A 230,686-nucleotide genomic window follows, 5' to 3' on the forward strand; every position below is an offset into this window, starting at 1 on the left:
AGAGGTAGTAGCAGGAGCGCTGTTTGGATCAACAGTATAAGAATATAAAATTGTGTCATTACCCATAATTGAACTGGAAGGGGAAACGGAAATAACATTTACTTGGAAAGTAACAGTTACCGTTTCACCAGGAGCGATATTTGGTATATTTACTCCAAGTGCTGGTTGCGCACCAGACTGCTGAACGCTATTTATTGTGACTGAATTTGGTATAAAGGTAGTGTTAGCTGGAATAGCGCTTGTGAAAGTAATATTCGTTGCGGCTGTATTTCCGGTATTTCTAATAGTAGTTGTATACGTAATCGTATCTCCAACTGAAACTATAGATTTATCAGCACTCTTTTTTGTTGTTAAAATTGCACTATTAATAGTTGTCGAAACCGTATTAGATACATTCGTTTGCGATACGGCAGGTTGGCTAGGATCGACCACATGTGCAAATTGTACAGAGCTAGAATTAGAAATTGGATTTATACTTGGAATGTTTGTAACAAGTACGTTAAGAGTAATCACGGCCATTCCATTTGGGTTTATATTTCCAATCTGAATTCCGTTAGCTGGATTTCCGATTTGCTGTGTACCAGAATCGTTTGTAAGAGTGCCAGATATGAATGTCGTTCCATCAGGTAAAGTATCCGTAAAAATTATATTTTGTGAAGTGACATTTCCAGGGTTACTTAATGTAATTGTATAAGAAATTGTATCGCCAATTGTTGCGAAAGTTTTATTTACAGATTTGATTGCCACAATTTCCCCAGAATTTATTTGTGTCGAAACCGGATTGGACGTCGTACTTCTTGAAACGAGTGGTAAGTTTGGACCTGTCATAAATTGATAATTAATGGAAGCGCTGTTTACAACCGGTGAGTTTGGTCCGCCTGGTCCAATTGTGAAAATTGGATTTGGAATGCTAACTACTTGCACACGGAAGGTAACGTTTATAAAATCTCCAGCAATAATATCCCCAATCGGTATCCCATTCGCTGGATTTACTCCAGGCAATAAAACTCCGCCTACTCGAACGCTATCTTCTATAAATACTGTGTTATTTGGAATCGGATCTGTAAAAATGATATTCGTAGCAGTTGCGTTTCCTATATTATCTAATAAAACAGTATACGTTAAAAATGAATTTCCAGGTGCTACGTCAGAAAATAGTCGATCTACACTTTTCGTTGCTTGAATAATCGCTTCGTTAATTTGAACTAAAGTTGGATTACTTGTAGCTGTTTCTATCACCGGCGGCTGGGTAGGATCAATAATGATCGAGTATGTTGTGCTAGATTGGTTCAAAGTTGGGTTTGTAGCTGGTATTGAGCCAACGATAGCTTGAAAGCTAATTGTTGTCGTTCCTCCAACTGGAATTGAGTCTAAAGAGATTCCGCTATCTGGTCTAAATCCAAGTTGTGGGATTGTATTAATTTGTACGCTATCAGGAACGAATGAAAGTTCAGGTGGTAATATATCGATAAAAACAGGTGTGTTTGCTGAAGTATTTCCGCTATTGGTGAGGATAGTTGTATACGTAATTGTATCTCCAACAGCAGCAAAAGCACTGCTTGCAGTTTTTGTTGCGATAACGGAAGCAGTATTTACTTGTGTAAAAGTTTTATTAGATTGAACTGTTCGTGAAACTGGCGGTTCATTTATATCTACAATAAAGCTATATTGAAGCGATGATTTGTTCGGGATTGGATTCGGGTTTGGAAGTGTTGTAATGTTTACTTGAAAACTGAGTGTAGCAGATGCATTTGAATTCAAGTTACCAATATTGATACCGTTTTGTGGATTTGCATTAGTAATAGTTGTTCCATTTACCGTAAAACTATTTGGAATAAACGTTGTACCATTTGGAATTACATCTGTAAAAATAACATTGTTTGCGGTAGTATTACCGGAATTAGTAATGGTAGAAGTGAAAGTAAGTGTATCTCCGATAGTAGCGAATGTTGAATTGACAGTTTTATTTATAGAAAGAGTAGCATCAATAATTGGAGTAACCGTTGTATTCGTAATTGTACTATTGACAGCAGGTGATTGGTTGGGATTCACGGTATATTCATAATTTACAAGAGCATTATTTGTTAATGTGCCACTAGGTGGTATCGCTAAAATTTGTGCTTGAAAAGTAATGAATACAGTATCTCCTGGCGAAATATCTGCCAAGTGAATACCAAGTGATGGATCTAATCCTGGTTGTGGGACATTATTAATCGTTACGGAGTTTTGGATAAATGAAGCTCCTGCACCAAGCCCATCCGTTAAAACAGTCGCACTAGCAGGAGTATTACCTGTATTTGTTACTGCAATCGTATAGGTAACGATATCGCCAATTGCAGCTGTCGGTGTATTCACAGACTTAGTAGCGACAATAGTAGCGTTATTAATTTGAGTTGTTATTACGTTACTTAACGTATTGGCGGATGCTGGAGGTAAGTTAGGATCTACGACGTACTGGTACGTTGTATTGCTTTGGTTCGGGATTGGATTTGGATTCGGGATAGAATTTACTTGTACTTGGAACGAGATGAGCGTATTTGCATTCGGATTTATTGGATCAATGGCAATTCCACTTGCTGGATTTACATTAGGCAGTGTATTCCCGTTTACAGTAACACTATTAGCAATAAATGATGTCCCGTTTGGAATTACATCTGTAAATATTACATTTGATGCAAGTGTGTTCCCGTTATTCGTTAAAGTAGTCGTGTACGTAATAATATCATTTACGTTAGCAAACTGTTTATCTGCAGATTTAGTAGCGGCAATTGAGGCGTTATTAATAGTTGTCTGTACAGTGTTAGAAGCAACCATCTGCATCACAGCAGGTTTGGATGGATCATACGTATATTGGAATGTTGTGCCTGATTGATTTGTAATTGGATTTACAGTAGGGATAGTTGGTACAAAAACTTGGAATGCAACGGTGCGTGATGAATTCGCTCCTATTGTACCAATTGAAATGCCGGTAGCAGGATTTGCGTTAGCTACAGGGACATTATTAATCGTTACAGTATTAGGAATGAAGAGGGTACCCGCTGGAATGATATCTGTAAACGTTACATTAGCGGCAGGGATATTCCCGTTATTTGTTAAAATAGTCGCATATAGTATGACATCACCAACATCAGCGAAGTTTGTACTCGTTAGTTTTGTAGCAACGATATTAGCAGTATTAATTTGTGTAGTTACTATATTGCTAGCAGCGTTTCTAACAAGAGCAGGTAAATTTGGATCAGCGATAAAGCTATATTGAAGTGAAGCGCTGTTTTGAATTGGGTTTGGTGAAGGTAGCCCATTTGCACTTATTTGAAAAACAATCGTTGTAAAACCACCTGAAGGAATGGAGCCGACTTGAAGACCGGTACTAGGGTCTGCACCTAGTTGTAAAGCACCACCTATAAAAATACTATTTGGTACGATTGTGGTGCCATTAGGGATTATATCGGTAAAAATAACATTATTTGCTATAGTATTTCCAAGATTAGCTAAAGAAATTGTATATGTGATTGGTTGCCCGACATCGGCGATAGTTAAATCTACTTCTTTGACAATCACTACATTTGCTAAATTAATTTGTGTACTTACAGTGTTACTTACAGATGTTTCTACAGTTGGTGGATCGCCCGGATTTAGAATAAAACTATACTGTGTACTAGATGAATTTATCGTTGGGTTTTGTGTTGGTAAAGAGGTGACGGTTACTTGATAAGAGACGGTAAGTGAGCCGTTAGCAGCAATGGAAGGTAGTGGAACACCTATATTTGGATCTGCGTTATTTTGGAGTACACCATTAATAAGAAAAGTGTTTGGAATAAAGGTAGTACCGTCTGGATTCGTATCTACGAAAGTAGGACTATCAGCAGAAACACTTCCTGCATTCGTCAAAGTAACAGTATAAGTTAATATATCCCCTACGGTAGCGAACGCTCGATCCACTGTTTTGGCTGAAATGACATTTGCATCGTTTACTTGAGTAAATGTAGTGGTTGAAGTAGTGTTCTTACTTACAGGTGAAGCGTTTGGATCAACAATAAAGTTATAGGAGATGGAAGCGCTATTTGAAATAGGGTTTGGATTTGGAATGCTAGTTATTACTACTTGGAATGAAGCTGTAATTGTAGTATTAGCATTGATGCTACCAATATTGATGCTAGTTGGTGTAACGCCTGGTTGAGTAACACCGTTAACTATAACGCTATTTGGTACAAAGGCGGTTCCATTCGCAATTGAATCGGATAGTAATACATTGTTCGCTGCAACATTCCCATCGTTAGTAAGAGCGAAGGTGTAAGTTAATACATCGCCAACTTCCGCAAACGTTTTATCTACAGATTTATTAGCATGGAGATTTGCTAGTCTAATTGTTGATGTAACAGAATTAGAATTTGCTGTCTTTGAAGTCGGTGGCAAATTTGGATTTACAGTATATAGATAAGAAGCGAAGGCATTATTAATGATAGGATTTTGGGTCGTAATATTGATGACTGTTACTTGGAAAGAAAGGGTAAAAGTAGCCCCGCCAGGAATTGTGCCGATAGGTAAAGCGACGAGAGAATCTACATTTTGCAAAACTCCGTTTAGTGTTACAGTACCAGGAGTTAATATCGTTCCATTTGGAAGTGGGTCTGTTAGTTGAACGTTATTAGCGGCCGTATTTCCACTGTTTGTAATAAGGATTGTATAACTTATCGTTTCGCCAATTGTGGCAAATTGTTTGTTAGTTGATTTTGTTAATGTTACATTCGCATTGTTAATTTGAGTGGAAACGAGATTAGAAGAAATGTTTTTTGTAACGGGTGATTGGCTAGGGTTGACGGTATATTGATAAGAAGCACTTGATCCGTTAGATACGACATTTGACGCGGGTATTGTATTTACTACTATTTGAAATGCAACATTTTTTGTTGTGCCGCTTGGGATGGATCCAATATTCACGCCGTTAGCGGGATTTGCGCCCACTTGTGTCGTGCCATCTATTGTTAAACTGTTTAGAACGAAAGTTGTTCCAGTAGGGATGACATCTGTAAAAATAACATTGTTCGCATTTGTATTACCTGTAGCTGTAAAGGAAACGGTGTACGTTAGTGTATCACCAATATCTGCAAAATTTTTATCTACTGCTTTCGTCATTGTTACAGTAGCATTATTCACTTGAGTGGAGACAATATTTGTCTTATCAGTCCCACTTACTGCTGGTTGATTAGGTACAGGAATGTATTGATATGTTGTTGTTCCACTATTTAATATTGGGTTTGTTTGAGGGATAGAAGGAACGAGTACTTGGAATGAAATAGTAGTAGTGGAATTTGCGGCAATTGACCCAATTGATATACCATTAGCGGGATTTGCTCCAGCTTGAGTAACTCCGTTCACAGTTACACTCCCTGGAATGAAAGTAGTCCCGCTAGGAATCGGATCCGTATATATCACATTCGTTGCAGCGATATTTCCTATATTAGCTAAGGCAATACTGTAAGTTAATGTTTCACCAATATCGGTAAAAAGTTTGTTAACTGATTTTGTTCCATTAATATCTGCGAGGTTAATTTGTGTTCCAGCAGAGTTGCTTGTTGCAAGACCATTAAAAGTTGTTCCTCCGGCGATTGGTGTATATTGAAATGTAATATTAGCAGTGTTAGAGATAGGATTTTGACTTGGAAGAGAAACGACAGTAGCTTGGAAAGTTACTGTACGAGAAGCACCATTATTAATTGTTCCAAGAGATATACCAGCCGCAGGATTTGCATTTGTTTGTGGTACGTTATCTACTGTTACAGTGCCGGGTATAAAAGAAGTACCGCTAGGGAGACTATCTATAAAAATAGCGTTATTGGCAGGAAGAAGCCCGGTGTTAGGGATAGTAACTGTATAAGTGAGAATATCTCCAATTGCAGCAACACTTTTATTCACGCTTTTCGTCGCTTGTATATTTGGTGAGTTTATATTAATTTGTAAGCCTACTGTATTTAACATATATGCGTCTCCGTTAGTAGTTAAACGGATTGCGGCGGATACTTGTGAGTTTGTTAAATAAGGAGAAATATCAATGGAAGTAATGTCCCAGCCCTGTCTTCCTGCGGAGATGTTTGTACTTGTAGAAGCACTTTGATTTCGCGTTCCGAATGTCCCTGTTGTATCTAAGTTTCCTGCAGCATTATTAACTTGAGAACCGAAGAAATTATTTATAGCATTGTTTGGTCCAGATAAAGCATTTAATGAACTGAAATTTGGTCCAAATAAAGCTTGATCCCCGGTTAAATCTGCATCTCCTTCGGTAGAACTTAAAAATAATCTCCCGCTTACTGGTCCTCCTGAAGGTGTTAAAAATCCAGAAACAGATACATCGGCACTACCAGTTTCTGCAGAAACACGGTTACCAGCTACATAAATGGTTAAGTTTCTTGCTGGCAATGTCCCGTTTTGATAAGCGACGATAAGTGTCCATCCAGCCGAATTAATTGTTCCATTAGAAGCATCTATAGGATCTACAAGTCCAGGAACCGCTCCTGTAGTATAGGAACCAGCACCTCCCGCTTGAATAAGAGTTGTTACGTCTGCTGAACGAGTGTAAAAGCCAAATGTAATAGAGTTTGAAACGAAAGTTTGATTTGAAGCCGTAACAGCTGAAGGAGTAATCGAGTATGTTGAAACAGGTGTTGTAAAAGAAACTGGGTTTCCTAATACACTTGTAATGTTTTGATCACGAGATAAATAGTTTCCACCCCAAACGAGTTCTGCGTAAAGAATAGTACTACCAGCAGGGATATTTAAAATAGCGGTAGAACTATTTTGTGTATAGTTTAACGTTGTACCAGCAGGAAAAGTAGGTACTTGTAAAGCAGTATTTGTAGTTGCAAATGCACCAATTGCCCCGATTGTACCAGCACGGTTTTGATTGCTGATCTTACTTAAGCCTAAAGTATTACCTGTAATAGCGAGTGCGCCGTTAGTGGTGGTAGAAAATCGATTCGTAATGGGCATGTTGTCACCTCATTTCCAATATAGTCTTGGTCAAAATAGGATATGTGTGTGATAAATAAATGGAAACATGTACAAGTTGATTTGATAATAATGATTTAAATGTCTAGATAAGGGGATGGAGTATGATTGAATTGGAAATTAGAGTGGAGCGTCTTAGGGAAGAAAAAACAGGTAATATTGTATCATTATCTTCTTATATTGGGTGGGATTATAACAGAGAAGAAATTGAGACTATTTTTAACGCAGGGATTGTATACGGTGTTTGGAATGAGAGAGAGGAACTAATTGCTAGCGCGGCAATAATATTATATGGGGAGAAATTAGCGTCTATCGGAATGGTGATTGTACATCCAGATTATAAGGGGAGAGGGATTGGAAAGATAATAACGGAAGCGTGCGTTAAAAGCGTATCAGCTCATACTCCAATTATGCTTATTGCTACGGATGAAGGGAAACCTTTATATGAAAAGTTAGGATTTAGGGCAGTAAGTTATGTTTCTAAATACATATGTAACTCATACAATGCGAAAGATTATTGTGTAAGAAATGAAGATTATGTGATGAATTATGAAGAGGGTGATTTAGAAAAAATAATAAAAATAGATGAATATGCGTTTGGAACAAATAGAAAAGAGTTTTTAAAGAAAAGAATTATGCAAAGTGAACAGTGTATCGTTGTAAGGGACAAGGAACAAAATGTATTAGGTTACGGTTTAAGCATACAAACACCAGAAAATAAGATAATAGGGCCGGTTGTTGCTAAAAATGATGAGATGGCAATGAGAATAGTACATGATTTAGCAAGAGGGCATAATGGTAAATTAAGAATTGATGTACTAGAAGGAAAGAACGATTTCATGAAAGAATTAGAGATTGCTGGTTTTAAAAAGGTGAATATACCGCCAATTATGATGAAAAATAGTAATCGGTTAATAAAAAGAAATAGTGAACTATATAGTATTGCAGCGCAAATTTTTGGATAAAAAAGAACCCTTTTAAATGAAGGATTCTTTTTTGAGTCAATTTAATCACGATATTGGTCATGAGTTGGCTGAAAGAGGTCTTCCTCGATATCTCGCACCATAGAAAAATGATCAACGTTATAATGACCGTGTAAAGTTTTATTGTGATGACCAATAATTTGTTCTGCAGACAATACGTTAGAATCAGTTGTTGAATGACCGTTTTTAATTAATGTAACGTCAAATCCTTGTACAGTTGCTGTCCTAACGGCAGTGTCAATGCAATGTTCTGTTTTACATCCGCCTATAACAATATGATTAATGTTTTCTTCTTTTAAAAGTTCAAGTAAAGAAGTACCGTAGAATGAATTGGTTGCTGCTTTATTAATAAAGATTGCAGACTGGGGTACTTGAATTTGATTATGTACTTCAAATCCTTCGCCACTACCAGAAGCAACATCGATATCTCTTACGAAAACAATAAGAGCATTTGAATCTATTGCTTTCTGGAGGGCTATATTTAGTGTAGATAATAGCTCGGTTTTACGAAAAACTTCATTTTCTTGCTCATTTCCATCAATTAATTCTTGCTGAGCGTCGATAATTAATAGTGCTTGTTTCATCGTGTCTCCCCTTTAATATGAAATAAGTTCCACTGTACATATTCCTTCAGATTATTAGAAAATCCTCCATTGTAAGAGAAGTAGAAGATTGATTTACAAAGTTGTCAAAGAAATTTCATTCTCATAGCGTGTAAAAACATGTATGATAGGAGATGGAGAATTTTTGAGTAGGTGGGAATAACATGCAAACAGTAGAAGATTATCTTTCATTCTTACATACGAAAGGATTTAAATTATCAGAGGAAGCACAAGGGTTTATTATGTTTGGACAAGGATATACTGGTGCGTCTGATGGGATTGTGAACGCAGCAATAGAAGCGACAATTAAACATCAATTGCAGTTTGATGGTAGTTATTTCGTTGCGTTATTAGAACGATTGAAAGAGGAAGAAATTACAGATAAAAAAAGCGCTAAGGCTTTTATGCGGAAGTTACAAGCGTAACTTCACGCAGCCTGCGCTTCTTTTTTTGTTTTGGAAGGTAATTCAACAAAAATCATGCCTAGAAAAATACATAGACATCCGATAATAGCAGAAATAGAAAGTTGTTCATTTGCAACGAGAACGCCTGTTAATGCAGCAAAAACGGGCTCCATTGCGAAAATAATTGCTACCCTCGTTGGAGAAGTGTGTTTTTGTGCCGATGTTTGAATGAAAAAAGCAATAGATGTTGCAAACAGGGCAGTTAGAAAGAGTGCGAATAAAAAGGATTGATTCGTCCATAGTGATACTGAAAATAACTTTTCCCAATCTTCAAACAAAAAAGCGCAAATAGAAGAAAATATACCAACAGCTAATACTTGAGATGTGCTTAATAATAAAGGTGATATTTTCTTAGAAAAGAAGCCGTTAATAAGAATATGGGCAGCGAAAGCGACTGCACAACCGAGAACAAGTATATCTCCTATATTTAATTGGAAAGAATCAGCAGCTGTTAATAAGTATAAACCTGTTGTAGCTACAACAATACCAAGTACGATGAAAATGGTAGCTTTTTGTTTTAAAAAGATAAAGGATAAGATTGGGACCATAACAATGCTTAGCCCAGTTAAGAAACCTGCTTTTGAAGATGTTGTATAGAGTAAGCCAAATGTTTGCAATAAATAACCGACAAATAAGAAGAACCCAACTATTAATCCGGCTAAACTACTATGTTTTAATTCTTGTTTTGAAGTTTTCTGTGAGAAAATAATTTGAACGAATAATAAAATGATTCCAGCGAATAAAAAGCGAATACCATTAAACGTAAATGGACCAACGAAAGACATAGCGTTTTGAACGACAACAAACGTAGCTCCCCAAATAAAAGAGACAAATAATAAAGCAAGAGGAGCAATCCACTCTCTTTTCACACTCATACCCCCGTTAATTTTGTAAGATAGCTTTTCTAGCTAATTCATCAGCTACTTTATTTTGACTACTTGGAATCCACTTAATAAAAAAGAGATCGAAGTTTTTTATGTACTGCAGTGCTTCATCTAAAAGAGGTGCAAATATTTTATTTTTTGCGTATTCTTTTTCAACAGCCCGTTCGACAAGCTGGGAATCTGTACGAAAAGAGACAGTGCTATAATTATGCTCGATGCAATATTTTAATGCTAGAAGTAAAGCGCGGTATTCTGCTTCATGATTGGACATTGTTCCAAGTGGTACTGATAATTGTACAGGCGGCTGAACGCCTTTAATAAACACTCCTGCACCAGAAGGACCAGGATTTCCTTTTGATGCACCATCAATATATACTTCAATCAAAATGAGAAACCTCCAAATTATAAGATTATCCCCTACTTAAATATTTTTTGAAGTAGGGGATAGGGTAGTTATCCGATTGTGATGCTGTAACGACATGTAAATGTTTCATTCGCTTGTAAAGATTGAATTCCCTTTTTGTCCTTGAAATCTTTTGCTGGATTTACTTCATCAGCGATTCCATACCAAGGTTCAATACATAAGAAAGGTGCGTTATCCCCTGGTGTCCATACGCCGACAAATGGAAATTCATCAAATTCTACTTTTACAAATTTATTATGTTTATGAGAACGAATCGAAATTTCATTCGTATTCATATGTTCAAAAATAAGTGCATCATTTTTGAATAAATCGTATGTAAGTGGCAATTCAGTCGTATTTTCAGCGATTAATTGCTTTTTGTTTGAAAGATAAGGTCCTTCTAATACGCTTGTTTCTAAGCGTTCCGAACCATTAAACGATAAGTGATAATCTGTAAATGATTCACCGTCCAATAAAGGGAAGTTGAATCCAGGATGTGCTCCGATTGAGAAGAACATTTCTTTAGAAGTAGGATTGTTTACTTCATATGTTACATGAACACTTTGTCCATCTAGCTCATAAGAAACGAGTAATTCGAATTCGTATGGGTATTTTTTTAATGTTTCTTCATTACTAGTAACGATATAAGTAATCTTTGTTTCGCTTTGTTCTTTCACAGAGAAAGTAAGATCACGAGCGAAACCGTGTTGTGTTAATGAATATGGTTTACCGTCTACGTAGTATGTATTATCTACTAATCGACCGACAATTGGGAACAAAATTGGTGCACGGCGTCCCCAATAAGTAGAATCACCTTGCCATAAATATTCTATGTTGTCTTCTTTTAAGCGAACGCTCTGTAATTCTGCACCTTTGTCAGAAATGGAAACGATCACTTTTTCATTTTGAATTGTTGCTGTCATGAAGTGAAACCTCCTAAATCTTTCATATGTTTCATTATACGTTGTCTAAAAGGAAAAAGGTAGTTTATGATAGGAAATCTATTGACGAAAGAGGGGCTACCACGTAAAATATAATCTTGTTGCTAAAAAAGAATAACGTGGTTCGAAACCATCCCACGTAAAAAAACTAAGGAGATTTTGTCATGAATATTAGAACATTAGTCGGTAATGGTATTTTAGCGGCATTATATATTGCTGTTTCTATGCTTATTCAGCCATTTGGCTTTACAAATGTACAGTTTCGTATTTCAGAGATGTTTAATCATCTCGTTGTATTTAACAAGAAAGCAATTTACGGAATTGTATTAGGTGTATTTTTAACGAATCTCTTTTTCTCACCTATGATCGCTTATGATTTAGTATTTGGAGTAGGCCAATCTATTCTTGCATTAGTTGCAACGATTATTTCTATGCGGTTTATTAAAGGTGTTTGGGCTCGTATGATTTTTAATACAGTTATCTTTACGGTTACAATGTTTATGATTGCAATTGAACTTCATCTTGCATTTGACCTACCATTTATGTGGACTTGGTTAACATGTGCAGCAGGTGAATTCGTAGTAATGGCGATCGGTATGCCTGTAATGTACTGGATTAATAAGCGAGTACAATTTGAAAGATTTATGTAATAGATGAAAGAGCTATTCCTTATATAGGATGGCTCTTTTTGTATGTGATTATATTGAATATAATACTGTGACTCTTGATAAAATATAATAAAATAAAGTGAGGCTTCAATTAGCCGGATAAATAAGAAGTCTTACATAAGGGGAATGTAGTATGAAATATAAAATTCATTGGTTGTATAAAACGAAGCGCGGATTGCAGACGGAATTAACGACAGAGTATATGAACATAGAAGAAGTACTTCAATTTGCAGAGGATTTTGAGAAAACAGGAAGAGTAAAAGAAATTTCATTTTATGATGAAATGGACGCAGAATGGTCATTAAAAGAGATGAAAAAGTTAAGTAAGCAAGTAGAGGAAGATCCCCAAGAAATACTCGTTTATTTTGATGGGGGGTATGATGTGCAAACGAAAGAAGCTGGCGTTGGTATATGTGTGTATTATAAAAAAGGAAATACAAACTACCGGATTCGCCGCAATGCATATATAGAAGGTATATATGATAATAATGAAGCGGAATATGCATCGTTACTATACGGTATGAATATACTCGAGGAATTAGGGATTAAGTATGAAGCAGTCACACTTCACGGTGATTCTCAAGTTGTACTGCAGCAATTAGCCGGAGAATGGCCTTGTTATGATGAGCATTTAAACCATTATTTAGATCAAATTGAACAAAAGGCGAAGCAAATGAAATTAAAACTTATATGTGAACCAATATCTAGAAAACAAAATAAAGAAGCACATCAATTAGCTACGCAAGCATTGGAAGGAACAGTTATTGATAGTCATAAAGAAATAACTGAATAGAGAGGTGCAAAGGTGGATAAAAAGCAACTCATTACAGAGGTAAATGACTTATTAGAAACGTATTGTGAAGGATGTTTCTTGCGAGAACATAATCGAAAGACAAATAGTAAATATTATGCCCATTCATTTTGTATACGGCAATGTACAGTTGGAGAAACATTGAAAAAGTATGGAGAACAGTTGTCATGAAAAAACATCCAGAGAAAATTCTCTGGATGTTTTTTAGTGTCTTGCTTCGTTTAGTTGATGCTCACATTTATTTAATTTCTTTTCCTCATTCATTAAAAATGGCTCATCTAAATCAGTTGCAACAGATTTCATAATTTCAAGCTGAGAGCGAGCTGCTTCTACAGCAGTAGTAGCATGCTCTAATGTATCTGGATCCATTGAAATTGTTGCTGATCCTACCATTTTTTGTGCTGTTTCTACACGGAATTTCACTTCTTCAAAATCATTTACTTCTGATCCCATTAATAATTCCTCCTTTGTATAGTGCGCATTTCACATAGTTTTTGCTCTGTAAAACGGAAATATACAAAGGAATAACAAAGGAGGTTACCAAGTAAGGCAACCTCCTGTTATATGTTGGATTAAAGTTTTACTACGTTAGCAGCTTGAGGTCCGCGGTTACCTTCAGTAATGTCGAAAGATACTTCTTGACCTTCTTCTAAAGCTTTGTAGCCGTCTCCTTGAATAGCAGAGAAATGTACGAATACATCGTCAGCGCCTTCCATTTCGATAAATCCAAAACCTTTTTCGTTGTTAAACCATTTTACTTTTCCTTGCATGTTACAATTCCTCCTAAAAGCGTTTACTATTTTCATTTAGTGAAATTCATTTTAAAAAATAATATAAACTAAAAATGCTATATTCTTGAATATTCTGCTAAATGATTAATTTAAATATACACGAATTGGGAGAAATTAGTCAAGTAAGCGATTTTATTTTTTTGTATTTTTAAATAATTTTCCAGTCAAATTTTTAAATAGGTATAGGACAGGCCTTGTACGTAATATTCTTAATTGAATGCTATACATAATGAGGTGAAAGAATGAATAAGTCTTGCTTATTAGATAATGAAGGAATGAGAACGAGAACCGACATACCGGATTGGGTTGCAAAAGAATTTGAGATTTTTTCAAATGTTGTGTTAGAACCAACTTTTCCATGTTATTTCGGTTTAACAGCTTTGAAAAAGAATGAACTTCGTTATTCATTTCTTTCTCATAATGATTGGAGTCATTTGCCGCATACAATGTTATCTTTTTTAGAGTTAATGAAAGAGAGACCGATTGTAAGAAGGGGCTTTTTCCTTTTTGTAGAACCGGAATGTGAAGAACAATCACTCGAATATTACCGTGATTCTTTTTGGAAAGTGTTACAGTATTTACATGAAAACGATAATCAAGCATGGCCAAAGCAAATTCCTGAAGACCCAGACCATTATTTATGGGAATTTTCATTTGGTGGTGAGCCAATATTCGCATTTGGAAATGCGCCAGCTTATAAACAACGAAAAACTAGACATTTAGGGAATTCTCTCGTTATTGGGTTTCAGCCACGCACTATTTTTGATGGATTAGAGGGAGATCGTCCTAAAGGAGCATATTCAAGACAAATGGTCCGTGAGCGAGTTGAAAAGTGGGATCAATTGCCGAAACATCCTAACATTAGTCATTATGGTGACCCAGAGCATCGTGAATGGAAACAATATTTCATAGGAGACGATGTAGAGCCAATAAAAGGGAAATGTCCTTTTCTTCATAGGATAGAAAAGTAAGAGCCATCATCTAGATGGCTCTTTTGTATATTTTGGATAAAAAAGGGTATTTTATTATGAAAGCTAGTCTATTTTTTTAAATTACATCATTAACTAGTAGTAAAGAGAGTAGAAAGGATAGAGCGATGATTGGAGCAATTATACAGCAAATCGTATTAGGTATATCATTAGCTGCGCCAGTAGGGCCGATTAATATTGAAATGTTAAAACGAGGAATTGAACGTGGTTTTTGGCACGCTTGGGTTGTTGGAATTGGTGGAATGACTGCAGATGTTTTATTTATGCTTCTCATTTATTTCGGTTTATCTTCTGTGTTTATGTATACATATGTACAAGCCTTCATGTATTGCACGGGTTTTTTCTTGTTATTTTATTTAGGATTTCAAAGTGTAAAACAAGGAATTTTCGAATCGAATATGGAATATAAAAAAGAAGAGGTAGGTGGCCTTAAGCAATCGTTTATGGCAGGATTTTTAATTGCGATATCCAATCCATTAAATCTTGTTTTTTGGTTTGGTATATACGGAAGTACACTTAGCTCATTACTTACGAAGGTAACGAAACAAGAAGCTTTTTTGTACAGTCTTTGCATTATTGTTGGTATTATTTTATGGAATTTAAATATTGCTTTTTCTGTACATTTTGGAAGAACTTTATTAAAACCAAAAGCGCTTGGCTACATAACAGCCGGAGCAGGTATTATTTTAGTAGGTTACTCTATACATTTTGCATACAAAGCTTTACAGTTGTTCACATAAGATTGAAGGGGAGATTTTTATGTATCGAACCACTATTGACGGAAAAGAAATTATAATTACGTTAGCGCCAAAAATCCGAAAAGAAATTACTGATAGAAATCCACTATATGAAGCGGTGTTTCATAATGCTGCAAGATTGTTACAAACAAAGCAACCGACGTTTGCAGTAAATCATGAAATATTTGGGCTCATTATTGGAGAAGTGCAAAGAGGAGAAGTAACAGTGTTTGCAGTGGAACATATTATTCCGAAGCAAAATATATTTGGATCAAACAATTTTTTCTCGGCAATAGAACAACAGGCAAATTTGTAAAGTGAATAGAATAAGAATAGAAAAGAAATAGTCGTAACGATATGTTGCGGCTGTTTTTTGGGAAAAGGGGGAAACAAGATGAAGAAAGTGGGGAAAGAGTTCTTTTTACAACATGATATTGTTATTATGTATAGCATTCTATTTATTTTCATTATTATTTTAAAAATGCAATTTTTTACGTGGTTTGGCATGTTAGCATGTATGTTTGGGATTGTTTTCTATACACTTAATGAATATATGACACATCGTTTTTTATTCCATATAAAGCCACCTAAAAACACATTTCTATTAAAAATGTTAAGAAGATTGCATTATGATCACCACGTATATCCAGATGATTTAAAACTTTTGTTTTTACCTGTATGGTTTAGTATACCTAGTTTTACTATATATTTACTTATAGCATATGGTATTACAAAAAGTGTTACTATTGCACTTTCATTTGGAATCGGAATGATTATTATGCTGCTCGTTTACGAATGGAAACATTATATTGCTCATAGACCGATTCGTCCCGTCACTAAGTTTGGAAGATGGCTAAAAAAACAACATATATTACACCATTATAAAAACGAAAAGTTTTGGTTTGGTGTTTCAAATCCAGTATTCGATTTTATATTTGGAACACTTAAAGACGGAAAAGATGTTGAGTTAAGCGAAACGGCTCGTAATTTAGAAAAGGAAAAAAAGACAAAAGTAGTGCGTTAAGCACTGCTTTTGTCTTAATGAGGATAAATAAGTAAGGTGTCACTTTATTTTGAAAAAGTATATTAAAAATTTAGGGGAAATTGCCGAAAAATGTCTATCAAAAAATCTTTGCATGAATGCATGGATTGTCTAAAATGAATATAAGTTTCTGAATATTTATAAAATTTAGTCTTTAGGTATGCAAGGGGTAAGTGTATTTTAAGTAAGAGAGGGGATCGGTTAATGAAACGAGACGATACGTCAGCACGTAAGTTGCAAAATGAGGTGAATTATACAGAGGTCGTTCAGTCGGAAGAATTTCAATTGTTATTAAATACGAAAAAGAAGTTTATCATTCCAATGAGTATTTTCTTTTTTAGTTTTTTTATCGCATTACCTATTCTAACATCGTATTCAAAGGTGCTTAATACACCTGCATTTGGAGACGTTACATGGGCGTGGGTATTTGCTTTTTCCCAATTTATTATGACATGGGCACTATGTATGATTTATAGCAAAAAAGCAGAATCATTTGATGAAATCTCCCGAAAAATTTTGCAAGATATGCAAAAAGGGAGGGGCTGAACTTGAATACTACTGCATTTGCACTATTTTTAATTATTGTTCTTGGTACGCTCGTCATAACCTATTTTGCATCGAAAAAAACGAAAAATGCGAGTGAATTTTATACGGCTGGAGGGGGATTAACTGGTTGGCAAAATGGTCTGGCCATTGCTGGAGATTACATGTCTGCTGCTTCATTTCTCGGTATAGCTGGAGCAATCGCATTAACTGGGTTTGATGGATTCTTTTATAGTATCGGTTTTTTAGTTGCTTATTTAGTTGTACTATATCTTGTTGCAGAACCGCTTAGAAATTTAGGAAAGTACACTTTGGCGGATATGATTGCAGCACGCTTTGACGCGAAAAAGTTCGCGGAGTTGCAGCTCTTAATACGATGACGATTTCTATCTTTTATATGATTGCACAATTAGTTGGCGCGGGTGCACTTATTAAATTATTATTAGGGATTGAATATACGACATCTGTATTAATCGTTGGAACACTTATGACGGTGTATGTTATTTTTGGTGGTATGACAGCAACGAGCTGGGTACAAATTGTAAAGGCTGTATTACTTATGGCCGGTACGTTTATTATTTCTGTTATCGTTTTCGCAAAATTCAACTTCAGCGTGACTGAAATGTTTGCCCAAATGAAAACAGCTACACCATTAAAAGATTCATTTTTAAATCCAGGTGTAAAGTATAAGGATGGCCTTGATACACTTTCTTTAAATTTAGGACTAGTACTTGGTACAGCTGGATTACCACATATACTTGTCCGCTTTTTTACAGTACGTGATGCAAAAACTGCACGTCAATCTGTCGTATATGCGACATGGTTAATTGGTGCATTTTATATTATGACGATTTTCTTAGGATTTGGTGCGGCAGCGTTTGTAGGAAATGAAGCGATTATTAAAGCGAACCCAGCGGGTAATATGGCAGCACCTTTATTAGCCAAAGCGTTAGGTGGAGACTTCTTATTTGCTTTCGTATCAGCAATTGCTTTTGCAACAATTTTGGCTGTAGTGGCAGGTCTCGTATTAACGGCAGCATCAGCATTCGCTCATGATTTTTATAATGAGATCATTCGCAAAGGGAAATCATCGGAAAAAGAGCAAGTATCTATGGCTCGGTATGCATCTATTGGAGTAGCGATATTATCTATCATACTTGCATTATTTGCCCAAACATTAAACGTAGCATTTTTAGTATCATTAGCATTTGCAGTTGCAGCGAGTGCAAATCTACCAGTGATTTTATTTACAATATATTGGAAGCGTTTTAATACAACGGGTGCTATTTCCGGTATGATTGTAGGGCTCGTATCAGCAATTGTTCTCGTAGCGTTGAGTCCGAATGTTTGGAACCCTGTAGCTGGAAAAGCTATTTTTGTTGGGGAAGCGATATTCCCATATACGACACCAGGAATTATTTCAATTCCGCTCGGATTTCTTGCAGCATATTTAGGAACTGTTTTATCTAGTAAGAAAGAAGATGCAGCGAAATTTGATGAAATTCTTGTGAAATCTAATACTGGTCACGGTATTAGTGATGCGTCTTCACATTAAATAAAAGAGGAGCTTTTCGATAGATAAGAAAAGCTCTTTTTTCTTTTGTCATTTTCTTGTAAATATTACTGATTTGTAAGTAGGATTTGTCTTAATTTTGTGGAATGAAAATAGCAGGGAGAAATTTAAGTCATCATGGCACCAGCGCAGCTTTTGTGAAAAATAAGTTGTTATGGAAGGTGGAAGTAATGATGAAAACGAAGCAAACTGATGAATTATTAGCAAAAGATGAGCAATATGTTTGGCACGGAATGCGTCCCTTTAGTCCAAATAGTACAATGGTAGGGGCAAAAGCTGAAGGGTGCTGGGTTGAAGATATACAAGGAAAAAGATATTTAGATGGTATGAGTGGTCTTTGGTGTGTGAATAGTGGATATGGAAGAAAGGAGCTCGCAGAAGCGGCTTATAAGCAATTACAAACATTATCATACTTTCCAATGTCACAATCTCATGAACCAGCTATAAAGCTTGCTGAAAAATTAAATGAGTGGCTTGGGGGAGAGTATGTTATTTTCTTCTCAAATAGTGGTTCAGAAGCGAACGAAACAGCTTTTAAAATAGCAAGACAATACTATGCGCAAAAAGGTGAACCACATCGTTATAAATTTATGTCACGTTATCGTGGGTATCACGGGAATACAATGGCGACAATGGCAGCGACGGGACAAGCGCAGCGTAGATATCAATATGAACCGTTTGCTTCAGGTTTTTTACACGTAACACCACCGGATTGTTACCGTATGCCTGAAATTGAAGGGCAGCATATTTATGATGTAGAATGTGTGAAAGAAGTCGATCGTGTTATGACGTGGGAATTAAGTGAAACAATTGCCGCTTTTATTATGGAACCAATTATTACAGGCGGGGGCATATTAATGCCACCACAAGACTATATGAAAGCTGTTCATGAAACGTGTCAAAAACACGGTGCCTTGCTTATTAGTGATGAAGTAATTTGCGGTTTCGGACGTACAGGAAAAGCATTTGGATTTATGAATTATGATGTGAAGCCAGATATTATTACGATGGCAAAAGGGATTACGAGCGCATATTTACCATTATCTGCAACAGCTGTGAAAAAAGAAATATATGAAGCATTTAAAGGGAAGGGAGAGTATGAATTCTTCCGACATATTAATACATTTGGTGGAAATCCAGCAGCTTGTGCATTAGCCCTTAAAAACTTAGAGATTATGGAAAATGAAAATTTAATTGAGCGATCTGCGCAAATGGGTTCCCTTTTATTAGAGCAACTAAAAGATGAAATTGGGGAACATCCGCTTGTTGGGGATATTAGAGGAAAAGGTCTATTAGTTGGAATTGAATTAGTAAATGATAAAGAGACGAAAGAGCCAATTGATAACGACAAAATCGCAAGTGTCGTAAATGCTTGTAAAGAAAAAGGGCTTATTATAGGACGAAACGGTATGACGACAGCAGGATATAATAACGTTTTAACATTAGCGCCGCCGCTTATTATTTCAAGTGAAGAAATTGCCTTTGTTGTTGGAACTTTGAAGACGGCGATGGAACGTATTTAATAAATAGAGAGAGGAGCGAGCTGTAATATAAGGCTCGCTTTTGTTTTTTAGTAGGAGGGGACTTTTAATGGAGAAATATGATCCTAACAAACATTATCACATCGGATATTATGAAGACGGATATGATTTAGAAGTGACGGCGTACAAAAGAATAAATGAACCAGTTTGGGATGCTTATCTTCCGCACTATGAGGTAGACGATTTTTACAAAAAAGTGGAGAAAATGAAGCTAGGTGAATATATAGATGACTATGGTATTAAAGTATATTCATTTAGTAATGACATCGATGATGAAGAAGCACGAACTATTTTTGAAAACTGGTTAAAAACGAATGGAATTGTTTAAAGATAAAATGAAAAAGGAGATTACTATCTTGTAAGATAGTAATCTCCTTTTCTTATTCTTATAGTAAATTTACTTACTTGCTTTCATTGCTTTATCTTTTGCACCAAAAGTGTATTTTAACATTGGTGGTGTAATCATTGTAGTTAAAATAACGACAATAACGATTGCTGTAAAGTAATCTTGTGCCAATAGACCTGAAGAAAGTCCTGTTCCTGCAATGATAAGTGCAACTTCACCACGAGAAACCATACCAGAACCGATAATTGCAGAAGACTTAGCATCAAATCCAGTCATGCGTGCACCAACACCACAACCAATTAGTTTCGTTAATACAGCGATTACTGTTAATGCTAAGATGAACCAAATTTGATTGCCAATACCGTCAAATGTAATATTCATACCGATACTAACGAAGAATACTGGAACGAACATAGCGTAAGCAATTGGTTCTACTTTCTTTTCTACTTCATGTTTGTAGTTTGTTTGAGAAATTGCAATACCAGCAGCGAAAGCACCGATAATACCAGCAATTCCTAATAGTTCGCCGAAATATGCGAATGAGAAACAGATGATAAGAGCTGCGCTCACGATAGACTCAGATACGCGCAGTGGTGACAACCAACGCATAATTGCTGGAACACCTTTCCATCCAATTAAAATAATAGAAGCGAAGAATACTACTTTCTTCAAGATAATCATTGTTAAGTTAACATCATCAGTGCCTAAGAAGCTCATTGCGAATGCTAATAAAATAACAACAAGAATATCATCAAATACAGCGGCTCCAAGCATCGTCGTACTTTCACGTGTTTTCATTTTACCTAAATCACGAAGTGTTTGTACGGAAATACTAACACTTGTCGCACATAGAAGTAATCCTAAGAATACAGCGTTTCCTTGTTCCATTCCCATAACAAGGCCGGAAACGTAACCACCTACGAATGGAAGAATAATACCTCCGAGTGCAACTGCTAAAGAAGAATTACGATTGGCGTTTAATTCTTCTAAGTCTGTTTCAAGTCCAGCCATAAACATTAGAAGAATAACCCCGACATTACTTAATTGAGTTAGAAGCTCTGAATTTTCAATCCAACCTAATACAGCTGGACCGATAACGATACCGACAATTAATTTACCTAGTACAGAAGGTTGACCTAATCTAACACTAAGATCACCAGCAAGCTTTGTACTTAATAAAATAAGTGCGATTTGAAAGAAAAATTCGAATTCCATCTGATCCTCTCCTCATCATTTTTAGTTTTATCATACGATTTCTCGGAATTTGCCTAATGAAAATATGTAAAACCCATTAAACAAAAGGGTCTGATTACGAGTTCTTTTGAACTTGTAATTTGAACCTGTAATTAATATATAATATATTTTGCAAAAAATCAATGAAAAAATGGGAGCTTTTTTAGAGAGAGACGGTGTTATTAGAGATATACATATAAGAATAGTGTGTGAATTTTTATATGTATGAAATAGTATGAAGTCCTTTTTCATTACAAATAATAAAGCCTAAATGCTATTTCACGAATTATAAATGTGAAAAGGAGGTTTTATCATTTGAATTCATTAAAAAATAACTTGTCTATTGTTGCTTTAGGTGGAGTAAATGAAATAGGAAAAAATATGTATGCTATCCAATATGAAAATGATATTGTCGTCATTGATTGTGGATCTAAATTTCCAGATGAAAGTTTATTAGGGATTGATTTAATAATTCCAGACGTCACATATTTGCAAGAAAATAAAGAAAAAATTCGCGGTTTAGTAGTAACGCACGGGCATGAGGACCATATTGGCGGAATACCATATTTTTTAAAACAACTAAATGTACCAATCTATGCAACAAAGTTAACGTTAGGTTTAATTGAAATTAAATTAAAGGAACACAATCTTCAAAATGATACGGAATTAATCGTTATTCATTCAGAATCAGAAATTGATTGTGGTTCTATTAAGGCAACCTTTTTTAAAACGAACCACAGTATTCCGGATTGTCTCGGTATTGTTTTTCATACACCAGAAGGTACTGTAGTACATACAGGTGATTTTAAATTTGATTTAACACCAGTAAATAATCAACATCCTGATATTCATAAAATGGCTAAAATAGGAAGTGAAGGTGTACTAGCTTTATTATCTGAAAGCACAAATGCAGAACGCCCAGGTTTTACTCCATCAGAAAGGTCAGTAGGAGAACGGGTAGAGGAAATATTTATGAAAGCAAATAGAAAAGTAATTATTTCTACATTTGCTTCTAATGTGAATCGTGTTCAGCAAATAGTTGAAGCTTGCATAAAAACAAATCGAAAATTGGCTTTGCTCGGGAGAAGTATGGTAAATGTAGTAGAAGTTGCTCTAGAGAAAGGTTATTTACATATTCCAGAAGGTATGTTAATTGAAGCAAATGAGGTAAATCGTTTAGATCCAAAGCAGGTTGTATTACTTTGTACAGGAAGTCAAGGAGAACCAATGGCAGCTTTAGCGCGTTTAGCTAGTGGAAACTATAGACAAGTGGATATTTTACCAGAAGATACGGTTATTATAGCCGCGACACCTATCCCAGGAAATGAACGTAACGTTTCTCGAATTATCGATAATTTATTTGCATTAGGAGCAAAGGTGATTTACGGATCAGGTAGTTCTGCTGGAGTGCATGTATCCGGTCATGCATATCAAGAAGAGTTGAAGTTAATGCTTACATTAATGAAGCCAAAATATTTTATTCCAATTCATGGAGAGTTTAGAATGCTACATCACCATAGTTTGTTAGCAGAATCAATTGGTATTGAAAAGGAAAATATCTTTATCGTACGTAATGGAGATGTTGTAGATATAAGTAATGAAGTGGCAATTCAATCTAGAAGAATACAGGCAGGAAATATATATGTAGATGGATTAGGAATTGGAGATGTTGGAAATGCATTATTACGTGATCGTAAACAACTTTCAGAAGATGGAATGCTCGTTATAGTTATTACTTTTAATAAAGTGGATGGAGAAATAATTTCAGGTCCTGATATTATTTCTCGTGGATTTGTCTATGTTCGTGATTCAGAAGAATTTTTAAGAGAATTAAATAAATTAGCTGTTATTACAATTAATAATTTAAAGAAAGAGAATGTGAATAGCTGGGGTATTTTGAAAAGGGAGGTAAGAGAAGCGTTAGGGAAGTATATATATACAAATACAAAACGAAAGCCGATGATTCTTCCTATAATAATAGAGGTTTAATAGTAAAAAAAGAATTCTCGTATGGGAATTCTTTTTTGTTTTGAAGACAAAATGAACATATAATGAAATAAATAGAAATGGAAGGAAATAAAAGATGTTATTAAATAAACGTTTTACAATTGGAGAAATGGCAAAAATGCATAATATCGCAGAATCTACATTAAGGTATTATGATGAAAAAGGAATTTTTCATCCGTCCATTGTTGATCCTCAAACGAATTATCGTTATTATACAATCGATCAATTTTCACTATTAGATACGATTAAGTTTTTACGCCAATTAAACATTCCATTAAAGGAAATTAAAAAATATATTGATGAAAGAAATCCAGCATACGCACTCAATTTACTGGAAAAACAACAAGAGATGATGCTGAAGAAACAAAGAGAAATTGAGTATGCTTTGGCGAAAATGGAGCATAGAATTCATTTAATTAAGGAAGCAACAAAAGCAAAAGCTGAACAAATGGTAATAAAAGAGATCCCGCAGCGAAAAATAACAGCTATTGCGGTTGCCCCGAATACGACGGATGATATGTTTGAGTACTACATTCATTCGTTGCAAAAAAATATGAGGCAAATGGATGATAGCTTATTTTCTGGAGATATTGGTGTAACTGTTGCGAAAAAAGGGTTAATGCAAAATGAGTTTCAAGCATATAGCAGTGTATTTATTCTTTTGGATTATATGCCTTTTGAAGTACAGAGTTCAGATGAAATTAAAGAAGGTATGTTTGCCTGTGTATATCATCATGGGCCATATGAAGAAACTGATGAAACATATAAGAAGCTAATGAAATATATTGATCAAGAAGGATACGAAATAAGTGGAGATGCAATTGAGATTGCATTAATTGATTGGTCTGTAACAGAAGATCCTGAGGAGCAAGTAACAGAAATTCAAATTCCTATAATGAAAAAACAAAGCAATAAGTTATAGGACTCGTATAATTACAAATGATCATCAAACGCGATAATTAAGTCACCTATTTTTTAATTCTCTATTGACCTTAAAGTTACTTGAAGGTTTAAACTAAGAAAAGAGAGTTGAAAAAAGGAGCATATTAGAGTATGGAAGCAACAGAAAAATTAAGAGAAAAACCAATTAAAAGCTTATTTATTTCTTATTTAATACCAGCAGTTCTTGGAATGGTATTAATGTCAGTGAATATTGTAATTGACGCGGTTATGATTAGTAGAGGAGTTGGGGCGAACGGTTTAGCAGGAGTGAACGTGGCTATTCCAGCCTTTTCGATTTTCTTCTCTATTTCATTATGGATCGGAATGGGCGGGGCAACGTTATACTCCATTGCATTAGGTGAAAATAAACGAGAAAGAGCAAGGTCTATTTTTACTCAATCAATGACGGTAGCAGTTGTTATCGTAGGGATTTTAGCAGCGATTTGCTTATGGAGAATAGAAGATTTAGCATACTTATTTGGTGCAAACGAAGTGATTCTACCATATGCGTTAGACTATTTACACGTATTATTAACATTTGGAATGATATACGTTTTAGAAAATATTTTAAGTACATTTATACGAAATGATGGAAATCCTAATTTAGCAATGGCTGGTCTTGTTGTAACGGCTGTATTAAATATAGTGTTTGACTATATCTTTATTTTTATCTTTGGATGGGGCGTAACAGGTGCTGCCTCAGCGACTATTCTTTCGGCAGCGATTGGTTTCCTTGTATTATTAACCCATTTCTTTAGAAAAAGTAGTATTTTAAAGTGGACGAAATTTCATTTTGAATGGGATACTGTCAAACAAATTATGGTGATTGGTTTCCCAAGTTTTACAGCAGAAAGTACGGTTGCAATCGTAACGATTGGTTTTAATATCGCATTTGTCCAATATGCAGGAGAAGTAGGAGTAGCTTCCTATGCGATGGTGAATAGTATTCATGCAATGACATTACTATTATTCTTTGGTGTTGGAGCAGCATTACAGCCAATTGCTAGTTTCCATTACGGGGCAAATTTATCAGAGAGACTTCGTGAAGGATTGAAGTTTGCTGTGAAAATTGCAGTTGTCCTTGGAGGCGTTGCGATAATTGTCGGATTATTCTTCGGGAAATATATCATTGGTTTATTTGATGTTCAATCTCCAGAATTATTGGAGTTAACTTTAACAGGTATTAGTTTATTCTTTATCCAATACGTATTTTTAGGTTATAACATTGTGTATGGAGAGTACTTCCAATCAGTGCGACAAACGAAGAAATCAGTACTTATTATAATGAGCCGAGGATTACTATTTATTATTCCATTGTTATGGATTATGCCGAAACTATTTGGTATAAATGGAATTTGGCTCGTTATGCCAGTTGCAGAAGTAATGACAGCGATTATCGTATTTACGATGAATCGTATGAAACATCCTGTTCCATTAAATATGGCAGGAGAGAAAGAAGCGATATGATAAAAAATCCCCTTAAGCAATTAAGGGGATTTTCTTATTCCTTTAAACTAATAGCAAAAGATCCATCCGTTTCTTGAACAGAAGCAAAGGCAACGTTTTTAATATTTGTAATTCCTTTTTCTTTTAATTCTTTATATAACCATTTTTCATCTTTATGTATTAACTTTAAGTTATCATATTGAATTTGTGAATCGACGATAAGTGCAATTGGTAATCCAGCATACTTAACATCTATGTTTAAATCTTTTGGAGTTAATGGTACAAGTTCTCTTTTTGGTAAAATACTAATAGCGCCGTTCGCTTCTAAAATAGCGTATTCAATTTCATGAACACTTGGATATCCTGCAACGCGAAGATTAGAAAGCAGTTCTGCAATGGGGTATCTACTTTTTTGTAAGTTCTCAAAAATAATATCACCATGTTTAATTAAAATGATAGGGTGTCCGAGAATAAAACGATTTAGTTTGTTGAATAGGCTTAATTTTGTAAGGAGTAAATGTAAACATGTGATAACAACCATACCGAGAAATGCTTGTAAAGCACCAGAGACAGGTATGGCCTGGAAAGCTAAATAAGATAAAAAAATTATAGCCCCAAAATCATGAGGAGTTAGTTGCGCTAACGCGGATTTACCGAGTAACTTAAGCGATAGCAAAAATAAGATGAAAAAGAACGACACGTTACATAAAAAGAGAAGCAATAGAGACACTCCTTCGTGTAAAGTTGTACTTACTATTCCCGAAAGTAATATAAATATTACCTTTCAGAGGATAAATTAGGGTTTATTGGAATTTGTCTGTATACAAACAAATAAATGGATATTATCATGAAGGAAGTAAAAGAAAATAGGAGTATATGAATATGAGAAAGAAGAAAATAATGAAGGGTATTTTAGTTGTTATAATGATTTGCGCCGTGTATGCGGGGTTTTTACAATATCACATTTATAAGCATGGGCATATGAATGCAACATACGATGCTGATTACATAATTGTACTAGGATCGAAAGTAAATGGGACGAAACCATCTTATTCATTGCAATATCGTATTGATAAAGCAGCTGAATATTTAAAATCACATGAGAAAACAATCGCTATCGTATCTGGAGGACAAGGAAAAGGCGAAGACATTTCAGAAGCGTTAGCAATGAAACAAGGACTAATAAAACAAAATATCGCAGAAGACCGCATTATAATGGAGGACAAATCTACGAGTACAGATGAGAATATTACATTCTCAAAACCGTTAATTCCAGCCGATATGAAAAAAGGTATGATCGTAACAAACGATTTTCACATGTTTAGAGCGAAAAAAATAGCGGCCAAACAAGGTTTACAATTAGAAGGTCTTCCGGCAAAAACACCGAAACCAATCATCATTCCATCGAATGTACGAGAATATTTAGCAATTACACAGTATTGGTTTATGAATCGAATATAGTGAAAGTGATCCCGTCTGAAACTCAGGCGGGATTTAGTTTGAGGAAAATCTTACAAATATGTCACGTTCGTGAAAGGTAAAGCGATAGTTTCTAGAATGATTTCCTGACATAATGAAGGTAACAAAAACTATTTAGAGGTGAATCGGATGAAAGGAAATAATATTTTATCTTCGTTATGTTACTTTAGTATCTTTTTTGCACCATTTTTACTACCAATTATCGTGTACTTTGTTGCAGAAGATGAAGTGAAGTATCACGCGAAAAAAGCATTTTGGTCACATGTTTTCCCATACGCAATCTTATTTGGAGGACTAGCAGTATCAGGCATGTACGGTTTAGGTTTCAATCAATCTGACGGTGCTGGAATTGGAATGGCTATCACATATGCAGTGTTCATTCTTGTAGGAATTTACTACTTCATTTGGAATATCGTAAAAGGTATTAAAGTTTTGAAAACGGCGTAAAAAGATAATTATAATTTCATTTACCGTATCGATAAACGTTTTAAAAAAGGGCAATTCAAAAAGAATTGCTCTTTTTGTGCTTATAAGTTGTGAAAATTGAAAAAGATATGTTAATTTTTCATTATGAAGAGAAAAAAGGAGTGATTTTCATGAATGAGATCATACATAAGATGGAGCAACATGTTTCAGTTCGTAAATATAAAGAAGAATCAATTCCGAAAGATGTAGTAGAAAAGATGGTGCATGCTGCGCAACATGCAGCTTCATCACATTTTGTACAGGCGTATTCTGTTATATATGTAACAGATCAGGAATTAAAGGCTACACTAGCAGAGCTATCCGGAAATCGCCATGTGAAGGACTGTGCAGCATTTTTTGTTTGTTGTGCAGATTTAAAACGACTTGAAATTGCATGTGAAAAACATAGTACAGAGATAAAGCATGAGGGAGTAGAAGACTTTATCGTTGCGACGGTAGATGCTTCACTTTTTGCGCAAAACTTAGCACTAGCAGCAGAATCGTTAGGATACGGTATTTGTTATATTGGTGGTATTCGTAATAATCCGAGAGAAGTGAGTGAACTGCTTCATTTACCGGATAAAGTATATCCTGTATTCGGAATGACAGTCGGTGTACCAGATGAAGAACATGGAGTTAAACCACGTTTACCAGTAGCAGCAGTTCTTCATGAAAATGGATATGATGAACAAAAATATGATGAATTACTAAACGAATATGATGAAACGATGAACGCGTATTATAAAGAAAGATCATCAAACAAGAAAAACGTAACATGGACGGAATCAATGAGTTCGTTTATGTCTAAAGAAAAAAGAATGCATATGAAAGAGTTTTTAAGTGAAAAAGGATTAAATAAGAAGTGAGTAAAGAGGCAAACCTGTGATGCAGGTTTGCCTTTTTGAGAAGGAAAAATACCTAAGGCCAGAAAGTTGTTTATTCTTTCTGAACTTAGGTATTTTGTTTGTTATCATGTACATAGAAATAAAAATTAATAATTTTTTACAAAAGTGATAGAAAATGAGAATGAAATGCCAATAGTAAGTAAAAGCGGCATAATAGCCGCTTTTTATCGTTTTATTTAGTATTTGATTTGAAATATTTTCCTTATGAAAGAAAGATTATTGCTAATTGTAAACTGTCAATAAAGTTATTTAAGTTTTGATATGGAATACCCCGCCGGAAAATACAGCAATAATTTCGTTTGAACATATCTGTTATTGCACGATCTAAAGCATCTTCTATAACAAGTTCAAACTTTCAATAAGAAGATAACCCCCTGTACAACTTAAAAGAATGTACGTAAATATTTTAAAAATCTGTTGATTAAGCCATTTAAAAATAATTTGACCTATAAACAAACCTAAAAATACAATTGGAATGGCATAAAAACTTGATTCCCAAATGGTTTTGTTTGTGCCAGTAAAGAGTATTTGAGTTACTAGACTAATGAAATATATAAACAGATAAAAAGCTAATGTAGTTGCTCTTAACTTCTCTTTTTCAGTATTAGTTCCTGTAAAATAAAGTAACAGGGGTGGACCTGGCATACCGATACTTGTCGTTAAAAGACCAGATAATCCGCCAACTATGAAATCTCTAGATTGTGTTGATCTAACCTTAACGTTGCATATTAGCAACAATGTTAATAGTAAGAGTAGGATGCTAACTGCTAATTTAAAAGTGTTTATGTTAACGGAAATGAAAATTAAAATGCCAAAAGGAACACCAACTATACTTCCAAAAATAAACCTTTTCAGTAGAACAAAATCAACGTCCATTCTTATTTTCCAAATGAGTGAAATGGAGATAATTAAAGATAAAATAATGTTTATTTGTATAGCTTCTTGTGGTAGAAATAACATAAGTAAGAAAGGGGTTGCCATTATGGAAAAGCCAAAACCTGTACTTGCTTGCAGAATAGAAGCCACTAATATAATACATATGAAAAAGAATGTGATACCCAAAACAGCCCTCCTATTTAATCAAGTTTAACTAGTTAAAGTCTATTATTTAAGTGCAATGTTTCACAAACTTATTTGTATTTTAACATAAATATCTAGTTTTTTCTCAAATAGTGTTGCCATATAAGGCTCTTTAACTAAAAAATCTGACTTGTGTTTTTAAACAATTTTATTATGGGGAAACAAATAATGAATGGGATCAAAATGTATTGATTATCATTAAATTATTCACTGAGATCCCCGCGATAAAACAAGAACAGCCATATAAAACTTACAAAAATACAGCATGTAGCTAATAAACAGCCAATCATTTGAGGAGAAAGAATTTCTAACAGCCCTCCTGTAAAAAACATCGATAACTGAATAAGAGATCCGTAAATGGAATAATGGAATGAAAAAACTTTACCTATCATATTTTCGTGTGTGTAAGTTTGAAGTAATGTCGTATCAAGTGGAACGATGATTCCTCCTGCTATGCGCATACAGAATAAAGTAATGATACCGATAATAAGTTGATCGGATAGAATGAATCCGAGAAAGAAAATTCCTTGTAATAAGTAGGCCCAACCGAATACTTTTTTCATTTTTTCTTTATTATGGGATATATAAAGATTAACGAGAAGGCTTCCTATCATAAGCCCAGCCCCTTGAACCGTATATAAAATCCCAATGTTCGTATGGAAAATTTTTTCGGCATAGATCGTTAGAAGTAGTTGATAAGCACCTCCAATAATCCCCCATGAAATGCCGACAAGAATTAATGTTAAAATGATTTTTGTTTGTAATATGTATGTATAACCACCTTTTATATCAGTGAAAAATGCTTTCTTCTTGTTACAAGTATCATGAGCAGGAATACTCATGTTATAAATAAAATAGGCTGAAATAAAGTATGATAGGCTATTTACTAAAAAAGCGAACTCAATATGTAAAGATTGTGCAATTACTCCGCCCAAAGAAGCCCCCATAATAGACATAAAACCATTAATTGTACTAGAAAGAGAGTTAGCAGTTACGAAATGATTTTGGTGTACGATATTTTTTAGGGTTGCTTGTTTAGCCGGTTCAAATAAACAAGAAAGTACAGATAAACATATATTAGCAATGAAAATAATCTCAATTTTATAGCCTGCGAGTAAGTATGTAAGGACTAGAATTCCCCGTGTAATATCGGTAAAAATCATAATATTCTTTTTAGAGAAACGATCTACAATTCCGCCTATGAATGGACTAAGAAGAAGCTGTGGTAAACTTTTACTTATAAAAGTAAGTGCGATCATAAACGGCGATTCCGTTATGCTGTAGACAAATGTTAATAAAGCTACCGTATGGAACCAATCCCCAAGTACACTTAATGTTTGCCCATAAAATAGTTTATTGAAGTTTTTATTTGTTTTAAGAAGTGTGGAATAAGAAACTGACATAAATAGATTAATCCTTATGTAATGACGATGTTTGAATTTGTTCTTTCCACTCACTTAAATACACTTTTTCCGCTGTGGGAAGTCCAACAGGTAATTGTGCAATCAATTCTAAACTATTTCCATCAGGGTCGTTAAAGTATACGGCTGCATGTGCTAATTCCGGAAAAACAATCGGTTCAATTGGTTCCATTCCAAAGTCTTTTCGTGCTGAAATTCCTTTTTGATTTAGCCAATGAATCGCATTTTCTAAATCATGTAAACTTACTTGAAAGGCGATATGTCGTAAAGAGGGGTGATAATTCACTTTGTATTCTGTGCCTTCCCAAAGGCCGAGCCAACTCTCATTTTCTTTAATCCAAAAGAAAGCAATATTATCTCCTCTTTTATATAATTTTAGCCCTAGTGATTCATAAAAAGGTATTGATACTTTTAAGTTGCGGACAGGTAAATGTGCTTCGTAAAGACCTCTAATCATTGTAATCCCCCTTAGTAAAAATGTTTCTTATTCCATAGTAAACAATATGTTGCTAGTTGAAATCGCAAATAAGAGGGATATAAATTCATACGAAAGTATGAAAAAAACAGCTCATATTTGAGCTGTTTTTCTATAGTTTTTAGTTCATTTTTCAAGGATAGGATATATTAATATCCGTATCCGCCGCCACCCCAACAGCTACATCCGATGATGATTAGAAGGATGAATAGTACGATAAGCAAAGCAAATCCACCGCCGAAACCAGCGCAACTTCCACCATAACTCATATGTTTTCCTCCTTTTTAGTAAGTTAATCTATATGGTTCATGGACTACTATATACAGTATGTTTTTTGTATAGAAAACGAGCCAGTCTCATTTATAATTAGACAAATGCCTGTAGATTCATTAGGATTGCATGTTAGTGATTTGTAAATAAACCTTTACGTAATTCATAATTTAGGCATAAAAAATAAAAAATTGTAAAAAAAACCATTTTCTTATTTTTTTATGAGAGAATATGTACTATAATTTTACAAGTAATATTATGGGAAAAGGGAGTTTTAGTATAGAGATGGAGATGGGACAATTAAAAAATAAAATAGAAAACAAAAAGAAAGAGTTAATTCAACTTGTTGCGAGACACGGATTGGATCATGATAAAGTTTTGTTATTTAGTCGTGATTTAGATATACTTATTAATAAGTTTATGAACATAAAAGACAAAGTGCATAAATAAAAAATTTATAGTTTTTTATATTAAGATGTTTCACAGAAAGGAGAGGACAGTAATTGGAACATTTACAGGAAGAATTGTATAAACAAATAAAAGAAGAAAAAGGTACAGTGACAATTTTCTTAAAGAGTGGCGTTAGAATAATAGGAGAAGTTGTTGGAGTGGATAAATTTACAGTTTTAATCTTAGTGGATGGAAAACAACAGCTTATTTATAAGCAGGCTATATCAACAATAATGAAATAAGACACTCTTGTTGAGTGTCTTATTTCATTATTGCTTGCATGCCTCAACATCAATGCCGGCAGCAATTAACTTCTTTTCTCCATCTTGTTCAATAATTTTTTGTAATTTAGATAAGAAAGAATCAAAGTTTGTATGCTTTGCTACTTGGAACGTCATTTTATGTTCAATTGGTAGCCACGTATCAATATCAGCTTCGTTATGCTGAATTTTTACCTCAAGTTTATCGAGTGCATTAGCAACTTTTGCTTCGTACGTTTCTTTCGCTTCAAACTCCATCCATAAGTCATATAATTCCTCGCCGAGAGAACCTGTTAACGTTTGTTTAATATTTAAAATAGCCTCCAGTTCATTTTTTTGTTTTTGTAGCTGTAATTCGTGACTATTCATTGTATCAAAAGCAGGAATATCACCAGCTTCGGCTTCGACTAGGTCGTGAATAATAACCATTTTAAGTAATTTCTCAATACTTACTTTTTGATCCAAATAAGGTTCAACTAAAATGGCCATTAGAGACATCCGCCATGTATGTTCGGCAACACTTTCTTGACGTCCGTTGGAAAGCCAGCTATGTCGCATTTCATATTTTAGTTTTTCTGCTAATGCAATGACTTGTAAAATGTTGTGTTCCATCGTGATCCTCCTCATTTATTCATACCATAATTCTAATATAGAAATGAAATGTGTCAATTTTATGAGTATATTGCGATAAACAGATGATAAGCGTATAATACATGTTATATGTGAAAACGTATTATTAAAATAAAAAAATGTTATATAAAAATGGAAAGGAAAGGGCAGAAATATGGGAGAGAAAAATCAAGTATTAGCTAGACCACAAAGAAGAAAAAGGAAGTTTGATATTTCTAGCCCAGTGGGCATTATAGTAGGTTTCATTATAGTGATAGCGGCAATTATGCTTGGTGGCGGTGGAATAAAAGCTTTCAAAAACTTTTTAGATATTTCATCTATTTTAATTGTCATAGGGGGAACAACAGCGACAATTGTTGTGGCATATCGATTTGGAGAAATAAAAAAATATACGAAAAGCATTTTTACTGTTTTACATAGAAGAGAAGAAGATTTAGAACAGTTAACGGATTTGTTTGTCGATTTTTCGAAAAAGTCTAAAAAGAACGGCTTGCTTTCTTTAGAGGTAGATGGAGAGCAAGTAGACAATCCTTTTATTCAAAAAGGAATTCGATTAATGTTAAGCGGTTACGATGAAGATGAATTAAAAGAAGTGTTATTGAAAGATATTGAAACGGAAGTGTATGAGTTAAGAAAAGGAGCAGCATTATTAGATAAAATTGGTGATTTTGCTCCAGCTTGGGGAATGATTGGTACGTTAATCGGTCTTATCATTATGCTCCAAAACTTACAAGATACATCGCAAATTGGTACAGGAATGGCAGTTGCGATGTTAACGACATTATATGGGTCTGTACTTGCGAATATGATTGCAATCCCTCTTGCGGAAAAAGTATATCGTGGTATTGAAGATTTATATACAGAGAAGAAGTTTGTAATAGAAGCAATTTCAGAATTGTATCGTGGACAAATCCCTTCTAAATTAAAGTTGAAACTGGATACATACGTATACGAAACAAAGGTAAAAAAGGTAAAAGGAGCAGCCTAATATTTCAAGGAGTGGTATGATGAGTAAAGGACCGCAAAAGGGATCGCCTCGTTGGATGACGACTTTTACAGATTTAACGATGTTATTATTAACTTTCTTTGTATTACTAGTTGCTACATCAAAGCAAGATGCAGTAAAATTGTCAAAGATGCTTGAAAAGTTTAGTGATACGGGGCAAGTAGATGCAAAAGTAATGGAAAATACAATACCGGATATTTCACATGAAAAAAATGATGAAAAAATGATTTCAAAAAAGAGAATGGATGAATTATATAAGAAGTTAAAAGCATATGTAGATAATAATGGTATTAGTCAAGTGAATGTATATCGAGAGGATACAGGGGTAAGCGTCGTTATAGTAGATAATTTAATATTTGATACAGGCGATGCGAACGTTAAGCCCGAAGCGAAAGGGATAATAAGTCAATTAGTTGGATTTTTTCAATCCGTACCTAACCCAATTGTTGTAGAGGGACATACAGATAGTAGACCTATTCATAACGAGAAATTCCCTTCTAATTGGGAGTTATCTTCAGCACGAGCGGCAAATATGATTCACCATTTAATTGAAGTGTATAATGTGGACGATAAAAGGCTAGCTGCGGTAGGATATGCAGACACAAAGCCAATTGTACCAAATGATTCACCGCAAAACTGGGAAAAAAACCGTCGCGTTGTTATTTATATAAAAGAGTAGTATATTATTATTTTAATAATAAAATAATAAAAACACGAAAATTCTTTTAAAAAAATATTAAATTTTATCATTTTATTTTGTATAATGAGTGAGAATGATAAGGTGAAATATTAAGATATATTTATACATAGAAGGAGAGAATTAAAAAGAATGGCACATAAAATTTTAGTAGTAGACGATGCGATGTTTATGCGAACGATGATTAAAAACTTATTAAAAAGTAATGCTGAATTTGAAGTTATTGGCGAAGCAGAGAATGGGGTAGAAGCAATTCAAAAGTATAAAGAACTTCAACCTGATATTGTAACATTAGATATTACTATGCCAGAAATGGACGGGCTTGAAGCATTAAAAGAAATTATTAAAATTGATTCAAGTGCAAAGGTTGTTATTTGTTCTGCAATGGGACAACAAGGTATGGTATTAGATGCAATTAAGGGCGGGGCAAAAGACTTTATTGTAAAGCCATTCCAAGCGGATCGTGTAATTGAAGCTTTAACAAAAGTAGCAAATAGTTAATATAGAAGGGGTGCCACAAGGAATCAAAACAGTGATAGCGGATCGACGTGTGGCCCCCTTTTTTCTCATTGTAAAACACTAAATTGTTATACATAAATGAAATGTTTGTTAGACAGGTAGGGGATAAAAATGCAAACAGATCTATTAAATATATTTTTCGAAGAGTCAGAAGAACATTTACAGTCGCTAAATGAAAATGTGCTAGTGTTAGAACAAAATCCTGCTGATATGGATGTTGTAGGAGAAATATTCCGATCCGCTCATACATTCAAAGGTATGTCTGCGAGCATGGAATTTACGGAAATGGCTGATTTAACGCATAAGATGGAAAATGTGTTAGATGAAATTCGTCATGGAAATATAGTTGTAAATGCGGATATTATTGATGTGATTTTTGAGTGCATTGATAATTTGGAGAAGATGGTTGCAGATGTGCAACAAGGTGGAATGGGCAATATTGATGTAGCCTCAACTAAACAGAAATTAGAAGCATTATTGAACGGCAATGTAGAAACTCCTACGGAACATATAGAGCAAAATCATATAGACACCGATGATGCAGTTTCGCATGAAGTGCATATAACAGTTGAACAGCAAGCAATTTTAAAAGCGGTACGTGCTATTATGTGTATTGAAGCATTGCAAAATGTAGGGAATATACAAAAAACAGCTCCGAGTATTGAAGAAATTGAAGCAGATGCTTTCGGATTTGAATTTACAGTATTTATGGATACTGATTGTAGTATAGAAGAATTGAAACAAGTAGTACTTCATGTTTCTGAAATTGAGAAAGTGGAAGTAAAGCAAGGAGAACCTATATCGAAGGAAGTAGCTTCTAAAAAAGTCGTTACACAAGAAGTTGTGCAAGTAGAAGAAAAGCTACAACCAGCTGTGGCTACGCAGGTAGAATCACCAATAGAGGCAACGAATCGACCTTCAAGTGCTATGCCAGCTAAAAGTACTACAAAAACGAAAAATGCTAAAGTGGAGAATCGTTCAATTCGTGTTCAATTAGAGAAAATCGAAAGATTAATGAATATGTTTGAAGAAAGTGTAATTGAACGTGGGCGCATTGATGAATTGGCTCAAACGATTCAAAACAAGGAGCTAATTGAACATTTAAATCGATTAGGCGATATTTCAAAAGATATTCAAAATGTACTATTAAATATGCGTATGGTGCCGATTGAAACTGTGTTCAATCGTTTCCCGCGTATGGTACGTATGTTAGCGAAAGATTTAGGGAAAAAATCGATTTACAAATTACAGGTGAAGATACTGAAGTAGATAAAATTGTTATTGATGAAATCGGTGATCCGCTCGTTCATTTAATTCGAAATGCAATCGATCACGGTGTTGAAACTGTTGAAAAACGACGTGATGCAGGTAAAAATGAGACAGGTACGATTAAATTAGAAGCCTTTCATAGTGGAAATCATGTCGTTATTCAAATTACGGATGATGGAAACGGTATTAATAAAGGGAAAGTATTAGAAAAAGCGATTAAAAATGGCGTTGTAACTGAAGCGGATGCGAATAGATTAACAGATCGTGAAGTGTTTGATCTTATTTTCCAACCAGGATTTAGTACAGCTGAAGTTGTATCAGATCTTTCTGGACGCGGTGTCGGATTAGATGTTGTAAAACATACGATTCATAGTTTAGGTGGACATTTAATTATTGATTCTGAGGAAGGAAAGGGAAGTACATTTAGAATTGAACTTCCATTAACGTTGTCTATTATTCAATCTATGCTTGTTCAAACGAATGATAAGCGTTATGCTTTACCTCTTGGAAATATCGTTGAAGCAATTCGAATTAAGAGAGAAGACATCCAATCCTTACAAGGAAAAGATGTGTTAAATTATCGTAATCAAATTATTGAAGTGAAACATTTAAGTACTGTATTTGGTGAAAAAACAGTAGATGAGGCGTTTGCGTCATATGATGGTCAAATGGTTCCTGTGTTAATTGTTCGTAACACACATCGCAGCTATGGACTTATTGTAAACACAATTATCGGTCAAAGAGAAATAGTCTTAAAGTCATTAGGTGACTTCTTTGCAGAGAGTTCTAACTATTTCTCTGGTGCGACGATTCTCGGTGATGGACGAGTGGTCCTCATTTTAAACCCAGAAGGTTTATAATAGGAATGAAGGAAAGCTCCCCACTTGTATACAATTGGGGAGCTTTTTGGCTAATCGTTACGAATCTAATAATGGATACATAGTAACGTTTTATACTAATGAGTTTGCTAAAATAAGAGTTTATATTATTTGATAGAAAAACAGAAATGAGGAGGCAGGGAAAATGCCTGAGCAACACACAAAAGGGGATACGAGCACGATTGTGCTAGAAAAAGAAAATGAGCATTTAACGCCTCAAGAATGCGATATTCTTGGCGAAATTGCAAATATATCATTTGGTTCAGCTTCGACTGTATTATCAACAATTTTAAATAGGCAAGTAAGCATTACTGCTCCTCGTATAGAGTTGGTAGATTTATATGATTCAAGAGATGTCGAAGTTCCGCATGTTGTATTAAACATTCATTTTACAAAAGGATTAGATATGGAAAACCTCCTTGTCCTTAAGCAAGATGTTGCATTATCCATTGCTGATTTAATGATGATGGGAACAGGTGAAGTGGAGGACGGAAAAGAACTTGGTGAATTAGAGCTAAGTGCTGTACAAGAAGCGATGAATCAAATGATGGGATTCGCAGCTACATCTATGTCGGAATTCTTCCAAGATACAGTAGATATGTCTCCGCCGACGATTAAAGTTGTAAAGTTATCAGAAGAAATGGAGAAAATCTCTGAAATTGATGGGAATCATACGATTGTTAAAGTATCGTTTGATTTAAAGATAGATAATCTTGTAAACTCTAAACTTGTACAAATTGTTTCAGTTGAGCATGCGAAACAAATGGTAAATAAATTAATGCAATTATCTGGTGGAGTAGAAGAAACAGACGAACCAGCAGAAGTAGTGGAAACTGAGATTGTAGAAGAACAAGTTGAAAAAGAGCATTTAACACAAGAAGAGAAAGATGTTCTTGGTGAAATTGCAAATATTTCAATTGGTTCCGCTTCAACAGTATTATCAACGCTTTTAAATCAGCCAGTTACAATTAGTACACCAAATGTGGAAGCAATCAATGTTCGTCATTATGATGGAGTACCAGTACCATTTGTTATTTTAAATGTCGACTTTGTTGAAGGGCTAAAGAATGAGAATGTATTCGTATTTACGAAAGATGTTGCCTTAACAATGGTAGATTTAATGATGATGGGAACAGGGGAAGTTGACCCAGAAAAAGAGCTTACTGAATTAGAACTGAGCGGTATTAAAGAAATTATGAACCAAATGATGGGTCATGCTGCTACGGCGATGTCAGAAATGTTTCAAGAAAAAATGGACATGACGCCGCCAAATGTTAAATTTGTAACGTTAAAAGAAGAAATGGAATATTTGGGAGAGTCAATGGAAGTGGACGAACTCGTTCAAATTACGTTCAATCTTGAAATTGGCGATTTGCTTCAATCGAAGATGTATCAAATTTTGCCAATTTCCGAAGCAAAAGAAATGGTAAGGCGACTTCTGTATCCGATGGTGGAAGAAGAAGAGATTGCCACAGAAGAAATTGAAGAAGAAAAAATTGTAGAACCAGTTGTGCAACCTATTGAATTTAAAGAAGTAAAACAAATGGAACCAGTATATATGGACACGTCCATTCTACAAAATGTAGAAATGAACGTGAAATTTGTATTTGGAAGTACAGTGAAAACGATTCAAGATATATTAAGTTTACAAGAAAATGAAGCAGTTGTACTAGATGAGGATATTGATGAACCGATTCGTATTTATGTAAATGATGTATTAGTGGCGTATGGTGAACTTGTAAATGTAGATGGATTTTTTGGAGTAAAAGTGACGAAATCACTATAAGGCATTGAAATAGGAGTTTGAACTAGTAGATGAAAAACGTAAAGTTTTTTCTAATGAGTTGGCTATGCATACATGTGTGCTTGTTCTTCCCCTTGCAAAGTCAGGCTGAGGAACAAATTGAGTCAGATCAAAAAATAAATGAAGTGAATGTACAAGAAGAAAATAAGGAATCTCAAGAATCGTCAGAACAAGTGGAAACGAAGCAAGATGAAGAGAAACAAAAAGAAGCAGAGCAACAAGAAGTAGAACAACAAGAAGTAGCAAATAAACAATTGAATGAAAGAAAGATAGAAACGGAACAGGGAATTATTACAGTAAATAAGCCGGAGCTTAAAGTTGGCGAAGAAGTGCGAATTGCTGTAGAACCAAATGGGAAAAACATTCAAAGTATGAAAGGTATATTGCAGCTACAAAAAAATGGCGAGCAATATGCGCAAGAAAGAATACTATCTTTTGAGTATGATGAAGAAACGAAGAGCTGGGTTGCTAACTATAAAGCAGGGAATTTTGATTTGCAAGGTAATTGGAATCTTCAGCTCGTTCAAAGTTACAAAGAGAATGAGAAAGAAGAAATCGTAAAAAATGAAGTGAAAGTCCCGCTCATTCGTATTAAAAATGAAACGCCAACTATAGATAAAGAATTGCCAAAGTTACAGAAAGTTACTATTGATGAAGTAAAAGAGAACTTAGTTGAACGAAAACAGGGAGATTCTATACATATACGAGTAAAAGCGTCAGATATAGAATCGGTTGTAAAAGAAGTGCGCGTTACATTAAAAGGGAAAGAAAATAAAGAGCTTTCGTTTTTATTAGACTACAACAAGCATGATATGGATTGGCAAAAAGTATTTGAAATAACAGAAGCATTGCCGGCTGGGCCATACGAATTACTTGTAGAGATAATAGATGCAGCAGGTAATAAACTTGTTGAAGAAAGTGAATATACCATTTCTGTTTTGGCGCCAAAAAACGAAGATCATAAAAAGATAGAAGAGAAAGAGAAAGAAGAGAAATTAGATAATAAACTAGAAAATGAATTAGAAGATAAGAAAGAAAATGAGAAGCAAGAAGATTTGAAAATCAAAAACCCGCTTCTAGAAGAAAAATTGCCGGTTGTTCAAATTCCGAAGCAAGATGAGAAAGTAAATAAGTTTATAAAAGAACCGTTGAAAGAGAAAGAGAAATTTACTTACGTTATAAAAGAGCCGTTCGAAGACAACAAGGAAGTACATAAGGCGAAGGACCAAAAAGAGAAAAATAACAAACAAGTTGTCTCTAAAAAGAAAGAACAAAAAGAAGAAACGAAAGACAAGGAAGAAGAAAAAGGTGAACAGGGAGTACAAGCTTCGGATGTATTTACTATCATGTCAGGTTTGTTCGTACTGTTTTTAGTTTTAAAGAGTAATAAAGAATGGGGCTAATTATTTCATAGTAGTGGAGGCGCTTAAATGGAGATTAAACGTACGACAATTGAAGATAAGACGCTACAACCATTAAAACAGCCTGCAGCTATTTCGGAACATGAAATCCAGAAAGAACGAAAGCGTAGCAATTTAGTGTTTACTGGACAGTCTAAAATTATTTCGAAAAATAATGAGATAGGTATTTTACTTGCAAGTTTAAGTGATGGAAAGATTATGAAGGAAATGCTTTCTAAAGAGATGGATACAGTGTTACAACTTTTTAAAAAGTTACATACGTTATCTGAAGAAGGAAAGCAATCAGAAAAAGTGTTTGAACAAGTAATTAGAAGCCTGCAAGGACTTATTAAGCAGGCGCATATAAAAGAACTTCCTTTGTTAGATGGAACATATGATTTCGCTGAAGTGCAACTATCATTTGGTAGAAAAGTACATATTCCTTTACTAGATGTAAGTGCACTCATCTCTAGAGTGGAAAGTGATTCTTCAGAAGGAAATATAAATTTGATGGTAACGGTTATTACTGCTTATATAACGAAATTGTCTAACGAAACGATTTTAATTAGCGTTACAGACCGCATTGCTAAAGATCGGGATGTAAGTGTATGGAGAGCGCTTGCGGAAATGAACATGACACAATTATCACAGGCATTGAAACAAACGATGCAAGAACATAAATGGTCTATGACGTTTCTTTTTCTCTTCATATGGATTGTCGGTATTATTTTAATTCGAGTTATGTAAAAAGGTCGTCACTCCATTGTGACGACCTCTTTTATATTTTTTCGTAGAAGAATGTATCAAATCGCTGAAGATTGTAACGTTCGGGTGTTAAAATTTGTTCCGTACTACCAACAAATAGTACACCGCCTTTTCGTAAAGAACGACTAAATTTTTCGTAAAGTTTTATTCTTGCTTCTTCTGTGAAATATATCATTACATTACGACAAATAATCAAATCATAATTTGTATCGAATGACTGCATTAAAAGGTCATGTTGTTTAAACGAGACGTTTTGTTTAATGTTTTGATGCAATGAATATAGACCATTCTCTTTTGTGAAATGACGTTCTTTCAAATCAGTAGGTAATTCCTTTAACGAACGTTCTGTATATTGAGCGCGTTTTGCGGTTTCTAAAATATGAAAATCAAGATCTGTTGCTTGAATTTCAAAACGGAATGGAGCTAGATGCTTTGATAAAATTAAAGAGAGTGTATACGGTTCTTCACCAGCAGCGCAAGCGGCACTCCATACCTTTAATTTTCCGCTATTTTGTTCGAGTAATTTTGGTAGTGCTTTCGACTCTAAAGTTTGCCATCGTTCTTTATTTCTAAAAAACTCTGAAACGTTAATTGTAATATAGTCAATAAAATTTAAAAATAAATTTTGATCAGCACGTAATTTGTTTAAAAAATTAGTGTAGTTTTCAAAGCCTTTTCTCGAAATGAAAGCATCGATTCTACGGCGCATTCTATCTTGCTTATACGAAGCGATATCCATATTGAATTGTTGTTTAAAACTCGCGATAAAATGATCATAATCGTGTTCAATTATCATATTTATAATAGGCACAATAATGATATTGTGCCTCCCCCTTTACATCATACGAATTTTTTGTTCAAAGCTTTTTTTCATTTGCTTTTCATGTAATCCTGGTAAATCATAAATGACAGCATCAATACCTGCTTCTTTTGCAACATCGACAGGGATGACAGATGTATGTTTGTCCCCATTATAAAAACAGAGAACTAAATCAGTGTCTTCAATAATTTGTTTAACAAAAAACATATAATCTGATCGGTAAATGGAGTCAGAAGGATGATCAAAAGCAATATATTCGGCTCCGTGTTTTTTTAAGTAATCAACGACTTCTTGAAATTCATCTGTTATTGCTTGTAATGGTTGCAGCGTGTAAAGGCATAAATTTTGAGCGAGTCTTTCATTCTCAACGAAAAAACGAAGAACCTCATTTTCGATAGATTTATAACATAATATGTAAATTTTATGTTTGTGAGCATAGTCAGTTAAAAATTTTTTAATTTCTTCTTGATCTAATGCTGTTAATTGATTTGAACCACAAAGGAAAATATTCATAGAATTGTGCCACCTCATGCTAAATTGTAACATATCTTTTATAAAAAATAACTGCAAAATATTACTGTTCAGAGTATAATTATAAATAACTGGATTTTACGATTAAGTTTAGGAAGAAATAAAAAAATAAATAGGTGATATATATGCTACGTTCTATCTCGCATAATCCAATTTTATCGCATATACCGCCTGCTACTCAAATGCCGAAAGAAGCAAATGTCAGGACAGGACTTGCATTTTCAGATAATTTGCATGCAGATCCGAAAAAAGATAAATTGCTAGAACAAATGGAAGCGTTTGTCGATAATATTGGAGAAATTAAAGAGAAAATTGAAATGGAATTAACGCTTGATAATGTAATGGAATACAAAAATACAGTAAAATCATTTTTGAATTTTTACGTTGATAATGTATTGCAGTATAAAGATGTCATGTCTCGTCACCCGCGTTACGGATATTCACAGAAAATGACGATTGTTAAACAGGCAGAAATGGGATTGAATGAATTAGAAGATGTTATGAATTTAATTAATACGAAAACAGGACATTTAGAAATGTTAAATCAAATTGGAGAAATCCATGGTTTAATTGTGAATTTAGTCTTGTAAAAGAAAGGAAGCTATATGTACATACAATTATATGAAAAACTCGTTATTATTCAAAAAGCGTATGAAAATATTCAAGCGCTTGGAGAGCAAATATATGAGAATTTAAAAAATAAAAATGTAAATGCAGTTCAAAAATTGCAAGTAGAGCAATTGCAGTACATTGATGGTTTAAAAGGGTTATCAAGCTCATTAGAAGAAATGGTTGTTCAGTTCTGTAAAGAACAAGGGGTTGAATCGTTTCGTGTAAGTGCGTTATTTTCGTATTTTTCTCAAGAAGAAATTGAAAAAATGGAAGAATTACAAAAAAACGTAACTGAATTAGAAGAGAATGTAAAAATGCTTCTTTTGAAAAATCAATATTACTTAAACGTACTATTAAAAACTACAGAAAGTATTGTGGATTCTGTTTCTGAATATAATTTAGAGCGAAACAATAATTCGCAAATCTTTATGAATGAACTATTGTAAAGGAGAAGTGAAGCTTTATGAGATTATCTGATTATAATACACCGCTATCTGGTATGTTAGCGGCTCAAATGGGGTTACAAACAACGAAACAAAACTTGTCTAATATTCATACACCGGGTTATGTTCGTCAAATGGTGAATTACGGATCTGTTGGAGCAAGCAATGGTCATACGCCAGAACAGAGAATTGGTTACGGTGTACAAACGCTAGGTGTTGACCGTATTACTGATGAGGTAAAAACGAAGCAGTTTAATGATCAATTATCTCAGCTCTCTTACTATAACTACATGAATTCAACTTTATCACGTGTAGAGTCTATGGTTGGAACGACAGGGAAGAATTCATTATCTAGTTTAATGGACGGTTTCTTTAATGCCTTTCGTGAAGTAGCAAAAAATCCAGAACAACCAAACTACTATGATACATTAATTTCTGAAACTGGGAAGTTCACTAGTCAAGTAAATCGTCTTGCGAAAAACTTAGATACAGTGGAAGCGCAGACGGCAGAAGATATTGAAGCGCATGTTAATGAATTTAATCGTCTGGCTGCTAGTTTAGCAGAAGCGAATCATAAAATTGGACAAGCGGGTACACAAGTGCCGAATCAACTTTTAGACGAACGAGATCGCATCGTTACAGAGATGTCTAAGTATGCAAACATCGAAGTATCTTATGAATCTATGAATCCTAATATCGCGAGTGTTAGAATGAATGGTATTTTAACAGTAAATGGACAAGATACATATCCACTTCAATTAAATAAAGAAAAAGACCCAATGTCAGTTGAGATTTACGGTTCAGAAATCTCTGTAACTAGCGGAGCGATAAAATCAGCGATTGATACGAAAGCGAAGATTGTTGATTATAAAAAAATCTCGAAGACTTAATGAGTTCAATGAAAAATCAAGTGAATACAGTGATGGGAAAAGATTTCTTCGTTGGAGATTATGCGAAAGAGATGAAGTTAAATCCAGAATTCCAAAAAGATGTTTCGAAAATGAAAATGTCTGCTGAAACAGCAAATAAACTAGCAGCAGTTACAGATGACGATTATAAAGAAGGTCTTTCTTATAAACAAGCATTAGACCAATTTATAGTTCGTGTTGCATCTGATAAAAGTGCAGTAAATGGTTATCAAAAAATTCATGGCGACTTACTAGAAGGTATTCAACAAGAAAAAATGAGCGTTGAAGGTGTAAATATGGAAGAGGAAATGGTAAATTTAATGGCCTTCCAAAAATATTTCGTCGCAAACTCTAAAGCTATTACTACGATGAATGAAGTGTTTGATAGTCTATTTTCGATTATTCGATAAGTGATAATAATTGATTGGAAATATATAAGGAGGAGATAGAAATGAGAGTATCTACATTTCAAAATGCAAACTGGGCAAAGAATCAGTTAATGGATTTGAATGTGCAACAACAATACCATAGAAACCAAGTAACTTCAGGGAAGAAAAATCTTCTTATGAGTGAAGATCCACTTGCAGCGAGTAAATCATTTGCGATTCAACATTCATTGGCGAATATTGAACAAATGCAAAAAGATTTAGCTGACTCAAAAAATGTATTAACACAAACTGAAAATACTTTGCAAGGTATTTTTAAATCTTTAACGAGAGCAGATCAATTAACGGTACAGGCATTAAATGAGCCAAATGGTGAAAAAGAATTGAAAGCCATCGGTGCAGAGATTGATCAAATTTTAAAACAAGTTGTATATTTAGCGAATACGAAAGAGCAAGGTCGTTATATTTTCGGTGGTGATAGTGCAGAAAAGTCACCATTTACAGAAGATGGTACGTACCAGGGTGGACAAAATGATGTGAACTGGCAACTAAATGACGGTTATGAGTTAAAGGCATTCCGTAACGGAGAAGCATTATTATCCCCGGTTATAAAAACGTTAAAACAGATGAGCGAAGCGATGCAAAAAGGTGACCAAAAAGCGTTACAACCGTTATTAGGAGAAAATAAGAAAAACTTAGATGGCATCATTAACCGTACAACTGAAGTTGGTTCAACAATGAACACAATGGAGACGTTTAAAACAATTTTAAGTGAGCAAAATTTAGCGCTTCAAGAAAACCGTAAAGAAATTGAGGATGTTGATTTAGCGGTCGCAATTTCTGACTTGGCATATATAAATGCGACGTATGAAGCGACACTTAAAGCAGTTAGTACGATGAGTAAAACGAGTATTTTAGACTACATGTAATCTACAAGGAGTGAGAAAAATGGCAGGAACAACGATGACAGGTATTGGTGGTAGACAACAAATTTGGAACCTCGGAAATAATATGATCGATACTTCTAACCTAGTAGAATTAGAAATGCAAGCGTTAGATATGAGAAAAACACCATATACGAAAGAAAAGAACGACCTTACAAATGATAAATTATTATATACAAGTTTAAAATCAGAATTTAGTTCTTTCACACAAACGTTTAAAAACTTAGCGGCTTTTAAAGGGAATGAGAAAAAAGTAACGACAACACAAGAAGGTTATATTAATGTAAAAGCAGATGGTGGTGCGATTGCAGGAACTTTTAATATGACAATTACACAGCTCGCGCAACGTCATCAAATAGCTTCTAATGAAATTAAAGATATAAATGCGAAACTTCCTAAAGATGAAACATTAAAACTAGGCGATAAAGAACTAAAAGTAACAACTGATATGACATATAAAGATTTAATTAATAAGATTAATGATGGAGATTATGGCGTATCAGCTTATACACTTGGAAATAAAATTTTCATGACCTCGAAAAAGAAGGGGCAATGAATGAAATTAAATTAGAAAAGACACCGCCTAATGTACTTACAGATTTGTTTTATACGAAAGTGGAAGGTACAGATGAGAATAATCAGCCTACGACAGAAATGAAATTAAATACTATTAACGAAGCGCTAGATGCAAAATATAGTATTAATGGTGTTGAGGAAAAAGTGATAGTAATACAATTGAAGCATTACCAGGTGTGAAAATTGAGCTATTGAAAGTAACGGAATCAAAGGTGGAAAATAAACCAGAAGATGGAACAGGTACAAATGCAGATCAAAAAGCAAAAGGTATAGATCTAAAATTTACAGTAAATGACTCAAACGTAACAGACGCATCGAATGTTATTAAAAAAATGGTAGCTGATTATAATAAAGCTGTTTCTACAGTAGATATCTTTGCTGGAAAAGGTGGAGCTTTCCAAGGTCAAGCTATTATGCAAAGTGTACGTCAGGCAATGAACAATGTCGTAACATTTTCTCAAGATGGTAATTATTTATTCACATTTGGTATTCAATTAAAGCAAGATGGAACGATGGAAGTTAATGATGAAAAATTAACACAAGCATTAAAAGAAAAACCCGATGCAGCGAAGCAATTTTTCTTTAGTTCTAACGGTTTAGGAAAAATGATGGAAGAACCGCTTGATAAACTATTCGGTGATAAAGGTGTAGTCGGCGAGAGAGTTAAAAACATTGACTCACGTGTAAGCGATTTAGATAAAAAGATTAAAGATATTGAGACGCAAAACTTGCAAAAGCAAGATGAAATCGTGAAGAAGTATCAAAAGCTAGAGAGTACATTGGCGGCGCTTGATAGCCAACTCAAAACAATTAAAGCAATGACAAAACAAAAAAGTGATGATTAATGAAAGTTGAGGAAGTGATCGTATGCAAGCATGGCAACGTTATATGCAAAATGATATTATGACGAGTAATCCGATTAAAAATACAATTTTTATTTATGAAAGATGTATTGTAGAGTTTCGTAATTTAGAAGAACTTTTACATACTTTTAAACTTCAAGAAGGGGACGCACTTCTTGAAAAATTAGAACGTATTTTTGAAGAACTAAAGCTTCAATTAAATCCTGAGATTACGAAAGATTTATATGATAGTCTCTATGGTTTATATGATTGGATTAGCATTCAAATTCAAACGATGAAAGTAACGCGTGAAGCGAAAGATATTGATGCAATTGTGAAAGTGTTACAAGATTTAATAGACGGTTACCGCGGAGCACTTGAAAATGAACAATGATATTTATCGGACGTTTGTCAGCTGTTTTAATGAAATCGGTGAATTGCAAGTGTCAGACAGAGAGTTTGCTGAGAAGAGTGAGATGTTAAATCGCTGGATGATGACATTGGATGAAGAAACGCGTGCACAAGTTGCAGCAGAAGTAAGCCCGTTCATTATTAAGGCAGCACAGCATATTCGGGATAAGCAAAAGATTTTGGAAGAAATGATTATGACAAATGATGGGCGAATGAAGGCTAATTCATTTTACGGTAAATATTAATAATAACGTCTGGAAACAGGTTCCCCTTTTAAAAGGGGTCTATTCCTTCGTTTACATAAAGAACCCGCTGATTGAGGTTTCATTTTATGACTGTGATGAAATAATAATTGTAATCTAAATAATAGAAAAATGGACTTTAGTTTATATATTGAAATGTTCTATAGATTACTGTGTGTATACAGTTTTTTGCATTCTTTTTTATATTTTTATATTTTTCTAAAGACAACAATGAAAAAATGGAATAAAATATGTAAGGGTACATAATAGTAAATATTTTAATAAATGCATATAAGAAAATAAATAATGAAGTGAAACTTCTATCAGTGGATCATTAAGTTAGAAAAGGAAGGGTGTGGAATATGCCAGATTTAGTGAGTGATGTAAGCCATTATATGAATTATTTAGTGACGAAACGAAATACGGTTTCTAGTAATATTGCAAATGCGAATACACCTGGCTATAAAGCACAAGATGTAACATTTGCTGAGCAGATGAATAAAAGTAGTGCGTTATATAAAAACAATGCGGCTGATTTAAAGAGTAATCCAGATTTATATCAAACGAATGAAATGCACTTGCCGACAGTAAATACGAAAAATACATATGCAAAGATTCAAACAAAATCAATGCAAACGAATAAAGACGGAAATAGTGTGGATGTAACGACAGAAATGCTAGATTTAATGAAAGCAAATCAGTTATACGGTATTTCAGTTAACGCAATTAATACACAATATGCAATTAACCAAGCGGCACGCGGACGTTAAAAGTAGAAGGAGAGACAACGGATGTTTCAGGCAATTAATGCAAGTGGCTCAGGACTAACGACAGCGAGAAAGTGGATGGAAGTTACTTCTAACAATATTGTAAATGCAAATACGACGGCGGCTCCGGGGGCAGATTTATATGAGCGTCGTAGTGTGGTGCTAGAATCAAACAATAGTTTTGCAAGTATGCTAGATGGGGCTCCTACTAACGGAGTAAAAATAAAAAGTATTGAAGCAGATAAAACGGAAAATTTAGTGTATGATCCGACCCATCCGCACGCAAATGAAGAAGGATATGTACGTTATCCCAATATTGATGTAACTGCTGAAATGACGAATGTAATGGTTGCTCAAAAAATGTATGAAGCGAATACGAGTGTATTAAATGCGAATAAAAAAATGCTTGATAAAGATTTAGAAATCGGCCGAGGATAAGGGGGAAGATAGTAATATGAAAATTCAACCAATGTTACATACACAACCATTTGGAGCAATTCAGTCAATTGGTGCACCGAAAACTTCTCAAACATCTGTAGTTGAGGGGAAAAAGTTTATTGATTTATTGGAAGATATGAATCAAACACAAAACAATGCACAAACAGCAGTATATGATTTACTAACTAAAGGGGTAGGAGAAACACATGACGTTTTAATTCAGCAAAAGAAAGCTGAGTCTCAAATGAAAACGGCTGCTCTCGTACGTGATAATCTTATTGAAAATTATAAGTCACTAATTAATATGCAAATTTAGGAAAGTGGACGGGTGTGTTTAAATGGAAAAGATGAAAAATGTTATCCAATCGTTAAAAACGTGGCATAAGTTAGTAATCGGTGCTGCGCTTTTAGCGATTGTAACAGGAGCACTTTTATACTTCACCTTGCCAGATAAATATGTTGTTGTATATCAAAATTTAAATGATGCAGATAAACAAGAGATTACAGCAGAATTATCGAAGTTAGGTGTCGATTACCAATTAGCGGCCGATGGTTCAATTCGTGTGCAAAAGAATGATGCTCCATGGGTTCGAAAAGAAATGAATGGGATGGGCTTACCGTTTAATTCGAAAAGCGGTGAGGAAATTTTATTAGAAAGCTCGCTCGGTTCAAGTGAACAAGATAAAAAAATGAAGCAAATTGTCGGTACGAAGAAGCAATTGGAGCAAGATATTGTAAGAAACTTTGCGACAGTTGAAACGGCAAATGTTCAAATTACATTGCCTGAAAAAGAGACAATTTTTGATGAAGAAAAAGCAAAAGGAACAGCGGCGATTACGGTTGGAGTGAAACGTGGCCAATTGTTAACAGCTGATCAAGTTGCAGGTATACAGCAAATGATTAGTGCAGCGGTTCCTGGTGTGAAAGCAGAAGAAGTAAGTGTTATTGATAGTAAAAAAGGTGTTATCTCAAAAGGAGCAGATGAAGCACATTCTAGTAGTTCCTCTTCTTATGAGAAAGAAGTAGAGATGCAGCACCAACTTGAAGGTAAATTAAAGCAAGATATTGATGCAACGTTAATGACGATGTTTAAACCGAATGAATATAAAGTGAATACGAAAGTATCTGTAAACTACGATGAAGTTACACGTCAGTCAGAAAAGTATGGTGATAAAGGTGTACTTCGTAGTAAACAAGAACAAGAGGAAAGCTCTACCGCGCAAGAAGGGGCAGATACGAAGCAAGGTGCTGGTATTACAGCGAACGGTGAAGTGCCAAACTACGGTACGAACAATAATCAAAATGGTAAAGTTGTCTACGATAATAAAAATGGTAACAAAATCGAAAACTATGAAATAGATAAAACAGTTGAAACAATTAAGAAACACCCAGAATTAACGAAAACAAATGTTGTTGTATGGGTAGATAATGATACGCTAGTAAAACGTAAAATTGATATGACAACTTTTAAAGAAGCGATCGGAACAGCGGCAGGACTTCAAGCTGATCCGAACGGTAACTTTATAAATGGTCAAGTTAACGTTGTAACTGTTCAGTTCGATCAGCCGAAAGCCGAAAAAGAGAAAGAGCCAGAAAAAAGTGGTATGAATTGGTGGTTATTCGGTGGAATTACAGCTGGCTTATTAGCGATTGGTGGCCTAGTATGGTTCTTATTAGCAAGACGTAAGAGAAAGAAAGAAGAAGAGGAATATGAAGAATACTTAGCAGAAGAGGAAATTGCTGCAAGTAATGAAAGTATCTTGGAAATTCCTGAAGAAAAAATAGTGCCAGAGCCAAAACCTGAACCAGAAGAACCGAAAGAACCAACGTTAGATGAACAAGTGCAGGATGCTACGAAAGAACATGTAGAAGGAACTGCAAAAGTAATTAAAAAATGGTTAAACGGACAGTAAGGGAGGAACAACGATGTTAGATGAAATCTCCTCCAAAGAAAAAGCTGCCATCCTTATTCGTACATTAGAAGAAGGGGTGGCAGCAAAAGTCATAGAATATATGACAGCTGAGGAAAAAGAAGTATTACTTCGTGAAATCGCAAAGTTTCGTGTATACAAACCAGAAACATTAGAAAATGTACTAGGAGAGTTCTTATATGAACTAAATGTAAAAGAATTGAACTTAGTCACTCCAGATAAAGAATACATTCGTCGCATATTTAAAAACATGCCAGAAGACGAACTGGAAAAATTATTGGAAGATCTTTGGTATAACAAAGATAATCCGTTTGAGTTCTTAAATTCACTTACAGATTTAGAGCCACTTCTTACAGTGCTTAATGATGAGTCACCACAAACAATTGCAATTATCGCTTCTTATATTAAACCGCAACTTGCGTCTCAATTAATTGAGAGATTGCCAGATCATAAGCGCGTTGAAACGGTAATGGGTATAGCGAAACTAGAACAAGTTGATGGTGAGTTAATTAATCAAATTGGTGAGTTGTTAAAATCGAAATTAAATAATATGGCATTTAGTGCAATTAATAAAACTGATGGCTTGAAAACAATCGTAAATATTTTAAATAATGTTTCACGAGGTGTTGAAAAAACAGTCTTTCAAAAGCTGGATGAAGTCGATTATGAGTTATCTGAGAAAATTAAAGAAAATATGTTTGTCTTTGAAGACTTACTTGGTCTTGAAGATCTTGCGCTTCGCCGTGTATTAGAAGAAATTACAGATAACGGTGTTCTTGCGAAAGCACTTAAAATTGCAAAAGAAGAAATTAAAGAGAAATTATTTACATGTATGTCTTCAAACCGTAAAGAGATGATTCTAGAAGAATTAGATGGCTTAGGACCGCTTAAGATGACGGATGCTGAAAAAGCGCAGCAAACGATCACTGGTACAGTGAAAAAGCTAGAGAAAGAAGGAAGAATTATCGTTCAAAGAGGTGAAGAGGATGTCCTTATTTAAAAACAGAATTCCGAAGAATTCTGTTTCTTTTTCTGAAGAAACGTATGAATTACAATTTCCAAAACCAGCTTCAGTTCAAATAGAAGAGGAAGAATTACAAGCTGATCATGCAGAACTTCGCGCCCAGCAAGAATCGTTACATATGGAAATGAATCAGCTAAGGCAAGAGAAGCAAATGCTAGAACGAGAGCGGCAGCAGTTATTACAAGATAAAGAACAATTTCAAATGCATATTCATGAGCAAATGGAACAGATGGAAGCAGCGCGTGTGCAATTTCAAAAAGAACAACAAGAAACAGCATATGAATGGACAGAGTTATTATGGGATCAATCATTTCATTTAGCAGAAAAAATCGTGAATCAAGCGGTAGATTCACGATTGCTTGATGTGTTACCTATTTTAACTGGCATCGTGCAAACATTGCCAACTTCGTTTGAAAAATTAATCATTACAGTACATCCAGAAACGTTTGAACGTATTCAAGAAGAGAAGGAGAATACGAAAGAATATTGGTTACTACAATTAGTAGAATGGAAATATGATTTCTCCCTGCAATTTGGTGAATTTGTTCTGGAAGAAGAGAAAGAGTTCTTTGAATTTAAATTTGCACCTATATTTGCGAAACTTCGTCAGAAATGGGAAGAAGAGAAGTTATTTGAGGAGCAAAATGTATGAGCCGCCTGTTAATGAATGAGAACGAAAAATGGAATAAGTTCATTGAAACACCGCTGTATACGAAAGTAGGCAAAGTTCATAGTGTACAAGAACAGTTTTTCGTAGCAAAAGGGCCGAAAGCGAAGATTGGAGATGTTTGCTTCGTTGGAGAACATAACGTCTTATGTGAAGTGATTGCCATTGAAAAAGAAAATAATATGCTACTTCCATTTGAACAGACAGAAAAAGTATGTTATGGAGATTCAGTGACATTAGTTTCAGAAGATGTTGTTGTACCACGTGGTAATCACTTGCTCGGAAAAGTGTTAAGTGCAAATGGTGAAGTGTTAAATGAGGAAGCTGAAAACATTCCATTACAGAAAATAAAACTAGATGCACCGCCTATACATGCATTTGAACGTGAAGAGATTACCGATGTATTTGAAACAGGAATAAAATCAATTGATTCTATGCTAACAATTGGTATCGGTCAAAAGATTGGTATTTTTGCTGGGTCAGGTGTTGGTAAATCAACTTTACTTGGAATGATAGCAAAAAATGCAAAAGCTGATATAAACGTTATTAGTTTAGTAGGGGAACGTGGTCGGGAAGTAAAAGACTTTATTCGAAAAGAGTTAGGCGAGGAAGGTATGCGAAAAAGCGTCGTTGTTGTAGCGACGTCAGATGAAAGTCATCTTATGCAACTTCGTGCAGCGAAACTCGCAACGTCTATTGCTGAATACTTCCGTGATCAAGGTAATAACGTATTACTTATGATGGACTCTGTTACTCGTTTTGCCGATGCACGAAGAAGTGTTGATATTGCTGTTAAAGAGTTACCGATTGGTGGTAAAACACTGTTAATGGAAAGTTATATGAAGAAGTTGTTAGAGCGTTCCGGAAAAACACAAAAGGGATCTATAACAGGTATTTATACGGTGCTTGTTGATGGGGACGATTTAAATGGTCCTGTACCAGATTTAGCACGTGGTATTTTAGATGGACATATCGTATTAAAGCGTGAGCTTGCAACGCTTAGTCATTATCCTGCAATTTCAGTATTAGATTCAGTAAGTAGGATTATGGAAGAAATTGTTTCGCCACATCATTGGCAACTTGCAAATGAAATGAGAAAGATTTTATCAATTTATAAAGAAAATGAATTGTATTTTAAGCTAGGAACGATTCAAGAAAATGAAGAAAATGCTTATATTTTTGAATGTAAAAATAAAGTAGAAGGCATAAATACATTTTTAAAGCAAGGTCGATCGGATAGTTTCCAATTTGATGATATCGTTGAAGCGATACAGCATATAGTATAAGGCCTCTGCCCAAGAGGTCTTATTTTTTTGTTTTTTAATATTTCACAGATTTTTTTGGAAAAAAACTATATAATAGAAAAAGAGAACGTTATAATAGAAAGGGGCTATGAAAACAGGTGGATAAACAGCAGTACGACACAATAAAATTGCAAATAAACCAAGAAAAAGAACATATTTTAAAAGAAGTGTATGAATTAACAGCTGAAAAAAGAAAAATAGAACAAAAAAAGAATATGATTTATATGTTGTGAAATCGCGTAGTAAAGTCGTACAAACTGGGCAACGTATTATGGCTGGCATGCTTTCTTCACATACGTTTTCACCTGAAAGAATAGAAGAATGGAATCGAAAAATTAAAAAAACGGAAGGTTTTATTCAAAAAAATGAAAGCCTTTTAGAGCAAGTAAAAGAAAAAGAACGTGTCATTGATGAGATGTATCAAGAAGATTGCAAAAAGCTTGCGAAAGAACAAGAAAAGCTGGAAGAAAAAATGCTTCTGGATTTGAAAATGTGTATGAATGGATGAGGTGAATGTAGTGATACAGTCTGTATTACCGGTGCAACAAAGTTTACCTCCGCAAAAAGAAAAAGGGCTAGAAGTACAATCAAAAAATGAAGATTCTTCATTCGATCGTACGATGAGAATGGAAAATAAAAAACAGCCGCAAACGGAGAAAACGAAACGAGAAGAAGCACCAAAAGAAGAGAGAAAAGATTATATTCTTTCTAAAAAATTGGCAACAAAAGAAGAACCTATTGTAAAGAAAGAAGAAAAAAGAGACAGAACAGTTGTTATTAGCTGTATCTGAGCAAATGATTGCAATTGAGCAATTACATGTGCAGCCGGAATTGTTATATCAATACATACAAAAAATACAAGAGCTATATAAAGAATATGGCAATATTAAACTTAGTGAATTACCGGCAGCTGAATTACAACAATTACAAGAACTTCTTTCAAATATGAATATCAAAAATGCTATATGTTTAGAAGATACAATGCAAATGGTATTGGACAAAATGAAGATGCCAGAGCAAGCGATGCAAGCATTGAAGGCTGTAGAAACAGAAACTTGTAATATTGCAAAGGGACAGGAAGAGTTTAAAGACGTAGATCTTCCGAAACTTGAGAGCGATGATACAAAGGTAGAGTTGCCTGAGGTTGATGCATTAAACGATTCGAGCTCTGCAGGTGCAGAATTATTAAATAAAACGACGAGTACCGAACAAGTAGGGAAATCAAATAGTGGTGCTGAGAAAGTTTCATTACCTGACTTAGGAAAGAAAATGGAAGCGCAAGTAGAAGCGTTGCAAAAATTTGTAGTGAAACAAGAACGTGTTTTATTCCAGTTAAATCCAGAAAAACTTGGTACATTAACAGTGTTTATGAAAAAACACGGAGATCAAATTGACGTTCACGTAGAAATGGAAAAACACGATGCGAAAAAACGTGTTGAAATCATTTTTGATGAATTGAGATTAAAGTTAAAAGAAAAAGAAATCAATATTCAAATTAGCTATTCAGATAAAGATGAAAATCGCAAAGAACAGCGAGAACAAGACCAAAGGCAAAAACAGAAATTAGCAAATACAAATCATGAAAAACAACAATCAACAGAATTTGCGGGATTATTGGAGGAATAAAGCGTGCCAACAGTTGGATTAAATACAACGAGTACAAATCATATTCCGTTACAAGCAGGAGCGCAAAAAAGTAATGTACCTGTTAATGGTGTACAATCGCCAGTGCAACAAAGTAATGGAGTTTCAGCAGGAGCGCAAAAGACTCCTGGGGTAATGGGGAAAGATGATTTCTTAAAATTGTTTTTATCAAGTTTCCAACATCAAGATCCATTTAATGCGATGGATATGAATCAAATGATGAATCAGACAGCGCAGTTATCTCTTATGGAACAAGTACAGAATATGACGAAAGCAGTAGATAAGCTGCAATCAACGATGTATTCAACAGCACTTGATGGTGGAATGAAGTTTTTAGGGAAATACGTAAGAGGTGTTGACGGTGACGGAAACAAAGTAACCGGTCAAGTAGAAACGGTTCGTCTTGCGGAAAATAACGATGTACAGCTCGTTATTAATAATAAAGTTGTCTCTCTTCGTTTCGTTGAGAGAGTGTCTGATAAACCGATTGGGGAAACGAACCCAGAAGACGCAAAGAAAGACGATCAAAAAGTAACTGAAGAAGTAAAAACTACAAATTTATAAGGAGTGTCCATACGTTATGATTAAAGCGTTATATACAAGTATTACAGGGATGAATGCAACACAAAATGCATTAAGTGTAACTTCAAATAATATTGCCAATGCACAAACAGTAGGTTATAAAAAACAAAAAGCAATGTTTGATGATTTACTATATAACAATTCGATTGGTGCAAAAGGTGACGGTAAATACGCAGGAACGAATCCGAAAAGTATTGGTAACGGTGTGAAAATGAGTGGTACTGTTACGGATTATAGTGATGGTACAATTACGTTAACAGGTGGCAAAACACAAGCCGCAATGGAAGGTAATGGTTTCTTCGTTGTAGGTGATTCAAAAGGCGGAAATATGGAATTTACTCGTAAAGGTACGTTTGGGATATCTTCAGATTACTATATTACGAATACTGAAGGTCAATACGTGTTTGCATACCCTGCAAATGAGGCAACTGGTGAAGTTGATTTATCTGGAATTCCAGGACCGTTGCAAATTCCAATGGGAACAGCAATTGGTGGTATTCGAACATCGAAAGGGACAATTAAAGGGAATATTCCAACTGGTGAAAAACAAATTACACAAGATTTACCTGTATATGATAATGCGGGGAATACATGGACAATGCGTGTAGAGTTTAAACAAACGAGTGAACATAACTATACATATAAAGTACAAATGCGCAATGACTCGAAAAAAGAAACAGAGTTTAAAGATGTTCCAGGTGCAGGTGGTAATATGACATTTGATGCTGTTGGAAATCCAAATCCGAAAGAGCAAGGAGCCAATATTCCATTTGATGGCGGTTCTATAAAATTAGACTTAAGCCATTTAACAAATCATCCAACAGATAAAACATTATCAGTAACAGACGTAGATGGTAGAGCAGCAGCGACGGTTAAAGATTGCCTCATTGCTGACGGTGGATACGTAATGGTAAAATATTCTGATGGAAGTATGAAATCTGCAGGTCAATTAGCTGTTGCAATGTTCCCGAACGAAGGCGGACTAATGAAAACAGGTAATGGTAACTATACAGCAACGAATACAACAGGTATTTTAGCTCTTGGTACATCTGGTCAAAACGGTGCAGGTAAAGTACGCGGTGGTGCACAAGAAGGTGCTAACGTAGATTTATCTGTAGAATTCGTTGACTTAATGTTATACCAACGCGGATTCCAAGGAAATGCGAAAGTAATTAAAGTTTCAGATGAAGTATTAAATGAAGTTGTAAACTTAATTCGATAATATATCGCATGGAAAAAATGTAATGGAGTAGAAAGGGTTTTTTATTCGTATGACAAGACAAGAGCGAATTTTACAATTGCCTTTTTTCGAAAATAAACGTGAACTTGCCGAGCAAGTATTAAAAATAGAACGAGAAGAGCATGTATATTTACCAGATCAATTTGAAATTAAGCAAGTGCCTCCGTATTCATTTGGCGAAAAACAAGCAATCATTGGCCGTATCCATGAGTTTTATTTCATAAGTGTTGGTAGCGATAGTGTTTGGAAGTATCAACTGTTTAAGGATGAGATGAAGTGTCGTGAGTTTTTTGTTATGTTGCCAAATATTACGGATCAGCAGATAGCGTTTTGGTTTAATAACATAGAGTTATTGAAAAGTTCTTAAAAAATCTAAAAAGCTCTTTTTAGGGTTGACGAGAGGACCCAGCGTTGTTTTTGAGCGGTTAGTGCCTAATAGGGCCTCGACTGGTGTGTAAGGACAAAGGTATGGAGAGTTACTAGGGTAGTATAAGAAGAGGTAAGCAAAGTTTAGTGTGGATAAACAGTTATGGTCCAGAAGAGCTCCTAGTTGTAAGAATAGAGCTATGGAGGCGTACTGAGATAGTTGGGGATGAGATAATCATTTCATAGTAGGACAGTGCCTACTGGATAGTATGTGACAATAGATTTTTATAAAAGGAGAGGTGAGGAGGATGGCGCAAAATAAGTATCGCGTTACATTCATTTCGCCGAGTGAGGTTGAGCAGCGGACTGTAATGGCGGCGAATAGTTTGCCAGATTTAATTCGTAAAGTAGAAAGTATTATCGCAGATCCAAACGGTTATTTTGTGAATGATAAAAAAAATAATTGTTATTTTAAAGTGATTAAAGAAAATGTTACGTTTATTCAATATGAGTTACTATTTTCGGATAAGGAAATTCATATTGAAAAATTAAAACATATAGCACCGGTAGTATTAAAGCGATTATTCGAAAAAATAAATGACCCGGAATTATATGCACTTGCGCTACTTGATGTTGATATAGCAACGAAAGAATATGTGCTAGCAGAAATGAATTCTGAACTGAGAATAAGAGTAGAGACAGAGCTTTCGAAAAAATGGGAAGCAATGCCGACGGAAATTGTAGGTGCACAAGAAGTTTTATTAGAGGCACTTGCTTCGTTTATACAAGATTAATTGTTTTTTTATAAAATGAATCGTTCGACTATCTATATTTTTTATATAGGTAGTTGACTTTTTCTCTTTTATAAAGCTTAATAATTAGATATACGGAATTAATGGAAGGGGAGCGACACCTTTATGTCACAAGCACAAAGTATTTTATTAGAAAGCGGAACAAATGAATTAGAGATTGTTACGTACACTGTTGGTGAAAACCTATTTAGTATTAATGTAATGAAAGTACGTGAAATCATTAATCCATTCCCTGTTACAACTGTGCCAGAATCTCATCATGCAGTTGAAGGTGTTGTTCAAGTACGTGGTGAAATTTTACCTGTTATTAACTTAGCGATGGCTCTTAATTTAAAGTCAACAAAGCCACTTGATCAAACGAAATTTATCATCTCAGAATTAAACCAAATGAAAGTTATTTTCCGCGTTGATGAAGTGCATCGTATTCAACGTATTTCGTGGGAACAAATTGATGAACCAGCTTCATTATCTATGGGACTAGAAGAAACGACATCTGGTATTGTAAAACTAGATGGAAAAATCATCTTACTATTAGATTATGAAAAAATTGTATGTGAAATTAGCGGCACTGGTTATGACAATAAATCAATTGCAGGATTAGAACAAAAAACAGATCGAGCTGAAAAAGTAATTTACATTGCGGAAGATTCAGCGATGCTTCGCCAAATATTAGAAGAAACATTATCATCAGCTGGATATACAAAAATGAACTTCTTCAGCAATGGTGCAGAAGCGTTAGCGCAAATTGAAAAATTAGCGAAAGAGCAAGGCGAAAAAATGTTTGAGCATATTCACTTGCTAATTACGGATATTGAAATGCCAAAAATGGATGGACATCATTTAACGAAAGTGGTTAAGGATAGTGAAGTAATGAATCGTTTACCAGTCATTATTTTCTCTTCATTAATTACAAATGAATTATTCCATAAAGGTGAAGCTGTAGGAGCAAATGCTCAAGTAAGTAAGCCAGATATTCAAGAGCTAATTGGTTTAGTTGATAAGTTAGTGTTGTAAGAAAAGTACTTTTTTAGCTGGAATAGAGGAACTAGCTATGTGTGGCAGCGGTCAGTGCCTAATAGAGACCCATGCGATGTAAGACCAGAGATATGGAGTGTTTTTTAGGTAAATGGGACGAGATAGCCGCCGAGATAGCTTTAGAAGAAGCGAGACTTCGATTGAGGTTTTGAAGACTGGGTTTATAACTCTATTTTGTTAGAGAGAGGAAGGAATTAGCCATGTGTAGTATTGGCTAGTTCCTTTTTAGTATTATATACTTTAAATTGGTAGAAAAATGAAAGGTTTCTTGGGTGTTTGTCGCTGTATGTGTGAATAATCTTTATTTAGAGATTTTTGATTTAAAAATATAAGTGAACGTATTTTTTTGATTACTTGAGTAACATTTCGTGGTAACGCAAATTTTTTCGGTGAAAAAACATTCAAAATACCATATAATATAATTAAATGTAATTAATATGCAATTTTACATATTAATAAAAAAACATTTTCCAAATTTTTATACTTTCTATACATTTTTGTATGTTAATTATTTGACAGATAATTTCGAACTGTTATAATATGGATATGTAAAAATTGCTATTTTCTTAAAAGACATGGGAGTCAGATGAGAATTGTGAAAGGATGAGGGGGAGTGGCACAGATTATGTATCACCACACAGCAATTAATGTATTAGGTCTTTTACAAAACATGTCAAATAATAAAATGAACGATATGCAACTAGAAGCGGAATTAAAAAAAATAGAAAAAGAATTCCAAGTAAAGTATGAAGAGTTAGTTGATTTACATAATAGAATGGTATTATTTCAAATAGATATAGAAAAAAATGGCGGGATGCGAGCATATGAAAAATCAGCAATTACATGGCTGAAGTCTGAACTAGAGCTACTGTATGAAGTGTATCAATTTTGTCAACGTCACGGGTTAAACATTTTAAATATTTCAAAATACGTAAGTAAAAATGAACTAAACCTTTTTCCAAAAACAGAAAGTCAATTGCAAAATACGTATTATAAATTGAAAAAACGTGAAATACCGTTTGAAAATATTGAAAAACAAAAACCAGGACGAAAGCGAAAATATATACCAGTAAAAGAGACAATCGTTGCAAGAAAACAAGAAAACGAGTACGAATTAAAAGAAGAAATCCAGCATAAAGAGGATGAAAAAAATCTTGTAACAGTTATATCTGGTATCGTTGATAACTTTGAAACAATTAATCAATGTAGTGAAAGGAAAGAAGACGAACTACATCAGTTTATGGAAGGTATTTATAAGCTTTCTAGCATGGCAGCAGGGCGTTCTAGAGAAGCAAAGAATACACGTAGTCTAGAAGGTGAATTGCAGTCGTTACAACTAGAAAATGAAAGGCTAAAACGAGAGAAAGAAGAGCTTGTACAAGATATTAAAGGCATGACGCAGCTTTTAATTCATTTCATTACAAGTTCTGATATTGATCAAATTCGTAAATTACCAACTTTCGTACAAGATTGTAAAATGGAATTACATAAACTAGGGCTATATAATGCACAAGACGGAAAAATGAAAATAATGGTTGACCGTAGCGGACAAGTTATGACGGTAACACAGTAATAAAATTTGGGTACAAAATAAAAGGGAGATACATAGTTTATATGTATTTCCCTTTTGTTTTGTATGGAATCGTTCCAAAGATGGAAGATTCATTTTTAAGATTGTAGTAGTTTAGAGACCATTTTCGGAATTTGGTTCGCTTGTGAAACCATACTAATTGCAACTTCAGTCAATAATTTGAACTTTAAAAAATCACTCATCTCCTGCGCCATTTCTGCATCTTCAATTCGAGATGCAGCATCTGTTAACGCCATACTTTGGCTATTTAAATTTTCAATATTAAACTGTAAACGATTTATCATTGCACCAAGGTCGGCACGATGAAGTGACACACTTTGCAAAGCCTCTTCAATTTTAAGGAGCGCCGCTCTGGCTTCTTGTTCTGTTGAAATCTTGATGTCGTGTTGTGTAGGGGAAGGGGGAATATGTTTCGTCATATTTATCGTATGATCGATATCGTCTAATGTAATAGGGCGGTTTTGACCGTCAAATACAGATAAATCATTAAACTCAGTCGTCTCGCCAATATAGCCAATTTGTTCTGTTAAAGACTGAAACTCTTTATTCAGCGAATGACAGTTTTTATTTGAATTTGTACCGTTTGAGGATTGAACGGCCAAATCACGCATACGCTGTAAAATATTCGTCACAGTTTGAAGGGCAGCTTCGGCCGTGCGAAGCATCGATATTGCATCCTCATTATTACGAATCGCCACGCGCATACCACTTGCTCTCGCATGCATACGAGTCACAATTGCAACATTAGCGGGATTATCAGAAGCATGGTTTAACTTCTTACCAGTCGCCAAATGCTCCATTACAACATTCATACGCTTTTCATTCTCATACAACGACTGCCTAGCATTCATACTTAAAACATTCGTACCAATACGCATAATAGACACTCCTTATAGATTGATATAGTCAGTGTTCTAAAGCTAATAAACGGTTATGAAGAGAAAAAGAGACTTATGCTCACTTTATCTTTTTGTTTTCATACACGGAACGAGAATAAAATAGGCCCTGACCGCTACTAAATATGGCTAGAGCTTCTCTTTAAGCTAAAAAAATCTTTCAATCTATCTATATAGAAAAAATAAACCTCTCTGCAAGCAGAGAGGTTTATTCAGGAAACTAACTCAAATGGCTTATTGTAATAATTTAGAAACCATTTGTGGAGTTTGGTTTGCTTGAGAAAGCATGCTGATACCAGCTTCGTTCAAGATTTTGAACTTAGTCATTTCAGACATTTCTTTCGCCATGTCAGCGTCTTCGATTTGAGAAGCAGCTGAAGCCATAGAAGAAGATTGGCTCTTAAGGTTGTTTACGTTAAAGTCAAGACGGTTTAATGTAGCACCTAGAGTTGCACGGTTGTCGGCAACTGTTGTTAGAGCTTTATCAATTGCTTTAACAGCTTCTAAAGCATTATCTTTTTCAGCTGCATCTGTTGCTTTAGGAAGTACAGCTGCTTTTAAAGCAGCTTTAATATCATCTACGCCAGCTGCAGTATCATCTGCTGCACCTGTTTTAAATCCTTTAAGAGCATCTTCAATACCTTTAACTTGTGTAGCGTCCATACTCCCTTTGATGTTATTAAGAGCATCTTTAATAGCTGTAACATCAGCATCCTTAGAATCTTTTGTTAAGTCAGCAATTCCTTTAGTAACTGCGTCAATGTCTTTTTGTTCAATTTTAGTACCAGCACCAGCACCAGCACCAGCAACAGCACCAATAGAAATTTTATCAATTCCTAATTTTTCAAGAGTAACTGCTTTTAAATTAATACCAATTTGTTGTTCAGAACTACTTGAATCAAGTGTTTGAATCTTAACTTCGCTATCTTCTTTTAATAAGTTCTTATCATTAAATTGAGTGTTGTCTGCAATGTAAGTGATTTGTTTTTGTAATTCATCAAATTCTTTTTGTAGTGCAGATTTGTTTGAATCAGTATTCGTACCGTTAGCTGATTGGTTAGCGATGTCACGCATACGAAGTAAGATGTTAGATACTGAGTTCATTGCTGAATCAGCTGTACGGATTAATGACATACCGTCTTGTGTGTTGTTAGCTGCTACATTTAGACCGCTTTCACGTGCACGCATACGAGTTGCGATTGCAAGACCAGCAGCATCGTCAGAAGCGTTGTTGATACGTTTACCGCTTGATAAACGATCCATAGAATTGCTCATTTTTGATTGGTTTTGACGCATGTATTCTTGCGTACGTAAACTGTTAATGTTTGTATTAATTCTCATAATTAAGAACCCCCATTTTTTTATATTGACTTTTCTGCAAATTGAAAAACGGTAATATGCGAAAAAATCAATTTCGAGATTTATTGTAATCCCTGTCATAGCGGCTGTCAACTAAAAATTCGAATTAATAAATATAAAAAAATAACAGTTTAACAATATATTCATTTTTTTATTACATAATTATTAAAAGGATTATTGCAAACTTTAAAAAAAACTCTAATATTAGATTATCTTTGTTTACCGAAAAGGTGATATTATGATAGTTGGAAATATAGTAAAAGAAGTGCTTGCATATAAGAAAGGGCAAATTCAGCAAAAGCTAAGTAGTCCACAAGCATTTGTTAGTAGTCGTTTTCAAGAGAAGTTGCAGAGTGAACCTGCGAAGGAGACGAAGGCTACTACGCAGCCGGCAAAAGTAGAAGATATGAGTCAGCCGGTACAATCTACGAAAATAGAAGCGGTTGTTAATAAACCGGCAGAAACTATTAATAAAGTAGAGGAAGCGAGTAAGCTTGAAGAAAAGGTTGAAACGAAGAAAGCAGATGAAGTGCAAGTTGCGCAAAAAGAGTTTGAACGACGTTTCCCAGAAACGAAAAATGAGGCTGCTGATACGTGGGAATTAACGAAGAAGTATAATATTCAAAAAATACGTTCTTCCAATGAAGGGAAGTATGAGGATATTATTGATCGTGTAAGTCGTACATATGGAATTCCGAAAACGTTAATTCAAAAAATGATTGAAGTAGAGTCTAATTTTAATCCGAAAACGGTGTCACATGCCGGTGCGATGGGACTTATGCAGCTTATGCCAGCGAATGTCAAGGAGATGGGTGTGAAGAATCCCTTTTCACCAGCTGAAAGTATTGAAGGTGGCGTGAAAGAGTTAAGCGGTTATTTAAAGAAAAATAACGGCGACTTAGTATTGGCACTTGCTTCTTATAATGCTGGTCCTGGGAATGTGAGAAAGTACGGAGGCGTACCGCCATTTAAAGAAACGCAAGGATATATTAAAAAAATATTAAATATCGACGTTTCAAAATAAGAAGTTTCATATATAGAGAGAACATGAAATTTTCGTGAACATGATATGGGAGTTGGCTAGATTTGAAATTACAAGATGATATTCCGTTAACAATTTATTTTGAAATCGGAAATACGAAAAAGAAAATTGAAGATCTGCTTCATATTACGAAAGGTACATTGTATCGTCTTGAAAATTCAACGAAAAATACGGTGCGTCTTATGCTTGAGAATGAAGAGATTGGAACCGGAAAGATTTTGACGAAGAATGGAAAGATGTACGTTGAAATCGTTGAATTGAAAAGGTAGGGAAGGGGATTGTCATGAGTGGCGAAAAATTAAGCCAAGAGCAAATTGATGCCCTGCTGAAGGCGGTAAATGAAGGCGAGGAAATGCCAGCTTTCGCACAAGAAGCAGGAAAGCAAGAGAAATTTCAAGAGTATGATTTTAATAGACCAGAGAAGTTCGGTGTTGAGCATTTACGTAGTTTGCAAGCGATTGCTTCTACGTTTGGGAAACAGACGTCACAGACGTTATCAGCGCGTATGCGTATTCCAATTGAACTAGAGCCTTCAACGGTTGAGCAAGTTCCATTTACGAGTGAGTATGTGGAGAAAATGCCGAAAGATTATTATTTATATTGTGTAATTGATCTCGGTTTACCAGAGCTTGGAGAAATTGTTATTGAGATTGATTTAGCATTCGTTATTTATATTCATGAATGTTGGCTTGGCGGAGATAGTAAGCGTAACTTTACGATGCGCAGACCGTTAACAGCATTTGAGTTTTTAACGCTTGATAATATATTCTTGCTTCTTTGTAAAAATTTAGAGCAATCATTTGAAAGTGTTGTTGCCATTGAACCGAAATTTGTAACGACGGAAACAGATCCGAATGCATTAAAGATTACGACAGCGAGCGATATCATTTCATTACTTAACGTAAATATGAAAACAGATTTTTGGAATACGACGGTGCGTATCGGGATTCCATTCTTATCTGTTGAAGAAATTATGGATAAGTTAACGTCTGAAAATATTGTCGAACATTCTTCAGACAAGCGTAAAAAGTATACGTCTGAAGTGGAAATGAAAGTAAATCAAGTGTACAAACCTGTTCACGTTGCAATTGGTGAGCAGAAAATGACAATGAGTGAGATTGAACAAATTGAAGAAGGCGATATTATTCCGCTTCATACGAAAGTTTCGGATGAATTACTTGGTTATGTAGATGGAAAGCATAAATTTAATTGTTTTATTGGAAAAGATGGAACGCGTAAGGCGCTCCTATTTAAAAGTTTTGTAGAGTAGGAGGATCCATATGAAGCATGAAGTATCTCCCGTGTCATTAATGGGATTAGAAGATTTTGCAGGAAAGCGAAATGAAGCAGGTAAAGCACATATTGATACTGTTTCAGATATTTCGATTGAACTTGGTGTAAAGCTTGGAAAGTCATCTATTACACTTGGTGATGTAAAGCAGTTAAAAGTTGGCGATGTTCTTGAAGTAGAGAAAAACTTAGGACATAAAGTAGATGTGTATTTAAGTAATATGAAAGTCGGCATCGGTGAAGCAATCGTAATGGACGAGAAATTCGGTATTATCATTTCTGAAATTGAAGCTGATAAGAAACAAGCGGCGCTTATGAAAGCGCAAAGTCAAATGCAAGATAAAGAGTAGAGGAGGAGTCATATGTCGTATATGACGACCTTATTTCAAGTCGTTTTACTGTTTGGTGCGCTCGGTTACGGTGCATATTATATGACGAAAAAGACGCGCAAACAGCAGTTTTTTAAGCAGGGTGAAAATGGCCATATTCAAGTAAAAGACGGCGTTTATTTAAATCATCAAACGAGTGCCTTTTTATTTGAAGTGGACGGAAAGCAAGTGTTCACTGTTATTAGTAATAACGGTGTGCAGTCTGTGCAATTAACCGGAACAGGAAATCAGTTTCAACAAGCACTAGAAGACGCGGTGAAGAGTGAAACGAAAAAAGTAGAGGATCCATCATGAGAATAAAGAAACAGTTATCATTATTAGCCGTTATTTTCGTATTTTCTATCGTTTTTTCAATTATTTTTGTAAATCCAGCGTATGCAGCCCCGAACGGTTTTATTAATTTCGAAAATGGAAAAGAGTTTACGAGTAATTCAAGTGTACAACTATTTGCGCTCGTTACCCTTTTATCATTATCTTCTTCTATCGTTCTATTATTTACACATTTTACTTATTTTATGATCGTTCTAGGGATTACACGTCAAGGACTTGGGGTAATGAATTTACCACCAAACCAAGTGCTTGTTGGACTTGCATTATTTTTATCACTCTTTACGATGCAGCCTGTACTCGGGCAACTGAAGAGTGATGTGTGGGATCCGATGACGAAAGAGAAAATAACAGTAAGTCAAGCTGCGGAAACGACAGCTCCTATTATGAAAGAATATATGTCAAAGCATACGTATAAGCATGATTTAAAAATGATGCTGAAAGTACGCGGAGAAGAGTTGCCGAAAGATTTGAAAGATCTTTCACTATTTACGCTCGTACCATCCTTTACGTTAACGCAAATTCAAAAAGGTTTACTGACAGGGATGTTCATTTATTTAGCGTTTGTATTTATAGATTTGATTATTAGTACACTTTTAATGTACCTCGGGATGATGATGGTACCGCCGATGATTTTAAGTTTACCGTTTAAAATACTCGTTTTCGTATATTTAGGTGGATATACAAAAATCGTCGACATTATGTTTAAAACGGTCGCCTGAAGCGTTTGATGCTATGTGATAGGAGTCATATAAATGAATACGTCACCAATTATAGATATTTTTCAAACCTTTTTTTATAAAGGGGTTATGATTTTAATGCCGGTTGCCGGCGTAAGTATGATTGTCGTTATTATCATCGCTGTCATTATGGCGATGATGCAAATTCAAGAGCAAACGCTGACGTTTTTACCGAAAATGGCGAGTATTGTCCTCGTTATTATCATTTTAGGTCCGTGGATGTTCCAAGAGTTAACGACACTTATTTTAGATTTATTTGATAAAATCCCATCGCTATTGCGTTCGTACTAAGATAGGTGAACTGAAATGAATATGGAATTATGGGCGGCAACGTTTTTTGCGTTTTGCCGCATTACTTCATTTTTATATTTTTTACCGTTTTTCTCAGGACGATCCATTCCAGCAATGGCGAAGGTTACAGTTGGACTTGCTCTTTCAATTACAGTGGCTGATCAAGTGGATGTCTCTCACATCAAGACAGTTTGGGACGTTGCAGCTTATGCAGGAACGCAAATTGTAATTGGATTATCACTTTCAAAAATTGTAGAAATGCTGTGGAACATTCCGAAAATGGCCGGGCATATTTTAGACTTTGATATCGGTTTATCACAAGCAAGTTTGTTTGATGTAAATGCGGGCTCACAGTCTACTTTACTATCAACCATTTTTGATATATTTTTTCTCATTATTTTTATTTCACTTGGCGGCATTAATTATTTCGTTGCCACGATTTTAAAGTCGTTTCAATATACAGAGGCGATTTCAAAATTGTTGACGACTAGTTTCTTAGATAGTCTACTCGCAACGCTATTATTTGCGATCACATCAGCGGTTGAAATTGCTCTTCCGCTTATGGGAAGTTTATTCATCATTAACTTTGTTCTAATTTTAATTGCAAAAAACGCTCCGCAATTAAACGTTTTTATGAATGCATACGTAATTAAAATTACATGTGGGATTTTGTTTATTGCGATGAGTGTACCGATGCTCGGTTATGTGTTTAAAAATATGACGGATGTATTACTTGAAGAGTATACGAAACTATTTAACTTTTTCTTAACGAAGTAGGGGGACGCGCATGGCAAAGGATAATAAAACAGAAAAGGCCACCCCGCAGAAGCGTAAAAAAACGCGTGAAGAAGGGAATATTGCCCGGAGTAAAGATTTAAATAATTTATTTTCCATTCTCGTATTAGCAGTTGTCGTTTATTTCTTCGGAGATTGGCTAGGGTATGAGATTGCAAATTCCGTAGCGGTGCTGTTTGATCAAATTGGAAAAAATACAGATTCAACCGAGTATTTTTATTTAATGGGGATTTTATTACTGAAAGTATCGGCTCCGATATTAATACTCGTATACGCTTTTCATTTATTCAATTATATGATTCAAGTCGGGTTCCTATTTTCTTCTAAAGTCATTAAACCGAAAGCATCACGTATTAATCCGAAAAACTATTTCACGAGACTGTTTAGTCGTAAAAGTTTAGTAGATATTTTGAAATCACTGTTTTATATGGGATTAATCGGTTACGTCGCTTACGTTCTTTTTAAAAAGAATTTAGAGAAAATCGTGAGCATGATTGGATTTAACTGGACTGCGTCACTTACTGAAATTATTAGGCAAATTAAATTTATTTTCTTAGCAATTTTAATTATTTTAATCGTTCTTTCTATTATTGATTTCATTTATCAAAAATGGGAGTACGAGCAAGATATTAAGATGAAAAAAGAAGAAGTGAAACAAGAGCATAAAGATAATGAAGGGGACCCGCAAGTAAAAGGGAAACGAAAAAACTTTATGCATGCAATCTTGCAAGGAACAATTGCGAAGAAGATGGATGGCGCAACATTTATTGTAAACAATCCGACTCATATTTCGGTCGTACTTCGTTACAATAAACACGTTGATGCAGCACCAATTGTCGTTGCAAAAGGGGAAGATGAGCTCGCGTTATATATACGAACGCTTGCCCGTGAACAAGAAATACCAATGGTGGAAAACCGTCCGCTTGCTCGTTCTTTATATTATCAAGTCGAGGAAGATGAGACGATTCCAGAAGATTTATACGTAGCTGTAATTGAAGTTATGCGCTATTTAATTCAGACGAACGAACTTGAAGTATAATAGCGCGTTTGGAGGAGATCTCTTTGTTTAAGATAGAGTCTGCAAGAACCTATTTTTCTATCTTTTTAGCAGCGTCATTCGTAGTGGCGCTCTTAATTCCACTTCCACCATTTATACTTGATATCATTATCGTTTTTCTACTAAGTATGTCAGTGCTTATTTATATGCGAGCGACAAGTATTAACGAGTGGGATGAATTAAAGTCATTTCCAACGATGTTGTTATTAATCGGGATTTTCCGCGTATCGATTAACGTTTCGACGACGCGAGCGATTTTGACAGATGGAAATGCAGGTCATGTTATTGAAGAGTTCGGCCAGTTCGTAATTGGCGGAAACTTATTAATTGGTATCGTTATTTTTACAGTATTAATCATATTCCAGTTTATTGTTGCAAACGGTGCGTCTCGTACAGCTGAAGTAGCAGCTCGTTTTACACTTGATTCTTTACCAGGGAAACAAATGTCTATCGATGCTGATTTAAACCAGCGTATTATTTCAGAAAAAGATGCACAAGCAAAACGAAAAAAATTAAATATGGAAACAGAGTTTTATGGGGCGATGGATGGTGCCGGAAAGTTCATTAAAGGGGACGTTATTTTCGGGATTGTCATTTTATTCGTAAACATTATTTTCGGTTTAATTGTCGGAATGATGCAGCAAGGGATGAGCTTTGCAGATGCGGCTCTTCATTATACACAGTTAACTGTCGGTGACGGAATCGTAAACCAAATTGGATCGCTAATGCTTGCAATTTCAACAGGTATTATCGTAACGCGTGTATTTGACGGCTCACCAGATACAGTAACAGAAGGTATCTTTAAAGAGTTATTAGCGCATGAAGTCGTTGTATATGCGCTCGGTGGTTTATTTATCGCAATGGGTATTTTTACTCCGCTACCGTTTCTACCATTCGCACTCGTTGGCGGAACAATTATCTTCTTAGGAATTCGTAATAAAAATCGAATAAAGAAAGAAAAAGAAGACGAGCTTCAAAAAGAAATAGAAATGATCCAAGGCGAAGATGAGCAACTGCAACAAGTAGAAGATTCATTTGGAGTATTTACGGATAAATATCCAATTATAGTAGAACTCGGTTTAGATTTAGCAGCACTTGTAAAGCAGAAAATTAACGGGGAAACAGCGCGTGATAAAGTTGTTCTTATGAGGAAGTCAATTATTACTGACCTTGGTATTAACGTTCCTGGAATTAACTTTAAAGATAATACGAGCTTTAGACCACGCGGACGTTACATTATTCGAATTAAAGGTGCGAAGGCGGCTGAAGGTGTTTTAAAATCAGGTTATTTATTAGCACTGAAAACACCAAACGTAATGGCTGATTTAGATGCAGAGCCAGCGAAAGATCCAATTTTTGGTGAAGATGGATATTGGATTTTAGAGCATATGGTGCAAGATGCACAAATGAAAGGCTATCAAGTGTTAGAGCCACTTAGCATATTAATTACACATTTAGATGTTGTCGTTAGACGTAATCTTCATGAATTAATTCAGCGCCAACATGTAAAAGACTTAATTAACTCGCTTGAAAATGATAATGGCGTTCTATTAGAAGAGATTAAGAAAAAAGAAATTGATTTATCACTTGTTCAAAATGTTATTAAACAACTTCTAAAAGAAGGTATTTCTATTCGTGATTTACCAACAATTATTGAAGGTATTATTGACGGCAAAGAAATTTATCAAAACCACGTTGATGGTGTGACATCATTTGTTCGTGAATGTATTTCAAAAGTTATTTGTGAAAATGCGAAAAATCCAGACGGAAAAATATATGCAGCGCTCTTCTCTGATTCAATTGAGTTAGATGCGGATGTTGTGAATAATTCATATCAAGGTTACTTATTAAACTGGGATTTAGATTTAGAAACACGTGTCGTTGAGCAAGTGCAGCGCGTCTTTAAGCAAGCACGTTTAATGGGAAGAGAGCCAGTGTTATTAACACGTAGAAAAGATTTTAGATTTGCGATTGTAAGACTGCTAGAACGTTATCAAGTGGAAGCACAAGTACTTTGTATTAGTGAATTAGCACCAGAAATTGTTGTGGATCAAATTGCCTATATTGAATAGTAGGGGGTGAAGTAATGGAAAGTACAGAAAAGAAAGAAGCGTTAATGCGAATAAAAGCAGCTTCGAAAAATGAATTGTATCGAAAGTTATTTGACCAATATGGTACAGATTATTATTACGTTGTCGATGAAAGTGTAAAACGAAATATACCGTTTTTCTGGAAAAAGGATTATGAAATGTTAGTTGCTTTTCCAGAAGAAAAACAGGAAGAAGTGAATGAAGGTACAGCTCAATTTCATGAACAGTTAATGGATGTTGTGAATGATCCTTCAGAACAAATTGTGAAGGCGAATGGAATTCAATCAGTACTTCACAATTTAGAAAACGTAACGACTTCTATGTCATACGCGGCGATGCAAACAGGAAATAGTGAAGAATGGGCAAGAAAAAAGAGAAACTATTAAAGCTGTTTGAAAAAGGAATTGTCGTGGTGAAACAGACGAAAGAAACGGAAGTAACGAAAAAGAAAAAAGTTGTGAAACAAGTCGTTCCGGTAAAGAAAGAAGAAGTAGTTACAAAGAAAGAAAACCAAGAATCTGTACCGTTTATTATTCAAAAAGTAATTCGGATGCTAGAACAAAACGATGTGGAACAATATTTCATTCATGCATATGCTGAAAAGTTAAAAATAAAGTTTGAAAATGCGACGATGATTACGGAAGAAGAAGTTATCAGGTACATATTGGAAGATATGAAATCTCATTTCAATACGGAAAACGTCTTTGAAAAAGAAGTACAAACAATTGCATTAATCGGTCCAACTGGCGTTGGTAAAACGACGACACTGGCGAAAATGGCATGGCAATTTCACGGTAAGAACAAAACAGTTGGTTTTATAACGACAGATCATTCGCGCATAGGGACAGTGCAGCAATTGCAAGATAACGTAAAGACAATTGGATCTGAAGTAATTGCTGTGCGTGATGAAGCTGCAATGACAAGAGCGCTTACGTATTTTAAAGAAGAAGCACGCGTCGATTATATTTTAATTGATACAGCAGGGAAAAATTATCGTACGTCAGAAACAGTGGAAGAAATGATTGAAACGATGGGACAAGTAGAACCAGATTATATTTGTTTAACGTTATCAGCTTCAATGAAAAGTAAAGATATGATTGAAATTATTACAAACTTTAAAGATATTCATATAGATGGTATTGTGTTTACGAAATTTGATGAAACAGCAAGTAGTGGCGAATTGTTGAAAATTCCAGCAGTATCATCAGCTCCTATTGTATTAATGACAGATGGCCAAGACATAAAGAAAAATATACATATCGCTACAGCTGAACATTTAGCGAAACAAATGTTACAAACATCGTAGAAAAGAGGTGAAGAATAAGGCGCTTGCCTTATTCAAACGAATATGAACGGTCTTTATATAGGTTCTATGGGCATGATGAATTACATGCAGCGCATTAATGTTCATTCGAATAACGTTGCAAATGCTCAAACGACAGGATTTAAAGCAGAAAATATGACGTCTAAAGTATTTGATGTACAAGACACATATCGCCGCGGAGATGGGGCGGTAACAAATATCGGTTCGGTCGATTACGCTGTAGTACCAGCTGCAACGCATGTGAATTTAGTACAAGGAAATATACAAATGACAAATAGCGCTACAGATTTCTTTTTAGATGACGGCGCGGCCGGCACAACATCATTTTTCGTTACTTCTAAAAATGATGAAACGTTTTTAACGAGAGATGGTAGTTTCACATTAAATAGTGATCGTTATTTACAAACATCATCTGGTGCTTTCGTAATGGGAGAGAATAATGAGCGTATTCGTATTCCAGAAGGAGCAAAGGTTGCTGTACAAGCAGATGGTACATTATATGATGAGGTAACACAAAATAATATTGCTCGTTTGCAAACAAAAACAGTAGATGCCGAAACGAATGCACGTCTCGTGCAACGTGAAAACAAAAGCTTTACACTAGCAGAAGGAAACATTGCTAATTTACCGAACGGAACAGGAATAGTAAAAAATCATATGCTAGAAAATTCAAATGTTGATATGACGAAAGAGATGGCAGATCTTATGACAGATCAAAAGATGATTCAAGCATCACAGCGCGTTATGACGTCATTTGATAAAATTTATGAAAAAGAAGCGAATGAAATATTGAGATAGTGGACTCCTAATAAAGGAGTCTTTTATTAATTTTAAATTTCAGAATTATCAATTGACTTTGCAGAGCTTCTTTTTTATATTAGTAGGTATAACTATAACTACTAAAGAGGTGAGAGTATGACAACGGCATTATATTTAGAAGATGCATACAAAACGAGTTGCGAAACAGAACTGATAAGAGTAGAAGGGAATAAAGTATTTGTAAAAGAAACAATTTTTTATCCAACTGGTGGAGGACAGGAATGTGATACGGGTGTCATTGTACAAGATGGGTCTGTATTTGAAGTTGAAAAAGTAAAGAAGGAGCAAGGAGAAATAGTTCACTATATAAAAGACGAAGCACAAGTAAAGTTAGGTCCAGTTAAATTAGAGATAAATTGGGAAAGACGTCATAATTTAATGCGTCATCACTCTTTACTGCATCTTATCGGAGCTGTTGTTTATGAAAAGTATGGAGCTCTATGCACCGGAAATCAAATTTATCCTGATAAAGCACGTATCGATTTTAATGAGTTACAAGAGTTATCGAGCGTGGAAGTAGAAGAAATTGTTGAGGAAGTGAATAAACTTATTAAGCAAAATAAAGAAATTTCCACTCGTTATATGAGCCGCGAAGAAGCAGAAAATGCTGTAGGAATGATTAAAACAGCAATAAATCTCCTGCCAACTACTATCCAAGAAATCCGCATTGTTACAATTGAAAATTTAGACGAACAAGCTTGTGGAGGCACACATGTGAAAAATACGAGTGAAATAGGAACACTTGTTATTGATAAAGTAAAAAGTAAAGGGAAGCAAAATCGTCGTTTTGAAGTAAGAGCGATTTAGATTGTGAGGGGTTACCGATGGATGAAATTATAAAGGAATTACAAAAGTTGGGATTTTCCCAATATGAATGTAAAGCGTATATTGGATTGTTAAAACATTCTCCAGTAACAGGCTATGAAGTGAGTAAACAAACAGGAGTACCTCGTTCTATGATTTACGAGGTACTCGGTAAGTTAATGGATAAAGGAGCGGTGCATATTGTACCTTCTGAACCAGTTAAATATGTACCAGTACCAGCTACCGAATTAATGAATCGAATGCGAAAAGACTTTGAAAAGTCCTTTGAATTTTTAGATGAGAAATTAAATTGTTTAGAACAAGAGCGACAAATAGATGTAATTTCGCATATTCGCTCAAATGATCGTGTTTTAAAAGAAATATGCAATATAATTAATAGGGCAAAGGAAGAATTATGGATTTCTGTATGGGAAGAACAAGTGCATGAAATTAAGCCATACATTCATCAAAAGGAAGAGGAAGGCGTACATATATTTTCAATCTTATTTGGAGCTCCAGAAACAAAAATAGGAGCGACGTTTCATCATAATTATATGACGCCCCACGTTGTTGAAAAGAGAATGGGTGGTCATTTAACTGTTATTGCTCGTGATGGAGAGGAAGTATTAATTGCGAACTTCTCAAATGATAGCACTTCATGGGCCGTTACAACGTATGACCCAGCGCTAGTTCTCGTTGCTACAGAGTATGTGCGGCACGATATTATGGTTGAAGAAATCACAAAGGAATTTGGAGCTGATAAGTTAGATACGTTATGGCGTGAAAATATAGATTTAGTTCATGTCGTAACAGGAAAACGAACTTTAGAAGGAATGGAGGATGATAGAGATGAGTAAAGCTCAGGCACATGTAGCTTTGCAGAGTGACGATACATTTCAGCAAGGAGTAAAAGATTGTTTACCAACTGTATTTGGTTACTTGAGCATCGGTATAGCAGCTGGTGTAATTGCAAAAACAGCTGGTTTCTCCATCATTGAAATTGCATTTATGTCCACTTTAATTTATGCAGGTTCTGCCCAATTTATATTAGCTGGTATGTATGCAGCCGGTGCTCCTGCTTCCGCAATTATTTTTACTGTATTTTTTGTTAACTTGCGCCACCTTCTTATGAGTGCTGCACTTGCACCGTACTTTACGAAAATTCCTCTATTTAAAAACCTAATCATCGGTTCGCAAATTACAGATGAAACTTTCGGCGTTGCAGTGCAGCATGCTGCGCAAAAAGGATATTTAGGTGAAAGATGGATGATAGGGCTTAATGTAACAGCGTATTTAAATTGGATTCTTGCCACTATCATTGGCGGGCTATTTGGTGAGTGGATACCAGATCCACATACATACGGCATGGATTATGCATTACCAGCGATGTTTATCGGATTATTTGTTCTTCAGCTCATAAGTAGTAAACCGAAACTAGCAATTCATTTAAGTGTTGCAATTGTAGCGATTATTATCGCATACGTTTCACACCTATTTATGCCAGATAGTATAGCGGTTATTATCGCAACCTTACTAGCTGCGACGATTGGAGTGTTGATTGAAAAATGGAAATGAGATTAGATGTATTATTACTTTTACTAGCAGCAGGAGCTGTTACAATCGTGCCACGTATTTTACCTCTACTCGTATTTAGCAAACTACAAATTCCTGACTGGGGTTTAAAATGGTTAAATTACATACCAATTGCGATATTAGCAGCGCTTTTAGCACAAGTTTTATTTATGCATGAAACGATGCAGTGGGATTATCTTATTGCAGCAATTCCAACATTTCTTGTAGCGATATATACTCGTAGTTTATTAGGTACAGTATTAACGGGAGTGATTGTGATTATTTTGTTACGTTTCCTTTTCTAAAAAGGATTACACTCATATCATAGCGAAAAGTGTAATAACATGAAAAATATAGGGGTGGTGTTATGATACTTTTAACGATAGGAGCAATTTTGTTAACGTTATTTATTTTCTTTATTATCGGCTTTATTACGTTTATGATGTTTGTTGATAAGGCGACATCTCAAATATATTATACACCTTGTGAATCAGTGACAGTGAAAACTAAAGGTAAACATAGAAGGAAGAAAAGTTGAAAGTTGGCTTTTCTTCCTTCTTCTATTACATCCCGGAAAGAACTAACAACAATAATCCAAATAAAAAACTAGTCAAGGAAAGAAAACCGATACATATGGAGAATACACGATTATTTCCCCATTCACGCCAGAAAGTTATAAAACCTAAAATACAAAGGAAAAACCAAATGGGTAGGAATAGGAACTCACTAATTTTCTCGGGAAGTAACGAATAAAAAGTTGTTACATATAAGATCCAATTAGTAAAAAATAAAAGGCAAACGATAATAGATTGTAAGTAGGGGCGGTTGAAAAATAGCCCTTTTTTTACGGTTTTAAAAATGATAGTTAGCGCTGAGATAAAGGCAATGAGTATGAAAACAAGTAAGAGTAATGTCAGCGTCATTTTGAGTCTCCTGTATAAGATTGTTTTTATCACGCATGGGCAGTAAGACCCACACCTTAAAACTCAACGTAAGAAAAGAGATTAGGTGGGGGATGCCCCCCCCACTGATTGAAGTTTCACTTTACAAGAAATGAATCTATTAAATTGTATGCTTGTTTTGTAGAGTGCCCGTTATATTTTTCAGTGTACGGATTTAGAAATCCATGTTCACCGTGTAGTTGTTTTATTTCTAATAAAGGATTCTTTTGTTGCTGCAATGTTTGAATGAAAGAGGATACTGAAAAACTAGCTTCTTTTTCAGGGAATATAAGTAATGTAGAGCATGTAGGCTTTATGTGAACATAGTCGCGTATACGAGAACCGTAACATCCGATAATAAAATCTATTTTCGGATTGTTACTACATAGCCATGAGATGGTAGCTCCAACACTAAAGCCGATAAGTCCAATATGTGTATAACTACTAGAAAGATGAGAAATGAATTCTTCAATTTGCTTTTTTCCATCATCAAATCCAATATGATTTACAAAATGTTCATATGCCTTTTCTTCATCACGATAATGAAATGCATGTTGTAAGTGTAGAAGATTAGGACAGAATACGTCTATATGAGATGAAGTAAAGTGCTGGGTAACGTGATGCATATGGTCGTTCACACCATATATTTCATGAACAATAACGAGAGCTAATTTTTCCTTCATAGTTATAAAGTACCTCTATGAAACTTAAATTCTTTCTCAACAAGACAAATACGCAGGTGGAAGTTTTCATACCATTGCTCACGACCTCTTTTTTCGCTTCTTTATGTAAGGTGTTCTTCTTCCAATTTTCAATCGCATCAAGTGATTCCCAATAAGAAATTGTTATTCCGAGTCCAGAATTACCTCGTGCACTTTCTACACCTAAAAATCCAGGTTGTTGCTTTGCAAGTTTCTCCATTTCTTCGGCAACGGTATTATAGTCAGTTGTATTATTTGATAAATTAGAAGTGAATATAACTGCATAATAAGGCTGGTTTTTTTCTAAATTAGATGCCATTATTTTTCCTCCTTAATGTATAGTACGAATAATTAATCCATAGTTTGTATTTTAGCAGGTCACAAAAAGAAAAGAAGTAGAAAATTCTTATTTTTTCAGCTCATGTAAAATAAAGAGTTGAAGAAATTTATAATAAGTAATCTGAAAGAAGAAAAATGCCACTTCAAAAGAGAAGTGGCATTTCTTATATTTCCTCTAAGCTATTAACTGGAACAGTTAATTCGCGTCCTGGGTTTTTTACTTCATATATGCGGGCGGTTTCATTGCTTTCATCGACGTGTTGAATCATAACAGGCATGCCTTGAAAATTGACATTGGCTTGTTCTGCTGACATAGAAAGCTCTATTGCACGTTGTATATTCATTTATATTCCTCCCATCATTATTATCTTTGCTAAAAAAGAGGAATAATATACCATTTAGAGACATTCTTAAAGTTTTTGTATTATTTGTAATGTTTCTTTAATAAATGAAGTGAAGATGGAATCAGGATAGGCCTGTACGATTTCATATGCTTCTGTTACTTCTTCAAGAGCTCTTTTTTTATCATTAAGTTTCACATAACAAAGAGCGCGATATGCCCCAGCTGTTGTAAGCCGTGCGTGATCAAGTGGATGGTTTATATAATCTGGTATGATAGCGCGTTGCAATGTTTTTAAAGCTTCTTCGTATTGTTTTAAACCATACAAAGCTTTTCCTTTTTCAAGATAATATGATCCATCATCTTGAAAAATTGGCTCATCTTTTAATTTTTCTCGAAATTGTTCTAAATGTTCTAATGCAATTGTATATTCATTAGCAATTGTGTTGTAGTAGAAAGCTTTTAAAAGATCAATAACCGCCGCAGAGAAATTATCTTCTGTAAAAATGGCGAATTGCTCTGATTTTTTTATGTAATGTAAATATTGTTCTTTATCAGCCGTGATTACTTTTTGATAAGATAAAATACGATAAAATTCATCTGTTTTATAATACACTTGATGTTTTTTTGAAAATGCAAGTGCATCTAAAATGACACTTTCACATTGTTCGTAATCACCACATGCAAGAAAAATAATTGCTTCATATAAATATAATTCGATATGTATAATGAGATCCATTTCTAAATGTTTCTCTTCATAGTCATTTCGGATACTAGCTATAAGTTGTAAACATTCAGCATATTTTTTACGTGTGAATATCGTAAAGGATAATTTTAATTTTGTTTCCGTACTATCCCGGTATAACGTATATTTCTCAAAAATAGAAGTAGCCTTTTCAACGTAATATTCAATATTGTAATCTTTCATTTTAGCCGCAGCTGTTACAAACTGTTTATATAAACGAGCAGTATTCAAAGTGGGAGGTAGCTCTTTTTGAACGATCGGTAGTAAAACCTCATATACTTCATCGTACTTGTTTGCTTTTATTAGTTTCTCCGTTTGTTGAATGAGTCCTACAATTTCTACATCATCTTCTTCTAATAAAAAACTCGTTTCACATTCAAGTTTGTCAGCGATATATTGTAGTGTTTTCATAGAAGGTGTAGCTTTTCCATTTTCAATTTGACTTAGCATACTTTTTGTGAGTTCTGAACCTGCTAGATCAGTTTGAGTAAGCTTTTTTCTTTTCGTAACGTTTTAATTTTTTCACCGAGAGTAGCCATATAATTGCTCCTTTATAGTTAGAAAGTTAAATGTCATTAAACTTTTTGTTGTAAAAATTGGAAAGTTAATTATATAATAAGTTTAACACAATTTAACTTTTAAGGGGAGAGTGTCAAAAATGGGGGATATAAGTATAGGACAAAATGATTCAAGAATGAAGATTGCAACGAGAAATATTATTTTAATGATGATTGGGAAAATGACGTCTTTGCTAGGAGCCGGTATTTATACGTTTGCAATGGGATTATACGTATTAAAGACAACGGGTTCAGGAATGGGGTTTGCAACTACGCTTATTTGTGGATCGATTCCAAGGCTAATCTGTGGACCAATTGCTGGTGCTGTAGCTGACCGCGTCAATCGAAAATGGCTTGTCATCGGTACCGATTTGTTAAGTAGTTTAACAATGTTTATTATGTTTATCCTTGCAACTACTTTTGGGCCATCACTTCTGTTTATTTATGTTTCAGCAGCATTATTATCAATTTGTGCGAGTTTTTACTCTGTTTCATTAACTTCATCTATTCCAAGTTTAGTAGATGAAGGACGTATTCAAAAAGCGAGTGCCTTGAACCAGACGGCAGCATCTTTATCAAATATTTTAGCACCGATTATTGGCGGAGTTGTATTTGGTTTCTTTTCAATTAAATCGTTTTTCCTATTGAATAGCATTACATTCTTTTTAGCGGTTGTTGTGCAATTGTTTATCGTATTTGATTTATACAAAAAAGAAAAGGCTGAAAGTAAAGAGCATTTCTTGACGAGTATAAAAGAAGGGTTTTCATATGTGAAAAGACAGCATGAAATATATGGTTTAATGAAAATTGCAGTAGGGGTAAACTTTTTTGCGAGTGCACTTTTCGTTTCACTTCCATATATTATTGTTCAAAATTTGCATCTATCTTCGAAACAACTCGGTGTTGTAGAGGGAATGTTAGCAGTTGGGATGTTAATTGGTGCAATTGCGTTATCAGTACGTAAAGAAGTGAATGATCCGTTTCGCTCTGTTTATATTGGGTTGTTTTTATTTGCGAGTTTGAGTTTATGTACAGTGTTTCCATTAGTAGTCACCATCCCGAAAGTAGCAAGTTTTATTTACTATATCGCTTTTATGATGTTAACTGGTATATCAATGATGGTTGTAAATATCCCGATGCAAGTACATTTGCAAAAGACGACAGATCCAAGTTATTTAGGACGCGTTTTCGGCTTACTTGAAACAATTTCTACTGCAATCGCACCGCTCGGTATGATTGTGTATGGATTATTATTAGATATGTTGCCAACTAGCATTGTTATGATGACATTAGGCGTAGGTTTATTGTTAGTTGTATTAGTAGGAGTAAAGAAGCATGTAATGAAAAAGCAAGTGGATGTGTCTGTCTAAAAGGAAATGTGACTTAATAAAATAAAAATGACTAAATTAGTATTTTAGTTTTGAAACTCTTTTTCATGTATGTTAAAGTAAAGTGAGCTTGCAAAGAAAAGGAGACAACAGCATGAAAAAATTAAGTTTTGTTATGCTTTTTCTATTAGTCGTAATGGCTGGATGTAGCAATTATGACACATATATTGAAACAGGTATGCAATCATTGAAAGATGAAAAGTATAGTGATGCAACAATGTGGTTCGAAAAAGCAGAAAAAGAGAAATCAGGAAATGAAGCGAAATCATATAAAGAAGTTGCTGAGAAAATGGATCAGGGAGCAACAGCATTAAAAGACGGTAAGTATTTAGAAGCGAAAGACATTGCAAATGAAGTGTTACAAAAGAAAAAAGATGATGAACTTGAAAAAGCTGTAATATCAAATGCAGAGAATATGCTTCAAAAAGCAAAAGATGTGGAAGAGAAAGTAAATGAAAGAGTGGCAAAGCGTAGAAAGGTAGAAGAAGAGGGAATCGATAAAATTATTAAAGCTGTCGATAGTATAGATGAAGTGAAAGAAAAAGAGAAGACAGTATCAGAAGCATTAGATAAGGCTGAAGAGGCGCAAGCAAAAATTGAGGCAAAGAAAAATAAATAGATTTATAGTTTGAAAGGCTGTCGTGCATAACGACAGCCTTTTAATTTTTTGTTGCAAATGTAGTGATGCTCTGTAGTAAAAAAGAAATGATTTTAGAATTCCATCTGTCTTCATGATGAATCGTATAAATATTACGCTGAAATTCAAATTCAGGGATTGGTATATAGCATAGCTCATTTCGTTGTATTTCTTGTTCGATAGCCAGTTTAGAAATCAAGGCAATTCCATTACCATATTTTAAAATTTGTTTCATCGTTTCTAATGAGTCTAATTCAATTTCTGATTGGAATGTAATGTTGTGCGCTAACGTCCATTGTGTAAGTAAGTCTCTCGTTGTAGATGGATTACGATGCAATAGTATGCGTTCCTTTTCTATATTTTGTAACGATACATTGTCTTTCTTTGAAAAATGATGTTCTTTGGAAAAAGCAAGAACAAGTGTATCGGGCATTATATTCGTTTGTTTTAAAAGTGGTTCATCAAATGGAGCAGCGGAAATTATCCCAAGATCGATTTCGTGATTTTGTAGCATCATTCGAATTTCAGGGGCGGTTTTAACTAGTAGCGTTATTTTTATATTGGGAAATTCACATTGAAATTGATGAACGACTGCTGGCAAAAGATAAGTCGCTGGTACATAACTAGCGCCGATTGTTATAGCGCCTTTATGAAAATCTTTAAACTCTTGCGTGACACGTCTAGCTTCTTTCATAAGTGCATCTATTTTACAAGCATAATGGTGCAAAGCCTCACCAGCCTCTGTTAAGAAATACCTTCCAGAACGTAATTCGAATAAAGACACACCGAGTTCTTCTTCTAAGCTTTTTATATGAAAAGTAATAGTTGGTTGTTTAACGCCAAGTTTTTCTGCAACGATTGTAAGCTTTTTGTATTTCTTAATAAGTACTACAATTTCTAATTTTAAGAGATTCATTATGAATTGCCGCCTTTTTTATTTTAACTATAGAAAAAATCTATAGAAATAAATAGTTTATTAGAAGTTTTTTAATTTAATCTTTACAGTACATTAACATTAAGTATAAATCTTCCATATAGAATGAAAGCAGGTTAAGAATGAGGGGAGAGAGGTGAGACGATGGATATTAAAATTAATGGATTAGAAAAAACATTTGGAAAAACACAAGCGTTAAAGCCGTTGCAGATTGTAATGAAACAAGGGGAATTCACTACACTTTTAGGACCTTCGGGATGTGGGAAAACGACTTTACTTAGAATGATAGCAGGACTTGAAGAACCGGATAAGGGAGAAATATATTTTGGAGACCAGTGCATGTATTCTGCTACAAAAAAGATAAAGACATCTCCTCATGAACGGAATATCGGTATGGTATTTCAAGATTTTGCTTTATGGCCGCACATGACTGTTTTTGAAAATGTTGCATTTGGTTTAAGAGCTACAAAGCAAACGAATCATTTACGAGAAAAAGTAGAAGATGCAATAAAGCGAGTTCGCCTGCAAGGTATGGAGAAAAGGTATCCACACGAACTTTCTGGTGGACAGCAACAACGTGTCGCATTCGCTAGAGCAATTGTAACAAAACCTCATTTTATTTTGTTTGACGAACCGCTAAGTGCGCTCGATGCAATTTTGCGAGAAGAAATGAGAATAGAGCTTATGGATATCGTTCATTCCATTGGTTTAACTGCACTGTATGTTACTCACGATCAAACAGAAGCAATGTCAATGTCAGACCAAATTATTGTCATGAAACAAGGAGCAGTATTACAAAAAGGAACACCCGAAGATATTTATGTGAAACCGTCTCATGAATTTGTTGCCAAATTTGTTGGTAAGGCGAATTGGCTTGTAGAGGGGGAAAAAATGATTCGTCCAGAGCATGTGAGTTGGACAAAAAATGATGTGTGCGAAATGTATACAGGTGAAATTCAGCACGTTACATACGTAGGAGAGCGTTATGAAGTGAAAGTAAATATGGGGACTTTAGGCATCTGGAAAGCCTATCACAATAGTAAGCTAAGCATCGGGAAACCAGTATCGTTATATGTACCCAAAAAATGTATTCATCATATAGGGGGAGAATCGTATGAAGAAATTCAGTTCGCTTAAGTCTTTATTTGTATGTACTTTACTATTTTCTACTGTAGTAACAGGTTGTAGTTCAAAGGGTAATGCAGATGCAAAAAGTACAAATACGAATGAAAAGAAAATTGTTGTATATAGTGCAGGGCCAAAAGGGTTAGCAGAAAAAATTCAAAAAGACTTTGAAAAGAAAACTGGTATAAAGGTGGAAATGTTTCAAGGGACAACTGGTAAAATTTTAGCGAGAATGGAAGCTGAAAAGAAAAATCCAGTCGTTGACGTTGTCGTACTCGCTTCCTTACCAGCGATGGAAGGATTAAAGAAAGAGGGTCAAACGTTAGCTTATAAAGAGGCGAAACAAGCTGATAAGCTGCGTTCTGAATGGTCAGATGATAAAGGCCATTATTTCGGGTATAGTGCTTCAGCATTAGGGATTGTGTACAATACAAAAAATGTGAAAACAGCGCCTGAAGATTGGAGCGATATAACGAAAGGAGAATGGAAAGGGAAAGTGAATCTTCCAGATCCAGCACTTTCAGGTTCAGCTTTAGACTTTGTAACAGGATACGTGAAAAAGAATGGACAAGATGGATGGAATTTATTTGAGCAGCTTAAGAAAAATGAAGTTACAGTAGCAGGAGCAAATCAGGAAGCGTTAGACCCAGTTGTAACAGGTGCGAAAGATATGGTCATTGCGGGTGTTGATTATATGACGTATAGCGCAAAAGCAAAGGGTGAACCTGTTGATATTGTATATCCAAAAAGCGGAACAGTTATTAGCCCACGTGTAGCTGGGATTATGAAGGATAGTAAAAATGTTGAAGGTGCAAAAGAGTTTATTGATTATTTATTATCCGATGATGTACAAAAACAAGTTTCTAAAGCGTATTTATTGCCTGGTAGAACAGATATAAAAGCTGAAAATAGACCAAATGTAGAAGAGATTCCAGTATTAAATATTGATTGGAAAACAGTTGAGAAAGAGCAAGATGAAATAGGAAAACAATTTAAGAAAGTATTTCAATAAGATGGTGATTCCATGGTAAATCGATTCGTATCAGTAAGACAAGTTGGAATGACGGTAGCGTTATTACTTGTGGCGATGTTAATCGTCATTCCACTTTTTCTTATTTTATTTTCTAGTGTATATGAAAATAGCAGTTGGAATTTTTTAAAGCCTTTTGAAGTGATGCAGAGTGGTGGATTAGCTGGGATTTTTCTAAATTCGATGCTTCTAGGTGCACTCGTTGTAATAGGTGCTACAATATTTGCATTTCCATTGGCATTTATTATGAGCAAAACAGATGTAGGAAAGTATAGTAAGTTAGATATTGTTTTTATGATTCCATTTATGACACCGCCGTATATTGGATCGATGGGCTGGATTTTGTTCATGCAACCTAACGGCTATTTTGAACAATTTTTCCCGATGCTAAAGACAGTTTCATCATCGTTTTTTAGTTTAGGAGGTATGGTATTAATTATGAGTCTGCATTTATTCCCATTCCTTTATTTCATGCTGAAAAACACGTTACTTCAGATTGGGAGTAGTAAAGAAGAAGCTGCAGCAGTTCATGGCGGAAGTTTTTTCTATCGCTTAAGAAAAATAATATTGCCGTTATTAGTATCAAGTTATGTAATGGGTGCTTTACTCATTTTCGTAAAGACGATTGCTGAATTTGGAACACCGGCTACATTCGGACGTAGAATAGGATTCCACGTGTTAACATCAGAAATTCATAAATTTATTTCGAGTTGGCCAATTGATTTCAGTAGTGCAACAGCATTATCTTCTTTATTACTTAGTGCTTGTATGCTCATTTGGTATATGCAAAATGTATTGAATCGAAAGTATTCATATGCAATGGTTAGTGGAAAAGGTGTGAAATCTAAAAGATATACTTTGTCTATATTTACGCGCGTTGTAGCATGGATGTATGTAATTGGTTTATTAATCGTATCAATTGGAATTCCATACTTTTCTATACTTATTGCTTCTTTTTCAAAATTAAGAGGCGGCGGTTTACATGTAAATAACTTTACAACAAGTCATTATGAGGCATTGTTTACAATGGGGTCTCCGGGATTAGAGGCTTTATGGAATAGTTTTCTTTTTTCACTCGTAACAGCGATTATTGCGGTAATGATTGGAGTCTTTTTGGCACTTATGATTCGAAAGGGGAAAAAACCTCTGAAAAATGGCTTGATATGTGCGGTATGTTACCGAATATGGTACCAGGAATCGTTATGGTTGTAGGTCTTATTCTATTTTGGAATTCACCATATATGCCTATGTCAATTTATAATACACCAATCATGGTTATCGTAACGTATGTTGTTCTGTTTTTACCTTACACGGTGCAATATGTAAAATCATCACTCGGACAAATTGATGATTCTCTCGTGCAGGCAGGAAGTATTTTTTCTGGAAATTATATTTATATTTTTAGAAAAATAATATTGCCTCTTATTATCCCAGGCATTCTTGCCGGATGGGCGATGACATTTACAATTTCAATAAGAGAGTTAGTAGCATCACTTCTCGTATTACCTCCATCAGTAGAAACGTCAGCAACGTTTATTTTTGCTCAATTTGAACAGGGTGAAGTATCTATAGGAATGGCGATGGCCGTTGTTTCTGTTGGACTTACAACAATGTGCTTATTACTGCTGCAACATATGGAGCAAAAGCGAAAAGGGGTAGCATGATGAGAGTGGAAGTATGGGGAGGAGCAGGAGAATACGGTCGCTCTTGCTATTTTGTAAAAAATAAAGAGACGAAAATAGTATTTGATTGTGGTATTAATCGATCTTATGAGGATGGTTATCCAAAAATAGAGAGAGAAGCTGTTCCATTTTTAGATGCGGTATTTTTATCACATATTCATGAAGATCATACGATGGGTTTACCTTTATTAGCGAAGTATGGCTATAAGAAAAAAATTTGGACGACTCGTTATACGAAGGAGCAACTGCCGTTATATTATGAAAAATGGAGAAACTATAATGTAATGCAAGGATGGAATTTACCTTATAGCGACCAACATATAAAAGATTTAAATTATGTATGTATTGATGAGATTAGCAATCCAAATGAATGGTTACAAATTACTCCTACATTGCGGTTTCAGTGGGGGTATAGTGGGCATGTATTAGGAGCTGTTTGGTTTTTAGTTGATATGTGTAATACATACGTATTTTATTCAGGCGACTATTCAGCAGAGTCTAACATACTACGAGCTAATTTACCTGAGAAATTGGGCCACAATATAAAAGTTGCAATTGTAGATGCCGCTTATCACACAGATGATGTTTCGCAAAATGAAAGATTAGACGATCTATGTGCAGAAATTGAACGAGTTATGCAAAATGAAGGAATAGCATTATTACCGCTGCCACAACTTGGTAGGGCGCAAGATATAGTATTGTATTTATATGAACGATATAAAGAATTTCCGCTTATAGTAGATAAAGAAATTTTGGCTGGATTTGAAGAGATGTTCATATATAAAGGTTGGATAAAAAATAATGAAGAACTTAAATGGATTATGGAGAGTTTAAAAAGAAACATAATAGTTATGGATAATGACATTAGTATGCAAAATAGTTACGGAATAGTTGTAATGAGTGATGCGAATATGCAAACGAAACGAGCACAGTTATACTATGAACAACTTCGGAATGAAAAACGGAATGCCGTTATTTTTACTGGGCATATTGCGAAAGGGAGTTTTGCAGAAAAAGTTATGAAAGAACATGTAAGGAGTACATGTAGGGTGAAGAGAGTTCCGTATAAAGTTCACCAAAGTATAAGAGACGTTAAAGAGATGCTAAATACATTATTACCAGAACATACGGTGTTAGTGCACGCTTTGAAAGAGGATACGGATCGATTACAACAAAAGCTAAGTACAGCAGGGTATGAAAATGTATATTCACTTGCAATGGAACGTATAGAAGTCATTTGAAATGTAAAGGGGATAGGTATATGAAAAAAGTATTTGTATTCGTAAGCATTTTCTTTTGTTGTTTCCTTTATAACGTTAAGGAAGGGTTTGCAGCTAGTCCAATGAAACCTAGTTTTGAAGTAAAGTTATTATTGAAGCCAGAACAAGTATTAGGTGATAACAAAGAGATGAAGCAAGAGGTGCTAGAACATTTCCAGGCTGGTACAAAATATGAAAGAATACAAGTGCAATTTTTAGATACTGCGAATAAAAGTTTAAGCGAGGAAGGTTGGTTTGCTAGAATTCGAAAGAAAGAATTTAGTAAAGATTTTGAATTAACATATAAAAAAAGATATCCTATTCCAAATGGTGTAATTCAAGATGCACTAGAAGTAGCTAAAAAAGAAGGATTCGATAGTAATACGGATAGTTATGAGGCGGAAATAGATTGGGGATTTGAGAAGAAAACATTAAGCATTTCAAATAAGAAAAGTTACAGCGCTAAAGGATATGGGATACTTGATTTACCAAATGAACAAGCTGCTCAAAACATGTTAATAGAAAAATTACCAGGGAAAATGAACAAATGGTTGTATACAAATTGGGGAGAAGAAATGTTAAAGAATTCCCGTATTTACGGTCCTGTATTAATGAAACGATATACAGGAGAGTTTGAAAACATAAAAGCAAATATTGAAATTTGGCCATTAAGTAATACCGGAAAATTAGAAGATGACTTCGTAATAGAAGTGTCATTTAAAACAAATGAAGAAAGTATTGCGACAAAGCAAAGGGAATTATTAATGGCGAGTTTAGAGAAAAAAGGCTGGTTGTTACCGAAAGATAGTTTGAAGACAGAGCTTATTTTTCAGTAAATGAGAAAAAAGGAATCCATATTTCGTGGATTCCTTTTTCCAATATATGAGTATTAAGCTAAGTCAGCTGACACGAACATATCACTATTTTGAAGGTTTTTAGAGCGTAAACTATAAGCAACTACCTTCTTTTTATATTGTTTTACAACATCAACATGCTCCTCGTGACTATAAATATAAAATGTAAAATTCTTTTTGCCACGTTTTGCATTGATAATTAAAGGCGTACCCTCATTGTGTGGTGGTGCATAATAGCGATCTAAAAATAAACCTTCGTTAAAATCATGAATAATTTTTGATTTCTGTTCGCCTTCTACGTTATTTCCGTGAATTGTAATAGTCACATTCTCTTCTTCAAGTTTTGGATGTGTTTCGTACTTGCTAATAATGGATTCAATAACAGTGTTAGGAAGGCTAGAAACGATAATTTTAAATGCTCCAAATACAACTAACATTACAATAAACCAAGTCGTCATAGTATATCATCCCCTTTATTCTATTTAATAATATAACTCATATGGTAATAGTACATATGGTGAAGTTTTGTATAATTTGTGAAAAATATGCCATTTTCACGAACGAAATGTTAGAAAAATCAATTTTGTTACAAAAAGTTGAAATCGAAGTATTTTAAAAGAAAAAGGTTTATAATAAAAATATAACTAATAACCACATTACTAATTATAAGGAAGTGTAACTATGAGTACTGTAGCAATCGTATATGGTATTATTCTTTCCACAATTATTGTTTTGTTTTTCGTTGGGGTTTCACGTTATATTCATAAATGGAAAGAAGGCGTTGCGAAATTAAATCACATTGAAGAAGAACTTAGTGATTTAATGTTACATCATGGTAAGTAAACATTTATTTTTTAACTAAACAATGTGAAGAATATCACAAAACGTGCTTTCCTAATGAAGGCATGTTTTTTTGTTGTTTAAGAAAAGAAGTATTTTTGTATAAATAATCTAATTATTACTTAAAAAGGGAAATTTATTTAGTATAATATATAATATGTTTATTTTAGGGGGAGTATCATGAGGGGATTAAAAGTTGTTGGAATTATAGCTGGAATTACTATAGTAGGCTGTATAGCTTTCTTTTCAGTGAAGGAATATGTCAATTCCAAAGAAGACTCTAATTATGTGCTAAATTACATAAAAGAACATAAGGATGATAAAACAACTTCTTTAATTGTTAAAAGAAATGGTGAAACATTGACATCAATAAATGAAAAAGAAAAATTACCGCTAGCAAGTATGTCGAAAATCGTTATAGCAATTGAATATGCTAAGCAAGTAGCTGAAGGGAAAATAAGAAAAGACGAGAAAATTTCATTGAAAGAATTAGAAAAATACTATGTGAAAAATACTGATGGTGGTGCACACCCTGCATGGCTAGATGATGTAAAAGGTAAAGAGTTAGTGAAGGGTGGTCAAACTTCTTTAGAAGAAGTAGTGAAAGGAATGATCCATTATAGTTCGAATGCGAATGCATCATATTTATTGGACAAGCTTGGAGCAGCGCGGATAAATGAAAGTTTGAAAGAGTTAGGCTTAAATAGTCACGATGAATTTTATCCAACGTATACAGGGGCATTATATATGAGGGGCTATGTTGAAAAAGAACTGCATATTCCTCAAAATAAAGCATTGGACAAGCTACGTAATATGTCTAATGATGAATATGTTAAGCATGTATGGCAAATACATGAATGGATGAAAGACGAGAAAGAATGGACAAAACGCGAGATATCGTTAAAAGCCGATATGGATTTTCAGCGTATTTGGTCAGATCGGTTTATAGGTGCAAATGCGAAGGATTACATGAGTTTATTGGAAAAGATAAATAGCAGAAATTATTTTACACCACAAATGCAAGGTGAGGTTGAGAATATATTTAAAGGAACCGTAGGAGAGGGTATATTCGAATTTGCTGGACAGAAAGGTGGTTCTACGGCATTTGTATTAACAAATAGTTTCTATGGTACTGATAAAAAAGGGAATAAGATTGAGATTGTCTTTATGATGAACAATTTGAGTGAAAAAGCATTTGAAAAACTTCTAAGTAATATGGATTACTTTATTCGAGATATTGTCATAAGTGAGGAATTCAGAAATAAATTATAATGAAATAATTTTATTATGTAAACAAAGGGGCACTTATGAAAAGTGCTCTTTTGTAATACAGGATTTTCCAATCTTATTATTGAATATAGATGGAAAATAAGAAAGGAGGTTGAAAAATGACAACAATATATTTCGTTCGCCATGCCCATTCTACATATACAAAAGAAGAACGGGAACGACCTTTATCTGAAAAAGGGCACTGTGATGCAGAAAATGTAACGCATTTATTAAAAGATAAACATATTGATGTTGTTATTTCTAGTCCTTACAAAAGAGCAATCCAAACTGTACAAGGAATTGCGAATACATATAAATTATCAATACAAACTGAAGAAGATTTGCGTGAAAGATTATTGAGCACAGAGCCAGTATCAAATTTTAATGATGCTATGCAGAATGTGTGGAAAGATTGGAGTTTTGCATACGAAGGCGGAGAATCAAATACTGTAGCACAAAAGCGCGCTGTAATATGTATACAAAATATATTAAAAAAATATGAAGGTAAGAATATTGTAATAGGTACGCATGGGAATATTATGGTATTACTAATGAATTATTTTAATTCGAAATATGATTTGGAGTTTTGGAAAACACTTCATATGCCTGATGTGTATAAATTAAATTTTGATAAAAATCGTTTCATTTCTGCTGAAAGAATAGAGAAAACAGGTCATCGGTTAAATATTTTGTAAAAGTTTATCAAAAAAAGAGGAAAGAGAGAAGTTATTGTAGAAGTATGACTTTGTAACATAAAAAATATATGTTAAAGGAGGCTGTTTACATGTTTGAGAAAGAGAAAGAAGGGCTTATTGAAGTTCACAACGTATATGAAATTGCACCAGCAGATGGAACAATTATTGGTATGGCAACAGAAGAAGAAATGGAAATTGCTGCTGAACTAGAGCTGCAGTACTATGCCCATTCTCGTTTGCTAGAAGCAAATATTCAGTTAGACGGTTCCTCCTATAAAGAGTTACTTCAGGAGTTCCAGGAGTACGAAAGAAAATCAATGAGCTTTTGGCGAGCAATACATAAGCGTTTAGCTGTGCCATGGGCATGGGTATTACGTATTGATGTTGCGAATGGCCCTATTTATGTAAGTAATGGGAATGCTTATTACGAAGAAATCGATGATGAAGAAGATTATGAATAGATAAGTAAGGAAGCAACTTTAGTTGCTTCCTTTTTTTATTTATAGAGATTGAACAGCCCCAATAATAATATCAGGCCGATCAATTTCGATTCCGTGACCAGCATGTTCGGCAAGTATATATTGGCTATGTATTGAGAGTTGTAATTGTTCATGGATCAGTTCTTGCCACATTGCTTCAAGTTGTGTTGCTTCCTCTTTTGGCATGCCACCATTAGTCAATTGAGTAATAGAATATTGAGGATCTCTACCGATAACGATTAATGGTATTTCTAATGTTTTACATAGCTCTTTTAGTGAGAGAGCACAGTTTTTCCACTCCGATAGTTCAGAAGCTGTCGCTTTATATAATGAAGGCGAGGTAGAGAATCCAATTTGCTGTTTTGATTGATCGGTGAGAATAGGTTTTAGTTCATTATAAAGTGTGTCTACATCCATTTTGGAGTATGTATTATATTTTTTAAGCCACATATCATCCGAGTCAGTTTGATCAGAAATTGGTAAATGAAGTTCATCTAAACGGTGTAAGTTCATCGAAGTAGAATCAACTAAAATAAGTGCTTGCAGCTTATCTTCATGTAACATCGCAAAATGTTGTGCACATAATCCTCCATAGGAATGACCGATTAGAATAAATGGCTCTTGAATAGCTAGTTTGTTTAGTAACATATGCAGCTCTTTTGTAACTTGCCTTATTGTACGTGGTTGATTTCCTAGCTCACTTTTCCCGTAACCTGGGCGATGGTATGAAACGACTGTAAAGTGCTGTGAAAGCTTTTTTATAATAGGAAGCCAATCGTAAAATGAGCAACTCATTCCGGTTTGAATGACTACAGTTTGTTTACCACCTCCTTTTATATGTACTTCTATATTTTGCCCCATTATTTCTACAAATTTATGAATGTTAATTCCCCCTAAGCTTGAAATAATTTTTGAAAAGCAAAAACGATACACCAAACACCTATACCGAGTAGGACAGATGTACTAAGTGTAAATGAATTTTTTAAACCAATATAGACAATAAATAATAGTAGTGCTGATGCGGGGAATCCATATAATACCCCTAAAGCAAATTGACTCAATTCTTGTTTATTCCCGCCTTCAAATGAAATCCAAAATAGACTAAGTAAACTTACGAGAGGAAGAGCAGCAATAAAGCCACCTATCGTACTATAATGTTTGGCGACTTCAGTGATAACGCCGATAATAAGTGCCGAAACGATTACTTTAACGAGGAAATGCATATTTTGCCTCCTTCGCTAATAACGAAAATGCTTTTTCAATTAATTGTAGTTCTTCTTTTGATAACTGTGATTCTAATATTTTTATCTTTTCTTTATCTAGTAAAGTATGTTTTTCTAATACTTCAATTCCTTCAATTGTTAATGTAAGGTTTACCACTCTTTCATCTTTTTTATTTCTCTCTTTAACGATGAAACCCTTTTGAATAAGGCGCTTTATATGTTCAGACGCTGTGTTATGAGAAAGGCTAAGCTCAGTAGCGACTTTTCCAATTGTTATATCTTTCTCACGAGAAACGATTTGTAAAATACGAATTGCTTGGTGGGAAAGGTTGTCCTCGTATTCGTATCGTAAGTGATAATAAATGCTCTCCCAATGTTGATTAATGTTGTTCATAATAATAAATCCCCTTTTTTATATCGTATAGTAAGATATATTCGTCATTTTAGAAATAAAATCCTTTTATTTGGATAAAAAATGTTGAAAAAGTTTATTTTTATTGAAATATAAGGTAATCTATGTGTAAAGGTATACATTTAGCAAGAGAGAGGATGATAGCTGTGAATACATTCAAATGGATGAGTCATGAACAGATGTATGTAGATGAAATACATGTTGAAAAATGTGGTCCTCTTTCAGTCGGCGTATATGGGGGAAATCAAGAAAGTGATGCATATGAACGAGGAGATGCGGTATTTGCTTGGTGGGACCCTGAATTACAATTTGAATTTGTTATGATTTTTGATACACACCACAAAACAAAAAATATTGATTATATAATAGAAGCGATTTCAGAAAGAAAAGAGAAATTAAAAGAGTTATTTTCCTATCCAATACATTTAGCTTTTCATCATACACATATGTACTTATTAGCGTTATTTACAGATGAGTTATTTATTAAAAAGTGTGATCAAGATGATGAGGAACTCGCTTGCTTAATTTGTTTACGAAAAGGCGAATTTTTATATTGGTTATCAGTTGGTGATTGTTTCGCGTATTTATTCCATTCTGAGAAAACGAAAAATGGAAAAGGACGATTAAATAAACGGAAAAATTACGAATATATTGGCAGGAAAAATATTTTTGCAGCAAATACACCTTGCTTTACGTCAGGTGTAAGGGGATTAGAAAAAGGAATGAATCACATTGTAATGGCAACAGATGGTATTTTAGAGTGTGACAAACGAAGGTTTGATGATGATCAATCTTTAGTAGAAATATTACATGACGGGAATAGCTTACAGATTGAGCCAGTATTAACAAATGTACTGCAGTGGAAAGGTAGAGACTGTGCCACGATTATTGGATGGTCTATTGATACTGATAATAAACAATGTGCTAATTAATATAAAAGGAGTTCAAGGCTTTTATCCTTGAACTCCTTTTTGTTAAGCAATATGGATGTGATATGTTTTCAACCATTCATTTACTTGTAGCATATACTCCATGGCACTTCTTGCTTCAAAATTGTTAATCACTTTATTACTTTGATCAGCAATTGAAAGTAAGATGGAATGGTTAATAAGTGAGAAAATAGGGTTGTTTTTATTGTTACACATATCAAGTGTTAAATTACGGATTGTTTGTAAGTAGTGTGGATCTTGTGAAGTTGGATAAGCGCTTTTTCTTCTATTGCGTACATCGTCAGGTAAAGCTGGTTGTAGTGCTCTACGTAAAATGCCTTTTTCAATATTATCAATACTTTTTATGTTGAAAGGAACATTCCATAAATATTCAACTAATCTATAATCGCAAAACGGTACACGAACTTCAAATCCAACAGCCATACTCATACGATCTTTACGGTCAAGTAAGAAAGGAAGGAATCTTGTTAAAAATAAATAAAACATTTGACGTTGTTTCGCGGATTTTTTACTTTCGCCTTCAAGAGTAGGTACTTCAAGTATCGCTTCTTGGAATCGTGTATCAATATAGTCTTCTAGATTACATTGGTTACTTACTTCATTTAGTAGAAGAGGAGATGTATTTTTCCAATTTGTTAGCCAAGGAAACTTATCTACATATAGTAGTTCTTCTTGATGAAACCAAGGATATCCACCGAATACTTCATCAGCCGATTCGCCGGATAAAGCTACGGTCGCATCTTTTTTCATTTCGCAAAATAGTAAATATAGTGAAGTTTCCATTTCACCAGCACTCGGTAAATCTTTTGCATGAAGGGGAACGAATAAGTGATTTGCTAATTCTTCAGCATTCACAATGATATCATGATGCGCTGTCCCGACATGTTCAGAAACGCGTTTTACCCAAGGAGCGTCTAAACCAGTGCGAGCAAATGTCAGTTCGAAATCTTTTGCGCTATTTACAAAGTCAACAGAATACGTATGAAGTGTTTTATTTTCAGCAGCAAATTCTTTACCCGCAAGTGCAGTAATACCGCTAGAGTCTAATCCGCCTGATAACATACAAACGAGAGGAACATCGGCAATTAATTGTCTTTTTACTGTATCTTGTAAAATAGATAGAATATGCGAAGATGTATCTTCTATAGAGTCTGTATGGAACTTACTTTCTAAATTCCAATACTTCGTAACTACTTTTTTATGACGTGTAAATGTTATAGAATGTCCAGCACGTACTTCTTGAATATGTTTAAAGACGCCACATCCTGGAGTGCGAAATAAGCCTAATCCAAATATTTCATTTATTCCACCCGCATCAAGTTCAGCAGGGACAGATGGATGCGCTAATAATGCTTTAATTTCAGAACCGAAAATAATACTGCCATTTCTTTCTGTAAAAAAGAGTGGTTTTACACCTAAATGATCTCGTGCTAAAAACAATTGTTGCTTCTGATCATCCCATAAGGCAAAAGCGAAAATTCCGTTTAAATGTCGTACGCAGTCTTCTTTCCATTCTAAATAAGCATGTAGTAATACTTCTGTATCTGAATGGGTTTCAAATGCATGCCCACATTTTTGAAGCTGCTCTCTCAGTTCACGGAAATTATAAATTTCTCCATTATAAGTAAGAGCATACGTATAATCACCAGCACGAAATGTCTTAGGCTGTGTCCCGCCTTCTGGATCAATTACAATTAAACGCCGGTGTGCAAAGGCCGCATGAGGTGAAAACCAAAATCCTTCAGCATCCGGACCACGATGCTCAATACTATTTGCCATCTTTTTTAAAATAACATGTTGATTTGAAAGGTCTTCTTTCCAATCTACCCAACCTGTAATTCCACACATACACATCTCATCTCCTAATTTTTAAAATAGATTAATGAAATAAAATGTACACTAAATTAAAGAGTGACTATATAAATAGTGTACTACATGAATTAAATTACAGACTTGAGAAAGTTTTCTTTGAATGCATAGTTATGTGAGAAAATGGCTAAGGGAAAGTATTCCATTACATACAAAAAATAAAAAAGATGAGAGAAAAAATTTTCTCAGACGTTATATAGGGTGTAAAAGCTTTTACAAAACAATAAGGGGAATCGCTACATGAAATCAAATGAGAAAAATTTTATAAAAAGATTACAGCGGCAAAAAGAAGACGCGTTAGAATTCGTTGTCGATACATACTTACCACTCATAAAGGGGATCACGCATAAAGTTCTACTTCCCATTCAAAATGATGGACTCATAGAGGAATGTATAAACGATATATTTCTTTCCATTTGGAATAACGCAAATAAATTCCATGGAGAGCCGAGTGATTTTAAAAAGTGGATTGCAGCGATTGCGAAGTTTAAAGCAATTGATTATTACCGGAAATCGACTAAAACAGTAGAAATCATTTCAGATGAGTTTCATATCAGTACAGAAAAATCAGCAGAAGACGAATTAATCGTTATGGAAGATAGGGAAGAATTATTGAAGCTCATTAATCAATTAGAACCGCTAGATCAAAAGGTGTTCATTATGAAATATTTACTTGGTATGAAGACAGAGGAAATAGGTGACAAGTTAGGATTAACTCGGGCAGCAATTGATAATCGAGTGTACCGGGGGAAAAAGAAACTACAACAAAATGCTACGAATATTAGTTTTGGAGGTAGTGCAATATGAAAGACATTTATGAACTATTAAATGATATTGATATAGATGAAAAAGAACTAGAAGAAATTGAGGCTTCTGAAATTGAAAAGGAAAAAGTAAAACGAAATGTAAAACAATCGATACGTACGAAGAAAAAGATGAAAAGTTGGAAAAAAGGTGTCGCTGCTGCATCAATTTTAGTAGGGTTATCGGTTGCAACTCTTGGTATCGGTTTTCCTACATATGCTGGAGGATTGCCAATTGTAGGTGACATATTCCGATTTTTAGATAATGGTAGAACGGGGTTATATGAAAATTATAAGGAATTTTCGACTGAGTTGAATATGACAAAAGAGAGTAATGGGGTTAAGGTTACAATTAATGATGCTGTATTCGATGGTAGAACAATTACAATTACATATTCTATTGAGAGCGAAAAAGATTTAGGAGAGAAACCGTTCCCATTTGGAAGTCCGCAAGTTATGGGCTTTGATGGCGGAGGAGGTAGTTCGAACGTTACAAAAGTTGGAGAGGGAAAATATGTAGGTATGACTACGATGAGTGGTCATGGTAGTGAAAGGTTAGATGTCGCAAATGTTTGGTGGGATATAGAGGCAATTGAGTTGGATTATGAAGGTAATGTAATAAAGGGAAACTGGAATTTCGCACTTAGTTTAAAAGCAATGGATAGTAAGGAAGTAAAGGTTAATGGGGTTTCTGAAAATGAATTAATAAAAGTAAATATAGACAAAATGGAAGTAACCCCGATGTCATTTATCGTTTTTTTCAATCAGAAAGAATCTAAGGTATTAAGAAGTACATGGGATAGTGCGGATGTTGAGTTAGAAATAAAAGATGATTTAGGAAATCATTATGCTGGTGAAGGAAATGGCGGAAGTAGTACAGTAGCAGAGCCACATAAAAGTAGTTGGAGTGCCACCTTCCAAAAACTAAACGAAAATGCAACAAAGCTTATCGTTACACCTCGCGTGCACTTGCGAGTACATACACCTGAAAATCATGGTGGAGTAGAGTATGTGAATGGGAAAGAGAAGAAAATAGAAGTGCCGAAAAAAGAAGCGAAGAGCAAAGATATTGTGTTAGATGATATTGTCATTGATTTAAAGAAATAAAAGAGAGACTGCCTAAAATCATTTAGGCAGTCTTTTTTCGTTAAGAACTAGTGACGAATAGTGCATGCGGATGCTGCGTTTTATACTCATCTTTCCACGGAATGTTTAGTTGTTCCCACGATTCGCCGCTATCATTGGATTGAAAGACGCCATTGTTATTTAACGTGTAGAACGTATGTGGTTCGGCTTCGTTTGTAGCAAACATCGAAATGACTGTACCGATTGCAGATGGTAGTCCTTGTTGTACTTGCTGGAAAGGAGTATCTTTCGTTTTTCGATAAATATAAGACTCATAAGGGATACGATGATGAGCGAGATCAGCACTTGGCGCGGCAGAAACGAGAATCGTATCACAATCAGCTGGATCAATTGCCATGCTGTATAAATAATGATGTTCAAGTCCTGCACTACATGAGATCCAGCTGTTTCCATTGTTATAACTCTCAAGATAAGCACGATCAGGTCCGCCCATAAATCCGTCACCACATGATGCATAAAGGCGATTTGGTGCTTCAGGGTGCATAAGTAATTGATGAGCATCGATAGGAGCACCGAATTTTTTATCAATCCATGTATGCCCTTTATCATTACTTTGAATAACAGCACCAGCTTCGATTGAAACGTGTATTGTATTAGGGTTGTTTGGATCAACTGTAATCCAGCGTACGTGATGGGTAAAAGGTCTAGGCGGGAAAGCCCATGTATAAGAAGATAATAATGATTTCATATTTTTAAGTTCAGTCCACGTTTCACCACCATTTTCAGAGCGAAATAAGGCGCTTGGTTCTGTGCCGACATAAACGACACCATATCCGTTAACTTGTTCATTTGAGCTTATTGTTATGGAAGTGATAGAGGAGTGCAAAATACCATCTTCTTTAGGGAAATCAAAGTAACGATAAGAATCTCCAATTGGTCTCCATGAATCCCCACTATCGTCACTTAACCATAGACCTCGTCCAAATGTTCCGCAATATACACGATTCTTTTGAAATGGATCAACAGCGATACAGGTAGGTTGCATATTTTGTAAGTGATAAGTCGTTTCATAGTTATCATTGTGTTCTTTCACTACAACAAGTTCACGTTCCATACAGAGAAATAAACGTTTCATTTAAGTAACCTCCTTAAAAATTCTTTCATTAGTAAACAATATGAAAATAAAAAAGAAGTAGTCTTGTTTTTATTTGAGAAAAAGGGATTGTTTAAAAAGTAGCGAAGTGTGTATACAGAGGAAGCGGGCGTTTACAATCAGTCGATTTGGGATAAAGATGGGGAGTTTGTTTCATACTAACATACAGATATTGTACTTAAAGGAGTATAAGTATGGGACATTCGCATGGTCATGGTCATTCAAAAAATAAAAAGGCGTTACTAATTGCCTTCCTACTAACAACAAGTTTTATGATTGCAGAAGTTGTTGGTGGATTTGTAACAAATAGCTTAGCACTACTATCTGACGCGGGGCATATGCTAAGTGATGCAGTATCTTTAGCTTTAAGTTTACTTGCGTTTAAACTCGGAGAAAAAACAGCAACAACTGCGAAAACATACGGGTATAAGCGAGTCGAAATGTTAGCAGCATTATGTAACGGTGTCGTTCTTATTGTCATTTCGGTATACATTTTTATTGAAGCAATCCGTCGTTTTAAAGAACCAGTTGAGATTGCTAGTAATGGGATGCTCATTATTGCAGTCCTTGGTCTGCTTATTAATATTTTATCAGCCTGGATATTAATGAGGGGCGGAGATGTGAAAGGTAATTTGAATTTAAGAAGTGCTTTCCTGCACGTACTAGGCGATCTATTGGGTTCCGTCGGAGCGATTATTGCTGCGTTACTTATTAAATTTTTCGGATGGACTGCTGCAGATGCGATTGCTAGTATTCTTGTGTCTATTTTAGTCATTATTAGTGGATGGCGTGTAACACGTGATACGGTTCATATATTAATGGAAGGTGCACCACAGCACATAAATGTTGAAGAGGTAAAAAGTACGTTATTAAATATTCCGATTGTCAAAGAAGTTCATGATTTGCACATATGGTCTGTCACATCGGATTTTCAAGTATTAACTTGCCACTTGATTATTAAAGGTAATGAAACGCAAAGTGTTTTAAAAGAGGCTACGGATGTATTAAAGGAGAAGTTTCATGTAGAACATGTCACCATTCAAGTAGAAATAGATGGTGAATTTCACCATGATGAGACAACTTGCAAAGTATGAAAGAAAAAGGATAAGAAAAAGTGTCATAACATTTTTCGCACGGCATACATATATATAATGTGGCCACAAATACTTTGCAAGGTAAATATTTCATGAAATTACTTTACTTATAAAGAGTCATCTTTTATAATCAAAAGTGGTAATTGATAGAGATTATCATTTTCAATGATCGTAGAAAGGAGTTTTTTAAAAGATGAGTAGTCAACTCCGTTTTGCTGTTGAAAATCGTAAGAGGCATTTAATTGATGAGTTAATTGGAGCAGGTGTGTTTAAGATTCGCGACCGACAATTATACGAGCTGTCTTTAGAGGAATTGGAAAAAGAGTACGAAGATATGGAAGATTATGCGAATATTCAGGCGTAGCTATATAGATTAGTAAAAGGAGAGCTGGTTACGATTTTGTGTAACCAGCTCTCTTTTTATTTCGTAGAAATTATTTTTTGTATTTCTTTCATGGGACGGAGCCAGTTTTGGGTCATTATTTGTTCCATTTGTTTTTCGTCCTGCTTCTGTAATGCTTGAATGATAGAGTGATGTTCTTCAATAGATTGACTTGCTGGAACAAAGTTTTGGAAAAACAAATATTCAAGACGTAAAACGTGAAGTTGCATATTTTCTAGAAAGGGTTCAATATATTGGTTTTTAGCAATAGAAGAAATTGTATTGTGGAATTGTATATCTAATTCTAAAGCTTGTTTTGCGTTTTTTTCTCTATAGATTGCTGAAAATGCTCATTTATTTCAGAAAGTAGTTGAATATCAGCGTTTGTAATGTTTTGAAGAGCTTGCTTTCCTATAATAGAGTGAAGACCAGCCATCGTTTCATAAATGATAGATACGTCGTCTAACTTAATAGGAGCAATTTTCGTTTTTTGCCCTGGTACCATTTCCACTAATCCAGAAAGCTCTAATATTTGAAGTGCTTCTCTTACAGGTGTTCTGCTTACTCCTAGTGCCTCAGCCAATTCCCCATCATTAATTTTTTCATTGGGCTTCAGTACACCTTCAATAATCCAATTTTGTAGTTGATTTAAAACGAGTGATTTTGCTGAAACTCTTCCTGGTTTTTTATAATTTTGAGGGACAGGCATAGTGAATTCAATCCTTTCATTGTATATTTTCCTTTTTTGCATGAACAAGCTTTAATTTTTGTTTCCCTTCATCCGGCTTTTGGCTTAAGATGAGCACCATTACAATGACACAAAAAGCGCCTAATAACTGAAAAGATTGAAATGGCACTTGCAATATAAGTACAGAAGAAATAATAGCTGTGAGTGGTTCTGTGCAACCAAATAATGTTGTTTCTTTCGGAGTCAGGTATCGTATGCTGTCTAAGTATAAATAAAAGGCAATAAGTGTCCCGAAAATGACGACAAATGTGATGAGCGGTAGGGTACTTAGTTTTACATATTTCATAGTTGATAATAAAATGAATTCGTTTGTAGAAATAAAGTGTACAATCGTTACACCAATACCCCCAATAATCATGCCCCATCCAACGATAACGGAGGAAGACCATTTTTCTAACAATTCCTTTGAATATAAACTATAAAAAGCGAGAGATAATCCAGATAAAATCCCCCAAATAATAGCTGGTGTAGAAACAGCCAAGTTATGAACAGACCCGTTTGTTAGTAAGAGAAAAGTGCCTACTAATGAAAGGGTAATTGAAATGAAATCAATTTTTGATGGACGAACGTTCCATTTGAAAAGTAAGTATACAGTGATGAATATAGGAGCTAAATATTGCAATAATGTTGCGACGGCAGCATTTCCTTCTTTAATTGAAGCGAAATACGTATACTGTACAGCAAGCATACCGAATAGACCAAACAAAATCATTTTAATAGCATCAGATTTTTGTTTCCAAATGCTAAATATCTCTTTTTTCTCGTTCCGAATGAGGAAATAATGAGCAAAATAATTCCAGATATAAGTAAACGGATCGTAACTAACCATTCGGTTGAAACATTGTCATATTGAAAAAGTTGTTGTGCAGCTGTACCAGACAAGCCCCATAAACAAGCACCGATTATGACCATTATAATTCCTTTTAATCGATTTGAATCCATATGATCTAAAATTCTCCTTTCTAAAATACAAATTGAATACAATATGCAATATATCACAGAATGACTCATTAATAAACTGAAATTTCTAATTTGTTTTTTATGTATAGTAAAATATTGTAGAGGAGGGGGAGTATAGGTTAGCTGGATTTTTAGTTTGTTTATTTGTTGGGTTACTTATAGGGTATCAAATACATGTGAAAAAGAGGTTGTTTTTGTTAGCAGGATATCAAGAAGAAACGTTTGTTGGAGATAAAAATAAATTAGCGAAGCTTTCAGGAGCATTTTCTTATATAGTTGGAGTTGCTACTATAATATTACCGCTTGGCTTAGAAAAAATAGGTAATGTAGTTGGTATCGTATATGCTATATTAATTGTTTTAGGTACAATTGTATTCATAATTAAAGCAAACTTATTAAATAAGAGTACTATAAAGTAAAAAGGCTTCATTCTACTGAAGCCTTTTATTAATTGTTATGAAGTATAAGTAAAAGCTGGAATAGGATCAACAAATCTATCCCAATCTTGTTTCATTTCTTTCTCTGTTAATAGACAACTATCTAATGATTGTTCAATTAAAGAACGGTTCATATCAATTCCGATAAATGCGAGTTCGGTTATTCGATCTCCATATTGTTTATCCCAGTTTTTCAATACTTCTGGTTCTTCTGTAATCATTTGATTTCTTTCAGTTTCAGGTAATGCCGCTATCCACTCACCGGCTCCTTGAATTGTAATAGAGGAACCTGCTTGAGATAGAAGCCCTATCATATTATTACGAGATGCCAGCCAGAAGAATCCTTTCGCTCTTACAACATCTAAAGGCCATCTTTCTAGCCAATTCATAAGGCGCTCGGGATGGAAAGGATATTTGCGGCGGTAAACAAAGGAATTGATACCGTATTCTTCCGTTTCTGGTGTATGATGGTCACTATTTAATTCTTGTATCCAGCCGGCCGATTGACTGGCTTCTTCATAATTAAATAGATTTGTGTTTAAAATTTCTTGTAATGGTACTTTGCTAAACGAAGATTCAAGAACTTTTGCATTAGGATTTAATTTTTTTAGTAAATGATGAAGCTCTATTACATCTTCTTTTTCTAGCAAATCTATCTTATTAAGAATAATTACGTTTGCAAATTCAATTTGATCTATTAATAAATCAATAACTTCTCGGGTATCATTCTCATCGATGGCTTGTTTTCGGTCTAATAAACTTTCTCCATCTGCAAAATCATCCCAAAATCTATTTGCATCTACAACTGTAACCATCGTATCGAGGCGACAATTTTTCGTTAAATCAATGTTAAGGACTTCGTCTGTATAAGTAAACGTTTGAGCAACTGGAATAGGCTCACTTATACCAGAAGATTCAATAATAATATAGTCAATATCACCATTTTCCACAAGACGATTCACTTCTATCATTAAATCTTCTCGTAGTGTACAACAAATACAGCCATTTTGAATCTCTACTAGTTTTTCCTCCGTACGTGAAAAACCACCCTTTTTTATAAGAGATGCATCAATGTTTACTTCGCTCATATCATTAACGATAACAGCTACTTTTAAGTTATTCTTATTAGTCAAAATGTGATGTAGTAAGGTAGTTTTTCCAGATCCTAAAAAACCACTTAATACAGTGATAGGTACTTTTTTCATGAAATGATCTCTCCTTTAAATCGTAATGATTACGTTTTATATTAAACGATAGGAAAAGAAAAATCAATAATAAATCATAATGATTACGATTTAAGAATAGAAATAGACTATAAAATTTGTGCTGTAGTATGAAGCATTTGGACAAGCACATGTTTACATGTAAATAAAATGGAGGCGAGAAGCTTGGTCTTTAATAGAGTTTCAAAAGAATTAGTAGGCATAGCTCTTATCGCTATGTTTCTCTTTTTATTATTTTTTGTAGATTTTACAAGTCTAGTAAATTTGCACACAAATATACCGCAGGAATGGCTGAATGTGAATACGGTATTTTTAAGTATCATTTTTGAAGCAATACCTTTTATTTTATTAGGGGTAATTGTTTCTTCATGTATTCAAGTGTTTGTGACGGAAGATATGATTCAAAAAGTAATGCCGAAATCTCCAATTGTTGCAATGATTCCAGCAGTATTTGTGGGAGTTCTTTTTCCAATGTGTGAATGTGTCATTATACCAATTGTAAGAAGGCTCATTCAAAAGGGGCTACCACTTCATGTAGGCATTGTTATTTTATTGAGTGCACCCATTATGAATCCAGTTGTTCTTTTATCTACTGTATATGCGTTTCCAAAAAATGATTACGTTGTATATGCACGCTTTGGGATAACAATTCTAGTTGCTCTATTCATAGGTCTAATTGTGTATTATTGCTATCGCGAAAGAAATGTTTTAAAAGACGTAGAGGTTTCAGTTCAAATAAGCAAAAAAAGAGTTGGAAAGATGTTATGAATCACACTGTAGATGAGTTTTTTGATACTGGTAAGTATTTATTGATTGGTGCTTTTTTAGCAAGTGTATTTCAAACGTTTTTTGATCGGAATGTACTGGATGCAGTAGCACATAACGAAGTAATTGCTCCCATTATTATGATGGGGTTTGGTTATGTTTTATCAATTTGCTCTGCAGCTGATGCTTTTATAGCTGCGTCTTTTGGACATGTTTTCTCGATAAAGGCACTTCTCGCATTTCTTGTGTTTGGGCCTATGCTTGATATGAAAAATACGTTAATGCTATTTGCGTATTTTCAAAAGAGATTTGTATTCTTTTTGATGGGAATTGTCATTGTATCTGTGTATACCATCGTGCAAATCATAATGTTATAGGAGGTGAGAAAGAATGGAGAAAGAGGAGCAGAAGGCATATCATCACTATATTCGTGGCATTATTTTAATTGGTTTAGCAATGCTCTTATTTAAACTACTTGTAACAGGGAATATTTATAATTTTATCGCTCCAAAAATGATCAAATTTACGTATATAGCTTTTGTAGTAATTTTAATTTTTGGTATTGTACAAGTTTGGGGAGATGGAAGAGAAAAACAGCATGATTATAATTGTTGTAAACATCATACAACATCAAAATCAGGGATAAAAAGTTTCTTTGTATATGTTTTATTTGTTGTTCCGATAGTTAGTGCTTTTCTCTTTGGAAGTGTAACAATTGATGGAAGTTTAGCAGGAAAAAGGGGTATGAATCAAAGTGTACAGGCGAGAAGTCTGGAAAGAAACGAAAAAGAGGGGAAACAGGTTAAGTTTGATGAGCGAGAAGTATTAGTTGATTCAGAAGAAACATCAAATTTAGCAACGACTTATAAAACGGAAGAGCAAGTAGTAAAAAGTATGTTAGGACAGCGTAAACTACAAGTAAAGGATAAGGATTATGTTCAAACAATGAATGTAATTGGTCAAAATGTTAATTGGTTTAAAGGGAAAGAAATTACATTCTTAGGGTTTATATATAAGGATAAAGATGTGACGGGGAATAAAGTAGTAGTGGCTCGATATGGCATAACTTGTTGTATTGCGGATGCATCAGTCTGGGGGATGATTGTTACCGGGAAAAATATTGAAAAAATTCCAGAAGAAACATGGGTAAAAATAACAGGATTATTAGATGAAACGACATATAAAGGAACAGTCTTTCCACTTGTAAAAGTAAACAAAATCGAAAAAATTAATAAGCCAACTGACCCATATGTATATGATGTTTTACCTCAATAGAAAAGAATAAATTCTTCATATTTTCATGAAATAGAATCATAATCAAGACGATAAAAAAATAAAGATAAGAGTAATTTGGTTTGTTAAAAATATGTGCAGAAGGAGTTATGCGATGAACTGGGTTACTCATAAACCATCATTTGAATTTGAAACATTTAGTCCTATTATTCGGTCACAATCTGCGTGGAGTGGACATTTAGATTTTGCATATGACTTAGTACGATTTGAAAAACCAGAAACTTTAGTTGAGTTAGGTACACATTTAGGAGCTTCCTTTTTAGTTTTTGTCAGGGAGTAAAAGATGGAGGGTTATCGACTAAATGCTTTGCAGTAGATACTTGGGCTGGAGATGGGCATACAGGTCCATATGGAGAAGGGGTTTTTCAAATAGTAGAAAAAGTAGTGAGCGATAACTACCTTAATATAGGAAATTTAATTCGATCTACTTTTGATGATGCTGTAGACCGGTTTCAAGATGAAACGATAAATCTTTTGCATATTGATGGCTATCATACGTATGAAGCTGTTTCTCACGATTATAATACATGGCTACCGAAAGTCGCGAAAAACGGTATTGTATTATTTCATGATATTGAAGTTAGAAGTAGTGATTTCGGCGTATATAAGTTTTGGGATGAGGTAAAAGCGAAGTACCCTCATTTTCAATTTGCGCATTCATATGGACTGGGAGTGTTATTTCCGAAGGGTTGTAGTGATAAGTTTGAGGAAATACTTAAAAATAAAGAAGAAATACAAAATATGTATAAATAAAGATAGGGCATACATCATTTTTATGATGTGTGCCGTATTTTTTATGTAGAAAATAATGGTGTGAATTAAAAAGCGAAGATAGTTGTAAAAAGTTTTATTGCAGCAAATATTAAAAAAGTTAGTATGGGATTTTTCTTTGTAAATAAAGTGAAGCTTTAATACGTTCATATCAATTCGGAATTTTACAGTAGTTAATTTCTTACCTAAGTGCTTTGCACTTACTGAATTTTGAGACGGGGGTCTTATTGGCCGAAAATATCGGGATAAATAAAAATACAACATTTTTTATATTTTTCATTGCGAAAAACGTAATCTACTTTTACAATAGAAAGGGTTGTGAATATATTATACTGGAAAAATAAATCGAAATAATATGAAAATTTTGTTTTGTCTTCGCTAATTGTATATTACATACATGTAAGACGACATACGTCATGTTATCGACTTGTAAGGAGAGAAAAAATGAAAAGTGTAAGATTACCATCGATGCTAGAAATCATAGTTCTTTTATTACTATTTCTTGCTGTTGTCTTTTCCTTCCAAACGATTTTTGATCTCCCAATTCAATTAGCGCTATTTATTTCATGGTTTTTAGTAATTGCGCTTGGATTAAGATTAGGATTTCGTTATCAAGAATTGCAAGATGCAATTACGAAAGGGATTTCTAACGGATTAGAAGCGATACTGATTTTAGTTGCAGTAGGTGCTTTAATTGGAACATGGATTGCTGGTGGGGTAGTACCAACATTAATCTATTATGGATTAGAATTTATTCACCCTAGCATATTCCTATTAGCAACATTAATTATTTGTTCTATAACTTCTATCGCAACAGGAACGTCTTGGGGAACAGTGGGAACAGCAGGTATTGCTATGATGGCGATTGGTGAAGGACTTGGTTTACCACTTCCGCTTGTTGCTGGTGCAGTTCTTTCAGGAGCTTATTTCGGCGACAAATTATCACCACTTTCTGATAGCACAGTTCTTGCAGCTTCTATGGCGAAAGTAGATGTTATTGCTCACGTTCGAGCTATGCTCGTATTAGATGTTCCAGCTTATATTATTACTAGTATTATGTTTACTGTAGCTGGTTGGATGTATGGCGGCGATAATGTAGATTTGAATCGAGTAGAATTTTTAAAAGAAGCTTTATTAAAGCAATTTGATATTAAAATATGGATGCTTGTTCCGGCGGTCATTGTTATCGTTCTATTAGCGATGAAGAAACCGTCTATGCCAACAATTGCAATGGGAGCTTTAATTGGTGCAATTTGGGCAACCCTTTTCCAAGGGATGAACTTTGGAGAGGCGATTGGAACAGCTTATAACGGATTCTCAATTCAATCTGGTGTTGAGTTTGTTGACAAGTTATTAAACCGTGGTGGAATTAACGGCATGCTTGGCTCAGTAGCCGTTATTATTTTCGGTTTAGGATTTGGTGGATTACTTGAAAAACTAGGTGTTTTAAAAGTAATCGTATCAAAATTTGAGAAGAAATTAAATTCTGCAGGTAATGTAACATTGTCTACATTAATCGTGGCATTCTTAGCTAATATATTTGGTTGTGCGATGTATGTATCACTAATTTTAACACCAAAAATTATGGAAGATAGCTATGATAAATTAAAAATAGACCGTCGTGTATTAGCGCGTAACTCAGAAGTAGGTGGAACGTTAACTTCAGGTATGGTTCCGTGGTCTGATAATGGTATTTTTATGGCTGGCATTTTAGGTGTAGCAACGTTCTCATACGTTCCGTTTATGTGGTTAAGCTTCGTATCGTTAATTTTAGCAGTTATTTACGGATATACAGGCAAATTCATCTGGTATGTAGATGATGCAGATAAAGGAAAGCAAGCATCATAAAATAAAAATCACCTTCTACAATATGTAGAAGGTGATTTTTTTATTTTTTAATAGCATTTGCTGAAGTTATTTCATTCTCATATTTAGCAATTTTTTGTTGTATCTTTTTTAAGTTTTTTTCAGTGTCTTGAATGAGCTGTAAGACATTGGTCTCCTGTTGTTTCATTAATTCTAACCTTTGAAGGATAGTAGATTCTCCTTCCATAGACCAGTCGATAAATTGTTTTATTTTTTGAATTGGCATACCAGTGTTTTTTAAACACAAAATCATCTCTAAATATTTCAGTGCTTCTTCATCAAAAACTCGATCTCCTTTTTCGTTTCTTTGCAGAAAAGGAAACAGTCCTTGTTTATCGTAATAACGTATTTGAGAAATAGTTAAGTGTTGCATTTTGGCGACTTGCCCAATTGTATAATACATATCATTCATCCTTTTATTACCAAGGTATAATGCCATCTTTGTTAAGTATTTTACCATTATAGTTTGTTTCACTTAATGCATATTTAATAATAATTTTAGCACTTTCAGTGGTTGTATGGCCACCGGGGGAATTTCCATTAAGATCCGTAGTTGTAAAACCAGGAGTTACCCCAAATACTTCTGGACCGTTAGTAGCAAATTCTTTACTAAAAGCTAATGTTAAAGCATTAATAGCTGTTTTTGAAGAATTATATCCTAGTGTATTAATTGGATGTGTTTCACCATTAGCAAACATTGTTAGTGAGGCCATGTCAGTTGTTACATTTATTATTTTACTGTTGCTTGAATTCTTTAATAATGGTAAAAAGGCTTGCATCATTTGGAAAGTTCCAAAAAAATTAACTTCAAATCCTTGGCGTAAAGTTTCAATATTTAATTCACTAGGTAGCATATTGAAGTCTAGCGCTATGCCTGCATTATTAATTAATAAATGTAAGTGATCAGTCGTTTCGTAAATTTTCTTTGTTGCTTCTTGAATGGATTGTGAATTTGAAATATCTACTTGAATATAGGAAACGTTTGAAACATTTAAAGATTCTACGGCTTGTTGTCCAAGTTGTTCATTACGAGCACCTAAAAATACGTGATAATCTTTTTCTGCTAATTGACGAACAAGTTCATATCCAATTCCTTTATTCGCACCTGTTATAAAAGCATATTTTTTCATATTGAATTCCTCCAGTAATGTTATAGTAGGTTACAATGGAAAGGATACAGCCTAAACTTAAGTTTAGGTCAAGAGGAATTTTTTTAAATAAATATAGAATATCTATATATAAGAGTGAGAATTCTTATCATTTAAGAGAAAGTCTGTTATTATAAGAGATGTAGGTATTATATTTTCAAGGGGATGAAAACATGGAGTACAGAATTGAAAGAGATACATTAGGAGAAATAAAAGTTCCAGCTGATAAATTATGGGCAGCACAAACACAACGTAGTAAAGAAAACTTTCCAATTGGAACAGAGCAAATGCCGCTTGAAATTGTAAAAGCATTTGCAATTTTAAAGAAGAGTGCAGCGCTTAGCAATCAAAAATTAGGAAAGCTATCAGAAGAAAAAGCAGAAGCAATTGTAGAAGCTGCGGATGAAGTGATTGCAGGGAAATGGAATGAACATTTTCCGCTTGTCGTATGGCAAACAGGTAGTGGTACACAGTCAAACATGAATGTGAATGAAGTAATTGCAAATCGTGGGAATCAAATTTTGAAAGAGAAGGGATCTGACGTACATATTCATCCGAATGATGATGTGAACATGTCACAAAGTTCAAATGATACATTTCCAACGGCGCTTCATGTAGCTTGTGTAATCGCAGTAGAAAATCACGTATTACCAGCAATTACGAAATTAAAAGAAACTTTAGCAGAAAAAGTAACTGCATTTGAACATATTATAAAAATTGGTCGTACACATTTACAAGATGCAACGCCGTTAACTTTAGGGCAAGAAATTAGCGGATGGCACCGTATGCTTGAAAAAACAGAGCGTATGATTGCAGAGAGCAATACATATATGAAAGAGTTAGCAATTGGTGGAACTGCGGTTGGAACAGGTATTAATGCTCATCCTAAATTTGGTGAGATGGTATCAGAGGAAATTAGTCAATTTACAGGTAAACAATTTGTTTCTGCACCAAATAAGTTCCATGCATTAACGAGCCATGATGAAGTTGTATATACCCACGGTGCATTAAAAGCATTAGCTGCGGATCTAATGAAGATCGCTAACGATGTACGTTGGCTTGCAAGTGGTCCACGTAGTGGTCTTGGAGAAATTATTATTCCAGCAAATGAACCGGGAAGCTCTATTATGCCAGGTAAAGTAAATCCAACGCAAAGTGAAGCGTTAACGATGGTTGTAGCGCAAGTAATGGGGAATGATGCAACAATCGGATTTGCTGCGAGCCAAGGTAACTTTGAGTTAAATGTATTTAAACCTGTTATTGCTTATAACTTCTTACAATCAGCTCACTTATTAGCGGATGCAATTGTTTCGTTTAATGACAATTGTGCAGTTGGTATTGAAGCAGATGAAGAAGTAATTAATGAAAATGTGAATCGCTCACTAATGCTTGTAACAGCGCTAAACCCACATATCGGATATGAAAATGCAGCGAAAATTGCGAAGCATGCTCATAAAGAAGGATTAACTTTAAAAGAAGCAGCATTGCAATCTGGGCTACTAACAGAAGAGCAATTTGATGAAATTGTAGATCCAAAGAAAATGATTGCTCCAAAAGAGTAATAGAAAAAGCCAGGGTTCTTAGTATAGAATCTTGGCTTTTTTGATGTTCATTTTTATGTTTCATCTACTTGCAATACTACAAGCTTCAAAATATATTATTTGTTAGCAGGCGTATTCATTACTTTCATCTGTGGGCAGTTCTCTTTTAAGAGTGAAATGAATTTTTCTTCTTCTAGTGGTATGAAAGTGGTCACTGAGTCAAATAAATTGTAATGGATTTCTAATTGTTGTCTAGTCCATTTTTTTGAATGAAGTTTTTTACCAGAGTATTTAACGTGACGAATATCTTCAAATGGAATTTCAGTATGAAAAATGAAACCGTGTTTTACAACAAGAGATGATTCCGTTACGTTGTAGTGAGAGAAATAGAATGAAGAAAGATTCACGATATTTAGCAGCATCATGAGAGTGAAAAAAATAGAATTTTCATTTTGGAAGAATAACGAAACGAAAAAAATAATTATAAATAATGTAATGAAAATGACGTGGAATGGATTTTTTTTCGCTTTAAATTTCAAGTTAGTCACCTCGGTATACTTGTTCTTTAACTAAATTAAATCATAACATTGTGATAAAACGTGTGAATATGCAGAATTGCATATTCACACGTTTTATTATTCATGTAAAATTTCTTGATGGGATAAATTCAAAAGAAGTTTTGTAATAGTGGAGTGGCATAAAGTGACTTACAAGAATAGAAAGATAGCGTTAGTCATAATTAGTTGTATGATGATTATGAGTAGTTGTGCTAATAAATTTGTTGAAGATAGAAATCGAAAGCATACATTTGTACAAGCAAGTAAGGTTTTAGTAGAGACTGTAAATAGAATATATAAAAAGTAAAGGATGTTTTCTTATACGAAAACATCTTTTTTGTAGTTAAAATTGAATACTGAAGTTTTGTAATGAGTGAATACCAGTTCCATATTCACTAATCGCATATGCGTTCTGTGCAATTTACTTAACGGTAAACCAAGGGTCTTGAAGAATATTCATGTTCTATTTTACATCCTATAAAATGAATTTGTATAAACATATTCGCTGTTCGTTGTATTAAATCCTTTCGATAGATGTTTTTATAAAAGTTTATAAAATGGGCAAACGAAACGTTGAAATGTTTGTTTGTGTTGTGATAAGATGATGAAGTAATAATAAACGATATAGCGATTTGTTTGGTTTTTAAATAAACATTTTGAAGGAGTGTTTAGTATGAGCGATATTTCAGAGAAGTTTTGGGATGCGTCAATAGAGGAATTAAAGAAAGGGTATGTGTTTGATGAAGAAAAAGAGGGGTACATTTGCTTAGCTTGTGGTGAAACATTTATTAAAGGTGTTATTTATCAAGATAATCAAGTTTTGTATGAAGCAGAGAAGTTCGTCCAATTGCATATTCAAAATGAGCATACGTCTATGTTTGATTATTTGCTAAATATGGATAAGAAATTTACTGGATTAACGGATTTACAAAAGAAAATGGTTCAGTTTTTCTATATGGGACTGAATGATAAAGAAATTGTAAAAGAGATGGATGGCGGAAGTACATCAACAATTCGTAATCATCGATTTACACTGCGAGAGAAAATGAAACAAGCAAAAGTATTTTTAGCGCTAATGGAATTATCAGAAGAAAAATCAAAAGTACAAACGAAATTTGTGCCAATTCATAGAACAGCAACGATGGTAGATGATCGATACAATATTACGGAAGAAGAAAATGATGAAGTATTAAAAGCTCATTTTACAGAAGGGTTAGATGGACCTCTCTCTAAATTTCCGAAGAAACAAAAGCGTAAATTAATTATATTGCGCCATTTAGTGAAGAAGTTTGATAGTAATAAAAAGTATACTGAAAAAGAAGTAAATACAGTGATAGAAAATGTATACCCTGATTTTGTAACATTAAGAAGATATTTAATCGAATATGGATTTTTAGATCGAACAGCCGATGGAAGTCAATATTGGGTGAAGTTATAATCATACGAAAAGAAAATGAATAGAAGCACAGTATTATAACAACTATACAAAGAGATAGAGATTGAAAATAGATGTTTAATAAAAGGAGAAATGAAATTTGAAACCACCTGCAGATAACAATAAAGAAGGTGCGGAGTCACATAAGTTGGAAAGTGAGAGTAAACCGATTTGGAAATCGATGTCGATGTTTTTAGTACCGTTATTATTAAGTAATGTACTACAATCAGTTGGACAATTATTTGGTATGGTAGTAGTAGGAAGATGGCTTGGAGTTAATGATTTAGCGGCTATATCAGCATTCTTCCCATTATTTTTCTTGCTCGTTTCATTTGTAATTGGTATCGGTTCAGGAAGCTCTATTTTAATTGGTCAGGCGTTTGGTGCTAAAAACGAAGATCGTTTAAAAGCTATCGTTGGTACGACGCTGACATTTACCTTTATTATTGGAGTTGTGTTGGCGATAATAGGAAGTATTTTTGCGATGGATATTATGCGTCTAATGGGAACACCAGAAAATATTATTGAAATAAGTGTACATTATGCACGGATTTTATTTATATCGATGCCAGTATTATTTTTATATTTCGCATATACAACATTTATGAGAGGTACAGGAGATTCTAAAACGCCATTTTACTTTTTAATTGTAAGTACAGCACTAAATATGATTTTATTACCAGTTCTTATTTTTGGATGGTTAGGAGCTCCGAAATTAGATGTGTATGGAGCAGCCTATGCATCTGTTATATCTACAGTTATTACGTTTATTGTCATGCTTGTGTATTTAAAGAAGAAAAATCACCCATTACAACTAGATGGAACGGTTAGAAAATACCTTCGAATGGATGGGGAGTTATTAAAGCTATTGCTAAGGCTCGGTATACCGGCAAGTATAAATATGATATTAGTTTCATTATCTGAGATTGCCGTAATCGCATTTGTAAATCGTTACGGTTCGGATGCAACAGCTGCTTACGGCGTTGTGAATCAAGTTGCAAGTTATGTACAAATGCCAGCAGTTAGCCTTGGTATTACAGTTTCTATTTTTGCAGCACAATCAATTGGGGCGAATCAATTTGATCGATTGCAGAAAGTTGTGAAGGCCGGAATTATTATGAACTACGTCATCGGTGGTGTGTTAATATCTCTTATTTATTTATTCTCAAGAGACATTTTATCACTATTTTTAACGAGTCAAACTACAATTGAAATTGCTCATAGCTTAGTTATGATTACGTTATGGAGTTATTTAATTTTCGGTCATGCACAAATTATTAGTGCGACAATGCGAGCGAGCGGTACAGTACTTTGGCCAACTGTTATTGGAGTTGTTTCAATTTGGCTTGTAGAAGTACCCGTAGCATATTATCTTTCTTACCATACAAGTCTTGGAATAGAAGGTATCTGGATTGGGTATCCAGCAGCATTTATTGTCAGCTTACTATTGCAGTATGCATATTATAAGCTTTCATGGCAAAAGAAACGAATTACACGATTAGTTAGTTAAATAGAAAAAATGTCCCTAAGTTATTAGACTTAGGGACATTTTTTCTTAAGTGCAGGTTTACAAATAGCTTTTTAAAGTTATATCAAAATGTTGTCTAATGAGAGTTTTATCACTCATATAAAACTCCCACGCTTTTTCTGATTCACCGATAATCTCAAAGGATTCCTCTGTAATATATAAAGCGCAATTATCCTCCAGTGCAATTCCTTCTATATTCCCTTGATGATTTTGTAAAAAGGAATGGAAGGCGTTCATTCTGTTTAATTGATTATAATGTGGACAAAATCTTTTATTAACAATACCCCATCCGTTACTCTCTATGTAACCAGAACCTTCATAATCTGATCGGATACTAGACGTGAACCAACACATAGCACCAGCGCTATAACCAGCAATAAGTGTTCCTTGTTGCAGAGCCAATAATAATTTTTTATCAAGTCTATGTTCTTTCCATTGCGTAAGCATGTGAATATAGTTTCCGCCACCTAGATAAATTAAATCGGCTGAATGAATCATCTCCTCTATTTCATACTTAGAAGGTGAATCTGTTGTAATGCGTAAAATTTGTACTTCACAATGTAATTGTTTTTCAAACGTGTCTAAAAATAATTTTATATAGCTTTCATCATCATGACTAGCCGTTGGAATAAACAATACTTTTGGATACTGTTTATTTGTTAATTCTATAAGGCGTTCATTAATAGGCAAGTGATTTGAATCTTGTAAATCACCGCCACCAATGACAGCTAATTTCATAGTAAAGCACCACCTAATTATTTTTGTTATATAAAAATTCGATAGAAGAGAGTTACATTCCTTCTCTATATGTAATGAATAAGTAGAAAATGTAGTTTAAGTATATCGGGATAGTAAAGAAACTACTGACTATATATACCAATGAATTAGAAACCATTCATTGATATATAATATTTCATACTAATGTTTCAAAAAATGGAAAAAATATGTTTAAATAGATGTAATGAAGCATTCATTCATATTGAATTTATACTTATATTTTAAAAGGGTATCGGAAATAATAGCGATTTTCTAAAACAGTTTTTACTTTTAATAGGAAGTTGTATTACAATATGGTAAAATTATTTCAATATATTTATTTAATATGAAATACAAAGAAGGAGCGTGAAAAAAGTGGATTTTCGATTTGAATTTACAACGAAGCTGAAAGAATACTTAGACGATGAGAAGGATGAAAAAATAATAAAAGATGGACATAGAGATGTAATTTTTCACTATTTATATGCGTTAGAGACTGAAATTGGCGTTGTTAAAAATCCTAATTTTACTTTTTTTGCATCAGGAAGACGTTCACATATAGTGTTAGAAAACGTTGAATTTAAAACAGAAGTAAATGTAAAAAGTAATATAATTGAAATTACAAAAATAGTGGATAATGTAGTTATTCCGTTAGATACTATCGTAGCGAAGGATCGGGAATTATTTGCCCTTGGGCGTAATGAGAAGTTTAGTGTACAAATATTAGAGCAGTATCTCTTTGATACATTTGGAGATAAGTTAGGCTTATAATGAATAGAATGAGGTACGTATTTATAGGTAGTGAATTTTAGTTTGTATTACTTGCGTTTGACCTCTCATTTAATTTGTACTACAATTCGTAGTGTGAAAGGAGTCATACGATGTTTACGCAAAACTATAGGTTAAATGAGCAAGGATTAAATCATTTCTTTGGACCGCTTGAAGCGAAGATTATGGAGATTATTTGGTCTACTGAAGGTATTACTATTAAAGAAGTCCAGCAGAAATTAAGTGAAGAATCGCCTGTGAATTTTAATACTGTTATGACAGTTATGAACAGGTTAGTAGAGAAATTACACTTAGAAAAACAGACTGTAAAAAGAAGTGGCATATATCGTGCTATACAAACGAAAGAAGAATTCTTATCCAATCAAACGAAGAAAATGACACAGGAATTAGTGGGGGAATTTGGAGATTTAGTTATAACACATATGATAGATGAGTTAGAGCAGGCTGATCCGAATTTAATAAAAAAATTAGAAGACAAATTGAATCAGTTAAAAAAAGAGGATCGATGAAATGAAATGGCAAATGCGTAAAATCGTATTGTTAGCGCTCATTGTTAGTACCCTCTTTTTCAGCTTGTTATTGTATTATGTTACATATCCATTTCTCTTTCAAAATAAGGCATTCTTCCTTTCAAAGTTTTGCTTGTTTCAGTTAGAAAAACATATGAAAGAACTATCAATGGTTCGTATTATAGTAGCGGGGTTATTATTAATTACTGTATTGATTGTGTGTAAAAGAATTTGGCGGCAATTTTTCTATAGTAAAAAAGTACAAAAAGTACTTATCCCATTTATTAGAAAAGGGAAACAAATATATATACTGCCGACTGCGGAAGTTGCAGCGTTTACAATTGGATTATTCCGTCCGAAAGTTGTCATGTCGGAAGGTTTGCTTCAGACGTTTTCAGATGAAGAGATTGATGCGATTATTTTCCATGAAGAATATCATCAAAATAATTGGGATCCGCTAAAATTATTTTGTTTTACGTTATTAGCAGAAGGAATGATGTACATCCCGATATTAAAAGAATTGTTACAACGATATCATACGTATCAAGAGTTAGCAGCAGATAAATATGCGATGCAAAAAATGGAATCTTCATTTGAGTTAGGTAGCGCGTTATTAAAATTAATTAAAATAAAGACAATGGAGAATCGATGTGTTACAGCTTCATTTGCAAAAACAGCAATAAATTTACGAATCGAGCAAGTGTTAAATGAAAAGGTTGCTAAGCTTACTATTCCGTTACATACGAACTCGGTATATGTAACAATAGGGTTATTCTGTGTGTCGATTGTACTTATTGTCGGAGAGTGCATATAGCCTCTTTTTTTAGGGTAAACACTACTCTATGTAGTGTGGATAGAGTGTTGTCATTTATATCATTATACTTTTTATCGCTATATATATCTTATTTATCATATATTACAGGTATTTTATTGTATACAAATCAAATGACGAAAATTACAGCATTCTTTATTCGTCTATTCGGTGGATTTACAGGTTTTTAAAAATGAGGAGGAAGGAAAGTGAAGAAACTAATTGCTATTATACTAGTAGGTGCTCTCGTTTGGGCGGGGGTTAACTTTTATAATTCAAAGAAAGAAGAAAAGGAAAGAAAAGCGAAACAAGCAGAGTTACAAGAGAAAGAAGTATTACCACAAGTAGGTTTTAAAGCACCTGGCATCACATTAAAAGGATTAGACGGAAAGTTGCAGTCGTTAAATGATGCCAAGGGAAAACCATATATTATTAATTTTTGGGCATCATGGTGTGGGCCGTGTGAAATGGAGGCACCTGACTTAGTTCATATGTATGATAAATATAAAAAGGATGTTGAAATTTTTGCGGTGAATGCAACTGTTAGTGACCCAGTACAAGAAGCAAGCGCATTTGCTAATCGCTATGGGTTTGAGTTTCCTGTTCTATTAGATATGGACGGAGTAGCTGGACTAGATTATAAAGTATTCTCTTTACCGACGACATTTTTTGTTAATAAAGATGGAATTATAGTAGATCATGTACGAGGTGTATTACCACCAGATCAATTAGAAAAGAAATTTAAGAAATTGATTGAGAGCTAAAAGGGGATTTCGTGATGATGGAGTGGATCGTGAGATTACAACCCGTATCTCTTATAATTGGAAGTCTATTTGGATTTATGTTGATGAAACGAAAGATGAGGCATCAAAATGCATCATATGAAAAAATGATGGATGCCGTAACAAATGCGTTTATTATCATCGTATTTGTATGGAAGTTTGCACCAGCAATTTTAAATCCTGTATGGGCTTTTAAATCGCCATTGCAAGCATTATTAGCTATAGGAAGTATGCAACATATTGTAGTAGGATGCGTAATTGCTAGTGTATACATTGTTTGGAAAAGTAAAAAGGAACAATTTTCGCTTCGCATTTTACTTGATGTACTCCCTTTTGGATTGTGTGTGTGCATTATCTTTTATTTTCTATTACATCATGAAGTAGGTGTACAAACGACACTACCATGGGGAATGAATATATACGAATCTAAATTTTTGTATCATCCTATTTTTGTATATGAGATTATCCTCAACCTTTGTATAATGGGTTTGTTATGGATGAAAAATGAAAGGCTCGGAAATGGAAAGAATATAAGTATTTTTCTAATTGTTGAGGGGTTTGCTCAAATTATTATTTCGCTTGTTAGTGAACAAAATTCGGTACAGTTTGGTCTATCAGCACAGCAAATAATGAGCTTTTGTATTATTAGTTTAGGGATTTTGTTGGTGCCGAAAAAATAAAAGATATCCATGTACAGAGAGTATCTGTGTATGGATATCTTTTATAAGCGTATTTCTTCATCATATGCTAAATCATTATATTGTAGAAACCTAAAAACCCCTTTATTAGGGGTTTTTAGGTTTCTACAGGTCTGCATGTGTTTCTTGTTTATCTGTATCCCATTTTGGAAGTTGTTTTGCTTGTTGATTTTCAGTGAAATTATTAAAGCCAAAAGCAAGTATGCATGTAAAGGTTAAAATAGCTAAACTAATCTTTTTCATTATCTTAGTGCCTCCTTAGTTAATAATTTTTGTTTTGCTTCGTAAGTTTTGAAAAAATATTTTTGAGATTTCTCTATTTTATTCACTTTATGAAATTCTACTGCTAATAATTCGTAATATTCTTGTGCATAATCGTATAATTCTTTACTGTTAAAATATGTGGTGCCTGCAATGATTGCGTTTTCTAAGTCGTCTAGAATACCAGTGTGTTGTGTTTTTAAGATAGTGAAATGGTGTTTATATTCTTGATTATTTAATTCATTACAAATTTCTAAGCCTTTTTGAACCCAATCGTTTGCAAGTTCTTTTTCATTTAAACTAAAATGTTCTTTGGCTTGTAGAAAATTGGCTTTTAGGTGTTTAGGTAATTTGTTTGTAACTATTGTAAGATGTCTAATAGCAAGGGTTGATAGATTTTGAGAAGAGTAGAGCCAACCTAAGTTATTTCGAACTTTTAAGATTAGTGTATCGTCTTTCAGCTTTTGTAAAATATTGATTGCTGAATTATAGTTCTCTTCGGCTTGTTCGAATTGTTTTAAATAAACAGAACATGAGCCTAAAATGTTTTCGCATAGAGCTATTTTAATTTCATAACGTGGATATTTTGAGAAAATCTCTTTCGCTTGATTTGCATAATTGATTGCTGTAAGTGGTTTGTTTGTATGGTGATTAAATATAGCAAATTTATATTTATATTCAGCTTCTTCTAGTTCACCTGGTACATGTTTTAAAAGGGATTCAGCTTTTTCGTATTCTTTTTTTGCTTCATCATAATTTCCAATAATGGTAGCATGTTCAGCTTTAAAAAAGTGATAATAATAAGTAATAAAGTCTTCAGTTATTGGATTGTCTAAACGAACAATTTGACTAAAAGTATCATACTTAATGTTTGTCCAATCGGTTAGGACCTTATATTTAAAGTTTAGTAGGGAGTAGTAAAGCGATAGATTTTGATCAGCTTCAATTTTATTAATCTGTTTCTCTATTTTTTCTTTTAATTGTTTCGCTTCAATTAATTGCTCCGCTACCATTACTTGATATAAAATGTTTAATTCGTTGACAATCTGTTCATGCCCTTTTAATAACACACTTATTATATATTCCCCCATCCGATAAAAGTATTCTAATTTAATTATTTCTATAATAGCAAAATAGAAGAAGTATAAGAGTAATTTTACCATATTTTTCAACAAAATTCTGAAAAAACAATTAATTTTTACGTGTTTCTTATTTTTATGTGAATATTACAAGTGCCTCTGGTAGTGGTGGGATGAATCTGACTCATGATACGTTAGCATCAATGGGAGGGATAGCTTCACTTGTAAATATGTTTTTAGGAGGATTGTTCGGATTGGGTCCAACTGTTAAGTTTTTAACAAAAATTTCACTTTCTTATTTAATAAAAACAGGATAATCCGCATTTTATAAGAATCATCCTGTTTTTATTGATATATTAAAAAATCGGCGGAGTAACAGAAAATAAGACTATCGCATTTTTCTCAAAATGATTCACCCATTTATGCTTTAAATAAGCAGGTATCTTTACACTGTCGCCAGTTTCTAATACGTATTCTTCCTCGTTTAAATATAATGTGATTTTCCCATCTAAGACAAATGCTAATTCTTCTCCTTTATGTTCTAGCACATTTTCTGATGAAGCTGTATTAGGCGGGACGGTCATAATTGCTGTTGCTAAATTTCCAGTGAAATCAGGTGAAAGCATTTCATATGATAAATTATCGATAATCATTTTCTTTCGTTTATGGGAACGTACAATTAAATCGTCTGTATTTGTATCTTCAAGTAAAAAGCTAAATGTTGGCACATCAAGAGCTTTAGCAAGCACTTTTAATGTTTGAATAGAAGGGTTAGCGGACCCACGCTCAATTTGACTTAACATAGATGGTGTAATATCGGCCATCTTTGCTAGTTCTTTACTAGTTAAACCTTTTTCTTTTCTTTGTTTTTCAATTTTTTTACCAATATCTATATTTTCCATAATGAAAATCTCCTTAAGGGTTATTAAATTATATTTAAATAAATTAAATTAAAATTAACTAAAGTTAACGATTTGTGTTAAACTATATTAAAATTAATTTAATTATAATTTATTATATGGTGAGCTACAAGGATATAAGGAGGAAACAAAATGAAAGAAATAGGGGCATTACAAGCAGAATACCCATTAGTGAATAAACTTATTGCAACAGAAGAAGTATTTTGGATAAATCCAAACATAGAAAAGTATGAAAGGGCAATAAAAGATTCACCACTTAATGAAGAGAATGTAAAAGATGCGGAAGAGAGATTAAAGCGTTTTGCACCATATATTGCGAAAGTTTTTCCTGAAACGAAAGGGACGAATGGCATAATCGAATCACCTTTAGTGAAAATATCTTCTATGAAAGAAGCTTTAGAGACAAATTACAAGCAACCTATTTTAGGAGAATTATTATTAAAATGTGATAGTCATCTTCCGATATCAGGATCAATTAAAGCTAGGGGCGGCATTTATGAAGTGTTGAAACATGCTGAACAACTAGCTTTGCAGCACGGTATGTTAACAGAAGAAGATGATTATTCCATTTTAGATAGTGATACATGTAGAGAGTTTTTTGCCAAATATTCAATTGCGGTCGGTTCAACAGGAAATTTAGGGCTAAGCATTGGGATTATGAGTGCGAAACTAGGTTTTAACGTAACGGTTCATATGTCAGCAGATGCGAAACAATGGAAAAAAGATTTATTAAGAAGTAAAGGTGTAAACGTTATTGAGTATGAAGCTGATTATAGTAAAGCAGTAGAAGAGGGGCGTCAGCAAGCAGATGCCGATCCTAGCTGTTATTTTGTAGATGATGAAAATTCCCATGATTTATTTTTAGGATACGCAGTAGCAGCATTGCGATTACAAAAGCAATTAGAAGAGTTAGAGGTTGTAGTAGATGAAAATCATCCTTTATTTGTTTATCTTCCGTGCGGAGTAGGAGGAGGACCTGGCGGGGTAGCATTCGGTTTAAAGTTATTGTATAAAGACAACGTGCACTGCTTCTTTGCGGAGCCTACGCACTCTCCATGCATGTTACTCGGTTTAATGACAGGACTTCATGATAAAATTGCTGTTCAAGATATCGGGATTGATAATGTAACAGACGCGGACGGACTAGCGGTAGGAAGACCGTCTGGATTTGTCGGTAAAACGATGGAACCATTTTTGAGTGGGAATTACACAGTAAGCGATGAAGAGTTATATAGATTGTTAAAAGAACTAGGTGACACGGAGAATATTTATTTAGAGCCTTCTGCACTAGCAGGTATGATAGGGCCAGTGAAAGTATGTAAAGAAGATGAGTATTTACAAAAGCAACAGTTAACAGAGAAGGTGAAAAAAGGTACTCATATTGTGTGGGGAACGGGTGGAAGTATGGTTCCAAAAGATGTAATGAATGAATATTATAGGAAAGGTTTGGAGTTAACGGTATAAGAAAAATGAGGCTAATTGTAGCCTCATTTTTTCATGTACATAAAAATCTTTGTTATTTTCACAATAGTTCTTTATAGTATATATAAAGGATAACTAATATTGAATAAATACAACAAAAAAGCTTTATTTTACATAATAAGAGGATGTGTATACGATGTCATTACAGACTAAATATATAGCGGGTATTTCGCTTGGGGTTATGGGTGTCGGCTTTGCGGCTTCTATCCCTTTTCAAGGAACGGTAGCAGGAGAGATTATACAAGGGGGTTTGAAGCTGGATTGGTTGGCGGGCTTGCAGATTGGTTCGCGGTTACTGCTTTATTCCGTCATCCGATGGGAATACCAATTCCGCATACAGCTTTGTTACCTAAAAACCGTAAACGGGTAACGAAAGGGCTCATCAATACGTTAGAAAATGAATGGCTGACGAAAGAAAGTATTACGAATAAAGTAAAAGAGATGCAGTTAGCACAAATGGTACTGCAAATTGCTGAGAGAGAAATGCAGTCTGATGCTGTGAAAAAAGGCATTGTAACGATTGCTGAGAAAGCGATTGTTTCAATCGATACGGAAAAATTAGCGGTTATTATTGAAAAAGAATTAAAGACGTATTTACATACAATTAATACAAGTAACATTTTACAAGTGCTTGTTGATCAATTAGTAGTGCAAGAATATGATGAAAAGACACTTGATTACATATTAGTAAAAGTGAAAGAATGGACAGCGCAAGATGAAGCTCGATACCAGCTCGGAAGCTTAGGTATGAAGGCGATGGAAAATATAAAAGTAGATGGATTTTTACAGTTTACATTGAAATCGTTTATGAATATTGTAGATGAAGATAAAATTGGCGGCATTTTGCAGAAATTTATTATTAGCAATATTAACAGCTTACAAGATGCAGATAATAGTACGAGACAACTTATTTTATCGAAAATTCGTCAAGAAATTATCAATGTAAAAGAAAATGAAGCGTTACTACAAGAATTAGAAAATTGGAAAGAAAAATGGATTGCCAATTGGGATGCTACTGACAAAATAAAAGAGATGCTAGAGCAAGTACAGCAAAGAGCAGTTGCTTTTGTAAATAATGAAGAATTTGCTGATAAATATGTTATTCCATTTTTACAAAAACAAATGAATAAAATAAAAGAAGATGAACAGACAGTTCAAAAAATAGAAGATTGGTTACAAAAACAAGTTGTAAGTCTTGTTGAGAAGAACCATTCGAAAATTGGTAAGCTTGTACAAGAAAACCTTGATAAGTTAGATGATAAGACGTTAATCGAAATGATTGAAAATAACGTCGGTAAAGATTTACAGTGGATCCGAGTGAACGGGGCGGTTTGCGGATTTATGATTGGATTAGTGTTAGAAGGAATTAAAGCGATTATATGAGAAAAACCTTCCGCAATTGCGGAAGGTTTTTTATTTTTCGAGAACACTCATATTCAAATTATAAGCTTTCTCAATATTTAACTTGTACGTCCCATTTCCAGTTTTAATCGAATTTTTATACCAATGTTCTTGGTTGTTTAATTCTGGATGTTCTTCTGAAGAAGTATTTTCGTTTTTCGTTAAATCTTCTACTTGTTCCCAAGGTGTACTTCCATGTGTTTCTTTTTGATTCGTTACTGCTGTTAAAGATACATCACTTTCTTTTGCAAGATGGACAGACACTCTTGAGCTTTCCTGTACAAACCAATTATTTTGTAATTGACCTGGATAAAGAGATAGTTCGTTATTTGAAGCACGGATTTCCACATTTTTATTTTGCGGAAGAACAAGCGTTGGTTTCACCTGTGGTGCTGAATTAAATAACGTATGCTGAACAGGTAATGATTTTAAAGTGATATACATCGTTTCTCCAGCCGTTTGAACTGAAAGGAAATCATCTCGTTTTAAATTGAGTTTTTCATTTGCTTTCGTTGTCATTTCATAAGTTCCCAAAAGATGAATTTGATTTGTATTATTTCCCTCTATCGTTAGAGGTTGATGTCCTGCATCTACTACGATTTTTTTGATAGATTCAGGTATATCAAATTGTCCGTCTGGAATATTACTCGTTTGCCTCGTTGTGTTAATAGAGTGACGAACTTCTTCTAGTAATCCAGTTGATAATAAACAGTAAAAAGCAATTCCGACGCTTCCTAAAACGCCGATAAAGAAAATACTAAAAATATCATATTTAATAAATGATTGTTCCTTCTTAGAAAATAGAAGGTATAGTAAAACTTCGGCTCCAAGTATGATGAGTAAAACTGGCCACCATGCAGTTAGTGTATCTAATACTTGGATTCCTTTTACGACTGAAAATAGTAAAAAGCATCCTAACGATATAATAGAAAGCCCCATTGAGAATGTTCCAACACGCCAAGTCCTCATTCGCTTGTCCCACCTTTGTTTTCTTTATTTCCAAGTAACAATTTAAAGCCGCCGCCAATTAAAAGGAGCGCAACGATAGATGTTTGGAAATAGCGATAATATAGTTCACTAAGATGAATATTAAATATAGTTACAAAATAATCATTCAAAATAGGAAGGACTGTTTGATTTAATAAATAATAACCACCGAGTGTAATTAATCCGATACCGATCCATCTTTGATGATTTATAAAATAATCGATAATGGGTTCGTCTTGAACTCGTTCTTTTCCGTATTTTGCTGTTTGCTGTAACGCATCAAAAAAGCTATAGAACCAAATGATTGGTACTAAAAATAAAAACGCAGAAAGTCTTAATAAGTCGAGTAAATAAATAGATAGTAAGAAGGCTGCCATAAGCTGAAGACCACGGCGTTGTAAGCCTAAATACATATGACCTGCTCCAGGGAACATCGCTAAAATAGAAGCAAATGTTTTACTTTTCTTTCCCTGCTCTCGATGTTCTTCAAAATCTTCGAAAATAGTACGGTCAATTAATTGCTCGCCACATTCTTTTTTCTGTAGTTGCTGAACAACGTCAAAGAAATTATAAATCCATAAAACAGGTAACGTAATAAGGAAGATAAGAAAACTTTCTTGCGATGTTAAAAGTGCAACGAAAATAATCATACTTCCGATTCCTGTGCAAGCTACTAAAAATGTAAGTCCGCGTTGCATAAGTCCTAATTGGAAATGGCCAAGTCCAGGGATGATGGATAAGAGAATGATATAAAATCGTTCGCTCTCTTTAGAGGAATTTATCACTTCTCCAGCTTCTTGCTTTTTCGTTTGGTTTATAATGGTGATAACTAAATCTAGTAAGTTAATTACCCATAGAACAGCTAGTAAAAATAGAGAAAGAAAAGCAATATCACGTTCTCTTACTACTATGGTACAAAATACTGCAAAGGAGAATAGAAATAGTGATCCCCCGCTATATAAAATAAACCGTCCTAGCTTTTTTAAGTATAAATGTCCAAGCCCAGGAATTAGCCCTAATACAAGTGCTAAAAAGGGATTTTTATTCATGCTTTGAACCTCCGTCCTTTTTCGATGTGTCTACCGATTTGTTTACAATTTGTTGTGAAATAGAAGACTCGTTATGTTTTGAAGATTTCTCTAAATTTGATGTCGCTGTAAAAATATACTGAAATAAACCACTTACCATAAAAATAATTGTAGCCGCAGTCGCAATTATGTAATGAATGATCGTGCGCTTTAGTGAGGTTGTTTTTATATTTTCATTAGACTGTAGTGTTTCAAAATTAATTTGCGTCATAACTTCGTTCGTAAATGAATCATCATTTATCATTGGAAGGTTTTCATGTTGTTCATCAATACTTTCCATATAAAGTGCTAAACAATGATCACATTCATAAAGATGTTCTTCCATAGATTCACGTTCATTACTTTCTATAAAATCTAATGTATAATTGCGCCAATCTTCTTTTGAATAATGCATCATAGAAACTCTTCCTCCTTCCAATGTTTTTTAATCCATTTTCGTGCTCGATACAGTTTCATTTCGACTGTTTTTACTTCGATGTTTTCCTGTAAGGCAATTTCTTGATAGCTCTTTTCTTCTAAGTAATGTGCGAGAACAACGTCACGGTAATTTTCGGGAAGTTCTCGCAGTTTTTGAGCAATGAGTAATTTTTGCTCTTTCGTCAATAATAAAGCCTCAATATTATGAGAGGACTGTATATTTTCCTCAGCTTCTTTACATAAGGAGAGTTCTTCACTTTCTCTAGCTTTCTTTCTCTTATAATCAATAGCGTGATTGGTGGCAATACGTGCCATCCACGTTTTTAATCCGCGAAATTGATAATTTGGGAGAGAGGTGTGAATTTTTACGAATACTTCTTGTGTAACATCTTTCGAATCTTCTTCATGTCTTAAAATAGAAAAGATAACTTGAAAAATATAATGACGATATGTTTGTACAAGGATACGAAAAGCATGCTCGCTTCCTTGCTGTGCTTTTTCAATTAATTGTTTTTCCTCAATCGGTCTCTCCCTCCTTTTTGACGCATTCTATTATATAGACGTAAAGAATGATAAGTCACCCTACACATTTTGTAAAAAAAGAATAATATATTTTTTGCGGGAGAGCTAGATGAAAAAAGGTGTGAAAAAATGGTAAAGAGAAGTATATAATGAGCAAGTAGGAAATGTTACACGGAGAAAGGATGTGAATGTTAGTAGGGAAAGGTCCATACTAACAAACATGAAAATTAAAATATTAATAGCAGATGATAACTCTTTTATTAGAGAAGGCATGAAAATTATTTTAAATACATACGAAGAGTTTGATGTAGTAGATACTGTAAATGATGGGGAAGAAGCTGTAGCGTATTGTAAAAAGCATGAAGTTGATATTGCTCTTTTAGATGTTCGTATGCCAAATATGAACGGTGTAGAGGCGACGAAGTTCATTTGTGAAGAGACGAAAACAAAACCGCTTATTTTAACGACGTTTGATGATGATGAATATATTTTGGATGCAGTAAAAAATGGAGCGAAAGGTTATTTATTAAAAAATAACGATCCGGAGCGTATTCGTGATGCGATAAAAGGGGTTTATAACGGTCAAACTGTTATGCAAGATGTTATTCTCGATAAAATTAAGTCTAATTTAATGGAAAGTAAAGAGGAAGAATGTAAAATTGATAAGAGCCTTTTCACAGAAAGGGAGCTTAGTATTATCGCATTAATTGCAAAAGGTTTCTCAAATAAAGAAATTTCGAAACAGCTTTTTATATCTGAGGGAACAATTGCAAATTATATTACGTCAGTTTTAGGGAAAACTGGACTTGAACATCGCACACAAATTGCGATTTATTACTTAACAGGGAAAGTAGATTAATGATATGGAATTTTGGTTAACTGTAAGTAAATTAATTGTCTTTTTATATATTGTGTTCAGTTATATTTACGCAAATGTAGCAAATTTACCGTGGGTTATATTTACTTTACTTATTTACCTTTCTGTAAACGTAATGATTTCTATATTTAAAAAAGATACGTATAAAAAAATATTAATCTGTATATCCATTGGCGTAGTTATGTTATTTACATGGAGGGTTCATCCATTTTTTATTTTGTTTTTACCTTTGAACTTATACGAAATTACATTCTATTACATAGAAAAGAATTGGCCAAGCTTTGTCGTTATGATGCTCCCAATTACGATTGCAGATGAAAGTATTCGAATGACTTATGGATTAATTGTTGCATTTTCTTTTCTCGTTTTAACTATTGCAGATCGGTATATATCGCGTGTAGTAAAGCTTGAATCGCAAAATGATAAGATGCGAAAAGATATGCAACGACTTACGAAAAGCTTACATGAAAATAAAGAGTACATAAGACAATCTGAATACACATTTAAGCTAGAAGAGAGAAATCGGTTATCGCAAGAAATTCATGATAAAATTGGTCACTCGATGACGGGTGCACTTATTCAAATGGAGGCAGCAAAGAGGTTAATGGAAATAGATAAAGAAAAATCTGCGGAGTTATTACAAAATGCAATTCACATTTCAAAAGATGGAATTGAAAGTATTCGCATTACATTGAAAAATATGAAGCCACCAACTGAGCAAATTGGTATTCATCGTATGAAATTATTCATAGAGGAATTTGCCGGTAAGAATGATGTGAATATTCCTTTTGTATATAAAGGGAACTTAGATATGATTTCTCCGATACAGTGGAAAATTATTGGTGAAAATGTTATGGAGGCATTAACGAACGCGATGAAGTATGCTGATGCGACAGTCATCTCAATTGATATTCATGTACTTAACAAGATGGTGAAAGTACAAGTGAAGGATAACGGAAAAGGTGCGGTTCTCGTTAAGAAAGGTCTCGGGATTATGGGGATGGAGGAGCGAACAGCGTCAGTAAACGGAAAAATTATTGTAGATGGAACAAGTGGTTTTGCAGTAACAATGTTGTTGCCGATATGAGGATGAATCATCTCATATGAAAAAAGTGAATAATCTCATGTGAAAAGAATGAACTTCTGCACTGAGCGGGTTCATTCTTTTTGTTTATACTAAAAGCAGAGAAACCGAAATAGGGGTGAAATGATGAATACATTAGAAATTAAAAATTTAACGAAAAAATTTGGTGATTTCATCGCAGTTGATAATATGTCTTTATCTATTAAAGAAGGAGAAATATTTGGCTTTTTAGGATCGAATGGTGCTGGTAAGAGTACAACGATTAATATGATTGCTGGTTTGTTAAGAAGTAATGAAGGCGAAATTAGCATACTAGGAAAAAATATAAAGAAACATAACCGATTTGCGAAGATGAATATCGGTATCGTTCCGCAAGATATTGCGATTTATGAAGAGTTAACTGCCTATGAAAATGTGAAATTCTTTGCTGGGTTGTACGGATTAAGAGGAGTTGAGCTAAAAGCGAGAGTGGAGGAAGCACTGCAATTTGTGGGGCTTAGCGATAAACATAAAAGTTATCCGAAAAACTTTTCTGGCGGGATGAAACGAAGATTGAATATTGCTTGTGCAATTGCACATAGACCGAAGTTAATTATTATGGATGAACCGACAGTTGGAATTGATCCGCAGTCAAGAAACTATATTCTTCAGTCTGTCCGGAAGTTAAATGAAATGGGAAGCACTATTATTTACACGAGCCACTACATGGAAGAAGTAGAAGAGATTTGTACGAAAATCGCAATTGTCGACCATGGTAAAGTGATTGCAGAAGGTACGAAAGAACAGTTAAAAGCGATTATTACAGATACGAAAGATATTTGGATTGAAGTGAAGTCAGTAGAAAATTTAGATGTAGAAAAGTTAAAAGAGATAAACGGTGTGAAAGCTGTTCAAATTGAAGAGAACGTAATCAAGGTAAACTCGGATGCAGGATTAAATAATTTAAATCAAATTATTCAGCATTTCATTAATCATGACATTGAAATTCGTTCGTTAGAGGAGCAGGCTCCAAACTTAGAAACAGTATTTCTTACGTTAACCGGAAGAAACTTACGAGATAAATAAAAGGTAAATGAAGAAAAGGTAAAGGGAGGTTCATCAATTGAACATCTTCAATATTGCAATTATGCATATTAAAAGAGATTTCAGAGACGTAAGAACTTTAGTTTTTATGTTAGCATTTCCGATTGTACTTATGCTTGTGTTAGGAACAGCGTTAACCAACGCATTTAATAGTGATAGTCATTCGATTAAAGATATACAAGTGCTATATAAAGATGAAGCGAGTAGCACGTTTTCTCAATCATTTGCAGCATTTACGAAAGAAGTGGATAAATCAGGTATTCATTTTAAAAAAGCTTCCGGCAGTATAGATGGGAAAGAAGAAGTGAAGAAAAATAAATATGCTGCTTATGTAGAGTTAAATAAAGATGGTGCAAAATTTTACGGAAGTGACAAAAGTAGTATTGAGGGGAGTATTGTGGAAGGAATGCTTACAACATTTGTTGATAAGTACAATGTAGCGGTCGAAGTTGCAAAAGTAGATCCTACTAAGGTGAGCACAGTTATTTCAAACGGAAACCATAATGATTATATAAAAGAAACATCTTTACAAGCTGCGAAAAAACCAGGTTCTATGGATTACTACGCGGTTGTAATGACAACGATGATTGCACTGTATGCTGCGATGGGAGCGAGTTCTTTAATTCGAGGAGAACGAATACGTAAAACAGGAGATCGTCTCATTGCTGCACCTATAAGTAAAGCTGAAATATTCATTGGAAAAGTACTTGGTAGCCTAGTAGCAAATGCCCTGTGCATATTACTCGTCATGTTATTTAGTAAATTTGTTTTTCAAGCGAATTGGGGCGACCATCTTGGAATCATATTTCTTATTTTATTAACACAAGTCTTTCTAGCAATTAGCTTCGGTTTAGGAATCGGATATATCACGAAAACAGCTGAAGCGTCTAGGGCAATTATTATGGTTGTTGTGCAATTAGCTTCTATTTTTGGAGGTGCATATTTCGTAGTAGAAGAAAATTTCGTTACGAATTTATCGCCATTAACTTGGGCAAATACAGCTGTTATGAAAATTATTTATGCAAATGATGTAGGGGCAGCACTACCAGTCATTTCTTTAAACATTGGAATTTCAGCACTCTTTTTATTAATTGCAATTATTGCATTACGTAGACGGGAGGGGCTATAGTATGAAGGATATTTTATGGCTCATACAAAAAACGTTATCTGTGCTTTTGAAAAATAAAAAAAGTTTACTAATTATAATTAGCTTGCCGATAATAGGGACGCTCATTTCCTTCTCGATATACGGAAATGCAGGGCAAGGAACGTTAAATATCGGGATTGTAAATAAAGAAAATGAGCCGATAGCAAATGATACGATAAAGTTTTTAGAAGGATTAAATCATGTGAATGTGAGTAAGGTTAAGGAGTCTCAAATAGAAGATAAACTCACTTCCAAAAAACTTGATGGAGTTATTACATTAGATTCTGGTTTTTCAAAAAGTGTTCGAGAAGGGAAACCAGAGCATATTGAAATTTCATCGATTAAAGGTGATCAAGTAACAGGATTTATAAAATCATATTTATATAATTATATTGATAATATAGCAGCTATTAGTAAAGTAGCCGGAACAGATCAAAGCACATTCGACAATATGTACGCAGGGTATCAAAAAAGTTCATTTAAAATGAAAACTGAGACGCTAGAAGATACTTCGAAAAATAAAGATATGACAAATCAAACGATGGGTTACCTTATTATGTTTATGCTGTTTTCAGCAGCGAACTTATCAGGTCATATTTTAAAAGAAAAAGAGAATAGAACGTACTTTAGACTATTATCAACGCCGATAGATGGGAAGAAGTTTATATTATCTAATGTCGGAGTAAATATGATAATACTAACAGTACAAATTTTGATTACAATCCTATTCCTAACGAATGTTTTTCATACGAATATCAATATGCCTTTCATAGTGATGATGGGCGTACTAATGCTATTTGCATTAATCGCAATTGGAATATCATTAGTCCTTGTAGCTTTTTCGAAAAACTCAGCATCGGCAAATGCGATGCAAAATATGATCATTGTACCAACATGCTTACTTGCTGGATGTTATTTCCCATATGACATTATGCCAAGTGCAGTACAAAAAGTAGCTAATTTTCTTCCGCAGCGCTGGTTGTTAGATACGATATCAAAACTACAGCAGGGAATACCATTCTCGGAGTTGTATTTAAACATTTTAATTTTATTCGCTTTCGCAATTGCATTCTTCTTAATTGCTATTTATAAGTTTGGAAGAAATAATGACGCGAGAAATTTTGTTTAATGTGAAAAGGTGTGGCTTAATGCCATACCTTTTTTGTTTGAAACTTAGAGTATCTTTTGTAGTATAGGAATGCTTTTGTAGAGCACTTCGTTATGTGAAGCATGCAAAACATATTTATTTCCCTCTAGAAGAAAAACGCTATGTAGAACAGCGTTACCGTCACCATGTTTTGTAAGTAAATCACCGACGACTTTGCCGTCTGTCCATTTCAGTTTGGAATGTGAAGGGACGACTTGTAAATATTGAGTTGTTTCCTCTCCATCTCCGGCAATGAGTGTCGTTTCAATATTTCTTTTTTGTATAATAAATCTATTTGTATTTAATATATCGAGGAAAGGGTTTTTCATTTTCATCTTACTATAAGGAAGAAATGTAATAGAAGAGTCGGATTTTATAAATAAATAATTTCCGTAATCTTTACAAGGAATAACATCTTGTAATCCTGGAAAGTAAATATGTATCGCCTCAACTTTATTGATTTTATGTAAGATGCTTAAGTAACAAATATATTGTTCCATATAAAAATGAACGATATTTATTTTAGAAGAGGCATGGATAGGGAGACTGCCTCCAGTCCAATAACTATAATTTGGTGGAGATCCAGCGTTTGGTGTGCAGAGTATTATAAGTTGATTCACATCATTTTTATATTCGTCACTTTGAACGTAAGAACGTCCAAGAAGGCCGCCCATACTATGACAAATTAAATTTAGTTTATCGCAACCTGTAATCTTTTTAGCATAAGCAATCGTTTGTAATAAATATTTTTGTGTAGAAAAAACAATACGCTGCCGCCAGTCATAAAAACAGATGAACAAGTCTTTATTTCGTTCGTACCCCATACTTTCTAGCATCATGATGAATGGTTCGTAAACAAATGCAGAAAGTCCAAAACTCCAATTACCAGTGCCGGGAATAATAATATTGCTCATTGAACCGAAAAGACCTGGGATAAAAACAATAGGAGTTTTTCCTTTTCTCATATTCGTATCTCCTTTAACTGTTTAGTATCAATAAAAATAAGAAATACATTTCGTATGAAAACATATTTAAATGAAACACTACGAAATAGTAAGGAATATGATTGGAAGGAAACCAAAATGATTAAAAAAATATTAAGAGTTACTTCTATTATTATTGCTATTTTCGTTTTTATTTTAATTTGTATGCATATCGATGTTACCTTAGGTAGGAAAATGGAAGCTGGAAAAAACATGCCGACAGAGTATGCGCCTCATTATAGTGATTTTCAATTATATGTAGAAGGGAAATCATTATATGAGCAGCTATTTGAAGATATTAAAAAAGCGAAAAGCTCCATCTACACTTATTTCTTCATTTTGTCGGATGATAAAAGTAGTCATACTTTTTTAAACTTATTAAAAGAGAAGGCAAAAGAAGGAGCAAACGTCTATTTATCAGTTGATCGCATTAATGATTTATCATTTGAAAGAAAGATGATAAATGAATTACGGGAAAGTGGTGTGCATTTTACATATAGTAGAAAACCTGCATTGCCATTCGGATTTTATTCACTTCACCATCGTAATCATCGCCGTATTACGACGATTGATGGGGATATTGGCTATACAGGCGGATTTAATATAGGAGATGAGTACTTAGGGAAAGATAAGCGATTTGGATATTGGCGTGATTATCATGTACGGCTTAAAGGAGAAGGAGCAAAAGATTTAGAACAGCAATTCGCTTTAGATTGGAAACGAGATACGAAAGAAGAGATAAAGAGGAGTACGAATAAAGCTAGTAAAGGGAATACATTACATACTATGACTAGTTACAATGGGCATTACGTTGCTGAAAAATATATAGAGCTCATAAAACAAGCTCAGCACTCCATTGTAATTGCAACGCCGTATTTTATAGCAAAAAATAAAGAGTCCATGAATGCTTTAATCGCAGCACAAAAGCGTGGTGTTACAGTAAAAATACTTTGGTCATATAAACCAGATCTACCTCTTATAAAAGAAGCGGCGTATCCATACATACGTCAAGCTGTTAATAATGGGATTACTGTATATGGGTATAAAAAAGGAATGTTCCATGGCAAATTAATGCTTATTGATAATGAATTAACCGTTATTGGTACAACAAACTTTACTTCGCGTAGCTTCAATATAAATGATGAAATGAATTTTTATATTTATGGTGGTCCTATTGTAGGACAAGTTAACAAGGCGTTAACAGAGGATTTTCATGATTCGAAAGAAATGACGAAAGAGTTTTTTGAAAAGTTATCTTTTTGGGAGCGTTGTAAGGAGAAAGTGGCGGGATTGGTTGAGTTCTATTTGTGATGATGGATTAGAAAAGGGTGCCTACAAAAGGCACCCTTTTTGGTGGGAAATCATTATTTTTCATGCACCAGCATCGTAACATCATCATTAATCAACGTCCCCACATGTTCACCTAAACATATTTTTTTCATCACTCCAGGCTCATCAAAGTTAAAGACATGTGCTGGTAAATTGTAGTCCCGGGCAAGCAGTAATGCCGCTTGATCCATGACTTGTATATTTTGTCTAACGACATCATTATAGTTTAGTTTGCTGTACATTTTTGCTGATTTGTTATGCTTTGGATCACTTGTAAAAACACCATCGACACCTTGTTTTGCGACTAATATGGCATCACTATTCATTTCAATAGCCCTTTGTACACTTGGATAATCTGTTGTCACGAACGGTTGCCCGTTTCCGCCTCCAAAGATAACGATATAGCCGTTATCTAAATGGTGGACTGCACGTAAGCGAATGTATGGTTCAGCTACTGCATTAAATGGAATGGACGTCATAACGCGTACTTCTCTATTTGTTTTACTTGTTAAAACACCGCGAAGCATTAAGCTGTTAATGATCGTACCTAGTGTACCGATATTATCAGCTTCTACGCGATCAATTCCCCACTCTTCAGCTAGATGCCCCCTAAAAATATTACCGCCACCGATGACGATGGATACTTCGATACCTAAATCAACAATGGATAAAATTTCGTTTGCGATATGTTCTAATCGTTTGGAGTTAAAGCTATTTCCAGTTTGATCGGCAAGTGCACCGCCGCTTAATTTAATTAAGACACGTTTATATGGCCTCATAACAATTCCCCCTATATAGATCGCAATAAAAAAGGAACAAAGGCGAATGCCTTTGTTCCTTTTTAAGAAAATGAAAAAGAAAAGAAGAAGATAGGACGAATTGCTTTGTATAGTTTTTCATAACATCCACTCCTTTTCATTTTGATTTGTTTTAAGTATATATCTTTTTGATTATACGAAACAATCTGATTACTTATCAAGTTTATTTTATCGTTTTTTAACAAAATGGTGTCAATGAAAAAAAGAAGAAAAATATTTGAATTTTTTGTGACGAACTTGTAGGTTTTTGTATGATTTTGTAGGTTCGCTTATAAGATGTGTGAGTAGCTTTTATAAATTCAAATTGAAAGCGTTCGCATGAAGGGGATGAACATAAATGAAAAAATTCGGATTGGCAACACAAATTTTTGTCGCGCTTGTTTTAGGGATTGTAGTAGGGGCAGTCTTTTATGGCAATAAAACGGCGATTTCTTATATCACACCAATTGGGGATATATTTATTCACTTAATTAAGATGATTGTAGTACCAATTGTTATTTCAGCATTAATTGTTGCAGTAGCTGGTGTAGGAGATATGAAGAAGCTTGGGAAACTGGGTGGTAAGACAATTCTTTATTTCGAAATTATTACGACGATTGCTATTTTAATGGGATTACTTGCAGCGAATATATTCCAACCAGGTACTGGTGTTGATATGAGTAATTTACAGCAAAGTGATATTTCTTCTTATAAACAAACTGCAGATGCAACAGAGAAGAAAGGTTTTGCTGAGACAATTGTTCACATTGTACCGAAAAACGTATTTGAATCGATTGCACAAGGTGACCTATTACCGATTATATTCTTCTCAGTATTATTCGGCTTAGGAGTTGCGGCAATTGGGGAAAAAGGAAAGCCTGTCTTTAACTTTTTTGAAGGCGTACTCGAAGCCATGTTTTGGGTTACAAATCAAGTTATGAAATTTGCACCATTTGGTGTATTCGCATTAATTGCCGTTACGGTTGCAAAATTTGGTGTAGCAACACTACTTCCGCTAGGAAAACTAGTGCTAGCTGTATACGTAACTGTTATACTATTCGTTGTGATTGTATTAGGTATTAATGCACGAATGGTTGGAGTAAACATTTTTACATTAATAAAAATTTTAAAAGAAGAATTGATTCTTTCATTTACGACAGCAAGTTCAGAAGCTGTTTTACCTAATATAATGAGAAAAATGGAAGAGTTCGGTTGTCCAAAGGCAGTTGCCTCTTTCGTAATTCCGACAGGTTATACATTTAACTTGACTGGATCGGCTATTTATCAAGCGTTAGCGGCATTGTTTGTTGCACAAATGTACGGTGTGCACATGTCACTAACGGAGCAAATAACGTTATTATTCGTTCTCATGTTAACATCCAAAGGTATGGCGGGAGTTCCAGGTGCATCGTTCGTTGTTGTATTAGCAACGTTAGGTTCAATGGGGTTACCACTAGAAGGTATCGCATTAATTGCGGGAATTGACCGCATTTTAGATATGATTCGCTCATCTGTCAATGTATTAGGAAATGCATTAGCGGCCATTGTTATGTCGAAGTGGGAAGGCGAATTCGATAATGAGAAAGCAAAACAATATGTAGAAACAGTCAAAGAAACAAAAGCAGCATAAGAAATCGTTAAGGAGTGAATAATCATGGCAACATTAACTGAAGTTAAAAATGGTGTTCGAATTGAAAAAGATTTTTTAGGTGAAAAAGAAGTACCAAACTATGCATACTACGGCGTACAAACAATGCGTGCAGTTGAAAATTTCCCAATTACAGGATACAAAATCCATGAAGGTTTAATTAAAGCGTTCGCAGTTGTAAAAAAAGCTGCAGCGCTTGCGAATACAGATGTAGGAAGATTGGAATTAAACAAGGGCGGTGCGATCGCAGAAGCTGCTCAAGAAATTCTTGATGGAAAATGGCATGATCATTTCATTGTAGATCCAATCCAAGGCGGAGCAGGTACTTCAATGAACATGAATGCAAATGAAGTCATTGCCAATCGTGCTCTTGAATTATTAGGAATGGAAAAGGGAGACTATCATTATATTAGTCCAAATAGTCATGTGAACATGGCGCAATCAACAAATGATGCATTCCCAACGGCGATTCATATCGCAACGTTAAATGCATTAGAAGGCTTATTACAAACGATGGGTTATATGCATGATGTATTTGAATTAAAAGCAGAACAGTTTGACCATGTTATTAAAATGGGTCGTACACATTTACAAGATGCGGTGCCAATTCGTCTTGGACAAGAGTTTAAAGCATACTCTCGTGTACTTGAACGTGATATGAAACGAATTCAACAATCGCGTCAACATTTATATGAAGTAAATATGGGGGCAACTGCAGTTGGTACAGGCTTAAATGCAGATCCAGAATATATTGAAGCAGTTGTAAAACATTTAGCTGCAATTAGTGAATTACCGCTTGTTGGTGCAGAAGATTTAGTAGATGCGACGCAAAATACGGATGCTTATACTGAAGTATCTGCAGCGCTTAAAGTATGTATGATGAATATGTCTAAAATTGCGAATGACCTTCGCTTAATGGCATCAGGTCCGCGTGTTGGTTTAGCGGAAATTATGTTACCAGCTCGTCAACCAGGTTCATCTATTATGCCAGGGAAAGTAAACCCTGTTATGCCAGAGGTAATTAATCAAATTGCGTTCCAAGTAATTGGTAATGACCATACAATTTGCCTTGCTTCAGAAGCAGGACAATTAGAATTAAACGTTATGGAACCAGTACTTGTTTTCAACTTACTTCAATCGATTAGCATTATGAATAACGGTTTTCGTGCCTTTACAGATAATTGCTTAAAAGGAATTGAAGCGAATGAAGATCGCTTAAAAGAGTATGTTGAGAAAAGTGTAGGAATTATTACAGCCGTGAACCCTCATATCGGTTATGAAGCAGCAGCTCGCGTTGCGAAAGAAGCAATTGCAACAGGCCAATCCGTTCGAGAACTTTGTGTGAAAAATGGTGTATTGTCACAAGAAGACTTAGAGTTAATTCTAGATCCATTCGAAATGACACATCCAGGGATTGCAGGAGCAACTCTTTTAAAGAAAAATTAAAAGAAGAGGGGGACAATCCCCTCTTTTTTGTTTACAATATAGAAATGCTATATATGAATAGAGGTAGGGATGTTATGAGCAAGTTTACAGTAGCTTCTAATGGTGCATTAGAAACAACATTAAGAGGAGCAGAAGTATTATCAACACCACTTTTAAATAAAGGGGTAGCTTTCACACAAAATGAAAGAGAAGAGTTAGGTTTAAAAGGGTTATTACCGCCAGCGGTTTTAACGTTAGAAGAACAGGCACGCCGAGCATACGAACAATTTAGTTCTCAGCCGGATAATTTATTAAAGAATGTATACTTAACTGCGTTACATGATCGAAATGAAGTATTATTTTATCGTATATTAACAGATCATTTACGTGAAATGTTACCGATTGTATATACACCAACTGTCGGTGTAGCAATTCAAAGATATAGTCATGAATATCGTAAACCACGTGGTGTTTATTTATCAATTAACGATCCATCAGGTATCGAAGAAGCATTCACGAATATCGGTGCAACAGCTGAGAACATTGATTTAGTCGTTGTAACAGATGGAGAAGGCATATTAGGAATTGGTGACTGGGGCGTTGGTGGTATTAACATCGCAATCGGAAAATTAGCTGTTTACACTGCTGCAGTTGGAATCGATCCTAGTCGTGTATTACCGGTAATTTTAGATGTAGGTACAAACCGTGAGGAGTTATTAAACAATCCATTTTATATTGGAAATCGTCACCCTCGTATAACAGGTAAAGCTTACGATGAATTTATTGATACGTTTGTACAAGCGGTAAACAAACAATTCCCGAAAGCACTTTTACATTGGGAAGACTTTAGCTCTCGTAACGCACGAAAAATTTTAGATAAATATCGTCATGATGTTTGTACGTTTAATGATGATATTCAAGGTACAGGTGCAGTTTCACTTGCGGCAGTATTATCGGCAGTGAAAGCTTCTGGTGTACCGCTAAGTGAACACCGCGTTGTTGTATTTGGTGCTGGTACGGCTGGAATCGGTATCGCAGATCAAGTTAGAGATGCGATGGTCCGCGTAGGCGTATCTGAAGAAGAATCATATAAGCGTTTCTGGTGTATTGATCGTAACGGGGTAGTTACAGATAATATGGAAGATCTTCTTGATTTCCAAATTCCGTACGCAAGAAAAGAAGTAGAAGTAAGTGGGTGGAAGCAAAATGATGTGATCGGACTTGCTGAAGTTGTGAAACATGTAAAACCGACAATTTTAATTGGTACATCTACTGTTGCAGGTGCATTTAAAGAAGAGATTATTAAAGAAATGGCTTCTCACGTAGAAAGACCAATTATTTTACCAATGTCGAATCCGACGCCACTTGCTGAAGCAAAACCAGCAGATTTAATCGAGTGGACAGAAGGAAGAGCGTTAGTTGCAACAGGAAGTCCATTTGAACCAGTTACATATAACGGTGTAACGTATGTGATTGGACAATCAAATAATGCACTTATTTTCCCAGGTCTTGGTCTTGGAACAATTGTAGTACGAGCAAGCGTCATGACGGATGGAATGTTCGCAGCAGCTGCTGAGGCAGTTGCAAGTATGGTAGATACAAGTCAGCCAGGAGCACCTATTTTACCAGAGGTCGAAGAATTACGTAATATCTCAGAAATGGTTGCAATTGAAGTAGCTAAAGTTGCAGTTGCAGAAGGTGTTGCAAGAGTGAACTTAAGTGATAACGATATCAAGATGGCAGTGAAAGAAGCAATGTGGAAGCCAGAGTATCGCCAAATAAAAGCGGTAGAAAAGGTTAGAATATAGAAAAAAAGCCCGTTTATAACAATAAGCGGGCTTTCGCTTTTACTACTGAAAAAAAGTATAGGAAGTGTCACCTTTGAATTGGAATCAATTATGGAAGAAAGATATGTCCCTTTTAATTATATTAATGGTCGTTGTTCCGATTGCTGGGGAGCTGAACTTTCATCCCTTTAATGATACGTTTCGAGTTAGCTTCGGTACACCGCTATTCTTCTTTTTATTATTATTTTTAAGAAGAGTACCAGCAGGAGTTGCAGGTATTCTTGTTGGTATATCTGTAGTCTTATTCCGAGTATGTCTTGACTGGATCATGCAAGGTTCATTTCATATGACAGAATCATTTTATTTGCGTTATCCTGTGTTCTTCTATTATTTTATTTATGGCAGTTTTTTTTCGCTTTGCAGGGTAAATAAGTTCCATCAGAAACCAATCATTATTGGATGCCTTGGGATTTCAATTGAAATTGTTGCAAGTATGTCAGAACTTGCGTTTTATCACATGTTAGTACTAGGTACAACAATAACGATTTCTGAAGTAAATAAACTCATCATTATTGCTATTTTTCGTAGTTTCTTTGCACTTGGTTTTTTAAATATGATGAATTTATATGAAACGAAATTAAAAGAATCGCAAGTTCGAAAAGAAAATGAAAATATGTTAATGCATCTTTCTAATTTATATGTGGAATCTGTTCATTTGAAAAAGACGTTACAAAATGCGGAGTTAATTACACAAGAAGCATATCAACTATATCGAAATTTACAAGTAAGCGCTGATTCAAGTAGTAAAACAGCATTGAAAATAGCGGGGGAAGTGCATGAAATAAAAAAGGATAATCAAAGGATATTTGCAGGATTATCTAAACTGTTATTAGATAAAAATGTGGCTGAATATGTAGAAGGACATGAGTTAGCAGAAATGATTGTTAGAATAAACGAGAAGTATGCTGAAATGCTAGAAAAGGATATACGTTTTTCTAAACATATAGAAGGTGAGCATGCTGCATACCACGTGTATACAGTTCTATCAATTTTTAATAACCTCGCTGCAAATGCAGTTGAAGCAATTGAAGATAAAGGTGTCATTATTATTAAGCTATATAAAAGAGATCAACATATATTTTTTGAAGTAATTGACGATGGACCTGGTATTGCACAAAAATATAAGAAATTAGTATTTAAGCCAGGATTTACTTCTAAGTATGATCAAACGGGAACACCGTCAACTGGTATTGGGCTTTCTTACATAAATGAAATGGTAACAGAGCTAGGCGGAGAAGTGAGATTAGAAGGCCGAGAAAATAAAAGAGGATGTAAGTTTATCGTTTGTTTACCAGAGGGTAGTTTAAAGCGGGAAGGGGAATAGATTTGTTTTATTATATCGTAGACGATGATGAAGTTTTCCGTTCGATGCTTTCGCAAATTATTGAAGATGGAGATCTTGGAGAAGTAATTGGTGAGGCGGATGACGGAGCTTTTATTGAGGCGGATCAACTAAATTTTAAAAAAGTAGATATTTTATTTATTGATTTGTTGATGCCGATGAGGGACGGAATTGAAACAGTTCGTCACATTGCGTCAACTTTCACGGGGAAAATCATTATGATTTCTCAAGTGGAATCGAAGCAGCTTATAGGTGAGGCATATACCCTTGGTGTAGAATATTATATTACAAAACCATTAAATAAAATCGAAGTTGTATCTGTTGTACGCAAAGTGATGGAGCGTATTAGATTGGAGCGTTCTATACACGATATTCAAAAATCATTGAATAACGTGTTTCAGTGGGAAAAACCGCAATTGCGTACTGAACCAGTGCAAGAAGGAAAAAAGATAGGGGATTTAGGGCGCTTTTTACTATCAGAACTCGGTATTGCGGGAGAGAATGGAAGTAAAGATTTACTTAGTATGCTGGAATATTTATATGGTCAAGAAAAGGCACAGACATTTGAGTTTGGCTTTCCTGCGTTAAAAGAAATTTTCCATCATATTACGATAAGGAAATTAGGGGATTTAGCTTTAGATGCGGATATTGATAAAGAGAAAAAAGCGTCTGAACAAAGAGTACGTCGAGCTATTTATCAGTCGTTAAATCATTTGGCTTCTTTAGGATTAACAGACTTTTCAAATCCGAAATTTGAAAGCTATGCTCCAAAATTTTTCGATTTCACCGTAGTTAGAAAACGGATGACAGAAATGACGAAAGATGAACTCGCATCTTCTGGTCATACGCGAATCAATACGAAGAAGTTTATTCAAGTGTTGTATTTTGAGGCGAAGAGGTTGATGGAGATAGAGTGAAGAAGATGCTTATAAATAAGCATCTTTTTTTGTTAAATCAACATTTTATATTTTCTCGTGGAGCATGTAAAATGTTAAGTAAGAGAAAATGGTTTTATATTAAGGAAGTGTCAAAGCGATGAGTTTCACATTGAATAAATCGATTATTAAAGAAGTGTGCGGAGAGACCTCATATAAAAGAGGTGAAGCCTATTATAAATCAAATAAAGTGATAATAAATCATTATGATGAAAATAAAGAAATTTGTGAGGCGACAGTAAAAGGGAACGAGGAATTCCATGTTACAGTAGAAAAAGCTAAAAAGGGTGATGTTGTTGCAAAATGTAGTTGTCCTTCATTAGCGTCTTTTCAAACGTACTGTCAACATGTTGCAGCAGTATTAATACAAATAAACTATAATCAACAAACAGGTGGAATGAGCTCCGCTAGTAACAGAAATGATCAATTGACAAGTGGTATGTTTCAGCTGTTTGCAGATAAACCACTGAGGCCAAAAAGTAAACAACACCGTTTTGATACACGTGAAATATTAGATATTGAGTTTATATGTACACCAGTTGCTACGAGAAGTGGTGGGGCTCTTCTTGGAATTCAATTGAAACTTGCCAAAGTGTATGTCATAAATCATATTAGAGAATTTCTTTCTAAGGTGGAGAAAAGAGAGTCTTTTCATTGTTCAAATGAATTTACATATACACCAGATATACATAGTTTTAAACAAGAAACGGATGCAATTATTCAGCAGCTCATTAAAATGTATCATAATGAAAAAATGTATGAAGATACGCTAGAAGTACATGCGAAACAAGATGAAAGTATGATATTTATACCGCCAGCTTCGTGGAAGGATATGCTCTCTTCACTTTCTAAAGTTGAATATGTACAGCTGAAACAAAATGAACAACTGTTTCAGGGATTACAAGTTTCAAAAGGTTTGTTGCCGTTACACTTTGAATTTACGAAGGGAAATAATGGCGGATTTACACTTCATATAGATGGTCTAAATCGTGTACAAGTTATGGATATGTATAACAATGCACTTTACGATGGGAAATTATATCACTTACACATTGAAGATTGTATGCGACTTATTGAATTACAAAAGATGATGAGTCGCTCAAATAGTAATCAGTTTTATATTCCAGAAAGTAAGATGGAACATTTCGTCGCGAAAGTTGTACCAGGATTAATGAAGCTCGGAACTGTACACATTGATGAAATAATATCGGATCGTGTTGAAACACCTTCGCTAAAAGCGAAATTGTATTTAGACCGCGTGAAAAGTCGCTTATTAGCAGGTCTTGAATTTCACTATGGGAACGTCATGATTAATCCGCTAGAAGAGGATGGACAGCCGTCTGTTTTTAATCGTGATGAGAAAAAGGAAAAAGAGATTTTAGACATTATGAGTGAAAGTGCCTTTGCAAAAACAGAAGGCGGTTACTTTATGCATAATGAAGAAGCTGAGTATAACTTTTTATATCACGTCGTGCCAACATTAAAAGGTTTAGTTGATATTTATGCGACGACAGCAATCAAATTGCGAATTAGTAAAGGGGATGCAGTTCCTCTTATTACAGTGAGAAGAAAAGAAAGAATTGATTGGTTGTCATTTCGTTTTGATATAAAAGGAATACCAGAAGCAGAAATTAAAGGTGTATTAGCGGCCCTTGAAGAGAAACGTAAATATTATCGATTGGCGAACGGTTCGTTTTTATCGCTAGAGAGTAAAGAGTTTAATGAAATTAATCAGTTTATAAAAGAATCAGGTATTCGGAAAGAATTTTTACATGGAGAAGAGGTAAATGTTCCACTTATTCGGAGTGTAAAATGGATGAACGGACTTCATGAAGGCAATGTTTTAAGTTTAGATGATTCTGTTCAAGAGTTAGTAGAAAACATTCAAAACCCGAAAAAATTAAAGTTTGCTGTGCCAAATACTTTAAATGCAGAAATGAGAAAGTATCAAGTATATGGGTTCGAATGGATGAAAACACTTGCTCATTACCGTTTTGGCGGTATTTTAGCAGATGATATGGGACTTGGAAAAACGTTGCAAAGCATTGCTTTTATAGATTCTGTTTTGCCTGAGATTCGAGAAAAGAAACTACCTATATTAGTCGTTTCACCATCATCTCTTGTTTATAATTGGTTTAGTGAATTGAAAAAATTCGCCCCGCATATTAGAGCAGTTATTGCAGATGGAAACCAAGCAGAGCGCCGGAAAATTTTGAAAGATATAACGGAATTTGATGTCGTAATTACGTCATATCCATTACTGAGAAGAGATATAAGATTATATGCAAGACCATTTCATACACTATTCCTTGATGAAGCGCAGGCGTTTAAAAACCCTACAACGCAAACGGCAAGAGCTGTGAAAACAATTCAAGCTGAATACCGTTTTGGGCTAACGGGTACACCTGTAGAAAATTCATTAGAAGAGCTATGGTCTATCTTCCATGTCGTCTTCCCAGAATTATTACCAGGAAGAAAAGAGTTCGGTGATTTAAGGCGTGAAGATATAGCGAAGCGAGTGAAACCATTCGTATTAAGACGATTAAAAGGGGACGTATTAAATGAGTTGCCAGAGAAAATAGAGCACTTACAATCATCGGAGTTATTACCCGATCAAAAGAGTCTCTATGCTGCTTATTTAGCGAAGCTAAGGGAAGAAACGTTAAAGCATTTAGACAAAGATACGTTACGTAAAAATAAAATTAGAATTTTAGCTGGTTTAACGAGATTGCGACAAATTTGTTGTCATCCTGCTTTATTTGTTGATGATTACAAAGGAAGTTCAGCTAAATTTGAACAACTGTTAGAGATTTTAGAGGAATGTAGAAGTACAGGGAAGAGAATATTAATTTTTTCTCAATTTACGAAGATGCTTTCCATTATTGGTCGTGAGTTAAATCGACAAGCAATTCCATACTTTTATTTAGACGGGAGTACACCAGCGCAGGAACGTGTAGAGCTGTGCGATCGGTTTAACGAAGGAGAAGGAGATCTATTTCTCATTTCTTTAAAAGCTGGTGGTACCGGACTTAATTTAACTGGTGCAGATACAGTAATATTATACGATTTATGGTGGAATCCAGCTGTTGAACAACAAGCGGCCGATAGAGCGTATCGAATGGGACAAAAAAATACAGTGCAAGTTATAAAGCTAGTAGCCCACGGAACAATTGAGGAGAAAATGCATGAACTGCAAGAAAGTAAGAAAAATTTAATCGCTGAAGTGATTGAGCCGGGAGAAGGGAAATTGTCCTCAATCACAGAGGAAGAAATTCGAGATATTTTAATGATTTAATATAAAAAAGCTATGCCTTCAAATTTATGAGGGCATAGCTTTTTTGTTGTAATAATTATATTTTGTTTTGTACAAAGTAAAGAAATCAAATGTTATTTAAATTACTTCTTTGTACCTTTACTTTTGTATGGTTTGGCAGCTGCCTTTTTCTTTGCACTTGATTGCCAACGGTTCCATCCTTTACTTCCTGTACCTTGTCCTACACCTTTTTTCGGTTTTGCTTTCGTTTTACTCATATGATCACTCCGTTATATAAAAATCTTATTTGATAATAGTCAATGATTTAGAAAATACTCTTTATAAATGACTATGATTGCTTTAAGTAAAAATAAACTGCTTGAATGCTATAGTATATCATGAAATTGCAAGTAAACTGAAAGGAATTATAAAGAAAATGAAAATAATAAGAAATACTGCGGATTCTATATTCCGAACGATCACATTAATTATTGTGTATACGTTAGTTTCGGTCAGTGAAACATTTTTTGGATTGACGAGGCAGAAAAAGTAAAGATGTTAAATTAACAACAATCAATAAAGCCGTAAAATAAAGAATTGAAAAATATTTTAAAACTTTTTGTTGACTTTCTTTATTTTTTGTATAGAATAATCATTAATAAAATGTTTCAGAGATGTGACAACAAAACGACTATGAAAGGACGAGTAGTAGTAGGACGTAGTTTAAGCGAGTCAGGGGTGGTGTGAGCCTGATACGAAGCCTATTATGAAGAACCTCCTGGAGTTGCTAACCGAAATCCTTTATAGGAAAGTAGACTTAGCCGGGAACTTCGCCGTTACAAGAAGAACAGTATCGAGATATTTCATCTCCGTATTGTATAAGTGAGCAACCTCTGTTGCTAATTTGGGTGGTACCGCGGAACCAAAGCCTTTCGTCCCAGTTTTTTGGGAAAGAAGGGCTTTTTTTGTTGGCTTCTTTTCACAACATCCAAACATTTTAGGAGGAAACCACCATGTATCAATCATTAATGACAGTAAGAGAGACTCAAATTGCAATTAAGGAAGTTAAAACATTTTTCGAGGACCAATTAGCAAAACGCCTTGAACTATTCCGCGTATCTGCACCATTATTCGTAACGAAAAAATCAGGATTAAACGATCACCTAAACGGTGTAGAACGTCCAATTGAATTTGATATGTTACATTCAGGAGAAGAATTAGAAATTGTTCATTCACTAGCGAAATGGAAACGATTTGCATTACATGAATATGGATATGAAGCTGGTGAAGGTTTATATACAAACATGAACGCGATTCGTCGTGATGAAGAACTTGATGCAACGCATTCCATTTACGTTGACCAATGGGATTGGGAAAAAATCGTTCAAAAAGAATGGCGTACTGTCGATTACTTACAAAAAACAGTACAAACAATTTATGGAATATTCAAAGATTTAGAAGATCACTTATTTGAAAAATATCCGTTCCTTGGAAAGTATTTACCGGAAGAAATTGTTTTCGTTACTTCTCAAGAATTAGAAGATAAATATCCAGAATTAACACCGAAAGATCGTGAACATGCAATTGCGAAAGAACACGGTGCAGTCTTCATTATCGGAATTGGTGATGCACTTCGTTCAGGTGAAAAGCACGACGGACGCGCAGCTGATTATGACGATTGGAAATTAAACGGTGACATTTTATTCTGGCACCCAGTACTACAATCTTCATTTGAATTATCATCAATGGGAATTCGTGTTGATAGTAAATCACTTGATGAGCAGTTAACGAAAACTGGTGAAGACTTCAAACGTGAGTATGATTTCCATAAAGGTATACTAGAAGACGTACTACCATTAACAATCGGCGGTGGTATTGGACAATCAAGAATGTGCATGTACTTCTTACGTAAAGCTCATATCGGTGAAGTTCAATCTTCTGTATGGCCTGACGATTTACGTGCAGCTTGTAAAAAAGAAAACATTCATCTGTTTTAATAGAAGTGAGAGAGGGTAGCTCAAAGAGTTATCCTCTCTTTTTATTGTGTAAACGAATGGTTTACAGTGAATTTTACTAATGGTTTCTTTCTTTTACATCTCTTTTTATGTAATAATTTGTTAAAGGAGGGGACGTTATGAATTTAGGAGAACAGTTAAAAAAACTACGAGAGTCAAAGGGATTTTCACAAGAGGATGTTGCTAAAAAGATTGGTGTAACGAGGCAAGCGGTATATAAATGGGAAAATGATAAAAGTTATCCTGATATTGATAATTTAATTTTACTGAGCGAAATGTATAATGTTACGCTAGATGAGTTGATAAAAGGGAATCAAGATTTCAAAAAGAAAATACATAGTGATGCAGAAGATGAGGATTTTGAGAAAGGAAATGAATTTGGTTTTTATATTGGATGTGGTTTGCTAATTTTAAGTGCTTTCGTTGATTATGAAGGAATGCAAGAAATCTTATTAGGAATAGCACTATTCATGATAGTTTTTTACTCTGACGTGAAGAAAGTTATTTTGAATGAGTTCAGATCGTTTTTTAAAAGAAAAGATATATATGATAAGAGGTGAGAAGAATCAGTTATATTTCCTAGGAAAGAGTATAAGAAGTAATTGAATTGTTTTATAATGATTTTAGGATGTTGATAGTGTGTTAAAAAGTTCAAACAAGCATAACCCCGTTCTAAAGCTAGGACGGGGTTAAAAATCTAAGTTTTATGAAGCGAGAATTTCTTTCAAATATTTTTACTTTAGTAAAGACTTCTTATAAAATATTACTTATTTATTACCGAGTTCTTCCGCTAAACCGATTAAAATTCCTTCGACTCCACGAATGTAGCAGAGACGATACGAGTTCTCATACTGAACTACTTCACCAACGAGCTCTGCACCATGCTTAGTGAGTCTCGATACCATTTCGTCAATGTCTTCAACGGTGAACATGACGCGTAGATAACCGAGGGCGTTTACAGGAGCATTTCGGTGATCTGATATAGTAGGTGGGGTGAGAAATCGCGAAAGTTCAATTCGGCTGTGGCCATCTGGAGTGACCATCATAGCGATCTCTACGCACTGAGAACCGAGTCCAGTTACGCGACCAGCCCATTCACCTTCGACATTGGCTCGACCTTCGAGATTCAAGCCAATCTCCTCAAAGAAAGAGATTGCGTTATCAAGGGATTCTACAACGATGCTGACATTGTCCATTCGTAGTAATTTGTTTTTTGCCATAGTCTTATCTCCTTATGTATAAAAGTCTATTATTTAATTATCCTCATAATTATACTACTAAGTAGTTACAAATTCCTTTCAGTCAAAAACACCTTGTCACAGTATAGGAAAATGTGACAAGGTGTTTTTTAATATGTCATATAGCATCGTGTTAACGAACAGCTTTTTATTTAATAGGAAGGTAATACATTAATATGATTTTTTTAGCATTACTAAATATATCAGATTAGCTCATTTGCACTAAAGGCTCAATTTTCGCCATAAATGATTGATGCAGCGCCTCAACGCCTGTTACTAAATGAAGGCGGTCAATAACGACAGACACTTTAATTTCTGATGTACTTACCATTTTAATATGAATATCTTCTTCTTTTAAAGTAGTGAACATATTTGCAGCGACACCTGGGTTAGATACCATGCCAGATCCTACGATTGATACTTTTGCTAAGTGATTTTCATGTTCTACAGATTCATAGTGAAGAGTTTCTTGATTTTGTTCCAAAACTTCTAAAGTTTCTCTTAAATCATTCGAATGAATGGAGAAGGAGAGGTGTACAGTTCCTTCATTTGTAATACTTTGAATGATGATATCTACATTAATGTGTGCTGCTGCTAATGTAGAGAAAACTGTTGAAAGCGAGCCTTGTTCTAATCCTTTAATTGTGACACGTGTAATGTTATCCTCAAATGCAATACCTTTAACGATTGATTGTTGTTCCATGTTACATTCTCCTTTTACAATTGTTCCGTTTTCTTGTTCCATACTTGAGCGAACTTCTAAAACTACATTATGATTTTTAGCAAACTCAACAGCGCGCGGGTGTAATACGCCAGCACCGAGATTAGCAAGCTCTAACATTTCGTCATAAGAAATTTCGTCTAATTTGTAAGCATCTTTTACAACTCGTGGGTCCGTCGTATATACACCTGTCACATCCGTATAAATATCACATTTTTTTGCTTTAAGTGCAGCAGCTAATGCGACAGCAGTCGTATCAGAGCCACCACGGCCAAGCGTTGTAATTTCATTTTCTACACTTATACCTTGGAAACCAGCTACGATAACAATCGTACCTTCAGCAAGATAAGATTGAATACGATCTGTATGAATGTCAGTAATCCGTGCACTACTATGTACAGATTCTGTCGTAATACCTGCTTGCCACCCTGTTAATGAAATTGCATGATAGCCTTTTGCTTGCAGTGCCATTGTTAATAATGAAATAGTTACTTGTTCTCCTGTAGATAGAAGCATATCCATTTCACGTTTACTTGGATTTTCTGTGATAGCGTTAGCGAGTGCGACAAGTTCATCTGTGCTTTTTCCCATTGCTGAAACGACAGAGACAATGCTATGACCTCGTTCATATTCTTCAATAATTAAATTTGCTACATGTTGTATGCGTTCGACGCTTCCGACAGAAGTGCCACCAAATTTTTGAACAATTGTTTCCATTACAAATTCCTTCTTTCGTCTATTTTTAAGAATAGATTAGGAAATATATAAATCCCCAATACTCCTGTAGTTACCAGAAAGACAAACAAAAAACACCATCTCAAATAAGTGAGGATGGTGCTGTTACAGGAAAAGGGAAACAGAAAACGGAGCTAATAAAAAAACCGCCAAAAAAGGAATATCATAAAAAAATGATATCTCTTTTTTGTAGATAGCTCTTCATACGTACACGTCTGTACATATGACAGTTCTGTTTCTATTCGAAAACAGCCCCAATTGATAAATGCAGAGAAATTTATCAATTTCGGCAATACTTCCTTTCATCTAAGTTCATAGACATCTCTGTGTCTCCATTAGAATACTCATAAGTATCGCAACCTCTATCTCACGTTTTAGGCGAGAGTGTTTGATTTATGAAGTTGTTGGTAACATTTGTTTTATAATAATTTAAATTTTTCGTGGAATCAAGTGTTTTATATATATTTTAAAAATTCTTTCTTTTTTCTGAGGAAGTTTGTGAAAAATGTAGCAAAATAAATTCATTGCATGTACATTAAAGTTATAGTGCATAGGAGGTGGGGAGAATGAAAAGGAAACAGCCTATTTATGTTGCGACAAAAATGAACACGACGATGGAAAAATTATGGGAATATACGCAAGAACCAGATATACATACAGAGTGGGATGCTCGCTTTACTGAAATTTCGTATTTAGAGAAAAAAGAAGGGGACCACAGAAGTTTTTGTATAAAACAAAGATTGGATTTGGGCTTGAAATAGTTGGAGAAGGGGAATCAATAGGTGAAATAAGAAAAGATATTTTAATGCAGTTATGCAGTTTGATGAAAACGAAAATGAAATTGTAGATTATTTTGGTGAACCACATTTACTCGTTTCTACACTGCATTTTCATATCGATGAGTTAGGGGCAATGCATATTTCTTCAAAGAAACAATGGTTTTATATGTTTGGAAGAAAAATGCCGTTACCAAAATTTTTGTATGGTGAGGCAAAAATTGTTGAAAGTTATGATGAAACACTACAATGTTTTCGAATTCATGTACAAGTACGAAACCCGTTAATTGGTTCGCTTTTTTCATATAAGGGAACATTTGTGGAAAGGGAATAGACGATATGAAAAATATAATATTTGGGCTTGCTATGTTGTTTTTCTAATATGTGAGTGGTCGAATATAAATCCTGTTGAAGCAATTATATTATTATCTGTTTTATTATTTATACCAATGTCATTTTGTATTATTGATAAAAGAAAAAGAGATGGATCGCAATTATTATTTTATAAATCCGTATCATTTTTATATCCAATCGCAGCAATTTGTGCAATGCTAGCTTTCGTCACAAATCACTATTTATTTGCGCTAGTTTGGTTTGTATATACAGGAATTGTTGCGTTATTTGGTGTAAGTAGATTGCTAGAAAGAGGATGGAAGCCGTTAGAAGAGATCGCCATAGATAGTGCGTTTATTTATTTGTTTTTAGGTGGTTTTTGGTTTTCTGCTTCAGTAGCAAAACTTTCAATTATGCATTTTAGCTCTGACATTGTTTTACTCACAGCTGCACATTTTCATTATTCGGCGTTTCTATTGCCATTATCAGCTGGTTTAATAGGGAGAAAAAGAGAAAAGAGAAGTAAAGTGTATGATGCTATTATGTTTATCATCATGATTTCACCTATGACAGTTGCAATAGGAATTACATACTCAAGAATATTTGAATTTTTTGCAGTGTTCCTATATTTATGTGCAATTTATGGGTATGGATTTTACGTTTGGAGAGCAAAATTTAATGCTATCAGTGCAAAGATTCTTCTAATCGTTTCGTCTAGTACACTCATGGTTACAATTATGTTCTCACTTATATATTCATACGGGAATTTGAAGCATGTCTTGACGATTACAATTGCTCAAATGGTTTGGATTCATGGTGTTGTCAACGGAATTGGAGTAGCGTTACCGGCATTTATCGGCTGGGTGATTGAAAAGAGTGTTCCGAATTATAAATACTATGGGAAACCAATGAGTAAGTTAAGAGGAAATGTGGCAATTGGTGAGGCTTATTTATATAGCAGAAATTTAGTAGACAGTAAGGAATACAACGGTTTAGTTGATAAAGTAAATGACTTTCATAGTGAGGCATTTGATGTGACGAAGGTTCCTTTAAGTATTATTCATTTTTATGAAAATACAGTAGAGTATGAATTGCAATCGAATATTAAATGGGCTCGTTGGTTCCGTCCGTTCGCACTTTGCTATGAGAAAATGAGTAAGCGTGTAGAACAAATACATTTAGGAATGGGCGGCAATTGGGAAACGATGCATGGCTCTATCATTAGTGTCATAGATGAGAAAGATGGAAGAGAGAATGTAAGGGCTTGGCTAAGAAAAAATGAAGCAGGTAAATCTATTTTTGTAGCTCTTTATTCAAAGCATACAAATAAGAATGAGACATATATGAATATCGCCTTACCTTTACCTTATTCGAATATGACTGGTATTTTGAAACTATATAATGATAGTCATGATTTAATTATTACTAGTAAGTTAAGAGAAAATGGTCAGGGAGATGAGGGGATTTATTTGCATACTCGGTTCTTGACAATCCGTTTACCGTTAGCAGAGACTTTTATTATAAAAGAGCGCACGGATCACATACTAGAAGCTAATCATAGAATGTGGATATTTGGAGTTAAGTTTTTAGAAATTGATTATAAGATTAAGAAAGTACAGGAGAAGTAAGAAAAGCTTGGAGAGATTCCAAGCTTTTTTACGTATGTGTAATTGTTATAGCAACTTGTTTATCTAGCTCATTATCCCAAACACGTTGAATTTCAAAGGTGCCTTTTTCAAAAAATAATGGGAATCTTTCTTTAAACCAATCTTGCATAGGAAGCTTTAGTGCTGTATCGATTGGTATCCATAATAATTTGCCCTCAGGTGGGTTTAAAAGAAGTTCACCTTCAAATGAGTCTGTCCAGTAGTTAAATACCATGTACCGAACATTCTCTTTCGGATTTACATATTCATCTAATCCCTTAAAATTTAAATCCGAAACAAGTAATCCGGTTTCTTCTTTTACTTCCCTTATAGCGGCTTGAACGATACTTTCGGGAAAATCTACTTTGCCGCCAGGAGCTATGTAGCCAGGGAAACCTCGATGATTGGGTCGTTTTACGAGTAAAACTTCATTGTTGCGTTGGATCATACACATTGTATAGATTTGGTGTTCGATGTTATGTGAATTTGGAGGCATAATGATGCATTCTCCTTTATATTTTTTTGATAATTTTACCATAACATAATGGTTTCTTATATAATTGGAAATATAATATTATGAATTTTCAGTCGTATATTATGTATTCTATAGTCATTTGAAAAGAGGAGAGAGACATGCAAGGGGAAATACAAAAGGAGAACAGTTTAAGTTATATTGGAAAATTATTATTACCAGTTAAAGTATCAACGCACTTTAAGTTTTTATGGATTGGACAATTACTCTCGGCCTTAGGTAGTTCGATAACTATGGTCATACTTCCAGTTGTTGTGTATTCATTAACTGGCTCAACAGTTGTAATGGGGATGACGATGGCAATGTACATGCTACCTAATATTCTTGCTTTACCGTTTGCAGGTTTAGTTGTAGACCGAATTGATCGGGTTAAATTAATGTTATTTACGGATATAATCCGCTGTATATTAATGCTATTACTTGCATCGCTTATATTTATGGATTTATTAACAATTACGATTTTATATATTCTCGTTGCCATATACGGACTTATGGAAGGGATATTCCAACCAGCATATTCTGCTGTAAGGGCGAAAGTATTCGTTCCTGAATTTCGTAATGCAGCTAACGCACTCACTCAAATGAGTAATCAAGGTATACGATTGATTGGGCCAGCACTTGGTGGGTTAATCGTATCGGTTGCATCTGCAGGGATAGGTTTCGGACTAGATGCAGCAACGTACTTATTATCATTTTTATGTTTATTATTTTTAAAAGAAATTAAGTTTAAAAAAGTAAAACCCATTGAAAAGAGTAAGCTTACTTACAAACAAGAGTTTATGGAAGGTGTTTTAGTTTTAAAAAGTCATCCGTGGCTGTGGATTACAATTTTAGTTTTTTCTTTTATAAATATTTGTTATGCCGGCATTATCGTCGTATTAATTCCATGGTTATTTAATGTTCATCATCATTTTGAAGCTTACGTGTATGGGCTTGGCATGGCCTTTTCTGGTTGTGGGGCTATAATTGCCGCAGTAATATTTGGTGGGAAAGAGCGGTGGCATAAGAGAGGATTACTGGCTTATGGAGGTGTTTTAATGAGTGGCATTGCTTTATTAATTATGCCATTCATTTCTTGGGCACCCGCTTTAATATTCTTAATGGCAATTGAAGGATTTGGCATGATGATATTTGGACTCATTTGGGAAACGAGTTTACAGGAGCTTGTACCAGAAGAAGCATTCGGAAGAGTGGCAAGCCTTGATATGTTGGGTTCTTTTGCTTTACTGCCATTAGGGTATGTAGTTGTAGGCTGGTTAGCTACTGTCATAGGTGGCGAAATAACTATTATAACACTAGCTAGTTTAGTAATTTTAACAATTGGAATAGCATTGTCTGTACCGAGTATTCGTCGATTTAATTGATTATATGGGAAAAGAGGGCTAGACCTATATAGAAAATAACTTAGCATATAATCAACTAGTATTAATAAAACACCTTTGTAATGAAAAACTGTCCGTACATATTTGGCACAACAAAATTAGAAATCACAAAAGAAGTGACGGAAGCGATACAAGCAGGTTTCAAAAAAGAAGACTAAGCCCTAAAGAAATTAGGACTTAGTCTTCATTAAATACAAATGTTTGTTTCATTTTTTTACCTTCATTTACCGGATGGCCATTGTAAGAGAAATTCTTTTCTTCCCAAGTGATTACAACTTTAAAATTATGACTATTAAAGTCTAATGGGAATACCATGTAGTCAAAGCTTGTATGACTTTTAGAAATATTTTCATTAGGTGTAGTAGGTTTAAAGGTAGCTTTAGAGGTAGGGTTGTTATCAAGTATTTCCACAGATACGTTTGATACATCATGACCGATGTTTTTTACGAGTAAACTATACGTATCAAATACACCTTGCTTTGGCTGGATTGCTTGCTTGTTTGAGTTATGAGATTTATCAATTTCGACATACCATTGTTTAGACTTTGACGCAATCGGTAGTGACTGAAATGTGTAAGCACTAGCTTGTATTGGTAGTGCTAAGCATAAAAGTGTAAAGAGAGTTAATATTTTTCGTTTCATTTTTTTAGAGCTCCCATTCTTTAATGGATTTACTTGTTATTATCTTCTTTTTACGAGTAAATATACCATATAATGTAAAGTGGCTATAAGAGTAGTGAATCAATATCTTATTCAATACTCTTATAGCCGGCATAATTACGTATGTAGTAAAAAAGAATAAATTTGTTTTTCTATACTTAGATTGCTGCCCTTTTTAAAAGGACTATTTTTACGTTTTAATAAAAAGAATATACTAAGAGTTCAGTATAAATTATTTATTTTAATGTAGTTAAATGTGCTTATATATGTGAAATTAGAGAAGGAAGCTGTGTAGAGATGTTTCTACACAGTTTTTTTAGGATATGAAAAAATTACCAAAAATATGTTAAAATAACATTGTCATACAACAAGGGGGATTTGTTTTATGGAAAATGGACATCTTGCTAAAGTAGACTTAACGAAAAAAATTGAATCAAAATCTAAGTACAATAAGAAATTAGAAAAATATCAAAGGCGCTTATTAGCATTACAGCAAATTTTGAAAGAAGAAAAAATCGCGGTTATGCTTGTTATGGAAGGATGGGATGCGGCTGGTAAAGGTGGGGCAATTAAGCGGGTGACGGAACATCTTGACCCGCGTGGGTTCCAAGTAAATCCAATTGGAGCGCCTGCACCTCATGAGAAACGTTACCATTATTTGCAACGTTTCTGGCGCAAAATTCCACAGTACGGGCAAATCACCATTTTTGATCGCTCATGGTACGGTCGTGTGTTAGTTGAGCGTGTTGAAGGATTTGCTACAAAGGAAGAGTGGATGAGAGCATATGATGAGATTAATGATTTTGAAAAACTACTAACAGATGACCATTACATAATAGGGAAGTTCTTCTACCATATAAGTAAAGAGGAACAGTTAAAGAGATTTAAAGATAGAGAGAAAAATCCTTTGAAAAGATGGAAAATTACAGACGAAGATTGGCGTAATCGTGAAAAATGGGATGAGTATGTTGAAGCAATGGAAGACATGTTTGAAAAAACAAGTAAGCCAAATGCAAAGTGGCATATTATTGAAAGTAACGATAAATTGTATGCTCGTGTGAAAACGTTAAAAATTATTATTTCATTCATTGAGGATTATTTCTTAGAACATGGTATAGAATTGCCTTCTTATTATTATGAAATGAAAGAGGATATTGAAGTTTTGCAAGGTGTAGGTGTTAAAGAGTAAATAAGAAAATGGCCCTGTGAATTGGTGAAACCAAATTATGGGGCTTTTTTATTTAGAAACATTTTACAATTAACAGAATAAGGTATATAATCAATAATCATATTAACAATGTTAATATGATTATTGATTATATACTATGTGGGGGTTTTACTTTGAAGGGAAGAGATGTTGTTTTAGGTTTATTAATGGAAAAGGAATTGTCTGGTTACGATATTAAAATTGTGTTTGAAGACGTATTTACTCATTTTTTTGATGGAAGTTTTGGAATGATTTATCCAACATTACGGCAATTGGAGAATGAAGGGAAAATAAAAAAAGAGGTTGTCATGCAAGAGGGAAAACCGAATAAGAAAATGTACTTTATTACAGATGAGGGGCGTGAAGAATTTTATCAATACATGCAGACGCCTATAGAGAAGGATGTTTTACGTTCGGATTTTTTAATGAGAATGTATTTTGGCAACTATAGTGATGATGTAACAATAAAAAAATGGATTAAAGATGAAATTGAAAGAAAAGAAGCGTACATTGCAGATCTTCGATTGAAATATGAAAAGTGGAGAATAGGTATTACTTTCGTCGAAGAAATTTCACTAGATGTAGGTATTGCATCGTATAGTGCACAAGTGGAGACTTTGAAGAAAAAATTAGAAGAGTTAGAGGCGAAAGAAAACAATAAAACAGAAGAATGAAAAACGCATTCAAAATAAATAAAGGGGTATATAAAGATGGAGCAATCAAAGGGTATTAAGATTGTCTTTTTAATGTGTCTAGGTATCTTTCTTTGTATGATTGATACGACAATTATGAATATAGCTTTACCGGCAATACAATCGAGTGTAAATACTTCATTAGAAAAGATGTCTTGGGTATTAAATGTTTATACAATGACGATTGCAGTACTTGCCATTCCGTTAGGGCGGATAGCTGATATCTTTGGAAAAGCAAAGATGTATATTCTTGGTCTGGTGATTTTTGGGGGTGGATCGGTACTTTGCGCTTTTGCTAATACAGGTGATTTTCTTATTTTTTCTCGTTTTATACAAAGTATTGGGGCAGCAATTTTATTTCCAACAAGTATGGTAATTGGTGTATCAGCTATGCCGTTAGCTAAAAGGCATGTTGCACTTGCAATTTTAGGAGTAACACAAGGATTGTCAGCTGCTATGGGGCCAGTAATAGGTGGAATTATTACGCAAAATTTAGGATGGAGATGGGTGTTCTTCGTTAATGTTCCGGTTTGTATAATAGGAATCGTGTTATGTTGCATCATGCTACAAATAAAAAATGAAGAACGTATTATCTCAAAAATAGATTGGATAGGACTACTATTAAGTAGCACAGCAATTTTTTCATTTACTCTCATATTAGTAAAAGGTAATACATGGGGATGGCAAAGTAATATTGCTTTGTCTTGTTATGCAATTAGCACTATTTCTCTTATTCTATTTATTTTAGTAGAACGAAAGATTCATAACCCAATGGTGAATTTAAAGTTATTTCAAGATCGAATGTTTGTCGGAGCGTCAATCGTTGTTATATTGAGTAATTTATTTTTAATTGGAGTTACTGTATTGCTTCCAACGTTCTTGACGAAACTACAAGGTCGAACGGAAATTGAAGCGGCTTTTTTAGTGACACCTATTTCAGCGATGATATTTTTTGTCTCACCAGTTGCAGCAACTTTAATTAAAAAACTCGGAAAAGTAACTATTATTTTGTCAGGATTTCTTGTTATGGGGCTTTCCTACTATTGGTTGCAAATGATTGATGTTCATTCAACAAATATAGAAATTATTATTCCATGTATGATATTAGGTGTCGGATATGGCTTAGTAGTGGGGCCAATTACAGTTTTAAGTGCGTCTTCGTTTGAAGGAGAATTATTAACTGCTTCTCAAAGCGTTGTATCAATGTTACGACAGGTTGGAATTGTATTGGCGGTCGCAATATTTGTCTCTAACTTAACTCATAATTTAACTATAAATAAAGAAAAAGTATATCATTATGCAGAAGAAAAGGTGCGGAATATTCATGTGAATAGTACTGAGCAAACTGAAATTTTACAAATGACTAAAGAAAAAATAGAGAATCAAAGTTTAGAGTCGAATATAAATAAGAAACAAAATGCAATGACAATGGGATTAAGTAAAGCGAAAAAGGAAGAATTGATTCGCGACAAGACGGATGAAATATTAAGAAAAGTTCCAGTAGAATATAGAGATGTAAAAAGAGAAGAAGTTACGAGGCAAGTGACAAAAGAAGTTGAAAAACAAGAGAAAAGTATAAAGAAAGAGGTACTCACATTCTCGAATGATGTGAATCATTATGCCAAGAATCAGATGGCTATGAGTTTTACAGATTTATATAAAGCAAGTGTGCCAATTATTTTAATTTGTGCTTTCGTAAGTTTGTTGTTTTGGGAAGGAAAAGCTTTGAGTAAAAAGAGAAGGGGAAGGATAGTAGAAGAAGTGTAAAGGGAAACAGGCTGCTATTAGCCTGTTTTTTCATTGTTTTCTCCTTGCATATTGTGAATAGTAGTATTTTTAATATAGCATGGGATAAGTCGAGTATGATTAGAAAGTTTTTTAGAATGAAAGGGATGAATGGAAAATGCCATTGAATATGTAACGTTATACATAGTACATTAACAAGAGGGATTAATTTTAAAAGGAGGATGGGGAATTGCTAGATAAGGCAGGGGCTTTAATAGATAATCATGTGTACACAGAAGAAGAGCAACAAAAACTATACAAACGAACGTTAATAATCGTCAGCATTTCACAAATGTTTGGCGGTGCAGGACTAGCTGCTGGTATTACAGTGGGAGCACTTCTTGCGCAGCAAATGCTTGGAACAGATGCATTTGCAGGATTACCAACTGCTATGTTTACATTGGGATCAGCATTAGCAGCTTTCATAGTAGGGAAGCTTTCGCAACGATATGGACGCCGGATAGGTCTTGCAACAGGGTTTATAGTAGGTGGATTTGGAGCAATTGGTGTTGTAATGGCAGCTTTAACGAATAGCATTATTCTTTTACTTATTTCTTTACTCATATATGGTGCCGGTACAGCCACGAATCTACAAGCTCGTTATGCAGGTACAGATTTAGCAGATAAGAAGCAGAGAGCAACGGCTGTTAGTATTACGATGGTAATGACGACTTTCGGTGCAGTTGCAGGACCAAATTTAGTAGGAGTAATGGGTAGTTTTGCGCATTCAATTGGAGTTCCTAAACTTGCAGGTCCGTTCATACTATCGGCAGCAGCATTTATACTGGCGGGTCTAGTTCTTTTTGTTATGCTTCGTCCAGATCCGTTAATTATTGCTAACATAATAGAAAGATATAAACAGGAACATACATATAAAGGGCAACCAATAATAGAAGAAGTGAAAGAAAATAAACGAGGTATTACAGTTGGAGCAATCGTAATGATACTTACGCAAATCGTGATGGTTGCGATTATGACGATGACGCCAGTTCATATGGGACACCACGGTCACGGTTTAAGTGCAGTAGGACTTGTGATAGGCTTTCATGTAGGTGCAATGTATCTTCCATCTCTCGTTACAGGAATGTTAATTGATAAAATTGGCCGAACTACAATGAGCATAGCTGGTGGAGTGATTTTACTTGCAGCGGGTGTCATAGCTGCGATAGCACCAAGTGATTCTTTATTACTATTAATCGTTGCTCTGTCTTTACTTGGGCTAGGATGGAACCTCGGATTGATTAGTGGTACAGCACAAATCGTTGATTCCACAACACCGTCTACACGTGCTAAAACACAAGGGAAAATAGATGTTTTTATTGCGCTAGCTGGAGCTTCTGGTGGAGCGATGTCAGGTATGGTAGTAGCGAATTCAAGTTATGCGGCATTGTCATTGGCTGGAGGCGTGTTAGCGTTATTACTTATTCCTGTTGTGATATGGTCTCGAAAAGGGGCAAGAAATTAAATGAAAAAGAGGTTCTAGTTACTGACTAGAGCCTCTTTTTATACACTTAAATTAAATTCCACTCTACAATAAGCCCTAAATGTGTAAGACCACCACCGAATCCGTATAGTAAAAGTGTGTCTCCATTATTTAACTTTCCTTCTTTTATAGCTAAATCTAGAGCGAGTGGAATGGTGACTGAAGAGGTATTCCCCATATATTCCACGCTCGTTAATGTTTTTTGTATTGGAATTTGAGATTTTTCGCAAATAGATTCAATCATTCGTAAGTTAGCGCTGTGGGGTATGAACCAGTCTATATCATCCCCTTGCATATTTGCGTTATGTAATAAATTTTTTATGCCTTTTGGCACTGTTCGTGTTGCCCATTTATATACTTCTCTTCCATTTTGAACGATTTTTTCATTTGTTTGCAGTGGTGTGCCATTCATAGTAGTAGATAAGTTTGTTCTATATAGATGAATGCCGCCATCACCGTTTGTTCCCATGTGAGCAGCGATAAAGCTTGGGGTGTCTTCATCTCTTTCTAATAAAATAGCTCCAGCACCATCACCGAATAAAATACAGGTCGTTCTATCGGTATAATCAGTAACTTTAGATAATGTCTCTGTCGCTACGACAAGTATTTTTTCATGTGATCCAGAAGTGATTAAGCTATTACCGACGTGTAGTCCATATGTAAAACCAGCACAAGTTGCATTTAAATCAAAAGCTAGTGTATGAGGTATGTTGAAGTATTGTTGTATTTGGCAAGCAACACTAGGGAAAACGTAATCAGCAGTAGTAGTAGCGACAATGATACAGTCGACATCTTCTAAGTTTGTCTTATATGTTGTACATAAATTTTTAATTGCTTTAATGGCTAAGTTTGAGGAATATTCTTCTTCGCTAGCGATTCTTCTTTCCTTCATTCCTGTTCTTTGTACAATCCATTCATCATTCGTATGGACCATCTTTTCTAAATCGTTATTAGACAATATTTGATCTGGAACATAAGTACCAATTGCAGTAATACGAGATTTAGAATGCATAGGAACATCTCCTAATTTTTATTTTTATAACCTGATACTAATATTAGGTTATAAAAATGTCAATATAGATTTTTGTTGTATTAAAACGATAATACTTAACTTATTATGAAGGAATTTGGCGAGTGCTGTAAAAATAATATACGAGAAGTTTCTAAAATTGATAATTGCTTTTGTTATTTTTATTGTGAGAAAAACTCGCAAAAAATGACGATTAAAGTAAAAACATAACGATTTTCTTTAGTGTGATATAGGTTGTTAAACCTTGTGAAAGCGAATTACTTATGCTACACTTTATGTAACTTAAAATGAACGGAGGGGCTTCCTTTGATCTTAATCAGATTACGTCTCAATACTTTGTGCCAATAATTGAATAGCGCTCAAAGGCTCTGTCTGTGTACAGAGTGAACGGGATTGGTCTGCCTATTTTAAAGGAACCCTTTATTAAGCTTATATGTGACAAAGAGGGAGGGACGAATACGCCCTCTTTTTGTTTTGCCTTTATAAATAGAATGGGATTGTATAGGTGAACGCTTATTGTGGATACGTATACGATCTTGGGACTTTTTGACTATAAAATAGGATGAAAGCATAGCTTTCTTCTATTTCTTTGGTGAACCCTTATCCGTTTACGAAAACACAGGCAGCGACCTGTGTTTTTTATTTTACGTAATCGAAATGGAGGAATAAATATATGGAAGAAGTATTACAAAGAGCAGTTTTAGTTGGAGTAAATGTAGGTAATGAAGATGATTTTGCATATTCGATGGAAGAGTTAACAAATCTTGCGGAAGCTTGTGATGTAGAGGTAATTGGGCAAGTAACGCAAAATTTACAACGAGTAAATCCATCGCATTATATCGGAAAAGGAAAGATTGAAGAAGTAGCAGCGTATGTACAAGAAATAGATGCGAATATGGTCATCTTTAATGATGAATTATCTCCTTCACAAATTCGAAATTTAGAAGAGGATTTAGATTGTAAGGTAATTGATCGCACCATTTTAATTTTAGATATTTTTGCGCAACGTGCGAAAACGAAAGAAGCACAGCTACAAGTAGAAGTAGCACACCTTCAGTATATGATGCCTCGTTTAATCGGTCTTCGTGAATCGTTAGGGAGACAGAGTGGCGGCGTTGGTACGAAAAATAAAGGTGTCGGTGAGAAGAAGTTAGAGTTAGACCGTCGTAAAATTGAAGAACAAATTTCAGTTTTGAATAAAGATTTAGAAGCGCTCGTTGCCCAGCGTCAAACGCAGCGAAAGCAACGTAAGAAAAATGAAATACCTGTTGTAGCATTAGTAGGCTATACGAACGCAGGAAAGTCAACGACGATGAATGCAATGCTTGAAATTTATAATGGTACAGAAGAAAAACAAGTATTTGAAAAAGATATGTTATTTGCGACGTTAGAAACATCTGTACGAAATATTGATTTGCCAGATAATAAATCATTTTTATTAACGGATACAGTTGGATTTGTAAGTAAATTACCACATCATCTTGTGAAGGCGTTCCGTTCAACGTTAGAAGAAGTAGCGGAAGCAGATTTACTTATTCACGTCGTAGATTACGCAAATCCAAATTATGAACAATTAATTGATATTACAAATGAAACGTTAAAGAAAATTGGAGTAGAAAATATTCCAACGATCTATGCTTATAACAAATCAGATATGGTGGATGTTGAAATTCCGAAAGTACAAGAAGACCGCGTGTATTTATCTGCGAAGAAACATGTTGGAATTGAAGAGCTTGTAGAAATGATTCGTTCCCATATTTATAAAGAATATACGAAATGTGAAATGTTAATTCCGTACGATCAAGGACAGGTAGTTTCGTATTTCAATAATCATGCGCACGTTTTATCAACGAGTTATGAAAATGAAGGTACGAAACTAGAAGTGGAATGTAAGACGAGCGATTACGAGAAGTATAAGCGTTTTGCAATTTAATGTAAGAGGCAACCCAGTTTGTGATTGGGTTGCCTTTTTCTATAATGTTTTACTGCTGAAAGTTACAAGGATGCAAGTCAATGATGGGAGTTAAGTTATATTTCTGGAAAAAGAAATGAAAGCAGTATAGAATAGAAATGTTTCAAAAGTCAGAATTTATTACACCTACTGTAATAAATATATATTTTGTACAGAAAGGAGCGATTCACATATGCAGGCAGTTTCACAAAAAAACACAGTAGAAACACCGACAATATATCGAATATTATTTGCGATTAGTTTCGGACATTTTTTAAATGATTCGATGCAAGCAGTTGTGCCGGCGTTGTTTCCTATTTTGGAAAAAACGATGAATTTATCCTATATGCAAGTAGGGTGGATTGCGTTTGCGTTAAATATGACGTCATCGATTATGCAACCGGTGTTTGGTATGTATTCAGATAAGAAGCCGTCACCATTTTTATTACCACTCGGTATGTTTTCAAGTATGCTTGGAATGATTGGACTCGCGTTTGCACCAAACTTTATTATTGTTATTATTTCTGTTTTATTTATTGGCTTAGGTTCCGCAGTCTTTCATCCAGAAGGCGCTCGTGTTGCGTATATGGCGGCAGGTGCAAAACGAGGGTTAGCGCAAGCGATTTATCAAGTTGGGGGAAACACGGGGAATTCTTTAGCTCCTATTTTTACAGCGCTAATTTTCGTTCCACTCGGTCAAATTGGTTCATTAGGTTTTACAGCATTTGCAGCAGTAGGAATTGCATTATTAATTTTCGTATCGAATTGGTACAAAAATGAATTAGCAACCGGCGCTGTAAGAAGGAAGAAGAGAGCTGCGCTTGAGGCGGAAAATGCAATTGTAAGTACACACATTAAATTTGTTATTATACTTCTTGTTTTTCTTACTTTTGTGCGCTCTTGGTACGGTGCCGGTATCGGGAATTTCTATCAATTTTACTTAATTGAGCATTATGGTTTATCTATAAAAAATGCCCAGTATTTCGTATTCGCATTTATGATTGCTGGTGTGTTAGGCACTTTCTTCGGGGGACCGTTAGCAGATCGATTTGGTAAGAAAAACATCATCGTATTTTCAATGTTAGGTTCAGCGCCACTTGCGCTGTTATTACCACATGTCTCACTTGTGTGGGTCGTACCTTTATTTTTATGTATCGGTTTTATTAGTTCAAGTAGTTTTAGTGTAATTGTTGTATACGCGCAAGAGCTTGTTCCGGGAAAAGTAGGGATGGTATCAGGTCTAATTGTAGGTCTTGCGTTCGGCCTTGGTGCTCTAGGTGCTGTAGTACTAGGAAAGTTAGCTGATATATATAGCCTTCAGTTCATTATGATATTATGTAGTTGTTTACCGTTAATTGGACTTACTTCATGGTTATTACCAAGTGATAAGAAAACGATAGAATAGGGGATGCACTATGAAATTATGTGAAAACGTAACAGAATTAATAGGAGATACACCTGTCGTCCGATTATCTAAATTTATTCCGGAAGACGCAGCGGACGTGTATGTGAAACTAGAAATGTTTAATCCATCACGTAGTGTGAAAGACCGTGCTGCTTATAATTTACTTCACGTTGCAGAAGAAAATGGTCTCATTAAACCAGGGGATACAATTATTGAACCGACAAGCGGGAATACAGGAATTGGTTTAGCGATGAACGCAGCAGCTAAAGGGTATAAAGCGATTTTAATTATGCCAGACAATATGTCAAAAGAGCGTATTAATTTATTGAAAGCATACGGGGCAGAAGTAGTTTTAACACCAGCAGAACAAAGAATGCCAGGAGCAATTGCGAAGGCGTTAGAACTGCAAAAACAAATACCGAATAGTTTTATCCCGCAACAATTTGAAAATCCAGCTAATCCGAATATTCACCGTTATACGACTGCACTTGAAATTTACGAACAAATGGAGGGAGAGCTTGATGCTTTTGTTGCAACGGCAGGAACAGGCGGAACGATTACAGGGACTGGTGAAACGTTAAAAGAGCAATTGCCAAACTTATATATTGCAGTAGTGGAACCGAAAGGATCTCCCGTTTTATCCGGTGGTGTACCAGGTCCTCATAAACTAGTAGGAACAAGCCCAGGATTTATTCCGAAAAACTTAAATACAGAAGTGTATAACGAAATTATTCAAATTGCAGACGAAGAGGCTTTAACGACAATGAGAAACTTAGCTAGACAAGAAGGATTATTAGTTGGGCCATCTTCTGGAGCATCTGTTTACGCTGCAATCATGATAGCGAAACGTCTAGGCGTTGGTAAAAAAGTTTTATGTATTGCGCCTGATACAGGTGAACGTTATTTGAGCATGGGGTTATTTGAATAAAAAGGATAGAAACACCTTAATAGTGAATAGCTGCTATTAAGGTGTTTGTTTTATGGAATGAAGAGGGGGAGAAGAACAATGAAACTATTAAAACCAATCCATGAATATAGTGAGCGTATTACGGCGTATAGACAAGCGTTTTTACACTCAGGGGAACAACCACATGGAAGTAGTTCTTTACAAAACTTTGATTCTCTTGATGAATGGTTTGAAAAAGTGAGTAAACAAGAACTAGGAGAAAATTTACTAGCTAATCGAGTGCCATCTAGTCAGTTTTTAAGTTTTGAAAAAGGGGAACTTATAGGTTTTGTGAATATTAGACATAGATTAAATCCAGAATTATTACGGGAAAGCGGTCATATTGGATATAGTGTCCATCCGAATAAACGTCGCCACGGTTACGCTACGAAACAACTACAACTTGCATTAGCTGAAGCGCAAAAATTAGGATTGCAGAAAGTATTAATAACTTGCGATAAATCCAATATCGGTTCTGCTAAAACGATTCAAAAGGTTGGAGGTGTGTTAGAAAATGAAGTAGTTTCTTCTCGTACTGGTGAAGTTATTCAGCGCTATTGGATAGAAATATGATTAAGTAGGAATTTGAAAAGGTAATGCAAGCTGTAATATCGAAATAGATAAATGAAATATAGGGGATTACTGCAATTTTAGGGGGAAATGAAATGGGATTAAAAGAGAGAGCGATAGAGATGTCAGAGATTTATAGGCAAAATCCGAAAGTAGAAGCTATTATTTTAGCGGGTTCAGTAGCTAGAAAGCTTGAAGATGAAGATCGTAGGGCCCCTATTTATCATATTGATGGGAAAATATTATCGTATCATCCGTATGAGGAAGAAGAATGGTCGGAAACGTATTTAACGAAAGAGGGAATTAAATTAGAGATTAGTAACTTTTTAACAGAGACAGTAGAGAAAGTAATTTCGGATGTGGTGGATCAATATGATATAAATTATGAAAAAAAATGTATTGTATCATCCATTCATGATGGTGTTAGTTTGTATGGAGAAGGGAAAGTGAATGAATTAAAAGAAAAAGTAGCGGCATATCCAGATGAACTAGCAAAACTGATGATTTCAGAAAATCTATGGTTAAGTAATCGTTGGCACAATCGAAAGGCGCTTTTAAAACGGAAAGATTGGCTTATGCTTTATGACGTTATTTGCGAAGTACAAAGGAACGTATTCGGTGTTTTATTTGGTTTGAATAAAATGTACGTACATCATCCAGCGTTTAAATGGATGCCTAATAATGTGGAACGAATGACTATTAAACCTGAAAAATTATATGAACGTATGGCGGACACATTAATAGGGAATCCAGAAAAAAGTGTGCAGGAGTTAGAGTTGCTAATAGAAGAAGTGTTGCAACAAGTTCATACATACGCGCCAGGAGTAAATGTGGATGAGCAAGAAAAATCTATTTTTTATTTTGTGAAATAGAAAATAGTAATAAGGGGGAAGTTATGGGTTTTTTTAATAGGTTTTTTAAAAAAGTTGAAAAAGTAAATGAGCAAGAAGCTACCCTTCATGAATTAAGTGAAGAATTGTATGTTGAATCACCGGTAGAGGAAGCGACTAGTTACTGGGTATCAATGGCACAAAATATAATTGTTAATGCTGTAAAAGCGGCTGACAATGATGTGGAACGTGCCTTCGTGTTATTGAATTTGAAGAAAGGTGAGGCTTCATTTGATATTTTTTATCAAATAAATGGGCAATTGTATTTCTGGGATCAGCTAGAAAATGAGACGATAAGAAATAGAATTCAGAACGAGTTGTTACCGCAAGCTCCAGAAGTTTCAAATGCAGTAAATGAGCAATTTCGTGGAGCTGATCACCCTATAATTTCGTTCGCACAATTGCAGTTTGAATGGGAAACGAAAGCCTGGTTCTCACATATAATTTGGGAAGATAGCCTTGCTGCTCAATTGCCCAAAACTCAAATTCTAAATGAATGGTTTCGTGTAATTAAAGAAGAAACAAAAAATAGACCACTGGATAGTGATGCGAAATTTTCTTGGTATCCATCAAACTCTTAAAAAATGAATACAGAGAGACAGGTTATGTTTCTAGATGATTTGTATTATTGAATAAGTATCAATAATACGTAATTCTTTTTCTATTGCCTGTTAGAATTCGTTATGTACTAAGCTACTTGTTTTCTAAACTAAAACTTATATTTCGAATTTTTAAATAGATTGTAATACATAAAAATTCGAAATATAAGTTGACACTATTTTTAATGTGTGATAAAAATGATAGTAATCAATTCGGAAAATAATATTTGGGCAATGAAAGGGTATAGTAGTGAATATCTCCCTATTTCAGAGAGCTGATGGTTGGTGTGAATCAGTATATAGATTATTCATGAAGTTCGTCCTGGAGCATCTTTCATAAATCTCATATTTTGAGGAAATGAAAGACGGTAGTTTATACCGTTATCAAATAAAGTGGTGAAGATTTTTTCACAACTAGGGTGGTACCGCGATATTTATCGTCCCTACGTATTTACGTAGGGACGTTTTTTATTTAGGTCCTAACTTTGGTGTGGCTTCATAACTAGGGTGGTACCGCGATATTTTATCGTCCCTACGTTTTTGCGTAGGGGCGTTTTTATTTAGGTGGTTTCTTAGTGTTCTTCACAACTAGGGTGGTACCGCGATATTTTTGTCGTCCCTACGTATTTACGTAGGGGCGTTTTTTTATTATTAGGGAGGAAGTGAACGTATTAGAAAAGAGTATTGATAGAACAATATAAATACCGAATTGTAACAAAGAAAAAGAGATAGAGAGGAGATTAACAAATGAATTCACAGCAATGGACATCGAAATTAGGTTTCGTATTAGCTGCAGCAGGTTCGGCAATTGGTCTTGGGGCGATTTGGAAATTCCCATATATGGCCGGCATTGGAGGAGGCGGAGCGTTCTTCCTAATTTTCATCGGTTTCACATTATTAATTGGTTTACCGCTATTATTAGCTGAATTTGTTATTGGAAGAAGTACACAAAAAGAGGCTGTTGATGCATATAGAGAGATTGCTCCTAAAACGTTATGGCCTTGGTTAGGTAAATTAGGAATTGTAACATGTTTCATATTACTTTCTTTCTACAGTGTTGTAGGAGGCTGGATTTTATTATATTTATGGAATGCGATTACAGGTAGACTATGGGAAGGAAATGGAGCATACGAAGCTACGTTTGGTGAAATCATTTCCAATCCATATTTAGCAGTTGGATCACAGCTATTATTCATCCTTATTACTATTTTTATCGTAAGTAAAGGTGTACAAAATGGTGTTGAAAAAGTAAATAAATATTTCATGCCAGCACTATTCGTTTTATTCTTTGTATTAATCGTTCGTGCACTTACGTTAGATGGTGCTGGAGAAGGAGTTCGTTTCTTCTTACAACCTGATTTCTCACATGTAACATCAGAAGTTATTTTATACGCAATGGGGCAATCGTTCTTCTCATTATCTGTTGGGGTAGCCGTTATGGTAACGTATAGCTCATACTTACCGAAAGAAGAAAGCTTACCACGTTCAGCATTTTCTATCGTAGCCTTAACTCTTGTTATTACATTACTTGCAGGACTTGCAATTTTCCCAGTTGTGTTCGCATTTGGAATGGAACCATCTCAAGGACCGGGACTATTATTTATCGTATTGCCAGCTATTTTCAGTAAAATGGCATTCGGAAAATTATTCTTCATCGTTTTCTTATTATTATTCTTCTTCGCTACGATTACATCAGCAATTTCGATGTTAGAAATTAGTGTCGCATCGTTAACATCAAAAGGTAAAGGGAAACGTGAAAAAATGGCCTTAATCGTAGGGTTATTAATCTTCGTTGTTGGGGTACCATCAGCATTATCATTCGGTATATTAAGTGATCTGAAGATTTTCGGGAAGACAGTCTTTGATTTAGCGGACTATGCAGTAAGTAACGTATTAATGCCACTTGGTGTATTATTAGTTTCTATCTTTGTTCCTTTAAAAATGAAGAAAGATGTATTAATGAAAGAGCTAGGTGTAAGTAAAAATAAAGGTTATAAACTATTCGTATTATGGTTATTCTTACTTCGTTATATCGCACCAATTGCGATTATTATCGTATTCTTAAATGTACTTGGCATTATATAAAAAGAAAGGTAGCGTATCATACAAAGATACGCTACCTTTTTATTTTGCTCTTTTTTGCAATTCATTTACTGTTACGAACTGATAGCCCTTCTTAGATAAAATTTCGTGCTTTAAGAAGGGTGTGGATGCAAGGAGAAGGAATTTATCATATAATAAAATGCAAAAGGTATATTAGGAGGTGTTTATATGGCGATTATAATTCAATTGCCAGACACTGCAACGTCTCATGCAAAGCCAAGTATGGAAATGGCGATACTTTGCGTGAGGTAGACAAGTAATATACAATCGCCTATATGAGCTCGTATCATTTTTTATATTTGGCTTTGCACCTTATTGAAATGAACCATAAAAAATAAGGGGCGAGCAGAAATGAAATACGTAAAAGCTAATGCTGTTTTACCGGAGAGTTTAATTACTGAAATTCAAAAGTATATACAAGGTGAAACAATTTACATTCCGAAACAAGAAACGAAACATTATAAATGGGGTACACGATCTGGCGGAAGAAAACAATTAGATGAAAGAAATAAAGCAATTAAAGAAGCGTTTAAAAGTGGGATTGCTATTCATCAACTTGCAGAAGAATATTTTCTTTCTGGGGAAACGATTAAAAAGATTGTGTATTCTAAATAAGAGGAAAAGAGTCTGATTCATATATTACTTTGAATCAGACTCTTTTTGTTTTATATGTATTGGATATATGAAGTGTGAACGGGCATGATAATAGAAAAAATGTGCCGTTTTTTTATTAAATGCTATACAGAACATTTGAAGAGTAGAAAGGTGAACATATATGAATCATATTGGACAAATAACGATAGAGCTTTTAATTGGTTTTTTTGTTCTATTAATTGCTACAAAAATATTAGGGAAAACACAAATATCTCAGCTAACGCCCTTTGATTTTATTTCTGCAATCGTCCTAGGTGAGCTCGTTGGAAATTCAATATATGATCCTAAAATTAAAGTATGGTCTATTTTATATTCAGTATTTGTTTGGGTAATTTTAATTTATACTATTGAAGTGATAACACAAAAAGTAAGAGGGACAAGAAGGTTTTTTGAAGGATATCCTTCAATTATTATTCGTAATGGAAAGATTGATCGTGAACAATTAAGCGTAAATCATTTGGATATAAACCAATTACAACAAATGCTTAGGCAACAAAAAGATATATTTTCAATCCGAGAAGTTGAATATATGATATTGGAACCTAACGGAAACATAAGCGTTTTGAAAAAAAGTAAATACGAATCTCCTACTGTAAATGATTTAAGTTTAAAACATAAGCCTGTATACTTACCAATTTCATTAATTAGTGATGGAAAAGTAGTTAAGGATAATTTGAGGGAAGCGGGATTTGATGAAGGGTGGCTTTATAAACAAATAAAGCAAAAAGGAATTACTAAATTTGAAGACGTATTATATGCGGAATGGAAAACGGATGATGGCTTCTTTTGTCAGGAAATGCAGCGGTAGAGAATAAGTGATATATGTAATGTTTGTTTCTAAGTTATCTTTTACATATCAAAAAACGTAATCATTGTATACAATAAAACTAGATCAACAATTTGTATGGAGTGATAAAGATGGAAGCGTTTATTAGAAGTGATCAATATAATTTTATAAAATCACAAGCTTATATTTTAGCAAACGGGCATGCAACGGCAAATGATAGAGGTGTAATTCAAGCGTTAAAATCGCTTGCGATTGAAAAGATAATACATGTATTTGAGAATTTAACGGATGAACAGAAAGAGTTAATTGATACGGTATTAACAGTTCAAAATAGAGAAGATGCAGAATCATTTTTAATGAAAATAAATCCGTATGTAATTCCGTTTCAAGAAGTTACAGCACAAACATTAAAAAAGTTATTTCCTAAGGCGAAAAAGTTAAAACTTCCTGATATGGAAGAAATAGATATGAAAGAAATATCTTATTTAAGCTGGATTGATAAGGGATCAAGGAGGAAATTTATTATAGCGAAAAATGATAAAAATAAATTTGTTGGTCTGCAAGGAACGTTCCAAAGTTTAAATAAAAAAAGCATTTGTTCATTATGTCATGGGCATGAAGAAGTAGGAATGTTTTTAGTTGAAATTAAAGGCGATGTACCAGGAACTTTCGTTAAAAAGGGAAACTACATTTGCAAAGATGGTGTAGCTTGCAATCAGAATATGAAATCGCTAGATAAATTGAACGATTTTATTGACCGCTTGAAGAAATAACGAGAAAACCTCTAGTATTTAAACTGGAGGTTTTTATTTTTTGAAGAAGTAAAATAAGCTTTCTTTGTAAATGTAGATTTATAATGAAATTTGATAAAAATATCTATTATGATACAGTTGCTTATATGCAAGGAGGTAAAACATGGATTACCTTTTATCGAAAGAAAAAGTGAAGCGATGGCCCAAAGATATGATAGCGGCGGGGCGTTGTCATACTGTTGGCCTTAAATCGGATGGCACGGTAGTCGCGGTAGGTAATAATGAATTTGGCCAATGCGATGTAGGTAGCTGGCGCGACATTCGGTTGCCTGGCAAATAGTCAATTTACAATAAATGATTAGTAATATTATTCTATTTTAGGAGTAATTATGGAATAGGATATGTAGAAAATAATTAAACTTAAATCTACTGAATAAGAATCTCTTTTGAAAGGGATTCTTATTATTTTTCATAAAATGAGGGCCTAAATGGAATTTTTGAACAAACTATATTTCAAAATTACAGTAGAAGATATAAATAAAGTATAGAGGAGATAAAGGAATGCTTAAAAGGTTTTTGCTTTCTTTACCGGATGTTTTACTTATATGTATCGTTCTTTACATAACGTACACAAATTCTTTTAGCTTTGGACAAATGTTAGTAATTTCAATTGCAATCGGAATCATTGGTGGTCTTGTTATAAGGATTGGTAAGGATGTATTTATGTATATAAGGTGGACAATGAAACAGAGGAAATCTTGAATACGTTGTATTGCTATTAGGAGGAGATGAAATGACTAAGAAAAAGAGTAGAGTGAAAAATGAAGTAGCGCTTTGGGCATTAACAGCGGTTGTTCTCATCATTGTATGGTACTTTTATCAAAAATAAAAACGCATCGTATTAAAAAAGCACGATGCGTTTTTATTATTTTTTTTGCCAATTTTCTTTAATAAAGTCTTCACGACCAGATTCCTTTTGCTCAGTAGCATATTTCTCTGGATTCTTTTTATAGAAATGTTGGTGGTATTCCTCTGCTGCGTAAAAAGGTGCAGCAGGACGAATTTCAGTCACGATTGGATCTTTAAACATACCGCTTTCTGTAAGAGCTTGTTTTGATTTTTCAGCAAGCCCTTTTTGTGTTTCGTTATGATAAAAAATAGCGGTACGATAAGATGGACCACGGTCAAAAAATTGTCCGCCATCATCAGTTGGATCGATTTGTGGCCAATATAAGTCTAGTAATTTCTGATAAGGAAAAATAGAAGGATCGAATGTAATTTGAACAACTTCTAAATGTCCAGATGTTCCAGCTTTTACTTGTTCATATGTTGGGTTTTCTACATGACCTCCTGCATAGCCAGAAAGTACTTTATGAATACCAGGAAGTTCATCAAATGGTTTTACCATGCACCAAAAGCAACCGCCTGCGAAGGTTGCGAGTTCGTATGTTTTTTCGGACATTGCTGTAATCCTCCTAAATGTATATGTTTTATATAGTATTATATAAATTGTTTTATTGCGCAATAAAAAAGATTTGAAAATATATGTTTTTTATAAACAAGATCCTCCGCTCACATCAATTAATTGTCCAGTTACCCAGCGGCTGTCTGGAGAAGCAAGGAATGCAGCAGTATCGGCAATGTCTTCTACTTCACCTAAGCGATTGAAAGCGGAAATAGTAGTAGCGTACTGCTTCATCATCGGGTCGCTCAAGAGTTCTGCATTCATATCTGTTTTAATAAATCCTGGAAGTATTGCATTCACCGTTATTCCTCGTGCTCCAAGCTGTTTTGCTAGCGTAAAAGTCATTGTATTAATAGCGCCTTTCGTCATACTATATGCAACAAAATCAGGTAAAGAAATGCGGGTGGCAGCGGATGAAATATTAATAATTCGGCTATTGTCACGTAAACGTGGCAGTGCTTGTTGAATGATAAAGAATGGTGCTTTTGCATTTACTGAAAACATTCTATCAAAAAATTGTTCAGTCGTTTCTTCAATAAAAGCACCAGGACCAATGCCAGCATTGTTTATTAAAATATCAAATTGTGTTTCACCAGTGTGCTTTTGTAATTCAGTATCTAAAGCGTTATAAAGGTTTTCTACACCGTGTAAGGATTCTAAATTTGCGCCGATAGAAAAAGCTTGGCCACCATCTGATCGAATTTCATGAACAGTTTCTTCAGCGTCATCTTTTCGATTACCGTAATGAACAGCAACCAATGCACCGTCATTTGCTAAACGTTTAGCGATCGCTCGTCCAATTCCTCGGCTTGCTCCTGTAACTAACGCTACTTTCCCTTTTAACATAGTTTCCTCATCTCCTCATAAACTTTATAAGTTTTTCTTTATGTAGTAATGCAAACATACTTAAGTAATATATGAGTGTATGTAAGTAATGCATTCCAATTTTGATTTGAGAAAAAATAAATAGAATGAATTTTGATTTTTTTGAGAAAACATGTTGACAACGAAAAGAACAACGTCCTATAATACGTGTAACAAATAAAAGTTAATTAAGAATTTTCTAACTTTATATGTTGTATATGCAAAGAAGAGGAAAGTAGATGATTATGATCGTTTCAGAGAGCTACTCCAAGGCTGTGAGGGTAGTAACAATCGAATCATTGAAGATCACCTCGGAGCATCGCTTGCGAAAGGGAAACTGAGTAGAGGGCGGCGGCATCGTCTCCGGTAAAAGGACGGAGGTCTGATTGGACCTACAAAGCTTATATTTCGTGAGAAGTATAAGGAAGCTGAGTGGTAACGCGAAACTCTCGCCTCAGCAATCAAAGCTACTAAATTGTAGTAGTTGATTGCTGAGGCGAGAGTTTTTATTTTTAAAAATAGAAGAAGAGAATGCGTAGAAGAGGAGAGTAAATGATAAAGATTGTTTCAGAGAGCTGCCCCGAGGCTGTGAGGGTGGTAACAATTCACTCATTGAAAATCACCTTGGAGCACTACTTTTGAAAACTAGTAAAAAGTAGCGGGGTTGTTCCCGATAGAAAAACAAAAGTCTAATTGGACTTGCAGAGCTTATATTTCGTGAGAAGTATAAGGAAGCTGAGTGGTACCACGATTCCCTCGTCTCAGCAATGGATTGCTACAAGTATGTAAGTAATCGATTGTTGAGACGAGTATATTTTTAAGGTTTATATACTGAATATTCTGTTAAAATTACTCATCTCAGCAATCGATGTAGAAATAGATTGCAAAAATAGAGAAAAAAGAGGAGCGATGTGAGATGGGAAACCAGTACATTTACATGAATGGGGAATTTGTAGAAAAAGAAAAGGCAGTTGTTTCAGTGTATGATCACGGTTTTTTATACGGAGACGGTGTATTTGAAGGGATTCGTAGTTACGGAGGAAATGTATTTTGTTTAAAAGAACATGTGAAACGATTGTATGAATCAGCGAAATCTATTTTACTAACAATTCCAATGACGGTAGAAGAAATGGAAGAAGCAGTTTTACATACACTCCAAAAAAATGAATACGCTGATGCTTATATTCGCTTAATTGTCTCAAGAGGAAAAGGTGACTTAGGACTCGATCCGAGAAGTTGTGTGAAGCCGAGCGTAATTATCATTGCAGAACAATTAAAGTTATTCCCACAAGAATTTTATGATAATGGGCTAAGCGTTGTATCTGTTGCATCAAGACGTAATACGCCAGACGCGTTAGATCCACGTATTAAGTCAATGAATTATTTAAATAACGTACTTGTAAAAATTGAGGCGGCACAAGCAGGAGTGTTAGAGGCTCTTATGTTAAATCAACAAGGATATGTTTGTGAAGGTTCTGGCGATAATGTTTTCGTTGTGAAAGATGGAAAAGTATTAACCCCGCCATCCTATTTAGGGGCATTAGAAGGTATTACGAGAAATAGTGTTATCGAGATATGTGAACGACTGAGTATTCCGTGTGAGGAAAGACCATTCACTCGCCATGACGTATATGTAGCGGATGAAGTATTTTTAACAGGAACAGCAGCGGAGTTAATTCCAGTTGTAAAAGTTGATTCGAGAGAAATTGGAGATGGGAAACCAGGAAGTGTAACGAAACAATTGACCGAAGAATTTAAAAAATTAACGAGAGAAAGAGGAGTACGTGTTCCCGGGCTGACGGAAAGCTTAGCATAAATAAGGAGAGGAGTTAATTGAAATGAAGCAGCAGTATACAGCGTATGAGAAGTTACAGTGTGAAGAAATGACAGGCGCTGGGCACGTGATTCAAGGTTTGAAGAAATTGGGTGTAACGACCGTTTTCGGCTATCCAGGCGGAGCGATTTTACCAGTATACGATGCGTTATACGAAAGTGGTTTGAAACATGTTTTAACTCGTCATGAACAAGCTGCCATTCATGCGGCTGAAGGATATGCGAGAGCTTCTGGGAAGGTCGGGGTAGTCTTTGCTACCTCTGGCCCAGGGGCGACAAATTTAGTTACGGGCTTAGCAGACGCTTATATGGATTCGATTCCTTTAGTTGTCATTACCGGCCAAGTTGCAACGCCTTTAATTGGTAAAGATGGATTTCAAGAAGCGGATGTTGTCGGAATTACAGTACCTGTTACGAAGCATAATTACCAAGTTCGTGATGTAAATCATGTATCACGAATTGTGCAAGAAGCTTTTTACATCGCCAAAAGCGGACGACCGGGACCAGTATTAATCGATATTCCAAAAGATGTTCAAAATGCAAAAGTCACCAATTTCTTTAATGAAGAAGTTGATATTCCGGGGTACAAACCAGAACTTGTACCAGACAGCATGAAACTTAGAGAGGTGGCTAAAGCAATTTCAAAATCAAAGCGTCCACTTCTTTATATTGGAGGAGGTGTCATTCATTCAGGTGGATCCGATGAACTCTTCGAATTCGCAAGGGAGAACCGTATTCCAGTCGTTTCAACTTTAATGGGACTTGGTGCATATCCACCGGGAGATCCATTGTTTCTAGGGATGCTTGGTATGCATGGGACATACGCTGCTAATATGGCGGTAACAGAATGTGATTTACTACTTGCATTAGGTGTTCGCTTCGATGATCGTGTAACAGGGAAATTAGAACTTTTTTCTCCGCACTCGAAAAAAGTACATATTGATATTGATCCTTCTGAGTTTCATAAAAATGTAACTGTAGAGCATCCGATTGTTGGTGATGTGAAAAAAGCGTTACACATGTTGTTACATATGTCTATTTATACACAAACAGATGAATGGCTTCAGAAAGTAAAGGCATGGAAAGAAGAATATCCACTTTCTTATAAGCAAAAAGAATCTGAGTTAAAACCACAGCATGTGATCAACTTAGTAAGTGAATTAACGAATGGTGAAGCGATTGTCACAACAGAAGTAGGACAGCATCAAATGTGGGCTGCTCACTTCTATAAAGCAAGAAAACCTCGGACGTTCCTTACCTCTGGAGGATTAGGAACAATGGGGTTTGGGTTCCCAGCGGCAATTGGTGCTCAGCTTGCAAAAGAAGAAGAACTCGTCGTTTGTATTGCAGGTGATGCTTCTTTTCAAATGAACATTCAAGAACTACAAACAATTGCTGAAAATAACATCCCTGTAAAAGTATTTATTATAAATAACAGATTTTTAGGGATGGTAAGGCAATGGCAAGAAATGTTTTATGAAAATCGTTTATCAGAGTCAAAAATTGGCTCACCAGATTTTGTGAAAGTGGCAGAAGCTTATGGAGTGAAGGGATTAAGGGCGACAAATTCAACAGAGGCGAAACAAGTGGTGTTAGAAGCATTTGCTCACGAAGGTCCTGTCGTAGTTGATTTTTGTGTAGAAGAAGGTGAAAACGTATTTCCGATGGTTCCGCCAAACAAAGGGAATAACGAAATGATTATGAAGAGGTGGGAAGAATGAGTCATACTTTTTCACTCGTTATTCATAACGAGCCAAGTGTCTTATTACGTATAAGTGGAATTTTTGCTCGGCGTGGCTATTATATTTCTTCTTTACATTTAAACGAAAGAGATACGAGTGGCGTTTCTGAAATGAAACTCACAGCAGTTTGTACTGAAAATGAAGCGACATTACTTGTTAGTCAGTTGAAAAAATTAATTGATGTACTGCAAGTAAATAAATTATAAGGGGTGTATGGAGTATGAAAACGTATTATGAGAAAGATGCAAATGTAGAGTTATTACAAGGGAAAACAGTTGCGGTAATTGGTTATGGATCTCAAGGGCATGCGCAGGCACAAAATTTACGTGATTCAGGTGTGGAAGTTGTAGTTGGTGTTAGACCTGGTAAATCGTATGAAGTAGCAAAAGCAGATGGATTTGAAGTAATGTCTGTTTCAGAAGCGGTTCGAACCGCACAAGTTGTACAAATGTTATTGCCAGATGAACAGCAAGCACATGTATATAAATCAGAAGTAGAAGAGAATCTCCGTGAAGGACAAATGTTACTTTTCTCACATGGATTTAACATTCACTTCGGCCAAATTAATCCGCCAAGTTACGTAGATGTAGCAATGGTTGCGCCAAAAAGTCCAGGTCATCTCGTTCGCCGTGTATATCAAGAAGGAAATGGTGTTCCGGCATTAGTCGCAGTGCATCAAGATGCGACGGGAACAGCGCTACATGTAGCATTAGCGTATGCAAAAGGTGTAGGTTGTACACGTGCGGGTGTAATTGAAACGACATTCCAAGAAGAAACCGAAACGGATTTATTCGGTGAGCAAGCTGTACTTTGCGGCGGGGTAACTGCACTTGTGAAGGCCGGGTTCGAAACGTTAACGGAAGGTGGATATCGTCCTGAAATTGCATACTTTGAATGTTTGCATGAATTAAAGCTAATTGTTGACTTAATGTACGAAGGTGGATTAACGAATATGCGCCATTCTATTTCAGATACGGCAGAATTTGGAGATTATGTAACAGGATCGAGAATTGTTACAGATGAAACGAAGAAGGAAATGAAGCGTGTTCTGACAGAAATTCAGCAAGGTGAATTTGCGAAGAAATGGATTTTAGAAAATCAAGCAGGGCGTCCGACGTATAACGCAATGAAAAAAGCAGAACAAAATCATCAATTAGAAAAAGTGGGAGCAGAGCTTCGTGAAATGATGAGTTGGATTCATGCACCGAAAGAATTAGTAAAGAAATAGAGTAAGAGAGTATAAATGAAAAATATGTAAGAGGGGATTTGACAAGATGAGAAGTGACATGATTAAAAAAGGTTTTGATAAAGCGCCGCACCGTAGTTTATTAAAAGCAACTGGTTTGAAAGATGAAGATTTTGATAAACCTTTCATAGCGATTTGTAATTCTTTTATTGAAATTATTCCAGGGCATAAACACTTGAACGAGTTTGGGAAACTTGTAAAAGAGGCAGTTCGTGCGGCAGGTATGGTACCATTCGAATTCAATACAATTGGAGTTGACGATGGTATTGCGATGGGACATATCGGTATGCGTTATTCTCTTCCGAGTCGTGAAATAATTGCAGATTCAGTAGAAACGGTTGTAAATGCACACTGGTTTGACGGCATGATTTGTATTCCAAACTGTGACAAAATTACACCAGGTATGATGATGGCTGCACTACGTATTAATATTCCGACTGTGTTTGTTTCAGGCGGCCCAATGGCAGCAGGAAAAACATCTAAAGGAGAAGTTGTTGATCTGAGTTCCGTTTTTGAAGGAGTAGGAGCTTATCAATCTGGGAAAATTTCAGAAGAAGAATTAAAAGATATTGAAGATCATGGCTGTCCATCTTGTGGCTCTTGTTCGGGTATGTTTACCGCGAACTCTATGAATTGTTTATGTGAAGTGTTAGGTTTAGCTCTTCCTGGTAACGGGAGTATTTTAGCAATTGATCCAAGACGTGAAGAGTTAATTAAACAAGCAGCAGAGAAATTGAAAATTTTAATTGAAAGAGATATTAAACCAAGAGACATTGTAACGGAAGAAGCAATTGATGATGCGTTTGCGCTTGATATGGCGATGGGCGGTTCAACAAATACAGTGTTGCATACATTGGCGCTCGCGCAAGAGGCTGGATTAGATTACGATATGAACCGTATTGATGCCGTTTCAAGACGTGTACCACATTTATGTAAAGTAAGCCCTGCTTCCAATTGGCATATGGAAGATATTGATCGTGCGGGCGGGATTAGTGCAATTTTGAAAGAGATGAGCCGGAAAGAAGGAGTACTTCATCTTGATCGAATAACTGCTACTGGGCAAACATTAAGAGAAAATATTGCTGAGGCAGAGATTAAAGATAAGGAAGTTATTCACTCTCTTGAAAACCCTCATAGTGAGGAAGGAGGATTGCGTATATTAAAAGGCAACCTTGCGAAAGATGGAGCGGTTATTAAAAGCGGTGCAACAGAGGTAAAGCGTTTTGAAGGACCTTGCGTTATTTTTAATTCACAAGATGAGGCACTTGCTGGCATTATGCTTGGGAAAGTGAAAAAAGGAGATGTAGTTGTCATTCGTTATGAAGGACCAAGAGGTGGCCCTGGTATGCCAGAAATGTTAGCACCAACATCAGCAATTGCTGGAATGGGATTAGGTGCTGAGGTTGCATTATTAACGGATGGACGTTTCTCTGGAGCTTCACGTGGAATTTCAGTAGGACATATTTCACCAGAAGCAGCAGCTGGTGGAACGATCGCACTTCTTGAACAAGGGGATATTGTATGTATTGATGTTGAAGAACGCTTGCTAGAAGTAAGAGTGAGTAATGAAGAATTAGATAAGCGTAAAAAAGAATGGAAACGACCAGAACCGAAAGTGAAAACTGGCTGGCTTGGACGTTATGCACAAATGGTAACATCGGCGAATACAGGGGCTGTTCTGAAAATCCCACATTTTGATTGAGCCAATTTAAAAGAGATAAGGATGATATATAATGGTGCAAAAGGTAAAGGAGAGAGTGAAAATTGAAGATATCTTAATGGCTCATAATTGCATGAAAGATATCGTTATTAAAACACCGTTACAACGTGATACAGTTTTATCTGAGAAATATGATTGTGACGTTTATGTAAAACGAGAAGATTTACAATTAATTCGCTCTTTCAAAATTCGTGGTGCATACAATTTGATTCAAAGTTTACCGAAAGAAAAGTTACAAAACGGTGTTGTTTGTGCAAGTGCTGGTAATCATGCGCAAGGAGTTGCTTATACATGTAATTTATTGAAGATTCCGTCGAAAATATTTATGCCCACAACAACACCGAAACAAAAAGTATCACAAGTACAATTTTTCGGTGGTGATTTCGCAGAGATTGTATTAGTTGGTGATACATTCGATAGCTCTTTCCAAGAAGCACAGCGCTATTGTGAAGAAAATAAGATGACATTTGTTCATCCATTTGATGATCCGTATGTCGTTGCAGGTCAAGGGACAGTGGCAGTTGAAATTATGCATGATATGGAGAAATCGGTTGATTATATCTTTACAGCAATCGGCGGTGGTGGATTAGCATCAGGTGTTGGTACATATGTAAAAGGTGTTAGTCCTACTACAAAGGTTATTGGTGTAGAACCGATGGGAGCTGCATCTATGAAAGAGGCTTTTCTTCAAAATGATAATGTCGCATTGGAGAAAATAGATAGTTTTGTTGATGGGGCAGCGGTTAAAAAAGTAGGAAAGTTAACTTTTGAAACTTGTAGAGATGTAATTGATGACATTGTTTTAGTACCAGAGGGGAAAGTTTGTACGACGATTTTAGAACTGTATAAGAAAAATGCGATTGTAGCTGAACCGGCTGGTGCACTCTCTATTGCAGCCCTTGATCTATACAGGGATGAAATAAAAGGTAAAACAGTTGTATGTACGCTAAGTGGTGGAAATAATGATATTGATAGAATGCAAGAAATGAAAGAACGTTCTCTCATTTACGAAGGGTTAAAGCATTATTTCATCATTGAATTTCCACAGCGTTCAGGTGCGCTAAGAGAATTTCTTGATAAAGGATTAGGACCAGAAGATGACATTACGCGCTTTGAGTATATTAAGAAACATAATAAAGAAAATGGTCCAGCATTAGTCGGCGTAGAATTAAAACATAAAGAAGATTATGAGCAATTAATTACTCGCTTTAAAGAAAATAATATTCAATTTATGGAGCTTAATAAAAACCCTGTTTTGTTTGATTTGCTTATTTAATAGAAGGAAAGAGTTAGAATGTAAATAAAAAAGATAGATACAAGCGAGGAAATATAGTGCTTGTTCTATCTTTTTTATAGTTAAACTAGGTACTTATTAAATTCAAGAAGAATAAAGCTAGCTAACCAAAAAAATATCGCAATGCGAATGATTACATACATTGTAAATTCAAAAGGAGTAAGATTTCTCTCTCGCTTTATTTTTTTAAATAGTCTCACAGAATAAAGGGAACATAAAAGTAGAACTGCTATAGACATTTTATAAACGTTCTCTAACAAACTTACATTTTCTAATAAGTCTTTCAGCATGTTTATCACCTATTCTGTAAAGTATATTACAGAGAAATAGATCTTGAGCTGTCTAGTTTCGTTTGTTTTTTATTTTCCCTGTATCATCAATTTCTACATCAGTTGAAATTGTTTGTAAATATTGAAGAGCTTTTTTCTTTTCTCCCTCATTTACAGGGGAAACTTGGTTGTTGCGAATGATATAAGGATTGAATGACATTTGGACATCCTTTCCTTTAAAAGTTAAAGTTAATACGCCAGTTTCAGCGCTTTTCCCATTCACATAACTCGGGAATAAAAAGTTACCTAATGAGTAAGCGATAGGAACTTTATTATAATACTCAAACCCTTGTAACCAATGTGGATGGCTTCCGACAATTGCGTTAGCTCCTGCTTCAACCATTTTAGGTACATATTGCTTTTGGTATTCTACCGGACGATTTGATTTTTCAACGCCCCAATGCATATAGACGATTAAATAGTCTGCATCTTTCTTTTGTTCTTTAATTGTTTTTGTTACAAGATTTAAATCATAGCCATTCGCAACGCCAGGTTTATTCTCACCAGCTACCCAATTAGAATCAGGCATAAATCGAACGAAGGAAAGAAATTTAAACTTTTTCCCTTTTACGGTCATTTCTCGTGCTGTATATGCATCTTTCGCATTTTTTCCGGCTCCAATGTAAGGGAACTTTAATTTTTCTACGTGAGAAATCGTATCTAATAATCCATCTTGCCCATAATCAAGTGTGTGGTTATTCCCGATATTTACGATGTCATATCCAGTGTTTTTAATGGCTTGTAGTGTAGATGGATCACTTTTAATCCAAAACAGTTGCCCAGGTGCTTTCTTTTCTTTCGTTGTAAATGCCGACTCTAAATTCACAAAAGAAATATCAGCTTTTTTTATTTCTTCTTTTACATGTTGGAATGGGTAATCAGCCCCATTCTTTTCGATTATAGGACGTAATTGCCAATCAAACATTGTATCACCAGAGAAGGTGAGTGTGATTTCTTGGTCTTCTATTTTCTTTTCGTTTTTTGAAGCGGTTTTACTAGATTTGTTTTGCAAATCGGGTTTGTCTTTTGCTTTTGAAATAAAAGAGTAATTGATTAATAAAACAATCGGTGTAATGAAAAAGGCTATTAACAAAAATCGTTTTAGTAAAGTTTTCATATATACCTTCCCTTTTAATATTATCCCGCAATTAAATTAACACTGAATCTATTAAAGGTAATTAAAGTTACAAAAAAATAGCGGGTTATGTAATGGAAAACATTTGTTAATATTCTCAATATTAAGTTAACATATAGATAACCTGTAAATCAATGTATAAACCAAAATATAGAAATAAAGAATTCGAAGGGTGAAGAATGAGAAATGGTTATATTAGGAGCAGTTGTAAATGGGATTTGTATTATATTTGGTACTTTACTTGGTAAATTATTTAGTAGGATTCCAGAAAGTATGAAAGGGACGATAATGCACGCAATCGGTTTAGCGGTTACTGTGCTTGGGCTTCAAATGGCATTAAAAAGTGAAAACTTTCTTGTTGTCATACTGAGTTTAGTGATTGGTACGGTAATTGGAGAATGGTTACAATTAGAAGAAAAGTTAAAAAATTTAGGGGATTGGCTAGAAAATAAAGTTGGATCGAAAGGGAAAGGTAGCATATCAGAAGGTTTTGTAACAGCTACTTTAATTTTTGCAATTGGCGCGATGGGGATACTTGGTGCACTTGACAGTGGGATTCGCGGAAATCATGATATTTTATTTACAAAAGCAATTATCGATGGATTCATTTCTATTATATTAACGACAACTCTAGGGGTTGGTGTAGTATTTTCAGCGATTCCAGTTATTTTATATGAGGGTGGTATTGCAGTTTTTGCAACACAAATTAATAGTTTTGTCCCGAAAGAATTAATGAACCAATTTATAGTAGAAATGACAGCTACGGGCGGCATTATGATATCTGCTATTGGATTGAACTTGCTTAGTATTATTAAAATCAAGGTGGCAAATTTACTTCCAGGTATATTGGTAGTGGGTGTAATTGTTTCAGCTATATATAGTTACGGTTTGTTAGTAAATTAGTAGAGGATGGAAATACATATGGAGGAATTTCAATTTACAAAACGTGTGCATAAAATATTGGAGATTGCAGCAAAAGAGAGTCAGTGTAACATAATTCACCCGGTCCATCTGTTTATAGGTATGTGTAAAGAAGGTACAGGAGTTTGCGCTGAGTTATTTATGTATTTGTTTCATAAAGTGGGTCCAGATTTTTTAGAAAAACTTTCGTTACGAAAACGATTCGATTTACATAATCAAGAATATAAAAAAGTAGGACAATATAAACTATCTTATAAAGCGATAGAAATTTTACAAATAGCGAAGAAACGTATGGAACGCTTTCAGCAAGTAGTAATTAATGAAGGACATATTATGTATGCATTATTTCGTGTAGATACAGATATTGGTGAATTTATACATACACAAATGCAAGAAGATATATTACGTATTACAGCTGCACCGAGAGACTTAGTGGTAGATTTAAATCGTTTTAAATCTATTTATAATACATTATTTTGTCATGTGAGAAGAGCTAGCCCTTCTGATTTTGATAAGTTATCACGATTTGTGGCGGATGAATTTGGTGAACGGTGGTTGCAGTCGGTTGATTATGGATTTCGGACATATAGCGAAAAGTTACCTATCTATATTGCACAGCAGGAGGAAGTGATAATTGGTTTTGCCTGTTACGATGTAGTGAGAGGAAAGAAAGGATTGTTTGGTCCAATGGGCATAGCGAAACAAAATCGTGTGAAAGGTGTAGGAAAAGAATTATTGCATCATTGTTTATATAATATGAAGCAAGATGGATATGAATATGCGATTATTGGACAAGCAGGTCCCATTGAGTTTTACGAGAGAAATTGTAATGCTCGTTTAATACCGATAGATAATAATTAACCAACTTCATCTAGAGGAGTTGGTTTTATTATGAAAATGATGTAGAGATGTAGTGATTTTTACTAGAAAATAGCGGGTTTTGTAGTAAATCTTGCATATAAAGCAAATTACTAAACTTTTGACAAGAAAGGGTGTAGAATGGGTATCTAAAGAAAGAAGGTGTGAAAATGGCCAGCTGGAAACGAAATTTAATGATTTGTTGGCTAGGTTGTTTTACCACTGCAGCCGGTATGAGTTTAGTAATTCCTTTCTTATCTTTTTATATTGAGGAATTAGGAGTAACTGGCACTTCAAGCATTGCACAGTGGTCGGGACTTGCATTTGGTGTAACATTTTTAATGGGTGCGATCGTATCGCCAATATGGGGAAAGCTTGGTGATATACATGGACGGAAACTGATGCTTATTCGTGCTAGCCTCGGTATGGCGATTATTATGACGCTTATGGGGTTTGTAACGGATGTGTATCAACTAGTCGCACTAAGATTTTTAATGGGAGCAGTATCTGGTTTCCTTTCAACAGCGATGACATTTATTGCAGCAGAAACTCCGAAAGAACATTCAGGTTGGGCAATTTCCACAATTTCAACTGGTGGTGTGAGCGGTTCGTTACTTGGCCCGTTACTTGGAGGTTATTTGTCTGAGTTAATTGGAATGCGTCATGTCTTTCTTGTTACAGGAGCTTTTTTATTCCTTTCCTTTCTCATCGTTTTTTTCTTCCTGCATGAAGAAAATCACTCTGCTCAAGCAAAAAAAACACAGCCGAAAAAAGTATGGACGATGGTCCCAGCGAAGCATTTAATTATTAGTTTATTTGTAACAACATTTATTATTCAACTTGCTAATATGTCAGTTCAACCAATTGTTACATTGTACGTAAAAAATTTAGTAGGTCCTCATACTGCACATATTGAAACAATTGCGGGTGCAGTTATGTCAGCGACAGGATTAGCAGTTATTTTGGCAGCACCAAGACTAGGAAGATTATCAGATCATATCGGTCCTCAAAAAACGTTAGTTGTAGCGTTGTTTGCAGCAGGAATTATTTTTATCCCGCAAGCATTTGTAACCTCAGCTTGGCAACTATTAATTCTTCGATTTTTATTAGGTATCGCACAAGCAGGATTATTGCCTTCCGTACAAACTCTACTAAAACAACATACACCAACCCATGTTACGGGACGAATATTTGGATATAATCAGTCGTTTCAGTTTTTAGGAAATATGATTGGTCCAGTGCTCGGGGGACAAATTGCAGCGCATGCAGGCTTCCAATATGTTTTCCTCTCTACATCATCACTATTATTTATTGCGTGTATCTGGGTTTATTTTCATAATAAGAACGAAGAAGTATCAGAGGAACAACGTTTGGAAGTTAGTTAACTAAGTGAATGAAAAAGAAAAAGGATGAAGCAACATGTGCTTCATCCTTTTTCTTTAAAATCGAAGACAGAGATAACTTAATGTACCAAGCTCATAACTACGGTGAATAACTTCACCGCTATATTCACCACTTCCCATAGCGATAAATAAAGGAACAAAATGCTCTGCTCTTGGTACTGCTAATTGTGCATGAGGAGCATTTTTCTCCCAATTAAACAATGCATCTTTATCGTTATGCTGCATATGTTTAATAATCCAATCATCAAATTCAATTGCCCATTTTTCAGGTGTAGTTTGATTCCATTTCAAAGCTCGTAAGTTATGGACGGTAACACCACTCCCGATTACTAAAATATCTTCTTGTCCGAGTCCTTTAAGTGCTTCTCCAATTTCAAATTGTTCTTTTGCAGAAAGGAATGGATTGACTGATATTTGCACGACAGGAATATTTGCTTCTGGATACATGCGGTGCAGGAGTGTCCATGAACCATGATCTAAACCTCTCGTCATATTATGATGGACTGAAATACCTTTGTTCTTAAATTTTGTTTCTAACATAGATGCAATGCTAGAAGAGCCTTTCGCACGATATTTGATTTCGTATAACTCAGGGGGAAAACCTCCAAAATCATAAATTGTTTCATACTCGTTATCTGATGAGGAAATCGTTAATACTTCACTTTCCCAGTGAGCAGTGAAAATAACAATTGCTTTCGGTTTATATGTTTCTCCAAGTGTTTTTAAAAATCGTGTATAGTCTGTATCTTGAATAGCGAGCATAGGCGAACCATGTGCTAAAAATAATGATGGCATCATAATAGTAGAAACCTCCTAAAAGTTATATAGTTACTTTATGTAAGTAACTATATAATTTTATTTTCGGTTCGTCAACATAATAGTTATTGAGCTAATTGGAAAAGTGAGTCATTTGTCATAATGAAGGCAATTGCATATAATACATAGTAAGAAAAATGAATCGATATTCATTTTTAAAGATACATAATAGAGTTGGGAGCTGACGAAATGAACGTACAGGAAAGTTTCGTTACGGCATTGGATGGATCAGAAATTTATTTACGCAAGTGGTTGCCAGAAGGTAAACCGAAAGGGATTATTCAAATTGCACATGGTATGACAGAACATGCAGGTGTTTATACAGACTTTATTGCTGCGTTATTAGAAGCAGGGTATGGTGTTTATGCACATGATCATAAAGGTCATGGGAAAACAGTGAAAAGAGAAGAAGATTATGGTCATTTTAAACCAAATGTAGGTTGGAATGAGGCTGTGTCTGATGTTATTTTTGTATCAGAAACGGTAAGAAAAGAGCAGACATGCCCGTTATTTTTACTTGGCCATAGTATGGGTTCTTTTTTATCAAGACGTGCTGTGCAACTTAGAGGCGAATTATATGATGGATTTCTGATTTCAGGAACAGGTGGAAATCCAGGGCTTTTAGGAGCTATTGGTCATAAAGTAGCAACAATCGAAATGAAATTGCGTGGTGCAAAAACGAAAAGTCCAATGCTAAACTTTTTATCTTTCGGAAACTTCAATTCGAACTTTAAGCCAAATCGTACAAAATTTGATTGGTTATCTTCAGATAATAATCAAGTTGATAAATATATTGCGGATCCGTTATGTGGTTTCATTTGTACGACGAGTTTTTACCGAGAATTATTTTCTGGTGTATTAGAAGTAAATAAACTAGAAGAATACAAGAAGACGCCAAAGAATCTTCCAATACATATATTTTCTGGTGATCGTGATCCTGTTGGCGATATGGGGAAAGGTGTAAAAGAAGTATATGAAAACTATAAAAAATGTGGTGTGAAAGACGTGACACTACGTTTATATGAAAATGGTAGACATGAAATGTTTCATGAAGTAAATAAGGATGAAGTATTTAAAGATTTAATTTCTTGGTTAGATGCGCATAATAAATGAGAAAGATAATCCCAAACTGTTTGTAGTTTGGGATTATTTATTTTACAGAAATACGGGCAATAAATTCTTAAATTCACTTTACTTAATAAAAAATAAATCTTATTCTATAGTCGTTAAAAAATAAAGAAATATTGTATGAGAGGAAACCTCACTTTTCTGAAGTGAGGCTTTTTGTAGTAACGAAGTAATAGTGAATAAAACTAATTTTAAAAGTAACTTAAAATCAAACTTTTTATAAAGCAACAGATGCTCGTTCATAATAGTAGTATAATAGTGAATGAGGTGTTAATAGAATGGAAGATAGAACATTAGGTTTATTACTAGATGTTGTTGGTGAATTATTTTCAGATGAAATTTCAATTGCTGTTTCGAATACGAAAGAATATATTTACTATCGGCCAAGTAAACGAATTGATTTAAAGATTAGCGCTGGGGATTCTATAAAGGAAGGAACGATTGCTCATAAAGCGATGGTGATGAATCAAAAAACATCTGAGTTTATGAATCGGGATGTTTTTGGTATTCCTTATCATGGAATGGCTGTACCATTTTCAAACAATGGAAAGCTTGAAGGGTGCGTAACGGCAATTTATCCAGCTTTAACGGATGGAAAGTCAGTCGTTACTTTAAAAACAACAGATGGCTGGATTCCGGTTCCTTTTTCAAAGGTTATGTATTTAGAGGCTAAAGATAAAAAGACGTACGTGAATTCAGAAGAGTTATCAGGAACACATAAATACTCTCTGCAAGAATTCGAATACTTGCTTCCTAAAGATTCATTTATTAGATGTCACCGTTCATTTATTGTAAATGTTAATCATATTAAAGCGATTTATCCTGATACCCATTCTACTTTTGTACTTTCGATGGATAATGGTGAGAGAGTACCAGTTAGTCAATCATACGCTAGTTATTTCCGTAAGCTTCTAGGATTCTAAATTTTTCTGCTTTAGAACCTAGATTTGCTGTTCTGTCTGAATTTTCGGCATTGTATACTAAAATCCCTATTTTGATAGTGTAAATGTGTAAAATAATTATGAATATTCAATGAGAGAGGGATTACATATGGAGAATAATTTAGATAGAATCAGAGATCAACGTCTAAAAGATCGGGTAGTTACACCTGAAGAAGCAGCTTCCTGGATTCAAAGTGGAATGACTTTAGGCTTAAGTGGGTTTACACGTGCAGGTGATGTAAAAGCAGTCCCATTTGCGCTTGTAAACCGAGTTAAGAATGATGAATCTTTTAAAGTAAATGTTTATACTGGGGCTTCTTTAGGCTCGGATGTAGACAAATTATTTGCTGAGGCAGGAATTTTAGGGAAAAGATTACCTTTCCAAGCTGACGCGACGATGCGAAAAGGAATTAATAACGGAGACTTTTTATTTGTGGATCAACACTTATCTCATACAGCAGAGTTACTCCGCGCTGACGTTCTGGATATAGATTTCGCTATTTTGGAAGCGGTTGCGATTACAGAGGACGGAATGATTATTCCAACCACTTCAATTGGAAATTCCTTAGCGTTTTCCTTAAATGCTAAGTCTATTATTATTGAAATGAATATGGCTCAATCCACGCAATTAGAGGGACTACATGATCTATATGAACCAGGTAAACAAGGGGAGAGGCTTCCAATTCCGCTTGTGAAAACAGATGACCGAATTGGAACAATCGGTATTCCAATTGATCCTGAAAAAGTAAAGGGAATTGTGTTTACGAATCAATTGGATTCGCCATCGACAATTGTTCCTCCGGATGAAGAAACGGTCATTATGGCACAGCATTTAATAGAATTCCTTCGAGAAGAAGTTAAAATAGGGCGATTAACAAATCGTTTAGCGCCGTTACAATCAGGAATTGGTTCAGTTGCTAACGCAGTATTGCATGGAATGTTAGATTCAGAATTTGAAGATTTAGAAGTGTATTCTGAAGTTTTACAAGATGCAGTTTTTGATCTTATGGATGCTGGAAAAGTCAATTTTGCTTCTTGTTGTTCTATCACGCTTTCTGAAGAGAAAATGCAACAAGTATTTTCTAACTTTGAAAAATATCGTGACAAATTAATGATGCGTCCGCAAGAGATTTCCAATCATCCTGAAATCATTCGTCGCCTTGGATTAATCTCAATTAATACTGCATTAGAATTAGATATATACGGAAATGTTAACTCTACTCACGTTTTAGGTACAAAAATGATGAATGGAATTGGTGGGTCTGGTGATTTTGCAAGAAATGCACGCCTAGCTATCTTTGTTACTAAATCGATTGCGAAAGGTGGTAACATTTCAAGTATTGTTCCTTTCGTTTCTCATGTAGACCATACTGAACATGATGTAGATGTTATTGTTACTGAACAGGGGTATGCCGACTTAAGGGGACTTGCGCCAAGAGAAAGAGTGGAACTTATTATTGAGAATTGCGCACATCCAATGTATCGTGATCAACTACGTGCTTATTACGAAGAAGCAAAAACAAGAGGTGGACAAACTCCTCATATTTTAGAAAAAGCTTTTTCTTGGCATACGAATTATGCTAAAAATGGAACAATGCTTGAAGCGGTAGTAGAAACTGTATAGGTTTGTATCGTACGAAATAGTAAAACGAATGAGTGAGTTTGAAGATTAAATTTTAGAAAAAGAGAACACCAACTTTTAGGGATGGTGTTCTTTTTCTTTAAAAAAATTGTACTGGTTATAATAAAGATTTATAAAAATAACCTCTAATTTATGAAAAAAAGGTTTTTTGAAGTGCTTTCCGAATCAATTTAGTAGTTTACATATCGAAGGTGAGGAGAAAGAATCATGAAGATAAGAGAAGCGTTATTAAGTGAAGCAAATGAATTAAGTGAATTCGCACTACAATCAAAAGCAACGTGGGATTATAGTGAAGAATTCATACTTGCTTGTAAGGAAGATTTAACAATTACAGAAGAATACATAAAAAATAATTTTGTATATGTTTTAGAAAACGATAATGCGAAGATTGGTTTTTTCTCATTTTTACGTAATGATAAAGCTCTCGATTTCTTGTACATTCATCCTGATTACAAAGGAAAAGGTTACGGGAAAATACTTTGGGAGTACGTAATAGAAAAAGCCAATGAACTAGGATTAAAAAGTTTTACAATTGATAGTGATCCGAATGCAAAAGGATATTACTTGAAAATGGGGGCACAGTTAATAGGAGAGACACCATCAACTGTCTTTAAGGGTCGTGTACTGCCTCTTTTGAAATATGATGTGTAAAACTATTAATAGTAGGGGAAGATTAGAATGGATGATGTAAAGGAAAAAAGAATATATGAAGCACTAATAAAATCGTGGTCGATTGAAACGAGTTCAAAGTGGACAATTGAAAACCCAGCAAAGGGACAGTGTGGTGTAACGGCTCTAGTCGTTCAAGACATATATGGAGGAGAAATTAAAAAGGCAAAAGTAAGAGAGGTATGGCACTTTTATAACTTTATAGATGGGCAGAGATTTGATTTTACAGAGACTCAATTCAATGGGAAATTGAATTATATGGATGTGGAATCAAATCGGAAAGAAGCATTTGCAGATACAAATGAAAAACAATATAGCATTTTGAAGGAAAAAGTAACGAAAGAATTCAAATTATCTTTTGACTCTTAATCTTTAATAAGTTACTATAATGGTGGTAACTTATTAAAGGGAACTTCATAGAGTTGAAAGGGGAAATACTTTTGAAAACAACTTATGTAAACGCTACAATTGTAACGATGAATGAACAAAACGAAGTGATAGAAAATGGATATATCATTGTAGAAAATGATCAAATTATAGATGTAAAGAGCGGAGAATTCGCTAATGATTTTGAAGTAGATGAAGTAATTGATATGAAAGGAAAGTGGGTTTTACCAGGGCTTGTAAATACACATACACACGTTGTAATGAGTCTCCTAAGAGGTATTGGCGATGATATGTTATTACAGCCGTGGCTTGAGACGAGAATTTGGCCACTGGAAAGTCAATTTACTCCCCAAATTGCGGTCGCTAGTACGGAATTAGGATTACTTGAGATGGTGAAAAGTGGTACAACATCATTCTCTGACATGTTTAATCCAATTGGAGTAGATCAAGACGCAATTATGGAAACGGTATCAAGGAGCGGGATGCGAGCTGCTGTTTCAAGGACTTTATTTAGCTTCGGAACGAAAGACGATGAAAAGAAAGCGATTGAAGAAGCTGAGAAATATGTGAAGCGTTACTATAACGAAAGTGGCATGTTAACTACGATGGTTGCACCACATAGTCCATATACATGTAGTACAGAATTGTTAGAAGAGTGCGCACGGATTGCAGTAGAGAATCAAACGATGGTTCATATCCACCTTTCTGAAACAGAGCGTGAAGTACGTGATATTGAAGCACAATATGGAAAACGTCCAGTAGAATATGCAGCGAGCTGCGGATTGTTTAAACGCCCAACAGTTATTGCACACGGTGTAGTATTAAATGACGATGAGCGTGCATTTTTAGCAGAACATGACGTTCGAGTAGCTCATAATCCGAATAGTAATTTAAAACTAGGTTCTGGTATAGCGAATGTAAAAGCGATGCTAGAAGCAGGAATAAAAGTAGGAATTGCAACAGATAGTGTTGCATCTAACAATAATTTAGACATGTTTGAAGAAATGCGCATAGCGACTTTACTACAAAAAGGTATTCACCAAGATGCAACAGCTTTACCAGTTGAAACAGCTCTTACACTTGCGACTAAAGGGGCTGCTGAAGTAATCGGGATGAAACAAACAGGATCACTTGAGGTTGGAAAATGTGCTGATTTTATTACGATTGATCCATCTAATAAGCCGCATTTACAACCAGCAGATGAAGTGTTATCACATCTTGTGTATGCTGCTAGTGGAAAAGATATAAGCGATGTAATTATTAACGGAAAACGTGTCGTTTGGAATGGCGAATGTAAAACGTTAGATGAAGAGCGTATTATATTTGAAGCAAGTCGTTATAAACGAGGTTTGCAAAGATAACTAATTATGTGGCAGTTGAAAAAGCTATCCTTTTAAAAGGATAGCTTTTTTCTTGAACGAATAAATATTCAAAAGAATGTCGCATCTTTCTGTTCATATTTCTGCTATAATATATAACGCTTTATAATATTTTATACTTAAGGAGAACAACTCATGAAGCGAAAAAAGAGCCATTTAATGGTAATGGCACTTGTTACATCTTTATTATTAACAGCTTGTAATAATAAAGCGAATAAAAGTGATACAGAGGTTAAAAAACAAGTGTTAAATGTAACAGTATCAGAAGAAATTCCTTCTCTGGACACTGCGAAAACGATGGATGGTACATCAGCACACGTTATGCAAAACATATTTGAAGGGTTATATGTATTAAATGATCAAGATCAGCCTACTCCAGCAGTAGCAAAATCGTTTAAAAGAAGTGAAGATGGTAAGAAATATACATTTAACTTGCGTAAAGATGCAAAATGGTCAAATGGAGATAATGTAACAGCAAATGATTTTATATTTGCGTGGAAACGTGCAATTAACCCTGAAACGGCATCTCAATATGCATACATGCTCTTTTATGTGAAAAATGCGAAAGAGATTAATAAGGGAACAATGCCTCTTGATGCACTTGGGGTTAAAGCAATAAATAATTATACGTTAGAAGTTGAACTCGAACAGCCGGTTCCGTATTTTTTACAGTTGTTAGCACTACCTATATACTTACCGCAGCATGAATCATTTTTGAAAGAACAAGGAAACAATTATGCATTGGAACCTAGTAATCTCATATATAACGGGCCATTTGTATTAGAAAAATGGAAGCATGAACAAGAGTTTCAATTAAAGAAGAATGCTGCATATTGGGATCGAAAGAAAGTGAAATTAGACGAAATAAACTTTCATATCGTAAAGGATACAATGACAGCTGTAAATTTATATGAAGCCGGAGATTTGGATCGAGTACCTATTAATTCGCAAATTGTAGACAAGTATAGAGGGAATAAGGAATTACATATGTCGAGTGATCCTGGAATTGCCATGCTTCGTTTTAATGAAAAAAATACCGCGTTAGCAAATAAAAAAGTGCGTCAATCTATTTCATTAGCGTTAAATAAAGATGATTTTGTTGCTCACTTTATTAATAACGGAGCAAAACCTGCAAGCGGGCTTGTACCAGTTGGTCATGTAAATGAAGTGACCGGTAAAGATTTTAGAAAAGAAAACGGAGATCTTTCTTCATATGATTTGCAAAATGCGCAAAAGATTTGGAAAGAAGCGAAAAAAGAGCTTGAAGTAGAGCAAGTAAACCTCGAGTTTTTAACGTTTGAACAAGATAATGCAAAACGGATGGCAGAATATATAAAAGGTGATTTAGAAAAGAATTTGCAAGGAATCGCGATACAAATTAAACAACAGCCATTTAAGCAAAAATTACAGTTAGAACAAGCAGGTGATTACGATATAACTATGGCAAATTGGGGGCCTGACTATAAAGACCCAATTAGTTATTTAGAGTTATTTACGACAGGGAATCCGAATAATAAAATGAATTATTCTAATGTTCATTACGATGAATTAATAAAGAAAGCGAAAACGGATTTTGTACTAGATACGGAAAACCGATGGGAAGCGTTGCGAGAAGCCGAACAGGTATTATTAGAAGATGCTGCGGTAGCGCCGCTTTATCATATTGGCTCAGCATATGTACAAAAGGATTATGTAAAAGGAATTGAAAAGCATCAATTTGGTGGTATTTATACTTATAAGAATGCTTATATTGCTAATGAATAAATACAAAAAACCTTACTTTTTAAAAGTAAGGTTTTTTACACATGAATTCTATTAAACCGATTTTAATAAAGCGTAAAAATTCGTATCATATGGGACATCATCTTGATACATATAATTTTTTAGAACGCCTTCTTTTTCAAAGCCTAATTTTAATAGTACTTTATTGGAAGCTTCATTTTCAAGAAATACAATTGCTCCAATCCGCTTTAAATGAATCGTATGGAAACCGTATGATATAACCTCAGAAACAGCTTCAGTCGCATATCCTTTTCCCCAGTGTTCAGGCAAAAAGGCATAACTTATATTGGCTCGTTTATGCTCAGAAGACCAATCGTGAAAACCAATGGTACCAATGAGTTCTTTCGTGTCTTTTAATTCGATTCCCCATTTTATACCGCTTCTTGCATTGTAACTCAACTTAAAATTATGAATGATTTGCTTCACTTGATCAATATCTTGTAACGGTTTTTGGCCATAATAGCGCAGTACATTAGTATTAGAAAAGCATTGTAGTATACGCGGTGCATCTTCTTCGGTAAGTTCTCTTAAAATGAGTCGGTCTGTTTTCAATATAGGAAACATGCTTTCACTCCATTTCTTTTGAAACTAGAATGTGTTGTTATTATATAATCTAGTCTGAAAATAAAGATTATTCAAGAGGGGAGTATGGTTTTAATTTATGATAAAATTGATTGTGGAATATATTTCAAAAAGAGGTTTGTATATGGAGAAAAATTCAATTTTAATTGTAGATGATGATCAAGATATTGTTCAATTTATAAAAGTGAATCTAATGCAAGAAGGTTTTAAAGTTTTTAGTGCTCATAACGGAGAAGAGGCTTTAGAAATAATAAATAATAACAGTATTCAACTTGCTATTTTGGATATTATGATGCCACAAATGGATGGGATAGAATTGTGTAGAAGGATTAGAGAGAAACATAGTTTACCAATTATGTTTTTAAGCGCGAAATCATCGGATGTCGATAAGGTAATTGGATTTAGTACTGGGGCAGATGATTATATTGTGAAGCCGTTCAGTACAATTGAATTTATCGCAAGAGTGAAAGCTCAATTAAGAAGGTATACATATTTCAACCAAAATGCTGTCCAAGTAATGGAAAAGAAAATAAATATTAGAGGTTTAGAAATAGATGAAGTGTCGAGAACTGTAATGTTATATGGAGAAACAATGAATCTTACGAAAACTGAATATGATATTTTACACTTAATGGCAGCCGCAAGGAATCGTGTGTTTACAATTGAAGAAATATATGAGAGCGTTTGGAACGAAAGAGCCTATGAAAGTAATAATACAGTAATGGTTCATATTGCAAGATTGAGAAATAAAATTGAAGAGAATCCAAAAGAACCGAAGTTTATACAAAATGTTTGGGGAGTCGGATATAAAATTGAAGATTAGATCTTTACAGGGTATTAGGGCGAAATTTTTTTTAGCTTTCATATGTAGCATCTTGTTAGCGACTGTAAGTATAATAGTGCTTCAAATTTTAGTTGGAAATATATATAGTCATGTTAATGCGTTAGAGGAAAAATATTCATTTTTATACTTTATAGTTTTTTTGATTTTTACTACGACATACTTTGCATGTATGACAAAAACAATGATGAAAAGATTGTCTGAAATTAATAAGAACGTGAAGGAAATAAGTAATGGTAATTTTGAAGTACATATACCTATTTCAAAAAATGACGAGATTGGTGAATTAGCGACGAATGTAAATAGAATGGCCAAAAGTTTAAAAGAGTCTATCGAGAATGAAAAAAAATCACAGGAAATGAAAAATGAAATGATTAGTAATATTTCTCATGATTTACGAACGCCAGTAACATCTTTAATCGGTTATGCGGACCTGTTAGGAAATAAACTCCATTCGAATGGAGAAGAATGTGAACAGTATGTAAGTATATTAAAGCGAAAAAGTTATGAATTAAAACATCAAGTAGATGATTTATTAGAATACTGTCAAATAAATTATAGAGAGATTGAATTACATAAAGATGAAGTAGATATGAAAGCATTAATTGAACAAATCATGATTGGCTTTGTACCACAATTAAATGATGCTAATATGAGCTTTTATATTAAAAGTGATGAAGTGCTGTATGTAGAAGTTGATGTGGCACTTATAGTGAGACTATTTGAAAATATAATAGGTAATAGTATTATGTATGGAAAAGATGGAAAGGAAATTGCAATTGGAATTTCCAATAAAACAATGAATGTTGAAGTAGAAATTAAAAATTTTGGACAATGTATTCCGGAAGAGGACCTTCCTTACGTTTTTGAGAAATTTTATCGTAGTGAAAAATCACGTAGTTCTTATACTGGTGGGAAAGGAATGGGGCTTGCAATTTCAAAAAGTATAGCCGAGCTCCATCAAGGGGATCTAACTGTACGTAGTAACGATAAAGAAACAGTTTTCACTGTGAAATTACCGCAGTATAAAAAAGTAAGAAAGTCGTAAGTATTTCTTTTATATGTCGTAATTTTTACTTTGTATCATTGAGAAAAAGGATATGAGAGTAGGGATGCGACATGTGGAAGAAATTTTTATTAGTGATTATAGTTTCTTTTTTAATTATAAGTTGGATCTTAGTTTATGTAGCTAATGGTGTTACATCAGTTTTTGTTTGGTGGAGTATTCAGGCTTTTAGTTTTATTTCAGTTTTCCTCTTGGTAGGATCAGTAATAATATTTTTTTGGAAAGGCATTTTTAGAAAGCGGATAGATAGAACGCTATTTTTAATCATTCTGTTTTCTATCATTGGAGCTTGGCCTGTCGGTTGGTTTGCTAATATAGGTAGAATTGCTTACCCAGCAGATATACAATCTATGAGTCCTAAAGCAGTAGTTCGTGTTCCTTTGAATGAACGAGCATTAATAGGCTGGGGCGGTGATCAGTTAGAAACGAACTATCATGTTATAAAGCCAAATGAAAGGTGGGCATATGATATCCTCATTCCACCTGCTGAAGTGAAAAGTAGTAAGTTAGAGGATTACGGAATATATGGAGCGAAAGTAATGGCACCAGCTTCTGGGACGGTTGTATCAATCAATAATGATGAAAAAGATTTAATTCCCGGATTGGATGATTTTCAGTCAATGGCAGGGAATTACATATATTTACGGATAGATGAAACAGAGACATTTTTGATTCTTGCCCACTTAAAGAAAGGGTCCATTAAAGTTAGAGAAGGACAACGTGTAAATGAAGGAGAATTTCTTGCTCAAGTCGGTAACTCAGGAAGTTCAAGTGAGCCACATTTACATATCCATCATCAAAGGCAAAATCCGTCCAAGGTAAGTATGTTTTTTGCGGAAGGATTGCCACTTTACTTTCGAACTGAAAATGGTGTCATGATGCCGGAAAGAGGGACATACATAAGTGGTAACTAGAAGAAAATCATTTCATCCAAAAAGGGTATTCCAAATTAAAATTGGAATACCCTTTTTCATTATCCTACAAATGTTTGATACAGTAAGAAGATATTTAAAATGATAACGAGTGCTGCAATTATCCAAGCGATAAATGTTGTTATACGGTGGTTAACGAGTGCACCCATAATCTTTTTGTTACTTGTAAACATAATAAGTGGTACTAGCGCAAATGCAATACCGAATGATAAGACGACTTGGCTCATGACTAGAGCGTAAGTTGGATTTACACCTAAAGCGATAATAACTAATGGTGGAATCATTGTAATAAATCGGCGTAAGTATAACGGAATATGCATGCGAATGAAACCTTGCATAATAATATCACCCGACATTGTACCGACAGAAGAGCTAGATAGTCCTGCTGATAAAAGTCCAATTCCAAATAATGCAGCTGATACAGGACCTACTAAATTGGTAAATTGAGTGTAAGCAACATCTAAATCTTCAACGTGCAAGCCGTTTTTAAAAAATAGTGCAGCTGCTACAATTAACATACTTGCATTAATTGCTCCAGCAATAACCATTGCAATAATAATATCGATAAATTCGAAACGAAAAATCTTTTTCTTTTGTTCGTCATTTGTGCCGACCACGCGGCGTTGTGTTAAGGCAGAATGCAAGTATATTGCATGCGGCATAACTGTTGCACCTAAAATCCCTGCTGCAAGTAATATACTGTCTACACCTTGGAATTTTGGAATAAATAGTCCTGAAAGAAGGGGACTTAATTCTGGTTTTGCATAAAAAACTTGAATCCCAAAAGCGATTACTACAATGAAAATCATTCCTGTAATAATAGCTTCTAGTGGACGAAATCCTCTACGTTGAAACTCAAGAATAATAAATGATCCGGCTGCAGTAATTAAAGCGGCAGGTAGCATCGGGATTCCAAATAGTAAGTAAAGCCCCAAAGCAGCTCCAATAAATTCCGCTAAATCTGTAGCCATAATAACTAGTTCACCTTGTATCCATAAGCCGATAGACACAGGCTTTGGAAAGTTTTCACGAGCTATTTCGGGTAAATTGTTTCCTGTAGCAATTCCTAATTTAGCTGATAAAGTTTGGATTAATACAGCCATTAAGTTAGAAGCGAGTATAACCCATAATAGTAAATATCCATATTGTGAACCAGCTGCGATATTGGTAGCAAAGTTGCCAGGATCAATATAAGCAACGGACGCGATAAAAGCGGGTCCTAAAAATGGTAACAGTCTTTTCCAGCCTTTTGTTTCTCCACTTAAAGCTAAGTGAGCTGATTGTACAGTTGTACTTTCAGAAGGGAGATGTTCATCTTTTGTTATATCTTTATTCATAGTAGTTTTCCCCTTTAAAATGTTAACTTGATGAAATTATTGTATTTATTCTTACTCATTATTTCAATACATTTAAATATGTTATGTGATAATTTCATTTGAACACGAAAGTTTCCTTAATGCAAATTATATGCCTTTATACAATGGATGGTGTGATAACGTAAAATAAATTGGGAGTTTATGGTGTGATGACGTGGGGAAATATAATAAATTAAAGGGTCAATTTTGAAATTTATGTGAACATAAAGCCGATAATCCAGCATATTAATTGATGGAATTGCATTTGTATGATATATAATATATTGGGATTACAACATAACCATAGTGTTTTGATGTGTAATCTTGTTTTTTATTTTTGTTAACTGATAGAAAATAGTATAAAGAAAAGAAAATGGGATTCATTTTCTTATTATATATGTTTTGATATGAACGTTAACTTATACATGATTTTAAAAATTAGATAGGTGGTAGAAATACATTGGCAACTACAAAACCATACAGAGTATTACTATATTACATGTACACAACAATTGAAAACCCAGAAGAATTCGCGGCAGAGCATTTAGCATTTTGTAATTCACTTGAATTAAAAGGAAGAATTCTTGTAGCAAAAGAAGGTATTAACGGAACTTGTTCTGGAACTGTAGAACAAACCGAGAAATACATGGAAGCAATGAACAATGATCCACGTTTTGATGGCATCGTATTTAAAATAGATGAAGCTGATGGTCATGCATTCAAGAAAATGCACGTGCGTCCTCGTCCAGAGTTAGTTACACTTCGTCTAGAAGATGACATTAACCCACACGAAATAACTGGGAAGTATTTAGAGCCAAAAGATTTTTATGAAGCAATGAAACAAGAAGATACAGTTATCATTGATGCACGAAATGATTATGAATTTGATTTAGGTCACTTCAAAGGTGCGATTAAACCTGATATCGAATCCTTCCGTGAATTACCAGATTGGATTCGTGAAAACAAAGAAGTACTTGAAGGTAAAAAGATTTTAACTTATTGTACAGGCGGAATTCGTTGTGAGAAGTTTTCTGGTTGGTTAGTTCGTGAAGGCTATGAAGATGTAAGTCAGCTTCACGGCGGAATTGTAACGTACGGAAAAGACCCAGAAGTACAAGGTGAGCTTTGGGATGGACAATGTTACGTGTTCGATGAGCGTATCGCTGTACCAGTAAACCAAAAAGAACATGTTATCGTTGGTAAAGACCACTTTACAGGTGAACCTTGTGAGCGCTATGTAAACTGTTCAAATCCAGAATGTAATAAGAAAATTTTATGTTCTGAAGAAAACGAAGCGAAATATTTACGTGCATGTTCTCATGAATGTCGTGTAAGTCCACGTAACCGCTACGTAATACAACATGAATTAACGGAAGAGCAAGTAGCTGCTGCATTAGAGCAAATCGAAGCAGGGAAGTAAACTGAATTCTTATAGTAAAAGGGGTACTCCAAGTTTAATTTTGGAGCACCCTTTTTTTATTATACGGTTCTGTCATTTGTCGGTTTTTGTCGGTAAGTCGATATATAAAAAAAATCGCTGATATATTTCGAGTTGCGCCGATATAATCGGAAAATCGCTGATAAAAATTTCACTTACTGCAGCGCACCAAGAATTTGAAAATAACTTTCTTTAATTTTTATCTTCTTTCTCTTTAACGGCAGAAAGTACAGTTTGTTTTACCCAAGCTTTTCTTCGTTTATGCTGTAAACCCCATTGGTATAAACTTTGGGCTCCTAAAATAAGTGAAATGACAATGCCGCTAATCGCGATTAATAGAGCGAAAAATTCAAGAGGTGACGATATTTTGTTTGAATCGGTGTTTCTTAAAAGGTCAATCATAGTAAAACCTAACATTTGGCCCACTACAGAGTAGAGCGTTAAAATTAATAATAAAAGGCTATCTTTTTTAGAGGCGACATTTTCTTGATATTTAAACAAACTATCAAGATTTTGTTTCGCGTTCGAGTATAGAACCTCAATATTAAAAAGTTTTCTTAAGCGGAAGAAAATATCTTCACTTTGTGATTGGGATACTAATTCTAAAGAAAAATAATTAGCAGTGAACGAATTGATCGAATAAATTAATTTCTCTATTTCATTAGTATCTTGTTCAATGTTTAGCTCAGCATAGGCGTTTGCCATTTTTAATAAAACAATTTTATGGAATAGGTTTAATAATAAAGCGTAATAAAATTCTCCGTACATTTGACTAGCAAGTTTAGCGATTTCGCGTTCTCCTTCATTTGTTACACATGTAAAAATATGTTCTTCCATTATGAAATAACGATTTGGAGCCCATCTCTGGTAAGCGTGTTTTTTTAAATAGTCATGAATGTAAGGAAGGTTATTTGCACTCACATATGGCTTACCATCACTTGTTAATCCGGAAAGACTAGAAGTACGATAAACATCCACTTCATTAAGTTCCATACCTTCTTTTAGTGACAATAAAGTTTGGACGTACATTCTTTGGTCTTCGAAGAAAGGGAAGGTTTGAAAGTATGAACTTCTTAATCTCTTCTTTTCAAAGAAATCAGTTACGCCATGAAATAAATAACCAAAAATGAATTTTTCAACTTGGGAATACTTTTTTTCGTTACATTCAATACAAATAGTCTCATTTGTATCATTTTTAGTTTCAAGTACACGGAAGCGAGCAGCGAATTCGATTGCTTCAGATAAAGTCATGCTTGGAGCAGTGTTTACTTCTGTTCGAATTGTTAAGAAGCCAAGTTCATAAGGACAAAGTGTTACATCAATAGAGTGTATCTTGAATGGGATTGAAATAAGGTTTGTTGTTAAATGTCCAGTTAAGTTAAGGTCCTTTGAATAACGTTGCAAGCCCTTTTGATGCTCTGAGTGAGGAAAGAGAATTTTATTTGTAAATGAAAGATAGTATGCTTCCATATTTTGATGTGAAACTTTAAACTCCCCATAATATGTATTTTCATCATAGAGATGATCGAGCCGAAAAGGACGGAAATCGTTTTTTTGTAAGAAAGGGAACATATTTTGTTCATATCCAGCTTTAAACGAAAACGGGAATATAAATTGAAATATAGCTGTTGCTACATCTTTTTCCTCAATTGCTTGTATTGCCTCCATCTACATTGTTTCCTTTCCATATATGCTATAGAAACAACATGCCCAAATTTATTTGAAAATAACCACTGTTTTATACTCGATTGAGAGTGAAAATTCAGCTTATTTAGCAGAGGACATGTATAATGTTATGTATACTAAAAGTTATAAAATTGTATTTTGAAAAGGGGGATGCTGTATGCGGATTTTAGTATTAGGCGCTGGTGGAGTCGGAGGATTTTTTGGTGGCAGATTAGTCGAAAAGGGAGAAGATGTTACATTTCTTGTTCGTAGTAAACGGAAAAAACAATTAGAGGAAAGAGGACTTGTAATCCGAAGTGTTAACGGGGATTTCTCTTTCCAACCGAATTTAATAACGAAAGAAGAGAGAACTTCTCCATTTGATGTCATTTTATTTTCAACAAAAGCGTATCACTTAAACGAGGCAATTCAAGATTTGAAGCCGTTTGTTGGCGAAAATACTGTAATCATTCCATTGTTAAATGGTATCGCTCATTTATCGCTATTACAAAAAGAATTCGGCGAAGAAAAAGTACTTGGCGGTTTATGCTTTATCGAGACGACGTTAAACGATCAAGGAGAAATTGTACAAACTAGCGCTGCCAACAGACTTGTGTTTGGAGAAATTAAGTCTCAAAATTCAGAGAGAGTAAAGCATATTTCTAAAGCATTTGCAGGTACGAAATCTAGTTTTGTTTTAAGTGAAAATATTACGCAAGATATGTGGCATAAATATTTATTTATTACTGTAATGTCCGGTGTGACAACGTTAATGCGTGCACCAATTGGACCAATTCGTGAAAGTGAAGGCGGCCGTGATTTTATCCGTAATGTATTTGAGGAATCTGTACAAATTATGAAAGTATTAGGAGCTCCAATAAAGGTTAATATTGCCCAGGAACATATGAAAACAATTGATAAAATTTCGTATGATATGAAGTCATCGATGCAACGTGATATGGAGAAGGGTTCGTTTATTGAAGGGAAGCACTTGCAAGGATATTTACTGGATGTAGCAGAGCAATTTTCTATAGCGGCACCATTATTAGGCACTATATATCAAAATTTAAAGGTGTATGAAGAGATGACCTTTAACAGATCTGTAATAGAATTAGATGTATGAAAAAATAAAAAAGATAGCAATATATAAGTGTATTTCTATCTTTTTTATTTTTTTGTATGACAAATTATTTATTTCTTTTCGTTCTATCTGTCAAATTTATTTCCTGTTCACGTTTACCATATAACTGATTAATTTCATTTGCTACTGCATCTAAATATGAATCGGAAAAAATAGGCTTCTTTTCTTTAGACATAGGGGTCTCCTTTGCGGATTTTTTAGTATTCATTATGTATATTTCTCAGTGGATTATGCACAATCATTTTAATTTTTTTCTTATTAAAAATTTTTGTTTACTTTTTGAAAATAAAGGAGTATTATAATCCACAGTTTCAATTTTCTAAATCGCTGAAACCGCATGGTACGGGGGACCCGTTTTTACGGATTAGTACATAATCCGATGGGGTGAATCCTTAAAAAAGGTAGGGCTACTCATAGGCCCGAATCCGACAGCTAACCTCGTAAGCGTTATATTGAGAAGGAAGGTGGAGCTTGTGCGACAAAAAAAATAATGTCTACAAGTCTATTTCGCTATGGCTTGTAGACATTTTTTGTTTTCTGAGTAAATAGTTTACTGGCTGCAACAAGCAGAAAAGTTCGTACAAAATTATTGGAGAGTGGACAGCATTGGTTTCATCTATTAAAAGATTTTTAATTGGAAGACCGTTAAAATCAACGGAGCTTGGAGAACAAAAGCTTAATAAAACGAAAGCTTTAGCTATTTTATCTTCTGACGCATTGTCATCAGTTGCTTACGGTCCAGAGCAAATTTTAATTGCTTTAGCAGGTGTTGGAGCGATCGCTTATTGGTATTCCATTCCGATCGCTGTTGGGGTATTAGTATTATTGACAGCCCTTATTTTATCTTATCGTCAAATTATTTTTGCTTATCCGCATGGCGGGGGAGCGTATGTTGTATCAAAAGAAAATTTAGGGATGAATCCAGGCTTAATTGCTGGAGGATCTTTATTAGTTGACTATATTTTAACTGTTGCGGTAAGTGTGTCCGCTGGTACAGATGCAATTACGTCTGCGTTTCCTAGCTTACATGCACACAACGTAATTATTGCGGTTATATTTGTTATATTAATTACGATATTAAATTTAAGGGGAGTAACGGAATCAGCTTCCGTTTTAGCATATCCTGTTTATTTATTCGTTTTAGCACTATTTATATTAATTGGTGTGGGCATATATAATATTTTAACTGGTCATGTTTCACCCACTTTACATGCGCCAATTGGTACACCAGTTGCAGGGATTAGTTTATTTTTATTACTAAGAGCATTTGCATCAGGTAGTTCTGCTTTAACAGGTGTTGAAGCAATTTCAAATGCAATTCCGAACTTTAAAGATCCTGCGCCAAACAATGCTGCAAAAACATTGCTTGCAATGGGTGCATTACTTGCTGTGTTATTTTCAGGAATTGTATTTTTAGCTTATTATTACGGAGTGACTCCGAGTAAAGAAGTAACAGTTGTTTCTCAAATTGCTGAACAAACATTTGGACGTAATTTCATGTACTATTTCATACAAGGTACAACAGCTTTAATATTAATTCTTGCTGCTAATACAGGTTATTCTGCATTTCCTTTATTAGCGGTTAACCTTGCAAAAGATAAATTCATACCGAGAATGTTTACGATTAGAGGAGACCGCCTAGGTTACTCAAACGGTATTATTATACTTGGAGTTGCTTCGATTATTTTAATTGTAGCTTTCCAAGGACAAACAGAACATTTAATTCCACTATATGCAGTAGGTGTATTTATTCCATTTACACTTTCTCAAACAGGGATGGTATTAAAATGGCTTCGCGAAAAGCCTGAAGGATGGGCTTTAAGATTAACGGTTAATTTAATTGGTGCAGTTATTAGTTTTATCGTAATGGGCATGTTCTTTTTAACTAAATTTGCACAAGTTTGGTCGATTCTTATTTTCTTACCAGTTATCATCTTCTTATTCCATCGAATTAAGAAGCATTATGATGCAGTGGGTGATCAATTAAGTTTAAAAACTTGCGAGCCTCTTATTCCAATTGAGGGGAATGTAATTGTCGTTCCTGTAGCAGGTATGACGCATGTAGTAGAAAATTCATTGAACTATGCGAAATCGCTTTCGGCAGATCAAGTTATCGCAGTATATGTTGCTTTTGACAGAGAAGAGGAAAAGAAATTTGAGGAGAAATGGAAGAAGTGGCAACCTGAAGTAAGGCTTGTTACATTACATTCTCATTATAGAAGTATTATTCAGCCGCTAACGAAGTTTATCGATACAGTGCAATATAAGGCAAGTGAATCGAATTACCGTGTTACGGTCGTTATACCACAGTTCATTCCGAAAAAAGGTTGGCATAACATTCTTCATAATCAATCCAGTTTACTTATACGTGCGTATTTACTTTATAAAAGAAATGTTGTTATTACGACAGTTCCATATCATTTGAAAAAATAAGAAAATTTTTTAAGGATAGCTTCGCGAAAATGAAGCTATCCTTTTTGTGTATATGCTATGCATAATTGCATATGGGGTTAAAAATTATACTAATATAACTTCATTGGTTATTTGAAAGTAGTGTTTTCTGTTGTGATATGTAGATATTTCAATCGATAAAGTGAATCGGATTATATTTTGAAATAAGGACATGAAAGCTTGAAAATAAAGGGAATGAAAATACTTCTTTACGATATATAAACAGCTGTGTTTAAATGACCTTACAGTACAAAACTTATATGAAAACAAAATGAAATTTCATATTTACGTATGTTGTTTAGTTTAAAATGAATAATATTTTTATGTAATATATTCACTGTGTGAATGTGGGAATTTCGATGAAATAGAAAATTTATACAATATTATTCATACTAAACACATATGAAAAATAATAAAATGTTTTGTGACGATAAGTAAGTACTGTAGCAATACGAGAGAGGTGGTTCATACATAGATCACGTTGAGAACGTTCTCTATTTTAACCATCTCAAATTATGGGCAAGAAAATAGAATAATAAAATGCGATAGTAATAGTTGCTAATACATAGGAGGAGTTAAAGTGAAAAAGACTTTAATTACAGGGTTATTGGTTACAGCGGTATCTACGAGTTGCTTCATTCCTGTAAGCGCTTACGCTAAGGGGGGGCAAACGGAAGTGAAAACAGTATATGCGCAAAATGTAATTGCTCCAAATACATTATCCAATTCAATTAGAATGTTAGGATCACAATCACCGCTTATTCAAGCATACGGATTAATTATTTTGCAACAGCCAGACATTAAGGTAAATGCGATGAGTAGCTTAACGAATCATCAAAAGTTTGCAAAGGCGAATGTACGAGAGTGGATTGATGAATATAATCCGAAGCTAATTGACTTAAATCAAGAGATGATGAGATACAGCACTAGATTCAATAGTTATTATAGTAAGCTCTATGAACTAGCAGGAAATGTAAATGAAGATCAGCAAGCAAAAACAGATTTTATGAGTGCATATGGAAAATTACAATTGCAAGTACAGAGCATCCAAGAGAGTATGGAGCAAGATTTATTAGAGTTAAATCGATTTAAAACAGTATTAGACAAAGATAGTAACAACTTATCAATTAAAGCCGATGAAGCAATAAAAACACTGCAAGGATCAAGTGGAGATATTGTGAAATTAAGAGAAGATATTAAAAGAATTCAAGGGGAAATTCAAGCTGAACTAACTACTATTTTGAATAGACCTCAAGAAATCATTAAAGGTTCTATTAATATCGGTAAACAAGTATTTACAATCACAAATCAAACTGCACAAACGAAAACAATCGATTTTGTTTCTATCGGTACTTTAAGTAATGAAATTGTAAATGCTGCAGATAGTCAAACGAGAGAAGCAGCTTTTCGCATTCAGCAAAAGCAAAAAGAGTTATTGCCACTTATTCAAAAGTTATCACAAACTGAAGCAGAGGCGACTCAAATTACATTCGTTGAAGATCAAGTAAATAGCTTTACAGAATTAATTGATCGTCAAATTACAACTTTAGAAACGTTATTAACGGATTGGAAAGTTTTAAATAATAATATGATTCAAATTCAAACAAATGTTGAAGAAGGCACGTATACAGACAGTAGTTTACTTCAAAAACATTTTAATCAAATTAAAAAAGTAAGTGATGAAATGAATAAGCAAACAAATCAATTTGAAGATTACGTTACAAACGTTGAAGTACATTAAATAGAAAAATAATTAGCGATATAGGGAGAGAAGAAAAATGACAAAAAAACCATATAAAGTAATGGCTCTATCAGCACTTATGGCAGTATTTGCAGCAGGAAATATTATGCCGGCTCATACGTATGCAGCTGAAAGTACAGTGAAACAAGCTCCAGTTCATGCGGTAGCAAAAGCTTATAATGACTATGAAGAATATTCATTAGGACCAGAAGGCTTGAAAGATGCAATGGAAAGAACAGGTTCAAATGCTTTAGTAATGGATCTGTATGCTTTAACAATTATTAAACAAGGTAATGTTAACTTTGGAAATGTATCGACTGTTGATGCAGCTTTAAAAGGAAAAGTGATTCAGCACCAAGATACAGCTAGAGGAAATGCGAAGCAATGGTTAGATGTATTAAAGCCACAGCTTATTTCAACGAATCAAAACATCATTAACTACAATACAAAATTCCAAAACTATTATGATACTTTAGTTGCTGCGGTAGATGCAAAAGATAAAGCGACTCTTACGAAAGGCCTAACTAGATTATCAAGTAGTATTAATGAAAATAAAGCGCAAGTGGATCAGTTAGTAGAAGACTTGAAAAAATTCCGAAATAAAATGACGTCGGATACGCAAAACTTCAAGGGTGATGCAAATCAAATTACATCTATATTAGCTAGTCAAGATGCAGGGATTCCACTTCTGCAAAATCAAATTACAACGTACAATGAAGCAATTAGTAAATATAATGCAATTATTATCGGTTCATCTGTTGCGACAGCTCTAGGACCAATTGCAATTATTGGTGGTGCAGTAGTTATTGCTACGGGCGCAGGAACACCGCTAGGAGTCGCATTAATTGCAGGTGGTGCAGCAGCTGTAGGCGGTGGTACAGCTGGTATCGTATTAGCGAAGAAAGAACTTGACAATGCACAAGCTGAAATTCAAAAAATAACTGGACAAATTACAACTGCTCAATTAGAAGTAGCTGGGTTAACGAACATTAAAACACAAACTGAGTATTTAACAAATACGATTGATACTGCAATTACAGCGTTGCAAAACATTTCAAACCAATGGTATACAATGGGATCAAAATACAATTCTTTACTTCAAAATGTGGATTCAATTAGTCCAAACGATCTTGTTTTCATTAAAGAAGATTTAAACATTGCGAAAGATAGCTGGAAAAACATTAAAGACTATGCAGAAAAGATTTATGCTGAAGATATTAAAGTAGTAGATACGAAAAAAGCATAATCGAATACGAATCGTTAGGGCGTTAAGTGTTGATGAATGATTTGAAGCTCCTGTTCAGTTGTGAGCAGGAGCTTTTGATATCCTTATAAAGAGAATAGGTGAAAAATATGCAGAAACGATTTTATAAAAAATGTCTTTTAGCGGTAATGATTGCTGGGGTGGCAACGAGTAACGCATTTCCTTTACATCCTTTTGCAGCAGAACAAAATGTAACGGTGCTACAAGAAAATGTGAAAAACTATTCTCTTGGACCAGCAGGATTCCAAGATGTAATGGCACAAACGACATCAAGCATATTTGCAATGGATTCATATGCAAAATTAATTCAAAATCAACAAGAGACGGATTTAAGTAAAATAAGTTCGATTAATAGTGAATTTAAAGGGAATATGATTCAGCATCAAAGAGATGCAAAAATTAATGCAGCATATTGGTTAAATAATATGAAGCCTCAAATTATGAAAACAGATCAAAATATTATAAATTACAATAATACTTTTCAATCGTATTATAATGACATGTTAATAGCGATTGATCAAAAGGATAGTGGAAAATTAAAAGCGGATTTAGAAAAGTTGTATGCGGATATTGTAAAGAATCAAAATGAGGTAGATGGATTATTAGGAAATTTGAAAGCTTTTCGCGATAGAATGGCGAAAGATACAAATAGTTTCAAAGAGGATACAAATCAGTTAACAGCGATATTGGCAAGTACGAATGCTGGTATTCCAGCTCTAGAGCAACAAATAAATACATATAACGATTCGATTAAAAAGAGTAATGATATGGTCATTGCTGGTGGCGTACTTTGCGTAGCTCTAATAACATGTCTTGCTGGCGGGCCGATGATTGCGGTTGCGAAAAAAGATATCGCAAATGCAGAAAGAGAAATCGCCAATTTAAAAGATAGAATTTCAGGAGCACAAGCAGAAGTCGTAATTTTGACTGATGTAAAAAATAAAACAACAAACATGACAGAAACAATTGATGCAGCAATTACAGCACTACAAAACATATCAAATCAATGGTATACAGTAGGTGCAAAGTATAATAATTTATTACAAAACGTAAAAGGAATTAGTCCGGAAGAGTTTACGTTTATAAAAGAAGATTTACATACAGCGAAAGATAGCTGGAAAGATGTAAAGGATTATACAGAAAAATTACATGAAGGTGTGGCAAAGTAAACAGTGGACTAGTTCTGCTGTTTATTTTTTATCCTGTTTTTTGTGAGAGTTGAGCTTGCAATTATATATAAGTTTGTCATGTGTTTTATCAATGTGGCTATTGGGTAATAGTTAATCAAATTGATACGAATAACCTAAATAAATTTCTGATCAAGTCTTTTATATGTAATGTTTTAATGAAAAAAGCTATACTGTAAGAAAAACTAAAAATTGGAGAGGAAATACTACAACATGGAAAATTATTTGTTATTTATCCTTACAGCAATGTTAATCATAATCATGCCTGGTCCTGGTTTTGCGCTAGTTACAAAAAATACTATCTCGCATGGTAAAAATGGCGGGATAAAGACTGTTTTAGGAACGATATCTGGAATGATGATTCATACAATAATGGCTACGTTAGGACTTTCTGCTATCTTAATGAAATTTGCTATGTTATTTACATTTATAAAATATGCTGGGGCTGTTTATTTAATTTATTTAGCTGTAAAGTCAATTAAAAGTGCCTTACATAAAAAAGAAGATATGTCAGGTTCAGCAGAAATGGACTCTAAGGATATTGGGGCAATTAAAAGCTTTAGACAAGGATTTACTACGGCAATTTTAAATCCAAAAACCGCTGTATTTTTCCTTAGTTTTTTACCCCAATTTATTGTGAGTAATCAAAATCATTTCTTCCAATTTCTTTTGTTAGGACTCACATTTACGACTTTGACAGCAATATGGTATTTACTTTACATCTCACTCATACGTCAATTAAGAACTTTTTTAAGAAAAGAAAGAGTGAACCGTACAATAGAGGGTATTACAGGCGCCGTATTATTAGTATTTGGAGTTAGATTGTTTTTCCAAAAATAAATATGTAGATAAAACGAGAAATAAAAAAGTTGATTATTTCTCGTTTTATTCTTTAAAATCTGCAACAGAATCAGGATTTCCCCTCAAAGTATAAATTCCAAGAGGAACCGTTTTTTTATTTACTTATATACGTACAGCTGTACCACTGACAGCAACCATTAACATTCCATCACGAACAACTTCGTAATCTACGTCAATACCAACGATAGCGTTCGCACCCTTTTCTTTTGCAAGTTCTTTCATTTCGCCCATTGCAATATCACGAGCGTCTTTTAGTTTACTTTCATAAGCACCAACACGGCCACCGACAACATCACGAACGGAAGCGAATACATCGCGGACAATATTTGCACCCATAATAGCTTCACCATTTACAATATCAATATACTCAATAATCTCTTTACCTTGAATTCCAGAAGTTGTTGTTACAATCATGACTGACACTCTCCTAATATTTTATAATTTTTGATTAGCTTTCTTATGTCATAGAAAAAGTAGTTCTGGTGCCAAAAATGCTTGATAGAAACATAGAATATTTTTGGCATCAGAAACAAGTCTAGTTTCTTACAGAATGAAAGCAAGGCAATTGTTTAACATGTGTATCGCTATAACATATGCAATGGATCTTTTAGAAATAAGATAAGCCGCAGTAAGTATCAACGATCCAGGTAAATAAATAGCAATATCCGCAAGTTGGTTCGTATGAAGAAGTGTAAAAATCATAATCGAAATGATAGATGCAATAGCAGTACCAATATGGTAAGAAAAACGATTTATTAATATGTGGCGAAACACAATTTCTTCAAGTGTTGGACCCAGAATACCAAATACAAGCAATGTAAATACAAGAGGTACCTCTGCACCCGTTTCAAGGAGCTGCTCTTGGTTCTCTGGTTGACCAGTTGCTAGAAAATGCATAACACATTGTTCCACAATTAACGTAAATAAAACTACCATAGGAATACTTACTATTTTCAAAATTGTCTTCTCTTTAAAATAAGTAAAACTTTCAATAATTTCTTTCCTAAAGCAAATGATTCCTACAATAGCAGGTACAGTAAAACCGATGGCACTAAGAACAAATTCTGATTCAACTAAATTGACATTAGCTAAAAGTGATATGCCAAATAGTATGTACAAGCCAATTTGAAATGGTACAAACAGTGTAAAGATTATTAGCATAATGATTTCTTTTTTATTCATTTTTATAAAGTTCACTGTATTGCCCCCATAATTAAATTACCTATAATTTTTGATTTTTCTTTCTGCATAACGCTCTCCTTCTAAATATATTTATATAAGATTATAAACCGGACGGTTCGGTCCGAATCGAAATCTAATGATACTACAAGTTTCTAGTTTTTTAAACCCTTTTTATAAAGTATTAACAAAATCAAAATGGAAAAAAGCAAATATATTTATATTTCAGTTGCTTTGTTACAATTTAATTCCAGTAATCATTAATGGTTAATCTTTTATAGAATGAAGTGAAAGTGGGAGTAGTTCAAACACTTTAGCTAAACATATTGATAAAAATTATATATAATAATCATATGTCTATACATTAAAATTAACTATATATTTTTACACCTCTACGATTTTAGATAAAATTAGTTGTATAATATGACTGAATTAAACAATTGGTCATGTTGTTTTGACAGAAAATTCACTTAATTTATGTAGGTAATACAATTTGATTAACTTCTTTTCAAACTGTATTGTTTGAGGTTTCCATAAGATAGGGATTGATAAGATATTTCTGTTCCAAACTTATTTATACTTACAAAAAATTAAGAAAATAGAGGGTAAACATTACCTAGAATATTAGGATCGTTTTCATTAGGAGGATTACAAAGCATGACTAAAGTTGATAAGGTTAAAGAAAAAATTATTGAAACATCTTTATATTTATTTAATACTAATGGGATAACTCGCACATCCATCCAGGATATAATGACAGCTACTGAACTACCTAAAGGATCTATTTATCGTAGATTCAAAAGTAAAGAAGAAATTGTCCTTGCTGCCTACGACAAAAGTGGTGAGATTATGTGGAGTCATTTTCATAAAGCAATGGAAAATAAAAAGACAGCAATTGATAAAATCCTTGCAATTTTCCTTGTATATCAAGATGCAGCTAATAATCCTCCTATTGCTGGAGGCTGTCCATTACTTAATAGTGCCATTGAAAGTACTGGAGTATTTCCAGAATTACAAAAAGCAGCAGCAAAAGGTTATGATGATACAGTAATGTTAATGGCTTCTCTCATAAAAGAAGGAATAGAGAAACAAGAATTTAAAGAAGATATAGAGGTTATATCACTCGCTTCCTTTCTTGCCTCTTCAATGGAGGGGGCTATTATGGCAAGTCGAGTATCTAACGATAATATACACCATCATTATTTTATTGAACAAATAAAACATCATCTTTTCACTTATTCTAAATAAGTGAGAACTTGCATTGTTTCCATCCAATTTTTATAAAATTAAATTGAGTAAATACCCCTTATAAATAGTAACTTCTGTTTATAAGGGGTATTTGAATAGTTTTTAGATGATGTTTCATGTTTCTTATTGAACGGCTTTGTTATCGTTACTACAGAAAAAATGTGAATTAAATGTTAATTGATTTACATGTTTCAAGCGTATCTATATTGAGTTTGTAAATCTACACAATAAGTTTTCATTATATATTAAGTGTAGTAGAAGTTCAGATAGATAAAATTCGGTAGTCGAATTTTTTTACATAAAGCTGTATAATGCTTGTAACGAAAGGGAAATACAGGAAGGGATTTGTAATGAGTTACTATGGAAAAAGATAAACAACAATTAAGCGTTGAAGTTGCAAGATTATATTATCAATCAGATTATAGTCAGCAAGAAATTGCTAACAAATTAAATATTTCAAGACCAACAATTTCTAGATTGTTAAAGTACGCGAAAGAAAAAGGGTTTGTTCAAATTAGCATCGCTGATCCATTTGCGGATTTAGATAACGTCGGGAATTTACTGAAAGAAAAGTATAACTTATTAGAGGCACATGTTGTATTTTCTCCAGTTCCGGAATATGCAACGATTACAGAGTATATTAGCAAATATGCAGCTGAGTATATGGAAAAGACGGTTAAAAACGGTGATATTGTTGGTGTAAGCTGGGGAATGACGATGTATGAAATCGCTAGAAAAATCGTACCGCAACATGTAAAAGGGGTAGAGGTTGTTCAGTTAAAAGGTGGTATTAGTCATTCGAGTGTAAATACATATGCGAATGAAACAATCGCTTTATTTGCAGATGCTTTTCAAACGACGCCAAGAAATCTCCCCCTTCCAGTTATATTTGATAATGCAGTGACAAAAGAATTAGTAGAGCAGGATCGACATATTCATCACATTATCGAAATGGGGAAACAAGCGAATATTGCAATTTTCACTGTAGGAACAGTGCGAGACGAAGCGCTATTATTCCGATTAGGTTATTTCGATAAGGATGAAACGAGTTTACTCAAAAAACAATCGGTCGGTGACATTTGTTCACGATTCTTTGATGGGGACGGAAATATTAGTAGTGAAGAAATTAATAAGCGGACCATTGGAATTGAGTTAGAAGAACTGAAATTAAAGAAACGCTCTATTTTAGTTGCAGGTGGTAATAGAAAAATCAAAGCAATTGATGGTGCGTTACGTGGCGGGTATGCAAATGTATTAATTATCGATCAGCATACAGCAAAAGAATTGTTACATTATCAAAAAGATTAGAAATAAAAGGCGTTCTCAAGATGTTAATTTTGAGAACGCCTTTTATTTTGTTATGTATGAATGATAGGAGTTTTTTTGAACACAAATTGCCTTTTTAAAAATAATTATGGATATGGAGATACATACTACCATTGTTAACATAAAAATTTTGATTATATATTTGAAATGTTCTTTGTTAGAATGCGCTTTATTTACTACAAGAAAATTCCTTTTAAAAAAGAATGAACAAAATTTCAAAAGTGTATTTACATTTGTTCAACTAAGAGTTAGAATGAAGTTGTTAAAAGATATGAGGAGTGAAGATAATGAACATTGCAAAGTTAATTGACCATACAATTTTAAAAGCTAATACTACTAAAGAAGATGTTATGAAAGTAATCGAAGAAGCAAAGGAATATAAATTCGCTTCTGTTTGTATTAACCCAACATGGGTAAAATTAGCGGCTGATGAACTAGCTGGACATGATGTAGACGTTTGTACTGTAATCGGTTTCCCATTAGGAGCAAGCACGACTGAAACAAAAGCATTTGAAACAAAAGATGCTATTGCAAAAGGTGCAACTGAAGTTGATATGGTAATCAACGTAGGCGCTTTAAAAGATGGTGACAACGAACTTGTTGAAAAAGACATTTATGAAGTAGTACAAGCAGCAAAAGGAAAAGCTCTTGTAAAAGTAATCATTGAAACTTGCCTATTAACAGATGAAGAGAAAGTACGCGCTTGTGAATTATCAGTAAAAGCTGGTGCTGACTTCGTAAAAACTTCAACTGGATTCTCAACTGGCGGAGCAACTGCTGAAGATATCGCATTAATGCGTAAAACAGTAGGACCAAACGTTGGTGTAAAAGCATCTGGCGGTGTTCGTACACGTGAAGATGCAGACAAAATGGTAGCTGCTGGAGCTTCTCGCGTTGGAGCAAGTGCTAGTGTTGCAATCGTATTAAATGATGCAAAAGGTGCTACAGATAACTACTAATCATTAATGAAGTGAAGAGCAATAGATACACAAAGTAAAGTGTATCTATTGCTTTAATAATTGAAAAAAATGTAAGCGGATACGAATGGGAGGAGACGGCTTATGAAATACTTAATTGGTATTTTTGGCCTCGTATTGATTTTAGGTATCGCTTGGCTTGCTAGTAATAATAGAAAGAAAGTCAAATATCGCCCAATCATAACGATGGTTATATTACAATTTATTTTGGGGTTTTTATTATTAAATACAAGTGTAGGGAATATATTAATTAGCGGAATAGCAGATGGTTTTGGAGAGTTATTAAAATATGCCGCTGATGGTGTGAATTTCGTATTTGGTGGATTAGTAAATCAAAAAGAGTTTTCGTTCTTTTTAAGTGTATTAATGCCAATCGTATTTATATCAGCTTTAATAGGTATTTTGCAACACATTAAAGTATTACCTATTATTGTGAAATCTATCGGTCTAGCATTAAGTAAAGTAAATGGAATGGGGAAACTAGAATCATATAATGCAGTTGCTTCTGCGATTTTAGGACAATCTGAAGTGTTTATTTCAGTTAAGAAACAATTAGGGTTATTGCCAGAGAAAAGAATGTATACATTATGTGCATCTGCAATGTCTACCGTTTCAATGTCTATCGTCGGATCATATATGGTGTTATTAAAACCGCAATATGTTGTAACCGCTTTAGTGCTTAACTTATTCGGTGGCTTCATCATTGCTTCTATCATTAACCCGTATGAAGTTACTGAGGAAGAAGATATGTTAGAAGTACAAGAAGAAGAGAAAAAGACTTTCTTTGAAGTATTAGGGGAATACATTATTGATGGATTTAAAGTTGCGATTACAGTAGCAGCTATGTTAGTCGGTTTCGTTGCTCTTATCGCATTCATTAATGCAGTATTTAAAGGTGTAATCGGTATTTCATTCCAAGAAATTCTTGGTTATGTATTTGCACCATTTGCATTTATTATGGGTGTACCTTGGCATGAAGCAGTTAATGCCGGAAATATTATGGCAACAAAATTAGTATCGAATGAATTTGTCGCTATGACAGATTTAGCACAAGGAAACTTTAATTTCTCAGATAGAACGACAGCGATTATATCTGTATTCTTAGTTTCATTTGCAAACTTCTCTTCAATTGGGATTATTGCAGGGGCGGTTAAGAGCTTAAATGAAAAGCAAGGGAATGTAGTCGCAAGATTTGGTTTGAAATTACTATTTGGTGCAACATTAGTAAGTTTCTTATCAGCAACAATCGTTGGCTTATTATTTTAATAGATTCGTATCATATAAAAAGGAATGGTGATTGTAATGAGAATGGTAGATATTATTGCAAAAAAACGTGACGGCAAAGAATTAACGACTGAAGAAATCAACTTCTTTATTAATGGATATACAGACGGAAGTATTCCTGATTATCAAGTGAGTGCGCTTGCAATGGCAATCTTCTTTAAAGATATGACAGATCGCGAACGTGCAGATTTAACGATGGCGATGGTTGAGTCTGGTGAAACGATCGACTTGTCAGCAATTGAAGGAATTAAAGTAGATAAACATTCAACTGGCGGTGTTGGTGATACGACAACATTAGTATTAGGACCATTAGTAGCTGCTTTAGATGTACCAGTAGCAAAAATGTCTGGTCGTGGTTTAGGACATACAGGCGGAACAATTGATAAATTAGAAGCGGTAGAAGGATTCCACGTTGAAATTACGAAAGAGCAGTTCATTGATATTGTAAACCGTGACAAAGTAGCTGTTATTGGACAAACAGGAAACTTAACACCTGCAGATAAAAAGATTTATGCATTACGCGATGTAACAGGAACGGTTAACTCAATTCCTCTCATTGCAAGTTCAATTATGAGTAAAAAAATTGCAGCAGGTGCTGACGCAATCGTACTTGATGTAAAAACAGGTGCTGGTGCATTTATGAAAACAGAAGAAGATGCAAAAGAATTAGCACATGCAATGGTACGTATCGGAAATAATGTAGGACGTCAAACTATGGCTGTTATTTCAGACATGTCACAACCGCTTGGTTTTGCGATTGGTAACGCTCTAGAAGTAAAAGAAGCGATTGATACGTTAAAAGGTGAAGGTCCAGAAGATTTAACAGAATTAGTACTTGTATTAGGTAGCCAAATGGTCGTACTTGCGAAAAAAGCAAATACGTTAGAAGAAGCTCGTGAAATGCTAATTGAAGTGATGAAAAACGGAAAAGCAACTGAGAAGTTTAAAGAGTTCTTAAGCAATCAAGGCGGAGATAGCTCAATTGTAGACAATCCAGAAAAAATGCCACAGGCGAAGTATGTAATTGATGTACCTGCAAAAACTTCAGGTGTTATTTCTAACATTGTTGCAGATGAGATTGGTATTGCAGCTATGTTACTTGGTGCAGGTCGTGCAACGAAGGAAGATGAAATCGATTTAGCAGTAGGATTAATGTTACGTAAAAAAGTTGGCGATGCAGTAAAAGAAGGCGAGCCATTCGTAACAATCTACGCAAATCGTGAAAATGTAGAAGATGTAAAAGCAAAAATTTATGAGAACATCTCTATCGCTGAAACAGCAGTGGCTCCTAAATTAGTTCATACAGTTATTACTGACTAATCATCATTTCGTTTACTTTGAGGGGGAAATAATATGGGTAAGAAAAAATATATTGAAGAAGCAAACAAGATGTTATCGAAAGCGTATATTCCGTATTCTAAATTTCCTGTTGGCGCAGCGTTAGTTACGAAAGAAGGGAAAATCTATACTGGTTGTAATATAGAAAATGCTTCTTACGGTTTATGTAACTGTGCAGAAAGAACAGCAATATTTAAAGCAGTATCAGAAGGTGAGCGCGATTTTAGTTACTTAGTTATTACAGGAGAAACTGATGGACCGATTTCACCATGTGGTGCGTGTAGACAAGTAATTGCTGAATTCTGTGATCCGAAAATGCCTGTATTATTAACGAATGTAAAAGGTGATGAAAAAGAAGTGACTGTTGAGCAGTTACTGCCAGGTGCTTTCTCAATAGAAGATTTAAAATAAATTGAAAAGCCATTCTACAATTATTATTTGTGGAATGGCTTTTTTATTTTCAAAAATTGAATGTAATATTTTGTTCATACTCCGTTCATAAACTTTGCTTAAAATAATTGCAGCGAATATAGAAAGTTTACAACAGGAGGAATAGAATGAAGAAATTATATAATGCGGCATTTATTTACTTAATTATTGGTTTATTATCAGGTGTATTTGCAAGAGAGTATTCGAAAGCACAAGGAATTAAAGGATCCACAATGTTGCAATTAGTGCATACACATGTATTAGTGCTCGGTTTTGTATTCTTTTTAATTGCTTTAGCCTTATGTAAAGTGTTTCATGTACAAGAAACAAAGAGCTTTTGTGCATGGTTTGTTGTTTATAATGTAGGAGTAATCTTTACTATTGCTACAATGCTATGGAGAGGTCTTCTACAAGTAAATGGAACTGACTTTTACGGTTTAAGCCATATGGCTGGATTAGGTCATGTTATTATAAGTGTCGGGCTCGTTTGGTTTATGATTTTGCTCAAAAAGTCTTTTAAATAGATAGGAGTGGGAAGAGTATGATAGCACTTTTATCAAGTATTTTAGCGGTTTGTATGGCTGTTGGTGTCATGTTTCTGCGCTTTAAAGCAGCGAAAAAGCCGGTAACGAAAAAGAAAATTATATTGCCGCCAATTTTTATGAGTACAGGCGCAACGATGTACTTTTTACCAGAGTTTCGATTAACATCGTTAGAAATAGTTGAGGCAATTAGTATAGGGCTTATCTTTTCTATTTTTCTTATTAAAACAACTAAGTTCGAAATAAAAGGCGAACATATATTTATGAAACCGTCAAAAGCATTCATATTTATTTTAGTAGGCTTATTAGCTGTACGCGTGGCATTAAAGTCATATTTAAGCCAATCAATTGATTTGGCAGAGTTAAGCGGCATGTTTTTCTTACTTGCATTTGCGATGATTGTGTCGTGGAGAATTGCGATGTATCGCTCGTTTACTAAATTAAAAAAGACAATAAAAAGAGCTGGAATTTCTATATAGGAAATCCAGCTCTTTTTATGTTTTATTAGAATTCTTTAGCGCGGAACTCATTTGCTTAATTTTAAACGTATTTGAGCATCTTGTAATGCAGCAGGTGTAACGTTAAGACCATTTTGATCAACAATTTTTGTGTTTAATAAAATGGAATCTAAGCTTCCACGAAATGTTTGTGTATAGTTTTGGCGCAACATTTGTTGTTCTTGTTTTTCATCAACTGTTAATCCATTCGCTTTTTCTTTTTTTGACAATTCGTTAATACGGAATAAAATGTTTTTCATTTGTTTCACCTCTAGTTAGATATAATTACATTAGCTACTTACTAATGTATAGTTATTGTAACCTATCTTTTAATAAGTGTCAATGTCTATAAAATGCTTTGTTTTGTATGTGTATGGATGAGAGAGGATGTAAATGAATACTAATACTTGAAATAGAAAAGATGCTAATATACAATACTATGGTAGGGTATAAAGAGTTGTTGTTTTACATTATGAAAGTAATAAGTAAAAAGGAGTATGCAATAATGAATGCAGTAATTTCAAAGAAAGAAACAATCATCTCATATACGATTGCTATTTTATTTATTTTAGCTATGGTAACAGCTGGTGTGTTATTAAATGATCCAGAAGTCATTTTGCCGGAAATAGCAGCGATGGCAATTGCTTTATGGGCGTATCGCGAGCCAGGATGGTTAAGACAACCAGAAAAAATCTTTATTGCACCGTCAATAACAGCTGTTATTGGTTTTGCAGTGAATCAAATGGATATTTCCTATATAGGAAAAGTTAGCTTAACACTTATATTAATGATGTTGTTTTTATGTGTTATTCAATCCAATTTAGCACCATCCATTGCGACAGGTTTATTACCGTTAGTAACAAATGCGACGGAATGGTCATTTGTTATCGCGGTATTTGCTTTAACATTTATTTTAATGATAGGTGTTCTTATATTTAAATTGAACAACGGTATTGAGCGAAAAGTGCAAATACAGTATAAATATATGACTGTATTTCTAATACTAAATTTCGTATGGATCAGTTTATGCTGGATAACTGGTTATGAACAATTAGCAGTTATTCCACCAATATTAGTTGTTGTGTATGAATCACTTCAAAAGCCGATGTATAATGAAAAAATGGCTTTTAAACAAATATTAGTATTAACTGCATCGGCAACTGTTGGAACTTTATTGTATTTTGCAATTGATTCATGGATTGTAGTCACGTTATTAAATATGATATTAATGGTTATTTTATTAAAAATCGTTGGAGTACGTATTCCAGCAGCGTATGCATTTCCATTATTGCCACTCGTATTTCCTGATGAAATGATAAAAATGTTACCAGTAGCTTCATTTGTTGCTGGAGTATTTTTATTTGGTGCAGTACTACTGTATAAAAAGTGGGAGATGAAGCAAAAGGACATGTAGAAGAGTTAAATATAATTTTTAAAAAAGGTAAGTTCAAATGAATTGAACTTACCTTTTTGTATGTATTACCAATATAGAGCAGTATCATAAAGTCCGATTAAAATAAGGAGAACACCGGCTATACGTTGAATGTTTTTTCCTATTTTTCGGCTCTTTTTAAGTAGTGCCCCATTTAATCCTAGATAGGAGATGATGGACATTAATACGACGATAGGCAGAGCAGTTCCTATCGAAAAGAATGTAGGAAACAAGTACCCGTAATTATAGGGTAAAGATAAAGGGAGTAACGTTCCGAAAAATAGCACAAACATAGTCGGACAGAAAGCTAAAGAAAAGAAAAAACCAAGTAAAAATGAGCTGACTTCATTTTGTTTTCGAATAAATTTAATAGGGAAAAGGGTAGAGAAGAAATTTCTTCCTCTTATAATATCTGATAATATTAGACCTATTATTATTAATAAAGGTCCGATCAGTTTGCGTAACCATGGGAAATACAAAGTTAATGTTTGTTGAATTTCTTTTCCTAATAACCAGACTAAAAGTCCAAGTGTCGTAAAAGCTATTACTTTTCCTAAAATGAATAACAGTATATGTTTCCAGGTATGTCCCTTTTGTAAAGATTGATTTCCATAAAGTGTAATAGCGCTAATGTTTCCTGTTAATTGGCAAGGAGCAAGTGTACCTACAATGCCTAATAAAAACGCAAATAAAAGAGGTACTGATTTCGTAGCATTCGCGACATCTATTAAAGGAGACATGAGTTGATAGCTCCATTCACTAATTATTGAAAACACGTTATATTCACCCTTCTAATTAATTTGGAATGTTCCTTCTTTAGTAAGCTGCTTCCATGTTTTACCCTCATCCGTAGAAAGGAACACATTTGCTTTCATTGTAGCAAATACAATTTCAGCTGAATTTTGAGGGTTTTGTGATATATACATAATTGTATCTTTAGGATCTAAAGGTGGAATTTGTATGTTTGTCTCCTCATTTGTAGCAATTGATTTCTTCGTTACGATTTGCTTATTGATAGGCGCGTAAATAACATCTTCATTACTTAATGTAATTGCGGTCGATTCAAGTGATTTAGCGAATATTTCAAACGTATTTCCGTAATCTGTAGATAAGTAAACACCGTCTTTGGCACTTACTGCGACTACACTAGATTGATTCGGATGTACGGAAAAGGAATGAATCGTACTTGAAAGACCTTTTAACTTACTATTTTCCCAATCTTGTCCGTTGTTCGTACTGAAATAAAAACCTTGTTGTAATTTAGAATTTGGACGCTCATTGTATAAATAAATTGCTTCTGTATTATATCCGACAGCAAGGTTATGAAAATCAGATTCTCCGTAAAACGCTAGCTTTTCAAGTGTATTACCGCCATCAGAACTTTTCATTAATCCTAAAGGATTTTTTAAATCTGCTCCTGGTTCAGGATGACCGCTGGCAAAGAACCCGTTCTTCGTTGCCTGAAACCCCATATAATCATGTAATCCAGTCTTAGTTTCAAGCCATTTTCCATCTTGATAAACTTTTATCCCGCTATGAGTGGCGATAGAAACCCCAGATATATTTCCTGCATAGCCAATTCCGTGAATGTGCTCGATTTTTCCAGATGTAATTTCTTTATAGAAGTCTTGCGGACTCGTATTTGCTGTTTCTATATTTTTTGACTCAGATTGCACCGTTTCTTTCTTCACGGGTGCTGTTTCGGTGTTGCTAGAACATCCAGTAATTATGAATAAGGAAGTAATTGCTAACCCTGTTGCTACATAATGTTTCAAAGTTGTGGCTCCTTTCCTATATATGAGATTTTAAGTATATGGAATAAATGTCAAGAAATTGTGGAGTGGTATGCATAATGTAGATTAGATGGGCACTAGTAAGGGGGGATTTTCCTTTTTCTATGAGTACTATTAATTGACGAAAAATTGTAACAATAATAAAATGAATTGATTAGATCATTAGTTTTTTAATCATACATAGAACGCTAGGGGGATTATCATGAAATCAACATTTTTTGCTCAAAATAGAGAACGATTAGCAAACACATTACCAGAGGGATCTATTACGATTTTATTTGCGGGACAAGCACCGCATATGTCAGCTGATGCACATTATAAATTTGTACCGAATCGTAATTTTTACTACTTAACGGGAATCGATGAACCAAATGTTATTTTTATGCTGAAAAAGGTTGGAAGTAGTGTTGAAGAAACACTTTTCATTGAAAAGGCAGATCCAGTAATGGAAAAATGGGTCGGTAAAACAGTTTCTAACGAAGAAGCAGAGAAAATTTCAGGTATAAAGAAAGTTATATATTTAGATAGCTTTGAAAAGACAATGTCAAATATACTTTTTACAGAAAATGCGAAGCATCTATATTTAGATATAGAACGTCGTGATTGGAATGGTACGGAGACAAAAACATTAGCATTTGCTAAACATGTAAGAGAAAAATACCCACACGTAACAATTGGTAATGTATATCCGAACATTTGTGAATTACGAGTATTTAAAACAGAGGAAGAAATTGAAATTATTAAAGAAGCGATTGCTATAACGAAAGACGGTATTTACAACGTACTTAAGCATGCAAAAGCAGGCATGATGGAGTATGAATTAGAAGCACAATTTGATTTTACACTGAAGTCATCTGGCATTAAGTACCGTGCGTTCAATACAATTTTGGCGAGTGGGAAAAATGCTACAGTTCTTCATTATGAAGATAATGATGCACAAATTCAAAATGGTGACTTAGTATTACTAGATTTAGGTGCTCAAAAAGACTACTATAACGCTGATATTAGTTATACATTCCCGGCAAATGGAACATTCTCTAGTCGCCAAAAACAAATTTATAATATTGTATTAAAAGCATTAAAAGAAACAACAGAGATTATTAAGCCAGGATTAAAGTTCGCTGCATTAAATGAGCATACAAAAAAGGTACTGGCAGAAGAGTGTAAAGCAATTGGTTTAATTCAAGAAGATGAAGAGTTATCAAAATACTATTATCATGGTGTCAGCCATTTCCTTGGTTTAGATACACATGATGTAGGAACATATAAAGATAGAGTGTTAGAAGAAGGTATGGTTATAACAATTGAACCTGGTCTTTATATTGAAGGAGAATCAATTGGAATTCGTATTGAAGATGACATTCTTGTAACGAAAGACGGGTATGAAAACTTGTCAAAAGATATCATTAGGGAAGTTGAAGAAATTGAAGAATTTATGAGTGTAAATAATGAACATGTAAAAGGAAACCAAGCTGTAGTTAAATAATAAAAGAGTCATCACTAATTTATTTGAACTTTATCTCGAATCGTGGACAATTAAAAAATCCATGATTCGGGATAGGGTTCTTTTCTTCGAAATACTAATCTTTAATTATTAATCCTAATAAAGTAGCAAACTGAACAGCTTGATATGTCGATACTTTACATCCTCTTAAATCGTTCACTGAAACTGTAAGTGTATCAAAGGTAGAAGAACTAATATCTATCCCCTTCAGTGATGTCTGATCAAAATTAGCTTCATCAAGACTACATAATTGGAATTCAACTTTTTTAAGTTTACAGTCAAAAAAATCTGCATTATTTAATGAAGTTTCATTGAAGATGATTTTTTCTAGTTTAGAATTTCCAAATGCCGCTAAATTCAAAATTGAATTCTCAAATTTAACATTTCCTAAGCTAGATCCTGTGAAATTTACTCCGATTAATTTACTGTTTTTAAATTCGACTCTGTGAACAGAAGAATTGCTTAAATTAACATTTGATAAATCACAGTTTTCAAAACAAACATCTGTAATATCAATATTGCTAAAGTCTGTATTAGTAAACTTACAGTTTTTTATCACCGCATCATATAACCGCACTCTATCTACAGATTCATTTTCGAAAGTGGAGTCTATAATTTCACACACTTCCAATGTTGGATCTTCTTCATAAAAAATATCTTGAAAATTCTTTGAAGATAACTCTGGTGAAATTTTTGGTCTATCAATTTTCATCGTATATCAATCCTCTTCTATTTGATATATTTGTGTAATTTGAGTCCATTGTCTGTGGGGAACATTAGTTCTTATTATACAAAAATCTAAGTTCTTTTGTGAAGAGCATTTTAGCTACATTTTTCTTATTTAATAATAGCAGTGTTATTGTTTCTTAAGAAATAACGTCAAAACAAATACGAGAACGGCTAATGTAGTCGCTACAAGGAAAGCATTTTGTATTACTAAAATATTCGTCTCTTATAATGTCTCTACTTTTAGTAATTTTCCAATTAGCTTACGTAAGATCTAATTACATCTCCTTATTTTCTTGAAAATCAACTTCTATAATGATTTTGAAAAAGAAAAAGGAGGGATTGTCCATGAAGCGATTTGTATTGGCAGCCGTTACAGTCTCTGTAATATTTTTAATTGCTGCATGTTCTTTGGCTACAAATACAACAAATGATCATAAAAATATGAATGATAAAAAAACACTACAGACTGAAACAGCTACAACACCATTGAAGGTTGAAAAAGGACCAGAAGTTACTTTAATAGCGAAAGAAGAAAAGCAAAAATTAAGTAACGGTGTTATTGTTCCAGTCTGGACATTTAATGGCTCATCTCCTGGTCCAGAAATTCGGGTGAAAAAAGGTGAAAAGGTGAAAGTGACATTAAAAAATGAATTATCTGCACCAGTATCTATTCATTGGCATGGATATCCTGTCCCAAATAACATGGATGGAATTCCAGGCGTGACACAAGATGCAGTTGAACCAGGAAAAAGTTTCACTTACGAATTTGAAGCGAACGTACCAGGAACGTACTGGTATCACTCGCATCAAGATTCTGTAAATCAATTAGATAGAGGTTTGTATGGAGCGCTCATTGTAGAAGATACAAAGGAAAAATATGATAAAGATTACACATTAATGTTGGATGAATGGGTTACAGATAAAGAAGAAATTAAAAAGCAGTTAAAAGAAATGACAAAAGGGCAAATAGGTAATAAATCTAAAGGTGATGAAAATACGAAAAAGAATGATGATAAGAACGGCATGGATCATTCTGGTATGGACATGGGCAGTGATCAAAAAGACTCTGGCAATATGGTAGGAATGGACCATGGAAATATGAAGATGGAAGGTCATGATATGAGTATGTATGATTTATTCACAATCAATGGAAAAAGCGGTGATTTAGTAGTGCCATTGAAAGTGAATAAGGGAGATAAAGTTCGTCTTCGACTTGTTAATGCTGGTTATCTATCACATGATATACATGTTCACGGTCATGATATAAAAGTAATTGCGACAGATGGTCAACCAATAAACGATCCAAAAGTTATAAAGGATAAAGTAATTTCAATCGCACCGGGTGAACGTTATGATATTGAATTTACTGCTAATAAAACTGGGAAATGGTATGTTGAAGACCATTCGAAAAATAAAGGTGCAAAAGGAATGAAAGCTGTTATTGAATATGATGGCAGTAAAGAGATGAAAGATAAAGCAGACGAAAAAGAAAAATTACCGAAAGTAGATATAATGAAATATGGTACTAAAAAATTAGGAAGTTTCACGTTAAATCAAGAGTATACTGCTACATATAATATGGACTTAAATACGCAAATGAATGAAAATGAAATGATATATACAATTAACGGAAAGGTATTTCCGGATATTGACCCAATTCAAGTAAAAAAGGGTGATTTAGTAAAAGTGAAATTGGTAAATCGTTCTAAAATGGATGATCACCCAATGCATTTACATGGTCACTTCTTCCAGGTGTTGAGTAAAGATGGAAAACCGATAGAAGGTTCTCCAATTGTAAAAGATACATTGAACTTAAAACCAGGAGAAGAATATGAAGTAGCCTTTGTAGCAGACAATCCCGGTGAGTGGATGTTCCACTGTCACGACCTACATCATGCTTCAGCAGGGATGGTAACGGAAGTGAACTATACAGATTATAAATCTGACTATGTTCCAAACCAAAACATTCCTAATAAGCCAGAATAATAGGAAGCAGTTATCCTATGGATAGCTGCTTATTCATTTTTGTTGCAAGTACTAATGTATATGTTGATTATGCCCAGGTGAAGGTGCAGGAGTATGATCTGGGAATGTCGCGAATACGGCAACGATAATTACTACACTAATTGAAAGTAATAACAAAAAACGCTGTTGGATAAAAGTAGAAAAGTTCTCCGATAACAATTGAATCACACAGGACATAGTAATCGTTATAGTAAGTAAAAGGCTAATGAACAATATACTATGAGCTTGTTGAGCGTTTAACATTTCTGTAATCATTGCTCCCATCATACTTGCCATTAATCCAGAGAACATTCCTTCTAAAGCAGTATATAGGTGAAAACGTA

General features: G+C 34.4%; 221 protein-coding genes, 21 pseudogenes, 3 riboswitches and 3 other annotated features (2 of these 248 cut by a window edge). Of the genes and pseudogenes, 174 read left to right on the top strand and 68 right to left on the bottom strand.

The window, feature by feature from the left end:
* Positions 1-6,984: pseudogene (locus N2V80_RS08025) on the bottom strand (cell surface protein); it reaches 8,048 nt to the left of the window's first position.
* Between the two features lie 122 nt (positions 6,985-7,106).
* Between N2V80_RS08025 and N2V80_RS08030 the strand changes: the two are divergent.
* The gene (locus N2V80_RS08030; RefSeq protein WP_061655913.1) at positions 7,107-7,967 is read left to right on the top strand and encodes a GNAT family N-acetyltransferase; all 861 of its coding nucleotides are present in this window, start codon (positions 7,107-7,109) and stop codon (positions 7,965-7,967) included.
* Positions 7,968-8,008: 41 nt separating this feature from the next.
* Here the strand turns inward: N2V80_RS08030 and N2V80_RS08035 are convergent, their stop codons facing one another.
* Positions 8,009-8,569 (bottom strand): cysteine hydrolase family protein, encoded by a 561-nt coding sequence (locus N2V80_RS08035; RefSeq protein ID WP_000806320.1) that lies wholly within the window; start codon positions 8,567-8,569, stop codon positions 8,009-8,011.
* 182 nt (positions 8,570-8,751) lie between these two features.
* Here N2V80_RS08035 and N2V80_RS08040 point away from each other — a divergent pair, with 182 nt between their 5' ends.
* Positions 8,752-9,012 carry a DUF6123 family protein gene (locus tag N2V80_RS08040; protein WP_001195212.1) on the top strand — a complete coding sequence of 87 codons (261 nt, stop codon included), beginning with the start codon at positions 8,752-8,754 and terminating at the stop codon, positions 9,010-9,012.
* A 2-nt stretch (positions 9,013-9,014) separates the two neighbouring features.
* On the opposite strand, the gene N2V80_RS08045 is transcribed toward N2V80_RS08040, so the two are convergent.
* The 3 genes from N2V80_RS08045 to N2V80_RS08055 form a co-directional block, all read right to left on the bottom strand.
* Positions 9,015-9,920 (bottom strand): DMT family transporter, encoded by a 906-nt coding sequence (locus N2V80_RS08045; protein WP_000818085.1) that lies wholly within the window; start codon positions 9,918-9,920, stop codon positions 9,015-9,017.
* 13 nt (positions 9,921-9,933) lie between these two features.
* Positions 9,934-10,320 (bottom strand): reverse transcriptase-like protein, encoded by a 387-nt coding sequence (locus N2V80_RS08050; RefSeq protein ID WP_000573880.1) that lies wholly within the window; start codon positions 10,318-10,320, stop codon positions 9,934-9,936.
* A 68-nt stretch (positions 10,321-10,388) separates the two neighbouring features.
* The gene (locus N2V80_RS08055) at positions 10,389-11,261 is read right to left on the bottom strand and encodes an aldose 1-epimerase family protein (protein WP_000127395.1); all 873 of its coding nucleotides are present in this window, start codon (positions 11,259-11,261) and stop codon (positions 10,389-10,391) included.
* Between the two features lie 131 nt (positions 11,262-11,392).
* Positions 11,393-11,437, top strand: a riboswitch (PreQ1 riboswitch).
* 6 nt (positions 11,438-11,443) lie between these two features.
* Between N2V80_RS08055 and N2V80_RS08060 the strand changes: the two genes are divergently transcribed.
* The 3 genes from N2V80_RS08060 (at position 11,444) to N2V80_RS08070 (ending at position 12,929) form a co-directional block, all read left to right on the top strand.
* Positions 11,444-11,929 carry a QueT transporter family protein gene (locus N2V80_RS08060; protein ID WP_001026477.1) on the top strand — a complete coding sequence of 162 codons (486 nt, stop codon included), beginning with the start codon at positions 11,444-11,446 and terminating at the stop codon, positions 11,927-11,929.
* A 151-nt stretch (positions 11,930-12,080) separates the two neighbouring features.
* A complete protein-coding gene (locus N2V80_RS08065; protein WP_000875553.1) occupies positions 12,081-12,740 on the top strand; it encodes a ribonuclease H family protein in 660 nt (219 codons plus the stop codon).
* A 12-nt stretch (positions 12,741-12,752) separates the two neighbouring features.
* Complete coding sequence (locus N2V80_RS08070) at positions 12,753-12,929, top strand: zinc-finger domain-containing protein (RefSeq protein WP_000358801.1); 177 nt, start codon at positions 12,753-12,755, stop codon at positions 12,927-12,929.
* A 33-nt stretch (positions 12,930-12,962) separates the two neighbouring features.
* Here the strand turns inward: N2V80_RS08070 and N2V80_RS08075 are convergent, their stop codons facing one another.
* Positions 12,963-13,211, bottom strand: coding sequence for a DUF2564 family protein (locus tag N2V80_RS08075; protein ID WP_000534392.1), 249 nt, complete (start codon positions 13,209-13,211; stop codon positions 12,963-12,965).
* 119 nt (positions 13,212-13,330) lie between these two features.
* Positions 13,331-13,528 (bottom strand): cold shock-like protein CspB, encoded by a 198-nt coding sequence (gene cspB, locus N2V80_RS08080; RefSeq protein WP_001161731.1) that lies wholly within the window; start codon positions 13,526-13,528, stop codon positions 13,331-13,333.
* A 263-nt stretch (positions 13,529-13,791) separates the two neighbouring features.
* Between cspB and N2V80_RS08085 the strand changes: the two genes are divergently transcribed.
* The 8 genes and pseudogenes from N2V80_RS08085 (at position 13,792) to N2V80_RS08120 (ending at position 20,302) form a co-directional block, all read left to right on the top strand.
* On the top strand, positions 13,792-14,520 hold the full coding sequence (locus tag N2V80_RS08085) for a YqcI/YcgG family protein (RefSeq protein WP_061655912.1): 729 nt from the start codon (positions 13,792-13,794) through the stop codon (positions 14,518-14,520).
* Between the two features lie 125 nt (positions 14,521-14,645).
* A complete protein-coding gene (locus N2V80_RS08090) occupies positions 14,646-15,278 on the top strand; it encodes a LysE family transporter (protein WP_000578569.1) in 633 nt (210 codons plus the stop codon).
* A gap of 19 nt (positions 15,279-15,297) precedes the next feature.
* Positions 15,298-15,591 (top strand): hypothetical protein, encoded by a 294-nt coding sequence (locus N2V80_RS08095; protein ID WP_000286362.1) that lies wholly within the window; start codon positions 15,298-15,300, stop codon positions 15,589-15,591.
* 78 nt (positions 15,592-15,669) lie between these two features.
* Positions 15,670-16,299, top strand: a complete 630-nt coding sequence (locus N2V80_RS08100; RefSeq protein WP_000755396.1) for a sterol desaturase family protein — start codon at positions 15,670-15,672, stop codon at positions 16,297-16,299.
* A 222-nt stretch (positions 16,300-16,521) separates the two neighbouring features.
* A complete protein-coding gene (locus N2V80_RS08105) occupies positions 16,522-16,863 on the top strand; it encodes a DUF485 domain-containing protein (protein ID WP_000817366.1) in 342 nt (113 codons plus the stop codon).
* 2 nt (positions 16,864-16,865) lie between these two features.
* A pseudogene (locus N2V80_RS08110) lies at positions 16,866-18,415 on the top strand (solute symporter family protein).
* A gap of 191 nt (positions 18,416-18,606) precedes the next feature.
* Positions 18,607-19,956, top strand: coding sequence for an aspartate aminotransferase family protein (locus N2V80_RS08115; protein WP_000850959.1), 1,350 nt, complete (start codon positions 18,607-18,609; stop codon positions 19,954-19,956).
* Positions 19,957-20,023: 67 nt separating this feature from the next.
* Entirely contained in the window at positions 20,024-20,302 is a 279-nt protein-coding gene (locus N2V80_RS08120) for a DUF3986 family protein (RefSeq protein ID WP_000417070.1), read from the top strand.
* A 69-nt stretch (positions 20,303-20,371) separates the two neighbouring features.
* Here the strand turns inward: N2V80_RS08120 and N2V80_RS08125 are convergent, their stop codons facing one another.
* Entirely contained in the window at positions 20,372-21,535 is a 1,164-nt protein-coding gene (locus tag N2V80_RS08125) for a cation:proton antiporter (RefSeq protein ID WP_000393892.1), read from the bottom strand.
* Between the two features lie 333 nt (positions 21,536-21,868).
* Here N2V80_RS08125 and N2V80_RS08130 point away from each other — a divergent pair, with 333 nt between their 5' ends.
* The 3 genes from N2V80_RS08130 to N2V80_RS08140 all read left to right on the top strand — a co-directional run bounded on the left by N2V80_RS08130 (position 21,869) and on the right by N2V80_RS08140 (position 25,969).
* Positions 21,869-23,542, top strand: a complete 1,674-nt coding sequence (locus tag N2V80_RS08130) for a ribonuclease J (RefSeq protein ID WP_061655911.1) — start codon at positions 21,869-21,871, stop codon at positions 23,540-23,542.
* Positions 23,543-23,636: 94 nt separating this feature from the next.
* The gene (locus tag N2V80_RS08135; RefSeq protein WP_000925910.1) at positions 23,637-24,482 is read left to right on the top strand and encodes a MerR family transcriptional regulator; all 846 of its coding nucleotides are present in this window, start codon (positions 23,637-23,639) and stop codon (positions 24,480-24,482) included.
* Between the two features lie 131 nt (positions 24,483-24,613).
* Positions 24,614-25,969 carry an MATE family efflux transporter gene (locus N2V80_RS08140; protein ID WP_000388390.1) on the top strand — a complete coding sequence of 452 codons (1,356 nt, stop codon included), beginning with the start codon at positions 24,614-24,616 and terminating at the stop codon, positions 25,967-25,969.
* Between the two features lie 34 nt (positions 25,970-26,003).
* Here N2V80_RS08140 and N2V80_RS08145 read toward each other — a convergent pair whose 3' ends face one another.
* Positions 26,004-26,669 (bottom strand): DUF421 domain-containing protein, encoded by a 666-nt coding sequence (locus tag N2V80_RS08145; RefSeq protein WP_000923922.1) that lies wholly within the window; start codon positions 26,667-26,669, stop codon positions 26,004-26,006.
* A 161-nt stretch (positions 26,670-26,830) separates the two neighbouring features.
* Between N2V80_RS08145 and N2V80_RS08150 the strand changes: the two genes are divergently transcribed.
* The 3 genes from N2V80_RS08150 to nfsA all read left to right on the top strand — a co-directional run bounded on the left by N2V80_RS08150 (position 26,831) and on the right by nfsA (position 28,758).
* Entirely contained in the window at positions 26,831-27,409 is a 579-nt protein-coding gene (locus N2V80_RS08150; protein ID WP_001227676.1) for a YdcF family protein, read from the top strand.
* Positions 27,410-27,556: 147 nt separating this feature from the next.
* A complete protein-coding gene (locus N2V80_RS08155) occupies positions 27,557-27,874 on the top strand; it encodes a DUF4870 domain-containing protein (protein WP_000678055.1) in 318 nt (105 codons plus the stop codon).
* Positions 27,875-28,023: 149 nt separating this feature from the next.
* Positions 28,024-28,758 (top strand): oxygen-insensitive NADPH nitroreductase, encoded by a 735-nt coding sequence (gene nfsA, locus N2V80_RS08160; protein WP_061655910.1) that lies wholly within the window; start codon positions 28,024-28,026, stop codon positions 28,756-28,758.
* 375 nt (positions 28,759-29,133) lie between these two features.
* On the opposite strand, the gene N2V80_RS08165 is transcribed toward nfsA, so the two are convergent.
* The 4 genes from N2V80_RS08165 to N2V80_RS08180 all read right to left on the bottom strand — a co-directional run bounded on the left by N2V80_RS08165 (position 29,134) and on the right by N2V80_RS08180 (position 32,042).
* Positions 29,134-29,859: a sulfite exporter TauE/SafE family protein gene (locus N2V80_RS08165; RefSeq protein WP_061655909.1), complete on the bottom strand. Its 726-nt coding sequence runs from the start codon at positions 29,857-29,859 to the stop codon at positions 29,134-29,136.
* A gap of 221 nt (positions 29,860-30,080) precedes the next feature.
* Entirely contained in the window at positions 30,081-31,280 is a 1,200-nt protein-coding gene (locus N2V80_RS08170; RefSeq protein ID WP_000117062.1) for an MFS transporter, read from the bottom strand.
* A 7-nt stretch (positions 31,281-31,287) separates the two neighbouring features.
* Positions 31,288-31,755 (bottom strand): VOC family protein, encoded by a 468-nt coding sequence (locus tag N2V80_RS08175; protein ID WP_000617953.1) that lies wholly within the window; start codon positions 31,753-31,755, stop codon positions 31,288-31,290.
* Between the two features lie 167 nt (positions 31,756-31,922).
* Positions 31,923-32,042 carry a YjcZ family sporulation protein gene (locus tag N2V80_RS08180; protein ID WP_000120179.1) on the bottom strand — a complete coding sequence of 40 codons (120 nt, stop codon included), beginning with the start codon at positions 32,040-32,042 and terminating at the stop codon, positions 31,923-31,925.
* Positions 32,043-32,274: 232 nt separating this feature from the next.
* Here N2V80_RS08180 and N2V80_RS08185 point away from each other — a divergent pair, with 232 nt between their 5' ends.
* Entirely contained in the window at positions 32,275-32,493 is a 219-nt protein-coding gene (locus N2V80_RS08185) for an aspartyl-phosphate phosphatase Spo0E family protein (protein WP_000291688.1), read from the top strand.
* A gap of 53 nt (positions 32,494-32,546) precedes the next feature.
* Positions 32,547-32,735 carry an RNA chaperone Hfq gene (gene hfq, locus N2V80_RS08190; RefSeq protein ID WP_000400664.1) on the top strand — a complete coding sequence of 63 codons (189 nt, stop codon included), beginning with the start codon at positions 32,547-32,549 and terminating at the stop codon, positions 32,733-32,735.
* A gap of 27 nt (positions 32,736-32,762) precedes the next feature.
* On the opposite strand, the gene N2V80_RS08195 is transcribed toward hfq, so the two are convergent.
* Positions 32,763-33,365 carry an HD domain-containing protein gene (locus N2V80_RS08195; protein WP_000400780.1) on the bottom strand — a complete coding sequence of 201 codons (603 nt, stop codon included), beginning with the start codon at positions 33,363-33,365 and terminating at the stop codon, positions 32,763-32,765.
* A 172-nt stretch (positions 33,366-33,537) separates the two neighbouring features.
* Here N2V80_RS08195 and N2V80_RS08200 point away from each other — a divergent pair, with 172 nt between their 5' ends.
* The 7 genes and pseudogenes from N2V80_RS08200 (at position 33,538) to N2V80_RS08230 (ending at position 41,703) form a co-directional block, all read left to right on the top strand.
* On the top strand, positions 33,538-34,371 hold the full coding sequence (locus tag N2V80_RS08200) for a flagellar motor protein MotP (RefSeq protein ID WP_000504185.1): 834 nt from the start codon (positions 33,538-33,540) through the stop codon (positions 34,369-34,371).
* A 19-nt stretch (positions 34,372-34,390) separates the two neighbouring features.
* The gene (locus N2V80_RS08205; protein WP_000033627.1) at positions 34,391-35,068 is read left to right on the top strand and encodes an OmpA family protein; all 678 of its coding nucleotides are present in this window, start codon (positions 34,391-34,393) and stop codon (positions 35,066-35,068) included.
* Between the two features lie 150 nt (positions 35,069-35,218).
* Positions 35,219-35,587, top strand: a complete 369-nt coding sequence (locus N2V80_RS08210; RefSeq protein ID WP_000940568.1) for a response regulator — start codon at positions 35,219-35,221, stop codon at positions 35,585-35,587.
* 129 nt (positions 35,588-35,716) lie between these two features.
* Positions 35,717-37,734: pseudogene (locus N2V80_RS08215) on the top strand (chemotaxis protein CheW).
* A 163-nt stretch (positions 37,735-37,897) separates the two neighbouring features.
* Positions 37,898-39,538, top strand: coding sequence for a flagellar motor switch protein (locus N2V80_RS08220; RefSeq protein WP_001115010.1), 1,641 nt, complete (start codon positions 37,898-37,900; stop codon positions 39,536-39,538).
* 29 nt (positions 39,539-39,567) lie between these two features.
* Positions 39,568-40,959 carry a hypothetical protein gene (locus N2V80_RS08225; RefSeq protein WP_061655908.1) on the top strand — a complete coding sequence of 464 codons (1,392 nt, stop codon included), beginning with the start codon at positions 39,568-39,570 and terminating at the stop codon, positions 40,957-40,959.
* A gap of 27 nt (positions 40,960-40,986) precedes the next feature.
* A complete protein-coding gene (locus N2V80_RS08230; protein ID WP_000403962.1) occupies positions 40,987-41,703 on the top strand; it encodes a hypothetical protein in 717 nt (238 codons plus the stop codon).
* A gap of 31 nt (positions 41,704-41,734) precedes the next feature.
* Here N2V80_RS08230 and N2V80_RS08235 read toward each other — a convergent pair whose 3' ends face one another.
* Together N2V80_RS08235 and N2V80_RS08240 are read right to left on the bottom strand one after the other, a co-directional pair.
* Complete coding sequence (locus N2V80_RS08235) at positions 41,735-42,517, bottom strand: CheR family methyltransferase (RefSeq protein WP_061655907.1); 783 nt, start codon at positions 42,515-42,517, stop codon at positions 41,735-41,737.
* 39 nt (positions 42,518-42,556) lie between these two features.
* Positions 42,557-43,054 (bottom strand): flagellar motor switch protein FliG, encoded by a 498-nt coding sequence (locus N2V80_RS08240; protein ID WP_001020108.1) that lies wholly within the window; start codon positions 43,052-43,054, stop codon positions 42,557-42,559.
* Between the two features lie 143 nt (positions 43,055-43,197).
* Here N2V80_RS08240 and N2V80_RS08245 point away from each other — a divergent pair, with 143 nt between their 5' ends.
* From N2V80_RS08245 to N2V80_RS08355, 23 genes and pseudogenes are all read left to right on the top strand, one after another.
* On the top strand, positions 43,198-43,662 hold the full coding sequence (locus N2V80_RS08245; RefSeq protein WP_000946323.1) for a YaaR family protein: 465 nt from the start codon (positions 43,198-43,200) through the stop codon (positions 43,660-43,662).
* Between the two features lie 15 nt (positions 43,663-43,677).
* Positions 43,678-44,130, top strand: a complete 453-nt coding sequence (locus N2V80_RS08250) for a hypothetical protein (protein WP_000275885.1) — start codon at positions 43,678-43,680, stop codon at positions 44,128-44,130.
* Between the two features lie 17 nt (positions 44,131-44,147).
* Positions 44,148-45,445, top strand: a pseudogene (gene flgK / locus N2V80_RS08255) (flagellar hook-associated protein FlgK).
* A 41-nt stretch (positions 45,446-45,486) separates the two neighbouring features.
* Positions 45,487-46,350: a flagellar hook-associated protein 3 gene (locus N2V80_RS08260; protein WP_001266405.1), complete on the top strand. Its 864-nt coding sequence runs from the start codon at positions 45,487-45,489 to the stop codon at positions 46,348-46,350.
* Between the two features lie 19 nt (positions 46,351-46,369).
* A pseudogene (locus N2V80_RS08265) lies at positions 46,370-46,916 on the top strand (flagellar cap protein FliD N-terminal domain-containing protein); the annotation flags it as partial.
* 109 nt (positions 46,917-47,025) lie between these two features.
* Positions 47,026-47,786 (top strand): annotated as a pseudogene (locus N2V80_RS08270) (flagellar hook-associated protein 2); the annotation flags it as partial.
* A 22-nt stretch (positions 47,787-47,808) separates the two neighbouring features.
* On the top strand, positions 47,809-48,177 hold the full coding sequence (locus tag N2V80_RS08275) for a flagellar export chaperone FliS (protein WP_001149516.1): 369 nt from the start codon (positions 47,809-47,811) through the stop codon (positions 48,175-48,177).
* Positions 48,167-48,439, top strand: coding sequence for a hypothetical protein (locus N2V80_RS08280; protein WP_001058088.1), 273 nt, complete (start codon positions 48,167-48,169; stop codon positions 48,437-48,439). The genes N2V80_RS08275 and N2V80_RS08280 overlap by 11 nt, the downstream gene beginning before the upstream one ends.
* A 359-nt stretch (positions 48,440-48,798) precedes the next feature.
* Positions 48,799-49,206 (top strand): flagellar basal body rod protein FlgB, encoded by a 408-nt coding sequence (gene flgB, locus N2V80_RS08285; protein ID WP_001113109.1) that lies wholly within the window; start codon positions 48,799-48,801, stop codon positions 49,204-49,206.
* Positions 49,207-49,227: 21 nt separating this feature from the next.
* Complete coding sequence (gene flgC, locus N2V80_RS08290; protein ID WP_000484680.1) at positions 49,228-49,641, top strand: flagellar basal body rod protein FlgC; 414 nt, start codon at positions 49,228-49,230, stop codon at positions 49,639-49,641.
* Between the two features lie 16 nt (positions 49,642-49,657).
* A complete protein-coding gene (gene fliE / locus N2V80_RS08295) occupies positions 49,658-49,957 on the top strand; it encodes a flagellar hook-basal body complex protein FliE (protein ID WP_000701672.1) in 300 nt (99 codons plus the stop codon).
* A gap of 22 nt (positions 49,958-49,979) precedes the next feature.
* Positions 49,980-51,554: a flagellar M-ring protein FliF C-terminal domain-containing protein gene (locus N2V80_RS08300; RefSeq protein WP_000413926.1), complete on the top strand. Its 1,575-nt coding sequence runs from the start codon at positions 49,980-49,982 to the stop codon at positions 51,552-51,554.
* A 13-nt stretch (positions 51,555-51,567) separates the two neighbouring features.
* A complete protein-coding gene (gene fliG, locus N2V80_RS08305; protein ID WP_000883364.1) occupies positions 51,568-52,572 on the top strand; it encodes a flagellar motor switch protein FliG in 1,005 nt (334 codons plus the stop codon).
* Complete coding sequence (locus tag N2V80_RS08310) at positions 52,559-53,248, top strand: FliH/SctL family protein (RefSeq protein WP_000051691.1); 690 nt, start codon at positions 52,559-52,561, stop codon at positions 53,246-53,248. The genes fliG and N2V80_RS08310 overlap by 14 nt, the downstream gene beginning before the upstream one ends.
* Complete coding sequence (fliI, locus tag N2V80_RS08315; RefSeq protein WP_000088693.1) at positions 53,245-54,549, top strand: flagellar protein export ATPase FliI; 1,305 nt, start codon at positions 53,245-53,247, stop codon at positions 54,547-54,549. Before N2V80_RS08310 ends, fliI begins: the two co-directional genes overlap by 4 nt.
* 116 nt (positions 54,550-54,665) lie before the next feature.
* Positions 54,666-55,075 (top strand): annotated as a pseudogene (locus tag N2V80_RS08320) (cytoplasmic protein).
* A gap of 10 nt (positions 55,076-55,085) precedes the next feature.
* Positions 55,086-56,193: pseudogene (locus N2V80_RS08325) on the top strand (flagellar hook-length control protein FliK).
* A 3-nt stretch (positions 56,194-56,196) separates the two neighbouring features.
* Positions 56,197-56,775: a flagellar hook assembly protein FlgD gene (locus tag N2V80_RS08330; protein WP_001143461.1), complete on the top strand. Its 579-nt coding sequence runs from the start codon at positions 56,197-56,199 to the stop codon at positions 56,773-56,775.
* Between the two features lie 16 nt (positions 56,776-56,791).
* A complete protein-coding gene (locus tag N2V80_RS08335) occupies positions 56,792-58,015 on the top strand; it encodes a flagellar hook protein FlgE (RefSeq protein WP_000588322.1) in 1,224 nt (407 codons plus the stop codon).
* Positions 58,016-58,064: 49 nt separating this feature from the next.
* On the top strand, positions 58,065-58,400 hold the full coding sequence (locus N2V80_RS08340; protein ID WP_000198167.1) for a DUF3964 family protein: 336 nt from the start codon (positions 58,065-58,067) through the stop codon (positions 58,398-58,400).
* A gap of 307 nt (positions 58,401-58,707) precedes the next feature.
* Entirely contained in the window at positions 58,708-59,193 is a 486-nt protein-coding gene (locus N2V80_RS08345) for a hypothetical protein (protein WP_000068301.1), read from the top strand.
* A gap of 123 nt (positions 59,194-59,316) precedes the next feature.
* The gene (locus N2V80_RS08350; RefSeq protein WP_000075943.1) at positions 59,317-60,225 is read left to right on the top strand and encodes a chemotaxis protein; all 909 of its coding nucleotides are present in this window, start codon (positions 59,317-59,319) and stop codon (positions 60,223-60,225) included.
* A 646-nt stretch (positions 60,226-60,871) separates the two neighbouring features.
* Positions 60,872-61,819: a DNA-binding domain-containing protein gene (locus N2V80_RS08355; RefSeq protein WP_000274675.1), complete on the top strand. Its 948-nt coding sequence runs from the start codon at positions 60,872-60,874 to the stop codon at positions 61,817-61,819.
* A 95-nt stretch (positions 61,820-61,914) separates the two neighbouring features.
* On the opposite strand, the gene N2V80_RS08360 is transcribed toward N2V80_RS08355, so the two are convergent.
* Positions 61,915-62,715 carry a flagellin N-terminal helical domain-containing protein gene (locus N2V80_RS08360; RefSeq protein ID WP_061655905.1) on the bottom strand — a complete coding sequence of 267 codons (801 nt, stop codon included), beginning with the start codon at positions 62,713-62,715 and terminating at the stop codon, positions 61,915-61,917.
* Positions 62,716-62,967: 252 nt separating this feature from the next.
* Positions 62,968-64,074 (bottom strand): flagellin N-terminal helical domain-containing protein, encoded by a 1,107-nt coding sequence (locus N2V80_RS08365; protein ID WP_061655904.1) that lies wholly within the window; start codon positions 64,072-64,074, stop codon positions 62,968-62,970.
* 256 nt (positions 64,075-64,330) lie between these two features.
* On the opposite strand from N2V80_RS08365, the gene N2V80_RS08370 reads away from it, so the two are divergent.
* From N2V80_RS08370 to N2V80_RS08450, 17 genes and pseudogenes are all read left to right on the top strand, one after another.
* Positions 64,331-65,116, top strand: a complete 786-nt coding sequence (locus N2V80_RS08370; protein WP_061655903.1) for a lytic transglycosylase domain-containing protein — start codon at positions 64,331-64,333, stop codon at positions 65,114-65,116.
* A gap of 62 nt (positions 65,117-65,178) precedes the next feature.
* A complete protein-coding gene (locus N2V80_RS08375; RefSeq protein WP_000775712.1) occupies positions 65,179-65,403 on the top strand; it encodes a flagellar motor switch protein FliN in 225 nt (74 codons plus the stop codon).
* Positions 65,404-65,417: 14 nt separating this feature from the next.
* Entirely contained in the window at positions 65,418-66,404 is a 987-nt protein-coding gene (fliM, locus tag N2V80_RS08380) for a flagellar motor switch protein FliM (RefSeq protein WP_000012356.1), read from the top strand.
* A gap of 10 nt (positions 66,405-66,414) precedes the next feature.
* Positions 66,415-66,774: a flagellar motor switch protein FliN gene (gene fliN, locus N2V80_RS08385; protein ID WP_000680010.1), complete on the top strand. Its 360-nt coding sequence runs from the start codon at positions 66,415-66,417 to the stop codon at positions 66,772-66,774.
* Positions 66,775-66,786: 12 nt separating this feature from the next.
* The gene (locus N2V80_RS08390) at positions 66,787-67,107 is read left to right on the top strand and encodes a hypothetical protein (protein WP_000121176.1); all 321 of its coding nucleotides are present in this window, start codon (positions 66,787-66,789) and stop codon (positions 67,105-67,107) included.
* The gene (locus N2V80_RS08395) at positions 67,104-67,862 is read left to right on the top strand and encodes a flagellar type III secretion system pore protein FliP (protein WP_001220582.1); all 759 of its coding nucleotides are present in this window, start codon (positions 67,104-67,106) and stop codon (positions 67,860-67,862) included. The genes N2V80_RS08390 and N2V80_RS08395 overlap by 4 nt, the downstream gene beginning before the upstream one ends.
* Before the next feature lie 33 nt (positions 67,863-67,895).
* A complete protein-coding gene (locus N2V80_RS08400) occupies positions 67,896-68,171 on the top strand; it encodes a flagellar biosynthetic protein FliQ (RefSeq protein WP_001098085.1) in 276 nt (91 codons plus the stop codon).
* A gap of 15 nt (positions 68,172-68,186) precedes the next feature.
* Positions 68,187-68,948 (top strand): flagellar biosynthetic protein FliR, encoded by a 762-nt coding sequence (locus tag N2V80_RS08405; protein WP_001055718.1) that lies wholly within the window; start codon positions 68,187-68,189, stop codon positions 68,946-68,948.
* A gap of 10 nt (positions 68,949-68,958) precedes the next feature.
* The gene (gene flhB / locus N2V80_RS08410; RefSeq protein WP_061655902.1) at positions 68,959-70,005 is read left to right on the top strand and encodes a flagellar type III secretion system protein FlhB; all 1,047 of its coding nucleotides are present in this window, start codon (positions 68,959-68,961) and stop codon (positions 70,003-70,005) included.
* A gap of 23 nt (positions 70,006-70,028) precedes the next feature.
* Positions 70,029-72,095, top strand: a complete 2,067-nt coding sequence (flhA, locus tag N2V80_RS08415; RefSeq protein ID WP_000472585.1) for a flagellar biosynthesis protein FlhA — start codon at positions 70,029-70,031, stop codon at positions 72,093-72,095.
* A gap of 14 nt (positions 72,096-72,109) precedes the next feature.
* Positions 72,110-73,419 (top strand): annotated as a pseudogene (flhF, locus tag N2V80_RS08420) (flagellar biosynthesis protein FlhF).
* Positions 73,420-73,461: 42 nt separating this feature from the next.
* The gene (locus N2V80_RS08425) at positions 73,462-74,235 is read left to right on the top strand and encodes a flagellar basal-body rod protein FlgG (protein WP_001013934.1); all 774 of its coding nucleotides are present in this window, start codon (positions 73,462-73,464) and stop codon (positions 74,233-74,235) included.
* 117 nt (positions 74,236-74,352) lie between these two features.
* Complete coding sequence (locus tag N2V80_RS08430) at positions 74,353-75,063, top strand: alanyl-tRNA editing protein (protein ID WP_061655900.1); 711 nt, start codon at positions 74,353-74,355, stop codon at positions 75,061-75,063.
* 17 nt (positions 75,064-75,080) lie between these two features.
* The gene (locus N2V80_RS08435; protein ID WP_058839186.1) at positions 75,081-75,917 is read left to right on the top strand and encodes a TrmB family transcriptional regulator; all 837 of its coding nucleotides are present in this window, start codon (positions 75,081-75,083) and stop codon (positions 75,915-75,917) included.
* Positions 75,910-76,635 (top strand): AzlC family ABC transporter permease, encoded by a 726-nt coding sequence (locus tag N2V80_RS08440; protein ID WP_000030478.1) that lies wholly within the window; start codon positions 75,910-75,912, stop codon positions 76,633-76,635. The genes N2V80_RS08435 and N2V80_RS08440 overlap by 8 nt, the downstream gene beginning before the upstream one ends.
* Positions 76,626-76,937, top strand: coding sequence for an AzlD domain-containing protein (locus tag N2V80_RS08445; RefSeq protein ID WP_000425938.1), 312 nt, complete (start codon positions 76,626-76,628; stop codon positions 76,935-76,937). Before N2V80_RS08440 ends, N2V80_RS08445 begins: the two co-directional genes overlap by 10 nt.
* Before the next feature lie 62 nt (positions 76,938-76,999).
* A complete protein-coding gene (locus tag N2V80_RS08450; RefSeq protein WP_061655899.1) occupies positions 77,000-77,170 on the top strand; it encodes a DUF3951 domain-containing protein in 171 nt (56 codons plus the stop codon).
* A gap of 25 nt (positions 77,171-77,195) precedes the next feature.
* Here the strand turns inward: N2V80_RS08450 and N2V80_RS08455 are convergent, their stop codons facing one another.
* From N2V80_RS08455 to N2V80_RS08475, 5 genes and pseudogenes are all read right to left on the bottom strand, one after another.
* On the bottom strand, positions 77,196-77,555 hold the full coding sequence (locus tag N2V80_RS08455; RefSeq protein WP_002133070.1) for a hypothetical protein: 360 nt from the start codon (positions 77,553-77,555) through the stop codon (positions 77,196-77,198).
* A 116-nt stretch (positions 77,556-77,671) separates the two neighbouring features.
* Positions 77,672-78,256 (bottom strand): dienelactone hydrolase family protein, encoded by a 585-nt coding sequence (locus tag N2V80_RS08460; RefSeq protein ID WP_061655898.1) that lies wholly within the window; start codon positions 78,254-78,256, stop codon positions 77,672-77,674.
* Between the two features lie 2 nt (positions 78,257-78,258).
* Positions 78,259-78,593, bottom strand: a pseudogene (locus tag N2V80_RS08465) (antibiotic biosynthesis monooxygenase family protein).
* 184 nt (positions 78,594-78,777) lie between these two features.
* Positions 78,778-78,957 carry an H-type small acid-soluble spore protein gene (locus tag N2V80_RS08470; protein WP_001025731.1) on the bottom strand — a complete coding sequence of 60 codons (180 nt, stop codon included), beginning with the start codon at positions 78,955-78,957 and terminating at the stop codon, positions 78,778-78,780.
* 66 nt (positions 78,958-79,023) lie between these two features.
* Positions 79,024-80,237: pseudogene (locus tag N2V80_RS08475) on the bottom strand (helix-turn-helix domain-containing protein).
* 119 nt (positions 80,238-80,356) lie between these two features.
* On the opposite strand from N2V80_RS08475, the gene N2V80_RS08480 reads away from it, so the two are divergent.
* On the top strand, positions 80,357-81,625 hold the full coding sequence (locus N2V80_RS08480; protein WP_000502489.1) for an MFS transporter: 1,269 nt from the start codon (positions 80,357-80,359) through the stop codon (positions 81,623-81,625).
* 112 nt (positions 81,626-81,737) lie between these two features.
* A complete protein-coding gene (locus N2V80_RS08485) occupies positions 81,738-82,262 on the top strand; it encodes a DUF4398 domain-containing protein (RefSeq protein ID WP_061655897.1) in 525 nt (174 codons plus the stop codon).
* Between the two features lie 40 nt (positions 82,263-82,302).
* Here the strand turns inward: N2V80_RS08485 and N2V80_RS08490 are convergent, their stop codons facing one another.
* Entirely contained in the window at positions 82,303-83,196 is an 894-nt protein-coding gene (locus tag N2V80_RS08490) for a LysR family transcriptional regulator (protein WP_061655896.1), read from the bottom strand.
* A 162-nt stretch (positions 83,197-83,358) separates the two neighbouring features.
* Here N2V80_RS08490 and N2V80_RS08495 point away from each other — a divergent pair, with 162 nt between their 5' ends.
* The 5 genes and pseudogenes from N2V80_RS08495 (at position 83,359) to N2V80_RS08515 (ending at position 89,146) form a co-directional block, all read left to right on the top strand.
* A complete protein-coding gene (locus tag N2V80_RS08495; protein WP_061655895.1) occupies positions 83,359-84,351 on the top strand; it encodes an ABC transporter ATP-binding protein in 993 nt (330 codons plus the stop codon).
* Positions 84,329-85,351, top strand: coding sequence for an ABC transporter substrate-binding protein (locus tag N2V80_RS08500; protein WP_061655894.1), 1,023 nt, complete (start codon positions 84,329-84,331; stop codon positions 85,349-85,351). The genes N2V80_RS08495 and N2V80_RS08500 overlap by 23 nt, the downstream gene beginning before the upstream one ends.
* Positions 85,352-85,363: 12 nt before the next feature.
* Positions 85,364-87,033, top strand: a pseudogene (locus tag N2V80_RS08505) (ABC transporter permease).
* On the top strand, positions 87,030-88,292 hold the full coding sequence (locus tag N2V80_RS08510) for an MBL fold metallo-hydrolase (protein ID WP_061655893.1): 1,263 nt from the start codon (positions 87,030-87,032) through the stop codon (positions 88,290-88,292). Before N2V80_RS08505 ends, N2V80_RS08510 begins: the two are co-directional and overlap by 4 nt.
* Before the next feature lie 20 nt (positions 88,293-88,312).
* Positions 88,313-89,146 carry a hypothetical protein gene (locus N2V80_RS08515; RefSeq protein WP_000755309.1) on the top strand — a complete coding sequence of 278 codons (834 nt, stop codon included), beginning with the start codon at positions 88,313-88,315 and terminating at the stop codon, positions 89,144-89,146.
* A 53-nt stretch (positions 89,147-89,199) separates the two neighbouring features.
* On the opposite strand, the gene N2V80_RS08520 is transcribed toward N2V80_RS08515, so the two are convergent.
* Complete coding sequence (locus tag N2V80_RS08520) at positions 89,200-89,622, bottom strand: YfmQ family protein (RefSeq protein WP_000214592.1); 423 nt, start codon at positions 89,620-89,622, stop codon at positions 89,200-89,202.
* A 41-nt stretch (positions 89,623-89,663) separates the two neighbouring features.
* On the opposite strand from N2V80_RS08520, the gene N2V80_RS08525 reads away from it, so the two are divergent.
* The 5 genes from N2V80_RS08525 (at position 89,664) to N2V80_RS08545 (ending at position 92,429) form a co-directional block, all read left to right on the top strand.
* Positions 89,664-89,780 (top strand): hypothetical protein, encoded by a 117-nt coding sequence (locus tag N2V80_RS08525; RefSeq protein ID WP_001987133.1) that lies wholly within the window; start codon positions 89,664-89,666, stop codon positions 89,778-89,780.
* Positions 89,781-89,845: 65 nt separating this feature from the next.
* Entirely contained in the window at positions 89,846-90,007 is a 162-nt protein-coding gene (locus tag N2V80_RS08530; protein WP_000108701.1) for a hypothetical protein, read from the top strand.
* A 177-nt stretch (positions 90,008-90,184) separates the two neighbouring features.
* Entirely contained in the window at positions 90,185-91,276 is a 1,092-nt protein-coding gene (locus tag N2V80_RS08535; protein ID WP_001214673.1) for a serine hydrolase, read from the top strand.
* Positions 91,277-91,392: 116 nt separating this feature from the next.
* On the top strand, positions 91,393-91,968 hold the full coding sequence (locus N2V80_RS08540; protein ID WP_000208266.1) for a histidine phosphatase family protein: 576 nt from the start codon (positions 91,393-91,395) through the stop codon (positions 91,966-91,968).
* An 89-nt stretch (positions 91,969-92,057) separates the two neighbouring features.
* Positions 92,058-92,429: a hypothetical protein gene (locus N2V80_RS08545; protein ID WP_000461766.1), complete on the top strand. Its 372-nt coding sequence runs from the start codon at positions 92,058-92,060 to the stop codon at positions 92,427-92,429.
* A gap of 39 nt (positions 92,430-92,468) precedes the next feature.
* Here N2V80_RS08545 and N2V80_RS08550 read toward each other — a convergent pair whose 3' ends face one another.
* Genes N2V80_RS08550 through N2V80_RS08560 form a run of 3 tightly spaced genes read right to left on the bottom strand, consistent with a single transcriptional unit; the run spans position 92,469 to position 94,064 of the window.
* Entirely contained in the window at positions 92,469-93,380 is a 912-nt protein-coding gene (locus N2V80_RS08550; RefSeq protein WP_061655892.1) for an alpha/beta fold hydrolase, read from the bottom strand.
* Positions 93,341-93,670 (bottom strand): DUF3147 family protein, encoded by a 330-nt coding sequence (locus N2V80_RS08555; RefSeq protein WP_000545641.1) that lies wholly within the window; start codon positions 93,668-93,670, stop codon positions 93,341-93,343. The genes N2V80_RS08550 and N2V80_RS08555 overlap by 40 nt, the downstream gene beginning before the upstream one ends.
* Positions 93,654-94,064: a MarR family winged helix-turn-helix transcriptional regulator gene (locus N2V80_RS08560; protein ID WP_001059784.1), complete on the bottom strand. Its 411-nt coding sequence runs from the start codon at positions 94,062-94,064 to the stop codon at positions 93,654-93,656. The genes N2V80_RS08555 and N2V80_RS08560 overlap by 17 nt, the downstream gene beginning before the upstream one ends.
* Positions 94,065-94,186: 122 nt before the next feature.
* Here N2V80_RS08560 and N2V80_RS08565 point away from each other — a divergent pair, with 122 nt between their 5' ends.
* Complete coding sequence (locus tag N2V80_RS08565) at positions 94,187-95,014, top strand: protein phosphatase 2C domain-containing protein (protein ID WP_061655891.1); 828 nt, start codon at positions 94,187-94,189, stop codon at positions 95,012-95,014.
* A 42-nt stretch (positions 95,015-95,056) separates the two neighbouring features.
* Here N2V80_RS08565 and asnB read toward each other — a convergent pair whose 3' ends face one another.
* A complete protein-coding gene (gene asnB / locus N2V80_RS08570; protein WP_061655890.1) occupies positions 95,057-96,880 on the bottom strand; it encodes an asparagine synthase (glutamine-hydrolyzing) in 1,824 nt (607 codons plus the stop codon).
* A 261-nt stretch (positions 96,881-97,141) separates the two neighbouring features.
* Here asnB and N2V80_RS08575 point away from each other — a divergent pair, with 261 nt between their 5' ends.
* Both N2V80_RS08575 and N2V80_RS08580 read left to right on the top strand, forming a co-directional pair.
* Positions 97,142-97,708, top strand: coding sequence for a sigma-70 family RNA polymerase sigma factor (locus tag N2V80_RS08575; protein WP_000840007.1), 567 nt, complete (start codon positions 97,142-97,144; stop codon positions 97,706-97,708).
* On the top strand, positions 97,705-98,811 hold the full coding sequence (locus tag N2V80_RS08580) for a DUF4179 domain-containing protein (protein WP_061655889.1): 1,107 nt from the start codon (positions 97,705-97,707) through the stop codon (positions 98,809-98,811). The genes N2V80_RS08575 and N2V80_RS08580 overlap by 4 nt, the downstream gene beginning before the upstream one ends.
* A 40-nt stretch (positions 98,812-98,851) precedes the next feature.
* Here the strand turns inward: N2V80_RS08580 and N2V80_RS08585 are convergent, their stop codons facing one another.
* Positions 98,852-99,925 carry a WD40/YVTN/BNR-like repeat-containing protein gene (locus N2V80_RS08585; protein ID WP_000825299.1) on the bottom strand — a complete coding sequence of 358 codons (1,074 nt, stop codon included), beginning with the start codon at positions 99,923-99,925 and terminating at the stop codon, positions 98,852-98,854.
* Positions 99,926-100,137: 212 nt separating this feature from the next.
* Here N2V80_RS08585 and N2V80_RS08590 point away from each other — a divergent pair, with 212 nt between their 5' ends.
* Together N2V80_RS08590 and fbpA are read left to right on the top strand one after the other, a co-directional pair.
* A complete protein-coding gene (locus N2V80_RS08590; protein WP_061655888.1) occupies positions 100,138-101,037 on the top strand; it encodes a cation diffusion facilitator family transporter in 900 nt (299 codons plus the stop codon).
* Between the two features lie 193 nt (positions 101,038-101,230).
* Entirely contained in the window at positions 101,231-101,401 is a 171-nt protein-coding gene (gene fbpA / locus N2V80_RS08595) for a Fur-regulated basic protein FbpA (RefSeq protein ID WP_000098302.1), read from the top strand.
* Between the two features lie 56 nt (positions 101,402-101,457).
* Here fbpA and N2V80_RS08600 read toward each other — a convergent pair.
* Both N2V80_RS08600 and N2V80_RS08605 read right to left on the bottom strand, forming a co-directional pair.
* Positions 101,458-102,128: pseudogene (locus tag N2V80_RS08600) on the bottom strand (GntR family transcriptional regulator).
* A 16-nt stretch (positions 102,129-102,144) separates the two neighbouring features.
* Positions 102,145-103,109, bottom strand: a pseudogene (locus tag N2V80_RS08605) (DMT family transporter).
* Positions 103,110-103,222: 113 nt separating this feature from the next.
* Between N2V80_RS08605 and N2V80_RS08610 the strand changes: the two are divergent.
* Positions 103,223-103,546 (top strand): DUF3784 domain-containing protein, encoded by a 324-nt coding sequence (locus N2V80_RS08610; protein ID WP_061655886.1) that lies wholly within the window; start codon positions 103,223-103,225, stop codon positions 103,544-103,546.
* A gap of 35 nt (positions 103,547-103,581) precedes the next feature.
* On the opposite strand, the gene N2V80_RS08615 is transcribed toward N2V80_RS08610, so the two are convergent.
* On the bottom strand, positions 103,582-104,769 hold the full coding sequence (locus tag N2V80_RS08615; RefSeq protein WP_061655885.1) for a GTP-binding protein: 1,188 nt from the start codon (positions 104,767-104,769) through the stop codon (positions 103,582-103,584).
* 183 nt (positions 104,770-104,952) lie between these two features.
* On the opposite strand from N2V80_RS08615, the pseudogene N2V80_RS08620 reads away from it, so the two are divergent.
* The 4 genes and pseudogenes from N2V80_RS08620 to nhaC all read left to right on the top strand — a co-directional run bounded on the left by N2V80_RS08620 (position 104,953) and on the right by nhaC (position 109,464).
* Positions 104,953-105,929: pseudogene (locus N2V80_RS08620) on the top strand (permease).
* A 13-nt stretch (positions 105,930-105,942) separates the two neighbouring features.
* On the top strand, positions 105,943-106,827 hold the full coding sequence (locus N2V80_RS08625) for a TIGR03943 family putative permease subunit (protein ID WP_061655884.1): 885 nt from the start codon (positions 105,943-105,945) through the stop codon (positions 106,825-106,827).
* A gap of 112 nt (positions 106,828-106,939) precedes the next feature.
* Positions 106,940-107,598 (top strand): annotated as a pseudogene (locus N2V80_RS08630) (class I SAM-dependent methyltransferase).
* 462 nt (positions 107,599-108,060) lie between these two features.
* Positions 108,061-109,464 (top strand): Na+/H+ antiporter NhaC, encoded by a 1,404-nt coding sequence (gene nhaC / locus N2V80_RS08635; protein ID WP_000843992.1) that lies wholly within the window; start codon positions 108,061-108,063, stop codon positions 109,462-109,464.
* A 40-nt stretch (positions 109,465-109,504) separates the two neighbouring features.
* Here the strand turns inward: nhaC and N2V80_RS08640 are convergent, their stop codons facing one another.
* Both N2V80_RS08640 and N2V80_RS08645 read right to left on the bottom strand, forming a co-directional pair.
* Entirely contained in the window at positions 109,505-109,885 is a 381-nt protein-coding gene (locus tag N2V80_RS08640) for a MerR family transcriptional regulator (protein WP_000291861.1), read from the bottom strand.
* 16 nt (positions 109,886-109,901) lie between these two features.
* On the bottom strand, positions 109,902-110,612 hold the full coding sequence (locus tag N2V80_RS08645; protein ID WP_000759549.1) for an SDR family NAD(P)-dependent oxidoreductase: 711 nt from the start codon (positions 110,610-110,612) through the stop codon (positions 109,902-109,904).
* Between the two features lie 191 nt (positions 110,613-110,803).
* Between N2V80_RS08645 and fumC the strand changes: the two genes are divergently transcribed.
* Positions 110,804-112,192, top strand: a complete 1,389-nt coding sequence (gene fumC / locus N2V80_RS08650) for a class II fumarate hydratase (protein WP_000456608.1) — start codon at positions 110,804-110,806, stop codon at positions 112,190-112,192.
* 95 nt (positions 112,193-112,287) lie between these two features.
* On the opposite strand, the gene N2V80_RS08655 is transcribed toward fumC, so the two are convergent.
* A complete protein-coding gene (locus tag N2V80_RS08655) occupies positions 112,288-112,710 on the bottom strand; it encodes a PH domain-containing protein (protein WP_000669070.1) in 423 nt (140 codons plus the stop codon).
* Positions 112,711-112,873: 163 nt separating this feature from the next.
* On the opposite strand from N2V80_RS08655, the gene N2V80_RS08660 reads away from it, so the two are divergent.
* The 3 genes from N2V80_RS08660 (at position 112,874) to N2V80_RS08670 (ending at position 115,673) form a co-directional block, all read left to right on the top strand.
* Positions 112,874-113,035 (top strand): hypothetical protein, encoded by a 162-nt coding sequence (locus N2V80_RS08660; RefSeq protein ID WP_000221432.1) that lies wholly within the window; start codon positions 112,874-112,876, stop codon positions 113,033-113,035.
* 366 nt (positions 113,036-113,401) lie between these two features.
* Positions 113,402-114,166 carry a DUF2087 domain-containing protein gene (locus tag N2V80_RS08665; protein ID WP_001280278.1) on the top strand — a complete coding sequence of 255 codons (765 nt, stop codon included), beginning with the start codon at positions 113,402-113,404 and terminating at the stop codon, positions 114,164-114,166.
* Between the two features lie 97 nt (positions 114,167-114,263).
* Positions 114,264-115,673, top strand: a complete 1,410-nt coding sequence (locus tag N2V80_RS08670) for an MATE family efflux transporter (RefSeq protein WP_000804128.1) — start codon at positions 114,264-114,266, stop codon at positions 115,671-115,673.
* A gap of 57 nt (positions 115,674-115,730) precedes the next feature.
* On the opposite strand, the gene N2V80_RS08675 is transcribed toward N2V80_RS08670, so the two are convergent.
* Positions 115,731-116,429, bottom strand: coding sequence for a peptidase E (locus N2V80_RS08675; RefSeq protein WP_000762123.1), 699 nt, complete (start codon positions 116,427-116,429; stop codon positions 115,731-115,733).
* 393 nt (positions 116,430-116,822) lie between these two features.
* On the opposite strand from N2V80_RS08675, the gene N2V80_RS08680 reads away from it, so the two are divergent.
* The 6 genes from N2V80_RS08680 to N2V80_RS08705 all read left to right on the top strand — a co-directional run bounded on the left by N2V80_RS08680 (position 116,823) and on the right by N2V80_RS08705 (position 120,018).
* Positions 116,823-117,218, top strand: a complete 396-nt coding sequence (locus N2V80_RS08680; RefSeq protein WP_000347526.1) for a DUF3942 family protein — start codon at positions 116,823-116,825, stop codon at positions 117,216-117,218.
* Positions 117,219-117,328: 110 nt separating this feature from the next.
* Positions 117,329-117,745 carry a BlaI/MecI/CopY family transcriptional regulator gene (locus N2V80_RS08685; RefSeq protein WP_000495075.1) on the top strand — a complete coding sequence of 139 codons (417 nt, stop codon included), beginning with the start codon at positions 117,329-117,331 and terminating at the stop codon, positions 117,743-117,745.
* 1 nt (position 117,746) lies between these two features.
* Positions 117,747-118,559, top strand: coding sequence for a M56 family metallopeptidase (locus tag N2V80_RS08690; protein ID WP_000871931.1), 813 nt, complete (start codon positions 117,747-117,749; stop codon positions 118,557-118,559).
* Between the two features lie 35 nt (positions 118,560-118,594).
* Entirely contained in the window at positions 118,595-118,747 is a 153-nt protein-coding gene (locus N2V80_RS08695; protein ID WP_002004832.1) for a hypothetical protein, read from the top strand.
* 18 nt (positions 118,748-118,765) lie between these two features.
* Positions 118,766-119,320, top strand: a complete 555-nt coding sequence (locus tag N2V80_RS08700) for a TlpA family protein disulfide reductase (protein ID WP_000733185.1) — start codon at positions 118,766-118,768, stop codon at positions 119,318-119,320.
* 17 nt (positions 119,321-119,337) lie between these two features.
* The gene (locus tag N2V80_RS08705) at positions 119,338-120,018 is read left to right on the top strand and encodes a prolipoprotein diacylglyceryl transferase family protein (RefSeq protein WP_033667336.1); all 681 of its coding nucleotides are present in this window, start codon (positions 119,338-119,340) and stop codon (positions 120,016-120,018) included.
* Positions 120,019-120,141: 123 nt separating this feature from the next.
* On the opposite strand, the gene N2V80_RS08710 is transcribed toward N2V80_RS08705, so the two are convergent.
* Together N2V80_RS08710 and N2V80_RS08715 are read right to left on the bottom strand one after the other, a co-directional pair.
* Positions 120,142-120,279 carry a hypothetical protein gene (locus N2V80_RS08710; RefSeq protein ID WP_000724010.1) on the bottom strand — a complete coding sequence of 46 codons (138 nt, stop codon included), beginning with the start codon at positions 120,277-120,279 and terminating at the stop codon, positions 120,142-120,144.
* Positions 120,279-121,373, bottom strand: coding sequence for a response regulator aspartate phosphatase (locus tag N2V80_RS08715; protein ID WP_000114846.1), 1,095 nt, complete (start codon positions 121,371-121,373; stop codon positions 120,279-120,281). Before N2V80_RS08715 ends, N2V80_RS08710 begins: the two co-directional genes overlap by 1 nt.
* Positions 121,374-121,516: 143 nt before the next feature.
* On the opposite strand from N2V80_RS08715, the gene N2V80_RS08720 reads away from it, so the two are divergent.
* Positions 121,517-121,693 (top strand): hypothetical protein, encoded by a 177-nt coding sequence (locus N2V80_RS08720; protein WP_002061098.1) that lies wholly within the window; start codon positions 121,517-121,519, stop codon positions 121,691-121,693.
* 39 nt (positions 121,694-121,732) lie between these two features.
* Here the strand turns inward: N2V80_RS08720 and N2V80_RS08725 are convergent, their stop codons facing one another.
* Entirely contained in the window at positions 121,733-122,278 is a 546-nt protein-coding gene (locus N2V80_RS08725) for a helix-turn-helix domain-containing protein (RefSeq protein WP_000427637.1), read from the bottom strand.
* A 150-nt stretch (positions 122,279-122,428) separates the two neighbouring features.
* On the opposite strand from N2V80_RS08725, the gene N2V80_RS08730 reads away from it, so the two are divergent.
* Together N2V80_RS08730 and N2V80_RS08735 are read left to right on the top strand one after the other, a co-directional pair.
* Positions 122,429-123,760, top strand: coding sequence for a D-serine ammonia-lyase (locus N2V80_RS08730; protein WP_061655883.1), 1,332 nt, complete (start codon positions 122,429-122,431; stop codon positions 123,758-123,760).
* A 154-nt stretch (positions 123,761-123,914) separates the two neighbouring features.
* A pseudogene (locus N2V80_RS08735) lies at positions 123,915-125,161 on the top strand (DUF445 domain-containing protein).
* A gap of 30 nt (positions 125,162-125,191) precedes the next feature.
* Here N2V80_RS08735 and exsE read toward each other — a convergent pair.
* From exsE to N2V80_RS08755, 4 genes are read right to left on the bottom strand one after another with little or no spacing between them, the layout of a single operon-like run.
* On the bottom strand, positions 125,192-126,148 hold the full coding sequence (gene exsE, locus N2V80_RS08740; protein ID WP_001261427.1) for an exosporium protein ExsE: 957 nt from the start codon (positions 126,146-126,148) through the stop codon (positions 125,192-125,194).
* Entirely contained in the window at positions 126,145-127,215 is a 1,071-nt protein-coding gene (locus tag N2V80_RS08745; RefSeq protein WP_001039118.1) for a hypothetical protein, read from the bottom strand. The genes exsE and N2V80_RS08745 overlap by 4 nt, the downstream gene beginning before the upstream one ends.
* On the bottom strand, positions 127,208-127,651 hold the full coding sequence (locus N2V80_RS08750; RefSeq protein ID WP_000972351.1) for a hypothetical protein: 444 nt from the start codon (positions 127,649-127,651) through the stop codon (positions 127,208-127,210). Before N2V80_RS08750 ends, N2V80_RS08745 begins: the two co-directional genes overlap by 8 nt.
* On the bottom strand, positions 127,648-128,193 hold the full coding sequence (locus N2V80_RS08755; RefSeq protein WP_306302920.1) for an RNA polymerase sigma factor: 546 nt from the start codon (positions 128,191-128,193) through the stop codon (positions 127,648-127,650). The genes N2V80_RS08750 and N2V80_RS08755 overlap by 4 nt, the downstream gene beginning before the upstream one ends.
* 220 nt (positions 128,194-128,413) lie before the next feature.
* Here N2V80_RS08755 and N2V80_RS08760 point away from each other — a divergent pair, with 220 nt between their 5' ends.
* The 5 genes from N2V80_RS08760 to N2V80_RS08780 all read left to right on the top strand — a co-directional run bounded on the left by N2V80_RS08760 (position 128,414) and on the right by N2V80_RS08780 (position 133,513).
* A complete protein-coding gene (locus N2V80_RS08760) occupies positions 128,414-129,052 on the top strand; it encodes a response regulator transcription factor (RefSeq protein WP_000694086.1) in 639 nt (212 codons plus the stop codon).
* A gap of 4 nt (positions 129,053-129,056) precedes the next feature.
* Entirely contained in the window at positions 129,057-130,157 is a 1,101-nt protein-coding gene (locus N2V80_RS08765) for a sensor histidine kinase (protein WP_016109737.1), read from the top strand.
* A gap of 123 nt (positions 130,158-130,280) precedes the next feature.
* Positions 130,281-131,219, top strand: coding sequence for an ABC transporter ATP-binding protein (locus N2V80_RS08770; protein WP_001093830.1), 939 nt, complete (start codon positions 130,281-130,283; stop codon positions 131,217-131,219).
* A gap of 37 nt (positions 131,220-131,256) precedes the next feature.
* Positions 131,257-132,366: an ABC transporter permease gene (locus tag N2V80_RS08775; RefSeq protein WP_001020151.1), complete on the top strand. Its 1,110-nt coding sequence runs from the start codon at positions 131,257-131,259 to the stop codon at positions 132,364-132,366.
* Between the two features lies 1 nt (position 132,367).
* Positions 132,368-133,513, top strand: coding sequence for an ABC transporter permease (locus tag N2V80_RS08780; RefSeq protein ID WP_058839107.1), 1,146 nt, complete (start codon positions 132,368-132,370; stop codon positions 133,511-133,513).
* A gap of 44 nt (positions 133,514-133,557) precedes the next feature.
* Here the strand turns inward: N2V80_RS08780 and N2V80_RS08785 are convergent, their stop codons facing one another.
* Positions 133,558-134,496: an esterase/lipase family protein gene (locus N2V80_RS08785; RefSeq protein WP_061655882.1), complete on the bottom strand. Its 939-nt coding sequence runs from the start codon at positions 134,494-134,496 to the stop codon at positions 133,558-133,560.
* Positions 134,497-134,613: 117 nt separating this feature from the next.
* On the opposite strand from N2V80_RS08785, the gene cls reads away from it, so the two are divergent.
* Positions 134,614-135,825 (top strand): cardiolipin synthase, encoded by a 1,212-nt coding sequence (gene cls, locus N2V80_RS08790; RefSeq protein WP_002102956.1) that lies wholly within the window; start codon positions 134,614-134,616, stop codon positions 135,823-135,825.
* 53 nt (positions 135,826-135,878) lie between these two features.
* On the opposite strand, the gene pyrH is transcribed toward cls, so the two are convergent.
* The gene (gene pyrH / locus N2V80_RS08795; RefSeq protein WP_001248059.1) at positions 135,879-136,622 is read right to left on the bottom strand and encodes a UMP kinase; all 744 of its coding nucleotides are present in this window, start codon (positions 136,620-136,622) and stop codon (positions 135,879-135,881) included.
* 376 nt (positions 136,623-136,998) lie between these two features.
* Between pyrH and N2V80_RS08800 the strand changes: the two genes are divergently transcribed.
* From N2V80_RS08800 to N2V80_RS08825, 6 genes are all read left to right on the top strand, one after another.
* Entirely contained in the window at positions 136,999-138,270 is a 1,272-nt protein-coding gene (locus tag N2V80_RS08800; RefSeq protein ID WP_000713291.1) for a cation:dicarboxylate symporter family transporter, read from the top strand.
* 24 nt (positions 138,271-138,294) lie between these two features.
* Entirely contained in the window at positions 138,295-139,734 is a 1,440-nt protein-coding gene (aspA, locus tag N2V80_RS08805; protein ID WP_000224190.1) for an aspartate ammonia-lyase, read from the top strand.
* 74 nt (positions 139,735-139,808) lie between these two features.
* The gene (malS, locus tag N2V80_RS08810; protein ID WP_061654569.1) at positions 139,809-141,521 is read left to right on the top strand and encodes an oxaloacetate-decarboxylating malate dehydrogenase; all 1,713 of its coding nucleotides are present in this window, start codon (positions 139,809-139,811) and stop codon (positions 141,519-141,521) included.
* Positions 141,522-141,585: 64 nt separating this feature from the next.
* A complete protein-coding gene (locus N2V80_RS08815; protein ID WP_002004878.1) occupies positions 141,586-142,884 on the top strand; it encodes a sensor histidine kinase in 1,299 nt (432 codons plus the stop codon).
* 2 nt (positions 142,885-142,886) lie between these two features.
* A complete protein-coding gene (locus N2V80_RS08820; RefSeq protein WP_000500301.1) occupies positions 142,887-143,819 on the top strand; it encodes a response regulator in 933 nt (310 codons plus the stop codon).
* Positions 143,820-143,937: 118 nt separating this feature from the next.
* Positions 143,938-147,132, top strand: coding sequence for a DEAD/DEAH box helicase (locus N2V80_RS08825; RefSeq protein WP_061654568.1), 3,195 nt, complete (start codon positions 143,938-143,940; stop codon positions 147,130-147,132).
* Positions 147,133-147,233: 101 nt separating this feature from the next.
* On the opposite strand, the gene N2V80_RS08830 is transcribed toward N2V80_RS08825, so the two are convergent.
* Positions 147,234-147,368 carry a DUF3934 domain-containing protein gene (locus tag N2V80_RS08830; RefSeq protein WP_000047588.1) on the bottom strand — a complete coding sequence of 45 codons (135 nt, stop codon included), beginning with the start codon at positions 147,366-147,368 and terminating at the stop codon, positions 147,234-147,236.
* A 406-nt stretch (positions 147,369-147,774) separates the two neighbouring features.
* Positions 147,775-148,033, top strand: a binding site (T-box leader).
* A 70-nt stretch (positions 148,034-148,103) separates the two neighbouring features.
* Between N2V80_RS08830 and asnA the strand changes: the two genes are divergently transcribed.
* Positions 148,104-149,087, top strand: a complete 984-nt coding sequence (gene asnA, locus N2V80_RS08835) for an aspartate--ammonia ligase (RefSeq protein WP_000284914.1) — start codon at positions 148,104-148,106, stop codon at positions 149,085-149,087.
* A 137-nt stretch (positions 149,088-149,224) separates the two neighbouring features.
* A complete protein-coding gene (locus tag N2V80_RS08840) occupies positions 149,225-149,665 on the top strand; it encodes a helix-turn-helix domain-containing protein (protein WP_061654567.1) in 441 nt (146 codons plus the stop codon).
* Between the two features lie 207 nt (positions 149,666-149,872).
* On the opposite strand, the gene N2V80_RS08845 is transcribed toward N2V80_RS08840, so the two are convergent.
* On the bottom strand, positions 149,873-150,325 hold the full coding sequence (locus N2V80_RS08845; protein WP_001107260.1) for a VOC family protein: 453 nt from the start codon (positions 150,323-150,325) through the stop codon (positions 149,873-149,875).
* Positions 150,326-150,551: 226 nt separating this feature from the next.
* Positions 150,552-151,781 carry an aspartate kinase gene (locus N2V80_RS08850; RefSeq protein ID WP_000448032.1) on the bottom strand — a complete coding sequence of 410 codons (1,230 nt, stop codon included), beginning with the start codon at positions 151,779-151,781 and terminating at the stop codon, positions 150,552-150,554.
* Positions 151,782-151,985: 204 nt separating this feature from the next.
* A riboswitch (Lysine riboswitch) is annotated at positions 151,986-152,172 on the bottom strand.
* A 193-nt stretch (positions 152,173-152,365) separates the two neighbouring features.
* Here N2V80_RS08850 and N2V80_RS08855 point away from each other — a divergent pair.
* From N2V80_RS08855 to N2V80_RS08865, 3 pseudogenes are all read left to right on the top strand, one after another.
* Positions 152,366-152,622: pseudogene (locus N2V80_RS08855) on the top strand (hypothetical protein); the annotation flags it as partial.
* A pseudogene (locus N2V80_RS08860) lies at positions 152,586-152,909 on the top strand (DUF4166 domain-containing protein); the annotation flags it as partial. The pseudogenes N2V80_RS08855 and N2V80_RS08860, both read left to right, overlap by 37 nt.
* 5 nt (positions 152,910-152,914) lie before the next feature.
* Positions 152,915-154,536, top strand: a pseudogene (locus N2V80_RS08865) (YndJ family protein).
* A 28-nt stretch (positions 154,537-154,564) separates the two neighbouring features.
* Here the strand turns inward: N2V80_RS08865 and N2V80_RS08870 are convergent.
* Positions 154,565-155,050 (bottom strand): 8-oxo-dGTP diphosphatase, encoded by a 486-nt coding sequence (locus tag N2V80_RS08870; protein WP_061654566.1) that lies wholly within the window; start codon positions 155,048-155,050, stop codon positions 154,565-154,567.
* 137 nt (positions 155,051-155,187) lie between these two features.
* Here N2V80_RS08870 and N2V80_RS08875 point away from each other — a divergent pair, with 137 nt between their 5' ends.
* Positions 155,188-156,450: an MFS transporter gene (locus N2V80_RS08875; RefSeq protein WP_061654565.1), complete on the top strand. Its 1,263-nt coding sequence runs from the start codon at positions 155,188-155,190 to the stop codon at positions 156,448-156,450.
* A gap of 195 nt (positions 156,451-156,645) precedes the next feature.
* Here N2V80_RS08875 and N2V80_RS08880 read toward each other — a convergent pair whose 3' ends face one another.
* Entirely contained in the window at positions 156,646-157,110 is a 465-nt protein-coding gene (locus tag N2V80_RS08880; protein WP_000823343.1) for a hypothetical protein, read from the bottom strand.
* Between the two features lie 403 nt (positions 157,111-157,513).
* On the opposite strand from N2V80_RS08880, the gene N2V80_RS08885 reads away from it, so the two are divergent.
* From N2V80_RS08885 to N2V80_RS08900, 4 genes are all read left to right on the top strand, one after another.
* On the top strand, positions 157,514-158,317 hold the full coding sequence (locus N2V80_RS08885; RefSeq protein WP_000427320.1) for a polyphosphate kinase 2 family protein: 804 nt from the start codon (positions 157,514-157,516) through the stop codon (positions 158,315-158,317).
* A 152-nt stretch (positions 158,318-158,469) separates the two neighbouring features.
* Positions 158,470-159,009 carry a PadR family transcriptional regulator gene (locus N2V80_RS08890; protein ID WP_000678329.1) on the top strand — a complete coding sequence of 180 codons (540 nt, stop codon included), beginning with the start codon at positions 158,470-158,472 and terminating at the stop codon, positions 159,007-159,009.
* A 36-nt stretch (positions 159,010-159,045) separates the two neighbouring features.
* A complete protein-coding gene (locus N2V80_RS08895) occupies positions 159,046-160,794 on the top strand; it encodes an MDR family MFS transporter (RefSeq protein WP_061654564.1) in 1,749 nt (582 codons plus the stop codon).
* A 208-nt stretch (positions 160,795-161,002) separates the two neighbouring features.
* Positions 161,003-162,277, top strand: coding sequence for an MFS transporter (locus tag N2V80_RS08900; protein ID WP_000884508.1), 1,275 nt, complete (start codon positions 161,003-161,005; stop codon positions 162,275-162,277).
* Between the two features lie 46 nt (positions 162,278-162,323).
* Here N2V80_RS08900 and N2V80_RS08905 read toward each other — a convergent pair whose 3' ends face one another.
* A complete protein-coding gene (locus N2V80_RS08905; RefSeq protein ID WP_061654563.1) occupies positions 162,324-163,307 on the bottom strand; it encodes a ketoacyl-ACP synthase III in 984 nt (327 codons plus the stop codon).
* A gap of 691 nt (positions 163,308-163,998) precedes the next feature.
* On the opposite strand from N2V80_RS08905, the gene hflX reads away from it, so the two are divergent.
* From hflX to N2V80_RS08965, 12 genes and pseudogenes are all read left to right on the top strand, one after another.
* On the top strand, positions 163,999-165,258 hold the full coding sequence (gene hflX / locus N2V80_RS08910; protein WP_000393282.1) for a GTPase HflX: 1,260 nt from the start codon (positions 163,999-164,001) through the stop codon (positions 165,256-165,258).
* A 211-nt stretch (positions 165,259-165,469) separates the two neighbouring features.
* Entirely contained in the window at positions 165,470-166,681 is a 1,212-nt protein-coding gene (locus N2V80_RS08915; protein ID WP_001149411.1) for an MFS transporter, read from the top strand.
* Between the two features lie 10 nt (positions 166,682-166,691).
* Positions 166,692-167,609 (top strand): cysteine synthase A, encoded by a 918-nt coding sequence (gene cysK, locus N2V80_RS08920; RefSeq protein ID WP_061654562.1) that lies wholly within the window; start codon positions 166,692-166,694, stop codon positions 167,607-167,609.
* Between the two features lie 78 nt (positions 167,610-167,687).
* Complete coding sequence (locus tag N2V80_RS08925) at positions 167,688-168,200, top strand: GNAT family N-acetyltransferase (protein WP_000771279.1); 513 nt, start codon at positions 167,688-167,690, stop codon at positions 168,198-168,200.
* Positions 168,201-168,292: 92 nt separating this feature from the next.
* The gene (locus N2V80_RS08930; protein WP_061654561.1) at positions 168,293-169,069 is read left to right on the top strand and encodes a DUF4037 domain-containing protein; all 777 of its coding nucleotides are present in this window, start codon (positions 168,293-168,295) and stop codon (positions 169,067-169,069) included.
* Between the two features lie 23 nt (positions 169,070-169,092).
* Positions 169,093-169,668 (top strand): hypothetical protein, encoded by a 576-nt coding sequence (locus tag N2V80_RS08935; RefSeq protein WP_000505545.1) that lies wholly within the window; start codon positions 169,093-169,095, stop codon positions 169,666-169,668.
* Positions 169,669-169,911: 243 nt separating this feature from the next.
* Positions 169,912-170,134 (top strand) — a binding site (T-box leader).
* Positions 170,135-170,433: 299 nt separating this feature from the next.
* Positions 170,434-171,771: a sodium-dependent transporter gene (locus N2V80_RS08940; RefSeq protein ID WP_001088187.1), complete on the top strand. Its 1,338-nt coding sequence runs from the start codon at positions 170,434-170,436 to the stop codon at positions 171,769-171,771.
* A 369-nt stretch (positions 171,772-172,140) separates the two neighbouring features.
* Positions 172,141-172,404, top strand: a complete 264-nt coding sequence (locus N2V80_RS08945) for a CD3324 family protein (protein WP_000878325.1) — start codon at positions 172,141-172,143, stop codon at positions 172,402-172,404.
* 160 nt (positions 172,405-172,564) lie between these two features.
* On the top strand, positions 172,565-173,251 hold the full coding sequence (locus N2V80_RS08950; protein WP_001015535.1) for a DUF421 domain-containing protein: 687 nt from the start codon (positions 172,565-172,567) through the stop codon (positions 173,249-173,251).
* 110 nt (positions 173,252-173,361) lie between these two features.
* On the top strand, positions 173,362-174,003 hold the full coding sequence (locus tag N2V80_RS08955; protein ID WP_061654560.1) for a FusB/FusC family EF-G-binding protein: 642 nt from the start codon (positions 173,362-173,364) through the stop codon (positions 174,001-174,003).
* Positions 174,004-174,145: 142 nt separating this feature from the next.
* Positions 174,146-174,304, top strand: a pseudogene (locus tag N2V80_RS08960) (RCC1-like domain-containing protein); the annotation flags it as partial.
* Between the two features lie 239 nt (positions 174,305-174,543).
* The gene (locus tag N2V80_RS08965; RefSeq protein ID WP_000919320.1) at positions 174,544-174,744 is read left to right on the top strand and encodes a hypothetical protein; all 201 of its coding nucleotides are present in this window, start codon (positions 174,544-174,546) and stop codon (positions 174,742-174,744) included.
* 163 nt (positions 174,745-174,907) lie between these two features.
* Here the strand turns inward: N2V80_RS08965 and msrA are convergent, their stop codons facing one another.
* Both msrA and N2V80_RS08975 read right to left on the bottom strand, forming a co-directional pair.
* On the bottom strand, positions 174,908-175,444 hold the full coding sequence (gene msrA / locus N2V80_RS08970; protein ID WP_001291887.1) for a peptide-methionine (S)-S-oxide reductase MsrA: 537 nt from the start codon (positions 175,442-175,444) through the stop codon (positions 174,908-174,910).
* A gap of 90 nt (positions 175,445-175,534) precedes the next feature.
* On the bottom strand, positions 175,535-176,293 hold the full coding sequence (locus tag N2V80_RS08975) for an SDR family oxidoreductase (RefSeq protein ID WP_061654559.1): 759 nt from the start codon (positions 176,291-176,293) through the stop codon (positions 175,535-175,537).
* A 545-nt stretch (positions 176,294-176,838) separates the two neighbouring features.
* Positions 176,839-177,078 (top strand) — a binding site (T-box leader).
* A 149-nt stretch (positions 177,079-177,227) separates the two neighbouring features.
* Here N2V80_RS08975 and ilvE point away from each other — a divergent pair.
* The 6 genes from ilvE to ilvA are packed head-to-tail and all read left to right on the top strand — an operon-like array spanning position 177,228 to position 184,128.
* The gene (gene ilvE / locus N2V80_RS08980; protein ID WP_061654558.1) at positions 177,228-178,127 is read left to right on the top strand and encodes a branched-chain-amino-acid transaminase; all 900 of its coding nucleotides are present in this window, start codon (positions 177,228-177,230) and stop codon (positions 178,125-178,127) included.
* 22 nt (positions 178,128-178,149) lie between these two features.
* The gene (gene ilvB, locus N2V80_RS08985; RefSeq protein WP_061654557.1) at positions 178,150-179,865 is read left to right on the top strand and encodes an acetolactate synthase large subunit; all 1,716 of its coding nucleotides are present in this window, start codon (positions 178,150-178,152) and stop codon (positions 179,863-179,865) included.
* A complete protein-coding gene (locus tag N2V80_RS08990) occupies positions 179,862-180,092 on the top strand; it encodes an ACT domain-containing protein (RefSeq protein WP_000019916.1) in 231 nt (76 codons plus the stop codon). Before ilvB ends, N2V80_RS08990 begins: the two co-directional genes overlap by 4 nt.
* A gap of 14 nt (positions 180,093-180,106) precedes the next feature.
* A complete protein-coding gene (gene ilvC, locus N2V80_RS08995; protein WP_000861136.1) occupies positions 180,107-181,114 on the top strand; it encodes a ketol-acid reductoisomerase in 1,008 nt (335 codons plus the stop codon).
* 46 nt (positions 181,115-181,160) lie between these two features.
* Positions 181,161-182,834: a dihydroxy-acid dehydratase gene (ilvD, locus tag N2V80_RS09000; protein WP_001255818.1), complete on the top strand. Its 1,674-nt coding sequence runs from the start codon at positions 181,161-181,163 to the stop codon at positions 182,832-182,834.
* 31 nt (positions 182,835-182,865) lie between these two features.
* On the top strand, positions 182,866-184,128 hold the full coding sequence (gene ilvA / locus N2V80_RS09005; RefSeq protein ID WP_061654556.1) for a threonine ammonia-lyase IlvA: 1,263 nt from the start codon (positions 182,866-182,868) through the stop codon (positions 184,126-184,128).
* Positions 184,129-184,208: 80 nt separating this feature from the next.
* On the opposite strand, the gene N2V80_RS09010 is transcribed toward ilvA, so the two are convergent.
* Positions 184,209-184,436, bottom strand: coding sequence for a hypothetical protein (locus N2V80_RS09010; RefSeq protein ID WP_061654555.1), 228 nt, complete (start codon positions 184,434-184,436; stop codon positions 184,209-184,211).
* Between the two features lie 52 nt (positions 184,437-184,488).
* Positions 184,489-185,592: a CapA family protein gene (locus N2V80_RS09015; RefSeq protein WP_061654554.1), complete on the bottom strand. Its 1,104-nt coding sequence runs from the start codon at positions 185,590-185,592 to the stop codon at positions 184,489-184,491.
* 204 nt (positions 185,593-185,796) lie between these two features.
* On the opposite strand from N2V80_RS09015, the gene N2V80_RS09020 reads away from it, so the two are divergent.
* From N2V80_RS09020 to N2V80_RS09030, 3 genes are all read left to right on the top strand, one after another.
* On the top strand, positions 185,797-186,513 hold the full coding sequence (locus N2V80_RS09020; RefSeq protein ID WP_061654553.1) for a DUF554 domain-containing protein: 717 nt from the start codon (positions 185,797-185,799) through the stop codon (positions 186,511-186,513).
* 18 nt (positions 186,514-186,531) lie between these two features.
* Positions 186,532-187,392, top strand: coding sequence for a GNAT family N-acetyltransferase (locus N2V80_RS09025; RefSeq protein WP_061654552.1), 861 nt, complete (start codon positions 186,532-186,534; stop codon positions 187,390-187,392).
* Between the two features lie 167 nt (positions 187,393-187,559).
* The gene (locus tag N2V80_RS09030; protein WP_061654551.1) at positions 187,560-188,774 is read left to right on the top strand and encodes a multidrug efflux MFS transporter; all 1,215 of its coding nucleotides are present in this window, start codon (positions 187,560-187,562) and stop codon (positions 188,772-188,774) included.
* A 54-nt stretch (positions 188,775-188,828) separates the two neighbouring features.
* Here N2V80_RS09030 and N2V80_RS09035 read toward each other — a convergent pair whose 3' ends face one another.
* Positions 188,829-189,590, bottom strand: a complete 762-nt coding sequence (locus N2V80_RS09035) for a DODA-type extradiol aromatic ring-opening family dioxygenase (RefSeq protein WP_061654550.1) — start codon at positions 189,588-189,590, stop codon at positions 188,829-188,831.
* Between the two features lie 207 nt (positions 189,591-189,797).
* Between N2V80_RS09035 and N2V80_RS09040 the strand changes: the two genes are divergently transcribed.
* The 7 genes from N2V80_RS09040 (at position 189,798) to N2V80_RS09070 (ending at position 197,518) form a co-directional block, all read left to right on the top strand.
* Complete coding sequence (locus N2V80_RS09040) at positions 189,798-190,721, top strand: alpha/beta hydrolase (RefSeq protein ID WP_001102598.1); 924 nt, start codon at positions 189,798-189,800, stop codon at positions 190,719-190,721.
* A gap of 293 nt (positions 190,722-191,014) precedes the next feature.
* A complete protein-coding gene (locus N2V80_RS09045; RefSeq protein ID WP_000390208.1) occupies positions 191,015-191,659 on the top strand; it encodes a LytTR family DNA-binding domain-containing protein in 645 nt (214 codons plus the stop codon).
* Between the two features lie 127 nt (positions 191,660-191,786).
* Positions 191,787-193,301: an acetyl-CoA hydrolase/transferase family protein gene (locus N2V80_RS09050; protein WP_000429821.1), complete on the top strand. Its 1,515-nt coding sequence runs from the start codon at positions 191,787-191,789 to the stop codon at positions 193,299-193,301.
* A 225-nt stretch (positions 193,302-193,526) separates the two neighbouring features.
* Entirely contained in the window at positions 193,527-193,970 is a 444-nt protein-coding gene (locus N2V80_RS09055) for a GNAT family N-acetyltransferase (protein ID WP_000701894.1), read from the top strand.
* Between the two features lie 27 nt (positions 193,971-193,997).
* Positions 193,998-194,357 carry a YunG family protein gene (locus N2V80_RS09060; protein WP_061654549.1) on the top strand — a complete coding sequence of 120 codons (360 nt, stop codon included), beginning with the start codon at positions 193,998-194,000 and terminating at the stop codon, positions 194,355-194,357.
* 53 nt (positions 194,358-194,410) lie between these two features.
* A complete protein-coding gene (locus N2V80_RS09065) occupies positions 194,411-195,736 on the top strand; it encodes a bifunctional S-methyl-5'-thioadenosine deaminase/S-adenosylhomocysteine deaminase (protein WP_001999581.1) in 1,326 nt (441 codons plus the stop codon).
* 153 nt (positions 195,737-195,889) lie between these two features.
* The gene (locus tag N2V80_RS09070; RefSeq protein ID WP_061654548.1) at positions 195,890-197,518 is read left to right on the top strand and encodes a peptide ABC transporter substrate-binding protein; all 1,629 of its coding nucleotides are present in this window, start codon (positions 195,890-195,892) and stop codon (positions 197,516-197,518) included.
* 51 nt (positions 197,519-197,569) lie between these two features.
* Here the strand turns inward: N2V80_RS09070 and N2V80_RS09075 are convergent, their stop codons facing one another.
* Positions 197,570-198,100, bottom strand: coding sequence for a GNAT family N-acetyltransferase (locus N2V80_RS09075; protein WP_000483972.1), 531 nt, complete (start codon positions 198,098-198,100; stop codon positions 197,570-197,572).
* Positions 198,101-198,242: 142 nt separating this feature from the next.
* Here N2V80_RS09075 and N2V80_RS09080 point away from each other — a divergent pair, with 142 nt between their 5' ends.
* The 3 genes from N2V80_RS09080 (at position 198,243) to N2V80_RS09090 (ending at position 200,939) form a co-directional block, all read left to right on the top strand.
* On the top strand, positions 198,243-198,941 hold the full coding sequence (locus N2V80_RS09080) for a response regulator transcription factor (protein ID WP_000414526.1): 699 nt from the start codon (positions 198,243-198,245) through the stop codon (positions 198,939-198,941).
* Positions 198,907-200,007 (top strand): ATP-binding protein, encoded by a 1,101-nt coding sequence (locus N2V80_RS09085; protein WP_142310089.1) that lies wholly within the window; start codon positions 198,907-198,909, stop codon positions 200,005-200,007. Before N2V80_RS09080 ends, N2V80_RS09085 begins: the two co-directional genes overlap by 35 nt.
* A 71-nt stretch (positions 200,008-200,078) precedes the next feature.
* A complete protein-coding gene (locus N2V80_RS09090) occupies positions 200,079-200,939 on the top strand; it encodes a M23 family metallopeptidase (RefSeq protein ID WP_000265535.1) in 861 nt (286 codons plus the stop codon).
* A gap of 59 nt (positions 200,940-200,998) precedes the next feature.
* Here the strand turns inward: N2V80_RS09090 and N2V80_RS09095 are convergent, their stop codons facing one another.
* Complete coding sequence (locus N2V80_RS09095) at positions 200,999-202,294, bottom strand: Nramp family divalent metal transporter (protein WP_053514140.1); 1,296 nt, start codon at positions 202,292-202,294, stop codon at positions 200,999-201,001.
* A gap of 478 nt (positions 202,295-202,772) precedes the next feature.
* Here N2V80_RS09095 and trhO point away from each other — a divergent pair, with 478 nt between their 5' ends.
* A complete protein-coding gene (gene trhO / locus N2V80_RS09100; protein ID WP_000246214.1) occupies positions 202,773-203,732 on the top strand; it encodes an oxygen-dependent tRNA uridine(34) hydroxylase TrhO in 960 nt (319 codons plus the stop codon).
* Positions 203,733-203,942: 210 nt separating this feature from the next.
* Here trhO and N2V80_RS09105 read toward each other — a convergent pair whose 3' ends face one another.
* Positions 203,943-205,418 (bottom strand): hypothetical protein, encoded by a 1,476-nt coding sequence (locus tag N2V80_RS09105; RefSeq protein ID WP_000387421.1) that lies wholly within the window; start codon positions 205,416-205,418, stop codon positions 203,943-203,945.
* 175 nt (positions 205,419-205,593) lie between these two features.
* Between N2V80_RS09105 and panE the strand changes: the two genes are divergently transcribed.
* Positions 205,594-206,538, top strand: a complete 945-nt coding sequence (gene panE / locus N2V80_RS09110; RefSeq protein ID WP_001221910.1) for a 2-dehydropantoate 2-reductase — start codon at positions 205,594-205,596, stop codon at positions 206,536-206,538.
* 64 nt (positions 206,539-206,602) lie between these two features.
* On the opposite strand, the gene N2V80_RS09115 is transcribed toward panE, so the two are convergent.
* Entirely contained in the window at positions 206,603-206,731 is a 129-nt protein-coding gene (locus N2V80_RS09115) for a hypothetical protein (protein WP_000031873.1), read from the bottom strand.
* 140 nt (positions 206,732-206,871) lie between these two features.
* A riboswitch (cyclic di-AMP (ydaO/yuaA leader) is annotated at positions 206,872-207,018 on the top strand.
* Between the two features lie 144 nt (positions 207,019-207,162).
* On the opposite strand from N2V80_RS09115, the gene N2V80_RS09120 reads away from it, so the two are divergent.
* The 5 genes from N2V80_RS09120 (at position 207,163) to N2V80_RS09140 (ending at position 214,039) form a co-directional block, all read left to right on the top strand.
* Entirely contained in the window at positions 207,163-208,989 is a 1,827-nt protein-coding gene (locus N2V80_RS09120; protein WP_061654546.1) for an APC family permease, read from the top strand.
* Between the two features lie 598 nt (positions 208,990-209,587).
* Positions 209,588-210,748 carry a non-hemolytic enterotoxin NHE subunit A gene (nheA, locus tag N2V80_RS09125; protein WP_061654545.1) on the top strand — a complete coding sequence of 387 codons (1,161 nt, stop codon included), beginning with the start codon at positions 209,588-209,590 and terminating at the stop codon, positions 210,746-210,748.
* Between the two features lie 37 nt (positions 210,749-210,785).
* Positions 210,786-211,994 (top strand): non-hemolytic enterotoxin NHE subunit B, encoded by a 1,209-nt coding sequence (nheB, locus tag N2V80_RS09130; RefSeq protein ID WP_000162975.1) that lies wholly within the window; start codon positions 210,786-210,788, stop codon positions 211,992-211,994.
* A 107-nt stretch (positions 211,995-212,101) separates the two neighbouring features.
* Entirely contained in the window at positions 212,102-213,181 is a 1,080-nt protein-coding gene (gene nheC, locus N2V80_RS09135) for a non-hemolytic enterotoxin NHE subunit C (protein WP_001171989.1), read from the top strand.
* A gap of 231 nt (positions 213,182-213,412) precedes the next feature.
* Complete coding sequence (locus tag N2V80_RS09140) at positions 213,413-214,039, top strand: LysE family translocator (protein ID WP_000432986.1); 627 nt, start codon at positions 213,413-213,415, stop codon at positions 214,037-214,039.
* Positions 214,040-214,162: 123 nt separating this feature from the next.
* Here N2V80_RS09140 and N2V80_RS09145 read toward each other — a convergent pair whose 3' ends face one another.
* Positions 214,163-214,474 carry a heavy metal-binding domain-containing protein gene (locus tag N2V80_RS09145; RefSeq protein ID WP_000637518.1) on the bottom strand — a complete coding sequence of 104 codons (312 nt, stop codon included), beginning with the start codon at positions 214,472-214,474 and terminating at the stop codon, positions 214,163-214,165.
* Positions 214,475-214,603: 129 nt separating this feature from the next.
* The gene (locus tag N2V80_RS09150; protein WP_001009295.1) at positions 214,604-215,257 is read right to left on the bottom strand and encodes a CPBP family intramembrane glutamic endopeptidase; all 654 of its coding nucleotides are present in this window, start codon (positions 215,255-215,257) and stop codon (positions 214,604-214,606) included.
* A gap of 639 nt (positions 215,258-215,896) precedes the next feature.
* Between N2V80_RS09150 and N2V80_RS09155 the strand changes: the two genes are divergently transcribed.
* From N2V80_RS09155 to N2V80_RS09190, 8 genes are all read left to right on the top strand, one after another.
* Positions 215,897-216,487: a TetR/AcrR family transcriptional regulator gene (locus N2V80_RS09155; RefSeq protein ID WP_000169648.1), complete on the top strand. Its 591-nt coding sequence runs from the start codon at positions 215,897-215,899 to the stop codon at positions 216,485-216,487.
* A 360-nt stretch (positions 216,488-216,847) separates the two neighbouring features.
* Positions 216,848-217,795: a sugar-binding transcriptional regulator gene (locus tag N2V80_RS09160; RefSeq protein ID WP_000409782.1), complete on the top strand. Its 948-nt coding sequence runs from the start codon at positions 216,848-216,850 to the stop codon at positions 217,793-217,795.
* Between the two features lie 305 nt (positions 217,796-218,100).
* The gene (deoC, locus tag N2V80_RS09165; RefSeq protein WP_001017441.1) at positions 218,101-218,772 is read left to right on the top strand and encodes a deoxyribose-phosphate aldolase; all 672 of its coding nucleotides are present in this window, start codon (positions 218,101-218,103) and stop codon (positions 218,770-218,772) included.
* A 102-nt stretch (positions 218,773-218,874) separates the two neighbouring features.
* On the top strand, positions 218,875-220,056 hold the full coding sequence (locus tag N2V80_RS09170; RefSeq protein WP_000876173.1) for a NupC/NupG family nucleoside CNT transporter: 1,182 nt from the start codon (positions 218,875-218,877) through the stop codon (positions 220,054-220,056).
* 36 nt (positions 220,057-220,092) lie between these two features.
* Positions 220,093-221,394 (top strand): pyrimidine-nucleoside phosphorylase, encoded by a 1,302-nt coding sequence (locus tag N2V80_RS09175; protein WP_061654544.1) that lies wholly within the window; start codon positions 220,093-220,095, stop codon positions 221,392-221,394.
* 33 nt (positions 221,395-221,427) lie between these two features.
* Positions 221,428-221,823, top strand: a complete 396-nt coding sequence (locus N2V80_RS09180) for a cytidine deaminase (protein WP_000516778.1) — start codon at positions 221,428-221,430, stop codon at positions 221,821-221,823.
* A gap of 146 nt (positions 221,824-221,969) precedes the next feature.
* Positions 221,970-222,365, top strand: coding sequence for a DUF2871 domain-containing protein (locus N2V80_RS09185; RefSeq protein ID WP_000737863.1), 396 nt, complete (start codon positions 221,970-221,972; stop codon positions 222,363-222,365).
* 17 nt (positions 222,366-222,382) lie between these two features.
* Complete coding sequence (locus N2V80_RS09190; RefSeq protein ID WP_000561046.1) at positions 222,383-222,862, top strand: CcdC family protein; 480 nt, start codon at positions 222,383-222,385, stop codon at positions 222,860-222,862.
* 47 nt (positions 222,863-222,909) lie between these two features.
* Here N2V80_RS09190 and N2V80_RS09195 read toward each other — a convergent pair whose 3' ends face one another.
* Positions 222,910-223,140 (bottom strand): DUF896 domain-containing protein, encoded by a 231-nt coding sequence (locus tag N2V80_RS09195; RefSeq protein ID WP_000789773.1) that lies wholly within the window; start codon positions 223,138-223,140, stop codon positions 222,910-222,912.
* Positions 223,141-223,385: 245 nt separating this feature from the next.
* Between N2V80_RS09195 and N2V80_RS09200 the strand changes: the two genes are divergently transcribed.
* Positions 223,386-224,294 carry an HPP family protein gene (locus N2V80_RS09200; protein ID WP_000994720.1) on the top strand — a complete coding sequence of 303 codons (909 nt, stop codon included), beginning with the start codon at positions 223,386-223,388 and terminating at the stop codon, positions 224,292-224,294.
* A gap of 65 nt (positions 224,295-224,359) precedes the next feature.
* Here the strand turns inward: N2V80_RS09200 and N2V80_RS09205 are convergent, their stop codons facing one another.
* Positions 224,360-225,088 (bottom strand): urease accessory protein UreH domain-containing protein, encoded by a 729-nt coding sequence (locus N2V80_RS09205; protein WP_002061125.1) that lies wholly within the window; start codon positions 225,086-225,088, stop codon positions 224,360-224,362.
* A 15-nt stretch (positions 225,089-225,103) separates the two neighbouring features.
* Positions 225,104-226,087: a F510_1955 family glycosylhydrolase gene (locus N2V80_RS09210; protein ID WP_061654543.1), complete on the bottom strand. Its 984-nt coding sequence runs from the start codon at positions 226,085-226,087 to the stop codon at positions 225,104-225,106.
* 220 nt (positions 226,088-226,307) lie between these two features.
* Here N2V80_RS09210 and N2V80_RS09215 point away from each other — a divergent pair, with 220 nt between their 5' ends.
* Positions 226,308-227,591, top strand: coding sequence for an aminopeptidase P family protein (locus tag N2V80_RS09215; RefSeq protein ID WP_061654542.1), 1,284 nt, complete (start codon positions 226,308-226,310; stop codon positions 227,589-227,591).
* Positions 227,592-227,685: 94 nt separating this feature from the next.
* Here N2V80_RS09215 and N2V80_RS09220 read toward each other — a convergent pair whose 3' ends face one another.
* Positions 227,686-228,321, bottom strand: a complete 636-nt coding sequence (locus N2V80_RS09220) for a pentapeptide repeat-containing protein (RefSeq protein ID WP_000687273.1) — start codon at positions 228,319-228,321, stop codon at positions 227,686-227,688.
* Positions 228,322-228,683: 362 nt separating this feature from the next.
* Between N2V80_RS09220 and N2V80_RS09225 the strand changes: the two genes are divergently transcribed.
* Positions 228,684-230,324: a multicopper oxidase family protein gene (locus N2V80_RS09225; RefSeq protein WP_061654541.1), complete on the top strand. Its 1,641-nt coding sequence runs from the start codon at positions 228,684-228,686 to the stop codon at positions 230,322-230,324.
* Positions 230,325-230,375: 51 nt separating this feature from the next.
* Here the strand turns inward: N2V80_RS09225 and N2V80_RS09230 are convergent, their stop codons facing one another.
* Positions 230,376-230,686, bottom strand: the 3' portion of a protein-coding gene (locus N2V80_RS09230) for a hypothetical protein (protein WP_000458531.1). The gene runs 235 nt beyond the window's last position; the window shows 311 of its 546 coding nt (coding positions 236-546); the start codon falls outside the window, past its right edge; the stop codon is at positions 230,376-230,378.

Source organism: Bacillus sp. FSL W8-0640, from assembly GCF_038007725.1.
GTDB classification, from domain to species: Bacteria; Bacillota; Bacilli; order Bacillales; family Bacillaceae_G; genus Bacillus_A; species Bacillus_A cereus.

Excerpts from the sequence above, each read along its gene's own strand:
- N2V80_RS09075 (WP_000483972.1), bottom strand. The coding sequence starts at position 198,100 with ATGTTTCCTATATTGAAAACAGACCGACTCATTTTAAGAGAACTTACC.
- ilvB (WP_061654557.1), top strand. The coding sequence starts at position 178,150 with ATGAAGCAGCAGTATACAGCGTATGAGAAGTTACAGTGTGAAGAAATG.
- N2V80_RS08220 (WP_001115010.1), top strand. The coding sequence starts at position 37,898 with ATGCCTGAGCAACACACAAAAGGGGATACGAGCACGATTGTGCTAGAA.
- N2V80_RS08210 (WP_000940568.1), top strand. The coding sequence starts at position 35,219 with ATGGCACATAAAATTTTAGTAGTAGACGATGCGATGTTTATGCGAACG.
- N2V80_RS08355 (WP_000274675.1), top strand. The coding sequence starts at position 60,872 with ATGTATCACCACACAGCAATTAATGTATTAGGTCTTTTACAAAACATG.
- aspA (WP_000224190.1), top strand. The coding sequence starts at position 138,295 with ATGGCAACATTAACTGAAGTTAAAAATGGTGTTCGAATTGAAAAAGAT.
- N2V80_RS09030 (WP_061654551.1), top strand. The coding sequence starts at position 187,560 with ATGGCCAGCTGGAAACGAAATTTAATGATTTGTTGGCTAGGTTGTTTT.
- N2V80_RS08950 (WP_001015535.1), top strand. The coding sequence starts at position 172,565 with ATGAATCATATTGGACAAATAACGATAGAGCTTTTAATTGGTTTTTTT.
- N2V80_RS08455 (WP_002133070.1), bottom strand. The coding sequence starts at position 77,555 with ATGACGCTGACATTACTCTTACTTGTTTTCATACTCATTGCCTTTATC.
- N2V80_RS09045 (WP_000390208.1), top strand. The coding sequence starts at position 191,015 with ATGGAAGATAGAACATTAGGTTTATTACTAGATGTTGTTGGTGAATTA.
- N2V80_RS08035 (WP_000806320.1), bottom strand. The coding sequence starts at position 8,569 with ATGAAACAAGCACTATTAATTATCGACGCTCAGCAAGAATTAATTGAT.
- N2V80_RS08540 (WP_000208266.1), top strand. The coding sequence starts at position 91,393 with ATGACAACAATATATTTCGTTCGCCATGCCCATTCTACATATACAAAA.
- N2V80_RS08745 (WP_001039118.1), bottom strand. The coding sequence starts at position 127,215 with ATGAATAAAAATCCCTTTTTAGCACTTGTATTAGGGCTAATTCCTGGG.
- nheB (WP_000162975.1), top strand. The coding sequence starts at position 210,786 with ATGACAAAAAAACCATATAAAGTAATGGCTCTATCAGCACTTATGGCA.
- N2V80_RS08350 (WP_000075943.1), top strand. The coding sequence starts at position 59,317 with ATGTCACAAGCACAAAGTATTTTATTAGAAAGCGGAACAAATGAATTA.
- N2V80_RS08625 (WP_061655884.1), top strand. The coding sequence starts at position 105,943 with ATGGAGAAAGAGGAGCAGAAGGCATATCATCACTATATTCGTGGCATT.
- N2V80_RS08095 (WP_000286362.1), top strand. The coding sequence starts at position 15,298 with ATGTATCGAACCACTATTGACGGAAAAGAAATTATAATTACGTTAGCG.
- N2V80_RS08450 (WP_061655899.1), top strand. The coding sequence starts at position 77,000 with ATGATACTTTTAACGATAGGAGCAATTTTGTTAACGTTATTTATTTTC.
- N2V80_RS08115 (WP_000850959.1), top strand. The coding sequence starts at position 18,607 with ATGAAAACGAAGCAAACTGATGAATTATTAGCAAAAGATGAGCAATAT.
- N2V80_RS08425 (WP_001013934.1), top strand. The coding sequence starts at position 73,462 with ATGAACGGTCTTTATATAGGTTCTATGGGCATGATGAATTACATGCAG.
- N2V80_RS08905 (WP_061654563.1), bottom strand. The coding sequence starts at position 163,307 with ATGCATTCTAAATCTCGTATTACTGCAATTGGTACTTATGTTCCAGAT.
- N2V80_RS08200 (WP_000504185.1), top strand. The coding sequence starts at position 33,538 with ATGGGAGAGAAAAATCAAGTATTAGCTAGACCACAAAGAAGAAAAAGG.
- N2V80_RS08340 (WP_000198167.1), top strand. The coding sequence starts at position 58,065 with ATGACAAGACAAGAGCGAATTTTACAATTGCCTTTTTTCGAAAATAAA.
- nfsA (WP_061655910.1), top strand. The coding sequence starts at position 28,024 with ATGAATGAGATCATACATAAGATGGAGCAACATGTTTCAGTTCGTAAA.
- hflX (WP_000393282.1), top strand. The coding sequence starts at position 163,999 with ATGGAAGAAGTATTACAAAGAGCAGTTTTAGTTGGAGTAAATGTAGGT.
- N2V80_RS08665 (WP_001280278.1), top strand. The coding sequence starts at position 113,402 with ATGAGCGATATTTCAGAGAAGTTTTGGGATGCGTCAATAGAGGAATTA.
- N2V80_RS08485 (WP_061655897.1), top strand. The coding sequence starts at position 81,738 with ATGAAAAAATTAAGTTTTGTTATGCTTTTTCTATTAGTCGTAATGGCT.
- N2V80_RS08250 (WP_000275885.1), top strand. The coding sequence starts at position 43,678 with ATGTACATACAATTATATGAAAAACTCGTTATTATTCAAAAAGCGTAT.
- N2V80_RS08895 (WP_061654564.1), top strand. The coding sequence starts at position 159,046 with ATGGAGCAATCAAAGGGTATTAAGATTGTCTTTTTAATGTGTCTAGGT.
- nhaC (WP_000843992.1), top strand. The coding sequence starts at position 108,061 with ATGAAAAGTGTAAGATTACCATCGATGCTAGAAATCATAGTTCTTTTA.
- fumC (WP_000456608.1), top strand. The coding sequence starts at position 110,804 with ATGGAGTACAGAATTGAAAGAGATACATTAGGAGAAATAAAAGTTCCA.
- N2V80_RS08800 (WP_000713291.1), top strand. The coding sequence starts at position 136,999 with ATGAAAAAATTCGGATTGGCAACACAAATTTTTGTCGCGCTTGTTTTA.
- N2V80_RS08125 (WP_000393892.1), bottom strand. The coding sequence starts at position 21,535 with ATGGAATTCGAATTTTTCTTTCAAATCGCACTTATTTTATTAAGTACA.
- N2V80_RS08530 (WP_000108701.1), top strand. The coding sequence starts at position 89,846 with ATGAGTACTGTAGCAATCGTATATGGTATTATTCTTTCCACAATTATT.
- N2V80_RS09180 (WP_000516778.1), top strand. The coding sequence starts at position 221,428 with ATGGGTAAGAAAAAATATATTGAAGAAGCAAACAAGATGTTATCGAAA.
- N2V80_RS08135 (WP_000925910.1), top strand. The coding sequence starts at position 23,637 with ATGTTATTAAATAAACGTTTTACAATTGGAGAAATGGCAAAAATGCAT.
- N2V80_RS09025 (WP_061654552.1), top strand. The coding sequence starts at position 186,532 with ATGGAGGAATTTCAATTTACAAAACGTGTGCATAAAATATTGGAGATT.
- N2V80_RS08615 (WP_061655885.1), bottom strand. The coding sequence starts at position 104,769 with ATGAAAAAAGTACCTATCACTGTATTAAGTGGTTTTTTAGGATCTGGA.
- N2V80_RS08105 (WP_000817366.1), top strand. The coding sequence starts at position 16,522 with ATGAAACGAGACGATACGTCAGCACGTAAGTTGCAAAATGAGGTGAAT.
- N2V80_RS09220 (WP_000687273.1), bottom strand. The coding sequence starts at position 228,321 with ATGAAAATTGATAGACCAAAAATTTCACCAGAGTTATCTTCAAAGAAT.
- N2V80_RS08510 (WP_061655893.1), top strand. The coding sequence starts at position 87,030 with ATGATGAGAGTGGAAGTATGGGGAGGAGCAGGAGAATACGGTCGCTCT.
- ilvA (WP_061654556.1), top strand. The coding sequence starts at position 182,866 with ATGGTGCAAAAGGTAAAGGAGAGAGTGAAAATTGAAGATATCTTAATG.
- pyrH (WP_001248059.1), bottom strand. The coding sequence starts at position 136,622 with ATGAGGCCATATAAACGTGTCTTAATTAAATTAAGCGGCGGTGCACTT.
- N2V80_RS08585 (WP_000825299.1), bottom strand. The coding sequence starts at position 99,925 with ATGAAACGTTTATTTCTCTGTATGGAACGTGAACTTGTTGTAGTGAAA.
- N2V80_RS08990 (WP_000019916.1), top strand. The coding sequence starts at position 179,862 with ATGAGTCATACTTTTTCACTCGTTATTCATAACGAGCCAAGTGTCTTA.
- N2V80_RS08690 (WP_000871931.1), top strand. The coding sequence starts at position 117,747 with ATGAAATGGCAAATGCGTAAAATCGTATTGTTAGCGCTCATTGTTAGT.
- panE (WP_001221910.1), top strand. The coding sequence starts at position 205,594 with ATGCGGATTTTAGTATTAGGCGCTGGTGGAGTCGGAGGATTTTTTGGT.
- N2V80_RS08725 (WP_000427637.1), bottom strand. The coding sequence starts at position 122,278 with ATGGAAAATATAGATATTGGTAAAAAAATTGAAAAACAAAGAAAAGAA.
- ilvC (WP_000861136.1), top strand. The coding sequence starts at position 180,107 with ATGAAAACGTATTATGAGAAAGATGCAAATGTAGAGTTATTACAAGGG.
- ilvE (WP_061654558.1), top strand. The coding sequence starts at position 177,228 with ATGGGAAACCAGTACATTTACATGAATGGGGAATTTGTAGAAAAAGAA.
- N2V80_RS08195 (WP_000400780.1), bottom strand. The coding sequence starts at position 33,365 with ATGGAACACAACATTTTACAAGTCATTGCATTAGCAGAAAAACTAAAA.
- N2V80_RS08435 (WP_058839186.1), top strand. The coding sequence starts at position 75,081 with ATGGATGAAATTATAAAGGAATTACAAAAGTTGGGATTTTCCCAATAT.
- fliE (WP_000701672.1), top strand. The coding sequence starts at position 49,658 with ATGAAAATTCAACCAATGTTACATACACAACCATTTGGAGCAATTCAG.
- N2V80_RS08940 (WP_001088187.1), top strand. The coding sequence starts at position 170,434 with ATGAATTCACAGCAATGGACATCGAAATTAGGTTTCGTATTAGCTGCA.
- fliM (WP_000012356.1), top strand. The coding sequence starts at position 65,418 with ATGAGTGGCGAAAAATTAAGCCAAGAGCAAATTGATGCCCTGCTGAAG.
- fliG (WP_000883364.1), top strand. The coding sequence starts at position 51,568 with ATGTTAGATGAAATCTCCTCCAAAGAAAAAGCTGCCATCCTTATTCGT.
- N2V80_RS09010 (WP_061654555.1), bottom strand. The coding sequence starts at position 184,436 with ATGCTGAAAGACTTATTAGAAAATGTAAGTTTGTTAGAGAACGTTTAT.
- fliI (WP_000088693.1), top strand. The coding sequence starts at position 53,245 with ATGAGCCGCCTGTTAATGAATGAGAACGAAAAATGGAATAAGTTCATT.
- N2V80_RS08310 (WP_000051691.1), top strand. The coding sequence starts at position 52,559 with ATGTCCTTATTTAAAAACAGAATTCCGAAGAATTCTGTTTCTTTTTCT.
- N2V80_RS09140 (WP_000432986.1), top strand. The coding sequence starts at position 213,413 with ATGGAAAATTATTTGTTATTTATCCTTACAGCAATGTTAATCATAATC.
- N2V80_RS08370 (WP_061655903.1), top strand. The coding sequence starts at position 64,331 with ATGATAGTTGGAAATATAGTAAAAGAAGTGCTTGCATATAAGAAAGGG.
- N2V80_RS09185 (WP_000737863.1), top strand. The coding sequence starts at position 221,970 with ATGAAGAAATTATATAATGCGGCATTTATTTACTTAATTATTGGTTTA.
- N2V80_RS09115 (WP_000031873.1), bottom strand. The coding sequence starts at position 206,731 with ATGTCTAAAGAAAAGAAGCCTATTTTTTCCGATTCATATTTAGATGCA.
- N2V80_RS08760 (WP_000694086.1), top strand. The coding sequence starts at position 128,414 with ATGAAAATTAAAATATTAATAGCAGATGATAACTCTTTTATTAGAGAA.
- N2V80_RS08885 (WP_000427320.1), top strand. The coding sequence starts at position 157,514 with ATGGAAAATGGACATCTTGCTAAAGTAGACTTAACGAAAAAAATTGAA.
- N2V80_RS08240 (WP_001020108.1), bottom strand. The coding sequence starts at position 43,054 with ATGAATATTTTCCTTTGTGGTTCAAATCAATTAACAGCATTAGATCAA.
- fliN (WP_000680010.1), top strand. The coding sequence starts at position 66,415 with ATGAAGCATGAAGTATCTCCCGTGTCATTAATGGGATTAGAAGATTTT.
- N2V80_RS09055 (WP_000701894.1), top strand. The coding sequence starts at position 193,527 with ATGAAGATAAGAGAAGCGTTATTAAGTGAAGCAAATGAATTAAGTGAA.
- N2V80_RS08535 (WP_001214673.1), top strand. The coding sequence starts at position 90,185 with ATGAGGGGATTAAAAGTTGTTGGAATTATAGCTGGAATTACTATAGTA.
- N2V80_RS08515 (WP_000755309.1), top strand. The coding sequence starts at position 88,313 with ATGAAAAAAGTATTTGTATTCGTAAGCATTTTCTTTTGTTGTTTCCTT.
- N2V80_RS08405 (WP_001055718.1), top strand. The coding sequence starts at position 68,187 with ATGAATATGGAATTATGGGCGGCAACGTTTTTTGCGTTTTGCCGCATT.
- N2V80_RS08075 (WP_000534392.1), bottom strand. The coding sequence starts at position 13,211 with ATGGGATCAGAAGTAAATGATTTTGAAGAAGTGAAATTCCGTGTAGAA.
- N2V80_RS08460 (WP_061655898.1), bottom strand. The coding sequence starts at position 78,256 with ATGAAGGAAAAATTAGCTCTCGTTATTGTTCATGAAATATATGGTGTG.
- N2V80_RS08185 (WP_000291688.1), top strand. The coding sequence starts at position 32,275 with ATGTACTATAATTTTACAAGTAATATTATGGGAAAAGGGAGTTTTAGT.
- asnA (WP_000284914.1), top strand. The coding sequence starts at position 148,104 with ATGTATCAATCATTAATGACAGTAAGAGAGACTCAAATTGCAATTAAG.
- N2V80_RS08090 (WP_000578569.1), top strand. The coding sequence starts at position 14,646 with ATGATTGGAGCAATTATACAGCAAATCGTATTAGGTATATCATTAGCT.
- N2V80_RS09175 (WP_061654544.1), top strand. The coding sequence starts at position 220,093 with ATGAGAATGGTAGATATTATTGCAAAAAAACGTGACGGCAAAGAATTA.
- N2V80_RS08480 (WP_000502489.1), top strand. The coding sequence starts at position 80,357 with ATGGGGGATATAAGTATAGGACAAAATGATTCAAGAATGAAGATTGCA.
- N2V80_RS08275 (WP_001149516.1), top strand. The coding sequence starts at position 47,809 with ATGCAAGCATGGCAACGTTATATGCAAAATGATATTATGACGAGTAAT.
- N2V80_RS08055 (WP_000127395.1), bottom strand. The coding sequence starts at position 11,261 with ATGACAGCAACAATTCAAAATGAAAAAGTGATCGTTTCCATTTCTGAC.
- N2V80_RS08850 (WP_000448032.1), bottom strand. The coding sequence starts at position 151,781 with ATGGAAACAATTGTTCAAAAATTTGGTGGCACTTCTGTCGGAAGCGTC.
- N2V80_RS08785 (WP_061655882.1), bottom strand. The coding sequence starts at position 134,496 with ATGAGAAAAGGAAAAACTCCTATTGTTTTTATCCCAGGTCTTTTCGGT.
- N2V80_RS08875 (WP_061654565.1), top strand. The coding sequence starts at position 155,188 with ATGCAAGGGGAAATACAAAAGGAGAACAGTTTAAGTTATATTGGAAAA.
- N2V80_RS08915 (WP_001149411.1), top strand. The coding sequence starts at position 165,470 with ATGCAGGCAGTTTCACAAAAAAACACAGTAGAAACACCGACAATATAT.
- cysK (WP_061654562.1), top strand. The coding sequence starts at position 166,692 with ATGAAATTATGTGAAAACGTAACAGAATTAATAGGAGATACACCTGTC.
- N2V80_RS08645 (WP_000759549.1), bottom strand. The coding sequence starts at position 110,612 with ATGAAAAAATATGCTTTTATAACAGGTGCGAATAAAGGAATTGGATAT.
- N2V80_RS08675 (WP_000762123.1), bottom strand. The coding sequence starts at position 116,429 with ATGAAATTAGCTGTCATTGGTGGCGGTGATTTACAAGATTCAAATCAC.
- N2V80_RS08030 (WP_061655913.1), top strand. The coding sequence starts at position 7,107 with ATGATTGAATTGGAAATTAGAGTGGAGCGTCTTAGGGAAGAAAAAACA.
- N2V80_RS08175 (WP_000617953.1), bottom strand. The coding sequence starts at position 31,755 with ATGATTAGAGGTCTTTACGAAGCACATTTACCTGTCCGCAACTTAAAA.
- N2V80_RS08345 (WP_000068301.1), top strand. The coding sequence starts at position 58,708 with ATGGCGCAAAATAAGTATCGCGTTACATTCATTTCGCCGAGTGAGGTT.
- flgC (WP_000484680.1), top strand. The coding sequence starts at position 49,228 with ATGTTTCAGGCAATTAATGCAAGTGGCTCAGGACTAACGACAGCGAGA.
- N2V80_RS08590 (WP_061655888.1), top strand. The coding sequence starts at position 100,138 with ATGGGACATTCGCATGGTCATGGTCATTCAAAAAATAAAAAGGCGTTA.
- N2V80_RS09080 (WP_000414526.1), top strand. The coding sequence starts at position 198,243 with ATGGAGAAAAATTCAATTTTAATTGTAGATGATGATCAAGATATTGTT.
- N2V80_RS08935 (WP_000505545.1), top strand. The coding sequence starts at position 169,093 with ATGGGTTTTTTTAATAGGTTTTTTAAAAAAGTTGAAAAAGTAAATGAG.
- N2V80_RS09190 (WP_000561046.1), top strand. The coding sequence starts at position 222,383 with ATGATAGCACTTTTATCAAGTATTTTAGCGGTTTGTATGGCTGTTGGT.
- N2V80_RS08430 (WP_061655900.1), top strand. The coding sequence starts at position 74,353 with ATGACAACGGCATTATATTTAGAAGATGCATACAAAACGAGTTGCGAA.
- N2V80_RS08155 (WP_000678055.1), top strand. The coding sequence starts at position 27,557 with ATGAAAGGAAATAATATTTTATCTTCGTTATGTTACTTTAGTATCTTT.
- N2V80_RS08780 (WP_058839107.1), top strand. The coding sequence starts at position 132,368 with ATGAAGGATATTTTATGGCTCATACAAAAAACGTTATCTGTGCTTTTG.
- N2V80_RS09170 (WP_000876173.1), top strand. The coding sequence starts at position 218,875 with ATGAAATACTTAATTGGTATTTTTGGCCTCGTATTGATTTTAGGTATC.
- asnB (WP_061655890.1), bottom strand. The coding sequence starts at position 96,880 with ATGTGTGGAATTACAGGTTGGGTAGATTGGAAAGAAGACCTTTCAAAT.
- N2V80_RS08060 (WP_001026477.1), top strand. The coding sequence starts at position 11,444 with ATGAATATTAGAACATTAGTCGGTAATGGTATTTTAGCGGCATTATAT.
- N2V80_RS08390 (WP_000121176.1), top strand. The coding sequence starts at position 66,787 with ATGTCGTATATGACGACCTTATTTCAAGTCGTTTTACTGTTTGGTGCG.
- exsE (WP_001261427.1), bottom strand. The coding sequence starts at position 126,148 with ATGAGGACTTGGCGTGTTGGAACATTCTCAATGGGGCTTTCTATTATA.
- N2V80_RS08085 (WP_061655912.1), top strand. The coding sequence starts at position 13,792 with ATGAATAAGTCTTGCTTATTAGATAATGAAGGAATGAGAACGAGAACC.
- N2V80_RS08945 (WP_000878325.1), top strand. The coding sequence starts at position 172,141 with ATGAAATACGTAAAAGCTAATGCTGTTTTACCGGAGAGTTTAATTACT.
- N2V80_RS08525 (WP_001987133.1), top strand. The coding sequence starts at position 89,664 with ATGGTAATAGTACATATGGTGAAGTTTTGTATAATTTGTGAAAAATAT.
- N2V80_RS08930 (WP_061654561.1), top strand. The coding sequence starts at position 168,293 with ATGGGATTAAAAGAGAGAGCGATAGAGATGTCAGAGATTTATAGGCAA.
- N2V80_RS08205 (WP_000033627.1), top strand. The coding sequence starts at position 34,391 with ATGAGTAAAGGACCGCAAAAGGGATCGCCTCGTTGGATGACGACTTTT.
- N2V80_RS08770 (WP_001093830.1), top strand. The coding sequence starts at position 130,281 with ATGAATACATTAGAAATTAAAAATTTAACGAAAAAATTTGGTGATTTC.
- msrA (WP_001291887.1), bottom strand. The coding sequence starts at position 175,444 with ATGTCCGAAAAAACATACGAACTCGCAACCTTCGCAGGCGGTTGCTTT.
- N2V80_RS08470 (WP_001025731.1), bottom strand. The coding sequence starts at position 78,957 with ATGAATATACAACGTGCAATAGAGCTTTCTATGTCAGCAGAACAAGCC.
- N2V80_RS09050 (WP_000429821.1), top strand. The coding sequence starts at position 191,787 with ATGGAGAATAATTTAGATAGAATCAGAGATCAACGTCTAAAAGATCGG.
- N2V80_RS09105 (WP_000387421.1), bottom strand. The coding sequence starts at position 205,418 with ATGGAGGCAATACAAGCAATTGAGGAAAAAGATGTAGCAACAGCTATA.
- N2V80_RS08555 (WP_000545641.1), bottom strand. The coding sequence starts at position 93,670 with ATGCATTTCCTCGTTAAAGTAATCGTTTCGGCACTTATTATCGGCGTT.
- N2V80_RS08710 (WP_000724010.1), bottom strand. The coding sequence starts at position 120,279 with ATGAAAAAGATTAGTTTAGCTATTTTAACCTTTACATGCATACTTGCT.
- N2V80_RS08235 (WP_061655907.1), bottom strand. The coding sequence starts at position 42,517 with ATGATAATTGAACACGATTATGATCATTTTATCGCGAGTTTTAAACAA.
- N2V80_RS08225 (WP_061655908.1), top strand. The coding sequence starts at position 39,568 with ATGAAAAACGTAAAGTTTTTTCTAATGAGTTGGCTATGCATACATGTG.
- N2V80_RS08280 (WP_001058088.1), top strand. The coding sequence starts at position 48,167 with ATGAACAATGATATTTATCGGACGTTTGTCAGCTGTTTTAATGAAATC.
- N2V80_RS08730 (WP_061655883.1), top strand. The coding sequence starts at position 122,429 with ATGAAAGAAATAGGGGCATTACAAGCAGAATACCCATTAGTGAATAAA.
- N2V80_RS08495 (WP_061655895.1), top strand. The coding sequence starts at position 83,359 with ATGGATATTAAAATTAATGGATTAGAAAAAACATTTGGAAAAACACAA.
- N2V80_RS08520 (WP_000214592.1), bottom strand. The coding sequence starts at position 89,622 with ATGACGACTTGGTTTATTGTAATGTTAGTTGTATTTGGAGCATTTAAA.
- N2V80_RS08560 (WP_001059784.1), bottom strand. The coding sequence starts at position 94,064 with ATGAACAACATTAATCAACATTGGGAGAGCATTTATTATCACTTACGA.
- N2V80_RS08975 (WP_061654559.1), bottom strand. The coding sequence starts at position 176,293 with ATGTTAAAAGGGAAAGTAGCGTTAGTTACAGGAGCAAGCCGAGGAATT.
- deoC (WP_001017441.1), top strand. The coding sequence starts at position 218,101 with ATGAACATTGCAAAGTTAATTGACCATACAATTTTAAAAGCTAATACT.
- N2V80_RS08490 (WP_061655896.1), bottom strand. The coding sequence starts at position 83,196 with ATGAATCTCTTAAAATTAGAAATTGTAGTACTTATTAAGAAATACAAA.
- N2V80_RS09040 (WP_001102598.1), top strand. The coding sequence starts at position 189,798 with ATGAACGTACAGGAAAGTTTCGTTACGGCATTGGATGGATCAGAAATT.
- N2V80_RS08140 (WP_000388390.1), top strand. The coding sequence starts at position 24,614 with ATGGAAGCAACAGAAAAATTAAGAGAAAAACCAATTAAAAGCTTATTT.
- N2V80_RS09060 (WP_061654549.1), top strand. The coding sequence starts at position 193,998 with ATGGATGATGTAAAGGAAAAAAGAATATATGAAGCACTAATAAAATCG.
- N2V80_RS09085 (WP_142310089.1), top strand. The coding sequence starts at position 198,907 with ATGTTTGGGGAGTCGGATATAAAATTGAAGATTAGATCTTTACAGGGT.
- cls (WP_002102956.1), top strand. The coding sequence starts at position 134,614 with ATGATTAAAAAAATATTAAGAGTTACTTCTATTATTATTGCTATTTTC.
- N2V80_RS09145 (WP_000637518.1), bottom strand. The coding sequence starts at position 214,474 with ATGATTGTAACAACAACTTCTGGAATTCAAGGTAAAGAGATTATTGAG.
- N2V80_RS09160 (WP_000409782.1), top strand. The coding sequence starts at position 216,848 with ATGGAAAAAGATAAACAACAATTAAGCGTTGAAGTTGCAAGATTATAT.
- N2V80_RS08845 (WP_001107260.1), bottom strand. The coding sequence starts at position 150,325 with ATGGCAAAAAACAAATTACTACGAATGGACAATGTCAGCATCGTTGTA.
- ilvD (WP_001255818.1), top strand. The coding sequence starts at position 181,161 with ATGAGAAGTGACATGATTAAAAAAGGTTTTGATAAAGCGCCGCACCGT.
- N2V80_RS08640 (WP_000291861.1), bottom strand. The coding sequence starts at position 109,885 with ATGTATTATACAATTGGGCAAGTCGCCAAAATGCAACACTTAACTATT.
- N2V80_RS08575 (WP_000840007.1), top strand. The coding sequence starts at position 97,142 with ATGAAATCAAATGAGAAAAATTTTATAAAAAGATTACAGCGGCAAAAA.
- N2V80_RS08545 (WP_000461766.1), top strand. The coding sequence starts at position 92,058 with ATGTTTGAGAAAGAGAAAGAAGGGCTTATTGAAGTTCACAACGTATAT.
- N2V80_RS08180 (WP_000120179.1), bottom strand. The coding sequence starts at position 32,042 with ATGAGTTATGGTGGAAGTTGCGCTGGTTTCGGCGGTGGATTTGCTTTG.
- N2V80_RS09070 (WP_061654548.1), top strand. The coding sequence starts at position 195,890 with ATGAAGCGAAAAAAGAGCCATTTAATGGTAATGGCACTTGTTACATCT.
- N2V80_RS08065 (WP_000875553.1), top strand. The coding sequence starts at position 12,081 with ATGAAATATAAAATTCATTGGTTGTATAAAACGAAGCGCGGATTGCAG.
- fbpA (WP_000098302.1), top strand. The coding sequence starts at position 101,231 with ATGAGTAGTCAACTCCGTTTTGCTGTTGAAAATCGTAAGAGGCATTTA.
- N2V80_RS09015 (WP_061654554.1), bottom strand. The coding sequence starts at position 185,592 with ATGAAAACTTTACTAAAACGATTTTTGTTAATAGCCTTTTTCATTACA.
- N2V80_RS08825 (WP_061654568.1), top strand. The coding sequence starts at position 143,938 with ATGAGTTTCACATTGAATAAATCGATTATTAAAGAAGTGTGCGGAGAG.
- N2V80_RS08955 (WP_061654560.1), top strand. The coding sequence starts at position 173,362 with ATGGAAGCGTTTATTAGAAGTGATCAATATAATTTTATAAAATCACAA.
- N2V80_RS08870 (WP_061654566.1), bottom strand. The coding sequence starts at position 155,050 with ATGCCTCCAAATTCACATAACATCGAACACCAAATCTATACAATGTGT.
- N2V80_RS09225 (WP_061654541.1), top strand. The coding sequence starts at position 228,684 with ATGAAGCGATTTGTATTGGCAGCCGTTACAGTCTCTGTAATATTTTTA.
- N2V80_RS08705 (WP_033667336.1), top strand. The coding sequence starts at position 119,338 with ATGGAGTGGATCGTGAGATTACAACCCGTATCTCTTATAATTGGAAGT.
- N2V80_RS09020 (WP_061654553.1), top strand. The coding sequence starts at position 185,797 with ATGGTTATATTAGGAGCAGTTGTAAATGGGATTTGTATTATATTTGGT.
- N2V80_RS08100 (WP_000755396.1), top strand. The coding sequence starts at position 15,670 with ATGAAGAAAGTGGGGAAAGAGTTCTTTTTACAACATGATATTGTTATT.
- N2V80_RS08395 (WP_001220582.1), top strand. The coding sequence starts at position 67,104 with ATGAGAATAAAGAAACAGTTATCATTATTAGCCGTTATTTTCGTATTT.
- N2V80_RS08925 (WP_000771279.1), top strand. The coding sequence starts at position 167,688 with ATGAAACTATTAAAACCAATCCATGAATATAGTGAGCGTATTACGGCG.
- nheC (WP_001171989.1), top strand. The coding sequence starts at position 212,102 with ATGCAGAAACGATTTTATAAAAAATGTCTTTTAGCGGTAATGATTGCT.
- N2V80_RS08300 (WP_000413926.1), top strand. The coding sequence starts at position 49,980 with ATGGAAAAGATGAAAAATGTTATCCAATCGTTAAAAACGTGGCATAAG.
- N2V80_RS08565 (WP_061655891.1), top strand. The coding sequence starts at position 94,187 with ATGTGTAAAGGTATACATTTAGCAAGAGAGAGGATGATAGCTGTGAAT.
- N2V80_RS08965 (WP_000919320.1), top strand. The coding sequence starts at position 174,544 with ATGCTTAAAAGGTTTTTGCTTTCTTTACCGGATGTTTTACTTATATGT.
- N2V80_RS08830 (WP_000047588.1), bottom strand. The coding sequence starts at position 147,368 with ATGAGTAAAACGAAAGCAAAACCGAAAAAAGGTGTAGGACAAGGTACA.
- N2V80_RS08230 (WP_000403962.1), top strand. The coding sequence starts at position 40,987 with ATGGAGATTAAACGTACGACAATTGAAGATAAGACGCTACAACCATTA.
- N2V80_RS09215 (WP_061654542.1), top strand. The coding sequence starts at position 226,308 with ATGAAATCAACATTTTTTGCTCAAAATAGAGAACGATTAGCAAACACA.
- N2V80_RS08685 (WP_000495075.1), top strand. The coding sequence starts at position 117,329 with ATGTTTACGCAAAACTATAGGTTAAATGAGCAAGGATTAAATCATTTC.
- N2V80_RS08580 (WP_061655889.1), top strand. The coding sequence starts at position 97,705 with ATGAAAGACATTTATGAACTATTAAATGATATTGATATAGATGAAAAA.
- flhB (WP_061655902.1), top strand. The coding sequence starts at position 68,959 with ATGGCAAAGGATAATAAAACAGAAAAGGCCACCCCGCAGAAGCGTAAA.
- flgB (WP_001113109.1), top strand. The coding sequence starts at position 48,799 with ATGCCAGATTTAGTGAGTGATGTAAGCCATTATATGAATTATTTAGTG.
- N2V80_RS08440 (WP_000030478.1), top strand. The coding sequence starts at position 75,910 with ATGAGTAAAGCTCAGGCACATGTAGCTTTGCAGAGTGACGATACATTT.
- N2V80_RS08245 (WP_000946323.1), top strand. The coding sequence starts at position 43,198 with ATGCTACGTTCTATCTCGCATAATCCAATTTTATCGCATATACCGCCT.
- N2V80_RS09035 (WP_061654550.1), bottom strand. The coding sequence starts at position 189,590 with ATGATGCCATCATTATTTTTAGCACATGGTTCGCCTATGCTCGCTATT.
- N2V80_RS08840 (WP_061654567.1), top strand. The coding sequence starts at position 149,225 with ATGAATTTAGGAGAACAGTTAAAAAAACTACGAGAGTCAAAGGGATTT.
- cspB (WP_001161731.1), bottom strand. The coding sequence starts at position 13,528 with ATGCAAGGAAAAGTAAAATGGTTTAACAACGAAAAAGGTTTTGGATTT.
- N2V80_RS08500 (WP_061655894.1), top strand. The coding sequence starts at position 84,329 with ATGAAGAAATTCAGTTCGCTTAAGTCTTTATTTGTATGTACTTTACTA.
- N2V80_RS08400 (WP_001098085.1), top strand. The coding sequence starts at position 67,896 with ATGAATACGTCACCAATTATAGATATTTTTCAAACCTTTTTTTATAAA.
- N2V80_RS08880 (WP_000823343.1), bottom strand. The coding sequence starts at position 157,110 with ATGAAACGAAAAATATTAACTCTCTTTACACTTTTATGCTTAGCACTA.
- N2V80_RS09195 (WP_000789773.1), bottom strand. The coding sequence starts at position 223,140 with ATGAAAAACATTTTATTCCGTATTAACGAATTGTCAAAAAAAGAAAAA.
- malS (WP_061654569.1), top strand. The coding sequence starts at position 139,809 with ATGAGCAAGTTTACAGTAGCTTCTAATGGTGCATTAGAAACAACATTA.
- N2V80_RS09155 (WP_000169648.1), top strand. The coding sequence starts at position 215,897 with ATGACTAAAGTTGATAAGGTTAAAGAAAAAATTATTGAAACATCTTTA.
- N2V80_RS08335 (WP_000588322.1), top strand. The coding sequence starts at position 56,792 with ATGATTAAAGCGTTATATACAAGTATTACAGGGATGAATGCAACACAA.
- N2V80_RS08170 (WP_000117062.1), bottom strand. The coding sequence starts at position 31,280 with ATGTCAGTTTCTTATTCCACACTTCTTAAAACAAATAAAAACTTCAAT.
- N2V80_RS09200 (WP_000994720.1), top strand. The coding sequence starts at position 223,386 with ATGAATGCAGTAATTTCAAAGAAAGAAACAATCATCTCATATACGATT.
- N2V80_RS08445 (WP_000425938.1), top strand. The coding sequence starts at position 76,626 with ATGGAAATGAGATTAGATGTATTATTACTTTTACTAGCAGCAGGAGCT.
- N2V80_RS08750 (WP_000972351.1), bottom strand. The coding sequence starts at position 127,651 with ATGATGCATTATTCAAAAGAAGATTGGCGCAATTATACATTAGATTTT.
- N2V80_RS08260 (WP_001266405.1), top strand. The coding sequence starts at position 45,487 with ATGAGAGTATCTACATTTCAAAATGCAAACTGGGCAAAGAATCAGTTA.
- N2V80_RS08765 (WP_016109737.1), top strand. The coding sequence starts at position 129,057 with ATGGAATTTTGGTTAACTGTAAGTAAATTAATTGTCTTTTTATATATT.
- N2V80_RS08040 (WP_001195212.1), top strand. The coding sequence starts at position 8,752 with ATGCAAACAGTAGAAGATTATCTTTCATTCTTACATACGAAAGGATTT.
- N2V80_RS09095 (WP_053514140.1), bottom strand. The coding sequence starts at position 202,294 with ATGAATAAAGATATAACAAAAGATGAACATCTCCCTTCTGAAAGTACA.
- N2V80_RS08365 (WP_061655904.1), bottom strand. The coding sequence starts at position 64,074 with ATGAGAATTAATACAAACATTAACAGTTTACGTACGCAAGAATACATG.
- N2V80_RS08150 (WP_001227676.1), top strand. The coding sequence starts at position 26,831 with ATGAGAAAGAAGAAAATAATGAAGGGTATTTTAGTTGTTATAATGATT.
- N2V80_RS08360 (WP_061655905.1), bottom strand. The coding sequence starts at position 62,715 with ATGCGTATTGGTACGAATGTTTTAAGTATGAATGCTAGGCAGTCGTTG.
- N2V80_RS09090 (WP_000265535.1), top strand. The coding sequence starts at position 200,079 with ATGTGGAAGAAATTTTTATTAGTGATTATAGTTTCTTTTTTAATTATA.
- N2V80_RS08120 (WP_000417070.1), top strand. The coding sequence starts at position 20,024 with ATGGAGAAATATGATCCTAACAAACATTATCACATCGGATATTATGAA.